Here is a 226,999-nt window from a genome sequence, read left to right as displayed (position 1 = left end):
CACGACGGCCCTCGTCAACGAAGCGTACCTCAAGCTCGTCGGGAACGACCGCAAAGACTGGGAGAACAGGGCGCACTTCTTCGCCGTGGCGTCGCGGGCGATGCGGCACGTCCTCGTCAGCTACGCCCGCGCACGTAACGCAGACAAGCGAGGCGGGGGAGCCGTTCACATCACCATCGACGAGAACAGTCCGCCCCTCGCCGGCCCCCAGGTCGAGGAGCTCATCGCGCTCGACCAGGCGATGGAGCAGCTAGAGCGGATCAACCCCCGGCACGTGCGCATCGTGGAGTGCCGGTTCTTCGCGGGCCTCACGGTGACGGAGACCGCCGAGGCGCTCGGCGTCGCGCGCGTCACCGTCGTCCGGGACTGGCGGATGGCGCGGGCGTGGCTCCGCCACGCCCTCGAATCCGGGGGGGAGCCGGGGACAGGATGACTCCGGCCCCGCCCGTTTCGCGCTATCCCTCGTACAGTCTCCTGTTCTCCGAGCACGTCACGCGATGGACGCCGACCGCCTCGACCGCATCCAGCACCTCTTCTTCGCCGCTTTGGAGCACCCCTCCGAGACGCGGGCCGGCTTCCTCGACGCCGCCTGCGACGACGCCGAGCTCCGCCGCGCCGTCGAGGCGTACCTCGCTGCCGACACCGACGAGGCGGCGTTCCTGCTCGACGAGCCGCTCGTCCGCCTCTACGAGCCAACGGAGGAGGCGCTCGACGCGGTAGAGGGTGAGGAACCCGACGCCGTCGAAGGCCGCCCCATCGGGCCGTACCGTCTGCGTCGCCTGCTCGGGCGCGGCGGGATGGGGACCGTCTACCTCGCCGAGCGCGAGGACGTCGGCCGGCAGGTCGCGCTCAAGGTCGTCCGGGGCGACCTCGCCGACCCGGCCGCACGGCGGCGCTTCGAGCTCGAGCGCCGGATGCTGGCGCGGCTCGAGCACCCCCACATCGCCCGGCTCTACGACGCAGGCGTGGCCGATGACGGCACGCCGTACTTCGCGATGGAGCTCGTGGACGGCGTGCCGCTGACGGAGTACTGCGACCGCGAGCGGCTCGGCCTCGACGCCCGCCTCCGCCTCGTCGGGCAGGTGGGCCGGGCCGTGCAGCACGCCCACCAGCAGTTCATCGTCCACCGCGACCTCAAGCCGTCGAACATCCTCGTCACGGAGGACGGCACGGTCAAGCTCCTCGACTTCGGCATTGCGAAGGCGCTCGACGAGGCCGGCGAAGAGAGCGGCGCGCTCACCGTCACGGGCCGCCGTGTGCTCACGCCAGCGTACGCCGCCCCCGAGCAGCGCACCGGCGGACCGGCGACGGCGGCCACGGACGTGTACAGCCTCGGCGTCGTCCTCTTCGAGCTCCTCACCGGCAAGCGCCCCGACACGAGCGCCGACCCGACGCGCGAGCCCGACCGCCCCTCGACGGCCGTGACCGAGGCCGACGCGACGAGCGAGGAGGCCGCCCTCGCGCGGCAGACGACGACGAAGCGCCTCGCCCGCCGGCTACGCGGCGACCTCGACGTCGTCTGTCTCAAGGCGCTCCAGCCCGAACCGGAACGCCGGTACGCGAGCGCCGAAGCGTTCGTCGAGGACATCAAGCGGCACCTCGCCGGGCTCCCTGTCACCGCGCGGCGGGACTCCGTGGGCTACCGGCTGCGGAAGTTCGCCCGCCGCCACCGGCAGGGGATCGCCGCGGCCGTCCTCGGCGTCCTCGTCCTCGCCCTCGTCACCGGGCTCTACACGGTCCGCCTCCAGGCCGAGCGCGACCGCGCGCTCACCGAGGCGCGGAAGGCCGAGCGCGTTTCGGCATTCCTCGCCGACCTCTTCGGCGCCTCGAACCCCTTCGCCGAGGTCGGAGGCGACACGCTCCGCGCCCGCGACCTCCTCGACCGCGGCGCGGCGCGCGTCGACGCCGAGTTGGCGGACGAGCCCGAGGTGCAGGCGGCGATGCTCCGCGTCCTCGGCGACGTGTACTACCGGCTCGGCCTCTACGACCGGGCGCAACCCCTCCTCGAACGCGCCCTCGCCGTTCGCCGCGACGCCCTCGGCCCCGCCGCGCTCGACGTGGCCGAGAGCCTCCACGACCTCGCCTGGCTCCACGTCCAGCGCGGCGACTACGCCACCGCCGACTCGCTCGGACGCCAGAGCCTCGCCCTTTACGAGCGGGACGGAGAGCGCACGGTCGGCCTGGCGGCGGCGCTCGTGCTCGCCGCCAGCACCCGCTATTTCCTCGCCGACTACGCTGCGGCCGACTCGCTCTACAAGATGGGCTACGCCCTCAACCTCGCCCTGCTCGGCCCCGACGCTACGGAGACCGTCACGGGCCTCCGCGACCTCGGCCACGTCGCCTTCGCCCGAGGGGATACGGAGGCGGCGCTCCGCTACGCGGTCCTCACGCTCGCCGGCTACCGCCGGATCTACGGAGACGCGCACCCGACCATCGCCAAGGCGCTCAACGACCTCGGCTTCCTCGAGAAACGGCGCGCCCGCTACGCCGAGGCGGAGGCCTACTACCGCGACGCGCTCGCGATGGAGCGGGCGCTCGGCGGCGACGGCGACATGGGTGTGGCGAGCGTGGCGAGCAACCTCGGCGCCGTCCTCGTCGACCAGGCCCGCTACGGCGAGGCCGAGCCGCTGCTCCGGGAGGCCCTCGCCGTCTGGCAGCGGGAGGACCACCCCCACACCGCCAGCGCGCTCAGCCACCTCGTCCGCGTAGCCCGCGAGCAGGGCCGCCTCGACACGGCCCTCGTCCTCCAGCGTGAGGCGCTCGCGACCGCGCGGCGCCACCACGGCGAGACCCACCCCCGCGTCGCCAACATGCTGAGCGCTCTAGGCGACGTGCTCCTGGCCCGCGGCGACGCCCGAGGCGCCGAGCGCGCCTACCGCGAAGGCCATGCGATCGACGCCGCGTTGCACGAGGCCGACCACCCGAAGCTCGCGGCGGGGTCCGTCCGCATCGGCGAAGCCCTCATCGCGCAGCGCCGCTACGACGAGGCCGACGCCCTCCTCCGCGCCGCCCTCGCTCCCCTGCGCCGGACCACCGACACCGACCCGATGGGGCTGGCCGCCGCGCTCGAAGGGCTCGGTCGTGCGGCGACGGCTCGCGGGCAGTACGAGGAAGCAGAGCAGCTCTTGGGGGAGGCGCTCCGGCTTCGGGAGGCCCGTTACGGACCGGGCAGCCCTCACCTCCGCGAAACGCGCGAAGCCCTCGCGGCGCTCTACGAGGCATGGGGACGACCCGGCGACGCCGCGCTCGACCTCGATTGAACGGAGCTGCTGCGGCTCGCGCTGGTACGGGGGCGGGTCTGGGGAAGGAATTATTGGGTGAGGAATGAACCTGTTCGGCGAGGGGTTGCGCCTTCAGGGATAGAGGCCGCTCTCCCACGCTACGCCTCGCCTTTCCTTCAACTTCCCGTGAGGTACTAATCATGCGTGTCCTCTCCCTCCTGCTCGGCGTCTGCCTCCTCCTCCCTCCGGCGGCCCTCGCCCAGACCGAGGTCCAGAAAATCACCTCCTCCGACATCGGCGCGCTCGACAACTTCGGCACCCGCGTCGCGCTCGACGACGACCTCGCCGTCGTCGGCGCCCCCCGCGAGAACTGCAACGTGGGACCGACGTGCGGCGCGGCGTACGTGTTCAGGAAGCAGCCCGACGGCTCGTGGGCTCAGACGCAGAAGCTGACCGCGCCCGGCGCCCGGTCCTTCGGCATCGACGTGGTCATCACCGACGCGCTCTCCTTCGGCAACGTCCCCCGCCAGATCGTCGTCGGCTCGTATTTCGACGGCTGCGCGGGCAGCACCCAATGCGGGGCGGCCTACGTCTTCGACCCCCAGCCCAACGGCTCCTTCGCACAGAGCCAGCGGCTCGTGGCGTCCGACGCCAGCCCCGGCGACCGCTTCGGCATCGCGCTCTCGACCGGCGGCGGGTGGCTCACCATCGGCGCGCCGGGCGACAACTGCGCGGCGGGGCCCGACTGCGGCGCGGCCTACCGCTTCGTGCGCGGCTTCCTCGGCACCTGGTCCGAGTTCCAGAAGCTCACCCCGGACGACCCCGGCGCGGGCGACGCGTTCGGCATCGACGTCGCCGGCGGGCTGGACGCATACGTCGGCGCTGACTTCGACGACTGCGCGGCCGGGAACGACTGCGGCGCGGTCTACTACTTCACGCGCCTGCTCGACGGCTCATTCGGGCAGATACAGAAGGTGACGCCGTCCGACCCGGAAGCAGGCGCCCGGTTCGGCTCTAAAGTCGAGAGCCTCGGGGCCGAGCTCGTGGTCGGGGCCCCCTTCCGCGAGTGCGAGGACGGAGGCCGATGCGGAGCGGCCTACGGTTTCGAGAACCAGCCCGGCGGCAACTACGGCGGCACCTTCGTCGAGACCCAGCGCCTCACGATCCCGGACGCCGAGGCGGTGTCCGCCTTCGGCATCTCGCTCGCGCTCTCCGAGGACTACCTCGTCGTCGGCGACCACTTCGATAGCTGCGCGAGCGGGATCGACTGCGGCACCGCCTACCGCTTTGCCCGGCAGACCGACGGACGGTGGGCCGAGCCGGTCCCGTTCACGAGCTCCGACAACGACACCGAAGACCAGTTCGGGATCTCCCTCGCCCTCGACGGCGACGCCCTCTTCGTCGGCGCCCAGAGCGACGCGTGCGCCGCCGGCACGTCGTGCGGCTCGGTCTACGTGTTCGACCTCTCCAGTGCGGCCATCGCCCTCGATGTCAGGGTCGGCCGTGTAGCGACCGCGAACTGCTCGGACCCCGCGGACCCGGGCACCTGCACCGTGTCGGAGGCCAGCGTGACGGCGGCCCCGGGAGAGGAGTTGGTGGTGCGGTACGCCGTCGAGAACACCGGCGACGTGCCGCTGACGATCCACGACCTCACGGACTCGGCAGCGGGGACGGTGCTGAGCAACTTGGGGTTTACACTAGAACCGGGGCAGAGCGTCTCCGTCGGCATTTTCGTGACCGCGCCCACGATTCCGAACGTCTACGTCCGCGAGGCCACGTGGACGGCCCAGAACGATGAGGGAACGGTCGCGCAGGCAGCGGCCACCTACGAAGTAAACGTCGAAATCACCAGCGCGCCCGACGACGACGGCGACGGCGTGCCCGACGCCGACGACAACTGCCCCGCTACGCCAAACCCGGACCAGGCGGACAGCGACGAGGACGGCATCGGCGACGCCTGCGACACGGCCGAGCCCGGCCCCTGCCCCGAGGCCCTCATCGTCTCGGACTTCGCCTCGACCGGCTCGGAGTTCATCGAACTGAAGAACGTCGGCTCCGCCCCCATCGACTTCGCCGAGGTTTCGTGCTCCGTCGCCGCCACCTACCAGAACGTGTACTTCGCTGCACCGCCCTCGGGTGTGCTCGCTCCGGGCGCGACGGTGTCGGTCCCCACCGGCGTCGTGCTCCGTGACACGTTCTCCGGCCTCGCCGTGGTCAACCGCGAGCCGCTGGCGGTGGGCACGTCGATCCCGGCGGTCCAGCCCGACATCGTAACGTCGCTCGTCTACCTCTCGGGCGGGACGGTCTACGGGTTCTTCCACGTCGATGCGGCGACGCAGCAGCGCTACTGCACGGAGTACGAGACGGCGCGGCTCCACCCCTTTGCGCAGAGCCAGTGCGCGTCGGCGCGGAACGGCGGAGTCGTCGAGAGCCCGGCGACGCTCGACCACGCGGCGATGATCGCGGCGGCTGAGGAGGAGGTGGCGGCGCGGACGGCCGGCGCGCTCCCGACGACGTACGCGTTCGGAGCGGCCTACCCAAACCCGCTTTCCGCGCACACCACGCTCGGCGTCGAGGTGCCCGAGGCGGCGAAGGTCCGCGTCGTGGTCTACGACGTGCTCGGGCGCACCGTCGCCGTGCTCCTCGACGAAGCCGTGGAGGCGGGACGCCACGAGGCCGTGCTCGAAGCGTCGACGTTGGCGGCAGGGACGTATCTCGTCAGGATGACGGCGGGCCCCGCCGGGTCCGCGTTCGCCGCCACGCAGCTCCTCACCATCATCCGATAGCCAGACGGGCGGCCCCGCGTCGTCTCCCCACGAGGCGAAGCGGGGCCGCCATCCTCTTCCGCCCCCCACGCCTCTCCGACAACCCCCTTTACGTCATGTCCACCTCGAACGCTCCGACGACCCTTGCACAATCCACGACATCTCGACCTCCGCTGCGAAAGTCCTTCGAGCCTCCCACACTAGAGCAACTCGGCGTCTTGCACGAGGTAACCGGGGGGCCAGGATTGGGGACGGAGGATGCTGTGATCTTCGCCCCCGGCGGCGATCCGACCGACGATCCCTCCTGAGCAGCGACGTAGTCGAGCTATCGTCGCGGCCCTGCCTGAGCAATCGGGTGGGGCCGCAACCGCTCGGTGCATCGGGCGAGGCAAAGGCTCAGGGCCCAAACCCACCTTCGTCGAGTGCCTCGAACCGGGCACGGAGTTCGTCGAGCGAATCGCCGCCGAACTTTTCGAGCACGGCATTCGCGATCACGAGGGCAACGGTGGCCTCGGCGACGGTGCTCGCGGCGGGGACGCTCGTGACGTCGCTCCGCTCGTAGCGCGTCGGCTGCGGCTCGCCGGTGGCGAGGTCGACGGAGCCGAGCGGCCGGATGAGCGTCGGGATCGGCTTCATCGTGCCGCGCACGACGATCGGCATCCCGTTCGAGACGCCGCCTTCGATCCCGCCGGCGTGGTTGCTCGTCCGGCGGAACTGCCCGTTCTCTTTCGTGATCGGGTCGTGGAACTGCGAGCCGGGGCGGGAGCCGCCCGCGAACCCGTCGCCGATCTCGACGGCTTTCTGTGCCTGGATCGAGAGGATCGCCTGCGCGAGCTGGCCGTCGAGCCGTCGGTCCCAGTGGACGTACGACCCGAGGCCGGGCGGCACGCCCGTCACGACGACTTCGTAGACGCCGCCGAGCGAGTCGCCCGCCTTCTTCGTGGCCTTGATGTGGTCGATGCATGCGGCCGAGAGGTCGGCGTCGAGCATGCGGACCTCGTCGGCGTCGGCGGCTTCGTAGAGCGCGCGTGCGCCGCCTTTTTCGACGAGCGCGGCGACGCGGTCCTGCCAGTCCTCCGGCCCGTCGTACCCGACCTCGCCGATGCGGACGACGTGGCTGCCGACTTCGATGCCGAGGTGGCGGAGGAGGACGCGAGCGAGCGAGCAGCACGCGACGCGCATCGCCGTCTCCCGCGCGCTCGACCGGTCGATGACGGGGCGGATGTCGTCGAACCCGTACTTCTGCACGCCGACGAGGTCGGCGTGGCCGGGCCGGGGAAGCGTGACCTTTTCGACGCCTACGCCCGAGCCTTCGACGGCCATCGCCTCGGGCCAGCCCGCGCGGTCTTTCTGGTACGCCGCGTTGTCGAGCCGGAGCGCGATCGGACTGCCGAGCGTGTGCGAGAAGCGGACGCCGGAATAGATGTGCACGCGGTCCCGCTCGATCTTCGCCCGACCGCCGCGCCCGTATCCGAGCCAACGGCGCGCGAGGTGTTCATCGAGGTCGGCGGCCGTGACGGGGACGCCGGCCGGCATCCCTTCGACGATCCCGATGAGCGCCTCGCCGTGCGACTCGCCGGCGGTGAGATAACGGATCATCGGGGGAAGGGAGCAGAGCGAGAGATGAGACGAACGAGACGGCGCGGGCTTACTGCTCGGCGTACGCCGGAGACTCGAGGTCGTAGTACGCCGTCACGCCGTCGCTGCGGAGGACGCGGACGAGCGCGGTCTCCCCCGCTTCGGCGACTTGGTCGAGGACAGCCGTCGCGTCTTCGGCCGAGCCGATGGCTTCCCCTTCAATCTCGGTCAGGGCAGTACCGGCGGGCAGACCGTCGGCCGAGGCCGCGCCGCCCTGCCGCACGAACGCGACGTACGCGCCACCCTCGACCCCGAAGGTTTCACGCTCCTCCTCCGTGAGATCGCGGAGCCCGACGCCCCACGCTTCGAGTTCGTAGAGGTCGAGGTCGTCGTGAAACGGGTTGGGCGGGCGGGTTTCGGGCGCGGCGGGGAAGTCCGGGTTCCGGCCGTTGATCTCGGCGACCCAGCTCTGGAGCGCCACGTTGTCGCGCCCGATGAGGCGCGCCTCGAAGTCGCGCCGCTCGCCGCGCCGCCACACACCGAGGCGGATGTCTTCGTCGGGGCGGCGGAGGGCGATCGCGCTCTGGAACTGGTTCGGCGCGTCGATCTCCTGCCCGTTGATGGCGAGGAGGACGTCGCCCGTGCGGAGGCCGGCGCGCTGCGCCGCGCCGTCGTCGGCGACTTTCGAGACGTAGACGCCGGCGATCCGGTCGAGCCCCATCCGGTCGGCGTCGGCGGCGGTGACGGCGCGGATCTCGACGCCGAGGTAGCCGCGCTGCACCTCGCCGTAGGCGATGAGGTCGGTGACGACGCGCGTGACGAGGTTAACCGGGACGGCGAACCCGTAGCCCTCGTACGACCCGCTCTCCGTCGCGATCGCCGTGGCGACGCCGACGACTTCGCCGCGGAGGTTGACGAGCGCGCCGCCGGAGTTGCCGGGATTGATGGCGGCGTCAGTCTGGATGAAGTCTTCGATGCGGAAGTCGTCTTCGATGATATCGACCTGCCGCCCGAGCGCGCTCACGATCCCGGCCGTCACCGTCGAGGTCAGCCGGAACGGGTTGCCGACGGCGAGGACCCATTCGCCTACCTCGATCTCGTCGGAGTCGCCGAGCGCGGCGACGGGGAGGTCGTCGGCGTCGAGGAGTTGGATCACGGCGAGGTCCGTCGTCGGGTCCTCGCCGATGACCTCGGCGTCGAACTCGCGCTTGTCGTTGAGGAGGACGCGGATGCTGGAGGCCCCGGCGACGACGTGGGAATTGGTAACGACGTAGCCGAGCGGCGAGATGATGACGCCGCTGCCCGCGCTCCGGCGGAACCGGCGGGGCTGGACGCGCGGGTGCCAGTCGTCGAGGGCCGGCCCCATCCGCCCGTCGGCCGGCATCTCGACCTCGATGAACACGACGGTCGGCGTGACGCGGCTCGATACGCCTTTGAAGAGGCTGTTCAGCGACATCAGCTCGGGCACGGCCAGGGGCGGCGGCGGATCGGGGTCGCCGATGCGGACGGGCTCGGCGACGGGCGGCCGTTCCAGCGGCGGGGTCGCGTCGGAAAGGCTGACGTCCTGCGCGTCCGGGCGCACGACCGTCACGATGAGAACCCCGAGCACGATGCCCGCGATGAGCACGCCGATCCCGATGAAGATGCTACGCTTATCCATGCAACGCTGAACGTAAAAAGTCGAAGGCGGCTACGGGGACGGCGATGCGTCCACCTGTTCGTCCGGCCCCATTTGGAACGTCATGCAAGCACCCCGTATCCCGCCAATTGTTTCAACAACGTATATTCGCCGCCCGCTGCGCTACCCCTTGTCTCGCGGCTACGTCGCCGCCCGCTGCCCCGTCCCCGTGGCTTCTCCCCCCCTTGTCCCCTCGCCGCCCGACATCGTGTTCGCGCTCGTCGGCGACGTGCGGGCGTCGTCGCGAGCGCTGCGGCAACTGCGGGCGCTCGACGACCTCGGCCTCCGCGTCGACGCGCTGACGTTCGGGCCGGAGCCGGTGCCCGGCGAGATCGCCGACGGCGTGCGGCTGCACGTGCTGCCCCGGCCGAGCGGGCGCGGGCCACTTTTCTTCTGGCAGGCGCACCGGCTGTTTCTGCGCGCGGTGCTCGCCCGCCCGGCCTCGGTGTATCACGCGAGCGACCTCTATGTCCTCCCCGCCCTCGCCGCCGCCGCCCGTCGCCACGATGCGAAGCTTCTGCTCGACGCGCGCGAGCTGTATCCGCACGTCGACGCGACGGCCGGGAAGCCGTGGGCGCGGTGGGCGTGGACGGCCGTCGAGCACCGCTTCCTGCCCCGCACCGACGCCGTGCTCACGGTCAACGACAGCATCGCCGACCGGATGGCGGCGACGTACGGCATCGCGCGGCCGATCGTGACGCACAACGTGCCCGCGCGGCAGACCGTCGAGCGGAGCGATGCCCTGCGCGAGCGGCTCGGCATTCCCGCGTCGCAGCGGATCGTGCTCTATCAGGGCCTCGTCCGCGCCGGGCGCGGGCTCGAACGTCTCGTCGATGGGATGCGCGACGTGCCGGACGCCGCACTCGTCGTCATCGGCGACGGGCCGACGAAGGCCGACCTGCAACGGTTCGCCGTCGACGCACTCCCCGGCCGCGCCCACTTCCTCCCCCACACGCCGCCCGACGACCTCCTCCGCCTCACGGCATCGGCCGACCTCGGCGTGCACGTGCCGGAGCCGATCACGGAGAGTATCCGGCTCGCGCTCCCGAACAAGCTGTTCGAGTACCTCACGGCCGGGCTCCCCGTCGTCGTCGCGGACATCCCCGAGATGCGGCGCGTCGTGGACGGCTTCGACGTGGGTCTCGTCGTGGACCCGTACGACCGCGACGGCCTCGCGGCGGCGATCCGGCGAGCGCTGAGCGACGAGGCGGCGCGGGCACGGTGGGCGGCGAACGCGCCGGCCGTGTTCGAAACCTTCCGGCCCGAGCGCGATACGGAGCGCTTCCACGCGGTCTACCGCCGCCTGCTGGGAGGTTCGGGGTCGTGAGTTAGAGGTCGTTGCTCTGTTGAGAAACTCTCCACGTTGTCATCCCGAGCGGAACGGAGTGGAGCCGAGGGATCTCTGCGGGCACAGTTTCGACAGCCTGCTGCGGTCTTCCCCGGAAAGATCCTTCGACTCCGGCCTGCGGCCTCCGCTCAGGATGACATCCCTTCGAGCTTCTCAATAGAGCAGGAGGTTGTGAGTTGTGACCCCGGACCCAGAACCTCTAACCCACGACCTCTGCCCCATGCGCGTCTCGTACGGCCCCGACTATTTCGTCCCGCTCCCGCCGCGCCACCCGTTCCCGATGGGGAAATTCCCGGCGCTGCACCGGCTCCTGCTCGCCGAAGGCCTCATCCGGCCCGACGAGGTGATCGCGCCGCGCGAGGCCGACTGGTCAGACCTGCTGCTCGTCCACACCCGCAGCTACCTCGACAAGCTGGCGACGGGGACGCAGAGCCGCCACGAGGAGCGGCGGATGGGGCTGCCGTGGAGCCCGGCGCTCGTGCGCCGCTCCCGCCTCGCCGTGCAGGGGACGATCAACGCCGCCTTCATGGCGCTCCACGACGGGCTCGCGGGGAATCTCGCCGGTGGGACGCACCACGCCATGCCCGGCCACGCCGAGGGCTTCTGCGTGCTCAACGACGTGGCCGTCGCCATCCGCGTGCTCGAACGCTCGCGCTGGCTCCGCCGCGCGCTCATCGTCGACCTCGACGTGCATCAGGGCAACGGCAACGCCGCGTTCTTCGCCGACGACCCGGCCGTGTTCACGTTCTCGATGCACGGCGCGAAGAACTACCCCTTCCGCAAGCCGCCCTCCTCGCTCGACGTGCCCCTCCCCGACGGCACCGGCGACGCCGACTACCTCGCCACGCTCGCCCGCCACCTGCCCGGCGTGCTCGACGCTACCGCGCCCGACCTCGTGTTCTACCTCGGCGGCATCGACGTGCGGCGCGACGACCGCTTCGGCCGGCTCGCCCTCTCGCGCGAAGGGATCGCGGCGCGCGACCGCTTCGTCATCGAGTCCGTGCTGGAGCGGGGACTGCCGCTCTGCCTCCTCCTCTCCGGCGGCTACGCGGCGACGCCCGAGGAGACCGCCGACCTCCACGCGATCCTATTCCGCGAAGCTGCCGCCATGGCGCAGGGCGCGATGGGATAGCGGGGAGCACGCGTGCGGCCGGCCTGCGACAGAGAGCGGGTTCTGCGGCTGGGAACTAGCACTCTGGCGCGAGTGGGCGAAGGAGCAGACCGGCAACGGTACCGAACGGCGAAGCGAGAAGCCCGAATGCCATACCGTAGCCGAGCGCAGGAAGGACAGATTCAAACCCCTCCGAAGCGAAGAGCAAGGCCAACAGGAAAACCGCAGCGGTGAGCGCCGACAGTACAGCGACGAGCGCGCCAGTGAGCGCGAAGTAGACTCGGCCTGCGACGTGCGCTTCCGCGCTGAGATGGCGCCCCGCGAAGTAGCCCCCGAGGAGGGCTGGCGGAACGGCGAAAAGCGCGATCAGCGCTGAGTCAACGGGAAGAGCAAACTCGTCGAAGAGCAGAGGGGCAAACGAGAACGCGAGAGCGGCCACGCCGAAGATCGCGGCGGAGGCGAAAGGAAGCTGGTGTGGCGCGAGAATCATCGGCAGGTGGCATAACCGTCGTTTATCACTCGCCGTTCGTCGCTCGAACCTCGTCGCCCTTCCAGCCCCACACGATGCGGGGGCGGCCGGAGAGGTCGGATTTCACGGCGGTGTCGGTGTAGCCGCTCTCGGCGAGGAGCGCGCAGACGGCGTCGGCGTAGTCGGTGTGGGTCTCGAAGAGGAGGAGGCCGCCGGGCTTGAGCACGCGCGCGGCGTGGCCGGTGATGGCGCGGTAGTGCAGGAGCGGGTCGTCGCCCGCGAAGAGGGCCGCCGACGGCTCGAAGTCGCGGACCTCCGGTTCGAGCGTCGCGGCCTCGCCGTCGGGGACGTAGGGCGGGTTCGAGACGAGCGCGTCGAAGCACGCGGGGACACCCTCGACGAAGGCTGGCGCGAGGGCATCGGCGTGGACGAACGACACGTCGAGGGCGAGCCGCTCGGCGTTGTGGGCGGCAATCGCGAGGGCGTCCTCGGAGATGTCGCAGGCGAAGACCTCGGCGTCGGGCCGCTCGTGCTTGAGAGCGAGCGCGATCGCGCCGCTGCCCGTCCCCATATCGAGGACCCAGGGCGTTTTCACGGCCCGGAGGTGCCCGAGTGCGGCTTCGACGACCTCCTCGGTCTCGGGGCGTGGGATGAGCACGGCGGGCGTCACGCGGAGCCGGAGCCCGTAGAAATCGGCGTGGCCGACGACGTATTGCAATGGCTCGCGGCCGAGGCGGCGCGCGACAAGGGCGTCGAACGCCGCGCGCTCCTCGGCCGTCACCGGCTCGCCGAGGTTCGCGAGGAGCGTCGTGCGGTCGAGGCCGAGCGCACCTTCGAGCATCCACTCGGCGTTGCGCCGGGCGTTTTCGATGCCGGCGTCGGAAAGCCGCACCGCCGCTTCGTCCAAGAGGGCTCGCCGGGTCGTCATGGGATCAAACGAGATGGGATCAAACGGGCCGGTTCGGGGAATAGAAGACCACGCCAGATAACATACGTCTCCTCTGCCCAATCGCGGGCTCCCCTCCTCTCCCCCTTTTGGTAATGACTTCGTACCACGGCCGCACCGTCCTCGTCACCGGCGCCTCGCTCGGCATCGGCGAAGCCATCGCCCGGCAGCTCGCTCGCGACGGCGCCCACGTCCTCCTCTCCGCCCGTTCCGAAGGTCGCCTGAACGCGCTCGCCGACGAGTTCCGCAGCCGCGGCGGCGAAGCGACCGTCATCGCCCACGACCTCGGCACGCCGGGCGCGGCGCAGGCGCTCTTCGACAAAGTCACCGCCGCCGGCCACGAGGTCGACGTGCTCGTCAACAACGCCGGCTTCGGGAAGCTCGGCGCGTTCCTCGACTACGAGGCCGGGGTGTACGAGTCGATGGTGACGCTGAACGTGACGAACCTCGTCGCGCTCACGCGGCTGTTCCTCCCGGCGATGATCGAGCGCGGCACGGGCGGCGTGCTCAACGTGGCCTCGACGGCCGCCTTCCAGCCCGTCCCCCACTTCGCCGTCTACGCCGCGTCGAAGGCGTTCGTCCTCTCGTTCACTGAGGCCCTCCACGCCGAGGTCGCTGGCACAGGCGTCGCCGTCACCGCCCTCTGCCCCGGCCCGACGTCCACGGGCTTCTTCGATGCAGCCGACATGGACGGAGCCCCGGGCGGTCGCCCCGCCGAGACGCCGGAGAAGGTCGCCCGCGTCGGCCTCGAAGCGCTCCTGAAGAACGAGCGATCGACGGTCAGCGGCGCGCTCAACAGCGTCATGGCCTTCGCCACCCGCTTCGTGCCGAAGAAGGTGATCCTCGAAGTCGGGAAGCGGATGATGCAGTAGCTCAGCCCGTCGCGTCGAAAAACGCGGCGACGTCGGCGAGGCGGTGGGCGTCGGCACCGCGCACGAGCGATGCGGGGCGAACGAGCGCGCGGTCGTCGTCGGTGAGCAGGCCGTAGCGCGCGTTCTGCTCGACGAACACGCCCGCGTCTTGCGCCGCGCCGAGCAGGGCTTCGTACGTGCCGCGAAGCGCGTCAAGCCGCCGCGTCTTTCGGAGCCACAGGCCGGGGTGGACCCACACCGCCGGGCGCGCGGCATCGCCACCGTACGTCTCGAACGCCTGCCGGAGCGACGCCTCCCACAACGCCGCGTCGTCCGGGAATCCGTGCTCGGCGATCCCGGTCACATCCGCGAGGGCGAGGTGCTCGTCCGCGATGTCGAGTTCGCCGCCCGGCAGCACTTTAGCTTCGAACCCGACGTTCGTCGGAACGCCGTGGCGCTCGCCGCTCGCGCGCACCTCGTCGGCGAACGCGGGCACGTCGTAGCTCGGCACGCGGCGGATGTGTTCGAGGAAGACGACGCGCTCGATCCCGTGCTCGGCGGCGTAGCAGACGTAGTCGTCCACCGTCGGCCGCCCATCGGTGTGACTCGTGTGGCAGTGGAAGAGGACGCGGCCGGCGAAGAGGTCGGTCATATCTCGAAGGCGCTGTCGCCGCGCATGCCGATCCCGCCCCAGTATCGCTGAAAGAACGTGGCTTCCGGCGGTGCGGGGAGGGCGTCGGGCGGCTCGCCGAGCACTTCCTGCACGCCGAGCCAGATCGGGTTGACGCCGCCGAAGACGCTCGCCACCATCGTCCCCTGCACGCGCGGGTTGCACTCCAGCACCTTCGGCGCGCCGTCGGCGTCGTCTTTGAACTGGAAGCCGAAGGCGTATTCCAGCCCGAGGTGCTCGGCCGCCCGCAGCGTCGGTTCGATGAGGTCGGCGCGCTCGGGCAGCCCCGTCGTCTCGAACGAGATCCCGCTGCGGACCGCGTCGCGACGGCGCGGGAGGGCGACGGCGAACCGGCTCCCACGGAAGGCATCGACGGAATATTCGGGGCCGGGCAGGTATTCGGTCACGAGCAGCGCCTGCCAGTCGTCGCCGCGCTCCTGCCCTCGCCGGAAGATGGCGAGTAGGTCGTCGAGCGCGAGGTCAATCCCGCTCGGTTTCTCGGCGAGGAAGCGGCGGGTGTCCCACGCCCCCTCGCGCAGCACGCGGAGCCCGCGCATCCCGTTCGACACGGGCGGCTTCACGACCACCGCGCGCCCGGGATAGCCGAGCGCTTCGGCAGCTTCGATCAACTCGCTCTCACTCTGCGTCGTGCGATACGCCGGGACCGGCAGGCCGAGCGATTCGAACGCCTGCAGCACCGCGCCTTTATCGTTCGCCGCCGCGACGGCGTCCGCCCCGCTCACGAGGACGCGGGTGTCGCCGAAGTCGTCGCGGAAGCGCGAGAGCACGGCGATCTCGCGCGTCGTCTGCGGGATCAGCACGTCGATGCGTTCGGCGCGGCAGATGAGCCGGAGCGCGTCGAGGTAGTGCGGTGCCTCCGGCGGCGGAACGGTGTAAAACGCGTCGGTGAGCAGGCGGCCCACGGCGCGCTCGCTGAGGTCCGTCCCGACGGTGTAGATCGGCCGGTCGCCCTGCCGCAGCGCGTAGAGCGTGCCACGGATGCCGGGTGCGCCCACGCCCGTGACGAGGATGCGGAGCGCGCTCACAGCTTGATCCGCAAGACTTCGAACGCCTCGGCGATCTCGACCTTCACCTGCGTCCCGCGCACGCGAGCGAGCCCGTCCATGAAGTCGCGCTTGAAGTACGGCCGGCCGAGATCGAACTGCGAGCGGTACGCCTGCATCGCCGCCCACTTCGCGTCGAGGTGGCGCGGTTCGAGCGTGACGAACGCCGTAGCGTCGAACGTGATGTGGTTCCACGGCAGCTCGTAGCCGAGGACGGTCACGTCTTTGAATGCCCGCAGCCCTTCGGCGTGGACGACTTGGTGATCCTGATGGAGGTCGTTCCCCGACGGCAGAAGCACGAGGTCGGGGTCGACCTGGCGGCGGATGCGGACCATCTCTTCGAGCACCTCCTGCCGCGAGTACGAGAGGCGGCGGACGCGGTAGTCGTACACGTAGCACCGCTCCTCGGGGATGCCGAGCGTCTCGGCGGCGGCGTAGAACTCCTGCTTCAGCGTGTCCGGCGGCTTGTCGTCGGGGAGCGAGTCGCTGGCCGTCGAGAAGACCATCACGTGGACCTCGGTGCCACCTTCGAGCAGGCGGGCCATCGTGCCGCCGCAGCCTAGCTCCGCGTCGTCGGTGTGGGGGGCGAGCACGAGGGCGCGGCGGTAGTCCATGCGGGGCGGGGCGAGGGGTCGGCGGAAGCCGGGCCGAGGCTAGTAGTACGCGATGGAGAAGGCGTCGAAGCGGCCGCGCGGGGCCTCCCAGACCTCGTCCACCGTGTCGACTTCGGCGAGGTCGGGCCCGTCGTGGAGCGCGTCGAGGAGGGCGTCGAGGTCGGCCCGGCGGCCCTCGGCGACGACAGTGACGACGCCGTCGGGGTCGTTGCGGACGAAGCCCTTGAGGTTCAGCTTGCGCGCGACGCCGCGCGTGAAGTAGCGGAACCCCACGCCCTGCACGAGCCCGTGCACTTCGGCGACGAGACGTTCCTCCCCACCGGTTAGATCGGAGGAGGGGCTGGGGGCAGGGTCGGTCATCACGGCGGCAGGCGCGGTCATCAACAGAGGGGGACGGCTGGTGGGGGGAGGATACCCCAAGGGGAGATATCGGGCGGAGAAAATAGAGAAGCCGCCCGAGAAACGACCCGAGCGGCTCCCGCGAAGTATCCGCGCACTCCCACCAAGTTCCGCTTCAGAGCAGGCCCCGGCTCTTCGCCCACCCCTCGAACTCCTCGACGAGCTGCTCGAACGATTCGAGCACGAAGAGGATCGGCTGGAGGTGCCACACGTCGTAGTCCTGACTGATGACGGCTTCGGGCGAGAACGGTCGGTGCTCTACGTTGTCCGAGAGCGCGTGCAGGACCTCCCCCTTCGACGACATGACGCCCGCGCCGAAGATGCGGTACCCGGCGGGGTCCGCGACGAGGCCGAACTCGACGGTGAACCAGTGGAAGCGTTCGAGGCTCTGGCGGTCCACGCCTTTCGCACCGAGCGCGGCGCGGCCAAAGAGCTGGTAGAAGTCGGCGAAGGCCGGCTGCGTGAGCGTCGGCATGTGCCCGAAGATGTCGTGAAACATGTCGGGCGCGGGCGTATAGTCGAGCTCTTCAGGCCCGCGGATGTAGTCGGTGGAGGGGAACAGCCGGTCAGAGAGGAGGCGGAAGAAGTCGCGCTCGTGGAGGAGGCCGGGGATGCGGGCCACCTTCCACCCCGTCGTCCGGTCGAGGACGCGGCTGAGGTCGCGGAGCGCGGGGATGCCGTCGTTCGAGAGGCCGAGCTTGTGGACGCCTTCGAGGTACGTCTCGCTGGCGCGGCCGGGCAGCAGTTCCATCTGCCGGTCGAAGAGGAAATTCCACGTGTCGTGGTCGCCCTGCGGATACGTCGGCGGGGCGATCTCGTCACCGATCGGCGGCGTGCCCTGGAGGTCGTGCGGGATGCAGCGCGGGTCCACATCCCCAACGCCCTCTTTTTCATACGCGGACACGTAGTTCTCTTTTTCGGGAGCTACGGCGGGGGCGGCGATCTTATCGTCTAGCATAGGTCGGGGCAGTCACAGGGGCGGCGTCGGGAAGCGCTTCCGGTCCGGTCGCGCCGCTCGGTCCGCGTAGGAGGATTCAGTGCTCGGGCGTCGTCACATCCGCGTCGCCGGAGTCGCGCTTGGCGTAGCCGAAGATCACGACGGCCGCCCCGATCACGACGCCGACGGCGACGGTCACCCACCAACTCGTCTCTTCGAGCCCGAAGATCCGCGGCGCGAGGAACGCGAGGAGCATCACGCCGATGAGGGCGAGGCCGACGGCGACTAGCCAGAGCGGGCCGGTGGAGGCGAACCAAGGTTTGCTTGCCATGAGAGCGGGAGAGGTCTACGCCGCGTCTTGCCGGGTGGCGAGGAGGGCGAAGCGCAGCACGATGTAGAGGGCGAGGACGGCGCAGATCACGAACACGGCCATCCGAACGCCGTGGAACGTGAACTCGCCATAACGGAGGTAATCTACCACGGTCCACCCGACGAGGTTGGCCGCCGCGATCACGGAGCCGAAGAGGAGCAGCAGCCTGCGCGGGGCCGGGAGGTCAGTCATGGAGATGCGGTAGCGACGCTGGGAAAACGGACACGCCCGCTGCGATGTTTCGGACGCCGCTGTTTCGAATCCCACCTTGCGGCGGGGCTACGCAGGGTCCTTCCACTTGATGCTGCACCCCATCGACGGGACTTGCTCGGCCGTGACCGCGCCTGTCTCCAACAGTTCGTCGAGCGCGCGGCGGAGGTCGGGGCGCGTCGCGGGCTGGCCGGGGCGACCGTCATCGAGGCGGCCTCGGTAGGCGAGGCGGCGGTCGGCGTCGTAGACGAAGAAGTCGGGCGTGCAGACGGCTCCGTAGGCGCGGGCGGCCGTCTGGCTTTCGTCGTGGAGATACGGGAACGGATACGCCTTCGCCCGCGCCCGCTCCGCCATCGCCTCGAACGAGTCGGCGGGGTAGCGCTCGGCGTCGTTGGAGCAGATGCCGACGACCTGCACGCGGGGCGCGACCTCCCGCGCGAGCGCGGTCAACCGGTCCTCGACGGCGTGGACGTACGGGCAATGGTTGCACATGAATACGACGACGAGCGCTTCGGCCTCCGCGTAATCGCCCAGTTGACGGGTCGGGCCACCGCGGTCGTCCACCTCCGGGTTCGCGATCGGGAGGGCGAAGTCGGGGGCGGCAGTGCCGGGGGCGGCGGTTTCGGAGAGCGTGCGGGCCATTACGAGGCGGGGCGGCGGATCTGGTCGAAGGGGACGAGGGTGGACGAGACGATGTTCGAGAGGTGCGACGAGATGCGGCTCATCATCCGAACCGAGATGGCGTAGACGACGGCCTCGTTCGGCGTCACGTCGTCGGCGTGCGCGAGCCGTTGGAGGTAGTCGGCGACGACCCCTTTGATCTCGGTGTGCTCGTCCATGACGCGGCGCGCGGCGCGCGCATCCGCCTGGACGAAGCCTTTCCGCGTGTCTTCGAGCATGTGAAAGAGCCGGTCACGAAGCTGGCGCAACGGCTCGGCGTGCGGGCTCAGCCGGGGCGCGTCGGCGAGCGTGGACGCCGCGGAGAGCGACTTGGCGAGGTCGCCGATCCGCTCCGCTTCCTGCACGGCGGAGACGAGGATGAGCGATTGGATCCGCTCGCGCTCCGGGTCGATGGCGAGGTGTTCGAGCACGAGGCGACGGACCTCCTGCTCACTCTGGTTCACTTCGGCGTCCCGCGCCGAGAGGTCCATCTCGAGCGCTTCGTTGTCGAGCAGGCACGCGAGCGAGGCTTCCAACATCTCGCCGGACACCTCCAGCATCACGTCGATGGCGCGCAGGGCGTCGTCGATGAGCGGAGGTTGCTTGCCGGTAAAAAAGGAGAATAGGCTCATCGGGGGCTGGTTCTGATCGGATTGGGGCGGAAGGGCGGGCTCCTGCTGGGCTCGCGGTTCGGCCCGGCCCTCGTATCGGATGGTACGACGCACGAGACGGGCTTGCTCCTTCCCTGCAATTTTTGGTTAGCTCGCCGACGCGCTCACGCGTCGCCCGCGAGCACGTCGGCGAGGGCGCGCTGCGCGACGGGGGCGTCGCTGAACGTGCAGAGCCGACCGGCAGCTCCGACGAAGTCTTCCAGCACGCGCGGGCTCCCCAGCGATGCGACGACGGCCGGCTGCGCCCCGACGAGCGCTTCGACGAACGCCTGCTGCTCGGGCGGCAGCCCGAACGCGTGCCACGCCGCCGGCTTGACGACGAGGGCGACGAGCACACGCTGCGCCGCCCGTGCCTCCTCGACGATCGCTGCTCGCGCGTCGGCGTCCGTCCCCGGCCCGACCTCGCGGTACGTCACGCCGGGCAGCGCCGCCCGCAGCGCCGCGCCGAGCGGCTGCTCCGGCGGGTCGAGGTGGGAAGCGTGGGGCTTGACGAGCACGGCGAGCAGCCCCTCCCCCGTCTCGAACCGGACGGCATCGCCCGTGACGGCGTGGCGGGCCGTCCGCGTCGCCAGCCATGCGTGCTCCTCGGCCCCGACCTCGCTGGCCGCCACGGCCTCGCCGGGCTCGGTGAACACGTCGGCGCCGAACCGATCCGTCAGCCGGTCGCGGAGCCGGTCGGCGCGGGCGAGCGCGCGGTCCAGCACGGCCTCGTCCAAGTCGCCTCGTTCGACGGCCGCCGCGAGCCCTTCGATGATCGCCGCCGGATCCTGCGCATCGAGCAGCAGGTCGACGCCCGCGCGGACCTGCTCGATCGCGAGGTCCACCTCGCTCTGCCCCTCCGACTGGATGCCGCCCATGTGCAGGCTGTCCGAGATCACGACGCCCTCGAAACCGAGCTCGTCGCGCAACAGGCCCTGCAGGATCGGCGCCGAGAGTGTCGCCGGCCGCCCGCTCGGGTCGAGTGCGGGATAGGCGACGTGCGCTGTCATCACGAGCTCACAGCCCGCCTCGATGGCGGCGCGGAAGGGGACGAAGTCCGTCCGTTCGAGCACGTCGCGGGAATCGCTGACCGTGGGAAGGACAGCGTGCGAGTCCTCCGTCGTGTTGCCGTGGCCGGGGAAGTGCTTCGCCGTCGAGAGCAGGCCCTCGGCGCGACAGCCGCGGACGTAGGCCGCCACGAGCGCCGCCACGGGCTCGGGCTCGTCACCGAACGCTCGCGTCGAGATGATCGGGTTGTCGGGGTTGCGGTTGACGTCGGCGACGGGTGAGAACGTGACGTGGACGCCGCACGCGAGGGCCTCCCGCGCCCCCGCCCGCGCGAAGCGCTCGACCGCTTCCTCCGCATCGTCGAGCGCGCCGAAGGCGGCGGCGTGTGGGAACATCGTTGCTCCGGCCACCTGCTGCCCGAGCCCGCGCTCCATGTCGGTCATTACGAGGAGCGGGCGCGCCGCGCGCCGCTGCAGGCCGATGAGGGTGGCGCGCGTCTCGGGCCACGTCCCGTTGAAGAGGATGACGCCGCCGATGGGGTAGCGGTCGAGGAGACCGGCCACGCCAACGGCGTCTTCCTCGGCGCGGCGCGGCGGTTTCATGTTGGAGCCGAGGCGGACGACGAGGAGGCCCGCGGCTTTGGAACGGAGGCGGTCGAGATCGGTCACGGGAGCGAGGGGATGGGCTGAAGTGGAGGGGTCGGGAAAGGTAACGGACGACGGAACGGGCGAGAGCGGCGAAGTTTTTTTGCGGCCCGGCGTGACTTTCCAAGCTCTTTTTACGTCTTGCTTACAACCCCTCCGTAGTGACTCTCCCCGTCTCCGCCATGACCGCCGCCGCCCCCGCCGACCTCCTCCGGCGCACCTCTCGTCCGCTCCCCGCTCCGCCCCGTCGCAGCCGCTTCCTGCCGTGGGCTTTGTTCGCTCTGATCTGGGCCCTCGCCGTCGGGCTGTTCGCCGCCGGTGCGCAAGTCGCCGCCGCGCTCGGGAGCTAGGCGCCGGCGTACAACTCGTGCTCGGCGATGTACGCCAGCACGGCATCGGGCACGAGATAGCGGACCGATCGACCCGCGCGCAGCAAGCGGCGCAGCGCCGTGCTAGAGGGATCCAGCAAAGGACGATCGAGCATCGTCGCCCGCGCCATCAGCGACGGCGACACCGTCGACAGGTCGGCACCGGGCCGGGGGTACACGATGAGCGGGACGCGGCGGGCGATCTCTCCGGGCTCCACCCACGTGCTGAACTGCGCGAAGCTATCGCCGCCGACGAGGAGGTGGAACGCGACCTCGGGATACGTCGCCTGCAACGCCCGAACCGTCTCTACGGTGTACGACACGCCCGCCCGCTCGATCTCCAAATCGGACACCACGAAGGCGCCATTGTCCGAGACGGCGCGACGCGTCATCGCGAGACGGTGCTCGGCGGCGGGTAGGTCCTGCCGCTGTTTGTGCGGCGGCGTCGCGGCCGGAATCCACACGACGCGGTCCAATCCGACCTGGTCCCGCGCGGCCTCGGCGACGGCGAGGTGCGCGACGTGCGGCGGGTTGAAGCTCCCGCCGAAGATCCCCACGCGGTCTCCCGTGCGGAGCTGGAGCGGCGGGCGATCGGGATGGGCCTCGTCCTTCGCCATGACCTCTCGTGTTTACCGGCTGGCCTGGTCCCGGAAGCGTTCGAGCGCGCGGTCCACTTCCGCGTAAGCGACCTCGGCCTCGCCGAGCAGCGGGCTCTGGGGGAAGAGTTGGACGAGCCGTTCGTACGCCGTCGCAGCAAGCTGGTAGCGCTCCTGCTGCCGCTGGGGGATGCTGGCTTCGGCGAAGGCGGCGTAGTTGCGAATCGCGCCGAGGAGGGCGTCGTCGGCGTAACTGGAGTCGGGATACTTCTCCAGCACCTGCTCAAACGAGATCGCGGCGGCCTCGAACAGCTCGCGCCGCTCGTACAGCTCGGCGATCTCGAACTGCTTCTTCGCCAGCTTCGCGCGGAGCTCCTCCGTGATCGTTCCCAGTTCGGCCGCGTGCTCGCCGTTTGGATAGGTGCTGAGGTAGAGGCGGATGTACGTCAGCGCCGTCTCCGTGTCGGTCTGGTCGAGTTGGTACGGCGGCGACAGCTCGTAGTAGCTCATCGCCCGGAGATACGCCCCCTCCTCCACCCGCTCGTCGCCCCGGTAGAGTTCGACGAAGCGCGTGAACTCGTTCGCGGCGAGGAGGAACTGCTCGTCCTCGAAGTACGCCTTCGCGAGGTAGTACTGCGCGTCGGCGGCGTGCGGGTTCGTGCGGCCGAAGTCGAAGACGTGCTGGAAGTACTCCACGGCGCGCACGTACTTGCCGCGCTCGTACAGCGCGAGCCCCTTCTCGAAGGAGGCCTCCGGCGTCTCGGCGTCGATCCGGCCGCCGCTGGAGCAGCCGGCGGCGAGCGCGATGAACAGGAGGAGCAGCGTGGATCGGAGCGTCATGAGGGCGGCGGTAGCAGAACGGGAGAGACCGGCAGAAGGGACGTAAGAAACCACCGGCGGGACGAAGAGCCCGCGCTCACGGGTTGAAAAGCGCGGGAACTCGTCGCTTCAGAACGCCACCGCGAACGGGATTATTGCCGCTGGGGCGCGACGTGTGGAGGCGTGGACGTGATCTCACTCCCACACACCCATACCCCCACTACTCGATCACCACGAGGCGGCCGTCTCGGAAGCCGAGGATGAACATGGCCTCGTTCACCGAGCCGCCGCCGAAGTAGATCCTATGGCCGAGCCCTTCGTACGGCCGAGCACCACGCATCGTCTCCGCGAGCGATTCCTCGGAACGCCGCTCGCCGAGCTGCGCCAGCGCCATCTTCGTGATGTCGTACCCGGCGTAAGCGAGCCGGTCCGGCGCGACGCCGGCCAACGTGCGGTACCGCTCGACGAAGGCCGAGGCCGCCGCGCCGCGCTCGTCTACGTGGAAGTCCGATGTGAACGCCGTCCCGTACTGGCTGGCCCGCTGGCGCGAGGCGTCGAGCTGGCCCCACTCCGTGTTGCCGAACACGCGGATCCGGCCGCGCTCGCCCTCGGGCAGCATCTGGTCGAGGCCGCGGAGCGCGCCCGCCGCCGCGTCCGGCGCCTTGGCTCCGGAGACCGGGAGGTAGAGCGCGTCGACCATCTCCAGGCTGTCGCCGAGGATCTCGGGGAGGCGGAACCACGCCCCCTCGTTGGGCAGTAGCTCGACGAACGGCACCGTCCCGCCGAGCCGCTCGAACTCGTCCTGGAACGACGCCGCCATCGTGGTCCCGAACGTGCCCACGCGAGCGATCACGCCAACGCGGCGGCTGGGATCTGCGGAGGCGACGAAGCGCGCCATCGCCCGCCCGCGCTGGTCAAACGTCGGGTTCGCCTGGAAGACGTAGCGCCGGCCCTCGGACACGCGCTCCTCCGTCGCGAGCGGCGCGATGAGGACGACGCGCTCGCGCTCGGCTGCCGCGCCCGCTGCCACAGCCTCCTCACTGTAGAGCGGCCCGATGACGAGTTCGACGCCCGATCCCGCGAGGCTCTCCACCGCCGCCGTCGCCCCGCGCTCCGTCCCTTGCGTGTCACGGAAGACCATCCGAATGGGCTGCGCCGGCCCGGCCGCGTTGTGCTCGTCGACGGCGAGGCGGACACCGTTGAAGAGGGCTTGCGTGAACACCACGTCCGTATCGCTCATCGGCAGCGCGATGCCAACATCAGTCGGGTCAGGCACGGCCGCGAGAGCTTCGAGCCGGCTCTCCGCAGCGCGGCGGATGGCACGGGCATCGTCCACGTAGCGGCTCTTCGGGTACGCCCGGAGGAACGCCGTCATCTCCGAGGCCGCCCCTTCGAGATTACCCGCCGCGTAGAGCGCCTTCCCCAGCATCAGCCGCGCGGCCGTCGTCTGCTGGTGGTATTCGAAGTCATTGGCGGCCCGGCCGAAGCTCTGCGCGGCGGCCCCGTACTGCCCGACCTGATACGAGCGGAGCCCGCTGTCGAATACCGTCTGCGCCGCCGGGATCGCGGGCGCCTCCATCGGCTGTGCCACGGCGGGCACGGCGATCAGCAGCAGCAGAGCGAGCAGGGCGAGACGGTGCATCAGCATGGCGACGGGAGAAGGGGTCCGGGGGCGGCAGAAAGGACGTAAGCTACTCCCACTCGATCGTGGCGGGCGGCTTGGAGGAGATGTCGTAGGCGACGCGGTTGATCCCGCGCACCTCGTTGATGATCCGGTTCGAGACGGCCCCGAGGAAGTCGTACGGGAGGTGCGCCCAGTCGGCCGTCATGCCGTCGACGGACGTCACGGCACGGAGGACGGCGGCGTTCTCGTACGTCCGCGCATCGCCCATCACCCCGACCGACTGCACCGGGAGCAGGACGACGAACGCCTGCCAGACCTCGTCGTAGAGCCCGTGCGCTTTGAGCTCGTCGATGAAGATGGCGTCGGCCTCCTGCAAGAGCGCGGCGTGCTCGGCGGTGACGGCGCCGAGGATGCGGACGGCGAGGCCGGGGCCGGGGAACGGGTGCCGCCCGATGATTTTCTTCGGCACGCCGAGGAGGCGGCCGACCTCGCGGACTTCGTCTTTGAACAGTTCGCGGAACGGCTCCAGCAAGTCGAACCCGAGCTCTTCGGGGAGGCCGCCGACGTTGTGGTGGCTCTTGATCGTCGCGGACGGGCCTTTGAACGACACGCTCTCGATTACGTCGGGGTAGAGCGTGCCCTGCGCGAGGAACTTCGGCTTCGTCCCGAGCCGCTCGGTCACGGCCTCGGTCGCGTCCTCGAAGACCTCGATGAACGTCCGCCCGATGATCTTCCGCTTCTGCTCCGGGTCCTCGACGCCGGCAAGCGCGTCCATGAACTCGTCGCGCGCGTCGACGACGATGAGGTCGATGTGGAAGTGCTCGCGGAAGGTCTGCTCGACCTCGGCCCGCTCGTCTTTCCGCAGCAGGCCGGTGTCGACGAACACGCACGTCAGCCCGTCGCCGATGGCCTCGTGCAGGAGCACGGCCGCGACGGACGAATCGACGCCGCCGCTGAGCCCGAGGATCACGTGGTCCTCGCCGACTTCGTTCTGGATTTCGCGCTTTTTGTCTTCGATGAACGAGGCCGCCGACCAGTCGCCTTTGCACCCGCACACCCGGTAGACGAAGTTCTCGATCAGCTTCCGCCCCGGCTCGGTGTGGACGACTTCGGGGTGGAACTGCACGCCGTAGATCGGCTGATCGGCAGCGGCGACGGCAGCGATGGGGGCGTTCTCGGTGTGGGCGATCGTGCGGAAGCCGTCGGGCAGCCGCGTGAGGTGGTCGCCGTGGCTCATCCACACCGTCGCGCCGTCGGGAATGTCCGTGAACAACTCGGCCTCTTCGTCGACGATGAGGTGGGCGCGGCCGAACTCGCGCCGGTTCGCCCGCTCCACACTTCCGCCGAGCTCGTGGGCAATCGCCTGCAGGCCATAGCAGATCCCGAGGACGGGGACGAAGCCGCCGTCGCCCGTCGTGAGCGCGAGGAGTTCAGGGTCGAGGTCGGGCGCGCCCTCGTCGTAGACGGAGTTCGGGCCGCCGGAGAGGATGACGCCCATAGGTTTCAGCGCCGTGATCTCGTCGAGCGGAGCGGTGCAGGGGTGGATCTCGCAGTAGACCCCGGCCTCGCGCACGCGGCGGGCGATGAGTTGGGTGGTCTGCGAGCCGAAGTCGAGGATGACGATCGTTTCGTGCACGGCGGCGAGCGTTGGCGGCGGGGGGTAAACGGCGTCGGGGCGCACGGCCGTGCGCCCCGACGGGACCGATGCGGAAAGATACGTCCGGCTCAGGCGTCGGCGCCGATCATGTGCTTGTAGGCGGCGGCGTCCATCAGCGCGTCGAGGTCGGCGGCGTCGCGCGGCTCGATCTTCACGAGCCAGCCGTCGCCGTAGGGGTCAGCGTTGACTGTTTCCGGCGCGGCGTCGAGCGCGTCGTTGATGGCGACGACGGTGCCGGCCACGGGGAGGAACAGGTCAGAGACCGTCTTCACCGCCTCGACGGTGCCGAAGACGGCATCGGCGTCGCCCTCCATCCCCTCTTCGAGTTCGACGAAGACGATGTCGCCGAGCTCCTGCTGCGCGTAGTCGGTGATGCCGATCGTGGCGGTGCCGTCGTCTTCGAGGCGGACCCACTCGTGTTCTTTCGTGTAGCGGCAGTCGTCGGGGAAGGTCATGGGCGGAGGAGCTTGGTCTCTGCGGAAAGGGAAGGGAAAGGTACTTCAGCCACCGGAATCTCGGTCAGGACAGCAGCACGAACGCGAGGGCAACGGCGGCGGGTAGGGCCTGGACCCAGAGGATCTTGCGGCTCACCGTCGCCGCGCCGAACACGCCAGCAACGATGACGCAGCCGAGGAAGAAAATGGCGACGGCCGTCCCGGCGTCACCGAGCAGCAGGCTCCACACGAGCCCGGCAGCGAGGAAGCCGTTGTAGAGCCCCTGGTTCGCCGCGAGCGCCTTCGATTCTGCCGCGAACTCCCGCGTCAGCCCGAACGTGCGGCGCCCGAGCGGCTTGTCCCAGAACACCATTTCGAGCACGAGGAAGTAGACGTGCAGGGCCGCCACGACGCCGATCAGGATAGTGGCAGCGACGCTCATCTTAGTCGGTCTGCGGCTTCAGGGTGAAGCTGTTCAGGAAGCCCGTATCGAAGTCGCCGGCCTGGAAGCGCGGGTCGTCCATGAGCTGGCGGTGGAACGGGATCGTCGTCTTGATGCCTTCGATGATGAACTCGTCGAGGGCGCGGCGCATCTTACGGATCGTGTGCTCGCGCGTCTTGGCGCGCACGATCAGCTTGGCGACCATCGAGTCGTAGTAGGGCGGGACGCGGTAGCCGGCGTAGACGTGGGTGTCCACGCGGACGCCGTGGCCCTTCGGCGTGTGGAGGCCGGTGATGGTGCCGGGCGACGGGCTGAAGTTGCGGTACGGGTCCTCGGCGTTGATCCGGCACTCAATGGCGTGGCCGTCGATGATCACGTCGCGCGCGGCGAGCTTCGCCCCATTCGCCACATCGAGCTGGAGTTCGATCAGGTCGGTGTCGGTCACCTCCTCCGTGACGGGGTGCTCGACCTGGATCCGCGTGTTCATCTCCATGAAGTAGAAGTTGCCGTGCTTGTCGAGCAGAAACTCGACCGTCCCGGCTCCGCGGTAGTCCACGGCGAGGGCGCCGGCGATCGCGGCCTCGCCCATCCGCGCGCGGAGGTCGGGGTCCACGACGGGCGACGGCGCCTCTTCGAGCAGCTTCTGGTGGCGGCGCTGGATCGAGCACTCGCGCTCGCCGAAGTGGATGGCCGTGCCCTGCCCGTCGCCGACGAGCTGGATCTCGATGTGGCGCGGCTCCTCGACGAACTTCTCGAGGTAGACGGCCCCGTTGCCGAACGCCGCCTTCGCCTCGTTACTGGCCGTGTCGAACATCTTCTCGAGTTCGCCTTCGCTCGTCGCCATCCGCATGCCCCGGCCGCCGCCGCCGGCCGACGCCTTGATCATCACGGGGTAGCCGATCTCCGCGGCGACGCGCTTCGCCTCGTGGGCGTTCTCGATCTCGCCGTCGGAGCCGGGCACGACGGGGACGCCGGCGGCGCGCATCGTGTCCTTCGCCACGCTCTTGTCGCCCATCCGGCGGATCGTGTCCGGCGTCGGGCCGATGAACGTGAGGTCGTGGTCGGCGCAGATCGCCGCGAACTCGGCGTTCTCGGCGAGGAAGCCGTAGCCGGGGTGGACGGCGTCGGCGCCAGTGACTTCGGCGGCGGCGATGATCCGGTCGGTGCGGAGGTAGCTCTCCGACGACGGCGGCGGCCCGATGCACACGGCCTCGTCGGCGAAGCGGACCGGGAGCGACTCGCGGTCGGCCGTGGAGTAGACGGCGACGGTCTGGACCCCGAGCTCGCGGCAGGTGCGGATGATGCGGAGCGCGATCTCGCCCCGGTTGGCGATGAGGACTTTCTTTATCACGCGGCGGCGGGGGTGAAAATGAGAGAGAGACGAGAGGGGCGTAGCCGGAGGAACGCGGCGTGCTGCGTGGGCTCAGGGAGCACGAACGCGCCCAGCCTCACACATCACGCTCCACGCATCACGGGGTGAGGACGAACAGCGGCTGGTCGTACTCCACCGCCTGCGCGTTCTCGACGAGGATCTCTTTGATCGTCCCCGCCTGCTCGCACTTGATCTCGTTCATCAGCTTCATCGCCTCGATGATGCAGAGCGTGTCGTCCTCTTCCACGCGGGCGCCGACCTTGACGAACGGGTCGGCGTCGGGCGACGACGCGCGGTAGAACGTGCCGACGATGGGGGCGCGGACGAGGATCTCGCCGGCCCCGGAGCCGGGCTCGGCGGGGGTTGCGGGAGCGGCCGGTGCCGCAGGAGCAGCGGCGGGCGCGGGGGCTGCCGCTTGGGCAGGCGGCGGGGCATAGCTCTGCGCGGGCGGCTGCATCGGCGGGTAGCCCGTCTGCATCGGGAAGCCCTGCGGCATCGCGTAGCTCTGCGGCATTGGGTAGCTCTGCGGCGCCTGCATCATCACCGTCGCCGACTGCCGCCGGATGACGAGCTTGAACCCGTCCTCTTCCACCTCGACCTCCGCGACGCCGCTCTCGTTGACGAGGCGGAGCAATGCTTGCACTTTATCGAGATCCATGATGGGGGCGGTTGGGACGGGAGAACGGTGGGTGGAGCCGAAGGCGCGGCGAGCCGCGCGCGAGGGGCTTAGTTCGTGCTGACGCGGGTGAGGTAGGCGCCGGACTCGGTATCGACCCGGACCATGTCCCCCTCGTTGATGAAGAGGGGGACGTTGATCGTCGCCCCACTTTCGAGTGTGGCTGGCTTCGTGGCGCCGGTCGCCGTGTCGCCCTTCATCCCCGGCTCGGTCTGCGCGACGACGAGCTCGACCTGGCGCGGGATCTCGACGGAGAGGGCCTCGCCGGTTTCCGCGTGTACGATGAGGTCTACGCTCCCGCCTTCTTTGATGAACCCGCGGCCCTCGACGCGATTGGCCGGCAGCGTCGTCTGCTCGTAGGTGTCCGTGTTCATCAGGTGCATGCCGAGCTCGTCCTCGTAGAGGAACTGATACGAGTGCCGCTCGACGCGGGCGTCCTCGACGCGCTCGCCGGCGCGGAACGTGTTGTCGACGACCTTGCCGTTGCGGAGGTTGCGGAGCTTCGTGCGGACGAAGGCTCCGCCCTTGCCGGGCTTGACGTGCATGAACTCGACGATCTGCCAGACGGCGTCGTTCCAGATGAAGGTGAAGCCGTTGCGGAAGTCCTGCGTGGATGCCATAAACGTGGATAGAGCGGCTGAATGGGAAGCGCGCGCGGCGCGCGCGCAGACGGCAAATATACCCTGCCCGTCGCTCCCCTGTCAATCGCCCGATGCCCGAACCTGCGCCGGCTTCCGTTTCCGAGGGCGCTCAGGCTCGGACGGCGCGGCGCTCGGTAAAAAGCGAGAGGCCCCGCCGGAGTAAACCGGCGGGGCCCCTCGATCCATGCGGTGGCGGGCCTGGCACCGTCGGTGCCGGCGGCTCGCCTAGCAGGCGCTACCGAACGACGGTGAGCGTCTGCGTGAGCTGCGTGGCCCCCGCGCTGAGGCGGTAGACGTACACACCGCTCGGGAGGCTAGCAACGTCGAGCTCGACCGACTGCGCGCCGGCCTGGCGGACGCCGTCGACGAGGGTCGCGACCTCACGGCCGAGCACGTCGTAGACGGTGAGGCGGACGTCCTGCGCCGTGGGCAGCTCGAACCCGATCGTCGCGCGGGACGCGACGGGGTTCGGGTACGCCGACTCAAGGACGAACGTGCCTTCCGGCGTGGTCTCCTCGACCGCGACGGCGCCAAGCTCCTGCGCTGCGGCTACGTTCGCCGCGAGGTCAGCCTGGTCGGCACCGCCGACGTAGGCAAACCGGACGACGACGGCCGTGCCGGCCGCAATCGCGAACGGACCGACACCAGCGACCGCAGCCCGCTCGGCGGGATCTCCACCACCGTCGATCTGCGTCGTAAGCGCCTCGAAGAGCTGCGCGTCGTCGGCCGTCGTGGCGTCCACGCTGAAGCCGGAGAGGGAGCCCGGGTCACCGATCGCAGCGACGCCGAACCACGGGTTCGCCTCGACCGGGTCGAAGACGCCGACGAAGTTGAGGTCCAGGTCAACCACCCCAGCATCGTCGGTCGACGTCGTGCCCGCATCCCAGTCAGCGAAGAGGCCGATGAAGGCTTCCGCGATGTCGCTGCCGGAGATGTTCTGCACCTCGAGATCGACGAACACGAACGGGTCGTCGGCGCGGGAGTACGAGCGCTCGGTCACGCGGATGCCGATGTCCGTGTTCTCGAAGACGGCGATGAAGCCGGCGTCGAAGTCATCGAACGGAGCCGGGAACGGAGCCGCGAGGGTCTCGACGTCCTGGACGTCCGTCCACTCGGAGGCACCGTCGTACGGGTTCGACACGACGTTGCCGTCGATGCCGACGAGCACGGAGCTCACGAAGAGGCCGTTGACGCCGTTGAACTGGAAGCCGTTGCCAGCGAACGAGACGTCGCCACCGAGGAAGCCGTAGTCGAACACGTCAAACGTGACCACGCCCGTGTTGTGCGTGCCAACGGAGGCGGGCGGCGGGGGAGCCGTGATGCGGATCGGGATGATCGTGGCCTCCTCGCCGAACTTGATCTCGGTGCCGATGGCCAGCCCGCTCGCGCGGGAGACGAAGGTAGCGGGGATGTCGCAGCCCTGCTCCGCCGTGCAGTCACCACCCATGATGGTGATGGTCTCGCTGTCGGGCCCTTCGCGCTCGTCGTTGAAGACGACGACGGCGACGGCGCCGGCGGCGGCGGCGTTCTGCACCTTCGCGACGAAGGGGCACACGCCGCGCTCGACGAACGCGATGTTGCCAGCGACTTCAGCCGCGCTCTCGGCGGTGAGGGGGTTGCAACCCTCGGCCGGGGGCGCGTCGGGGAACTCGCCCGTCGCCTGAGACACGACGGGGACGAGCGGGAGCGGGCCGATGTTCTCGCCGAGGACGAACTGCGGGCCGAAGCTAGCAGCCAGGGACGGGTACTGGGTCCCGGCGATCTCGACAACGACGCTGTCGGGTTCGGCCTGCCCGACGGCGAGCGTCGGCGCGAGGACGAACAGCATGAGGAATACGTAGCGAATGTTCTTCATAGCGGGGGGTAGGGGTTAGTAGGAGAGGTGCTCTGTACCAGCTACACCCAACACGCCGTCTCGCAATCCTGAATGGGTGCGATGGGGAGGGCGGGATGCATTACTGAATGCGGAGTCAATGATACGATACACGGAACGCGGGGTCAACAGTTCCTTCATCGACGCCTTCTGTACTGCGCGCTGCTCCACGGGTTAGAGCCAACGTCTTGCTTTGCAAAGGAGATGCACAACCTGCGGAAACGTCCGCACCGGCCGCGCCGTCTGCTCGTCGCCCTATGAGCGAGGCCGCCCCGTCCCCGTCCACGCCTGCTCGCCTGCCCTCCGGTGATGGACACGCCGTACCGCCCCGCTAAACACCTCCGGGGCGGAAGCCGATACCTGCACCACGCGGTGTCTACGATACTGAATGCAGAACGACGAATGCCGAACGCCGCGCCTTGCGCTATGCCTCGATCTACTCCCTTATGATTCCCGCCCCCTCTCCGCTTTACCCTTCCGCCCCGCCCCGCCTCAGCCGGCTCCTCGACGTCTGCCTCGCGTTGAGCGCGGAGACCGACTTCGACCGCCTCCTCACGACGATTCTCGACACGGCCACGGAAGTCCTCGATTGCACCGCCGCGTCGATCCTCCTCTTCGACGAGGCCGCCGGCTGCCTCCGCTTTGCCGCGGCGACGGGCTCGGACCCCGTGGCGCTCGCCGCGATTGCCGTCCCGCTCGAAGGCAGCCTCGCCGGGGTGATCTTCCGGGAGAACCGCCCGCTCCGCGTCGACGACCCCACTCGCGACGCCCGCCACTTCGGCGAGGTGGGGAAGGCCGTCGCCCTGCAGACGGAGGCGCTCATCGGCGTGCCGCTTCAGGTTCACGGGCAGCCCACCGGCGTGCTCGAAGCGCTCAACCCGCGCGCCGGGCACTTCGCGTCGGACGCGATCGACGTGCTCACCGTCATCGCGGCGCAGGCGGCCGTGGCCGTGCGGAACGCCCAGCAGCAGCGCGCCCTCCGCCAGGCTTATGACGACCTCAGCCAGCTCGACCGGATGAAGAGCGACTTCATGGCGATCGCCTCGCACGAACTGCGGACCCCGCTCGCCACCGTCCTCGGCTACGCCACCGTCCTCGCCGAAGAGGCCCCGCCCGACCTCGCGGACTTCGCCGCGATCACGCGGCAGGCAGCGGAGAAGGCAGGCCGGGTCGTGGACGCGATGGAGCACCTCAGCCACGGGAGCACGCCCTCGTCGGGCTCCCAACGCCTCCTCGTCCAGTACCTCCTCCACCGCGCCGTGGACACGATGAGCCCCCTCCTCGCGGAGCGGGGCGTCCGCCTCGGCCTCGACTTTGCCGACGAGCCGGCATGGGTCTACGCCGACATGGACCACCTCCACCGCGCGTTCTCCGCCGTCCTCGACAACGCCATCGCCTTCTCCTCCGAGGGTGCCACCGTCCGCGTCCGCCTCTGCACCGTCGGGCGGTCCGTCGAGATCACCGTGGAGGACGACGGCCCCGGCCTCGGCCCCGGCGATCTCGACCGCGTCTTCCAGCCGTTCTATCAGGTGCAGGACTCCCTCACCCGGACGCACGAGGGGATCGGGCTCGGGCTGACGCTCGCGCGGCGCTATCTCGCGCTCCACGGCGGCGAGATCACGGCCCACAGCGCCGGTACGGACCGCGGCGGCAGCACCTTCCGGCTCCGCCTGCCCGTAGCCCCGCCCGCCTCGTGAGCGATTCGTTCTACGCCGACCTCCCGGCCCACCGCGACTTCGCGCGCATCTCCGACCCCGACGCCTACGCGCCGGTCCCGGCGGACTGGAGCGTCGTCATCACGGACGTGCGCGGCTCGACGGCCGCCGTCGCCGCCGGGCGCTACCGCGCCGTGAACTACGCCGGCGCCGCGTCGATCACGGCCCTCCTCAACGTGGCCGGCGACCTCGCCCTCCCGTTCGTCTTCGGCGGCGACGGGGCGACGCTCCTCCTCCCGCCGCGCCTCGCCGCGACCGTCCCGCCCATCCTCCGCGCCGTCCAGCGCGTCGTCGCCGCCGACCTCGGCCTCGACCTCCGCGCCGGGATCGTCCCCGTCGCCGATCTCTACCGACGCGGTGCGCGGCTCACGGTCCTCAAGCACGCCGTCTCGCCGAACTACGACCAGGCGATGTTCTCCGGCGGCGGCCTCCTCGTGGCCGAGCACCTCGTCAAAGACCTCGTGACGGCCGAGCACTACGACGTCGGCGACGGGCCGGTGTGGGACGACCCGGAGCGGAAGCTCTACGAAGGACTGGAATGCCGGTGGGAGGAGATCTCCAGCCGACGCGGCGAGGTCGTCACCCTCCTCGTGCTCGCAACCGGAGAGACCGAAGCCGAGCGGCTCGGGGTGTACCGCGACGCGCTCCGCGTCCTCGACGCGACGTACGGCGACGCCGCCCACCCCGTCTCGCTCGATGCGCTCCGCCTCGCCCGCCGCCCCGCCCACCTCGACCTCGAAGCGTCCGTCCGCGCCGCACCGTCCGCGCGTGTCGCGTACCGCCGCAAGCACTGGCTCCTCAACCTGCTCGGGATCGCCCTCGTCGGCCTCCGCCTCAAGACGCAGGAGACGGATTGGGAGCAGTACCCCAAGCTGCTGCGCGCCTCGACCGACTTCCGCAAGTTCGACGACACGCTCCGCATGGTCCTCAGCGGCTCGCCCGAGCAACGCGAAGCGCTCGCGGCGTGGCTCGACGGCCAGCGCAAACGAGGCCGCCTCGCGTACGGCCTCCACGTCTCCGACCGCGCCACGCTGACGTGCCTCGTCTTCAACCGGATGGGCCGCCAAGTCCACTTCGTCGACGGCGCCGACGGCGGCTACACGACGGCCGCGCGCCAGCTCAAACGGCAGATTGCGCGGGATCGCCTCGCCGAGGACCTTCGCGCCGAAACCCGGCTCGCTGAGGGCTACGCCCCGATGGAGATGCCGGCGGTGTAGCCGCTCGCCCACGCCCACTGGAAGTTGAACCCGCCGATGCGGCCGTCGACGTCGCAGATCTCGCCGCAGAGGTGCAGGCCCGGCGTGAGGCGCGATTCCATCGTGCCGAGGTCCAATTCGGTGAGCGGGACGCCGCCGCCGGTGACCTCGGCGTAGCGGTAGCCCCGGTCGCCGGTGAGGGGGAGCGGCGTGGCGGTCACGGCCCCGGCGAGGGCGCGGCGGGCGTCGCGCGTGAGCGTGTCGCCGGTCGTCGCCGGGTCCACGTCGGCCGCGTCGAGCAGGGCGCGGGCGACGCGCTCGGGCAGGCGCTCGCGGAGGAAGCGGAGCACGGTCTGCCCGCCGAGCGCTTGCAGCTCGCAGCCGAGCGTTTCGGCCGTCACGCCGGGGAGCCAGTTGAGGGTGACGTGCGCGCCGGGGTCGTCGAAGCGGGCGTCGAGCCAGTAGCGGCTGAGGTCGAGCACGGACGGGCCGGAGAGGCCGAAATGCGTGCAGAGCGTGGAGTCGGTGAAGTCGGTCAGCTTCTTCCCCGTCGCGCTGCGGAGCTGGACCGTCGCCGGGAGCGTGACGCCGCTGAGCCCGCAGATCCAGTGGTCGGACGGGAGCGTGAGCGGGACGAGGGCGGGGAAGACGCGCCGCGTGACGGTGTGGCCGAGCGACCGCGCGATTGCATATCCGTGCCCGTCGGACCCGCTCTTCGGCAGGCTCCGGCCGCCCGTCGCGAGCACGAGCCGCCCGGCCTCCAGCGTGAACCCTTCGCCCACGACGCGGAACCCGTCGCCCGTCCGCTCGACCGACTCGACGCGCTGCGGGTGGCGGATCTCGACGCCGGCCTCGCGGTTCGCGCGGAGGAGCGCGTCGAGCACGGTCCGCGCGCTGTCCGTCGTCGGGAAGAGCTTGCCCGTCTCCTCGCGCTTCAGCTCGACGCCGAGGTCGCGGAAGAAGTCGACGGTGGCGGGCACGTCGAAGCGGCGGAGCACTTTTTTGATCGCGTTCCGGGACGAGCCGGCGTAAGCGCGGGCGTCGACGGCGTGGTGGGTTACGTTGCAGCGCCCGCCGCCGGCCACGAGGATCTTCGCGCCCAGCTTCCGCGCCCCGTCGAGGAGGACGACGCGGCGGTTCGGGGCCGTGCGTCCGGCCCAGATTCCCGTCATCAGCCCGGCCGCGCCGGCGCCGACCACGGCTACATCGACACGCTCCATATTCCCTCCTTCCCGGCCGCCGCTCAGGGTGCGGTGAAGGGTAGCACGCTCCGCACCCACGAGCGCATCGGGCCGCTCCGCATCCGCGCGGGCGACCACCGCTTCTGCGTCGTCGCCCGCATCGCGATCGCGTCGATCGTCGGGTGCACCGAGTCGATGCGCTTGATGGCGAGGGGCTCGCCGGCCTCGCTGAGGTAGACCTGCATCTTCACGCTCCCGCCGATGCCGGCCTGCCGGAGGCTGTCGGGATAGACGATCGTGACCTCCGATTCAGGCGAGGGGCGAGGGTAGAAAAAGACCCGATTGAGCTCGCGATTGATCTCCTGCACGAGGTCCTCGCGGTCCGCTTCGGCAGCCTGCTCGTCGATGAGCGGGACGGCGATCACGCCGAAGAGCGAGTCGACGACTTCGGGCTGGTTGCGGTAGAGCGCGATGAGGTTCTGCTGGATGTTGCGGTGGGCCGGCCCCTCGGTCCGCTTCCCGTCGGGCCGCTCGCTGAGGCTCATCGCCTCGAACGTTTCGAGGTCGCGGAACGCCGTGCTCGTGTCGACGCCCTCCTGCCACCACCGCTCCAGCCCGTCGGCGTTCCAGCCTGGCGGCGGGCCGAGGTCGGGCGCGGTCTCACAACCGGCGAGGACGGCGAGGGCGAGCAGGCAGTAGCAGAAACGGAACATGGGCAGCGGCGACAATAGAATGGAGATCCGCCAAAATACCGCAGGAGCGCCCGGTCCGGCAGACCCCCCGCTTTTCGGTCCATCGCTACGCTCAGGAACCAAAAAGCTGTCCCCCTTCAAGGGGGACAGCCACGTGTAGCCGGGAGCAGAGACTCGCAGAGTCGGAGCGACCGCGAGCGTGGCAGGGGGTCGAAGCTCAGCGCTGTGGGCCGCGGTCCGGGACAGTAGCGGGCTCCGGGTCGGGTGCGTCGGCGAGGCGGACGAAGAAGCGGCGGCGGTCCATCGCCACGATGCGGACGGCGCTGCCCGAGGCGATGAACTCGCCCTCCGTCTGCACCTCGACGCGCTCCCCGCCAACCTCGACGATTCCGCCCGGACGCAGCGGCGTGATCGCGACGGCGTCGCGGCCGAGGTAGCGCGAGCGAGCGTCGGCGTCGCGGGCGTCGGCGTCGGTGTCACGGCTAAGGCTCGTCGCGAGAACGAAGCGGTCCCAGGCGCCGGATTCCCACATGAGGTAGAACATCCCACCGCCGACGCCGAGCGATCCGAGCGCGGCGAGCGCACCGCCCGCCGCCCCGTGCGTCACGAAGGCGTAAATCACGCCCGCGATGATCACCGCGCCCCCGACGAACCCCACGACGCCGATTCCCGGCACGACGTAGACCTCGAGCGCGATCAAGCCGAGCCCGAAAAGGATGAGGAGGATGGGGATGAAGAGTTCCAAAGGAGCCGTGCCGGTTGATCGCTCGTTAGAACGGGTAAGCTACGACGCCGGTACCGGACGCACCTCCACCCGGCTCCCGCGCACGCTGACGACCTCGACCGCCTCGCCCTGCGACACGAACGTGCTCTGCGAAACCACGTCCACGCGGCGCCCGTCGATCTCCGCCGTCCCCGCCGGCCGCAGCGTCGTCAGCGCCACGCCGACGAGGCCGAGGAGGGTTTCGTCGGTGTCGGACGAGGTGTAACCCGACGCGCTCCCGAGTTCGGGGGCGAGGATGAGGTGGTTGAACCGCTCCGAGCGGGGCATGTACCGCGCCAGCGAATAGCTCAGCACGACGAGGAGGACGAGCGTGCCCGCGAGCGTGAGGATCGCCTGCGTGATCGCCCCGTCCGTCGGGAAGCTCAGCCCGACGTTCCCGATGAGCGCCGCGCCGAGCGAGAAGAAGGTGAGCACGAGGCCCGTGATGCCCGCCACGCCGAACCCGGGGATGACGAAGACCTCGGCCAGCAGCAGCAGCACGCCGAGCACGAAGAGCACGATCTCCCAGCTCGCCACGAGCCCGAGCATGTAGTGCGGCGCGAAGAAGAGGGCCGCGCCGAGGACCGACGCCATCCCGGCGAACCCGATGCCCGGCGTCTGCAGCTCGAAGTAGAGCCCGCCGAGCATCATCATCATCAGGATCGACGCGACGACGGGCGAGCCGAGGAAACGGAGGACCTGCTCGGCGCGCGTGGCCCGGTGCTCGACGCGCTCGCGGTCGGCGGCGCCGAGGGCGGCGAGCGTCTCGTCTTTCGTCTCGTACACGGCGTCGGCGACGCCGAGCCGCTCGGCTTCGCTCGCCGAGAGCGTGAGCAACGTCCCGGCCTCCACAACGCCGTCGACGGCGAGGTTCTCGTCTACCATCGCTTCAGCGAGGCGGGGGTCGCGGCCGTTCGCCTCGGCCGTCGCGCGCATCAGCCCGCGCATGTAGCTCTGCATCTTCTCCGACGCCTTCGTCCCCGCCCCGTCCACGACCGTCGCCGCGCCGATCGACGCGCCGGGCGTCATCACGATGAGGTCGTTGGCGTACGAGATCAGCGCGCCCGCGCTCGCCGCGTTGGGGTCGATGAAGGCGACGGTCGGGATCTCGGCGTGGAGGATCGCCGAGCGAATCTGATCGGCGGCGTCGACGAGCCCGCCGAAGGTGTCGATGTCGAAGAGCACGAGCGACGCCTCGGCCTCGGCGGCATCGGCGAGGGCGCGCTCGACGTAGTTGGCGAGCGCGGCGTCGATCATCCCCTCGATAGGGACGACGAAGACGGGGCCGGCCCCGAGGAAGTCCTCGACGGCAGCGAGGCGCTCGGCGGGCGTCCGCGTCGCCTGCGCGGCGAGGGGGGCGGCGAGGCCGAGCAGCAGAAAGAAGGCGCAGAGCGCACGGAACGAAGCAGGCATGGCGTGTCGAGCAGGCGTGTCGGACCTGTACGCGACGCACGGAGGGAAGATTCAGCCACGCCCCGCGCTTCGCCGTACCTCCACCGCCGCGACGCAGCTACCGGATCAGCACCGGCGTGCCGACGTCGACGAGGTCCCAGATCGCGTCGAGGTGCACGTCGCGGAGGGCGACGCAGCCGCGCGTCCACGCCCGCTGCCGCCCCGAGCCCTGCCCGTGGATCGCGATCGCCCCGCCGAGCGCCGTGCCCATCGGCGGCGAGCGGAAGCCGAGCGAGGCCTTGACGATCTCGGCATACTCCGCCCGCGAGATGATGCCGGCTTCGAGCCCACGCTCGGCGTCCTCGGCGTTCGGGTAGCTCAGCATGAACGATCGGTAGTACTGGCTGTTGAGGTTCTTCTGACAGACGAAGAACTCGCCTTCGGGAATCCGGTAGTGGTCGCGCTCGCCGAGCGAGGCGCGGCGGACCTTGTCGCCCGTCGGGTTCTGCGACACGTCGGCCGGGAGGCGGCGGACGAGTTCGGACCCACGGTAGACGTAGAGATTCCGAGTCTCTTTCTCGACGAGCAGCCACACGTTCGAGAGCGCGGATGTGGCGACCCACCCGATCGTGTCGTCGCCGAGCACGCGGCTCCACCCGTCCGGGCGCTGCTCGATCACGCGGACATCCTGCCGAAAGTCGAGCCGGGCGAGCGTGACGGCGGAGTCGGGCTTGGCGAAGACCTGCGGACGCTCGCGGACGACGTAGTAGATCGGTGCGTCCTCCATCGACGCCGGCGCGGCCCGGTTCGCGGTCGGGGCTGCGTCATTGATCGGCGTCGGCGAGGCGGTTCCGCTGCTGCGCTCGGGCGGAGCGCCGGGCGAGGCCGGTTGCGCCACACCGATCGTGGCTCCGGCGAGACAGGCAAGAACGAGGAGGAGCGGGCGCAGCATCGGACGGGCGGGCGTGGTGGAAACGGGCCGGAATATAAGCGCGTGGGGCGGGCGGCGGACAGGCCCTCCGCTCAAGCATCGGCCGCGCACGAGGCTCGGTTAAGCCTCCATGAGGGCCGCTTCGTTGTGGCGTACGCACCAGTGGTAGGCCTCCAGCATCCCGTCCAACACCGCCCCCTCCGTCACCATCTGCACGGCCGCCTTCACCGCGTCGGCGGCGTTCTGCGGCGCGAACGAATAGCCGACCACCTCCAGCGCTTCAATGTCCCCCTGCGTGTCCCCGATGAACGCGAGGTCGCCGACCGTCAACCCCTCCTCTTCCGCAACGGTCTCCACCGCCACCCGCTTCGTCAGCGCGCGCGGCAGCACGTCGATCGAGACGGGCGTCGGATGGACGATGAGGTCGGGGAACGCGTCTGAGACGAAGCGGTCCACGAGCGGCGCCATCCGCGCGACCTCGTCCTGATCCGTCCCGACGAGCCCGACTTGGGCGCGCTTGCCGTAGTCGAACGAGAAGCCCGAGCCGGGCAGCACGTCGCGATGGAAATAGCTGCGCACCTCGTTCAGCGCCCGCTCGACGTCGTCCGTCAGGAGGGGGCTCCAGCGGATCGTCGCGGTGGCGAGGTCGAACCGGCCGCCGCCGCTCTCGAAAAGGGCCGGCCCGCGGAGGCCGAGCGCCTGCGCCACGGCTTCGACGTAGGCGTACGACCGCCCCGAGCAGATCCCGAGGCGCGGCAGCGTCGGGTCGGTCTCGGCACGGCGGGCGAAGTCGGCGAGCGTGCGGAAGCCGTCGAGATCGTACGGCTCGTACGGCGCAGCGAGGCACCCGTCGATATCGGCGAGGAAGAGCTTGACCATGATGCGTGGCTGTCGGCTCTTGGCTTTTGGTTATAGGTTCTGTGGAGCGAACGAATAGCCAACAGCCAAGAGTTTACGAGTTGCCCCCTCCCATCGCTTCGGCGAGGATTTCGACGGTGCGGTCGGAGATGCCCATCGCGGAGAAGCCGCCGTCGTGGAAGAGGTTCTGCATCGTCACCATCCGCGTGAGGTCGCTGAGGAGCGTGATCACGTAGTCGGCGCAGCTCTCGGCGTCGGCGTTCCCGAGCGGGGCCATGAGGTCGGCGAAGTCGAACATCGCGTCGAAGCCGGCGATGCCACCGCCGGCGCTCGTCCGCGTCGGGCTCTGGCTGACGGAGTTGATGCGGATGCCGCGCTTGCCGAGCCGGTAGCCGAAGGCGCGGACGATGCTTTCCAAGAGGGCCTTCGCATCGCCCATCTCGGAGTACTTCGAGAAGACCCGCTGCGCGCCGATGTACGAGAGCGTGACGATCGAGCCACCGTCGGCGAGGGCGTCCTTCGCCAGCCCGGCCTGCACGATCCGGTGGAGCGAGACGGCCGAGATGTCGAGCGTCTTGAGGTACCAATCGTGGTTGAGATCCTCGTAGGGCCGGTCCTTCCGCACGTTCACGCCCATCCCGATCGAGTGGACGACGAAGTCGACGGGGCCGTGATCGGATTTGACCTGGTCGAAGAGGGCGTCGAGCTCGTCGTCTTTCTGCGCGTCGGCGTAGATGACGGGGCTGCCGGTTTGCTCGGCGAGGGCGTCGATGTTGCCGAAACGTTTCGTGACGGGCGCGTTCGAGAGGGCGAACGTGGCGCCCTCGCGGTGGCACGCCGTGGCGATCTGCCACGCGAGGCTGCGCTCGTCGAGCGCGCCGAAGATGACGCCGTGTTTGCCGTGGAGGAGGCCGTGGCCGGCAGCGGAGGTGGGCATGGGTGGAGGCGGTTGAATAAGAGAAGGGCGGACCGCCAAAGCTAGCGGCCCGCCCGTTCCGTGGCAAGCTGTCGGTACGGCTCGCGCGTCGTTCAGCCTTCCTGCGCGGCGCTCGCGCCGGGGGAGGCTTTGTCGTCGTTCGCCGTGTCCTTCTTCGTCACCCACACGCCGCGCTCGCCGCCGGAGAGCAGCTCGCGCACCTTCTTCAGCATGCGCTCCTTGAAGATCGGCTTGGCGATGTAGTCGTTGAAGCCCGCTTTGAGGAAGCGGGCGCGGTCGTCGGGGTAGGCGTAGGCCGAGGTGGCGAGGACGGGGAGGTGCTGGAGCGCGGGGTCGGCGCGGATCCGCTCGGTGGCCGCCATCCCGTTCATCCCGTCCTGGAAGTTGATGTCCATCACCACGAGGTCGACGCGGTTGCCGCCGAGGTACGCGAGCGCCTCCTCGGCCGACTCGACCATGACGACCTCGTAGGTGGCGCGGAGGTAGAAATAGAGCAGCCGTCGGGTCTCGGCGTAGTCGTCCACGACGAGGATGACGGGGCGATCGGCGGCGTGGGAAGCGCCGGGTGCGGGGTCGGCGGAGGGCGGAGGGCTCATGGCAGGGCCTGGCGGAGTTCGGGGGCCAGCGAGGCAGGGCGGCGCGGGAATACAGCAGCGTACGAAAGAACCGCCCGATCATGTGGGCTCCCGTGACGCGACGGCGGTTTGGCCGAGGACATTGTAAAGGGTATCGCCCGTGCCGCGCCGATGTTAAGACGCATCGCCTGCATAATGGAACGCTTCCCGCATGATAGGGCCGGACGGTGGAATTTAAGTAGTCCGCTCGATTGGCCGTTCGTCTTCGTCGTCGGCGTGTGCCTGGAGGCCCGCTGCATACGCCGCCCCGAGCGGCCCCGTCTGCGCCAGCATGAGGGCGTGGACCGTCTCGTTCGCGGCGAGGATCTGCCCGCTAAACGGGAGCGTGTCGTGCCCTTCGAGGTCCGTCACGCGGCCCCCGCCCTCGCGGACGAGCACGACGCCGGCGGCGAGGTCCCACGGCGCGAGCCCGGCTTCGAAGAACGCGTCGCACCGGCCGCAGGCGACGTAGGCGAGGTCGGCGGCGGCGGAGCCGGGGCGGCGCACGCCGAGCGTCGTCCGCATAAACTGACGGAGCACGTCGAGGTATTCGTCCTCGTACCAGAAGTGGCGGAACGGGAAGCCCGTCGTGATGAGGCTGCGCGCGAGCGTGTCGGTGGCGCTGACTCCGGCAGGCGCGCCGTCGAGCGTGAGGCCCTGCCCGCGGACGGCCGCGAACATCTCGTCGGCGGTGATCTCGTAGACGACGCCGAGCACGAGCTCGCCCCGGTCTTCGAGCGCGATCGAGACGCAGTACGGCGCGAGGCCGCGCGTGAAGTTCGTCGTTCCGTCGATGGGGTCGATGATCCAGCGGGCGCCGTCGGTGTCGCCGCGCCGGGCGCGGAGGTCGGCGTCGGACGTGCCCTCCTCGGCGAGCACGGCGATGTCCGGGCACGCCGCGCCGAGGTCGCCGACGATCAGGCGCTGCGCCGCTTCGTCGACGTCCGTGACGAGGTCGTGGACGCCTTTCTGCCGGACGCCGGCGGCGTTGCCGGCGTGGCGACGGATGTGGGCACCGGCGCGGCGCGCGGCAGCCTCGGCGGCAACGAGTTCGCGCCGGTAGTCGGGAGCGGGCATCGGGCGGGGAGTGGGGGGAGCGTGTAGGATCGGGAGAAGGAACGGAGGAAGGTCGCCTCTGTTCGGTTCCGTTGTAATTCGTTGGCCCCCGCCTGCGCAGCGGCGCGTCCGACCGTGGCAACAATCCCGCGCGTCGGCGGTTCTCCCCGCGCCCTCTCACACCCCGAGCCCGTGCGCCTCTTCGCCCTCCTCCTGCTCCTCCCCCTCGCCGCCTGCACGGAGGCCCCGTCGGTCCCCCTCTCGCCCGAGGACGCCGCCGAGCGCGACTCCGTCCTCGCCCTCCTCCGCGCGGCCGACACCGCCGCGCTCGCCGCCGCGTTCGACCGGCTCGACGCGTTCCGCTACCGCGTCGAGACCCGCACGGAGCAGCTCGGCACAGACGGCCGGACCGAGGCCACGCGGACGGTCGCGGCGGAGGTGACGCCGAATGGGGGCGTACCGCTGGCGGACGTCGTGCAGGCCGATTCGACAGGGGCGTTCGACTACGGCGGCTTCGCCCTGTTCGCGTCCGAGCCCGACATCGACCCGCTCCCCGCGGAGAACCCAGCGACACTCGTCGTCCCCGAGGACCCGGCGTACCTCGACCCGCGCGGGATCGAGGCCTATCAGTTCCGCTTCGCGTCGGACACCCGCCTCGGCGACCGGCGCGTCCGTGTCCTCAGCATCGACGCGCGACCCGGCGAGGGCGACGACAAAACGCTCCGCCACGCCCAGCTCTATCTCGATCCGGCCACGGGCGACCTCGTCGGCATCCGGCTCCAGCAGCGGATGACATCGCTGCTGTTCAGCGAGCGGAGCGACGCGACGATCCTGCTCCAGCCCGGCCCAGCCGGCGGCTGGCTCCCGCAGAGTACGCGGTTCGAGACGACGCTCGACGCCCTCTTCACGGCGAAGCGCCACTTCCGCCTCAGCCGCCGCTACAGCGAGTTCGCGCCAGCGGCGGCGGCTGCACGCTGAGCGATGCGCCTCGCCGACGACCTCGCCGACATCCTCGAAACCGAGCGCTTCGGGCGCTCGGTGCGCAGTTCCGCCGCGTGCCCGTCGACGAACGCCGAGGCCGCCGCGTGGGCGCGGGCCGGCGCACCCGAGGGCGCGCTCGTCCTCACCGACCACCAGACGGCGGGCCGAGGCCGCCTCGGCCGGACGTGGGACGACGCGCCGGGCCAGAACCTCCTCCTCTCCGTCGTCCTCCGCCCCGCGCTTCCGCCGACCCAACTCGGGCTCGTCACGCTCGCGGGCGGGCTCGCCGTCGCCGACGCCGTGGCGCCGTGGACAGCTCCCGTCGAGCCGCGCATCAAGTGGCCGAACGACGTGCTCCTCAGCGGGCGGAAGTGCTGCGGGATGCTGCTCGAATCAAGCCTCGGCCCGGCACCGTTCGTCGTCCTCGGGATCGGGCTGAACGTGAACCAAGATGCGTTCCCCGACTCCATCGCCGACCGCGCCACGTCGCTGCGGCTGGAGGCGGGGCGGCTCGTCCCGCGCGAGGCCGTGCTAGCGCGGTTGCTGGCGCGGCTGGAATACTGGACTGACCGCCTCGCTCGGGGCGACGCGCCCGCCGTCCGGCAGGCGTTCGTCGAGCGGATGATCGGGCGCGGCGAACCGGCCCGCCTCCACGTCGCCGTCGACGGGGAGCCGCTGGAGGGCATCGTCGACGGCATCGACCCGACGGGCGCGCTCCGACTCCGCACCGCCGACGGCCTCCGCGTCGTGCACGCGGGCGACGTGACGTTCCGCACGAAGTAGGGGCGGGCCTTGTGCCGGCCCGATGCAGGGCGGAATCCCGACCAGGACGGACACGTGGGTCCGCCCCTACGGATGGATCGGGCGCGGTAGATTCGCTCCCATGATCCTCACCCTCGACATCGGCAACACAGCGGTGAAAGGCGGACTCTTCGATGGGCCCGCGCTCGTCCGCACGTTCCGCCTCGCCTCCGACGCCTCGGCGTCGGTCCCGGCCTACCGCCATGCGCTCCGCCACCACCTCGACGGAGCGGACGTGGAGCGCGTCGGCCTCGCCTCGGTCGTCCCCGCCGTCGCGGCGCTGATCACCGAGGCGGCGAGGGCCGAGACGCTGCACCTCCCGCTCGCCGTCGCGCCGGGGCTCGCGCTCCCGTTCGAGATGGGGTACGAGACGCCGGCCACGCTCGGCACCGACCGCATCGCGGCGGCGGCGGGCGCGTGGACGCGGTATCACGGCGACGCGCCGGACCGGCCGCTCGTCGTCGTGGACGCGGGGACGGCGGTGACGCTCGAGGTCGTCAGCGCGGAGGGCGTCTTTCTCGGCGGATCGATCGGGGCCGGGCCGGACCTCGTGCGCCGCGCCCTCGCCCGCGGCACCGCACAGCTCCCCGAGATCGACGCCGTCGTCCCGCGCCGCGCCGTCGGTCGCTCGACGGCCGAGGCGTTGCAGGCGGGCGTGATGCTCCCCTTCCTCGACGGCGTACGCGGCCTGCTCGCCCGCGTCACGGCCGAACTCGGCGCCGCACCGCTCGTCGTCGCCACCGGCGGGTGGAGCGAGTTGCTCGCCGAGCACATCGCGGCTATCGATCACGTCGAGCCGCACCTCGTGCTCTACGGCGTCCGCGACGTGCTGGAGCTCAATCCGTAGCGGATCAGCCCGGCATCCCGCTTCAGTTCGACGTGTCGATGCGCCACCCGAACGGCGGCAGCGTCACCGAGCCGGCGCGGGGCAGCGTCGTCGTCACGGCCCGGTCGCGGACGTTGACGGCGACGAGCGCCGTGTCGCCGGCCGCGATGCGGTAATAGGCGACGACGTCAGCCTCCGCCTCGTGCGGGATCGGCTCGACCGTGTCGCTCCGCATCGCAGCGGAGGCGGCGCGGCGGGCGAGGAGGTCGTCGTAAAAGGCACGCATCGCCGGGTCGGTATCCCATCGGATCGCCACCTTTTCGAAGAGCGGGAGCTGCTGCGTGTCGCCGACCTCCTGCCCGTTGTAGACGAGGAGCGCGCCCGGCAGCGTCGCCGCAATCACGGCGGCGGCCTGCGCGCCTTCGGTCCCGCCGAAGAGGTCGAGCGGCGTGGCGTCCCACGCAGTCTCGTCGTGGTTCGTCGTGAAGCGCATCCGCTCGGCGTCGCCGTAGCGGGCGCGCTCCGCCTCGAGCACGGCGAAGAGCGTGTCGGCGGGCGCGCCGTTCCAGATCGACTTCAGCGCGCCGTAGGTGTCCCACGCGTACGTCAGGTCGAAGCCGGCGTCGTAGAGCTCGGGGTCGGCGCCCTCGGCGAGCATCAGCACAGGCTTGATCGCGCGCAGCTCGGCAATCGCGTCACCCCAGAAGTCGGTCGGGACGAGCTCGGCCACGTCGCACCGGTACCCGTCGATGCCGACTTCTTCGACCCAGAACCGCATCGCATCGCGCATCGCCGCGCGGAGGTCGGGGTCGTCGTAGTTGAGGTCAGCGACATCCGTCCAATCGGTGCCGGGCGGGTGCGTGAGGGCACCGGTCGAGTCGGTCGTGTACCACTCCGGGTGGGCCTCGACCCACGCGTTGTCCCACGCCGTGTGGTTGGCGACGAGGTCGATCACGATCCGCATGTCGCGCGCGTGCACGGCGTCGACGAGGGCCTGAAAATCCTCGAGTGTGCCGAAGCGGGGGTTGACGTCTTTATAGTCCCGGATGGCGTAGGGCGAGCCCAGCGTCCCCTTCCGCCGCGCCTCGCCGACGGGGTGGATCGGCATGAGCCAGAGCACCGACGCGCCGAGCTCTTTCAGCTCGTCGAGGCGCGGGATGATGGCGCGGAACGTACCCTCTGGCGTGAAGCTGCGAACGTAGAGTTCGTAGATCACCGGGTCGTCCATCCACGCCGGATGCTCGGCGGCGGCATCGACCCCAGAGACGGCAACAGGAACGGGCTCGGCGGGGCGAGCGCAGCCGGCGAGCGCGAGCAGGAAGGCAGCCGATACGGAGAGGAGGAGCGTGCGCATCGCAGACATCGGGTGTGGGGAGCGGGTCACGCCCCGTTGGGCTGGTGAAGGAGGGTCTGTACGTGGGCCAGCACCATGTCGAGCGCGACGCGGTTGTGGCCGCCGTGCGGGATGATCACATCCGCTTTCCGCTTCGACGGCTCGACGAACTCGAGGTGCATCGGGCGGACGGTCCGCTTGTACTGCTGGATCACGCTCTCGATGTCGCGCCCACGCTCGTGGAGGTCACGCTGGATGCGGCGGATGAGGCGGACGTCATCGGGCGCGTCGACGAAGATTTTGATGTCCATCCGCTCGCGCAGCGCCGGCTCGCCGAGCACGAGGATGCCCTCGACGATCACGACCGGGTGCGGGTAGACCGTCTCCGTCTCGACGCGGCGGCTGTGCGAGGTGAAGTCGTACGTCGGCTTCTCCACCGGCTCGCCGCCGAGGAGGCGGTCTAGGTGGGCCACCATGAGGTCGGTTTCGAGCGCGTCCGGGTGGTCGAAGTTGAACCGAGCGCGCTCATCGGCCGGGAGGTGCGAGAGATCGACGTAGTACGAGTCGTGATCGAGGAGGGCGATCTGATCGCGGCCGAAGGCCTCGATGATCTTCCGCTGCACGGTCGTCTTGCCGGAGCCCGACCCGCCCGCAATCCCGATCACGACGGACATGGCTTACTCGTCGTCGTCGGCCTCGCGAGCCGCTTTCGCAGCGGCCTTTTCGCGAGCGATCTCTGCGCGGGCGGCGTTGCGCTCGGCCCGCCGCTTTTCCCAGCCGGGGCTCGACACCATCACGACGGTGCCCGTCTTCGTCGCCTCGTCGAACGTCGTCGCTTCCTCGTCGAGCTCGTACCCGCCCGGCGCCTCCCACTCCAGCAATTCGTCGACACTCTCGGCCGGGTCGCGGACGACGAAGTTGACGAGGGCGCCGCGGAGTTGCTTCACGTTGTGCGTGACCGGCTTGCGCTCGCCGTCCTTCTCGTCGAAGAACTTCACCTGCACCATGGCCCGGTACGACCCGTCGTCCTCCCACGCGTCGAGGTGCGCCTGCGGCAGGAGGTTCCAGACGAACTTGCCCGCGAGCGCGCTGTTGAGCGCCGGGCTGAGGATGGGCCGCCAGAACTTCGAGAGCTTCCCGATCTCGGGCAGCCGCGCGTCCATCTTGAGACGGTAGTTCGGGATGAGGTCGTCGGGGCGAAGCAGGCCGAAGAGGCCGGAGAAGATGACGCCGTTCTCGAGGAGGCGGCGCTGCGCGCCGGTCGGCAGTTCGGCGAACTCCATCGCCTCGTACATCACGCCAGGGCCGTAGCGGTCCACGGCGGCGAGGAGCGGGCTCCCGTGGATCTCCATGTTGACTTGGACGGCCTCTTCGAGCGTATCGCTCTTGACGCCGAAGAGCTTCTCCAGCGCCGCCTCATCGCTTTCTTGCACGACCCGCTGCAGCTCTTTGATGACGGCGCGCCGCTCGGGGTTCAGCTCGGAGAAGTAGTTAAAGGTGTTCGACGTGCGGTAGTCGAACATGTCCGGGGCGAGGGGATTCCCGCCGGGGGCCTTCCCCTCGGCACTGGGCAGCAGAATCGCGAAGTTAGCCATATAGGGCGATGGGATGAACCGGCCGGCGACGAGCCGGACCAGGACGTGCACTGACGAGGGACGAGGACACTACCGAGGGATGCGGGTCACCGACGGGTCGGCGCTCCGTGGAATCAGCGGTCCGATGGCCGCTGCCGCACTTCGCTCATCAACGAGTTGGCGTCTTCGAGGATGCGCTCGGCCTGCTCACGGGCGTCGGCGATGAGGGCGGCGCCGCTCTCGCGCGCCGCGCTCTGCACCTCGTCCGAGCCGAGTTGCTCCACGAGCGTAGCCACTTGGTGCGACCACCGGTCGAGCAGGTAGGCGAGCCGTCGCCGGACCTTCCGCCCCTCGTCGGGAGCGACCAGCAGGCCGAGGCCGAAGCCGGTAACGACGCCAGCGAGCGCTCCCGCGATGGAAGCATGAACGAGGCTTTTGTTACGGGTGCTCATGGAGCTAGAGAGGCTGAATTGAATCGGAGAGGGGAGCGACTCGAGAAGATACGGCGTCCCCCGTTCGGCGTGGGCACCAACAAAAAAGCCGCTTCCGGCCAGCCGGACGCAGCTTCTTTGCGAGGGTACACCCTAGAAGATGCGCCCAGCAAAGGACGCACGGCGCGGCGGGCGCCGGTCGGATCTACCGGCTCTTCTTCTTGTGGCGGTTCTTACGAAGCCGCTTCTTCCGCTTGTGGGTGGCGATCTTGTGGCGCTTGCGCTTACGGCCGCACGGCATAGAGTCGGGGGTCAGGATGGTGGAACGGGAGCCGGTAAAGGTACGCATCGGCGGAGGGTCTTCCAAATGCCAACGCGGACGCTGACACGGGGCTCGCCCCAAGAGGTTCGGCCTACGCGATCCGATTAACTCGCTCTTCACCTCTCTGAGAGCCCTCTCTCAGAGGCAGCACGGCCGGTCCCACGGACGGAGTTCAGTCACGCAGATGGAGTTCGATTAATCAGGGCATGCGCCGATGCCCGTCCCCCCTGTGTACAGCCATGTGCAGAATACCGCACACTCCTCTCTTTCTCTCCCCCCGCCTGCCCGGCAGACGGCGCCGCTAGCGGTTTGGCATACCCATTGATAGAGAAACAGAGAAGGCTTCGGATAATGCCTCCTTTGCCGAAGCTTGCTCGAGCGAAGGTGCATCCAGTGCACGACGCACTGCGCATCACGGATGCTAGCCTCCGCGCCGGGCGAACGCGTTTGGGTGAGCGCGTTCGTCCGGCTTTTTTTGTGGCGCTTTTTTGCCCCGTCGCGCCTCCGCAGGCTGTGTATACTCAGAGTCCGTCGCGCTTTCCTCTGAGCCATGCTCCATCGGTTTCGCCTCTTCTTCTGTCTCTGCGGGTGCCTCTTCGGGCTTTTCGTAAGTGCCGGTTGCGCCCCTTCGTTCTCCCCGCTCTACCGCGACTTCGACGTCGAGCCATTGACCGACCTGTCCCTCGCGGAGCGCGCGAGCCTCGAAGCGGAAACGACGACGGAGCAGGACGACGTCTACGAGCGGATCCGGATGGCCCTCGCCGAGGCGGGCTGGGACGAAGCGCCTCCCGCCTCCCCCAACGCTGTCTCCACCGAGGGCCGCCAACTCAGTGACTGGGGTTTGTACCGCGTGCTCGTTTCACTCGACGTCGTTCCCATCGGAGATCACCACGTCCGCGTGCTCTTCCATCCGGTCCGCCGGTATTTCACGGGAGGCCGCTCGAAGATTCCCTACCTCAGCAGCGGGCTGCGCCAGGCGCTCCTGCCAGAATTAAACGAGGCGTTCGAAGCGCAGGGGCTCTACCCCATCGGGACGCCTCGTGAGCGCGACGAAGAGGATCTGGACGGAACCTGACGAGAGGCCACGGGTTTAGTGTGCGTCGTTCGGAAAGGGCTCACCACGGTGCGCGACTTCTCTGAGCGGACGTTCTTTTACAATTGGGGATGTTTTGGATTCGACGGAGCGATCGTGCGGCAGGCTGCGTGTCGGGTGGTTCTCAGCACGCCCGTAACCTTCGCTGAGAAAACCAACAACTGCGAACGATTACTCGTACGCGCTGGCGGCGTAAAGCCCCCAGCTGTCTCCTGAAGGGCTCGCTTATTGGACCTTCTTGCAGGCATCGACTTAGATAAGCTAGCTGCCAAGGCTCCGGCTGAGCCGTAGCAGCGAAACTCAATCAGCCTGCGCTCGCGCGGAAGCCCTGTTCGTGGGCATCGCCGCACGAGCAAAGACCTCGAATACGCGGACTACACATGTAGACGCTTGGACTGTAGCTCGCTTCGGACCCGGGTTCGACTCCCGGCATCTCCACACCTGAGGGCGCCCTGTCATTCGCTGGCGGGGCGCCCTTTTTCGTTCAGTCAACCTTTTTCGTTCAGTCAATCGGCTTGAGGTTGGCGACAATCTCTGCGCGACGCGGCTCCAAAAACGGCGGCAGCACGACCTGCTCTCCCAGCGTGGCCGGGTCCTCGTCCACGGCGAAGCCGGGGCCGTCCGTGGCGATCTCGAAGAGGACGCCGCCGGGCTCGCGGAAGTAGAGACTTCGGAAGTAGTACCGGTCCACCTCGCCGCTGTTGGGGACGCCGAGGGTGCGCAGCCGCTCGGCCCACGCGTGGTACTCGGCCTCGTTCGGCGTGCGGAACGCGACGTGGTGGACGCCGCCAGCGCCCGGCCGCGCGGCGGGCGCGTCCGGCTCGACGACCACGTGTAGCTCGGCGTGGGGGCCGCCCGCGCCCATCTCGAAGACGTGGACGGTGCGGCCGTCGTGCTCGAAGGTCCGGGCCGCGCGCATGTTCATCACATGCGTCAGCACGCGCTCCGTGGGCGGGAGTGCCGGCACGCTCATCACGATAGGACCGAGGCCGCGGATCTGGTAATCGGCCGGGACGGGGCTCCGCTCCCACGGGTGAGTCGCGTCGCCCTGCCCCCCGTCGTCGACGAGGGCGAGGCGCTGGCCCTCGGGGTCCTCGAAGTCGACCACGCAGCGACCGTCCCGCTCGGCGATCTCGCCAGCGACGACGCCGTGCTCGACTAATCGGTCGCGCCACCAATCGAGCGCTTCGCGACCGTGCACGCGGAGGTGGGTGCGCGTGATGCTCCGGGTGCCGCGTCGCTCGCGGGGCACGTCCCAGTCGAAGAACGTGAGATCGTTGCCGGGGCTGCCGACGGCGTCGGAATAGAACAGGTGATAGGCGCTGACGTCGTCCTGGTTGACGCTGCGCTTCACGAGACGCATCCCCATCACGTCGGTGTAGAAGCGGTAGTTCGCCCGGATGTCGGCGGAGACGGCGGTGAGATGGTGGATGCCGGTCAGGTCCATGAGAGGCGCGGTCGATGAGGAAGAGTTGCGGCGTAGAATACGGCGGTCGGTCTGCGCGAATGCTGCGTGAGAACGCCGGACGGATCCCTGAGACAGAGTGGATCGTCCGTATCCTCGGACCCCTCCCGCCGACGGTCCCGGCTCTCCTCCCTCCCCTCTCCTCCTTCGCGCATGGCCTCCCGTTCCAGCGGCCTCCTGCTCCACGTCACCTCGCTACCCAGCCCCTTCGGGATCGGCGATTTCGGACCCGGCGCCGTCCGCTTCATCGACACGCTCGCCGAGGCCGGGCAGACCGTTTGGCAAGTGCTCCCGCTGACGCCCGTCGGCCACGGGCACTCGCCCTACGCCAGCCCCTCGACGTTCGCGGGCAACCCGCTCCTCATCAGCCCCGAACGCCTGGCCGACGCGGGCTGGCTGGAGCCGGACGAGCTCGAAGACGCGCCGGACTTCCCCACGGACCACGTCGACTTCGACCGGGTGATCCCGTTCAAGGCGGCCCTACTCAGACGAGCGTTCGAGCGCGCCCGGCAGGTGGGATTCTCCGCCGACTACCGCGCGTTCTGCGCCCGCGAGGCCCACTGGCTCGACGACTACGCCCTCTTCACGGCGCTCAAGGCTCATCACGACGACGTAGCGTGGACCGACTGGCCGGCCCCGCTCGCCCGACGCAACGCCGACGCGCTCGACGCCGCCCGCGCCGAACACGCCGACGCCATCGAGCAGCACCGCTTCGCGCAGTTCGTCTTTGCCGAGCAGTGGGAGGCCCTCCGCGCTCACGCACGCGAGCGCGGCGTGCAGGTCTTCGGCGACCTCCCGATCTACGTCGCTCACGACAGCGCCGACGTGTGGGCCTCGCCGCACCTCTTCCACCTCGACCCCGACGGGCTGCCGACGGCCGTCGCCGGCGTCCCGCCCGATTACTTCAGCGCGACGGGCCAGCGCTGGGGCAACCCGCTCTACCGCTGGGACCGGATGCGGGCGCACGGCTACGCGTGGTGGACCGCCCGGCTCGCCCGCGCCCTCGCCCTCGTGGACCTCGTCCGCCTCGACCACTTCCGCGGCTTCGAAGCCTTCTGGGCCATCCCCGCCGACGAGAAGACCGCCGTTAACGGGCAGTGGGTCGACGGCCCCGGCGCCGACCTCTTCCGCGCGTTCGAGCGCGAGATCGGAACGCCGCTCCCCCTCGTCGCCGAGGACCTCGGCCTCATCACGCCCTCCGTCCGCGCGCTCATGGCGGAGTTCGACCTGCCGGGGATGGTCGTGCTCCAGTTCGCGTTCGGCGACCCGGAGAGCGAGTACCTCCCCCACCACTACCAGCGCGCGCTCGCCGGGTACACAGGCACGCACGACAACGACACCGTCGTCGGCTGGTGGGACGGGCTGGCGGACGCGGACCGTGCCTTCGCCCGCCGCTACCTCGGGCTCGACTGGTCCAGCGAGCCGATCCACTGGGCCGCCGTCCGCGCCGTGATGGCGTCGGTCGTGGAGCGCGCCGTCTTCCCGGTGCAGGACGTGCTCGGGCTGGGCGGCGAGGCCCGGATGAACGTGCCCGGCCGCGAGGACGGCAACTGGGCGTGGCGCTTCGCGTGGGACGCCGTGGACGACGAGACGATCACGCGCCTCCGGGACCTCACCGAGACCTACGGGCGTGCATCTGCCTCCTCTCCTCTGCCCGGCGACGACGCGAAAGCGGACGCCGCGCCGACCTCTCTCTCCGCCACCTCTCCGTCATGAACGCCCCCCTCCGCCTCGGCGCGCTGCCCGAAGGCGACGGCACCCGCTTCCGCGTGTGGGCCCCCGCCGCCGAACACGTCACGCTCGTCCTCGAACCCGAAAACCGTGCGGTCCCGCTCGACCCCGTGAGCGGCGGCTACTTCGAGCACGTCGTCGACAGCGTCAGCGCCGGCCAGCGCTATCGCGTTCGGCTCGACGACGGCGACCCGCTCCCCGACCCGGCCTCGCGGTTCCAGCCCGAGGGCGTGCACGGGCCGTCCGAAGTCGTAAACCCCGAGGCGTTCTCGTGGGGCGATGCGGCCTGGGGCGGCGTGGCGCAGCGCGACCTCGTCTTTTACGAGCTGCACGTCGGCACCTTCACGCCGGAGGGGACGTTCTGCGCCGCGACCGAGCGGCTGGAGTATCTCCGCGACCTCGGCGTGACGGCCGTCGAGTTGATGCCCGTCGCCGACTTCCCCGGCCGGTGGAACTGGGGCTACGACGGCGCCGCGCTCTACGCCCCGAGCCGAGCCTACGGCACGCCCGACGACCTCCGCGCGCTCGTCGACCGCGCCCACGGCCTCGGCCTCGCCGTCTTCCTCGATGCCGTCTACAACCACCTCGGCCCCGACGGCGCGTATCTCGCCGCCTTCGGCCCCGTCTTCACCGACAAGCACCGCACGCCGTGGGGCGACGCCATCAACCTCGACGACGACGGCAGCCGCGGCGTCCGCGACCTCATCCTCGACAACGCGCTCTACTGGCTCCGCGAGTACCACCTCGACGGCCTCCGCCTCGACGCCACGCACGCACTCGTCGACGACAGCGAGCCGCACCTCCTCGCCGAGCTGAGCGAAGCCGTCGCCGCGCTCCCCGGCCCGCGCCGCGTGCTCGTCGCCGAGGACCACCGGAACCTGAACACGCTCCTCCTCCCGCGCCCAGACGGCTTCGGGCTCGACGCCGTCTGGGCCGACGACCTCCACCACCTCGTCCGTAACATCGTCGCCGGGGACACCGAGGGCTATTACGCCGACTTCGCCGACGCGACGACGGCCGACATCGCCGAGACCGTCGAGCGCGGGTGGTTCTACGACGGCCGCCCGAGCAAAACCACCGCGAAGCCGCGCGGCACGAGCGCCGACCCGATCCGCCCCGCGCAGTGCGTCGTCTGCATCCAGAACCACGACCAGATCGGCAACCGCCCGGCGGGCGACCGGCTCCCGGACTCCGTCGAGCCGGCGGCGTACCGGGCGGCGAGCGCGCTCCTCCTCTTCGCGCCCGAGCTGCCGCTCCTCTTCATGGGACAGGAGTGGGCCGCCACCGCGCCGTTCCAGTTCTTCACCGATCACAACGCCGAGCTCGGCCCGCTCGTGAGCGCGGGGAGGAGGTCGGAGTTCGAGGACTTCCCCGGCTTCGGCGGCGCCGTGCCCGACCCGCAGGACGCATCGACGTTCGAGCGGAGCCGGCTCGATTGGGATGAGCGCGAGGCGCCGGGCCACGCCCACACCCTCGCGCTCTACCACGCCCTCCTCGCCCTCCGCCGCGACCTCCCCGACGGCGTCGAAGCCGAAGCCCACGGCGAGCGCGGGCTCCACGTCCGCCGTGGCGCGTACCACCTTCTGCTCTCCTTCGCCGACGACGTCGCGCTCCCGCTGCCGGACGGCGCCGTCGTCCTCCACACCGAGCAGCACGAGTTCGCTGCCGACCCGCTCCCGCCGGAGGTGGCCGACGGCACGCTCCGGTTCACCCGCCCCGGCGCGGTGCTCGTCCGCACCTGACCCCCTGCTTTCCGATCCATCGCTCCGGGACACGTCCCTCCGCTCCAGGACCGAAAAGCTGTCCCCCTTCAAGGGGGACAGCCGCGCGAAGCCTCCTGCGGAGCAGGTGCGAGCGCGGCGGGGGGTCCGCTCCCTCCTCTCACCCTCTCTTCCGTGACCGCTAGTTACCGACTCCAGCTTCAGCCCGACTTCGGCTTCGCCGAGGCCGAGGCGCTCCTGCCCTACCTCGAACGCCTCGGCGTCAGCCACCTCTACCTCTCCCCCGTCACCGAGGCGCGCGAGGGGAGCACGCACGGCTACGACGTCGTCGACCACAACGAGGTGCGCGCGGCGTACGGCGGGCGCGACGGGCTCGACCGCCTGCTCGACGCGGCGGCCGAGCGCGGGCTGGGCGTCATCCTCGACTGGGTCCCGAACCACGCGGGCGTCGGGACGCGGAACGCGGCGTGGCAGGACGTCCTCGCCTACGGCCCCCATTCGCCCCACGCCCGCACCTTCGACGTCGACTGGCGCCCGCTCAAGCCGGAGCTGCGCGGGAAAGTCCACCTCCCGTTCCTCGGGGGACCGTACGGCGAGGCCCTCGACGCGGGCGAGCTGGGGCTGGGCTACGACGACGGCCGGTTCTACGCGACGTACTACGACAACCGCTTCGCCCTCAGCCCCGCGACGTACGCCACGCTCCTCGCCGCCGCGCTCCCCCGCTTCGAGCGGACCGAGGACTACTGGGACCTCAAAGACCTCCTCGACGCCTACGACGGGCTCGAACCCGCCGAGCGCGAGAAGGCCGAGGCCCTCCGCCTCCGCCTCGCCGCCCTCGCCGAGCGCATCGACCTCACCGACTGGGACGAGGCCTTCGCCCCCGGCGAGCTCCACGACCTGCTGGAGCGGCAGTGCTGGCGGCTCTCGCACTGGCGGACGGCCGGCTACGAGATCAACTACCGCCGCTTCTTCGACATCAACGAACTCGTCGGGCTGCGGATGGAGGACGACGACGTGTTCTGGGAGGCCCACCGCCTCCTCGGCGAATTGCTCACGCACGAGGCCGTTGCCGGCGTACGGATCGACCACATCGACGGGCTCTTCGACCCCCACGGCTACCTCGCTCACCTCCGCGAGCTCGGCGCGTCGCAGGTCTGGGTCGAGAAGATCCTCGCCCACGGCGAAACCCTCCCCGAGGACTGGCCCGTCGCCGGGACGACGGGCTACGGGTTCATGAACGACGTGCTGCACCTCCTCCTCCGCCCCGACGCCGAACGCCCGCTCGACCGAACGTGGCGACGGTTCGCGCCCGAGCGCCGGCCGTGGGACCGCGAGGTGCACCGAAGCAAAGTCCTCGTGATGGAGACGAGCCTCTCCAGCGAGCTCTTCCGCCTCGCCTATGAGCTCGACCGGCTCTCCGAGGCCGACTACCACACGCGGGACTTCACGCTCGAAGCACTCCGCGAGGCCCTCGCCGAGACCGTCGCCGCCGTGGACCGGTACCGAACCTACCTCCCCGACTACGACGAGGAAGACGCCCGCGCCGTTATCGAACGGGCCATCCACCGCGCCAAGCAACGCAACCCCGCTTCCGAGTCCACGGTCTACGACTTCATCGCCCGCGTCGCCCTCGGCGAAGTCCGGGACGACCTGCGGGCTGCGCAGCGCGGCTGGGTCGGCCGGTTCCAGCAGTACACGGCGCCCGTCATGGCGAAGGGCGTCGAGGACACGGCGTTCTACCGCTACCACCGGCTGACGGGGCTCAACGAGGTCGGCGGCGAGCCCGCCGAGTTCGCCCTCGCGCCCGAGGCGTTCCACGCCCACGCCCGCTTCCGCGCCCTCCGCTACCCCGACGGCCTGATCGCCACGGCCACGCACGACCACAAGCGCGGCGAGGACACGCGGATGCGGCTCGTCGCCCTCGCCGAAGTCTCCGACCGTTGGGACGAGACGCTCGCCGTCCTCGACGACATCGGGCAGCGATACCGGGGCGAGCACGGCCCGCTGCCGACGCACGCCTACCTCTTCTTCCAGACCCTCGCCGCGCTCTGGCACGGCGCCGACCACGCGACGCTCGCCGACCGCCTCGCCGACTACCTCCAGAAAGCCGCCCGCGAGAGCAAGCTCCGCACGAGCTGGATCAACCCGAACGAGCCGTACGAGGCCGACCTCGACGCCTTCGTGCGCGGCGTCACCACCGACGAGCGGACGTCCGACGCGCTCGACGCCTTCGCCGCCGAGCTCGCCCGCCTCGGCTTCTTCCACACCCTCAGCCAGACCGTCCTCAAGCTGACGACGCCCGGCGTCCCCGATTTCTACCAAGGCACCGAGCTCCTCGACCTCTCGCTCGTGGACCCCGACAACCGCCGGCCCGTCGACTACGACCACCGCGCCGCCCTCCTCGACACGTTCGCCGACACGCTCGCCTCGCCCGACAGCCTGGCCCGATCCGTCGGGGCCGACGCGCTCCGAGACCTCGTGGACGGGCAGGACGAGCGCGTCAAGCTCTTCGTCACCGCGCGCCTCCTCCGCCTCCGCCGTGCACACCCTGATTTGTTCGCCGGCGACTACCGCGCGCTCGAACCCGAGGGTGAGGGCGCCGAGCACTGGATCGCCTACGCCCGCGAGACGGAAGACGACGCGCTCGTCGTGCTCGTCCCCCGCTTCCCCGCCACCTTCGCCGATGCTGGCCCCGCTACGATTCCCCTGCCAGATGCGTGGGCGGGCTGGACGTGGACGGAATGGCTGACCGGCGCGAGGGTCGGGCCTGCGGCGACGCTCGACGCCGGGGCGACACCGCTGCCGTGGGCCGTGCTGAAGCGTTCCGATCCGTAGCGCCATCCCGTAGAGACACCCCGCCCGAGGCGTCTCTACCGTCGGTTCGGCCGTGGCGCTCAGGTCAGGACGGCGCGGAGGACGAGGATGGAATGCGCGTCGAGCGCCGCCGGCTCGTCGGCCTCGAACGAGGTCTGCTCAACCTCGTCGAAGGGCTCGACGGTTTCCCAGCGCACCGGGTTGCCGGCCTCTTCGGCGGGGAGGTGGAGCGTGATGGGCTCGGCGCTCTTGTTGAAGAGGAGGAGGAACGTGTCGTCGCTCCGGCGCTCGCCGCGGGCGTTGACGCCGCGAATGCGGTCGCCGCGGAGCAGCATCCCGAAGGCCTTGAGCCCGTTGCGGTCCCAGTCCTCGGGCGACATCTCGCGGCCGTCCGGGTGCCACCAGAGCGCGTCGCGGACGCCGTGCTCGTCGGGCCGTCCGTTGAGGAAGTGGCGGCGGCGGAACGAGGCGTGGGCCTTGCGGAAGGCGATCGTCTCGCAGACGAAGTCGAGGAATTCCTGCTCGCGCTCGTCGAGGTCCCAGTCGTACCAGTTGAGCTCGTTGTCCTGGCAGTACGTGTTATTGTTGCCCGCCTGCGTGCGCGAGAGTTCGTCGCCGCCCAAGAGCATCGGGACGCCCTGCGCGAGGAAGAGCGTGCCGACGAGGGCGCGCTTGAGCCGCTCGCGGCAGTCGAGCACCGCGTCGTCGTCCGTCGGCCCGTCGACGCCGCAGTTCGTGGAGTAGTTCGGCTCGTGGCCGTCGCGGTTCTCCTCGCCGTTGGCCCAGTTGTTCTTCTCGTCGTACGAGACGAGGTCCTCGATCGTGAATCCGTCGTGGGCCGTGATGAAGTTGATCGAGGCGAAGGGGCGGCGGCCGGAGCGCTCGTAGAGGTCCGACGAGCCGGCCATCCGCGTGGCGAATTCGCCCTTGAGCCCGGAGTCGCCGCGCCAGAACTGGCGGACGGTGTCGCGGAAGCGGCCGTTCCACTCGGCCCACTGCCACGGGAAGCTGCCGACCTGGTAGCCGCCGGGCCCGACGTCCCACGGCTCGGCGATGAGCTTGACGCGGTTGAGCACGGGGTCCTGCTGGATCACCTGGAAGAACGACGCCAGCATGTCCACGTCGAACAGCTCGCGGGCGAGGGCCGCGGCGAGGTCGAAGCGGAAGCCGTCGACGTGCATCTCCGTCACCCAGTAGCGGAGGCTGTCGGTGATCATCTGGAGCACGTACGGGTTGCCGACGTCGAGCGTGTTGCCCGTCCCCGTGTAATCCATCAGATAGCGCGGCTCGGCCGGGTTCGCCTTGTAGTAGCCGACGTTGTCGATGCCGCGCCACGAGAGCGTCGGGCCGAGGCGGCTCCCCTCGGCCGTGTGGTTGTAGACGACGTCGATGATGACTTCGAGGCCGGCGGCGTGGAGGGCGCGGACCATCATCTTGAACTCGCGCACGCCCGTGATAGCGCCCTCGGTGCAGTAGTCCGGCTCGGGCGCGAAGAAGTTGAGCGTGTTGTAGCCCCAGTAGTTGGCAAGGTCCATGTCCACGAGGCGACGGTCGTGGAGCTTGGCGTGGACGGGGAGGAGCTGGACCGTCGTCACGCCGAGGCGGCGGAGGTGATCGAGGATGGGGTCGGAGGCCATGCCGAGGTACGTCCCGCGGAACTCCTCGGGGACGTCGGGGTGACGCATCGAGATGCCCTTGACGTGGGTCTCGTAGATGATCGTGTTCTCCCACGGCACTTGAGGCAGCCGGTCGTCCCCCCACTCGAACCGGTCCTCGACGACGGCGCCGAGCGGGGCGAACGGCGCGCTGTCGCGCTCGTCGAAGCTGAGGTCCTCTTTCGGGTCGCCGATCTTGTAGCCGAAGAGGCTGTCGTCCCACTGAACGGGGCGGCCGACGCCCTTCGCGTAGGGGTCGAGGAGGACCTTGTTGGGGTTGAAGCGGAGCCCTTCCTCGGGGCGGTACGGGCCGTGGACGCGGTAGCCGTAGAGCTGGCCCGGCCGGATGCCGCGGAGGTAGCCGTGCCACACCGGCCCCGTCCGCTCGCTGAGGTCGACGACGGCGCTCGGCGCCTCGTCGTGCGGGCTGTCGAAGAGGACGAGCTCGACGCGCTCGGCGCGCTCGCTGTAGAGCGTGAAGTTGACGCCGAGGCCGTCCCACGTCGCGCCGAGCGGGTAGGGCTTGCCGGGGAGGACGCGGGGGCGGCGGTCGAGGGCGATGGAGGCGGGGCGCGGGGCCTCCGCCGTAGTGTCGCTGGGGGTCACGGGAAGGGGGGTCAGCCGGTGGGAAAGCGGGAGCGGGACCCGCGGTGCGGGCCGTGACACGCCGGAGCGGGCGGTCGGTTCGCGCGGAGAGGGGACGAGGCGCGGTGGATAATACGCCGGACGGTTCCCCGGCCGCTCCCCCTCTGTATCGGCAGGGTCGCCCCTTCGCTGAATCGCGAACGACGGGCGGCGAGTCGCCGCTATCGGATCCTTTCTCCGCCCGCCCGATTGAACAGAGTAGCCGACGGCGTACCCGCTCCGCCCCGGTGCTCACCCCTCTCCCCCCGCTTCTCCCTCGCCGATGCACGCTCCTCACCCTGCGGCTGCGCCTTCCCCCGAGACGACCTCCCTCAAACCCTCGCCCGCCCCCGAAAGCTGGTCCCGCGTCGTCCTCGCCACCCTCACCCCACGCATCGACGGGGGCCGGTGGCCGATCCAGCGCTCCGTCGGAGAAGAGGTCGAAGTCGTCGCCGGGGCCATCGTCGACGGGCACGAGAAGCTGGCTGTCGAGCTGCAGTGGCACTACGAGGGCGAGGGCGAGGACGCCGTGCACACGGCGCCGATGCCGCTCCGCTACAACGACGAGTACGTCGCGAGCTTCCGCGTCGAGCGGCTCGGGCGCTACCGCTACAACGTGCGCGCGTGGCTCGACCAGTTCGGGACGTGGCAGGACCAGTTCCGCCGCCGCGTCGAGGGCGCCGTGCCGAAAAAGGAACTCGACACCGAGCTCCTCGATGGGGCCGCCCTCCTCCGCCGCGCCGCCGCGCACGCCGACGCCGACGACCGCAAGCGCCTCGAGCACTACGCGAAGCGGTTCGAGAAGGGCGAGGCTGAGGCTGCGCTCAAGACCGAAGTGATCGAGCTCGTACGGGCGAACGACCCCGCCGAGGGCGCCGTCGAAAGCGGCTGGCTCGGCGTCCGCGTCGACCCCGAGCTCGCCCGCTTCGGCGCGTGGTACGAGTTCTTCCCCCGCTCCGCCGCCGACCTCGGCGAAGACGGGAAGCCCCGTCACGGCACGCTCGACGACGCGGCGGCGCGGCTCCCGCGTGTCCACGACCTCGGCTTCGACATCGTCTACCTCCCGCCCGTCCACCCGATCGGCACGCAGTTCCGCAAGGGGAAGGACAACGCGCCCACCGCGAAGCCCGGCGAGCCCGGCAGCCCGTGGGCGATCGGGAGTAAAGACGGCGGACACAAAGCCGTCGCGCCCGAGCTCGGCGGGATGCCGGCGTTCGAGCGCTTCGTGGCGAAGGCCGACGAGCTCGGGCTCAAGGTCGCGCTCGACATCGCGTTCCAGACCTCGCCCGACCACCCGTACGTGAAAGAGCACGCTGGGTGGTTCCGCCACCGGCCCGACGGCACGATCCGCTACGCCGAGAACCCGCCGAAGAAATACCAGGACGTCTACCCGCTCGACTTCGAGACCGAGGACTGGCGCGCGCTCTGGGACGAGCTGAAGTCCGTGTTCGAGTTCTGGATCGACAAAGGCGTCCGCGTCTTCCGCGTGGACAACCCGCACACGAAGCCGTTCGCGTTCTGGGAGTGGTGCATCGGCGAGCTGCGGGCCGAACATCCCGACCTCATCTTCCTCGCCGAGGCGTTCGCCAAGCCGCGGACGATGTACACCCTCGCCAAGCTCGGCTTCAACAACTCGTACACCTACTTCGCGTGGCGCAACACGAAGGATGAGCTGCAGGAATACGGCGAGGAGCTGTTCCAGACCGAGATCGGCGAGTACTACCGGCCCAACTTCTGGCCGAACACGCCCGACATCCTCACCGACTATCTCGCCCACGGCGGGCGCCCGGCCCACGTCGTCCGCTTCGTCCTCGCCGCCACGATGTCGTCGGCGTACGGGCTCTACGGGCCGCCGTTCGAGCACGTCGAGGCGGACCAGCACCCGAAGCGGGAGGAGTACAGCGACAACGAGAAGTACGAGGTCCGCCACTGGAACTGGCAGGACCCGACGAGCCTCCAGCCCCTCCTCAAACGCGTCAACCGGGTCCGCCGCGAGAACCGCGCGCTCCAGTTCATGCGCAACCTCCGGTTCATCCCGACGGACAACCCGCACCTCCTCGCCTACTACAAAGAGGCCCCGCCCGAGCCCGGCGGCGAGAACCCGCCGAACCTCGTCCTCTGCGTCGTCAACCTCGACCCGTACAACACGCAGGCCGGGTGGCTGACGCTCCCGCTCCACGTGTGGGGCATGGACGCGCACCGGCCCTTCGAGGTCCACGATGTCCTCGGCGGCGAGCGCTACACGTGGCACGGCGCGAGCAACTACGTCGAGCTCCACCCGCACACGCTTCCCGCGCACATCTTCCGGATCGAGCGCCGCGCCCGCACCGAGCGCGACTTCGAAGTCCGCGCCTGAAGCCGCCCCGGTCGATGCCAGCCCCGCTGACGCAGGGGCACGATGCATCGTGCCCCTACCGCCGCTCTACCGCCTGACCCGCTCCGCCTGACCGCCCGTTTCCCCTTCCGCCCCGTACAGACGCAGCATGCTGCGTCTCTACCACTCTCCTCTATGCCGACCGACTTCCTCACGGATCCCCTCTGGTACAAAGACGCCGTCATCTACGAGCTCCACGTCCGCTCGTTCTTCGACTCGGACGACGACGGCTACGGCGACTTCGCCGGCCTCCGCGCGAAGCTCCCCTACCTCGAACGGCTCGGCGTCAACACCCTCTGGCTCCTCCCCTTCCTCCAGTCGCCCCTCCGCGACGACGGCTACGACACCGCCGACTACTACAAGGTCCTCCCCGTCCACGGCGACCTCGACGACTTCAAGGCGTTCCTCGACGAGGCGCACGAGCGCGGGATGCGCGTCATCACCGAGCTCGTGCTCAACCACACCTCGGACCAGCACCCGTGGTTTCAGGAGGCCCGCGACCCCGAGAGTGACAAGCACGACTGGTACGTCTGGAGCGAGACGGCCGACAAGTACCCCGAGGTCCGCATCATCTTCACCGACACCGAGGTCTCGAACTGGTCGTGGGACCAGAAGGCGCAGAAGTACTACTGGCACCGGTTCTTCTCCCATCAGCCCGACCTCAACTACGACAACCCCGAGGTCCGCGAGACCATGCGGGAGGTGATGTTCTTCTGGTTCGACATGGGCGTGGACGGGCTCCGACTCGATGCCGTGCCCTACCTCTTCGAGCGCGAGGGGACGACGAGCGAGAACCTCCCCGAAACCATCGACTACATCGTCGAGCTGCGGCAGGCGGTCGAGGAGCGGTACGGGCCGGGGAAGGTGCTCCTCGCCGAGGCGAACCAGTGGCCCGAGGACACGCTGCCCTACTTCGCCGACGGCCAGGGCGTGCAGATGTCGTTTAACTTCCCCATCATGCCGCGGCTCTACATGGCGCTCCGCCGCGAGAACCGCCGCCCGCTCGTCGAGATGCTGGAGCTCACGGCGGACATCCCCGAGGACGCGCAGTGGGCCATCTTCCTCCGCAACCACGACGAGCTCACGCTCGAGATGGTGACGGACGAGGAGCGGGACTACATGTGGAACGAGTACGCCTCCGACCCCCGCTTCCGCATCAACGTCGGCATCCGCCGCCGGCTCGCCCCGCTCCTCGGCGGCGACCGGAACCAGATCGAGCTGCTCAACGCCCTCCTCCTCTCGCTCCCCGGCTCGCCGGTACTATACTACGGCGACGAGATCGGCATGGGCGACGACCCCTTCCTCGGCGACCGCAACGGCGTCCGCACGCCGATGCAGTGGAGCCCAGACAAGAACGGCGGCTTCAGCCGCGCCCCGCACCACCGCCTCTTCATGCCGACGATCGGGAAGGGGCTCTACGCCTACGAGTTCGTGAACGCCGAGGACGCCGAGGCCAACCCGCACAGCCTCCTCCACTTCACGCGGCGGATGCTCGGCCTCCGCAAGCACTACGCCCAAGCCTTCGGGCGCGGCACGATGCGGACGATCCCGCTCGAGAACGAGGCCGTGCTCGCGTTCGTCCGCGAATACGAGGGGCCGGAAGGCCACCAGCGCGTGCTCGTCGTGGCGAACCTCTCCCGCTTCACGCAGTCCTCCCTCCTGCCGCCGGACGCGGACCTGCAGGGGCTCGTGCCGGTCGAGCTCATGAGCCAGTCGCCGTTCCCCGCGATCGGCGAGGAGCCCTACCACCTCCCGATCGGGCCGCACCGGTTCTACTGGTTCGCCCTCGTGCCGGAGGAGGAGGTCAAGCGGGAGACGCGGAAGGCGATCGGGCCGCGGGCCGAGGGAGACGAACGCGAAATCCCCGTCCTCCGCGTCACGGAGGGGCTGGAGAACCTGCTCGTCCACACCCTCGCGTCGGGCGGCGGGATGGAGCGGCTCGAAGCGCTCCTGCCGGCATACGTCGGCAGCCAGCGGTGGTTCGGGGCGAAGGCCGAGGGCGAGGTCCGCGTCGAGGTCGCCGACGCCGTCCGTATCCAGGCCCGGCCGCGCCCGGTCTACCTCTCGCTCCTGCGCGTGGGCACCGGCGAGCGCACCGACACCTACCTCCTCCCCCTCGCCACGGCCTCCGGCGCCGACGCCGAGGCCGTGCTCGCCTCGCACCCCGCCGCCGCGCTCGCGTGGGTGGACGGCCCCGACGGCCGCGTCCTCCTCTGCGACGCGACGGCCCTCGCGGACTTCTGGACGAGCCTCTTCAACTGGTGGCAGCGGGGCGGGAAGGGCCGATCCCTCCGCGGGGTCTACGCGGGTGAGATGGACGACGCGCTCCGCGGCGCGGTCGCCGTCGAGGCCAGCCCGCTCTCCGGCGAGCAGTCGAACTCCGCCGCCCTCGTCGACACCGACGACGGCCGCCGCCTCTTCGTCAAGCTCTACCGCCGGCTCGAAGCCGGCGTCAACCCCGAGGTCGAACTCCTCGGCCACCTCACGCGCGTCGGCTTCCGCTTCGTACCGCCCCTCCTCGGGACGGCCACGTTCCGGCGCGGCGACGTGGCCTACGCGATGGGCGTCGTGCAGCAGGCGCTCGACGTCGAGGCCGACGGCTGGGCCTACGCCGTAGAGAAGGTCGGGCAGTATTACAGCCGCGTCGCCGACCTCCCGCTCTCCAGCTTCGAAGCGCCGGTCAACTCCGAGACCGGGCTGCCGGGCTGGCTCGAAGACGCCGCGCCCGAGATGATCGAGCTCGCCCGGACGCTCGGTGTCCGCACCGCCGAGATGCACCTCGCCCTCGCCGAAGCCGAGGCCGACGCGCTCGCCCCGCGCGAGGGCAGCCCCGACGACACCGCCGCGCTCATCGCCCGCATCCGAAGCGAGGCCGAGCGGACGCGCGAGATGCTCGGCGCCCACGGCGAAGACCTCGGCGAGCTTCCCACCGACGCCGAGTGGGACCGCGCCCTCGACAGCCTCGACGCCCTCCGCGAGAGCGAGGTGACGCGCCAGAAGATCCGCATCCACGGCGACTACCACCTCGGCCAGACCGTCTTCGCCGACGGCGAGTTCTACATCCTCGACTTCGAGGGCGAGCCCGCGCGGACCGTCGCCGAGCGGCGGCGGCACGACTACGCGCTCCGCGACGTGGCCGGCATGCTCCGCTCCCTCGCCTACGCTACGTATGCCCCCCTCGCCACCAGCCTGCCCCACGCCAACGGCGGTGCCGACGGAGCCCACGACGGCGACAGCCCCCTCGGCCCGTGGGCCGAGCAGCTCGTCCACTGGTGCGACCTCACCTTCGCCGACGCCTACCTCCGCACGGCCGAGGACGCCGACTTCCTCCTCCCGCGTGGCGTCCGCCGCCCCTTCCTCTGGGCCTACCTCCTCGACAAAGCGCTCTACGAGGTCCGTTACGAGCTGAACCACCGCCCCACATGGGCGTGGCTCCCGCTCCACACCCTCCTCCGCCTCGTCCGCGAGCCCGCCGAAGTCGCCTTCCTCGAACAGAACAGCTAGAGCGTGTTATGAACGCAGGTGAGTCGAACCCAGCGAGCGCGTTCAGATCGCGTCCCTCCCCCTCGGAGGGGGAGGACAGGTGGGGGTCCGCCTCGCTCGACGCGACCGCATCGGGCTCCTCGAACGCTGCGGACCCCCCGCTCGCCCCGCAAGCGGGGCTTGCTGCCCCCCTCCGAGGGGGCGAGTCCATAACACACTCTAGCGGCACAGGGTGGAGTCGGACTGGACGTTACCCGAACGGATGGGCGCAACAGGTCTCACGTTCGACGGACGCACCGTCGAAGTCGCCGGGCACCGGTGGCCGGTCCCGGTCCGTGTGTTGGATGGGGTTCGGATTGAGGAGCGCGTCGTTCTCCTGTTCGATTGGGTCGCTCTCGCGGCGCACGAGAATCGGTTGGGTCAGGTCCAGAACCTCCGGGGCTACACCCCCGCGGGCGAGCATATGTGGACGGCGCAGCACCCGACGAACACGTCGGCCGACTTCTATGCTCAGATCGTCAGCCGCGTCCCCCTGGTGGTAGCTAACTTCGTTGGGACGGACTGCACGATCGACCCGCTGAACGGGCGGCTGCTCCATCAGGATGCCAGGAGCTAAGCGTGGATCGACCGCCCCGTACGCGGTGAAGCCGGGGTGAGGGCGGAACGCGGCGGAGTGCGCCGCGTGTGAGGCGTGCCGCAATGTTGGCAGCCCCGCCGAGTATATTCTTGCCCCCTGCTCCTCACCCACATCGCCCCCGTATGAAACGACTCGTCGTCGTAGAGTCCCCGACCAAGGCCCGCACGATCCGCAATTTCCTCGCGAAAGGGGAGTACCAGGTCGAGGCGTGCATGGGCCACGTCCGCGATCTGCCGTCCTCCGCCTCCGAAGTCCCCGCCGCCATTAAGAAGGAGTCGTGGGGCACGCTCGGCGTGAACGTGGACGAGGGCTACCAGCCCGTCTACGTCATCCCGAAGGAGAAGCGGAAGGTGGTGAAGGAACTGAAGGACGCGCTCAAGAACGCCGACGAGCTTTATATCGCGACGGACGAGGACCGCGAGGGCGAGTCGATCGGTTGGCACCTCCTCGAAGTGCTTAAGCCGAAAGTGCCGGTGCGTCGGATGGTGTTCCACGAGATCACGAAGGAGGCCATCCAGCACGCCCTCACCGACACGCGCGAGATCGACCAGCGGCTCGTCGACGCGCAGGAGACGCGGCGCGTGCTCGACCGGCTCGTGGGCTACACGATCAGCCCCCTCCTGTGGAAGAAGATCGCCCCGCGCCTCTCGGCCGGGCGCGTGCAGAGCGTCGCCGTCCGCGTGCTCGTCCAGCGCGAGCGCGAGCGGCTCGACTTCGTGTCGGCCGGCTACTGGGACCTCAAGGCGACGCTGGAGCAGGCCAAGCAGGAGTTCGAAGCCACCCTCGTGGCGCTCGGCGAGCAGAAGCTTGCGACGGGCCGTGACTTCGACGAGAACACGGGCAAGCTGAAGGAGGGATCGGACGCCTTCGTGCTCGAAGAGGCGCAGGCGAAGGATCTCGCGGACCGGCTCCCGAGCGAGCCGTGGCGCGTCGCGTCGGTCGAGTCGAAGGTGATCACACGGCGGCCCGCGCCGCCGTTCATCACGTCGACGATGCAGCAGGAGGCCAACCGCAAGCTCGGGCTCTCCGCCCGCGACTCGATGCGCGTAGCGCAGAAGCTCTACGAGCAGGGCCACATCACGTATATGCGGACCGACTCGCCGAACCTCTCGTCGGAGGCCATCGGCGCGAGCCGCCGCGCCGTCGAAGAGCGGTACGGCGCGAAGTACCTCTCGCCGAAGCCACGGCAGTTCTCGGCGAAGAAGAGCAGCGGGGCGCAGGAGGCGCACGAGGCTATCCGCCCGGCCGGCACGCAGATGCGGACGAAGAGCGAGATCGGACTGAGCGGCGTCGAAGGCAAGCTCTACGACCTCATCTGGAAGCGGACCGTCGCCACGCAGATGGCCGACGCGAAGCTGCGGCAGACGCGCGCCGAGATCACGGCCGGCGAGGCCGGGCCGGAGCAGGCGACGTTCCGCGCGAACGGGCAGACCGTCGAGTTCCCCGGCTTCTTCCGCGCTTACGTCGAGGGCTCCGACGATCCGAACGCGGCGCTCGAAGACCGCGACAACCCGCTCCCCGAGCTCAACGAGGGCGATACGCCCGATTGCCACGGCGTCGAAGCGCTCGGCCACGAGACGAAGCCGCCGGCGCGCTACACCGACGCGACGCTCGTCCGCATGCTGGAGAGCGAGGGCGTCGGCCGCCCGAGCACGTATGCGTCCATCATCGACACGATCGTGAACCGGGGCTACGTCCGCCGCGACGGCAAGCAGCTCGCCCCGACATTCACCGCCTTCGCCACGAACAACCTCCTCGAGCACAACTTCGAGCAGCTCGTCGACACCGGCTTCACGGCCGAGATGGAGCAGATCCTCGACGACATCGCGAGCGGCGACAAGGAGCCGGTGCGCTTCCTCGAACGCTTCTTCCGCGGCGACAGCGGGATCGAGCCCCGCGTCGAGGCCGGGCTCGAAGGGATCGATGCCCGCGAGATGTCGACGATCGAGCACCCGAAGTGGGGGCCGTTCCGCGTCCGCGTCGGCAAGTTCGGTCCGTACGTCGAAGGCGAGCTCGACGGCGAGACGAAGACGGCCTCGCTCCCCGAAGCCCTCGCCCCGGCCGACGCCGACGAGGCGAGCCTGCGCGACCTTCTCCGCACGAGCAACAAGCCGGACGAAATCCTCGGCATCCACCCGGAGTTCGACCAGCCCGTCCTCGTCAAGCAGGGACCTTACGGCCCGTACGTCCAACTCGGCGACGACGATCAGGAAGGCAAGCCGAAGCGGACCTCGCTCCCGAAGGGGGTGAAGGCGGAGGATGTGGACTTGCCGCTCGCGCTCGGGCTGCTCTCGCTCCCGCGCACGCTCGGCGAGCACCCCGATGGCGGGGTCGTAAAGTCGAGCATCGGCCGCTACGGCCCGTACGTCCAGCACGGCAGCCTCTTCGCCTCGCTCAAAGCCGAGGACGACGTGCTGAAGGTGAAGCTCGATCGGGCGGTGGAGTTGCTCGCACAGAAGCGGCAGAAGAACAAGCCGCTCCGCACGCTCGGCGCGCACCCCGAAACCGGCGACCCGATCGAGGTCTTCGAGGGGCGCTACGGCCCGTACGTCAAGCACAAGCGGACGAACGCGACGATCCCGAAGGGCACCGAGCCGGACGACGTGACGCTGGAGCAGGCCGTCGAACTGCTAGCCGAGAAGGCGGGCAAGAAGGGCGGGAAGAAAGGCGGTCGTCGGAAGAAGACCGCGTAACAAGCACGTCCGGCCGACCCACCGGACCAGCACGCCGATAGCTCACGATGGCCGCTCAAAAAGGAAGCGCATCCGAGGACGAAGGGGAGCCCACGTCGCAGACGCTGCTGGAACGGCTGTTCTCCGAGGACTGGCGCTGGACGTTGACGGGCGGCGCGATCGCGCTCGTCGTGACGTTCGGCGGGGCGTGGGCCGTGGGTGAGACGAGCGGGGCGGAGGCGAGGGCGCTCCTCAACGGGATGCTTCCCACGACGCGGTTTCTCTGTTCGGGCGTGATGACGGCCTCGGCGACGACGCTCGCGCTGATGCTGACGCTCCTCAGCCTGAGTGCGAACGCGAACAGCAAGCTCAAGCAGGACCACTACGAGCGCGTCCGCCAGATCGCGCTCCTTGATACCGTCGCGTTCATCGCGGCGACCATCGTGCTGCTCTGCCTCAACATCCCCGTCGAGCAGGCGGACAACGTGGCCGCCTCGTGGTACGACGTGCTCTACTACGCCTTCCTCGGCGCGTCGGCCGTGCTCGGCGGTCTCCTCGTCGTCATCGTGCTGATGCTCTATAACACGGTGAAGTACATGATTCTGATTGTTGGCCCGGCAGACACGGACGAGCTGGACTTCGTCGAAGCACAGACCGAAGACGAGTTGGGGTAGTCGGCCGCTGCCGCTCGGGCTACCGACCGACGTCGTCACCCTGCAGCGAGGCGAGGATGTTGAGGTACGAGAGGTAGCGCTCCGGCGCGATCTCGTCGTTCTCGACGGCCTCTTTGACGGCGCACTCCGGCTCGTGGTCGTGCGTGCAGGGCGAGAACTTGCAGTCGCTGAGATAGGGGAGCATCTCGATGAAGTAGCCTGAGAGCTCTTCTGGGGCCATGTCCCAAATCCCGTATTCGCGGATGCCGGGCGTGTCGGCGACGTAGCCGCCTGCGACGGGGAGGAGCTCGGCGAACGTCGTTGTGTGGCGGCCCTTCTTCGTCTTCTCGCTCACCTCGCCCGTGCGGAGCCCCAGTGTCGGCTCGACGGCGTTAAGGAGCGTGGACTTCCCGACGCCGGAGGGGCCGGCAACGACGGAGATCTTGCCTGCCAGCCGCTCGCGGAAGCCCTCAATGCCGTCGCCGGTCTCGGCACTCACGAGGAGGACGGGGTAGCCGAGGCTCGCATACAGCCCCTGCCAGTAGGCTACGTCTTCGGCGTGATCCTCGCGCACGATGAGGTCCGACTTGTTGACGACGATGCCCGCCGGGACGCCGTACGCCTCGGCCATGACGAGGAAGCGGTCCACGAAGCCGGGGTTGAACGAGGGGAGCCGCGACGCCTGCACGCACCACGCCGCATCCACGTTCGCCACGAGCACGTGCTCGCGGCCGGCCCGCCGGCCCGCCGCCCGCCGGCTCAGCTTGTTGTGGCGGGGGAGGAGTTCGACGATCAGTCCGGTTCCGTCGGCGTCCATCCGCATCGCCACGCGGTCGCCGACCGCGACGGGGTTCGTGACGTCGCGCTCTTCGAGCCTGAACTTCCCGCGCACTCGGGCCTGGAAAATCTCGCCGTCGTCGGTGCGGACCTCGTACCAACTGCCGGTGGAGCGGAGGACGAGTCCCTCTCGGACGGCAGGTGAGGAGGGATCGGGGGCGTCGGGCATGGTGAAACTTGCGGGGGAGGGTCCCGTCAAAACGAGCGTGTAGACCGACTCACTGAAGTGCGGTCGGGACCGGCGAAGGCATCGCCGGCTCGCGCCGTACGCTAACCCTGACAACGATGCCGGAAGCCCGTGAGGATGCGCGGAAGCAGTACTCGAAAACGCGCGCCGAGTTTGAGAAGCTGGAGACCCAAGATAAAACCGCCTTCGTTCTGGAGGCGACGTTCGCCACGATTGGGCAGGCCATCGAAGAAACGGGGCGCCAGTTCGCCGATGTGCTGGATCGGGCGGCGAACTTCGACTTCGGCTCGTGGCGGGAGGAGGGCGACGAGTCCGATGCGCCGAACCCGGCCGCGCCGCCTACCTCGGACAAGCGTGCGCCGTCGCGCGGCAAGAAATCGAGCGAGGAGGACGAATGAGCGAGGGGCCCACGGATAAGACCGAACGCTGGATCGCCCGGTTCGAGCAGGCGAGCCTCGCCGGCAAGGCCGCCTTGCTGGGGGGCTCCGCCATTCGCTTCACGGCCGACCTGATCGACAAGACACTCGACCGCGCGGCAGACACGGTTGCCGAAGCCGAGCGGGCTTTCAAGCGCGAGCTCGACCCCACGATGGAGGACGCCAAGATCCTCGAAGAGTGGGACGAGGAGCGCTGACGGATCGACGGGTGTTACGCGCCGGACTCGTCGTCCTCTGATTCGTTTTCGTCGTCGGGTGCGTTTTCTCCTTCAGGCGTGCCGTCTCCCTCCGCCTCGCGGGGTTGCAGCGGTTTGCACGTGCGGCAGGGGGAGTAGTCGAGCATCGCTTCGGCGAGCGGGATGGCGAACGTGCGCGAGCGGAGGTGCTTGCAGCCCTCCAGGTGGAATTTCCGCCCCGTGCGCGTCACGTATACCGTTGCCTCGCTGTTGACGCCGGACCCGGCGAGCACTTCCCGCAGCGCCTCAGCCTGGGTGTTCTCGACCTGTCCTTCTGCACCGCCTCCGGCCACGCCGCCGATCACGGCGGACCGGACGGCCTCTTCGGCGATGGGAGCCGCGACGGGAGCGGGCTCCGGATCGGGGAGGGCGTGGAAGAGCGCGGCGGAGACGTACCCCGTCTCCCGCTCGCCGGTAAGTCGGACTTTGCCCCACCCCCGATCGACCGCGAGCACTTGGAAGGGGACACCTGGCCGGACGACCCCGAAAGCCTCATAGTTCATCCCCGGCCCGACACGGACGTTCGCCCACTCGTTGACGATGCGGATCGCGCCCGTTCCCGCAGGCACCGCAGCGAACACCACCTCAGACAGCGGCTCGTCCGCGGACGCACGTTCGCCGCCAGTCCGCCGGTTCTCTTCGGGCTTGTAGGAGGCCAACCCCGCCGATCCGAAGCGGGAGACGTAGGGGCGGAAGGCGAAACCTGCGCGCACGGACTCGCCCACCTTGTACACCTCGTACCACCCTTCCTGATTGGCGACGGGGGTAATCCGCACCTGGTCATCGCGGGTGATGGACGAAACCTCCTCGGAGAAGGCGTCTGGTTTGGCGTAAACCTTGTCGGCGAGGAGGTAGCCCACCTGCTGCCCCGTCGCCATGGTTTCGCTCGATGTCGACGAGCGGGAGGGGGCGCCGGACTGCGCGCTGGCGACAGGCGCGAAAAGGCATGCCACGATCCCGAAGCACAGTACGAGGCGGGCTCTCATGCTCAAGGCAGGGGGAAAGAGGGTCATCGAAGACTCGGGATTTTCTAGAGTTTGTCTTCCGGCTAACGTGTGCATGAGATGATAGGGACAGGCTACAGGGAGGTCAAGTCATTACACCGTGTAGAAGAATACAGAAATCGTTCCCATTGTTCGGCGGGGAATGATAAAACACTGGCGGGCTATGCGGAGGGGCGTTCAGTACAAGAAAAACAGCGGGCCGCCCGTGCGATAACGAGCGGCCCGCAACCCAGCGTATGTCTATGCGCTTGGCTACTGCATCACCGTCTCGCCCTCGGCAGTCGGCTGCGGGGCGGGATGACTGTGGCCGGCGATGAGCTGCTTTTCCCGCTCGGGGAGGGCGAACTTCTCCTCGGGATCGGCCTGGGCCTTCGTCTCCAAGACGTGCTCGAAGAGCTCGCTGATGCGCGAGACGTACGCGACCTCAAGTCCTTCAATCGCGCTCTCTTTGATCTCGTCGATGTCCTTCCGGTTCTTCTCGGGGAGGACGACTTTCTCGATCCCGGCGCGCTTGGCGGCCAGCACCTTCTCTTTGATTCCGCCGACGGGGAGGACGAGCCCGCGCAACGTGATCTCTCCCGTCATGGCAACGGTGTGCTTGACGCAGCGCTGGGTGTAGATGCTGGTCAGCGCGGAGATCATCGCCACGCCTGCGCTCGGACCGTCTTTCGGGATGGCACCGGCGGGGACGTGGACGTGGACATCCCAGTAGCGGAAGGCATCGAGCGGGATCGACAGCTCCTCGGCGTGGGCCTTGAGGTACGAAAACGCGGCCTGCGCGCTCTCCTTCATCACATCGCCGAGCTGGCCGGTGAGGATGAGGCGGCCGGAGCCCCGGCTGAGGCTGGCCTCGATGAAGAGGATGTCGCCGCCGACGGGCGTCCACGCGAGGCCCGTTGCCACGCCGGGCACTTCGGTCCGCTCGGCCACGTCGGAAAAGAACTTCCGGCTGCGGAGGTAGGTCTCGACATCGTCGCGCTCAATCGTCTCGTGCTCGGTCTCGCCGAGCGCCACCTTCTTGGCGACGCCGCGGACGACCGAGCCGATCGTCCGTTCGAGCTGGCGGACGCCGCTCTCGCGCGTATAGCCCTCGATAATGAGCGCGAGGGCGTCGTCGGTGATCTCGAACTGCTCCTCCTTCAACCCATTGCGCTCGACCTGGCGCGGGACGAGGTACTGCTTCGCGATCGCGAGCTTCTCCGACGGCGTGTAGCCGTTGATCTCGATGATCTCCATCCGGTCGCGTAGCGGCGGCGGGATCTGGTCGAGGTAGTTCGCCGTGGCGATGAAGAGGACCTTCGAGAGGTCGTAGTCGAGCTCGAGGTAGTGGTCGTTGAAGCTGTCGTTCTGCTCGGGGTCGAGGACTTCGAGCAGGGCCGAGGACGGGTCGCCCCGGAAGTCGGCGCCGAGCTTGTCCACCTCGTCGAGCATGAACACGGGGTTCGACGTGCCCGCCTTCTTCAGGCCCTGGAGGATGCGGCCGGGGAGCGCGCCAATGTAGGTCCGCCGGTGGCCGCGGATCTCGGCCTCGTCGCGGACGCCGCCGAGCGACATCCGCACGAACTCACGGTCTATGCTCCGCGCGATGCTCTTACCGAGCGAGGTCTTGCCGACGCCGGGCGGGCCGTAGAAGCACAGGATCGGGGCCTTCATGTCGCCCTTCAGCTTCAGCACGGCGAGGTATTCAAGGATGCGCCGCTTGACGTCTTCGAGCCCGAAGTGGTCCTCGTCGAGGATCTCCTCGGCCCGTTTAATGTCGAGGTGGTCCTCGGAGTAGTGCCGCCACGGGAGGTCGAGGATCGTCTCGGCGTAGTTGCGGACGACGCCGTACTCGGGGCTCGCGGGGTTCGTGCGGGCCAGCTTGGTGAGCTCTTTTTCGAGCGTCTCGCGGACGCGCTCGGGCAGCTCGTCACCGCGCTTTTCGAGGCGTTCGCGGAGTTCGCCGGCCTCGGCCGCGCCGCCCTCGCTCTCGCCGAGTTCGTCCTGGATCGTCTTGAGCTGCTGGCGGAGGAGGTACTCGCGCTGTTGCTGGTCGACGTCGGTTTTTACCTTCGAGCGGATCTCCTCGGAGATCTGGAGCACCTGAATCTCCTGCTGGAGGTACTTCGTCACGAGCTGCGCGCGCTCGATGATCGGGATTGTCTCGAGCAGCTCCTGCTTGTTCTCGACGTCGATCTGGAGGTTCGACGCAATGAAGTGGATGAGGAAGCTGGGGGACTCGATGTTCTGGATCGCGTAGGCCGCCTCGCTGGGGAGGTTCGGGCTCATGTTCACGATCTGGATCGCGAGCTCCTTGATGGAGCGGACGCGGGCGGCGAGCTCGACGTCTTCGTCCGGCACGTCTTCGTCGATGGGCTCGACGGTGGCGCGGAGGTAGGGGTCCTCCTGCGTGAACTCGGTGATGCGGAAGCGCCGCTTGCCCTGGATCACGATGCTGACGGAGCCGTCGGGCATCTTGATCAGCTTGAGGATCGTGGCCGCCGTGCCGACGCGGTAGAGGTCGTCGGGGTTCGGATTTTCGACGTCGGCGTCGTGCTGGGAGACGACGCCGATGAGGCGTTCGCCGGCGTAGGCGTCTTTGACGAGCTTGAGCGAGGCGTCGCGCCCGACGGTGATGGGAAGGACGACGCCGGGGAAGAGGACGGTGTTGCGGAGGGCGAGCACGGCGAGGTCGCCGGGGAGGTCGGCCTCGTGCATCTTCTTCTCCTCGTCGGGCGTGAGGAGGGGGATACTCTGGGCCGCCTCTTCGTCGGCGAGCCACAGCGGGATTCGATTCATGAAATGGACCTTGTCGTTCGGAGTCGTGGGGGCGCGGAGATGGGGGCCGCGCAGCGTGGAGGAAATGCCCAAAACCATGCCAACCGGCGCACGTGCCAAAGTGGCGGACGGGGAGGGGAGCCCCGCTCGTCTCCCCGGTCCGCTACGTGCTGCCGAGCACGCGGTGGATCGTCGCGTCGAGCGCGTCGATCTGGAAGGGCTTCTTGACGACGACATCGACGTGGGCGGACTTGTCCTCGGCGTCGGTGTGGCCGGTGAGCAGAACGATGCCGAGATGGGGATGGTGCTGGCGGATGCGGTAAGCCAACTCGTGCCCGCTCATCTCCGGCATCCCGAGGTCGGTGACGACGAGGTCGAAGGGGTGGTCGGCGAGCTTTTCGAGCGCTTCTGTCCCGCCGCTGGCCTCCTCGACGGCGTGGCCGCGGAGGCGGAGGAGCTTGGCCGTCACGTTCCGCACCATCGCCTCGTCGTCCACGACGAGCACGCGATACGAGGTCGCGTCGTCGGCGAGCGGTGTCGGCTCGGCGGACGCTGCGGCGGGGATCGACTCGGCGGCGCGGGCGGGGAAGCGCAGCGTGAACACGGTCCCGTTGCCCGATTCGCTCTGCACCTCGATCGCGCCGTCGTGCTCCTTCACGATCCCGTACGACACCGGGAGCCCCATGCCCGTCCCGTTCTCGCCCTTCGTCGTGAAGAGCGGCTCGAAGATGCGCTGCCGCGTCGCCTCCGGCATGCCCGTGCCGGTGTCGCGGACCTCGGCGACGGTGTAGGCGTCGCCGTCGGCGTGGGTGGAGAGCGTGAGCGTGCCGCCGTCCGGCATCGCCTGCACGGCGTTGAGGATGAGGTTGACGAACACCTCGCGCAGCTCGGCCTCGTCCCCAAGGATCGGGGCGACGGGGTGGAGCTTCTTCGCGAGGCGGATCGAGATGCCCTGCCGGCGCGGCTCGTTAAACCAGTACGGCCGCGTCAGTGAGGCCACCTCGTCCACGAGGTCGGAGAGGTCGAGCGGGGCGAACCGCTGCTCGTTCTCGTGGCGGATGTAGCGCTGGATCTTGCGGACGAGCGCGGCGCCGTCGAGGGCCGCCCGGCGGACGGTGAGGAGTTGATCCTGCGCGTCGGGTTCCGTGTGTGGGTCGCTCGTCATCAACTCGACGTGGCCGAGGATGCTCGTGAGGAGGTTGTTGAAGTCGTGCGCGATCCCCATCGCCATCTGCCCGAGGAGCTCCATCCGGCGGCGCTTCGTCTGGTCCATCGTCCAGCGCGTCGGCTCTTGCAGCACTTCGCCCGTGATCACGACGGGGCGCGCGCCGATGGCGGCGTCGGGGACGTGGACGGGGAGGAAGTTGAGGAGGATCGGGGCCGGGAGGTCCTTGTGGTGGCGGGCGACGAGGAAGACCTGGTGCGTGACGAGGGCACCGGCGCCGGCCTCGGCGAGGTATTCCCCGGCGAAGCGCCGGTCCTCGGGCTCGAGGCATTCCCACAGCTCGCCCCGCCCGAAGACGGCGTCCCACGCGGCATTCGAGCCCAGCCGCTTGCCTTCGGCCGTGGCAGTGGCCGCGAGGAGTTCGGGGGCCAGGAGGGGAAGGACGTCGGAGGGACTCGGTTCCATCGGAGGGGCGGGTGAGGGGTAGAGCAGAGCCGTCAACGCTCGGCGGCCGGGAGCGGCGGCAACCGAGCAGAGTAGAATAGCAGCCGACGAGGCCCCGGTGCAAGGGGCGCTACGGCGCGGCCGTCGTCAAGTCGTAACGAATCCTCCGCCCGGCCGTCCCCTTTTCAGCGAGCGGCCCCTACCTTTGCGCTTCCCCCTCGCTTCGACCCGACACGACTATGTGGCACGAGAACATCCTCGGCAGTATCGGCGATACGCCGCTCGTAAAGCTGAGCCGGATCCCGGCCGGGATCCCCTGCACCGTCCTCGCCAAGGTGGAGTTCTTCAACCCCGGCGGCTCCGTCAAGGACCGCATCGGGATCGCGATGATCGAGGACGCCGAGGCGAAGGGGCTCCTCAAGCCCGGCGGCACCATCATCGAAGGCACGAGCGGGAACACCGGCGCCGGCCTCGCCATCGCGGCCATCGCCAAGGGCTATAAGTGCATCTTCACCACGACCGACAAACAGAGCCAGGAAAAGACCGACGTGCTCCGCGCCTTTGGCGCCGAGGTCATCGTCTGCCCGACGGCCGTCGCCCCCGACGACCCCCGCTCGTACTACTCCGTGGCGAAGCGGCTCTCGACCGAGATCCCCAACTCGTTCTACCCCAACCAATACGACCACCCCGCCAACACCGAGGCGCACTACCGCACGACGGGCCCCGAGTTGTGGGAGCAGACGGAGGGCCGCATCACGCACTACTTCGCCGGGGCCGGCACGGGCGGCACGATCTCCGGCACGACGAAGTACATCAAGGAGCGGAACCCCGACCTCACGACCGTCGGCGTGGACCCCTTCGGCTCGGTCTACCACGTCTACTTCCACACCGGCGTCTTCGACGAGTCCGAGATCTACCCCTACTTCATCGAGGGCGTCGGCGAGGACATCCTCGCGGGCAACATGGACTTCTCCCTCGTCGACGACTTCGTGCAGGTGACGGACAAGGCGGCGATGCAGATGACGCGGCGGCTCGCACGGGAAGAGGGCCTCTTCGTCGGGCAGAGCTGCGGGATGGTCGTCGCCGGGATGATGCAGTGGCTCGACGATCACCGCGACGAGCTGAAGGAAGACGACGTCGTCGTCGTGCTCCTCCCGGACTCCGGCTTCCGCTACCTCTCGAAGACGTACAACGACGAGTGGATGCACCGCCACGGCTTCCTCGACCAGCCGACGGCCGTGACCGTCGCCTCGATTCTGAGCGGGCGCAAGGGCGAGCGCGGCGTCGTCGCGCTCGCGCCCGACGACACCCTCGCCGAGACGATCGGCGTGATGATGCAGCACGGGATCAGTCAGGTGCCGGTGATGGACGGCGGGAAGGTGGTCGGGAGCCTCACCGAGAAGCGGATCCTCAACCTCCTCATCGAGGAGCCCGACGCCCGCGACCGCGCCGTGCGCGAGGTGATGGGGAGCCCGCTTCCCATCCTCCCGATGCACACCACGCTCGAAGAGCTCTCCGCTCACCTCGACGCGCAGACGGGCGCCGTGCTCGTCCACGCCCCCGACGACGACCACTACGACATCATCACCCGGTCCGACCTGATCTCGGCGCTCGCCGAGTCCGGCCGGTCCCAGCAGAAAACCCGATGAGCCAAGACTCCGAGACCCCGAAGAAAGAGCAGCAACCCCAACTCAACATCGAGCTGACGGAAGACGTCGCCGAGGGCACGTACTCCAACCTCGTGATGATCGCCCACTCGCCGGAGGAGTTCATCCTCGACTTCATCCGCGTGATGCCCGGCGTCCCGAAGGCGCGCGTGAAGAGCCGGATCGTGGTGACGCCGCAGCACGCGAAGCGGCTGCTCGGCGCGCTCGAAGAGAACATCTCCCGCTACGAGGCCAGCTTCGGCCCCATCGGCGAGGGCGGCGGCGCTCAGCCGAAGTTCTCGTTCAACATCCCCGGCGGCGAGGCATAGCCGACCTGTTTCCGCCGCGCCGCCTCGCGGGTCTCCGTCGCGACCGTGTGGAGGGCGTAGCGCTTGGCCCGGCGCGTTACTTCGTAGTGGTAGTGCTGTGACATCGCGAAGAAGTGCCGCCTCATGAACCAGGCGAGGAAGGCCAGCGGCAGCAGGGGGATGATGATGTGGAGGGGCCAGTGCTCCACCATCGTCGCGGCGAGCGAGGTCTTGTCCGCGAGGCCTCCCGTGCGTAGTTGGGCCTCGACCTCCCGGGCCCGGCGGCTCCGCACCATCGCCGTCTTCCACGACTCCAGGTCCGGCGCGTTGAGCGCCACATCAGGGTGATACTCGCCGAAGATGTCGTTCATCGTCGTGTCGGGGACGATGAAGTAGTGCAGGGTGAAGAGGGTGCCCTGGATCATGACGACGATCAGGAAGGGCAGAAGGACCGCGTTGCGAAGGAATCGCTTGAGGTGACGCGCCTCGCGGCGGGTGCGGCGGCGACTGCGCTCGTTCCCCACTTTCCCGTTCCTCGCCGCCAGCCGGAACGTCCCGTACGGCAGGAAGGCTACGAGGAGCACGACCAGCAGGCAGATCGGGCCGAAGAGGAGGAGCAGCATGGGCAACACGTTCGGGTCGTAAACGTCGGTAAAATATTGGGGTAGCGGAGGAGTGTTGGCTCGTCTGGTGTGCGCTTTTACAACCGCGCGAGCGCAGGCACCGTCCGCTCGTTGACGACGTCGCCCGTGTTCAGCGTGCCCGCCGGCTCGAAGAGGAGGAGGTGGACTTCCTCCTCGGCGACTGGCCGGTGCTCGACGCCGCGCGGGACCACGACGAACTCGCCCGGCTCCAGCGTCACGGCCCCGTCGCGGAGCTCGATCACGAGCCGCCCTTTCACGACGAGGAACAGCTCGTCCTCAGCCTCGTGGCGGTGCCACACGAACGGCCCCTCCAGCTTCGCGAGTTTGACGTGCTGCCCGTTCAACTCGGCCGCGATGCGCGGCGACCACCGCTCGTCGAACGAGGCGAAGGCGGCGGCGAGGTTGACTTTTTGAATCGTGTTAGGCTCCATCACTCTCCGGTATCGGCAGGTTGCTCGGGGGATGAAGCGGCCTCGGAGGGTGCCGCGTTCTTGACGTAGGTATCGAGCCAGCGGTCCATCTCCCAGACCATGTGGAGGACGGAGGCGCGGGCGCGGTAGCCGTGGCTCTCGTGCGGGAGCATCACGAGCCGCGCCGTCTTGCCGAGCCCTTTGAGCGCGTTGAAGTAGCGCTCGCTCTGCATCGGGAACGTGCCCGAGTTGTTGTCGGCGGCACCGTGGATGAGCAGGATCGGCTCGTCGACGGCGTCGGCGTGCATGAACGGGCTCATGGTGTAGTAGACCTCGGGCGCTTCCCAGTACGTTCGCTCCTCAGACTGGAAGCCGAACGGGGTGAGCGTCCGGTTGTAGGCCCCGCTTCGGGCAATCCCCGCGCGGAAGAGGTCGGAGTGAGCCAACAGGTTCGCCGTCATGAACGCGCCGTACGAGTGGCCCGCGACGGCCACGCGGTCGGGGTCGAGCACGCCGCGCCGCACGCCCTCGTCGATCACGGCCTGCGCGTTCGCGACGAGTTGCTCGACGAAGGCGTCGTTCGGCTCGTCGTCGCCCTCGCCGACGATCGGCATCGCGGCGTCGTCGAAAACGGCGTAGCCCCGCGTCACCCACGGCACGGCGCCCCAGTAGCTCACGTACTTGAACTGGAACGGGGAGTCGGTGCGCTGGCCGGCGGCGTCGGCGCTCTTGAACTCCTGCGGGTAGGCCCACACGAAGCCGGGGAGCGGGCCGTCGCGCTCGGCGTCGTAGCCGGCGGGGAGGTAGAGCGTGGCCGAGAGCGGGACGCCGTCGGCGCGCTCGTACTGGATCGTTTCCTTCTGGACTTCGGCGAGCTCGGGGTACGGGTGCGGGAAGCTCGTGAGTTGGACGGCCTCGTCGTCGTCGAGGTCGCGGAGGTAGTAGTTCGGCGGCTCCACCGCGGTCTCGCGCCGCGTCAGGATCGTGCGCTCGTCGAGGTCGACGGCTGCGACGACGTCCTCGTAGTACGGCGCTTCGGAGCGGAACAGCTCTTCGGTCTCGCCGCTCGCGAGGTCGATCTTGCGCAGGAACGGCCGGTTGCCGTCGGGCGAGGCGCCCTCGCCGGAGAGGAAGATGCTCTGCCCGTCGTCGGCCGTCGCCACGAGGTATTGCCCCGCGCCGTTCGACTGCATGACGGGAGAGCCGGGGTCGTTGTAGCGGTCCTCCCACGAGTACGCGAGGAGCCGGCGCGGCGCGGCACCGGGCGCGTCGGGATCGACGAGGTAGACCTCCTGCATCCGCGTGTTCCAGAACCAGTCGAGGACGAGGGCGAACCCGTCGCCCCACATCACGCCGCCGTAGCGGAGGGGGAGCGTGACGAGCGGCACGGGCTCGCCGTCGAACGGCGCATCGAGGAGGAAGACGCGGTCGCGCTCGGCGGCCTCGGCGCGGATGTCGCCGCCGTCGAGCGCCTCCGTCCAGTAGAGCGTGGCGTCGGCGTCGGCGCGCCAGCCGAGGCTGCGGATGCCGGTCGGGACGGAGCCGTAGCCGACGGGGACTTCCTCGGCGAGCCCCAGATCGGCGATCTCTTCGACGAGTGCGCCGTCGGCGGCGTGGACGGTGATCCGGTTGGGGAAGCGCCCGCTCGGGACGAGGTACGAGAACGGTCGGTGCCACCGCTCGACGAGGACGTACCGCCCGTCGGGCGAGGGCGCGGCGTCGCTGACGAGCCCGCGGATCCCGAGCGGCGTCACGGTCCTGTCGAGCCCGACGCGGACGACCTCGGTGTCGAAGTAGTGCTCGAAGAGGGCCTCGTCGTGCGGTCCTGTCAGCAGGTCCTGGTACGTCCGCGCCGGGGCCTCCTGCCCCATGTTCTCCTGCACGACCGGCCCCGTCGGCGCGAGCGGCGCTTCGGGCGCGGCGCCCCGGTCGGCCGGCACGGTGTGGACGAGGAGCGAGCGGCTGTCCGGCGCCCACGCGAACGGCGTGCCCCCGGCGGCATCGTTGACGGCGAGCGTCGTCAGGCGCTCCGCCTGCCCCGCGCTGACGTCGAGCAGCCAGAGATCGATCCGGTCGGCCTCGTCGTTCGTGAACGCGACGTGCCGCCCGTCCGGTGCCCACTCGACATTGCGGATGCGCGGCGCGGCGGGGAGCCCGGCGACGGCCCGCTCGGCCGCTCCGGCCTCGACAGGCTGGAGCGCGAGACTGTTGTACGACGACGAGCGGCTCGGCCCGTTCGTGCGCGGGTTGATCCGCGATCCCGCGAGGCCGAGTTCCGGCTCAGCGAGCTCGGCAATCGAGGGGAGGCTCGGCCGGCCCATCAGCAGCATCTGCGCGCGGTCCGGGCTGAGGCTGACGCGCGGCGTCGGCGGGGCGTCGACGAGCGCCGCGAGGGCGGGCGGCGGCGTCTGATACACGTCCTGCGCCGCGACGGGCACGGCGGCAAAGACGAGGAAGGCGAGGACGAAACGAGAGCGATGCATGGGTGCACAGGTTGGTCGATGCCGTAAGGTAGGCGGCGGGCACCTCCGTCTCAACCCTGCTCGACCCGAGTTGTGAAGTATGGCGATGTCCTGCGCTCTGGGTCCTCCTGTGCGGAGGGAGCGTCGGCGAGCGGAGTTGAATGGGTCTCTTCGGGCGTGGCCTCGATAATCAGTTCGACGTTCCCCGGAGAGATCCTTCGACAAGCTCAGGATGACGAGGGATAGGCCGCAGCTCGGGTTGCTTATGTTGGGCGATGCTGTACCGATTCCTCGCCGATCTTGTCGTCGTTTTCCACCTCGCGTTCGTCCTGTTCGTCGTCGTGGGCGGCCTCCTCGTGCTGCGCCGACCCCGCCTCGCGTGGCTCCACGTCCCGGCGGCGGCGTGGGGCGCGCTCATCGAGTTCGCCGGGTGGATCTGCCCGCTGACGCCGCTGGAAAATCGGCTGCGGCGACTCGGCGGAGAGGCGGGATACACGGGCGGCTTCGTCGAGGAATACCTGCTGGCCGTGCTCTACCCGTCGGGGCTGACGCGGACGCACCAGTTCGTGCTCGGCGCACTCGTGCTCGTCCTCAACCTCGCTGTCTACGCCTGGCTGCTCCGAGGCCGACGTCAGAGAGGATGCGGATAGATGGCGCTCGCGTCGTTCCTCGCTGAAATCAGTGGCGACGTACGCCTCCTTCCGTGGCTATTATGCAGCCTCGCGCTCCTGAATTGATAGTTAGGATTCCTTCCCATGCGCCTCGTCCTCCTCACCCTCTTCTTGGCCTCCGCCCCCATCGCTGGGGCGCAGGATGCAGCAGGAGGCGAACGCCTCGAGCTGGTGTTCCGAACCGAAAAGCCCCCAGAACACGCTCGTGCACCCGCCTCCCCCCATGCACAACGCCGCTCGCCCCCGCTCGCCGTCGTTTTCCTTGGCGCCGCCGCCGGCTACGGCCTCGGTTCAGCCGGAGGCTACGGAATCGGCTTAGCAGCGGACCGCTCGTTCATTGCGGAGGACATCCTTTCCGAGTACGGTCTCGTTGGGGCCTGGATCGGCAGTTCCACCGCGTCCGCCCTCGGGGCGCACCTTGCAAACGGACGGCGCGGCACGCTGTGGCTCAATGTGCTGGTGACGACGGCGGCACAAGGGCTCTACGTTTATGCCGTCGCGCAGACGCCGGCTGCTGACTACCTCTTACTCGGGACCCCGCTCGTAGGGGTAGCGACGAGCGTGACGGTCGAGCGGCTGAGCTCTCCCTGACCGGGGTCGCTGGAGCGCCACTCCGTTATTCGAACCTCGCAGGTTCGCACGCCACTCAGACTCAAGCAAAACCCGCTTCCTCTTGTTTCGGGGATCATGTCAGCGATTGACGCGCCACACGAGGACGACGGCGAAGGCGGCGAAGAGCGCGTGCGGCACCCACGCCACGACGATCGGCGCGACGGCCTCGGCGTAGCCGAACGGCTCGCTCAGCTTCTGCAGCGCGAGGTACACGAACGCGATGAACAGCCCGATCCCGAACTGCACGGCCTGCCCGCCCCGCCGCCGCATCGACGCCATGGCCACGCCGATCACGACGAGGATGAGGTTCGCCATCGGGTACGAGAACTTCCCGTAGTAGCTCACGAGCGGCCGGCCGATCCGGTCGGCGCCGGCGCGGCGGAGGCCGTCGAGGTACTCGCGCGCTTCGGGGATCGTGAGGCGCTCGGCGTCGCGCTCGGTCCGTGCGAGGTCGCGGGGGAGGACCTGGAGGGCGGTGTCGAGCGAGGCGATCTCGCGGCGGAGCGTGGTGTCGGAGCGGAAGGTGTAGAGCGTCACGTCGCGCATCCGCCACACGCCGAGCGAGTCCACCCATTTCATGTCGGAGGCGTCGAGGCGCTGGGTGAGCCGTTCGGCGCCGGGGGAGCCGTCCTCGGCTTCGAAGTCCTGCAGCGAGACGCGGTACGCCTGGGTCTCGCGCCGGTCGAAGAAGCCGACGGAGAGCACGGAGCCGGGCCGGTTCTGCCGGTGGATCTGGCTCGTCTGCGCCTGCTCGGGCGCTTTCTTGTAGTACTCCGACTGGAATTCGATCACGACCGCGTTCGTGCGCGGCACGATCCACCCGTTGAACCAGAACATGAACCCCGTGAGCGCCACCGCCACGACTAAGAACGGCACCATCAGCCGGTACAGCGAGACACCGCTGGAGTGCAGCGCCACGAGTTGCATCGACTGCGCGAGCCGGCCTGTCACGTAGATCGCCGCGAGGAAGACGGCGAGGGGGCTCGTCAAGCGGACGATCTCGGGGATGTAGTTGAGGTAGTACGTCCCGAACACTTCTGCCGTCGTCGCGCCCCGGTCCATGAAGTCGTCGACGTACTCGAGGTAGTCGAGCACGACGAAGAACACGACGAGGAGCCCAACGAGCAGGGCCGTCGCAGCGAGAAATCGGGCGATGATGTGGCGGTCGAATGTGGTCACGGGTCTTCTGTCATTGCGAGCGTAGCGAAGCAACCCCGCAGGGCTCGGCGCAGCCAATCTCCTCGAAGAGGCAGACCGTAGGAGATTGCCACGTCGCTGCGCTCCTCGCAATGACAAACTCTTCCTTGGGTTTTGATATCAGGGGCCCTTCATCACGAGGCAGCATTCGTTCATCAACAAGTGACAAAGGACGGAGGACCCATAAGCCCTGCCGTCCGTAGCTTCCCGTCTCTGGCTTTTCCTTTCCTCCTCCAAACGACGGCACCCCTGATGAAAGTCCACGAATACCAGGCGAAAGAGATTCTCGGAAACTACGGCGTCGCGGTCCAGCACGGGCGCGTCGCGGAGACCGTCGATGACGCTGTGGCAGCGGCCGAAGCCATGAAGGCGGAGGGCGTCGGGATGTGGGTCGTGAAGGCGCAGATCCACGCCGGCGGGCGCGGGAAGGGTGGCGGCGTCAAGCTCGCCAAAACCATCGACGAGGTGCGCGAGAAGGCCGAGGCCATTCTCGGGATGCAGCTCAAGACGCCGCAGACCGGCCCCGAGGGGCAGAAGGTCCGCAAAATCCTCATCACCGCCGCCGAGGACATCGCGCACGAGTACTACCTCGGCGTGACGCTCGACCGCGGGCGGCAGATGGACGTCATCATGGCCTCGACCGAGGGCGGCGTCGAGATCGAAGAGGTGGCCGAGGCCACGCCGGAGAAGATCGTGAAGGTGTGGGTTGATCCCGCGCTCGGGCTCCAGCGCTTCCAGGCGCAGTACCTCGCCCGCCAGCTCGGGTTCGAGGGCGAGCAGGCCAAGCAGGCCGCGAAGTTCGTCGTCCAGCTCTACGAGGCTTACCAGAAGAGCGATGCGACGATCGCCGAGATTAACCCGCTCGTGCTCACGGAGCAGGGCGAGGTCATCGCGCTCGACGCCAAGATCGACCTCGACGACAACGCGCTCTTCCGCCACCCCGACCTCGCGGCCATGCGCGACGACAACGAGGAGGACCCGCTCGAAGTCGAGGCCGGCAAGCACAGCCTGAACTACATCAAGCTCGACGGGAACGTCGGCTGCATGGTCAACGGCGCCGGCCTGGCGATGGGCACGATGGACCTCATCAAGCTCGCTGGCGGCGAGCCCGCCAACTTCCTCGACGTCGGCGGCACGGCGAACGCGCAGACGGTCGAGGCCGGCTTCCGCATCATCCTCAAAGACCCGAACGTCGAGGCCGTCCTCGTCAACATCTTCGGCGGGATCGTCCGGTGCGACCGCGTCGCGCGCGGCGTCGTCGAGGCGGCGAAGAACGTAGACATCCAGGTCCCGCTGATCGTTCGGTTGCAGGGCACGAACGCGGAGGAGGGGATGGAGATCATCCGCAACTCCGGCATCGAGATCGAGTCGGCGATCCAGCTCAAGGAGGCGGCCGAGAAGGTGACGGCCGCCCTCGGCAAATAAGTCCGACTCCCATCGCCATCCTGTAGGGGCGCACGGCCGTGCGCCCCTACCCATTTCTCCGCGCTGTGGAACCGGAAGCCGGCATCTCGCTCGACCGCGTCACGAAGCGCTACGGCAGCCTCACGGCCGTCGATGACGTGACGCTCGACGTGCCGCGCGGGAGCTTCTTCTCGCTCCTCGGCCCGAGCGGCTGCGGGAAGACGACGCTGCTGCGGATGGTCGCGGGCTTCGAGACGCCGGACGCCGGGCGCATCGCGATCGCCGGGCGCGACGTGACGGGCGTGCCGCCGCAGGGCCGCCCGACGGCGCTCGTCTTCCAGAACTACGCCCTCTTCCCGACGATGACGGTGGGGGAGAACGTGGCCTACGGGCTCGAAGTGAAGAAGTGGAAGCGGGCGCGCATCCGCGAGCGCGTCGCCGAGGCGCTCGGCCGCGTGGACCTCGCGGGGCTCGAGGACCGGCCGGTGAGCAAGCTCTCGGGCGGGCAGCAGCAGCGCGTCGCCCTCGCGAGGGCACTCGCCGTCGAGCCCGACGTGCTCCTCTTCGACGAGCCGCTCTCGAACCTCGACCTCGCCCTCCGCGAGCAGACGCGCCGCGAATTGAAGGACCTCCAGCGCGAACTCGGCACGACGAGCCTCTACGTCACCCACGACCAGCAAGAGGCCCTCGCGCTCTCCGACCTCATCGCGGTGATGGACCGGGGGCGGATCGTGGAGGTCGGCCCGCCGGAGACGCTCTACATCACGCCGGAGACGGCTTACGTCGCGCGCTTCCTCGGCGGGAGCAACGTGATCGAGGACGCCGCGCTCATCGCCGGGCTCGTGCCGGACGAGCCGCGCCCCGACGGCTACGTGCTCTCGGTGCGGCCGGGCGAGCTGTGGACGGCGGACGAGGAGAGCGCCGACTCCGTGCCTGCGCGCCTCCTCAGTCGGCTCTACCTCGGAGCGTACACCGAGTGGACCGTCGAGGCGCTCGGGACCGAACTGCGGGTGTGGATGCCGCCCGGCGCGCCGGTGCCGGACCCGCTCCACGTCCGCGCCTCGACGCATCACTGGGTGCGGACGTAGCCTCCGGCACCGTACCTTCCGTCTCCGCCCTCGTACAGACGCAGCATGCTGTGTCTCTACCTCGAATCTTATGGAAACGCTCCACAAAATCGACATCCGCCCCGGCCTCGACGGGCTGACGCCCGCGCGCATCGCCACACTTTACCGCCGCGCCCCGCTCCTGCGCCCGACCGGCGACCGCGCTGCGATCGGGCGGATGTTCGAGAACTCGTCGCTCGTGCTCTCGGCGTGGATGGACGACCGGCTCGTCGGCCTCGCCCGCGTCCTCACCGACGGCGTGCTGTTCTCGTTCCTCTGCGACCTCGCCGTGGAGCCGGACGTGCAGGGCTACGGGATCGGCAAAAAGCTGATTGCCGAGGTGCTGGAGCGGTGCGAGGGCACGCAACTCGTCCTGCGGGACTCGGACATCTCGGCGGGCTTCTACGAACGGCTCGGGTTCAGCCGGGTCCAGAACGGCTGGATGAAACAGCTCTGAGCCGGAATCCGGCTACTCCGTCGGCTCGGTTTCGAGGGCAACGGGGCGGATCGTGAACGGGCGCTTCGGGCGCCGGTCGGCCACGCGGAGGTGGTCGGCGACGCGGCGGACGCCGGGGAGCGCGGCGAGGTCGAGGAGCACGCGGTCGCGCTGTTCATGCGTCAGCACGTCGCCATAAACAGACACGGCGCCCTCGAACACGTAGAAGTGGAGGCCCTGCACGTCGGCCGTGCGACCGAGCTTCTCGAACGCGATGTAGACGTGGGTCGCGATCCGCCTGTCCGATTCCGTCCGATCTCGCCGCGTCTTGAGCGTAGCCATCAGCGCCCGGACGTCCGCGAGGCGGGCGTTGGGGACGCGGTCGGGCGAGGAGGAGGAGGGAGTCACAAGAGGCATGTGTGGGAAGCGAACAAAGGGCATGCCGCGCGATGAAGCGGGCGTTGAAGATAGGGGTTTCTTAACAAACACCCGCGGAGGTACGAGAAAAAAGCCTTGAAGACCCCCGCCGTTCCCCCCGAACGACGTTTACTTCTCGACTCCGTCCGGTTACCTATCCACACGGTAGGCCTATAGCCCGGCGAGCCCGTACCGGTTGCGGACGTCTTGCTTCGGCACGTCGAAGCGGAGGAGGTCGCGGAGTTGGCCGCTCTTGACGTAGATCGAGAAGCCGAACGATTTGTAGGTGCCGAACGGGATCCAGTTGAAGCTCATCTCCCAGCAGTGGAGATCGCGGAGGACGGAGAGGCTCGTCGTCGTAATCTCCTTCTCCTCGAAGTCGTAGCCCGACGTGCCGGCGACCTTCCAGTTCGGCGTGAGGCTGAAGTCGAACCGCGTGCCGAGCGTGGCCGTCCGCCGGATGCTCTGGTCACTGTTGCGGTCGAGCCGGTAGTTGAAGTCGAACGAGAGCGACCACGGGATCGCGAAGTCGACGTAGGCGAGGTCGCGGCGCCGGTAGTCGTAGGGGCGGAGGCCGGTGCCGTCGTCGAGGAGGTCGGGGTAGACGGGGACCGAGCGGCGGGGCGAGACCGTGGGGCGCTCGCCGCTCCGCCCGCTGCGGAGCGAGGTCGTCGCGGTGAGGTTCATGCTGAGGAAGCGGAGCGGCAACCCGGTCTCTTTGTAGTAGAGCCGGTCGATGTCGCGCCCGGCCTCGTTCACGGCGTAGGGCGAGTATCGGGCACCGAGGTTGAGGTTGAGCAGGTTCGCCACCTGCGTCCGGGCCGTCACATTAAACGGGGCGAGTCGGAGCGAGTCGGCGGCGAGGTCGTAGTTCGAGGCGACGTCGACGGTGAGGAGTTGGAGCGGGCGGCGTTGCACCTCGCCCGTCGAGTCGGTCCGCGCGAGGCGGGACTGGAACACGTTGCTCACGCGGAACGAGAGCGCCCGCGTCTCGCGCGCGCTGATCCCGCTCACGAGCGGGTACTCGATGACGGCGCCCGTCGAGTCGGTGTAGCTCTCGAAGTAGTCGAAGAGGCCGCCGGAGTAGTCGGGCGAGTACGAGAACCCGAGGCTGGGCCGGACGACGTGCCGGAGCCCGTCGAGCGGGCCGACGCGGACCGGGAATGTGCCGTAGAACTCGCTGCTCGCGCTGACGCCGGCCGTGACCTGCCGAATCGCGGTGAAGCCGTCGTCGTTGAATCGCTGGATGCGGCCGAGGCTGTCGTAGACGGCGACGCCGTCGTCGTCGGTGAGGACGCGCTCGGTGCGGGTGTACCAGTCCTCCTCGTAGCGGACGTTGGGCGTGAGGTTGAGCGTGAACGGCGCCTCGGTGAACGGGAACCGGGTGAGGGCGAACGACGCGCTGACGGGGACGACGTGGGAGGCGTTCGTGGTGAAGCGCGTGGCGTCGCCGGTGGCGGCGCGGTAGTCGTCGTACGAGAAGATGCCGTCGAGCCACGAGACGCCGTCGCTGCCCGCGAGCGAGGTGTCGGGGGCGAAGCTGTACGTGTTCTGGAGCGTGCCGGAGTAGGAGTAGCTCACGCGCTCGTACCACCGCTGCGTGACGGCGCTGGAGCCGGCGCGGCGCAGCGGGAAGCGCTCGCTCTGGCGGAACGAGAGCGAGGGGAACGTGAGGTCGGCGCGGCCCGACGAGAGGTTCTGGCTCTGGCGGAGGTCGGCCGAGAGCGAGCGCCCGCTGCCGCGCCAGCTCTTCTGGAAGCGGATGGACGACTGCGTCGTCTGCGTCACGCGGTCGTTGAAGTCGTCGGAGATCGCGCGGAGGTAGCCCGTCGAGGCGAGGTTGACGTTCCCGTTGAGGCTGGCCGACGGGCCGAGCTGCTGCTGGTGCGTCCAGCCGATTTTGACGTTCGTTTGCACGCTCGCCGTCGGGTCCTGCGACTCGCCGCGCCGCAGCCGGGCGTAGCCGAGGTCGAGCGAGCCGGAGTAGGCGTAGCGCTTTGTGTAGCGGTAGAACGGGCTTACCTCGAAGCTCCCCTTCGACCACAGCGCGCCGCGCAACTGAAGGTCCATGTAGTCGGAGATCGCCCAGTACCAGCCAAGGTCGCGGAGGTAGAACCCGAGGTCGGGGTCCTCGCCGTAAGTCGGCGGGAGCGGCCCGCTGCGGCGGCCTTCGGCGGCGGGGAAGAACCCGAACGGGAGCCACAGCGGCGTCGGGATGCCGAGGAGGTAGAGCCGCGCGGGACCGGTGTAGACCCACTCCTGATCGACGATCTTCATCTCGCCCGCGCGGAGCCCGTAGTGCGGGTGGTCCAGCTCGCACGTCGTGTACGTCGCGTCCTCGGCGTAGACGACGCGCTCGCTCGCCTGCTTCACGACGCCGCCAAGGAGGTACCCGTCCTCGATCACCGTCCGCGCACCGACGATGCGGCCCCGCCCCGTCGAGAGGTTGTACGCCACCTCGCGCCCCGTCAGCGACTCGCTCCCGCGCACGAAGCTCGGCTGCCCGACGAGCCCGGTGTCGGAGGGGACGCCGCGCGCCCGTAACTCCTCGCGCCCGAACAGCAGGTCGATCTCTGACGCCGTGAGCGTGGCGTCGTCGTAGTCCACGTTCGCCTCCCCGAAGAGCGTGCCGAGGTCGCCGTCGGTGTCGCCCTCATCGGCGAAGACGATGACGAGCGAGTCGCGGGCCGCGAACGTGATCGGCTGGTCGAGCCCTTCGCCGTCGCCGCGCGGCTGGGGCTGCGCCCGCCGGGGGAAGCCGACCGTTGCCACGGTGTCGATCGGGACGACGGCCAGCGAATCGGTCGGCGCCAAGAGCGTATCGGCCGGGACGACGAGCGTATCCGCCACGACGCCGAGCGAATCGACAGGGACGGCGAGCGTGTCCGCGCCCTGCGCGTGCGCCGGGGCGGCGATGAGCAGCGCGGCCAGCAGCGGGCCGAGGAGGAAGGGGAAGCGGGCGGGCAAACGTCGGCGTGGTGGGGGAGACAGAGAGCCGGAGCGAACGCGCCTAGCGTAACACACCGCGTGCCGCAGCACAAGCCTTAACGCCGTCCTCACACCGCGCGCCGACGCCGTTCGGTCGGCGCGGCTTAGGAAAACCCCTCGCCGAAGACGAGCCGCGCCGCGCCGAGGATGCCGACCTCGTTGCCCCGCCGCTCGCGCACGATCTCGAGGCCGTCCTGCATCCCCGGCATCACCGCCTGCCGCAGTGCCAGCCGCGCCGGCTCCAGCAGGTAGTCGCCCGCCGCCGAGATCCCGCCGCCGACGACGACCTTGCGGATGTCGAGGAGGTTCACGGCCGAGCCGAGGGAGTAGCCCAGCTTGTGCCCGGCCCACGCGAGCATGTCGCGCGCGGCGTCGTCGCCCTGCTCGGCGGCGTCGTAGAGCATCTTCGGCGTGAGGTCGACGAGGTCGGGGCCGGCCATCTCGCGGAGGATCGTGGTGCGCGTGAGCAGGCGGAAGCGGGCGTGATGCGAGAGGAAGTTCAGGCCGAGGTACGCCTCGATAGCCCCGGCGATGCCGCTCCGCGCGTACGGCCCCTCGTAGTCGATGGACATGTGGCCGAGCTCGCCCGCGCCCCCCGTCGTGCCGCGGAACAGCCGCTTCTCGTGGATGATGGCGCCGCCGACGCCGGTCCCGAGCGTGACCATGATGAACGAGTCGAACGCCTGCCCCGCGCCCCAGAACGCCGAGCCGAGCCCCGCCACGTTCGCGTCGTTGTCGACGACGACCGGACCGGGGACGGCGCCCGCGAGCGAGGCCGTGAGGTTCACCGTGTTCCAGCCGGGGAAGTTCGGCGGCTTCGTGATCGTCGTCCGGTCCAGCGAGACGTTGCCAGGCGAGCCGATGCCGACGCCGAGGACGCTCTGGCCGTCGGGCAGATACGCGAGGGCTTCCCGCACGGCGGTCACGATCCGGGTCAGCACGTGCTCCGGTCCGCGCAACGCCTGCGTCTCGACGCGCGCCTGGTGGACGATCGTGCCCTCGTCGTCCACCAGGCCGGCCTTGATGCTCGTCCCGCCGAGGTCGATCCCAACTGCGTACTGATGCACCATGGAGAGGAGGGTTGGAGGGTGGGGGCGCTGAACCGGACCCGCGAATCCGGTCGCCGACTCGCTACTCGCCGTCGGGCTCGCCGACGGGGTAGACGGTCTCCCCGGGTCGGCGCATCCCGTACTGCTCACGCGCGACCTCCTCCACGAGCTCGTCCGAGAGCCCAGCACCGACCTGCTGCTGGAGCCGGTCGATATCGGTCTGGATCTGGGCGTTCTCCTCGGAGAGCGCGCGGTAGTCGGCGTAGTACTCGACGCGGCGGAGGAGGCTGTGGCTGTCGAGGAACATGAGCCACACGCCCGCCAGGGCGATGCCGACGAGCAGCAGCCGACGCCGGAGCTGCGGGCGGGCGAAGACCTGTTGGAGTCGGTTCGGCATGGTGGCTCAGCGAGAGGGCGGCGGGGCGGTTAAAATAGGAACGCGGCCGGGCCGGGGTAGAACGCGGCGTCGTCGAGCGCTTCCTCGATGCGGAGGAGCTGGTTGTACTTCGCCGTCCGGTCGCTGCGGCTGGCCGAGCCCGTCTTGATCTGGCCCGCGCCCGTCGCCACGGCGAGGTCGGCGATCGTCGTGTCCTCGGTCTCGCCCGAGCGGTGGGACAGGATCGAGGCGTAGCTGCTCCGGTGCGCGAGGTCGATCGCGTCGAGCGTCTCGGTGAGCGTGCCGATCTGGTTCGGCTTGATGAGGATCGCGTTCGCCGCGCCCTCGTCGATCCCCCGCGTCAGTCGCTCCGTGTTCGTCACGAAGAGGTCGTCGCCGACGAGCTGCACGCGGTCGCCGACGGCTTCGGTGAGGCCGACCCACCCGTCCCAGTCATTCTCGTCCATCGCGTCCTCGATCGAGATGATGGGGTACTCCTCGACCCAGCCGCGCCAGAACTCGACCATCTCCTCGCTCGTGAGCTTCCGGTCGGGGTCGCTCTTGTAGAAGACGTAGCGGCCGTCCTCGTACATCTCGCTCGTGGCGGGGTCGAGGGCGATGAAGAGGTCGTCGCCGGCCGTGTAGCCCGCTCGCTCGATGGCTTCGAGGATGACTTCGATGGCCTCCTCGTTCGAGCGGAGGTTCGGCGCGAACCCGCCCTCGTCGCCGACGGCGGTGTTGTAGCCCTTCGCTTGCAGCACCTTCTTGAGGTGATGGAACGTCTCCGTCCCCATCTGCAGCGCCTCGGAGAACATCGTCGCGCCGACGGGCATGATCATGAACTCCTGCATGTCCACGTTGTTGTCGGCGTGGCGGCCGCCGTTGATGATGTTCATCATCGGGACGGGCAGCTTCCGCGCCGTCGGGCCGCCGAGGTAGGCGTAGAGCGGGAGGCCGGCCGTGGCCGCCGCCGCCTTCGCCACGGCGAGCGAGACGCCGAGGATCGCGTTCGCGCCGAGGTTGCTCTTGTTCGCCGTCCCGTCGAGGTCGATCATCAGCCGGTCGATCCGGGTCTGCTCGTAGACGTTCATCCCCTCCAACTCCGGCCCGATCGTATCGATCACGTTGTCGACGGCCTCGTAGACGCTCTTGCCGAGGTACGACTCGGCGTCGCCGTCGCGGAGCTCGGCGGCCTCGTGCTCGCCGGTGGAGGCGCCGCTCGGGACGGCGGCGCGGCCCATCAGCCCTCCGGTGGTGGTGACGTCGACCTCGACGGTGGGGTTGCCCCGGCTGTCGAGGATCTGGCGGGCGATGACGGACTGGATGCGGGACATGAAGGTCGGGGATAGGGGCTGGGGAGGGCTGACGCTAAAGCTACGACAGCGGCGGCAATCAACACCGGCGGTGTTCGGCGTGTCGGCGTGTGGGGCGGGCCCTGTGCCTATCGGCCGGGCGACGATGGGCGTCGCCGTTCCGTCAGTTCGTGAGGCTGCGGATCGGGGCGGGGATGCGCCCGCCGCGCCGGACGAAGACGGAGTTGTCGAGCCCACTCACCGGCATCACGGGGGCGCGACCGAGGAGCCCACCGTAGTCGGCGTACTCGCCGACGCCCTTGCCGTGGACGGGGATCAGCCGCACCGCCGTCGTCTTGTCGTTGATCATCCCGATCGCGAACTCGTCGAAGAGAATCCCGGCGACGGTCTCGACGGAGGTGTCACCGGGGATCGCGACCATGTCGAGCCCGACGGAGCAGATCGCGCTCATCGCTTCGAGCTTCTCGATCGTGAGGTGCCCGCCCTCGACGGCCGCGATCATCCCCTGGTCCTCGCTGACGGGCATGAACGCGCCGCTGAGCCCGCCGACGTGTCGCGCCGCCATCAGCCCGCCGCGCTTGACAGCCTCGTTAAGCATCGCGAGCGCCGCCGTCGTTCCCGGCGCGCCGACGTATTCGAGCCCCATCGCCACGAGGATGTCGGCGATCGAGTCGCGCTCGGCTGGCGTCGGCGCGAGCGAGATGTCGACGACGCCGAACTCGATGGGTTCGCCGACGAGCTCCGACAAGCGCTCGGCGCAGCGGCGGCCGACGAGCTCGCCCGCCCGCGTGATGCGGAACGTCATCCGTTTGATGGCGTCGGTGAGCGTCCCGAAGTCGGCGTCGGGCCCAACGTTCTGCACGGCGCGGAGGACGACCCCGGGGCCGGAGAGGCCGACGTTGATGACGGCGCCGGGCTCGCCGACACCGTGGAAGGCGCCGGCCACGAAGGGGTTGTCCTGCACGGCGTTGCAGAAGGCGACGAACTTGCCGCAGCCGATCGAGTCGGCGTCGGCGGTGAGGCGGGCGAGCTCTTTGATCGTGTGCGCGACGTGGAGCACGGCGTCGGCGTTGATGCCGGCCTTCGTCGAGCCGCAGTTGACCGAGCCACAGACGTGCGACGTGGAGGCGAGCGCCTCGGGCAGCGACTCGATGAGCGCGCGGTCGCCGGGCGTGTAGCCTTTCTCGACGAGCGCGCTGAACCCGGCGAGGTAGTCCACGCCGACGCGCGCGGCGGCCTCGTCGAGCCCCTGAGCGAGCGAGACGAACTCGCTCACGCTCAGCCCGTCCCCGATGATGGCGACGGGCGTGACCGAAATCCGCTTGTTCGCCACGCGGACGCCGTAGCGCGACGAGATCTCATCCACGACGCCGATGTGGTGCTCGGCTTGCCGGAGCACGCGGTCGACGATCTTCTGCCGCGTCGTCTCGGCGGACCGGCTGCCGCAGCCGCGCAGCGAGATGCCGAGCGTGACCGTGCGGATGTCGAACTGGTCCGCCTCGGTCATCTGGACCGTTTCGAGGACTTCGCGTAACTCTAAGGACATGGGGTTGGGGGTCGGGGGTCGGGAGTCAGGGGTCGGGAGTCAAGGGCGATGGACACCCGACGCTCGACTCATGACGCTCGACTCACGGTCGGTGCATCGCGTAGAACAGTTCCTCGTGCTGGACGAGCGTGCGGACGCCGAGGCGCTCGCTGGGGCCGTTGAGCCGGCGCTGGACCTCGTGCGGACTGAGCCCGGAGGCCGAGAGGTCGGCGAGGAGGATGAGCGTGAAGTAGCCCTGCAGGATCTTCTGTGAGAGGTCGAGGATGTTCACGCCGCACTGGAACAGCTCGGTCGTGAGCGCGGCGAGGATGCCGGGCTGGTCGCAGCCGTACGAGGTCACGATGATGCGTCCGCTGATCGGCCCCTCGCCGATCGTGGGCGAGGCCGGCGGGGTGACGGGCTGCCCGTTCTGGGCGCTGAGCGTGGCGCGGGCGACGGCCTCGACCTGGGCCGGCGTGGCGTCGGGGCCGAGCGCGGCGGCGATGCGTTCGATGAGGGCGCGGAGATCCTGAGGCATGGGGAGCGAGAGGTCGGGAGGAGCGAGCGGACGAAGTTACGGCACGCGCCCGGCCCTTACACCCCCGCCGAAGACCTGTGCGCTTTACGGATCCCTCCCCGGCCGCGCGGGGTAGCAAGCCGTCGATTCCGAGTCGTCCCCCTCTCCGCTCTCCGTCCGCTGCTCCGTCCCCCATCAGCGACCGCGAAGCAGCGGCGCAGCCAATCGCCCAACCACCCAGAGTCTCATGCCCGAAGCCCGCGTTGCCTCCGTCCACGACCTCGCCGACGGCGAGATGATGACCGTCACCGTCGGCGATACCGACGTGCTCCTCTCCTGCGTCGATGGCACGTTTTACGCGTGCGGCGCCCACTGCACGCACTACGGCGCGCCGCTCGCCGACGGCGTGCTCCACGGCACGACCGTCACCTGCCCGTGGCACCACGCGCAGTTCGACGTGACCGACGGCGCGCTCCGCGATTTCCCCGCGCTCGACGCGCTCCGCCGCTACCGCGCCCGCGTCGAAGGCGAGGACGTGTTCGTCTTCGTTCCCGACGACGCCGAGGAGACGCCGAAGGGCGCGTCGTACCGCGAGAGCGGCGGCCGCCCGCCGGACATGGCCGACCGGGATGTCGACGCGCAGCCGCAGACGTTCGTGATCGTCGGCGGTGGGGCGGCGGGGGAGGTCGCGGCCGAGACGCTGCGCGAGGCGGGCTTCGCGGGCCGCGTCGTCGTCGTCACGCAGGAGGACGCAGCACCGTACGACCGGACGGCGCTGAGCAAAGGCTACCTCGGCGGAAAGTCGGGCGACGACGCGCTCCCGCTCCGCGACGCCGATTTCTACGAGCGGCACGGGATCGAACTCCTGCGCGGCCACACGGTCACCAAGCTCGACGCCGACGCGAAGACGATCCACTTCGAGGACGCCGAGCCGCTGAAGTACGACCGCGTGCTCGTCGCGACGGGCGGCACGCCGCGACGGCTCGATGTGCCCGGCGGCGACCTCGACGGCGTGGTCACGCTCCGGCTGTGGAGCGATGCCGAGCGCGTCGTCGGCCAGGCCGAAGGGGCGGAGCGTGTCGTCGTCGTCGGCTCCAGCTTTATCGGGATGGAGGCGGCGGCGAACCTCACCGGGCGCGGGCTCGACGTGACCGTCGTCTCGCGGGACGCGGTGCCGTTCGAGGCCGTGCTCGGCGACGAGGTCGGCGGGTTCTTCCAGCGGCTCCACGAGGCGAACGGCGTCACATTCCGCCTGGGCACCGACGTCGAGCACATCGAACGGGGCGACAACGGCCTCACCGTGACGCTGACGGACGGCGACCCGGTCCACGCCGACTTCGTGCTCGTCGGGATCGGCGTGACGCCGGTGACCGACTTCGTCCACGGCGTCACGAAAGAAGACGGCGGCGGCCTCGTCGTAGACGCCCACCTCGCAGCCGGCGACGACGTGTTCGCGGCGGGCGACATCGCCCACTTCCCCGACCCGCGCACCGGCGAGCGCGTCCGCATCGAGCACTGGCGGCTCGCGCAGCAGCACGGCCGCGTCGCCGCGCAGAACATGGCTGGGCAGTCCACACGCTACGACGGCGTGCCGTTCTTCTGGTCCGGGCAGTTCGGTGCGAGCCTCCGCTACGTCGGCCACGCCGAAGGCTGGGACGAGGTGTTCATCGACGGCAGCATCGACGAGAAACGGTTCATCGCGTACTACCTCCGCGGCGATGACGTGCTCGCCGCCGCCGGCGTCGGCCGCGACCGGGCGATGGCGGCGCTCCACGCCCTCATGCTCTCGGGGAAGACGCCGACCGCGTCGGAAGTGAAGAAGGACGTGGACCTGCTCGCTCGGCTGACGTCGTAAGCGTGCGCGCAAGAAGTACGAACAAGGGCCGCCGCGCACGATGCACGGCGGCCCTCTGTGTTGGGGTCCGGTGGGGCTACTTCGTCAGCGCCGTGCGGTAGACCTGACGGCCCTGCTGGCCCGCGCGCTGAAGCGTGAGGATGAACGTCTCGCCTTCGCCGATCCGGCCGTAGATGCGCTCGAAGTCGGCGAGGCTCGTCACACTCTCACCGCTGATGCTGACGATGAGGTCACCCTCGCGGATGTTCGCGTCGCGGAACGCCTCCGTGCCGCGCTCCACGCCCGTCACGAGGACGCCCTCCGCGTTGGATTCGTAGCCGAACTGCTCGGCCTGGCGGGCGGTGAGCGCACCGAGCGTCATGCCGAGCACGTCCATCTCCTTCTGGCCGTTGTCGCCGCTCGGCTTGCGGTCGCGGCGCGGCCGGTTCGCGGCCTGCTCGTCCTCTACGCGCGCGCCAAGCGTGACCGTCGTCGTGAGGCGGTCCTCGCCCCGGAGGTACGTCAGCCGGAGCTCGTCGCCGGGCCGCCGGTTCGCCACGATCGAGAGGAGGTCGCTGCTGTTGCGGAGCTCGTTGCCGTCGACGGAGACGATCACGTCGCCCGCTTCGATCCCGGCGTCGTCTGCCGCACTGCCGTCCTGCACGGACGAAACCTGGGCCGAGCCCACGGGCACGTCGAGGGCCCGGGCGTAGGACTGCGAGATGGCGCCGAACGAGACGCCGAGGAAGCCGCGCTCGACCTCGCCCGTCTCGATGAGCTGGCCGACCACGTTCTCGACGATGTCGACGGGGATGGCGAAGCCGATGCCCTGGAAGCCGCCTGTCCGCGTCGCGATCGCCGTGTTGATCCCGATGAGCTGGCCGCGGAGGTTCACGAGCGGGCCGCCCGAGTTGCCGGGGTTGATCGAGGCGTCGGTCTGGATGAAGTTCTCGAGCTGGTTGATCTGCTGGCTCCGCCCGAGCGCCGAGATGATCCCGGCCGTGACCGTGTTCGAGAGCGACTGCTGGAGCGGGCTGCCGACGGCGATCACCCACTGCCCGACGCGGAGCCGCTCGGCCTCGCCGAAGCCGAGGTACGGGAGCTGCTCGGCGTCGACCTTGATCACGGCGAGGTCGGCGAAGGGGTCGGTCCCCACAATCTCGCCGACGAGCTCGGTCCCGTCGAAGAAATGGACGAGCACCTCGTCGGCGTTTTCCACGACGTGGTTGTTCGTGACGATGAAGCCGTTCGGGCGGACGATCGCGCCGGAGCCGAGGGCCGAGCGCGGGATGACCTGGCTGCCATTCCCCTGCCCGCCTCCGCCGAAGAACTGCTCGAAGGGCGTGCCCTCGAACGGGTTGCCCATCTCAGACTGGGCCACGTTCTGCGTGGTGGAGATGGACACGACGGCGGGGTTGACGGCTTCGGCGACCGCGGCGAAGGCCTCGCCGAGTTCGGTAGCGGTCTCGATCCCCTGCGATACGTCGCCGCGGACGGCGGGGGCCTGCTGCGCCTCGGCGTTGCCGAAGAGGCCGCCGTCGAAGAGGGCGCCGCTGGAGGTGACGAAGAAGATGCCCGCGATGAACGCGGCGATGACGAGAAGCGCAACGGGGAGCTTGCGGGTGGCGCTCGTGCTCATGACTGTAGGGGTCGGTTCGTGAAGAGGTCTATCGGAGGGCGGGGTGGGGTCCTACGCGCGGTCGAACGGATCGTGTCCCGGAAAGGGGATGCCCTCGGCGCATCCACCGAAAAAACATGCAGCGCGCCCGAGGACACGCTGCATGACCCGCCGGGCGGGTTTTGTTCGGAGGGTGCGGGGCCTTAACGCCGTCGGGCGCGGATCTAGTATTTCGAGGCGTGCAGGTTTTTTAGCAGGCGATGCGCCAACCTGTAGAGACGCAGCATACTGCGTCTCTACGCATCGTCCGCCGGAATCATTGCCCCGGAATCCCCGGCTCCGTCATCGAGCGCACGTCGAGCACGGCGTCGATCTCGTCGGCGGGGATGAGGTCGAGCTCTTGGAGCACGTCGCGGACGGAGCGGCCCTCGGCGGCGGCCTTCTTCGCCACCTTCGATGCCGCGTCGTAGCCGATCGAGGCGTTGAGCGCCGTCGCGATCGACGGGTTCTTTTCGAGCAGCTCGCGGCAGCGCTCGCGGTTGGCTTCGATCCCGACGAGGCACTTCTCGCGGAACGCGTCGCAGCCGCTCGCGAGGATCTCGATGCTTTCGAGCAGGGCGTGGGCCATCACCGGCATCATCACGTTCAGCTCGAAGTTGCCCTGCTGCCCGCCGACCGTCACCGTCGTGTGGTTGCCCATCACGCGCGCGGCGACCATCATCAGCGCTTCCGACAGCACCGGGTTCACCTTCCCCGGCATGATCGACGAGCCGGGCTGGACGGCCGGGAGCTGGATCTCGGCGAGCCCGCTCGTCGGTCCCGACGAGAGGTGGCGGATGTCATTCGCGATCTTCATGAGGGACACGGCGACGGTGTTGAGCCCGCCCGACGCCGAGACGTAAGCGTCCTTCGCGGACTGCGCCTCGAAGTGGTTCTCGGCCTCGCGGAAGTCGAGCCCCGTCGCCTCGGAGATGTTCGCGATCGCCTTCGCCGGGAAGCCCACGGGCCGGTTGATGCCGGTCCCGACGGCCGTCCCGCCGAGGGCGAGCTCGGCGAGTTCGTCGCTCGCGAAGCGGAGCCGCCGGATGCCGTGCTCGACCTGCGAAGCGTAGCCGCCGAACTCCTGCCCGAGCCGGACCGGCGTGGCGTCCATGAGGTGCGTCCGCCCGCTCTTGATCACGTCGTCGAACTCCTCGGCTTTCTGCTTCAGCGCGTCGCGGAGCCGTTCCAACGCTGGGATCAGCGATTTCTCGATGCCGACGCGGGCGGCGACGTGCATCGCCGTCGGGATCACGTCGTTCGACGACTGCCCCATGTTCACGTCGTCGTTGGGGTGGACCGCATCGCCGAGCGCCTTCGTGGCGACGTGGGCGATGACCTCGTTGGCGTTCATGTTCGTCGAGGTCCCGCTCCCGGTCTGGAAGATGTCGAGGACGAACTCGCCGTCGAGCTCGCCGTCGGCGACGCGCTCGGCGGCCTTCGCGATCGCGAGGGCTTTGGCGGCGGGGAGGAGGCCGAGCTGGTTGTTCGCGTGGGCGGCGGCGCTCTTGACGATCCCGAGCGCCTCGATGAAGCGGCGGGGGAAGCGGAGGTCGGAGATGGGGAAGTTCTCCTTCGCGCGCTGCGTCTGCGCGCCGTAGCGCGCGTTCGCCGGGACACGGACCTCGCCGAGCGAGTCTTTTTCGGTACGGAAATCGGACATGGAAGCGGAGGGGATGGGGGATGAGCGGGTGATACTCGGTGAAGATACCCTGGGCCCGCGTTTCGCGGTCGGGGCTGTACGGGGTTATTGCCGATATTCCGGCGCTCCCATTCTTCCACCACCGCCCCGATGGACATCGTCCGCACCGTTCCCGCCATGCAAGCCGCGGCCGAGGCCGCGCGTTGCGCGGGCCGCACGCTCGCCCTCGTCCCGACGATGGGCGCGCTCCACCGCGGCCACCTCGCCCTCGTCGACGAGGCGCGGCAGCGCGTCGGGCCGGAGGGGCACGTCACCGTCTCCATCTTCGTCAACCCGACGCAGTTCGGGCCGGGCGAGGACTTCGACGCCTACCCCCGCACGCTCGACGCCGACCTCGACGCGCTCGGCGCCAGCGGCGGCGTCGACGCCGTATTCACACCGTCGGTGGACGCGATGTACGACGACGGCGCCGTAACGACGGTGGCGGTCGCGGGGATGGGGGAGCACTTGTGCGGCGCGTTCCGCCCCGGCCACTTTGACGGCGTCACGACGGTCGTAGCCAAGCTCTTCCTCGCGTGCCGGCCGCACCTCGCCGTGTTCGGGCGGAAGGACGCGCAGCAGTTCCTCATCCTCCGCCGGATGACGCGCGACCTGGGCCTCGGCGTCGAGCTCGTCGGGCTCGATACGGTGCGGGAGGCGGACGGGCTCGCGCTCTCGTCGCGGAACCGCTACCTCAGTGAAGAAGAGCGGAAGCAAGCCATTGTGCTCTCCCAGGCCCTTTCTGCGGTCAGGGAGCAGGTGGCGGCGGGGGAACGGCAGGCATCGACCCTCGTAGACACGATGCGGGTTAAAATCGCGGCGGCGCCCCTCGCGCGGCTGCAATACGCCGAGGTCGTGAATACCGAGACGCTCCAGCCCATCGACCGGCTCCGGCCGGGACAGGAAGCGCTGGCCGCCCTCGCCGTCCACTTCGGCGGCGCCCGCCTGATCGACAACACGTTCCTCACCATCGACTGACGGGCCTCGCGCCGGTCGACCGCTCGCCCATGACGATTACCCTCTTTAAAGGGAAGCTCCACCGCCTCACGGTGACCGAAGCCGACCTCTACTACGAAGGCTCCATCACGCTCGACGCCGAGCTGCTGGAGGCGGCGAAGATCCTGCCCTACGAGAAGGTGCAGGTCGTCAACGTGAACAACGGTGCCCGCCTCGAGACGTACACGATCCCCGCCGAGCGCGGGAGCCGGACGGTCTGCCTCAACGGCCCCGCCGCCCGCCTCAACGCCCCCGGCGACGAGATCATCGTGATCGCCTACGCCGAGATGACGCCGGAGGAGGCGCAGAGCCACCGGCCCCGCGTCGTGCTCGTGGACGAGAACAACGACCCCAAAGAGGTCATGGACCTCGACGGCACGCCGATCTCCGAGCCCCACATCCCCGGCGTCACGAACGCGACGACGTAGGGGCAGACCCGTGTGTCTGCCCTCGCCCACGTATCGGCGGTCGGCGGGTGAAAAATGCGGAAGGACGCGGCCTCGGGCTAGCGTCCTTCTCTTTTGGCCGGATCGCACCGGGTATCTTCTCGCCTCGCCGGGGGTGCCACGTTCGGAGACGCAACATGTTGCGTCGCTACGGGTGCTCCGATAAAGGTCGCGTCCGATCCCAAATCCCCATTCCGAAATCCCCAATCGACTCATGGCTTCCGTCATCCTCTCCGCTGCCCGCACGCCCGTCGGCTCGTTCGGCGGCGCGCTCAAAGACGTATCCGCACCCGACCTCGGCGCCACCGCCATCAAAGCCGCGCTCGAACGCGCCGGTATCGCGCCCGACGCCGTCGACGAGGTGATCATGGGCTGCGTCGTCACGGCCGGGGTGGGGCAGGCGCCCGCGCGCCAAGCGGCGATCAAGGCCGGGCTGCCGGACAAGACGCCGTGCATGACCATCAACAAGGTCTGCGGCTCGGGGATGAAGGCCGTCATGCTCGCCGATCAGGCGATCCGCGCGGGCGACGCGAAGGTCGTCGTCGCGGGCGGGATGGAGAACATGTCGGCGGCGCCGTTCCTGCTCCAGAACGGCCGCTACGGCTACGGCTTCGGCAATGGGCAGGTCGTCGACGCGATGCAGCACGACGGGCTGACCGACGCCTACAGCGGCGAGGCGATGGGAGTCGCCGCCGACCTCTGCGCCGACACGTGCAACGTCCCGCGCGAGCGGCAGGACGAGTTCTCCGTCCTCAGCTATCAGCGCGCGCAGGAGTCGGTGAACAGCGGCCGGTTCGACGCCGAAGTCGCGCCCGTCACCATCAAGGGCCGCAAGGGCGATACCGTCGTCGACAAGGACGAGGAGCCGTTCCGCACCAACTTCGATAAGATCCCGACGCTCCGGCCGGTCTTCACGCGCGACGGCGGCACGGTCACCGCCGCGAACGCTTCGACGATCAACGACGGCGCCGCCGCGCTCCTCATCGCCGACGAGGACTGGGCGAAAGAGCACAGCCTCAAGCCGCTCGCCCGCATCGTCGCGTCCGCGCAGCACGCCAAGCCGCCCGTCGAGTTCACGACCGCGCCGATCCAGGCCACCGAAAAGGTGCTCGAAAAGACCGGCCTCACGATCGACGACATCGACCTCTTCGAGGTGAACGAGGCGTTCGCCGTCGTGAGCCTCGCGGCGCAGGACGCGCTCGGGATTCCGACGGAGAAGCTGAACGTGAACGGCGGCTCCGTCGCGATCGGCCACCCCATCGGCGCCTCCGGCGCGCGCATTCTCACGACGCTGCTCTACGCGATGGAGCAGCGCGACGCCAAGCGCGGCCTCGCCGCCATCTGCATCGGCGGTGGCGAAGCGACGGCCCTCATCGTCGAGCGCCCGTAGGCCTGGCATGCGTCTGCTGCGCTCGCTTTTCCTGCTCGCGCTTGTCGCCGCCGCCGGCTGCACGGCCGTCCCGATCGGGGTGCCGCCCGAGGTAGCCGATCGGCTGCCGGCTCCGGTGCCCGCCGAGCAAGTCGCGGCGGGCGCGGACCGCTTCCCCATCGCCGTGCGCGGGCGGTGGGGCTACATCGACCGGGCGGGGGAGGTCGTGATCGAGCCGCAGTTCGACGGGGCGTACGCTTTCGCCGAAGGCCTCGCGCGCGTCGAAATTGATGGGCGGTACGGCTACATCGACCCCGCAGGTGCAGTCGTCCTCTCGCCGGTCTATCGGCAAGCGTTCGACTTCGCCGAAGGCCGCGCCCGCGTCGTCCTCCCGACGGCGGGCGCCGAGTTGGGGAGCGATGCCGCGACGGCGGAGGCCCGCCTGCTCGAAGCTTTCATCGCCACCGACGGCACCGTGATCGTGCCCGCGACGCTATCCCGCGCACGGGACTTCGGGCGGTCGGGCGACAGCACGCTCGCCCCCGTCGTGCGGATGCGGACGCGGAGCTACGTCCCGCTCGGGCTGTCCGCGCTCGCGTTCCTCGGCGTGACGTTGCAGGACGAGGGGGGATGGGAGGTCGTCGGGGCTGGGGGCGACATGGCGTTCCGGGTGGAGAACGCGCTCAACGTGCTCGGCCTCGTCGATGGGCGGCTCCCCTTCGCGCAGAACGTAGGCACGTGGCCGTTCCGAGCGCGTCGGTGGGGCTATCTCGACACCGAAGGCCGCGTCGCCATCGCGCCGCAATTCCGCTGGGCTTCCGGCTTTTCCGAAGGCCGCGCCGCCGTCGTGCTCGACGACCGGTACGGCTACATCGACACGACGGGGGCGCTCGTCATTCCGCCGCAGTTCGGTCGCGCCGGGGCGTTCAGCGAAGCCCGTGCGCCCGTCCGCCGCGCCGGGCAGTGGGGGTTCGTCGACCGCGATGGGCGCGTTATCGTCCCCGCGCAGTACGACTTCGCCTCCGAGTTCTCCGACGGCCGCGCCCTCGTGCAACGCGGCGGGCAGTTCGGCTTCGTCGATGCCGACGGCGCCGAAGTGATCCCGCTCCGCTACGACTACGCCCGCTCGTTCCGCGACGGCCTCGCCTTCGTCCGTGACGGCGACCGCGAGGGTTACATCGACCCTGACGGCGCGTTCGTGTGGAGTCAGCCCGCGACGCCGCCCCGCTAGCCGCCATGCTGTGTCTCCCCCAACCCCCGCACCTCCTATGAGCATCGCTCGCATCACTACCCTTCTGCTGCTCGCGTGCGCTGCGTGGCCGGTTCAGGCGCAGGACGGCGCTCGCTTCGGGCTCAAGCTCGGCGCCACCTCCGCCGAACTCCGTTTCTCCAATGGGACGAATGGGGGAGGACTCGAAAGCCGTTTCGGGCTGAACGCCGGCGTCTTCGCCGCCGTCCCTGTACGCGGCGCGTGGCGCGCGCTCGTGGCAGCCGACTACTACCGGAAAGGCTATGAGGCAGGCGAGTTCAGGGATGAGAATAATACCCGGCGGTTCACCGATGCCGATTTCCAATACGATTACGCTTCGCTCTTGATCGCTCCGCAATACGCCGCCACGTTGGGTTCGGGTGGACTTCGGTTCTACGCCTTTCTCGGGCCACGGCTCGACCTGCTCGCCGCCGAGCGGGTGGTGGCGACGGTCGATGGTGAGCGGGAGACGGTAGAGCTTCCGTTTGACACGCCCGGGTTCGAGTCCATCGTCTTCGGGGTTTCTGCAGGCATAGGCCTCGATCTGGCGGATGCGGTATCAATGCCTCTCCTGATCGAACTGCGCTACGATGCCGACGTGACACCGGCCCGGAGTTTACGGAACGGTGATTCTCGTTTCCGTACGTTCAGCCTCCGCGCCGGCCTCTCTTTCTGATCTGATCGCTCCACGTATGATGGCATTTCGACGCTATGCTCTGCTCTTGCTGTTCGCGGTCGGCCTTCAACCCGCGCAGGCGCAAGAGCGGCTAGGCTACGGGGTGAAACTCGGAGTCACGGCCGCAGAATTGCACAACCGTGGGTCGGGCGATGCGCGGTGGGGAGCCACCGGCAGCTTCTTCGTCACGTCGCCGCTCTCGGGGACCATGGATTTCCTAGGAGAGATCGGATACCATGCGAAGGGGAGCCGCGGCGAAGACTTCAGCGAGGCAGCCCGCGGCGAGTTCGACTCCCGCTTCAATTACATTTTCCTGCTCGCCGCCCCTCAGTACGCGAACACGCTCGGCGACGGCGGACTCCGTCTGTTCGCGTTCGCCGGGCCGCGCGCTGATCTGTTCCTCGGGGAAACGTTCAGCTTCGAGGAAGCCTCGGCCGATTCGGACGAGCCCTCCGTGTTTCTCTCCCGCAGTTTCAGCCCCCTCGTGCTCGGGGTGGCGGCAGGCATCGGCCTCGACTTCGCGCGGTTGCTGCCCGTGCCGCTGATCGCAGAGCTTCGCTACAACGGCGACATCACGCCCGCCTACACCTTCTTCGGAGGCGACGAACAGGTGCGCAACCGCACGTTCGACCTCCGCCTCGGCCTCTCTTTTTAATCGCTAACACGCATCACTCATGAGCATCAACCACATCGCCGTCATCGGCGCCGGCACGATGGGCAACGGCATCGCCCACGTCTTCGTCCTCGCCGGCCACGACGTTACCCTCATCGACGTAGACCAGAGCCGCCTCGACGCGGGCCTCGCACAGATCGAGAAGAACCTCGGTCGCCAGGTCAAGAAAGAGCAGATCACCGAGCAGGAGCAGGTCGCGACGCTCGCGCGAATCCGCTGCGCGACCGACCTCGCCAAAGACGTTGCGCAGGCCGACCTCGTCGTCGAAGCGGCGACGGAGAACCCGGCGATCAAGGCCGAGATCTTCCGCGCGCTCGACGCGGCCACGAAGCCGTCGTGCATCCTCGCCTCCAACACGTCGTCGATCTCGATCACGCAGATCGCGGCCGAGACGGGGCGACCGACGCAGGTGATCGGGATGCACTTCTTCAACCCGGTGCCGGTGATGAAGCTCGTCGAGATCGTGCGCGGGCTCGAAACCTCCGACGCGACGTTCCAGGCCGTCTACGACCTCTCGCAGAAGCTCGGCAAGACCCCCGTCGAGGTCAACGACTACGCCGGCTTCGTCTCGAACCGCATCTTGATGCCGATGATCAACGAGGCGATCTACTGCGTGATGGAGGGCGTCGCCGAGCCCGAGGACATCGACACGGTGATGAAGCTCGGCATGGCGCACCCGATGGGGCCGCTGACGCTCGCCGACTTCATCGGCCTCGACGTGTGCCTCTCGATCATGGAAGTGCTCCACCGCGAACTCGGCGACTCGAAGTACCGTCCGTGCCCGCTCCTGCGGAAGATGGTGACGGCGGGCCGCCTCGGCCGCAAGTCCGGCCGTGGGTTCTACGACTACGCGACCTCATGAAGAACCTCCGTAACGCCACCGTCCTCATCACCGGCGCCTCCGCCGGCATTGGCGCGGCCTGCGCCGAGGCGTTCGCCCGCGTCGGCTCGCGCGTGATCCTTTGCGCCCGCCGCGAGCGCCTGCTCAAGCGGATGGTCGCGCAGTTCCAAATGCACCACCGCGCCGAGACGTACCCGCTCGTGCTCGACGTGCGCGACGCGGATGCCGTGAAGGCGGCGATCGATGGACTGCCCGAGGAGTGGCAGACCATTGACGTGCTCGTGAACAACGCGGGGCTCGCGAAGGGCCTCGCGCCTGTGTGGGAGAACACGCCGGACCAGATCGACGCGATGGTGGACACGAACGTGAAGGGGCTGCTCTACGTCACCGCCGCCGTCGTGCCGGGGATGCTCGCGCGCGGGTGCGGCCACGTCGTCAACATCGGCTCGACGGCGGGGCACGGCGTTTACGGGGGTGGCGTCGTCTACTGCGCGACGAAGCACGCCGTCGGCGCGATCACGCAAGGGCTGAAGGTCGACCTCCACGGCACCCCGATCCGCGTCTCGACCGTCGACCCCGGCCTCGTCGAGACCGATTTCTCGCTCGTCCGCTTCGACGGCGACAAGGAGCGGGCGGACCCCGTCTACAACACGACGACACCGCTCCAGCCCGAGGACATCGCCGACGCGGTGGTGTATTGCGCGGGCCGCCCTCCGCACGTCAACATCGCCGAGATGATCGTGACGCCGACGGCACAGTCCTCTCCGACGCTCATCCAACGCGACGCGGTCGTGGACCGGGATCAGGGGTGACGCTGCCGCCGCTCTCGGACCTCGCCACGGCGCTGCGCGCCCGGCTCCAGCATCCGCTGCCGGGGCTCGCCGCGCAGCTCCGCATGTCGCCACCGCAACGCGGCGAGCCGGACCAGTGGCACGAGGCGCAGCGCAACGCCCGCCGCGCCGCCGTACTCGCCCTGCTCTACCCATTCGACGGAACTGTGGCCGTCGTGCTCACGCAGCGGCACGAGGACCTGAAGGCGCACAGCGGCCAGATCTCGTTCCCCGGCGGCCGGATCGAGCCGGGCGAGACGCCGGTGGAAGCCGCGCTCCGAGAAGGGTGGGAAGAGGTCGGCGTGGACCGCGGCGCCGTCGACGTGCTCGGCACGCTCACGGACCTCTACATCCCGCCGTCGGACTTCACCGTCACGCCCGTCGTCGCCGCGCTCCCGGAGCGGCCCTTTTTTCGGCCGCAGGAGGAGGAGGTGGACCTCATCATCGAAGTCCCGCTCCCGGCTCTCCTCGACACGGACGCGCGCACGTCGGCGCTGTGGACGCTGGGCGGGCGGGAGATCGAGATCCCGTACTTCGCCTTCGGAGACTTCGAGATCTGGGGCGCGACGGCGATGATGCTATCCGAACTCCTCGCCGTCGTGGAAGGAGGCGATGAGTTGGGGAGTCGATGAGTCGAGGGGACAAAAGACGCGTCGGCTCTTCGATGCGTAGCCTCATCGACTCCCACATCGTCGGCTCCTACCCCATCACTTGCTCGACGAGGTAGCCCTGCGGGCCGCCGAGGTCGCTGACGTGGGCGGCGGGCTCTTCGGGCGAGTGGTAGAGGAGGAGGAGGTGCCCGTGGTCGGCCGCCTCTTCGATGATCCTCGTCCGCTCCACGAGCGAACGCTCGGCGTCGTAATCGTACTTCGCGCGGAAGCGGCGGCGGAGGTGGCCGGGGCTCGGCACCACGTCGCCGCCGAAGACGGCGATGCGCCCGCCCGTGTGGAGCCGGAAGATCTGGTGATCGCGCGAGTGCCCGCCCGTGTGGCGGTACTCGATCTCGTCTGTGAGAAACCCGTCGCCCTCGACGGTGACGAGTTGGCCGGCCGTTTCCAGCGCGTGGATCACCCGGTCCCGCGCCTCCTCCGATACGCCCTCATACGGCGCGTCGATCTCGCCGCGCTGCACGACGTGGACCGCGTTGGGGAACGTCGGCTGGTCGAAGCCGCCGGCGGAGAGGACGGCGCCGCCGCTGTGGTCGAAGTGGAGGTGGGAGAGGAGCACGCGCGTCACGTCCTCCCGCTCGAAGCCAGCCCGGCGGATGCCGTCGACGAGGAACGTCGCGTCGCGGCCCACGGCGTACTCGCCGAGCCCGGTGTCGAGCAGCAGCAGTTCGCTTGGCGTCTCGACGAGGAACGGGGTGACGGAGATGAACAGCGTCCCTTTTGGGAACGGTTCGCCGTCCGTGTGCGGCACGAACCGCTTGTCCACGCCGACGGTGAACCGGCCCTCGGGGAGCGGGTGGATGCGGAGGTCGCCGTACGGGATCACGCCGCCTCCTGCTCGGTGTGCTTCTCGTAGGCCTCGATGATGTCCTTCACGAGCCGGTGCCGGACCACGTCGCCCTTGTCGAACTCGACGAAGTCGATGCCCTCGACGCCTTGCAGAATTCGCGTCGCCTGGACGAGCCCGCTGTCGGCCGTGCGCGGGAGGTCGGTCTGCGTCACGTCGCCGGTGATGATGCAGCGGGAGCCGGGGCCGAGCCGGGTCAGAAACATCTTCATCTGCGCGGCCGTCGCGTTCTGCGCCTCGTCGAGAATCACGAACGCGTTGCTCAGCGTGCGCCCGCGCATGTAGGCGAGCGGGACGATCTCGACGGTGTTCTGGTCGAGGTAGGCAGCGAGCTTCTCGTGGCGGATCATGTCCTCGAGCGCGTCGTAGAGCGGCCGGAGATAGGGGTCGATCTTCTCGCGGAAGTCGCCGGGGAGGAAGCCGAGGCTCTCGCCGGCCTCGACGGCGGGGCGGCTCAGGATGAGCTTCTTGACCTGGTGGCTCTTCAGCGCGGAGACGGCGAGGGCGACGGCGGTGTACGTCTTCCCCGTGCCCGCCGGGCCGATCGCGAACGCGATGTCGTTCCGCCGCGCCGCCGCGACGAGGCGGACCTGCCCCGGCGTCTTGGCCTTGACGACGCCGCCCGTCGGCGTGAAGAGGATGACGTCGGCGGTGTCGGCGCGCGGGATCCGGTTGCTGACCATCGTGAGGTCGAGGACCGTATCGATGTCGCGCTCGGTGAGGTTGCCGTTGCGCGTGAGCACGCGGGTCAGCTCGGTGAGGATCTGCTCGATGCGCTGGATTGCGTCGTCGTCGCCGCGGAGGATGAGCTGGTGGCCGCGCGCGGTGATGCGGGTGTCCGCGAAGGCGGCTTCGATCTTGCGGAGGTAGGTGTCGTTGAAGCCGAACAACAGGAGCGGCTCGACGCCCTCGATGGTCAGGGTCTTTTCAGCCAAACGAATGGGAAGCGTGGAGTGGAGGGGAGGGGCGGGTTGAATGCCCGTCGGCGGCGGAGGCTCCCCGGATTCTGAGGAGGCGCGGCGAAGGCAGCGGGGGGCGGTCACTGCTAACTTAACCCATCCCTCTCACCGCACCCGCACTCCTCATGCCCAATCTCGTCGTCCCGTTCACGAAGATGCACGGGGCCGGCAACGACTTCATCGTCGTCGACAACCGGTTCCTCCACTTCACCCGCGACGAGCTCGCCGACCTCGCGCGGCGGTTCTGCCCGCGCCGCTTCGGCGTCGGCGCGGACGGCCTGCTCGCGCTCAGCCCCGCCGAGGAGGATGGCGTCGACTACCGGATGGACTACCACAATCCGGACGGCTCGCGCGCAGGGATGTGCGGCAACGGCGCGCGCTGCCTCGCCCGCTTCGCCCGCGCCGCCGGGCTCACCGCCGAGCCGCTCACGTTCCAGTCCGACGACGGCATGTACCGCGTCTCCGTGCCCGCCGCCGCCGACGCGCCGGTGCGGCTCTTCGTCCCCCCGCCGAAGCGGTTCGATGCCGAGCGCGCGCTCGAAGCCGGCGGCTCGGTCCCGTACGTCTGGACCGGCACCGACCACACCGTCGTGTTCGTCCGCGACGTGGCGACGGCGAACGTCGACAAGATCGGGCCGCGCATCCGTCGAGACCCCGCCCTCGCGCCGGAGGGCGCGAACGTCAACTTTGTCCAGATCCTCGATGCGTCGGCAGACGATGGCGGGGCGCGGGTGCAGATCCGCACGTTCGAGAAGGGCGTCGAGGCAGAGACGCTGGCGTGCGGCACCGGCGCGCTCGCGGCGGCCGTCGTGGCGCGGCTGATGGACCGCGTCGACGGGGAGACGGTCGAGGTCGTCGCGCGTGGCGGCACGCTCCGCGTCGGCTTCGCGATCAACGAGCACGCGCACGTCCGCGACCTCTGGCTCGAAGGCCCGGCCGAGACGGTGTATCAGGGCACGCTGGAGGTGTAGCGGGTCGGGAGTACGAAGTCGGGGGTCGGGAGTCCGTTGGCGTTCTACCGGACTCCCGACCCCCGACCCTGGACGCTCGACCCCTCAGAAGAACAGCGAGCGGTGGTCCTCGATCTCCGCCGCGTCGCGGAGCTTCTGGAGCCACTGGTTCTGCACGCGCTGGCGCTGCTGGTTCAGCAGCTCGGTGCGGAGCTGCTGGCGCTGGTCGGCGGACATCGCAGACGGGTCGGCCGGGGTCACGCTCGTAGACTTGATCACGAAGGCGGCGTTCTCGCCCGCGACGGCTCGCGAGGTCTCGCCCTCGTCGAGACCCATCAGCGTGCCGACGAAGACCGGCTCGCGCCCGAGGCCCGGCACGACGAGCTGCGTCATCCTGATGGCCTGCGTGTTGCGGACGGGCGCACCGACGTTCGCCGCGAGCTGGTCGAAGCCGCCCGAGGCGAGGGCTTCTTCGAGCTTGGCGGTTTGGATGGCCTGCTTCTTCTCGCGGAGCACGCGCGGCTCGATCTCGGCGCGGACCTCGTCGAACGAGCGGTAGCCCTCGGGCTGCACGTCCGTCACGCGGATGACGACGAACGCTGTGCCCGTGTCGATCACGTCGGAGATGGCGCCGGGCTCGGCGCGCTGGATGAAGCTGCGCACGGCGCGGCTGTTGCCGAGGCCGGGGATGAACTGCTGATCGCCCTGCACGACGGCCTGCTGGAGGCCGAGGCTCTGGCGCTCGGCTTCGGCGGCGAAGTCGCCCCCTTCCTCGGTGAAGTACTTCAGGTCGTCGGCCTTGTCACGGACCTTCCGCAGCGTGGCGGACGTGGTCCCGACCGTCTGGGCGACCTGGGCGAGCTGGACTTCGCGCTCGGCGCGCTCGGTCACGCGGATGAGGTGGTAGCCGAACTCGGTCTCGACCGGCCCGACGACCTCGCCGACGTTCGCGGAGAAGGCGGCTTCGGCGAACGGCGCGACCATCTGCTCGCGGCCGAACCACCCGAGGTCGCCGCCGCGGCTCGCGCTGCCGGGGTCCTGCGAGTACTGGCGCGCGAGCGTCTCGAAGCTCTCGCCCGCCGCGATTCGGCTTTGGATGTCGAGGGCCTGCTGGCGCTGCGCGGCCCGCTCCTCCTCTGGATCGCCGCGCTGGCCGATGAGGATGTGGCGGGCGCGGACGGCGGGCGCCACGGCCTCGCGGACGCCAGTGATCTTCACGAGCTGCGCCTCGTCACCCACGAGCACGGGGCCGACGATGCGGCCTTCGGTCGGGTCAGAGAACACGGCTTCGGCGACTTCCGGTGCGATGCTGCCCGCGTTCACGTACTCGCCGGTGTAGGGGATGAGCGAGAAGTTCTGCGCGACGAACATCGAGTCGTCGGTGGCGGCGGCGAAGCTGGAGCGGAGCTCGCGGAGCTCGTTGATCACGGAGGCCGAGTCCTCGGCGCTGGGCTCCTGCGAGAGCGCGACGAAGTCGATGGTGGCCGTCCGCTCGCGGGCAAATTCCTCGCGGTTGTCGTCGTAGAACGCCTGGAGGTCGCGGTCGGTCACGGCGACGGTGCTGTCCGAGATGTCGGCGTAGCGGAGGGCGACGTACTGCCCCTGCGCCGTCTGGTTGCGGCGGACGAACTCGGCGTTGATCTCGGCGTCGGTGACGCGGATGGCGGCGCCGAGGAGGGCGTTGAGCTTCTCGGCGCGGCGCTTGGCGCGGAGGTAGTCCTCGATCGCGATGAGGTCGGCCGTGGCCTCGGGGTTGTCGACGACGCTCTGGAGCTGGGCGCGGTTGATCCCGCCCTGGCCGTCGGGGAAGAGCTGGGCGACGATGGGGTCGGGGTTCGCCCCCATGAACATGGCGCGGACCTCGGCGTCGGTGACGGTGATGCCGAGCCGGTCCATCTCGCGCTCGCGGAGCCGGTTCTCGATGAGGCGGTCGTAGATCACGTCGGCGTACTGGTCGCGGACGGCCTGCGAGGCGGGCTCGCCGCTACGCTGCTGGTACGCCCGAACTTCCTGCTCGAGCGCCTGCGTGTACTCCTGGTAGGTGATCGGCTCGCCATCGACGATCGCGATGTTCTGCCGCTGCTGGAACCCGATGTTGTCGAGGGCTCCCGAATCCTGAAGTACCCAGAGTCCACCGAACGCGAGGACGAGAATCCAGAGAACGACTCCGGTGCTCTCCCGCATCTTGGTCATTACGCCCATACTGGCCTGCTCGTTTTTTGTCTGCGGAGGAGGCGCGCCGGATCGCGAGGCGTCCCGTCGGCGCGTCGCTCCCTGCCAGACGATGCTAAAAAAACCGGCCCCCGAAGGGTACCGGTATCAACGGACCGGAGGATAGCACGATTGCCCTGCGCCATAAAGGTATTTTTCTATGAAATGGCGCGCTGCACAGGGCCGGCTAGATCGGATAGGCCTCCAACTCCTCGCCGAACTCCACCTCGGTGAACCAGCGCCGGGCGGGTTCGAGGTCGTCGTCGGTGAGGCCGGGGGGGAGGTGGACGAGGAGGAGCCGGTGCGCGCCCGCCTTGGCTGCGATCTCGCCGGCCTCTTCCACCGAAGAATGGACGCCCGGCTGATGGCCTGTCGCCTCGTGGACAAGCAGCCCCGCGTCGCGCGCGAGCTCGACGACGTGCTCGCACGGGGCGGTGTCGCACGAGTACGCGATCACGCGGCCGGTCTCCGCGTGCTCGATCCGCAGACCGATCGTCGGGACGGCGTGGTCCACGGGCGATGCCGTGATGCGCCATGCGTCGCTCGCGAGTACCTCGGCGTCGGGCTCGTGCGCCACCTCGCGCCAGTCGATCTGCGGCGTGTCCCACGAAGTCGTGTCGAACGCCTCCCACAGCTTCCGGGCCTGCGCGAGCGCCGGGGCGATGCCGAAGACCGGGATCGGCCGGCTCCGGCCCAAGAGCCACAGCTTCTCCATGAAGAGCGGGAAGCCGCTGACGTGGTCCGGGTGCTCGTGCGTGACGACGAGTCCGTCGAGCGTGGCGAGGTCGATGCCCGCCGCCATCATCCGCTGGACGAGGTCGCCGCCGCAGTCGATCGCGAGGGTGGAGGTACCGTCGGAGACGGCGAGCATCGTCGTCGTGCGGTGGGGATCGGAGACGGCCGCGCCGGTGCCGAGGAGGTGGAGTATCATAATCGAGAGGGGCGATGGGGCAATGAGAGACGCGTCAAAATACACGTAGAGACGCAGCATGCTGCGTCTCTACAGGATGGCGCCACCGTTCCGGGTTGGGTCAGCGCGAGACCATCACTTCTTCCGCGCGACGATGAAGGCGGCGAGGTCGAGGAGGGCGTCGCGCGCCTCAGTCGGGGGGAAGGCGGCGAGGGACTCGGCGGCTTCGGCGGCGAGCGTCTGCATCCGGTCGCGGGCATACGTGAGCCCGCCCATCCGGCGGACGAACTCGCCGACGGCGTGGATGTCGTCGCGGCTCTTCTTCGACTTCTTGACGACCTTCAGAATCCGCTTCCGCTCCGCGTCGTCGGCTTCGCGGAGGGCGACGATGAGCGGGAGCGTCATCTTCTTCTCCTGCAGGTCGATGCCGAGCGGCTTGCCCACGTCCACGTCGCCGAAGTCGAAGAGGTCGTCGCGGATCTGGAAGGCGAGGCCGAGCTTCTCGCCGATCTCGCGGAGGGCGACGATGTCGTCGGCGTCGTCGGTGGCGGAGACGGCGCCGCAGGTCGTGCAGGCAGAGATGAGCGAGGCCGTCTTGTCGGAGATGATGCGGAAGTACGTCTCCTCGTCGATGTCGAGATGGCGCGACTTCTCGATCTGGAGCAGCTCGCCCTCGGACATCCGGCGGACGGCGTCGGAGACGGTGTGGAGCAGGTCGTAGTCCTTATGGTCGAGGGCGAGGAGGAGCCCGCGCGAGAGGAGGAAGTCGCCGAGGAGCACGGCGATTTTGTTCTTCCACAGCGCGTTGATCGAGAACAGCCCGCGCCGGCGCTCGGCGTCGTCGACCACGTCGTCGTGGACGAGGGTGGCGGTGTGGAGGAGCTCGACGAGGGCGGCGGCGCGGTAGCTCCGCTCGGTGATGCCGCCGCAGAGCTGCGCCGAGAGGAGGACGAGGACGGGCCGGATCTCCTTCCCTTTCTGGCGGAGGACGTAGCGCGTGATCTTGTCGAGGATCCCCACGCGCGAGCGCATGGAGTCGCGGAAGTAGCTCCGGAACGCGTCGAGCTCGTCCTCGACCGGGCGGCGGATCGAGGTGAGCGACGGGGAGGAGGGCCGGTCGAGAGCGGCGGTCCGAGCGGCGGCGGCGGTGGTTGTGGGCTCCATGCGGTGTTTCACTTATTCCTGAAAGATGCTACCGGCGTTGCGGCCCACAGGTTGCACCCCGACCGGGAAGATTCGATGGGGGCAAAGTACGGCGTTCGGGTCGATCGTCCCGCGTCACACCCCGGAGCGGCGGAGGAGGGCGAGGAAGAACGGCACCCCGCAGAGCGCGGTTAGCACGCCGACGGGCACCTCCTGATCGGGCAGGATCGTGCGCGCGGCGAGGTCGGCCCACACGAGGAAGAGCGCGCCGGCGGCGAACGAGAGCGGCACGACGCGCCGGTGCCCGACGCCGACGACGAAGCGGACCGCGTGCGGGACGATGAGCCCGACGAACCCGATGATCCCGCTCGCCGCGACGAGCACGCCGGTGACGAGCGCCGCGAGCCCGACGAGCGTCCGCTTCAGCCCCTCGACTGGGACGCCGAGGCTCTGCGCGGGCTCCTCGCCCGTCAGCAACGCGTCGAGCGGGCGGGCGAGCACCCACAGCACGGCGAGCCCGAGGAGCGCGCCGGCGGCGGGGAGCGCGACGCCGCCCCACGTCGTTCCGGCGAACGAGCCGAGGAGGAGGAAGAGGACCGTGCGGATCTTGTTCGGGTCCGGCGAGGCGAAGGTGACGAACGCCGTCAGCGCGGCGAGGAACGCGGAGACGGCGACGCCCGCGAGGAGGAGCCGCGCCGTCGAGATGCGCGGGCCCTGCCGGGCGACGAGGTAGACGACGAGCATGGCGGCGAGCGCGCCGAGGAACGCCGCGAGCGAGAGTGAGAGCGTCCGCGTCAGGAGGGGCGGGAGGAAGCCGAGGTAGAACAGCGACACACCCGCGCTGGCCCCGCTCGACACGCCGAGGATGTACGGCTCGGCGAGCGGGTTGCGCACGAGCGCCTGCATCGCCACGCCGATCACGGCGAGTCCGCCGCCGACGAGCGCGGCGAGGAGCGCGCGCGGTAGCCGGAGCGTCCACACGATCACGTCGGCCACCTCGCCCGGTGGTGCGACGGCCCCCGCCGTCAGCCGGTGGAGCACGGCGCGGCCGACGTCGCCGAGCGCTACGTCCGCGCTCCCGAACGCCACGGCGACGGCGAGGGACACGACGAGGGCGACGACGAGCCCGAGCCCGACGAGCCCCGCGCGGTTCACAGCGTCCCTCCGCCGGATGGATCACCAAACGCCACGGGGTGGAGCAGGCGGGCGAGCGTCTCGGTGCCGTCGGCGAGGCGGGGGCCGGGGCGGAGCACGAGGTCCGGGTCGACGGAGTGGACGCGGCCGGCGGCGACGGCGGGGACGGACGCCCACGCCGGGTGGAGCGCGAGCAGGCGAGCCGCGTCGGTGTCCGCCCCGAACGTGCCGACGATGACGTCGGGCGCGGCTTCGAGCACGAACTCGTCGGAGAGCGTGACGGCCTCGCCGTCGAAGTGTGCCGTCACGCTCTCGCCGCCCGCAAGCGCGATCATCTGCTGGGTGTACGACGCGCTGCCGAACGCGAAGAGCGTCTCGTCGCCGATCAGCAGCAGCGTGCGCGGCCGAGCGAGCGAATCGGTGCGAGCGGCGAGGCGTTGGAGTCGCGTCTCGAACGAATCAGCCGCGGCGTCGGCGCGGGCTTCGGTGCCGACGAGTTCGCCGACGCGGCGTAGCGCGCGCTGCACGTCGTCGAGCGTCTCGAACGAAAAGAAGTACGTCGGCACGCCGGCTTCGGCGAGGGGGCGGGCGTCGTCGGGGTTGTTGACCTGATTCGTCGCGAGCACGAGGTCGGGCCGGAGCGCGACGACGGCTTCGAGGTCGAGCGGGTACGTCCCGTAGCGGGGGAGCGCGGCGACCTCGGCGGGGAAGTCGTCGGCCTGGCTCGCGCCAACGAGGGCAGCGCCGCCGCCTGCCGCGAAGAGGATCTCCGTCAGGTTCGGCGCGAGCGTCAGCACGCGGCCAACGGGCGGAGCGACAGCGACGGCGCGGCCGAGGTCGTCGGTGGGCGTCGGCGCGGCGGGCGCGGAGGCGGCGTCGCGCTCGCCGCAGCCCGTGGCAAACAGGGCGGCGAGCAGAAGACAGAGACGGACGGGCAGCGGCATACGGGGATCGGGGGACGGAGGCCGGAAGGTAACGCGGACGGCCGGGCATCGGCCTGTGACGCGAGGCCGCCGTACCTTGAGCGCTTCGCCGCGCTCGCCTCTCCGCCGATGCCTTTTCGCTCCGTCGCCGTCATCCTCAACCCCGCGGCCGGCAACCGCCGCGCCGGGCGCGCCCGTGCCCAACTCCGGGAAGCACTCGAAGCGTCGGGCGTCCCGTTCGAGATCATCGCGACCGAGCGGCCGAACCACGCGGCCACGCTCGCCCGCCGCGCCGCGACGCAATTCGACGCCGTGATCGCGGGTGGCGGCGACGGCACCGTGCAGGAGGTGGCGACGGGGCTACTCGGCAACGCCCATGCCACGCCCTTCGGCGTGCTGCCGCTCGGCACCGGCAACGACTTCGCGCACCAACTCGGCGTCCCGAAGCGGCCTTCCGACGCCGTCCGCGCCCTCCTCGCCGCCGACGTCGTGCCCGTCGACGCCGGGATCGTGCGGTGGCGGGATGCGGGCGACGTCCACCACATCCACGAGGCCGTGTTCGTAAACGCCGTCGGGATCGGGTTCGACGCGCTCGTGGCGGCCGAGGCCGCGCAGTTCAAAGTCTTCCGTGGCATCTCGGGCTACGTCATGGCCGTGGCGAAGGCGCTGCGGATCTGGCAGCAGCCCGACGTCGAGGTGCGCCGTCGGGAGCCCGTCGCCGCCGGTGAACCGCAGCCCACGGCAGAGCCACCGATGTACGCGGGGCCGTTCTTCCTCGCCGCCGTCAGCAACGGGACCTCCGTCGGCGGCGGCTTCCGCCTCACGCCCGACGCCCGCATCGACGACGGCCTGCTCGACCTCTGCCTCGTCTCCGGCCCGCTCTCACTCGCTCGCATCTCGCGGCTCCTGCCCAAAGCCATCGCCGGGCGCCACCTCCACGAGCCCGAGGTGCGGATGGACCGGCTCGAAGCCCTCACGCTCCGCCTTTCGGCCGGCGTCCCGATCCACGTCGACGGCGAGGTGCTGACGCGGTCGGCCGTCGAGGTCGAGGTGGAGGTGCAGCCGGCGGCGTTCCGGATGCTCCGCGTCGGGCCTCGCATCTAGGCCTCGTGCTCGAAAAAGAGGGAGGGATTACGAATAGAAACGGTTTATCTTCTGGTGCAAACTGCCTGTTTATTGATAGCGTCTGCCACGATATATGAGTAAAAAGACCATCTGCGTCGTCGACGACGACCCCAAGATCGGCGACCTCTTCGCCACCGTGCTCCGCCGCGACGGCTACGACGCCTCGTCGTTCGTGAGCCCCGTCGCGATGCTGGAGACGATCGATTCCGACGGCCCGCCGGACCTCATCCTGACGGACCTCATGATGCCAGACATGTCCGGCATCGACCTCCTCGAAGCGCTCCGCGAGCGGGACCTCACGCTCCCCGTCATCATGATGACGGCGCACTCGTCGGTGCAGACGGCCGTCGAGGCGATGCGGCTCGGGGCGTTCCACTACCTCCAGAAGCCGGTCAACCTGGAGGAGATGCGCGCCCTGCTCCACAAGGCGCTCGACCTCTACAGCGACAAGCAGGAGCTGAAGCAGATCAAGAAGGCGCAGAAAAAGGCGCACGACGTCGGCAAGATCGTCGGCACGAGCGCCGAGGTGGATAAGGTCCGCGAGACGATCGAGACGCTCAGCGACATCCCGAACACGATCGTCCTCATCCGCGGCGAGACGGGGACGGGGAAGAACCTCGTCGCCAAGACGATCCACTTCAGCTCGGAGTGGAACGCCGGGCGGTTCATGGAGATCAACTGCGCCGCGCTCCCCGACAACCTCCTCGAGTCCGAGCTGTTCGGCTACGAGAAGGGCGCCTTCACCGATGCTCGCGCCTCCAAAACCGGCCTCCTCGAAATCGCCGACGGCGGCACGCTCTTCCTCGACGAGATCGACTCGATGTCGATCCCGCTCCAGGCCAAGCTCCTCTCGTTTTTGGAGAGCCGGACGTTCCGCCGCCTCGGCGGCACCGACGACATCCGCGTCACGACGCGGATCGTCTGCGCGACGAACGCGAACCTCGAAGAGCGCGTGGCGGAGAAGGCGTTCCGCAAAGACCTCTTCTTCCGCATCAACGTCGTCTCGCTCCGGCTGCCCGCGCTGCGGCAGATGGGGAAGGACGTGCTCCTCATCGCCAAAGAGGTCGTGGAGTCGTTCAACAAGGAGCTGAAGCGGAACGTCGAGCGCTTCACGCCGGAGGCCGAGCAGAAGCTGCTCGAGCACGACTGGCCAGGCAACGTCCGCGAGCTGCGCAACGTGCTCGAACGGGCGCTGATCTTCACACGCGGCGACACGCTCGACGCGAGCGACCTCGTCCTGCTCAAGACCGAAGGCTTCGGCGACGACAACGCCGACGGCTACTTCCGCTTCCGCAGCGGCGGCTCGCTCGAAGAGCTGGAGCACCAGTACATCCGCCACATCCTCGAGACCACGGACACGTCGTACGCCGAGGTTTCCCGCCTCCTCGGCATCTCGAAGAAGACGCTGTGGGAGAAGCGGAAGAAGTACAACCTCGACGAGGCGTTGGAGGATGCGTAGGCGAGTGGGGGAGGCCGGGCGCGTGAACGTGGCTGTCGCTCACCTCTTCGTCATTGCGCTCGCCGGCGTCCTGGGCGTCGGCTGCACGTCGGTCCACACCGTGAGCCGGTCCGACGCGGAGGCGCTGGCTGGGGTGACGGAGGATCTCGGCGGCAAGACGGTCGAGGTCGTTCACGGCGTCGCGCGTGAGCGCGGCACCCGCCTCCGCGTACACGAAGACTCGACACGCTGGCTCGCGGAAGACACGCCGCGCTCGGTGCCGACGGACAGCGTCCGCGCCCTCGTCGTGGATCCCCGAGCATCGAACGTGAAGCTGTGGGCGGGTGTCGGAGCGGCCTTTTTCGGACTCGGTACCGCGCTGAGTTGCAACGACGACGACATACTCATCGATGATCTGTGTGTGTATCTCGTATCTCTCGCTGCGGTCGGCGGTGCGCTGACCTTCGGGTTCTACGCGGTCGTTGGGTCGGAGCGGGTGGAATACCGACTCGTAGAATGAACGGTCCGTCGCTACCTTTCGTCCCCACGTCCGAACACTCACATCGCCCCACGTCCCCGTGACCGAACAGGAAAAGCAAGACCTCATCCGCCGCCTCGAAGGGTGGACGCCCCGCGCCGGCTCCTCGGCCGACGACGAACTCCAGCGCACGCTCGAACGGATGGTCGGCGTCGGCGCGTGCCGCGTCGGGATGCGGGCGTCGGAGACGGCGACGGGCGCGCAGGCCGAGCCGTCGGACGCCTGCGCCCTCGCCCCGCCGATCGCCCGGCTCATCGACCACACCGTGCTGAAGCCGGACACCACGGCTGACGCGATCCGCGCGCTCTGCGCCGAGGCCCGCGCCCACTGCTTCGCGAGCGTGTGCGTCAACCCGTGCTACGTCCCGCTCGCCGCCGAGGCGCTGCGCGGCGCGGTCCCGGCGGTCTGCACCGTGCTCGGCTTCCCGTTCGGCGCGAGCCGCGCGCCCGTGAAAGCGTTCGAGGCGCAGCAGGCCGTCCGCGACGGGGCGACGGAACTCGACATGGTCCTCAACGTAGGCTTCCTCAAGAGCGGGATGTACGCCGAGGTCGAGGAAGACATCCGCGCCGTCGTCGACGCCACGCGGCAGGCGTCGAGCGGGCGGGCGCTCGTGAAAGTCATCCTCGAAACGGCGCTCCTCACGGACGAGGAGAAGGTGATCGCGTGCGTCCTCGCGCAGAACGCCGGCGCCGACTTCGTCAAGACGTCGACCGGCTTCGCCTCGGGCGGGGCGAGCCCGCAGGACGTGGCGCTGATGCGGCGCGTCGTGGGCGAGGGGATGGGCGTGAAGGCGTCGGGCGGCGTCCGCTCGTACGAGGACGCGATGGAGATGGTGGCGCACGGCGCGAGCCGGATCGGCGCGAGCGCGTCCGTGGCGATTGTGCAGGGCGGTGGGGCCGGCGGCGACGGGTATTAGGAGCGGAAGAGCCGAGGAACGAAAGAGCCGAGGAATCGATGAGCTGACGTTTCCCCGTTTGAAAGAGCGTCCCCCCTCCTCGGAGGAGGGGGACAGGGGGAGGTCGGCCGCTCGTGAGGGCGATCAGACAGGGCAGATTCGACCGCACGTTGCGAGTAGGCGGTAGCCCTGGACGTTTCCCCGATGCGTAGCCTCTCCGCTTCCTCGGCTCGTTATCTTCGGGGCGACCCGCTCTCCATTTCCCCCGCCGATGATCCGCCGTCTCCCGCTCGCCCTCCTCCTGATCGCCCTGCTCGGCCTCACCGCGTGCAGCGGACCCCGCGAGACCGACCGCGACCCCGAGCCCGAGCCCGTCGACGAGCGGGAGCAGCCGGCGTACGAGACCTTCGACCCGGCCCCGTACGACGCCGAGCCCGCCCCCGTCGACGCCGCGATCCAGCACGACGTGCCGGCGATGCTGATGGACGGGGAGATCGAGATGCCGGAGATGGAGGGGCCGCGCACGGTGCAGGGCTACCGGCTGCAGGTCTTCTCGTCGGCCGACAAGGCGGCGGCCGAGGACGTGCGTGACGAGGCCGACGGGTGGTGGCGCGTCGTGCGCGACGACCTCGACGCGGCGGCGGCGTTCCCGAACGGGCTCCCGATGGAGGTCTACTTCAACCAGCCGTACTACCGCGTGCGGCTCGGCGCGTTCGAGTTCCGGCGCGAGGCCGAGGCGGCGCTCCCCGTCATCCAGCGCCGGTTTCCCGAGGCGTTCATCGTCCCCGACGTGGTCACGCTCGGCGGCACGGGCGGGCAATAGTCGAGCGACTCACCGCTCGGACTCATCGGCCTCGACCTCGCCCTGCACGACGTTCGTGAAGTGCCGCCGCGCCTTCCCGCCATCGAGCACGAAGGCGTTGATGAGCTGGAACGTGCCGCGCTCGCTCTCCATCGTGAACTCGACGAAGAGGCTGCCGTCGAGATCAACCTTCCGGTTGATCTCGACGGAGGAGATCGAACCGTGGAAGTCGAAGAAGGCGGCGTACTGGTCGCGGATGGCGTCGCGGCCCTGCTTCGCGCCGAACTCGAACGAGAGCATCTCGGCGTCGTCGTGGTAGAGCCCGGCGATGCCGTCGGCGTCGCCGGCGAGGAGGTGCTGGCGGTGCTGGTCGAAAAAGGAAGCCATGAAAGGAGAGGGGAAGGGGAAAAGAGAGAGGAGCCGGTTATACCGGAGCCCGCCCGCAAAGTGCCCACCCGTCGCCCGTTCCGCTACTTCCGCGCGTACCACGCCGCGCCGACGATCCCGGCCTCGTTCGTGAGCGCCGCCGGCTTCAGCTTCGCCCGCGTCTTGAGGAGCGGGCCGTACTCCGTCCACCGCTTCTGCCGGCTCACGCCGCCGCCGATGATGAGGAGGTCGGGCGCGAGAATCGTCTCGACGTAGTCGAGCGTGTCCTGCACGCGCTCGGCCCACTCCTCCCATTCCATCTCCTCGCGCTCGCGGACGGAGTTCGCCGACCAGTTCTCGACGATGTCGCCCTTCCACCGCATGTGGCCGAGTTCGGTGTTCGGGACGAGGTCGCCGTCGACGATCACAGCGCTGCCGACGCCGGTGCCGAACGTGAGCAGGACAACGGTGCCCTTCTTCCCCTTGCCCGCGCCGAAGCGGGCCTCGGCGATGCCGGCCGCGTCGGCGTCGTTGAGCGCGGCGCAGCGGAGGCCGGTCGCCTTCCCGATGAGCTTCTGCGCGTTCGTCCCGATCCACGCCTGGTCGATGTTCGTCGCGGTCTCGACGACGCCGCGGCGGACGCGGGCGGGGATCGTGCAGCCAAGCCTCCCCTTCCACTTGAAGTGCTCGACGATCTCGGCGACGGTCACGGCGACGGCCTCGGGCGTCGCGGGTTGCGGCGTGGGGATGCGGAGCCGGTCCGCCGTCAGCGTGCCCTTGCGGACGTCGACGAGCGCGCCTTTGACGCCCGTTCCGCCGATGTCGACGCCGAGCACGATTTTGGGAGCTTTCTTCTTCGCCATACCCTGACCATCGGTTGGACGGAGCGAGGCCGAGCCCAGCCTCGGTTCCGTGTGGGAGAGAACCGTGGAGCAGGGGGAATCTACGCGTTTACCTCGAAATACTGCACGCTGAACAAATCCTCGGGGTCGGTCCACGCCTGGCGGAGCACGAACCCGGACGCGGCGGCGAAGCGGGCGAAGCCCTCGACGGTGTACTTGTGGGAGTTCTCGGTGTGGACGCGCTCGCCCTCGGCGAAGTGGAACGCCTCGCCGTCCACGGTCACGGTCTGCTTGCGGGTGCTGACGAGGTACGTCTCGATCCGGCCGAGGTCGTCGTTCCACACGGCGCGGTGGCGGAAGCCGTCGGGGTCGAACGTGCCGTCGAGCTCGCGGTTGATGCGCGTGAGGAGGTTGAGGTTGAAGGCGGCCGTGACGCCGGCCGCGTCGTCGTACGCCGCTTCGAGCGTCGCGCGGTCCTTCTTCAAATCGACGCCGATGAGGAGGCCGCCGCACGTCCCGTCTTCGCCGCAGGCGACCTCCGCTGCGTGGTCGAGGAAGTCCGCCGCCTGCGCGCGGTCGAAGTTGCCGACGGTCGAGCCGGGGAAGTAGACGACGCGCTTGCGGGCGTCCGTCAGCGGCGGGAGGTCGAAGTCGGCCGTGTAGTCGGCGGCGACGGGGAGGATCGGGAGGCCGGGGTACGCCTCGCGCAGCGTCTCGGCCGTGGCGAAGAGGTGGGCCTGCGAGATGTCGATGGGGACGTAGGCCGCGAGGTCGTCGAGCCCGTCGAGGAGGACGCGGGTCTTGAGGCTGGAGCCGCTGCCGTACTCGATGAGTGCGGCGCGCGGCCCGATGTGCGCCGCCATCTCGTCGACGTGCGTCTCCATGATGGCGAGCTCGGTCCGCGTCGGGTAATACTCCTCGGTCTCCGTGATCCGGTCGAAGAGGACGGACCCGCGCTCGTCGTAGAAATACTTGCACGGGATCGCTTTCTGAGGGCGACCGAGCCCGGTCAGCACGTCGGAGCGGAACGCCTCGCGGTCGGTGGTTTCGGCGGGGGCGTCGGGCAGGGAAGGGGAGGCCATGGGCGAAAAATTGGGACGCAGGACCAGACAGGGCGGCGCCGTCGGAGAAGGGAGAGGGGGTGCGTGTGGGTGCAGGGGAGCTTGGAGGTGTCGGAGGGCTTCCCGTTTCAAGTTTGAGAACCTCCCACACTCCCGTACCGCCAAACTCCCGCACGCGCTTTACAGGTCGCGGGCGAGGCGGATGCCGGTGAACTGCCACGTCGCGTCGGCGGGGAAGAAGTTGCGGTACGTCGGGCGGATGTGGGTCGGGCTCGTCGCGCAGCTCCCGCCGCGCAGCACGAACTGGTTCGACATGAACTTGCCGTTGTACTCGCCGAGCGCGCCGGGGAGCGGCTGGTAGCCGGGGTACGGGGAGTACTGGCTTCGCGTCCACTCCCACACGTCGCCGAAGAGCTGACGGAGGCGCGGCGGTGTGGGCGCACCGTCGCCGCCCGCGACGCGCTCCGGCGGCGTCGGGTGCAGCGGGCCGTCCTCGGCGAAATTGCCTGTCATCGGAACGCCTTCGCTGGCGACCTCCCACTCGAACTCGGTCGGGAGGCGGAGGCCGGCCCAGCGGGCGTAGGCGTCGGCCTCGAAGTACGAGATGTGCGCGAGGGGCTCGTTCGGATCGACGGGGCGCATCCCCGAGAGGGTGAAGTGCCACCACGCGCCGTCGCGTTGCTCCCAGTAAAACGGCTCGGACCAGCCGTGCTCCTGCACCGTCGCGAAGCCTTCGGAGAGCCACAGCGGGGCACGAGCGTAGCCGCCGTCCTCCATGAACGCGAGGTACTCGCCGCACGTCACGAGCCGGTCGGCGAGGGCGAACTGTTCGACGAACACGCGGTGGCGCGGCGTCTCGTTGTCGAACGTGAACGGCCCGTCGCGCTCGGGGAGGTAGCCGACCTCGTGGAGCCCCTCGTCGAAGGCGACCCACCGGATCGGGCCGGGGTCGGGCGCGGCGGCGTACGCGTCGCCGCTGCGGTACGCCGGGCGGAGGGGGTTGACGGAGAAGACGTGCTTGATGTCCGTCACCATCAGCTCCTGGTGCTGCTGCTCGTGGTTGAGCCCTACGCGGACGACCTCGGCGAGCGGGCTCTTGACGTCGCCCGGCATCCCTTCGAGGAGGCGCTGCATGGCCTCGTCCACGTGCGCACGGAAGGCGAACACCTCGGCGACGGTCGGGCGCGAGAGGTAGCCGCGCTGGGCCCGGCAGTGGCGCTCGCCCGCCTGCACGTAGTACGAGTTAAAGAGGAAGGGGTAGCGCGCGTCGTAGAGCGCGTAGCCGTCGAGGTGCTCGGCGAGGACGAACGTCTCCCAGAACCACGTCGTGTGGGCGAGGTGCCACTTCGTCGGGCTCACGTCGGCGTGGGACTGGACGACGTAGTCCTCGGTCGCGAGCGGCTCGGTGAGGGTCTCGGTGAACGAGCGGACGGCGCGGTACTGCTCGGCGAGGGGGAGGGCGAGGAACGCGTCGCGGGAAACCGCGGGGGAGAGGAGAGCGGGAGAGGACATGGCAGCGGAGATGTGGGGACGGGGTTCGAGGTGCTACGCCGTATCTCGTGCCGCGTTCTGATTCTGCCGCATCGGCCGGTTAACGAACGGGTCACATCGCCGCACGTCCGCTCGGGCGCGGCCCACCCCAACACAGGGGCTACGCTGTCTCTCCCCTTCGTACGTCGACGACGTAGAGGGAGCCGGGCTGTACCGTCGGGAGGAGCCGGCTCACCTCCGGCACCGCAAGCTCGATTACGCTCCGCTTGGTGCTCCGAGCGACGATCAGGATAACGGCTAGGTCGTACGCCGGCAGGTTTTGCTGGTGGTGCATGTTGGCGTCGAGCGTCACCATCACATCGAACTCCACCTCCGCCAGACGCAGCAGAGCCCCGTTCTTCATTCCGCTCCATCCGTGCTCGCGCACGTCACGACCTCGTGCTCGGGGGCGAAGGAGCGCTTGAGTTTGCGGTCCACGTTCTCGTCCAGCAGCACCCGCATCAGGCAGCGGAGAGCAGGGCATCCTTCGCCATTTCCAAGAAGGTGACTGCTTGCTCTCGGCTCACGCCTGGGAAGCCGTCGAGAAACTCGTCGAGGGTGTCGCCGCCTTCCAGATAGTCGAGTAGCGTCTGAACGGGCACGCGGGTGCCCTGGAAGACGGGCGTGCCGCCCATAATCTCCGGATCGGAGTGGTAGACCTCGTGACGTTCCATGAGTCCGTGTGCTGAGTTGGGTTCCGTGTGAAACGCTCGCTGCTGCCTTCCGATCCTGACGCCGTCGACCCCCTCCACAGCGAGCGTGCCGTGATGCTCGACGTTTACCACGTCGCGCTATAGCCCCTCGGGGCGGCGATAAACCACCCAGTCTCAACACATCAAGCTACCCTCTTGGCTCCAGCCGACAAAAACTCATCGGCCACCTCGAACCTCCCGGGTGCGAAGGCCTTACGGTTGCGCCGGACCTCGCGAAGGAGGAGCACACATGCAGACGCCCCATCCATGACCGAGATACCCGTGTCATCGGCATCGTGGTTTGTGAGGACAAGAGCCTTCCCGAGGAAGCCGTAGCCTTGTGTAAATGCATAGACCGGGCGATCCCACCGTAGCACGTATGGCTCCGTGCGGGTGAGCCACAGCGGGAGCCTCCTGTGCTTGACGCCGGAGGGGACGAATACGTAAGCGTCGAACCAGGTCCCGAGGAAGATCCCTGTTCCCAGGGCAGCAGCGACACCACCGGCGGCTAGCTTGAAGGTCAGCTCACCAGCGAGGGTCGCTTCAGCGGCAAAGAAGAGGGCCCCAGCCCACAGGAGAGTAGCACCGATCCGCATCCCAAGCGATACCCTCTGAGCGACCTCCGCTCCGGAAGGCTTCGCAGTTGGGGAGGGCCGCATATTCAATGGTCGAGCGGAATGAGACGGCAGCACGCAGTCATACAAGTAGTCCCGATAAGCATTGGCTGTACGGAAGATACAGGGTTTATCAGGCCTCAGCTTCGGCCAACTCCGTGGCGATGACGATCTCGCTTTCGAGCGTGCGGTGGACCGGACAGCGGTCGGCGATCGCGAGGAGCCTGGTGCGCTGCGCGTCGTCGAGGGCACCGTCGAGGGTGATCGTGCGGCGGAGGCGGTCGATCTTGCCCTCCTTCGTCTCGCACGCGGCGCAGTCCTGCGCGTGGAGCCGGTCGTGCTCTACGTGGACGGTGATGCCTTCGAGCGGCCATTCCTTGCGGTCGGCGTACATCCGCAGCGTCATCGCGGTGCAGGTCCCGAGCGCGGCGCCGAGGAGGTCGTAGGGCGTCGGCCCCTCGTCCGTCCCGCCCACCGCAATGGGTTCGTCGGCGACGAGGGTGTGCTGGCGGATGGCGACGCCGGTGCGGAAGCCGGCGGCCGGGGTGTGGACGGTGACGCGGTGGTCCATGTCTTCGGCGAGGGCGTCGGGGAGGGGGCGGTCCATAGGGCGAGGCATCGGTGAGGGGGAAGGGGAAGCCAAGGTAGGGGCGAGCGGATTCCTGCGCCGCACGTCTGCGTCTCGCGGCGTGGCGCGGCCGGTTCGTGACATCGGCGGGTGGACGGCGAACCCTCGGCGGTCGTATCTACGTCTGCTCCGCCGGCGGGCACTACCCGCCGTCGACGCGCCGTTATGGCTCCGGCGACCTGCTCGCCCCCTTTCGACTCTACGAACCGCCACGCTGATGATGAAAACGCTTCTCGCGCTCCTCCTTCTCGCGCTCGCCGCGCTCCCCGCGACGGCGCAGGAGAGCAAGATCTTCCCCTACGACTACGAAGTCCGCGACCTCGACAACGGCCTCCGCGTCATCGTCCTCCCGACGGACTACCCGAACATCGTCTCGCTCTACATCCCCGTCTCCGTCGGCAGCCGGAACGAGGTCGAGGAGGGCAAGTCCGGCTTCGCCCATTTCTTCGAGCACATGATGTTCAGGGGGACCGAGGCCTTCCCCGCCGCGAAATACCAGGCCCTGCTGAAGAACGCCGGCGCCGACCAGAACGCGTACACCACCGACGACCGGACGGTCTACCACACGACGTTCTCCAAGGACGACCTCGAAACGATGCTGATGCTGGAGGCCGACCGCTTCCAGAACCTCCAGTACTCCGACGCCGACTTCCGCACCGAGGCGCTCGCCGTGCTCGGCGAGTACAACAAGAACGCCGCGAATCCGGTCTCGAAGCTGTTCGAGGTTCAGCGCGAGGCCGCCTTCGACGCGCACACGTACAAGCACACCACGATGGGCTTCATCGAAGACATCGAGGCGATGCCGGACCAGTTCGACTACAGCCGCCAGTTCTTCGACCGCTTCTACCGCCCGGAGAAGACCGCGATCATCGTCGCTGGCGACGTCGAGCCCGACGCCGTGTTCAGCCTCGTCGAGCAGTATTGGGGCGATTGGGAGAGGGGGACGTACGCCGCCGAGATCCCGGTCGAGCCCGCGCCCGACGGCGCGCTCTACGAGCACGTCGCGTGGGAGAGTCCGACGCTGCCGTGGGTAACGGTCGCCTTCCGCGGCCCGGCCTCGTACGGCGCCGACGACGCCGACATGCGCGCCGCCGACATCATCGCGAGCTACGCCTTCAGCCCGTCCTCCGACCTCTACAAGAAGCTCGTCGTCGACGAGCAGAAGGTGGACCAGCTCTTCGCCTCGTTCCCCGACCGCGCTGACCCGGCGCTCCTCACCGTCGGCGCGCGCGTGAAGGACCCGGCTGACGTGTGGACCGTCCGCGACGAGATCCAGCGGACGCTCGCCGACCTCCGTGCGAACGGCGTCGAGGCCGAGCGGATGAACGCGATCAAGAGCAACCTCAAGTACGGCTTCGCGAACGGGCTCGACAACTCCGAGGCGATCGCGTCTTCGCTCGCCTCGTACGTCGCTGCCACGCGCGACGTGGAGACGGTCAACGAGATCTACGCCCGCTACGACGCGCTCACGCCCGCCGCCGTGCAGGCCGCCGCGAACACGTACTTCACCGATGAACGGATGATCGTCGTCACGCTCTCGCACGAGGACCTGCCGGGCGTGGACTCGAACGTCGGCTCCGTCGATGACCGCGTCGCCGACGCAGCGGCGATGGGCGGTGACACGATGGGTGGCGGCGCCGGTCCCGCTCCGACCGACCGACCGCCGATGGCGACGCTCCGCGTCGCCACGACCCCGAACGAGAAGGTGTTCGAAACCATCGTGCAGCGCTTGGAGTCGCCGCTCGTCGACTTCCGCTTCCTCTTCCTCACGGGCGCCGCCGACGACCCCGAGGGCAAAGAGGGCCTCGCCGAGCTCACCGCCCGGATGGTCGCCGACGCGGGGAGCAAGACGATGACGTTCAGCGAGATCCAGCAGGCGCTCTTCCCGCTCGCCGCCGGGTTCGGCACGCAGGTGGACAAGGAGATGACGGTCTTCGGCGGGCGCACGCACCGCGACAACCTGGAGCGCTACTACGAGATCATGTCGGGCCAGCTCCTCTCGCCCGGCTTCCGTGACGAGGACTTCCAGCGGCTCAAAAGCAACCTCATCAACGAGATCCGCGTCGGCCTCCGCTCGAACAACGACGAGGAGTTGGGCAAGGAGGTGCTCTACGAGATGATCTACGCCGGGCACCCCTACGGCCACCTCACGCTCGGCCACATCGATGCGGTGGAGTCGATCACGCTCGACGACGTGCGGCAGTTCTACCGCGAGAACTACACGCAGCGGAACCTCACGCTCGGCCTCGCGGGCGACGTGCCGCCGGCCTTCCTCGCCCACGTCGAGTCTGACCTGACGAGGCTGCCCGAAGGCGAGATCACGCGGCAGGCGCCGATCACCGAGCCCGCCATGCCCGACGGCATCACGGTCACGCTCGTCGAGAAGGACACGCGCGGCGCGGCGATCTCGATGGGCTTCCCGATCGAGGTCACGCGGAGCCACCCGGATTTCGCGGCGCTGTGGCTCGTGCGCTCGTACTTCGGCGAGCACCGCTCGTCGAACGCGCACCTCTTCCAACGCATCCGCGAGGCGCGTGGGATGAACTACGGCGACTACGCCTACATCGAGTACTTCCCGCGCGGGATGTACCAGTTCCACCCCGACGCCAACCTCGCCCGCTACAGTCAGATCTTCCAGATCTGGATCCGCCCCGTCCCGCCGGAGCAGACGCACTTCGCGATCCGCGCGGCGATGTACGAGCTGCAGAAGCTCGTCCGCGACGGGATGACGGAGGAGGACTTCGAGGCCACGCGGAACTACCTCCTCAAGTTCGTCAACGTGCTCACGCAGAGCCAGGGCCGCCAGCTCGGCTATGCGCTCGACTCGCAGTTCTACGGCAACCCGGCGTTCACCGAGTTCATCCGGCAGGGCCTCCAGAACCTCACGCTTGATGAGGTGAACCGCGTGCTCCGCGAGCACCTGCAAGCCGAGGACATGGCGCTCGTCGTCGTGACCCCGAACGCCGAGAACCTCGCCGACCGGCTGGCGAAGGACACGCCCTCGCCGATCACGTACAACGCGCCGAAGCCCGACGAGATCATGGTCGAGGACGAGGTGATCCAGCAGCTCCCGCTCGGCATCGACCGCGAGGACATCCGCATCGTCCCCGCCGACGAAGTGTTCGAAACGGGCGTGTTCGCCGAGTAGCGCGCCGCCGATAAGCGTAGCACGCTGTAGGGGCGACCGGCCGGTCGCCCCTACGTTGTTTCAGGGCCTGGTGTTAGATCGGGAGGAGGGGAGGGGAGAACGGCACGCTTCTGGGACCGGGGTCGATAGCGTCGCCACCACCACGAATTGGGGGAATTATTTACCCGATGGCGGCACTATTCCTCCCGCCCGGTACCCCTTTCCCCGCCCACGCCCAAAACGTACGGTCCCATGCAAACAAGAGTATCTCGCCTGCTTCTCCCCTGCGTGCTGCTGCTCGTCGCGTTCGTCGCCGGTTGCGACACGACGGACGATAGCGGCATCGCCACGTTCACCGGCCGCGTCGTCGAGGCCGACGGCACGCCGGTCGGCGGTGCGAACGTCGTCGCCCCTGACTACGGCATCACCGCCGTGACGAACGGCCAGGGCGTGTTCACGCTCAGCGTCGAGGTGGACAGCTCGCGCCAGGACATCGCGCTCGACATCTTCGCCGACGGCTATCAGGAGACGAGCCGCTCCGTGCTCGCCTTCGTTGACCAGGACACCCGCATCCCGGAGGTCGTGCTCATCCGGCGCGGCAGCAACGGCGGCGGCGACGGTGGCGGTGACGGCGATGGCGATGGTGACGGCGGCATCGACGACGGGGCCGATGAGCCCTCCGGCCCGGCCGCCAGCATCACGCTCGTGCAACGCTCCTCCCAGTCGATCGGCGTGCAGAGCGCCGGCGCGGACGAGACGGCCACGCTGACCTTCATCGTCCTCGACGCCTTCGGCAATCCGGTCGACGCGGACAACGGGGTCGACGTCAACTTCGTGATCGGCAACGGGCCCGGCGGCGGGGAGTTCATCGCGCCGGCCGTGAAGCGGACGAACGGCTCCGGCCGGGTGCAGACGACGATCTCGAGCGGCACGCGTGCCGGCACCGTGCAGGTCGAAGCCACGGCGACGAACCAGCAAGGCACCGTCATCCGCTCGCTCCCCGTCGTCGTCACGATCACGGGCGGCCTCCCGCACCAGGAGCACTTCACGGTCGGGCCGCAGCAGTTCAACTTCCCCGGGTACGACGTGAATGGGGTGATCAACCCCATCACGGCTATTGTGGGCGATATCTACGCCAACCCCGTCCAGCCCGGCACGGCCGTCTACTTCACGACGAACGCCGGCATCGTCGAAGGGGCCGGCACGACGGACGCACTGGGGCGCACGACGGTGTCGATGATTTCGGCAGCCCCGCGTACGTCGGGTGATCCTCCGGCGGTGTGCGACGGAGCAAGCCGGGAAGGGTATGCCCAGATCACCGCGACGACGTCGGATCTGAATCAGCAAACGATCACGGCAACCACCAGCGTGCTACTCTCCGCCCAGACGGAGATCGTGTTCACCGATGTCGATTCGGACCCGGATAACGGGGACCTGGGTAACTACGGCTTCCGCGTCTCCGACCGCTTCGGGCACCCGCTCGCGCCCGGCACGCGGATCGCCGTCACGGCCGACGGCGTGAACGTCGAGGCCGTCGGGGACGACCAGACCGAACTGGGCGACTACCTCTGCCCCGGCCCCGGTCGCACCGACTTCCTCATCAGCGTCGTTCAGGGCGATGAGACGAACGAGGACGACCTCCCGCTGCCGCCCCAGCTCGAGACGCTCACGATCCGCGTGACCAGCCCGAATGGGAACGCGCAGCTTACGCGCTACAACACGGGCAACCGCCCCGAGATCGTGTTCGAGCGGTTCGACCAGTAGCAGCCGTCCGATCCGGCTTTGATGCCGCCGGGGCCTTCGGGCTCCGGCGGCTTTATGTTGTGCCATGCCGGCTGTCTGGACAGGGACCCTCGAAACGATCTACCTCGCGCCCGATGCGGGTGCGCCGGTGCGGTCGGTCGCGGCGGTGCGGGCGGAGCCGGGGCGCGGGCTCGAAGGCGATCGGTACTGGAAGGGCGAGGGCTCGTTCAGCCGGTGGCCGGGGGCGCGGCGCGAGGTCACGCTCATCGCGGCCGAGGCGCTCGCCGACGCCGAGGCCGAGTTCGGCGTCGCGGTGTCGGCGGGGGAGCACCGGCGGAATCTCGTCGTAACGGGCGTCCCGCTCGGCGACCTCGTGAAGGCGGAGTTCTGGGTCGGGTCCGTGCGGATGCGCGGCGAGCGGGTGTGCGCGCCGTGCAAATACCTCGTCCGCGTCACAGGGCAGGAGGCCCTCTTCGACGCGCTCGTGCGGCGTGGTGGGCTCCGCGCGTCGCTGCTGAGCGAAGGCATGATTCGGGCCGGCGATACCCTGCGTCCGGCGTGAACGCGGCGGCGGTTCGGGCGTACTTTCCCGCCCGCTCCACTGCCCCCCGCGTCGCCCCATGATGATCCCCGAGGACAAGGTCGAAGAGGTCAAGGCCGCCACCGATATCGTGGACGTGGTGAGCGACTACGTCCGCCTCAAAAAGGCCGGGACCAACTTCAAAGGCCTCTGCCCGTTCCACAACGAGAAGACCCCGTCGTTCAACGTGAACCCGGGGATGGGCATCTTCAAGTGCTTCGGGTGCGGCGAGGGCGGCGACGCGATCTCGTTCGTGATGAAGGTTGAGGGGCTCGGGTTCACCGAGACCGTGCGGATGCTCGCCGAGCAGGCCGGGATCGAGCTGCCGGCGGAGGGCGCGCGGGACCCGCACAGCGACGAGAAAGAGGCTATCCACCACGCGCTCCGGTTCGCCGCGCGGTGGTACTACCAGCAGCTCACCCAGTCCGACGAGGGCAAGCGCCGCGGGCTCGCCTACTTCGAGAGCCGGGGCCTGAGCCCGGAGACGATTAAGAAGTTCGGGCTCGGCTTCGCGCCGGGCGCGTGGGACGGCCTGCTCTCGGCGGCGACGGCGGCGCAGGTCAGCTCCGATATCCTCGACAAAGCCGGGCTCATCCTCCCGAACAAGAACGGCGACGGGTTCCACGACCGCTTCCGCGAGCGGGCGATGTTTCCGATCCTCTCGCACGTCGGCAAGGTCCTCGGCTTCGGCGGGCGCGTGCTCCCCGACAGCACCCCGCCGACGGGCGACTACGTCCCGCCGAAGTACATCAATTCGCCCGAGACGCGGGTGTATTCCAAAGGCCGCGTGCTCTACGGGCTGTTTCAGGGCAAGCAGGCGGTCCGCGCCGAGGAGGAGGTGATCCTCGTCGAGGGCTACACGGACGTGATCTCGCTGTATCAGGCCGGCGTGAAGAACGTCGTGGCGTCGAGCGGGACGGCGCTGACGCCGGAGCAGGTCCGCGCGCTCGGCCGCTACGCCAAACGCGTCCTCCTCCTCTACGACGCCGACTCGGCCGGGGCCGCCGCTGCGCTCCGCGGTATCGACCTGATCCTGCGCGAAGGGCTCGCGGCTTACGTGGTGTCGCTGCCCGACGGGGCGGACCCGGACTCGTTCGTGCAGAAGTTCGGCGGCGAGGCGTTCCGGGCCTACCTCCAGAAAGAGCGGCAGAGCTTCGTCCATTTCAAAGTGGCGGCGGCGCGGCGGACCGGCGCGCTCAGTACACCAGAGGGGCAGGCCGAGACGGCGCGCTCGGTGCTCGACACGATCGCGCAGATCCCGGACACCGTCGCGCAGGACGGCTACATCCGCGTCGCGGCGGGCGAGCTCGGCGTGCCCGACATCCACCTCCGGATGCAGTTCCGCGACGTGCTGAAGAAGGGGGGCGAGGCGCGGCCCGCGCCGCGCCGCGAGATGCCGCCGCTGCCGGAGAGCGAGTTCGAGCCTTCGGCGGGCCCGGCGCCCGTGCCCGAGACGTTCGAGATGAAGCCCGAGGAGGGCGCGCTCCTCCGGCTAATGCTGGAGCAGGGGCGGCCGATGGTCGAGCACGTCCTCGGCCACATGGCCCTCGACGAGTTCTCGCCCGGCCCCGTCCGCCGCACCGTCGAGCAGCTCCTCGCCCAATATCAAGAGGGGCAGATCGACGCCGAGGCGTTCACAGGCGGGCAGTTCGGGCCGGTCGTGCAGCAGGTCACGGCCGGCGTGCTCGTGGACCGTCACGTGACGTCGGACAACTACGCGCGGAAGGGGATCCGCGTGCCCGAGATGAACGCCGAGCCGTACGAGGCGGCGGCGAGCGCGATGACGCTTCTCAAGCTCGACCGCGTCAACGAGGCCATCGCCCTCGCCAACCGGAGGACGTACGCGGCCGAGCAGGCGGGCGAGGACCTCACCCCGCTCCAGCAGCAGATGCAGGAGTTGCAGCGGCTCCGGATGCAGATCGAGCGCCGCGAGTTCTTCGAGTGGGGAGCGGAAGAGGGGAAGTCGGGGTGATCGGGAGTGAAAGCGATCAAGTTAGCCCGCCTGTCGCGCTCCGCGCCGTAGGGGCGCAAGGCTTGCGCCCTGGTCGGGGTGGGTACGCTGTGGGGGACGGCATGGCCGGGATCGGCACCGTAATGGCCTGTCGGAATCCGTCCGTGCGGCCGGCACCGCGTGGGGGTTCGGACGTATGTTGCGCTCTCCGCCTCCTCTTCCGCTGCGATCATGTCTAAAAAAGCTGAGCCCGTCAAAGAACCGGCCGCCCTCAAATCCGGTGTCGAGCCCAAGAACGAAGCGGTGGAGGGGGAGGACGCGCCGGGCGGGGATGGCTCGGCGACACTCGCCGCCGATCCCGCCGCCGAGCAACGCCCGCATGCGGACCGGCCGCAGGTGGTGCCCGCTCGGCCGGAGTGGGGCTTCGCCGTGCCGCGCGCCGTGGACCCGCAACCCGTCGACGCCGATACCGACCTCTCCGACCCCGCGCTCTACTTCAACCGCGAGTTGAGCTGGCTCGACTTCAACGCCCGCGTGCTCGCCCAGGCCCTCGACGAGCGGACGCCGATGCTGGAGCAGGTCCGATTCCTCGCCATCACAGCCAACAACCTCGACGAGTTCTACCGCAAGCGCATCGGCGGGCTGAAGCGGCAGGAGGCGGCCGGCGTCGTGAGCCTCTCGCCCGACGGCCGCACCCCGGCCGAGCAGCTCGCCCTCGTTCGTCGCGCGATCATCCCGATGTACGAGACGATCACGCAGACGTGGGAAGAAGGGCTCCGCCCGAAGCTCGAACGCGCGGGCGTCGTCGTGCGCGACTACGACGACCTCGACGGTGCGCAGCGGAAGGCGCTGGACGCCTACTTCCACACCCACATCTTCCCGATCCTCACCCCGCTCGCCGTCGACCCGGGGCACCCGTTCCCGTTCATCTCCAACCTCTCGCTCTCGCTCGCGGTGATGCTCCGGCACCCGGCGCGCGGGACCGAGCACTTCGCCCGGCTGAAGGTCCCGATCTCGCGCGGCCGTTGGATCTCGATCCCCGGCGAGGTCCACCACTTCGTCCCCGTCGAGCAGATCATCCGCGCGAACGTGGGCGAACTGTTCCGGGGGATGGAGGTCGTCGCCGTCAGCGCCTTCCGCATCACGCGCAACGCCGATGTGCGGCGCAACGAGGAGGAGGCCGACGACCTCCTCGCGATGATCTCCGACGAGGTGCGCGAGCGGCGCTTCGCCGACGTGGTCCGTCTCGAGATCGAGCAGGACATGCCCGCCGCCGTGCGCCGCCTGCTCGTCCGCGAGCTGGAGCTGGAGGACGAGGACGTCTACGTCTCCGACGGCCTCCTCGAACTCGCCGACCTCACGGACCTCGCCGACCTCCCGCTCCCGCAACACCAATACCCGCGCTGGGAGCCCATCGTCCCGATCCGGCTCCGGCACGAGGGCGAGAGCGAGGACAAGGCCGACATCTTCGCCGTCGTCCGCCACCGCGACCTCCTCGTGCACCACCCCTACGAGTCGTTCTCGGCGTCCACGCTCCGCTTCGTGGAGGAGGCCGCGCTCGACCCCAACGTGCTCGCCATCAAGCTGACGCTCTACCGCACGAGCAAGGACTCGCCGATCGTGGCGGCGCTCCGGCGCGCGGCCGAGGCGGGCAAGCAGGTCGCCGCCCTCATCGAACTCAAGGCGCGCTTCGACGAGGAGCGCAACATCGAGATGGCACAGGCGCTCGAGAAGGCGGGTGTCCACGTCACGTACGGCCTCGTCGGCCTGAAGACGCACGCGAAGACCACGCTCGTCGTGCGCGAGGAGGCGGGCGGGCTCTGCACCTACAGCCACATCTCGACGGGGAACTACAACCCGACGACGGCCCGCTTCTACACCGACCTCGGCCTGCTGACGGCGAACCGCGAGATCGGCTCCGACCTCGTCAACCTCTTCCATTACCTCACGGGGTACGCGCCGGAGCAGCGCTACCAGAAGCTGCTCGTCGCCCCGCGCGACCTCCGCCCGGCCTTCCTCCGCCTCATCGACCGGGAGATGGAGCACCAGCGGGGGAGCGGCAACGGCCGGATCATCTGCAAGATGAACGCGATCGACGACCCGGTGATGATCCGGAAGCTCTACGAGGCGTCGCAGGCCGGGGTGAGCATCTCGCTCATCATCCGCGGGCACAGCCGGCTGCGGCCGGGCATCCCGGGCATCTCCGAGAACATCGAGGTCATCTCGATCGTCGGCCGGTTCCTGGAGCACAGCCGGATCTACTACTTCGGCAACAACGGGACGCCGGAGGCGCTGATCGGGAGCGCGGACTGGCAACGGCGCAACTTGGAAGAGCGTGTCGAGGTCGTCGTGCCGATCGAAGACGACAAGGTGCGGGAGCGGCTCAAGCGCACGCTGAAGTTCTCGATGAAGGACAACCGCCTCGCGTGGGACCTCAGCGGCGACGGGCTTTATCAACAGCGCACGCCGCAGGACGGCGAGCCGGCCCGCGCGTTCCACGATGTGCTGATGGGCCGTGCCCTCCGCCGCTCCGTCGAAGAAGACCTGCCGTGGGACATCTGACGGTCAGCGCCCCGTCGCGCCAGCAGGAAACGAACGAGGCCGCGCCGACTGATCGGCGCGGCCTCACTCGTTGCGGAGGGAGAGGTCAGGGCGTCGCCGCCGCGTTCCCGTCGGAGGGGGCGGCGCGCGAGGCGAGCACGTTCGCCACAGCGCCCGAGAGGTCGCGGAAGGCCTGCGTCATCCACGTCCGGCGGTGGATCGTGATGATCTTGGCCTGCGCCCGGCGGTACTGCGTCGGGTTCTCCTCGGCGAGCTCCTGCATCTTCGTGTAGAGCGCCCCGAGCTTCCGCTGGTTCGACCCGGTGAACCCGAACTGGGCGATGTCGTCCACGAGCTGCGTGTAGGCGCGGTCGTACGGCGTCTGGTCGCCGTTGCGGGCCGGGTCGGCGAAGGCCGTCTCGTCGAAGCGGAAGAGGGCGTCGTCGTTGAGGACGTCCGTCCCGATGCGGTTGAGCACGTCGGAGGCGCCGTAGGGGAGGAAGAACCGGACGCGGTCGCCGCCCGAGGTGGCGGTGAAGGTGACGTTCCCGGCGGCCGGCACGCTCACCGGCCCGTCCCCGGTCGAGGCCGGGAGGTCGATGTGGGGATTGAGCAAGCGGAACCGCTCGTAGAGGTTGCCGCTCGTGACGTCGTAGCCCCAGTCGAGGCGGGCGTCGTGGGGCTGGAGGGCGTTGAGGAGGGCTTCGAGCGTGATGGACGCGCCCGGGTCGACGCTCACGAACTCGGCGCGGATCGTCTCCGAAGGGTCGATCTCTTTGTCCTCAACGGCGCGGAGGGAGCCGTACGCCTGGAGGACATATGCCCGCGAGTGCGGCCCGAACGAGGACTGCTTTCGAACGCGCTCGAAGCCGTCGGTCACGCCCCACATGTAGGCGTCGATGACGTTCTTGTCGCTGATGTTGGCGTTGCCGGCGTTCGCGCGGAGGTAGGTCTGGTAGAGGTGGAAGATGTTGCCCGGCCCGGTGTGGTAGGCCGAGATGCCGGGGATCTCGTGCCCGACCGAGTTAGCGTAGCCGCGGACGAGGAGGAACGCCGACTGCATCGAGAGGAGCGGGCTGAGCTCCTCGCGCACCTGCACCGTCCCGCCCGGCGAGGAGAGCGTGTACGAGTTGATGTCGAAGAGCTCGAGGATGTCGGGCATCATCTGGTACCGGCTCCGCGCGCCGACTGGCGACACCATCCAGTCCTGATTGAACGTCTCGACCGTCCCGATCTCGGTCATCAGCAGGCTCAGGCCGAGCTGCCGCGCGTAGCGGATCTCATACTCGATCGTGCGGAGCTCGCGGTCGCGGGCCTCGGCGACCTGGTTGGCGCGGCCCCACCGGATCGCCACGTTCGGCTTGGGGATGCCCCGCGCGGCCCACTTCCGCACGAGGGTGTTCGTCGCGTCCCGCCGCAGCCGGTCGACCTGGTCCCAGTTCGCGTTGCCCGTCTCCTCGTACCGGTCTCGCTGCGCGGCGAGGGTGAACACCTCCAGCGTCTTCCCCGTCCGGTTGTCGAGCACGCGGATCGAGAAGTTGTCGTCGACGCCCTGGCGCTTCGTGTAGATGTCGAGCTGGGCGCGGAAGTCGTCGAGGGTGACGTCGCTCTGCGCGGGGTCCGGGGCCTCGATGAACGCGTTCGACAGGTACGAGGCGTAGAGGCGGTCGGGGTGGACGTCGAGGGCGGTGAGGGTGAACGGCGAATTCGGGATCAGCGGGGCCTCCTCCGGTGCCGCCGCACTGTCCGCCGCCGCCGTCTCGTCCGCGGTCGGGATTGGGGCTACCTGGGCGACGAGGTCGCTCCGGGTCGCCACGAAGACGAACAGGCCGAAGGCGACGATGAGGAGGAACGCGAGCCACTCGATGCGGCGGGCGCTCGGGTCCGTGAGGTAGTCGGAGAGGGAGCGCTTCGGGCGGGGCTCGGGGGACGTGTCAGGCATGGGGGCGGGCTGGAGAGGTGGGCCGGAGGAGGAACGGGGGGCGCGAGGGAGTTAGTGCATGGGGCCGTCTACCGCAAGACGTAGCAACAACAATTATTGGGCAACAACAATTATTGGGCCGCGGACCGCCGGTCACGCGCTCGGTCGACGAGGTGGCGGAAGAGCGGGGCCATGGCCTCGCCCATCCGCTCGGGGTGCCACTGCACGCCGAGGACCACGCCGTCCTCGCTCTCCACGGCTTCGACGACGCCGTCGGGCGCCCGTGCGGCGACGCGGAAGCCGCGGCCGGGAGCGTCGATGGCTTGGATGTGGCGCGTGTTCACGGTGAACTGGTCTCGGTGGAGCACCCGGTGGAGGTGGGTGCCGGGTTCGACGGCGACGGGGTGATCGGAGGCGCCGCGCTTCTGGCTGTGCGCGGCCGAACCGTCGAACTGAGCTTGGACATCGGCGTAGAGCGTTCCGCCGGCCGCCGCATTGGCGAGTTGCATGCCGTAGCAAATGCCCAGGACGGGACGCTGCGCCGCCAGAAAAGCGTTGAGCATATGAGTATCAGACGCCAAACGGGCAGGATCTGTTTCTTCGATGTCGTCGGGGAGGGCGCCGTTCAGGCCCTGTACGATGGCCGGGCCGCCGGTGATGACGAGGCCGTCGAGGAGGGCGGCCACGGCGTTAGCCGCCTCTTCCGACTCGACCATCGGCACGATGAGTGGAAGCCCGCCCGCCCGCTCCACGGCGAGGACGTAGCGGCGGTCGAGCCGCTGCTCGCCGTCGTTCAGGGAGGTCGTGATGCCGATGTGGGGGCGAGGAGGCATGGGTGGAGGAAGGTACTTCGAGTATCAGTTTAAGAAAACGGCTCGCGGACCGGCGGGGTAAGGCAAAAAAAACCCCTATCGCCCGGATACGTCGCCGAGGGTCAAGCGCCGAGCGTCGGTTGTCTGAGCGGGGGCGAGCCCGAGCAGGCACGACCCTTCAAGCCGGAACGCATCGGTGACGCCGTCGAGGGCACCGTCGTCGAGGAGGTCGTAGAGCACGTGGCGGATCGTGCGGTTGCGGTACTGCCGGCTGCTCGTGGAAGCACCGTGGACGATGGTAACGCGGCTCCGCCCACGCTCGGCGGCGAGGCGGACCGTCCGCCGGATGAGCCGCTCGGCGTCGTCCACCGTCGTGCCGTGGAGGTCGAGCGTGACGGTGTGGCCGTCGTCGAGCAGGCGGGGGAGCATGGGATCGGGGGAAGGTGGAGGGCGTGAGTCGGAAACTACGCGAGGGGATCTGCTCGGGCTGTAGGTCGGTAGGAAGAGGGCCTCTCTCTCCCTCTCCTCTCCTCTCCTCCGTCCCCATGCCTTCGCTCCGTGAATCGATCGACCTCCTCAAGCAGACCGGCAAGGAAATCGGCGAGGACAACTGCACGAGCATGAGCGCGGCGATCGCGTACTACACGCTGTTCTCGCTGCCGCCGCTCCTCGTCATCCTCGTCGGCATCGCCGGGGCTGTCTTCGGCGCCGACGCCGTGCAGGAGCAGCTCACGGGGCAGGTCGGCGGGCTCGTCGGCGAGAGCGGGGCGGCGGAGGTTCAGACGATGATCGAGAACGCGGGCGATCTCGGCGGCGGCTCGATCATCGGCAAAGTGCTCGGCCTGCTCGCGCTCGTCTTCGGCGCGACGGGCGCGTTCGCCCAGCTCCAGCAGTCGCTCAACCGCGCGTGGGAAGTCCGGCCCGACCCCGACAGCAGCGGGCTCAAGAACATGATCACGAAGCGCGTCCTCTCGTTCGGGATGGTGCTGACGATCGCGTTCCTCCTCGTCGTGTCGCTCGCGGCGAGCGCGCTGATGTCGGGCCTCTTCACGGTGATGGAGTCGGTGCTCGGGCCGGCCGGGGCTCCGCTCGCGTGGGTCGGCGAACTCGTGCTGAGCCTCGGGATCTTCACCCTCCTCTTCGCCGCCATCTTCCGGGTGCTCCCCGACGCCGAGGTCGCGTGGCGCGACGTGTGGGTGGGGGCGTTCGCGACGGCCGTCCTCTTCGTCGTCGGCAAGTTCCTCATCGGGTTCTACCTCGGCCGCTCGAACCCCGGCGAGGCGTTCGGCGCGGCGGGCTCCGTCGTCGTCATCCTCGTGTGGATCTACTACACGGCTCTGATCCTCCTCGCCGGGGCCGAGTTCACCCAGCTCTGGGCGAAGCGCTACGGCTCGCAGATCGAGCCCGCCGACGACGCCGTCCGCGTGATCGAAGAGGAGCGAGTCGTGGACGAGGACGCGCCGCGCAGTGCGGACGACGAGCGAGACGAGCGTCCTGCGGGGGCGGTGCCGCACCCCTACGCCGAGCCGCGTGAGCCGGAGCCGCGCTCGGGATGGAATCCAGAGGCGTAGGCCGGCTTCGTCAGCCGTCGGTGACGATCTCGTGCCCTGCTTCTTTCCATCCTCGGAAGCCGCCGTCCATCGAGATCACGTTCGTGTAGCCCATCTGCTGGAGCGATTCGGCGGAGAGGACAGAGCGGTAGCCGCCGCCGCAATAGAGCACGATCTCGGCGTCGAGGTCGGGGATGGCGGCTTCGATGTCGCGCTCGATGACGCCCCGGCCGAGGTGCCGAGCGCCGGGGAGGTGGCCGCCCGCCCACTCACTCTCCTCGCGTACGTCCACGAGGTGGAAGGCGTCGCCCCGTCCGAGGCGGGCGTGAACGGTTGGAACGTCGGTCTCCCGAACGCGGGCGCGGGTTTCGTTGACGAGGTGGTTGAAGCGGGCGGAGTGACGGCTCATCGCAGATGGGGGAGGGGAGGAGTATCGGAGGTGCCGACGATGTCGCCTTCACCTGTCGCTGGAATCACTGCCCGTTGTCGCGTTCGCCAGAAAGCGTGACGACGAGCCGGCGCGGGCCGCCGTCCTCGCGGTGCTCGCCGAGCGTGAGCCCCTGCCACGTCCCGAGCGCGAGGCGGCCGTCGCGGATCGGCACGGTGACGCTGCTCCCGAAGAGCGACGCCTTCACGTGCGCCGGCATGTCGTCCGGCCCTTCGACGGTGTGCGCGAAGTACGGCGTGTCGTCGGGGACGGCGTCGCGGACGTAGCGCTCGAGGTCGGCGCGGACGGCGGGCGAGGCGTTCTCGTTCAGTGTGAGCGACGCCGAGGTGTGCTGGATGAACACGTGCGCGACGCCGACGCGGAACCTGCTCAGCTCGGGGAGCTGCCGGAGCACCTCGTCGGTCACGAGGTGAAAGCCGCGCGGGCGGGCCGCGAGCGTGATCTGTTTCTGAACCCAGGCCATGAACGCGGAGGTCAGAGGCCGGCGCCGACGTTCTCGAGCGCGCGGACCTCGACGGGGGCGGCCTGCGCGCTCGCCCCGGCCTCGTCGCGGACGAACTGCCGGTAGTGGTCGTAGCGGTCGAGGATGAGCTCGACGTACGTCACGGGCTCGAGCCCGCGGGCGAAGCCGTACTTCACGACGGGGTCGTTGTAGACGCTGGCCTTCGACTTCTGGAGGAGCCAGTACGCCACCTCTTCCCAGATCGTGTCGTCGCCGCCGTTCTTGGCCGTGAGGCGGCGGGCGTCCTCGACGTGTCCGTGGCCCGTGTTGTACGAGGCGAGGATGAACTTCCGCTTCTCGTCGGGGTCGGCGATCTTGTCGTCCCAGTAGTTCGTGAGCCACTGGAGGAAGCGGACGGCCCCGGCCACATTGTCTTCGGGGTCGTACACGTCGGTGACGCCGAACTCGCGCGCCGTCGGCGGCATGAGCTGGAGAAGGCCCGCGGCGCCGGCCCACGAACGGGCTCGCGGTAGGAACCGGCTTTCCTGATAGGCCTGCGAGGCCAGCAGCAGCCAGTCCCAGCCGAGCGTGTCGGCCCCGGCGCGGAAGAGGTCGTCGTAGTCGGAGAGGCGGCCGGTGTCCCCGGTGAGGTAGTCGCTCTCGGCCCGCTCGCGGTAGCCCTTGCGGTCGACGTAGTACTTCCGAAAGAGGTTGCCGGCGAGGCCGGGGTTGTCCGCGACGAAAGTGTTGAGTTCCTCGAGGAGCACGGGCGCGTTCAGGCGCACGGCCCACGCCACCTCGACAGGCTCGCCCAGTTGCGGACGCGCGACGATGTTCGTGAAGTAGCTCTCCTTCAGCTGCGCCAGCTCCTCCGACGACACGGTGAGGTCGATGGCCCCGGTCGCGACGCCGCGGATGAGTCGCTCCACCGACACGTCGCCGCCGACCTCGACGACCTCGATGTCGCCGGTGATCTCGTCGGAGAGTTCGAGCAGGCGCTCGGCGTAGCCCGAACTGCCGGGGACGTGGACGGTCTCGCCGGCCAGCCCGCTCGGCTTCGTGATGAGCTTGGCGTCGATTTGGACCTCTTCGGGGAGGTCCTCTGCGGCGAACCGGTCTACAGCGAGCGTGGTGTCGAACGCTTCCTCGCCTTCCTCGATCACCTCCTCGACGGAGTCCGGGAGGTCCGGGGCCGCCGCGCGCTGCACCACGACGGGGTCCGTACGGTAGAGCGCTTCCGTGAACGCGATGTACGCGCTGTCGGCCACGCTCGGCACCACGCGCGCCGCGACCACGTCGCCCGCCCCCTCGTTGAGGAGGATGAACAGGCTGTCCACGTCGCTCACGACGCGCATCTTCAGGACGAGGTCGTGCTCCTCGGCGAACATCTTCAGCAGCTCGTATTCGTAGCCGAGGGGCTGCCCGCGGTAGAGGAAGTACGACGTGGAATTGTACGTCGTAAGGGCGATGAGCGTGTCGCGCTCGGCGATCGCGGCGAAGTCGCGCTCGATCGGCGGAGGGAACTCGTCGACGAGCCCTTCGCAGCCGGCGAGCAGCAGGAGGGCGAAGAGGGCGGGAGCGAACAAGCGGAGGACGGGCATGCAGGAGAAGTGATGAGCGAGACGACGTGCGAAAGAAGAGAGCGCGGTGCGGGCGGTGCGGAACAGCACCGCAGTCATAGCCCTGCGCTAATCAGGTTGTACCGGCAGAGGCCGCCGCACGTTTCATCGCCTCCCGGAGTGCGGGCATCGCGGCCTCGGCGGCCCGCTCGCCGGCCTCGATCAGCAACTCCGCCCGCGTGAACCCGGCGAGCAGCGTCACGTCGGCCGGGAGGGCGGGGCGGATGATGACGTCCGGCTTCGACTGCGCGAGGTTGCACTCCGTCAGCGCGGCGATCGCGACGAACATCGCCTGCCACACGTCGCGGACGCCCGACGGCATGAGCGGGACTTCGAGCGGCTCCACGCGCGGCGGCTCGTCGAGCTGGTTTTCGCGGAAGAACGGGAGCACGTCGACGGCCAGCACCACGTCGGCGCCGAGGGCGCGGGCGAGGTCGGCGGGGACGTTGTTGAGGATGCCGCCGTCGGCGAGCCGGTAGCCGCCGATGTCGACGGGCGCGAAGACGCCGGGGATCGACATCGTGGCGCGCATCGCGGGGACGACGCGGCCCGTGTCGAGGACGACCTCGCGCCCCGTGTTGAGGTCGGACGCGGCGAGGGCGAGGGGCCGGCGGAGGTCGGCGAACGTCAGGTCGGCGCCCATCACGCCGTCGAGGTACGACTCGAAGCGCTTGCCGGAGAGGAGGGCCTGGAACGTGGGCACCCAGTCGGCGAGCTTGAGGAGCTGGCTTCGCCGGGCGAGGCTGAGCACCTCCTCTTCGATCCCGCGGACGGGGAAGCCGGCGGCGAACGCGGCCCCGATCAGCCCGCCCATGCTGGCGCCCGCCACCACGCCCACGTCGATCCGCTCGCGGTCCAGCACTTTCAGCACGCCGACGTGCGAGAGCCCGCGGGCGCCGCCGCCGCCGAGGGCGAGTCCGAGCGTGGGGCGGGCGGGGGCGGATTCCATGAGCGGAGCGAGGCGAGAGGAGGGGATCGATACCGCAGGGCGGCGCTACGGTTTCGCCCTCACGATGCCATCAGGAACTGCAGGCTGTCGCCGGGCGCGTGCTCCGTCGGCTCCTGCTGCCCGAGGAACACCCGTGCAGGCGCGTCGCCGAGGAGCGTCAGCCGGTCGCCCTCGACGCGCAGGGTCGTCCCTTCGGGGAGGCCGACGACGGGCATGGTGGGGTTGGCGACACAGAACTCGGCGATGCGTTCCGACCGCGTCTCGCCCTGGTGTCCGGGCGGGTGCGCGTCGGTGAAGTGCGGGTTGATCTGAAAGGGGATGAGCCCGAGGGCGTCGAAGCTCGGCGGCTCGACGATCGGCATGTCGTTCGTCGTGCAGATCGTCGGGCAGGCGAGGTTGGAGCCCGCGCTCCAGCCGACGTATGGGACGCCTTCGTTGACGCGCGCCCGGATGCGGGCGAGGAGGCCGCGCTGGGCCGTCTCGCGCAGGAGGTGAAACGTGTTCCCCCCGCCGACGGCGATCGCGTCGGCCTCGTCCACGGCCCGCGCCGCGTCGTCGGCTTCGTGGATCGGGTCGACGGCATAGCCCGCCGGTTCGAACGCGGCGCTGACGTTCGCGGCGTAGTCGTCGTACGAGATCCGCACGCCCGCGTAGGGCACGAACAGCACGCGCTTCCGCTCGGAGCCGAGGAAATCGCGGAGCGTGTCGGTGGCGTGTTCGAGGTAGCCCTGCCCGGCGTTACGCGAGTTGCTGAGCAGGAGAAGACGACGGTGCGGGCTGGACGAGTAGACGGTCACGGGACAGAGGGATCGGAGGTCGGGATGCGAACGGTAAAGCTACGGCACGCCTCCCCGTGGAACCCGTAGAGACGCAGCACGCTGCGTCTTCCGCAGGATGCCGCCGCGCTGGCCCGACGGTAGCGACGCAACATGTTGCGTCGCTACGGCGAGGTGCTTGCCGTCACCGCGCAGGCTTCGTCGCGTTCTGCTGCCCGACGCCCGGCAGCGTGCGGAACCGGACGGGCCGGCGCGGGGCGAGGCCCGCCGCCCGCTGCCAGGCGGCCAGCTCCTCGAACGTCCGCGTGCCCGCCGCGCTCGTGAGCGCGAAGTAGAGGTCGGCGAGCGCGCCGAGTTGGCCGGCGGCCTCGGGCTCGGCGGAGCGCATCACCTCTTGGATGACGAGCACGCCGCCCGGCCGCAGTGCATCGGCGAACCGCTGGACGAGCGCCCGCCCCGTCGCGTCGTCGAAGTGGTGGATGAACTGGCCGACGAAGACGACGTCGTACGCCTCGGCGCCGAGGTCGTCGTGGAGGGCGTCGCCGGCGCGGTGGCTGACGCGGGGAGCGTCGGCTTCGGCGAGGAGCGAGGCGGACGCGGCGACGGCGTCGGGCAGGTCGAGCACGACGGCGCGGAGGGCGGGATACCGTTCGCAGAAGCCGACGGAGAACGCGCCGTGCGCGCCGCCCACGTCGAGGAGGGCGCGGGCGCCGTCGGGCACGGGCGCGCGGCGGATGGTCTCGGGCACGGCGAGTCGGGCGAGCGCTCGCATCCCACGCTGGTAGAGGTCCCACTCCGAGGTCGTCATCGCCGCGTGAAAATCGAGCGGCTCGCCGCGCGCCACGAAGTCGTCGAGTCGGGCGATCCAGTCCCACTCGAGCCGGCGGAAGCGGATGCTGTCGCAGAGGGAATGCGGGCTCGCTTCGAGCAGCCACTTCCGGGCGGACAGCGTGAGCGCGTAGCCGCCGGGTCGCCGGAGGTAGCCCGCGCCGACGAGTGCGTCCAAGAGCGTCGCCGTCGCGCCGGGGTGCGTGCCACAGACGGCGGCCACGGCCTCGGCCGAGCGCGGTCCGTCGGCGAGGGCTTCGAAGACGCCGCGCTCCGTCGCCACCATCAGGGCGCGGGCGAGGAGCAGCGTCGGGTGCGTGTGGAGGAACGGCGTCGGCACGAGGCCGAGCCGGAGCGCGGCCCGCTCGGCGAGGCTGTCGGGGAGGAGGCCGAGGCGCACGCCGCTACCGCGTCAGGGTGAGCATCCGCGACACCGTCCCCGATGCCGTCTCGACGCGGACGACATAGCTCCCGCTCGCGAGCCCGCGCGTCGACAGCGCGAGCGTATGCTCGCCGGCCGCCCGCCGGCCGTCGACGAGTGTCTCGACGAGCCGGCCCCGCGCGTCGAACACACGCACGAGCACGTCGCTCGGCGTGGCCACCGCGAACCGCACCGTCGCCGATTCGTGCGTGGGATTGGGGAAGAGCGCGACGGAGAAATCGGCGGCGGGCGTGGCCTCGGCGTTCGTCGTCGCGCCGGGGTTCTCGTAGAAATAGAGCCGGTCGTCGCCCTCGTCGATCCCGGTCACGTCGAGGTCGCCGTCGTTGTCGCGGTCGTGGAAGACGGCGCACGAGCCGTTGCCGGAGACGGAGAACGCGACGGGGTCGGCGAAGGCGCCCGCGCCGTGGTTCTCGTAGAGGTGGAAGTTGCGGCTCGAATAGTTGCTCGCGAGCATGTCGAGGTCGCCGTCGCCGTCGAGGTCGCCGAGGTCGATGGCGACGCTGAGGCGGCCGAAGGGGTAGAGTACGGGCTCGCTGAGCCCGCCCGCGCCGTCGCCGAAGGTGACCGAAACGTTGTCGGAGAACGAGCCCGCCGCCACCACGTCTACGGCCCCGTCGCCGTCGATATCTCCGGCCGCGAGCATCCACGGCGACGTCTCGGCCTCGACCGTCGCGGCGACGGCGAGCCCGCCCGCCCCGTCGCCGAGGAGGAGCACGATCTCGCCGCTGTTGACCGCGCCGACGAAGAGGTCGGTGATGCCGTCGCCGTTCGCGTCAGCGGCGGCGCAGGCCGTCTCGCCGTCCGCGCCCGTCTCGATCACCGTCGGCGGCCGGAACGTCCCATCGCCGAGGCCGCGCAGGAGCGTCACGTTCGAGGCCGACCGGTTCGCCGTGGCGATATCGTCGTGGCCGTCGCCGTCGAGGTCGAGCACGCAGACGCCGCGGACGGAGTTGCCCGCGCGGTAGCTCGCCGCGTCGAGGAAGCCGCCGTCGCCGTCGCCGAGCATCACACTCACGCGGTCGTTCCCGATGTTGCCGACGGCGATATCGACGAGCCCGTCCTCGTTGAAGTCGCCGCCCTCGTTCGTGCTCGGGACGGAGCCGTTGGGGAGCGCGTGGACGACAAACGTGTCGTACTGCCCGGCCCCGTCGTTCAGGAACACGCGGAGGTCGTTCGCGGCCTCGTTCGGGATCGCGAGGTCGCTCCAGCCGTCGTCGTTGAGGTCGCCCGCGTAAGCGCCGTAGGAGATGATCGATCCCTCGCCCGGCCGCCGCGTCGACATCTGCCCCACTTCGGTGATGGCGAGCGAGGCGGGCGCGGCGCTCGCCCAGAATCCCCACGCGAAGCCCGTCGCGAGCGCCGCGCCGTCGCCGTCCCGGATCCCCCGCGAGAGCGCGACCGTCACCGCTTCGCCTGCGAAGAACGGCGCGTCGGGCACGAAGCGGAGCGTCGCGCCGTCCACCGAGAGCGTCCCCGCCGCCGGGCCCGACCACCGCCCGAACACCCGCACCGTCGCCGCCGTCACCGTCGCCGGATCGAGCGTCCGGTCGAACACGACCTCGACTGGCGCCGAGCGGTCCGCCGCGATGGCATGCGCCGCCGGTGAGGCGGATACGACGACGGGCTGCGCCGACGCGGCGAGCGGGGCGAGACAGAGCGCGAGCGCGAGCGCGAGCGTGGAGCGGAGCATCGGATCGGGGGGTAGGGGAGAAGGAACGCTACCGGGCTTGGCCGGACGGCATGATGAGCACTTCGCTCACGTCCACGTGCGGGGGCGCTTCGAGGGTGTGGAGGATCGAGCGGGCGATGTCGTCGGCTTCGAGGAACTGGACGCCGTCGAACAGGCCGGCCGTGTCCCGCATCAGCTCCTCGTCCGTGATGCCCTGGCCCAACTCCGTGGCAACGGCGCCCGGCTCGATGCAGGTGACGCGGATGCCGAACGTCGGCGTCAGTTCCTGTCGCATCCCCTCGGAGATCGCGCGGACGGCGAACTTCGTCCCACAGTACACCGCGCCGCCGGGGAACAGGCTCCGCCCCGCCACCGACGAGACGTTGACGACGAACCCGCTCCGCTGCGCCATCATCGTTGGCAGCACGGCGGCGATGCCGTGTAGCACCCCGTTCACGTTGACGTCGACCATCTTCAGCCACTCGTCGACGTGCATGTTCTTGAGGTACGAGAGCGGCATCACGCCCGCGTTGTTGACGAGCACGTCGATGGCACCGAACGCCTCCTTCGCGCGGTCGGCGAGGCGCTGGACGGCGGCGCGGTCGGTCACATCGGTGGCGACGACGAGGGCGCGGCCCCCGTCGGCTTCGATCTCGTCGCGGAGGGCGTGGAGGCGGTCCTCGCGGCGGGCGGCGAGGGCGACGGACGCCCCGGCGCGGGCGAGGGCGCGGGCCGTGGCGGCACCGATGCCACTGGAGGCTCCGGTGACGATAGCGGCTTTTCCTTCGAGGGCGGACATGGGAGAGCGGGAAGAGGGGACGGGAGGCACCGCGAAGGTACGGTGCCGGCGACCTCACCACCCTCCTCTTCCGCCCATCTAGCAGGCTGGACTATTAGATGCCGAACTACTTGATAAACCGGATCGTGGCCGGGTAGCGGTACATCTCGCCGTCCCGCGCTTTCATCGCGGCGATAATCGGGAAGACCACCATCGCGATCGCCACGATCCCGAGCAGCACGAAGCCGATGAGGAAGACGATCAGCACGGCCGAGACGATCGCCGCGAGGAACATCGAGAGCTGGAAGTTGACCGCCTCCTTGCCATGCTCGTCGATGAACGGGTCCTCGTCGCGCTTGAGGAACCACACGACGAGCGGGCCGAGGAGGAAGCCGATCCCGTTGCCGAGGAGCCCGACGAGGGCGCTGAGGTGGAGGAGCGAGGCCGTTTTGCAGGCTTCGTCGGAGAGGGCCGGGTGGAGCGTGTCGTTCATGGCTGCGTGGGTGAGGTGAACAGGTACGGGCGTCTACGGGAGGACGGGCGTAGAGTTTAGCGTGGCCTCGAATTGTGCGAGGTGCGTATCATGTGCCACCTACTCTCCCTTCCCCATCAAGCAGAGGCAGTTCTCATGGCACAGACCGTGTATCACGTCGTCCCGAGCGGCGACGAGTGGGCCGTCAAGAAGCAGGGCTCCGAGCAGGCGTCGCGCGTGGCGGGCACGCAGAAAGAAGCCGTCCAGTACGCCGAGACGTTCGCGCGGAAGCAGGCGCCGAGCCGCGTCGTGATCCACGGCGAGGACGGGCAGATCGAGGCGCAGCACTCGTTCGACAAGGGGACGGCGCCGGAGAGCCACTGGCTGACCGTCGTGACCTCGCCGCCCGTGCTCACCGGGCTCGCCCTCGCGCTCGGTGTCACCGGCGTCGTGTGGTTCCTCAAGAGCCGCGACTGACGGCGGCACCGGTCCGGGCCGGGGCGGTCAGGCCGCGCCGGGCAGCACGGCCGCGTCCGCCTCGGCCTGCTCGATCATCGCCTCGGCGAGCTCGTCGCCGAGGTAGCGATCGATCACCCAGTGCGCCGCATAAATCAGCGGCGTGATGGCGACGGCGATGACGAGCTTGTACGAGTAGTTGAAGAGCGTGATCGCGACGATCTCGCCGAGCGCGAGCTGGCCGGCGAAGGCGACCGTCAGCACGATCGCCGTGTCGAGGAACTGCGAGCCGAAGGTGGAGCCCGTCGCGCGGAGCCAGAGGTGGCGGCCCTGCGTCAGCCGCCGCAGCCAGTGGAAGAGCGTGATGTCGGCGAGCTGCCCGACGAGGTAGGCCACGAGGCTGCCGAGGATGATCCGCCCCGTTGCGCCGAAGACGAGGTCGAACGCCTCGGCGGGTACGGGCGAGATGCCCGCCGTGGGGACCGCCATCGCCGCCTGCAAGAGCGCGAACTCGAACACGATCATCGCCATCCCGACGAACGTGACGAAGCGGATGCCCGCCTTGCCGTAGTACTCGTTGAGCAGGTCCGTCACGATGAACGTGACCGGGAAGGCGATGACGCCCGCCGTCATGATGACGGATGTGAACTCGAGGCCGAGGATGGTGATGGGGACGGGGAGGGCGAACGCGGTGAAGAACTTGCTCGCCGTCGCCTCGGCGATCACGAGCGCCGTGATGAAGATGGCGGCGCAGACGACGTAGAGCTTCTGCGGGCGGGAGAGGACGTAGGGCTGGCGGATCATCCGGGCGAGGTCAGGGCGAATCGCCCGAATCTACAGCGTGGCTCGCTACGGCGCGACGGCCGGATCGCAGTTGTCGCGGCGGCGCGAGTCGGCGGTGTGGATGATCACCCAGTCCCCATGGAGCCGGGCGAGCTGGAAGGCGTTGACGCCGCAGTGGCTGAACGTGTCGCCGAGGTAGAACCCGTAGGGCACCCACACCGTCGCGAGGTCGCCGTCGATGCGGATCTCGGGCTCGCCGAGCCGCTCGTCGTACACCTCGTCGTGCGGCTGCGCGACGCCAGTCATGAACTGGTCGATGGGCGTCTCGCGGACGGTCACGGTGCCCTCGCGGTCGAGTCCGACGGAGAGGAGGGTAGAACCGTCGTGGAAGGCGGACCGCATCATGGTCGTATCGGCGGCGCGCATACCGTCGAAGAGGCGGTGGATCGGGGCCATGACGGCCGCCGCCTCCGGCGTCTGCGCGTGCGCAGCGGTGGGGAGGAGGGCGAGCGCGAGGGCGGGGAGGAGCAAGCGGCGAAGCATCGGCGGCGAGAGAGGAGGGAGGAGAGGACGCCCGAAGGTAGTGCGGGAGGCGGAGCCCCGAATCGCGATGCTGCCGGGCGGCTCTTCGGTGCGATGAAGGGCTCCGATCTTGCGACGAACGTCAGGTCGAGGGCGGAGAACCCGAGGGTGGGGACGGGGGTAGCCTCCTCCGTCGTCTGCCCGCCTCCGGGTGCGGGGCGCCGTCGCGGTCCTTTCGCATCGCGGGAGGCTATGCGGCGTATGTATACTTCGAGCGCGCCACCGCCGATAATCCTCCCCCGAGCCGCCGCCCACCACGCCCGCTCATGGCCGCCGTGCCACCGCCCAGACCGTCCAACAAGCGCGACATCCTCCAAGCTGTCTACGAGGACAACCTGCGTGTGGCGGACCCGGTGACCAAACCCCGATCGCGCCCGATCAGGCGCCCACAAGCGCTAGAGGCGCCGCCGCCGCCGACCGTTTCGCGGCGGTACGCCTCGGCCATCGTCGGCCTCGCCGTACTCGGCGTGGTGCTCGTGGGTGTCATCGTGCAGGGGCTGCAGGCCGGCGCGGCACCCGACAGCGGCCAGGCAGCGGAGAGGAGGATGGGGCAGTACGGCCCCGTGATGGGGCCGGCGATGGACCCCGCGACGAACGCGCGCTTCTCCGTGGAGCACCCCGAGGACCTCGCCCTCGCCGACATCTTCAACCTCCAGGTCAACACCATCGTCATCGACCCCGGCCACGGCGGGCGCGACCCCGGCACGCTCGGCGCGACGGGCATGCGTGAGAAAGACATCACGCTCGACGTGGCCCTCCGCCTCCGCGACCGGCTCCGGCGGCGCGAGGGCTATCGCATCCTCCTGACGCGTGAGGCCGACGAGGCCGTCGCGCTCGGCGACCGCGTCGCCTACGCGAACGAGCACGAGGCTGACCTCTTCGTCTCGCTCCACGTCAACTGGATTCCCGACAAGCGCGTCGCCCCGCTCGAAACGTACTACTTTGGGCTTCAAACCGACGACGCGACGCTCCAGCTCGCGCACGGTGAGAACGCCGCCGCCGACTACTCCGTGGCCGAGTTTAACATGATGCTGCAGCGTGCCGGGAATACGGTTAAATTCCAGGAGTCGAAGGAGCTGGCCGGCGCGGTCCAGCACAGCCTCGTGCGGAGCGTGGGCGAGACGAACGCCGCGGCGAGCGACTGGGGCGTCAAAGCCGGGCCGTTCGTCGTCCTCCTCGGCGTGGAGGCGCCCGCGATCCTCGCCGAGATGGCGGCGATCAGCAACCCCGACGAGGAGGCGCGCCTCGGCACCGCCGCGCACCGCGAGGCCCTCGCCCAATCCCTCGAAGAGGGCATTATCGCGTACCTTCAGCAACGCCAGCTCACCCCTACCCCGACCGTTACCCCCCATGGCTCAGAAGAAAACTAAGGCTTCCAGCAAGGCCGACATCCTCCACATCGGCATCGACCTCGGCACGTCGCGGAGCGCGATCGTCGCCTCCAACGGGAAGCGGACGTGGGTCGAGAGCTACGTCGCGTGGCCGAAGGACTTCGTGGCCAAGAAGATGCTCGGCGAGGACATCCTCTTCGGCGAGAAGGCCCTCGAAAACCGGATGTCGGTCACGCTCGTGCGCCCGCTCGAAAATGGCGTCATCCGTGACGGCACAGCCCGCGACGAGGAGGCCGTGCGCGAGCTGATCCACCACCTCATCGAGGAGGTGAAGCCCGAGGAGGGCCAGCGCATCCAGGCCGCCGTCGGCGTCCCCGCCGAGGCGCTCAAGGTGAACAAGCTCGCCATCCGCGACGCCGTGCGCGAGTACGCCGACGCCCTCATGGTCGTCTCCGAGCCGTTCTCCGTCGCCTACGGGCTCGACGCGCTCACGAACGCGATGGTGATCGACATCGGCGCCGGCACCGTCGACTTCTGCGTGATGCACGGCACGATGCCGACCGAGGAGGACCAGCGCACGCTGACGCTCGCCGGCGACTACGTCGACCGCCACCTCAAGGGGCTCCTCGAAGAGCGCCACCCCGAGGCGCGGTTCTCCGAGACCGCCGTGCGGCACTTCAAAGAGCAGCACGGCTACGTCGGCACCGCCAACGGCAAGCTCCCGATGAAGGCGTCCGTCGGCGGCAAGATGACGGACATCGACGTAGCGAAGGAGTTGAAGGAGGCGTGCGAGAGCATCGTCCCGGCCATCACCGAGACGGCCATCGACCTCATCGCGCGATACGACCCGGACTTCCAAGAGCTAGTCAAAAAGAACATCTACGTCGCCGGCGGCGGGAGCCAAATCAAGGGCATCGCCGAGGCCATCGAAGACGCGCTCAAGGAGTACGGCCCCTGCCGCGTCCGCGTCGTCGACGACCCGCTCTTCGCCGGGGCTGAGGGTGCCCTCGCGCTCGCCCAAGACATGCCTGATGAGTTCTGGGAAGACATGTAAGGAGGCTGTTTCGACCTCGGGTGCAACACTGACGGACCAGTTCGCACCGCTTGCAGTCCCCGATGGTGATTCCCAAACAGCTTCTGAGCGCTACACGCGATTGAGGGCGGGTTACAGCGTAGGGTTCGTTGCTCCTGAGGCCGCGAACTACCAGTCCGATACGCTTTGTTGCGTGATTGATGCGTGTATCAATAGCTAAATAACTATGGCTTCGTTGGTAAAGAATATTGCTGCATTAGCCCCCCAGAGCGTTCGGGCGTTCATGAAACGTAGCCTGTTCCGAATTCGGAATCGAAATTTTAGCCCCTATGTGACTGAGTTCGAGCGATTCGGTCATCGCTTTAAGTTCTTTTTGGGTGATCGTGTTGGAGAGATGTGGTTTGAATGGGGGGGGGACACGGGGGAGATCGCTTTCCTGTGGGAGCATATGGTCGAGCCTGGAGATGTCATCTTCGAATGTGGCGCACACCATGGTGAACTCACTGTCTTATTCGCCCATCGCGTAGGGCAAGAGGGGAAGGTGGTCGCGTTCGAGCCCGTCCCGCGCAACGTGGAGATCTTGGAGCGTCAAGTAGAACTGAACGGTTTCGAAAACGTGCAGATAGTGCCAGCGGCTGTAGGCCAGGAGCCGGGACAGGTACGTATTACGGACGAGTCGAATGCGCAGGTCAGCCCGAAAGGGCCAGGGATTGACGTACCGGTGGTGCGTCTGGACGATTACCTCCATCTTAAGCCTACGCTACTGAAGATCGACGTGGAGGGGTTCGAAGCAACCCTACTCAAAGGAGCGCAGCAGGTATTAGCGACAAAGCCGAAGATCTCTCTAGAAATACACACCTCTTCTCTGAGTAGGTATGGGACTAGCGCAGAGGAGATCCTCGAGTTGGTAGGGTGGGAGTCGTACGAATGGTGGAGGCAATTCCCTGGGGAAGATGAAGTGCTACCCTGGGACAGGGAGCCGGTCGATCGTACGATTCATATTTTTGGAAAGCCGATAGGATAGGAAGGAGGGAACTGTGGGGGCTGAGGCTACCCATGCCCTACGAGTTCTGAGAGACTGTTTGGGGAAGCTAGGCGATGCGTCGAACCATCAACCGAATCGCACTGAGTTGGACCAACGCTTCGCTGACGGCGGGTAGCCGCTCGTAGTCCTTCGAGAGCCGGCGGTACCCGCCGAACCACGCGAACGTTCGCTCGACGACCCACCGCTTCTTCAGCACGACGAACCCCCGCTGCCCCGGCTCCCGCTCGACCACCTGCCACAGCCACCCGAACACGCGCCAGATCAAGCCCGCAGGCGTGTAGCGGTAGCCCGCGTCGGCGAAGACGACTTCCAGCCGAGGGACCTCCCCCTGCACTCGGTCGAGCAACTGCGGCGCGCGCTGGCTGTCGTTGAGGTCGGCCCGGTGAACCAGCACGGCCAGCAGCAGCCCGAGCGTATCGACCAGAATATGGCGCTTCCGGCCGGTGACGAGCTTGCCCCCGTCGAAGCCACGCTCGCCGCCGACGTGGCTCGTCTTGACCGACTGCGAGTCGATGATGGCCGCCGACGGGCTTGGTGCGCGACCGAGGCGGATGCGCACGAGGCGGCGGAGCCGGTGGACGAGCGCCCTCAGGAGCCCCCGTGCCATCCACCGTCGGAAGACGTAGTAGACGCTCTGCCAAGGCGGGTAGGCGCCGGGGAGGTAGCGCCACTGGCAGCCGGTCTTGGCGAGGTAGAGCAGGGCGTCGAGGATGCGGCGAGGGGGGTGCTTGATGGAGCGATGACCTGCGAGCAGCGGAGCGATAACTTCCCACTGGGCGTCCGTCAGGTCGGAGCCGTAGCGTTGCGAGCGCATGGGTCCGGGCGTCTGGTGAGCGAATCAGGGCTCTTCCAGACGCCGACGGGCGCCCATAGGCTTCCACTGAGCCGTTCCCCAAACAGTCTCTGAGAGGACACGTGAAGCGTGATGCGTGAGGGTGCCGGCAACACACGTTCTGGGCATCACGCTTTCAGTTCGACCCACGTAATCCGGCGAGGACGCCGTCAATACGGGCGTGCTGGGCCTGCGGGGACAGGGCGCGGGCCTTCTCGTACATCTCCGTCGCCTCGGCCGTTTCGCCCTGCGCGGCGAGCGCTTCGCCGAGGCTGTCCCACACGTTCCACGAGTCGGGGTGATCGGCGACGTTCTTGCGGAAGACGGCGAGGGCTTCGGCCATCTCGCCCGCGCCCATGAGCTGGTAGCCGTACGTGTTCATCTCGGCTTCCGTAGCGAGCGCCATCGCGTCGGCGCGCGTCGAGGTCGCGTCACGCTCGTTGCCGAGTTTGGCGTGGATCGCCGCGAGCGTCATCGTGTTCGTGAACGTGCGGTTGATCGAAACGGACTGCTCGGCCCAGCCGCGCGCGTCGCCGAGCCGGAGGTCGTTGGCGAGGGCCCACGCGGCGATCTGGTTCCAGCCCTGCCACGAGAAGCGCGGCAGGCTCCGCATCTCCCGCTCCATGTTCGCGAGGACGACGCTCGGCGTATCGACAGAGATCGGGATCGGGACCTCCATCTCCTCCCACGCGAGGACGAGGGTCGCCGCCTCGTTCGTTGGATCGTCGAAGCGGAAGCTCAGCGACTCTTCCATCGGCGCGGCGCGCGGCGTGACGGAGAAGCGGGCGACGTCCTCCGAGGGGTCGTAGCTGAAGCTGCCCCACGCATCGGCCATCGAGCTGAGCGCGACGGTCCACGGACCCTGAGCCGCCGGGATCACGTGGAGGCCGTACGTCCCGGCTGGCACGTCGGCGCCGCCGATCATCGCGGGCGAGGAGAGCGTGAGCGTCGTGTTCTCGTTGGCACCCGCGCGCCAGACCTGGCCGTAGGGGACGAGCCCGCCCCAGATGGCGCGGCCGTTCACGGCGGGCCGGTGGTAGTCGACGGTGACGTCGGTGAGGCCGATCCGCTGGCTGACGGTCGCGTGCGGGCTCGCACGGGGGACGGTGAGGTTTTGCTGGGCGGCGACCGGGCTCGCGAGGAGGACGAGCAGCGCGGCGGTGGGGAGGTGGCGGAGGCGCATGGCGGTAGCGTTCGTATTACAAAGAAGTTGTACCCGAACATTACGACGCGCGCGAGGGAGGGATGCGAAGGGCACGCCGCTCTGCCTCACGCCCCGGCCGCCCCGTGTCACCGAGCAGCGCCGACCCGGCCCGCGTACGTCCGATTCAATTCTTACCTGTTGCGCCCCCCCCCTGCAGACGGCCACCCGCCACTTCCATAATCGCATAGCCCTCATTATGGGAGAGCGCTTCTCAACCGAGCAGTCGGTCCCAGAGGCCGGTCTCGCGCTGCGCTTCCTCGTCCGCCTCGGCCGCGACGCGCTCGACGGCATCGGCCGGGATCAACCCGACTTCGGCGGCGTGGCGGGCGGCATCCACGCTGTGCTCGGTGGCGCACATCGGCACGCCGAGGCCCGCTAGCTCGTCGGCGATCTGCTGCACTTTCCGGTCGCGGTCGCGGTCGCTCACGTCGCGGATGTAAACGGCGCGTAGGCGGCCCGGCCGTTCGTGCGCGAGGCGGAGGTAGATCTCGGCGTCCTCCTGCCCGCTGTCGCCGACGAGCACGAAGCCGAGGTCGGGGTAGGCATCGAGGAGCGTGCGGAGGTAGTCGAGCTTGTGGCTGCGGTGGCCGCCTTTGATGAACTTGTCTTCGTCGATGCCGAAGTCCTTGAGGAAGATCGGCCCCTCGGGGATGTCGCGGTGGCGGAGGAAGCCGTGGAACTGCCCGAAGAGGTTCCACGGGCTGCTCGACACGTAGAAGAACGGGTTGCCGCCGCCGCCGTCCGGCCCGCCCCGGAGCGCGCGGTAGAACGCGCCGACGCCGGGGAAGGGGAGCCGCGAGGTCGCGTTGTTGAGGAGCACGGCGCGGGCGTACGACAGCTTGTTCGTCGCCCCCGTCTTCACGATCGTGTCGTCGAGGTCGCTGACGACGGCGAAGTCGGCATCGGTCGGGGGGAGGAGGATGCGGCCCGTCGCGCGTGCCCCGGCGGGGTCGTCGGGCTCGGGGGCGGCGAGGTCGAGCGTCACCTCGTGCCACGGGCGAGCCGGAGCGTCGGGGGCGAAGTTGAACGTGAAGTAGCCGTCGCCGTCGGTCTCGGCCTCCATCGTCCGGTCCCCGTCGGTGAGGCGGACCGTCGCGCCCGGCACTTCGTCGCTCTCGACGCGGCGGAGCGTGCGGCGGACGTTCGTCCACACGCTATCCGAGGGCCCGGTCTCGATCCGCTTGTCGTCGAGGACGCGGCCCGTGAGGCGGACCTCGTCGGGCGTGCCGTAGCCGAGGTAGGGGCGGACGCGGAGGTCCCGCCAGAGGCCGTACTTCCACTTGAGCCCGAGCTTGGCGCGGTCGAGCGTCTCTTCGATAGGGGTGAGGAGGCGGGCGAGGAGATGAGGCATCGGACGAGGGAAGGGCAAAAAAAGAGGCGCAGCCCCCGAGCGTTGCGGGGACTGCGCCGGACGGTCGGGGTGCGCTAGATAAGCGCGTCCCCCGCGTCAGGATCCGAGCTAGCGGGAGACGGGCCGCGCGACGACGTGCGCCATCCGCTGCCGGCGGTTGACGGTGAGGTCGCCGTCGTCGAACGTCGTCACCATCACGCGCGGGAGCTGGTAGCTCTCCGACATGCTGAGGACGTGGACGCGGTCGCCGTCGCTGACGATCTGCATCGGCCGGCCCGGCACCGTGAGGTCGCGGAGGTGCTCGCGCGTGCTCAGGGCGTAGAGGTCGAGCACGTCGCCGCTGTAGTTCCCCCGAACCGCGAGCATCCGGTCGGTGTCCGGGAGGAAGCCGACGTCGCGGGTGGAGAACTCGAACCGCTCGACGTACTCCATGTCCTCGCTCTCGTTCGACGACGTGGTGTAGATCCCGCCCTGCGCGGAAACCAGCGCCCGGCCGTCGGGGAAGAGGTGGAGCGGCGGCTCCGGGTACGCGCTGTTGTTGGAGCCCCGCGCGCGGAAGTCCGCGAAGGTCCCTGTGGCTGCGTTGAACGACGCCGACATGAGCTGGCTGCCGAACGACCCGTAGACCCGGCCGTTGCGTTCGTTGAAGACGAGCCCGATGGGGGTGTCGTAGTAGGGGAAGTAGTCGTCCTCATTCGCTACGACGCCGGAGATCGCATCAATGGCGTATATCTTCCGGTCGTACGAATCGGCCCGGCCCATCGCGAGGACGTAGCCCTCGGCGTAGCCCAGCGCCCGGATCTCGAGGTCGTAGGTCCCGAGCCGCCGCCGCTCGCCGGTGGCGAGGTCCCACGCGTCGAGGCGCCCGCTCCCGTAGCCGACGAAGGCGGTCTCAGCCGTGGCGTAGACCGCGGTGGGATCGCTCGACAGCTCGAACGGGCCGGCCATCGAGGCGTCGGGGCGGACGACGTGGAGCTCGTTCGTCTGGTAATCGCGGAGGACGAACACGTCAGCGCTGGAGGACTCGGACGTCAACGAGCCGGTCACGTCGATGCCGTTGACGAACGCGGTGTTCGGCGGGACGCGCGTCGGGAGCGGCGTGATCCCCGTGACGATCTCCGTCTCGATGCCCTCGATGTTGCCCTCGACGACGGTGTAGAACGACGACGCCGTAGCGGGCACGTCGTCGAAGAGGAACACGGTCGGGGAGAGGCCCGCCTCGGGCGGCGCCTCGCTCGTGCCGAGCTCTACGTCCTCATCGAGCCAGATCGCCTGCGCCTCGGAGAGGCCGCTCGTGGGGCCGCAGCAGTCGTAGTTGAACGCCACGCTGAGCCGTTCGCGGTCGTACCACGCCGGCTGGGTGTTGAAGGCGAGCGGGAAGCGGTTCTTGTGGATGAACTCGTACGCGACGCCCTCGGCGCCGAGACCCTCGACGACGAGCTCGAAGAAGACATCGCTCGCCGTCGAGTAATAGTCGGCGAGGTAGACGAGGTTGGGGATGCGGAGGACGGCGCCGTTCTCCATCGCGAGACCGGCCAGCTCCTCGCGGCCGATCTCCCAGCCGAGGTTCGCCGCCGGGGTCCGGCCGTAGAGGAGGATGCGGCCGATCTGGCCCATCGTCACCTCGTCCCCGAAGTCGATCGTGAGGTCGACCGTGCGGGAGTACCCGGCGGTCGTGACCGCGTCGAGGTGGCTGTTGTGGACCTGCTTGTTGACGTAGCTCACGCCCTCGATGACGAGGGCGGGCATCTCCTCGGGCGGCCCGATGGGTTCGGGGCCGACGGGGTCGGAGTCGCCGCAGCCGGCGAGCATAACGAGAACGAGGAGCACGCCGAGGACGCGAAACGGAGTAGACATAACCGGATGGATAATGGAGGACTGCAACAGTGAGGAGCGCCCTGGCGCTCGTAAAGCAAAGCATTGCGGCGCAAAGTAAACGCGCGTTGCGAGCCCTCGAAACCACCACTGAAAATTAACTAACCCCTCGTCGCTCCCTCTCGGCTTCGCGTTCGCCGCGGGCAGCAGGCTGACTGGATCGTGGGGTTAGAGTGTGGGGCTAGAGTCGTTCCAACATATCGTCGATGCGGCCGTGCTGGTCGTTGGGGGCGAGGGCGCGCGCTTTCTCATACATCCGCTTCGCTTCGTCGGTCTCGCCCTGCGCCGCGAGCGCTTCGCCGAGGCTGTCGTAGACATTCCACGACTCGGGGAACGTCTGAACGTTGAAGCGGAAGATGGCGACGGCGAGGGCGGGCCGCTCGCTCTGGAGGTGGAGGTAGCCGTAGCCATTGATGGTCGGCTCGTCCATCAAGCCTGTGTCGAGGGTGGTGCGGAGGAGCGTCGCCACCTGCGCCGACGCGTCGCGCCCGGCGTCGAACGCGGCGGCGGCATCGGCCATCCCCGTCTCGAGGACGGTGATCTGCGTCTCCAGCCGCTGCTCGCGCGCGGCGTCGTAGGCCGTCGCCGCGGGGCGAGCCAGTTCGAGCGCGCGGTCGAGCGCATCCTCGGCCGGGACCTCGACATCGGGGGCGACGCCGACGCCCTCCCAGTTCGTGCCCGAGATCGGGTTGACGGCGCGGCCCACGGGGACGAACACGCCGAAGCGCTGGCCCGCGGGCATCAAGCCGCCAGGGTTCGCGCCGCCGCCCGTCGTCTCGCCGACGATCGTGGCGCGGCCGAGCTCCTTGAGGTTGTTGGCGAACTCCTCGGCACCGGAGAAGGTGTAGTCGCTCGTCAGCACGAAGAGCGGGAGGTCCGGGCGCGGCGTCCCGCCGATGTCGGTGTGGGTCCAGAACTCTTCGACATTCTCCGTGTCGCCCTCGCGCCAGTGCAGGCTGTTGAGGTGCGTCGGCGCATCGAAGAAGTAGGACGTGAGGTAGCGGATGCCGGACGGGCTGCCGCCGCCGTGCTGCCGCTCATCGATGATGAGCGCGTCCACGTTCGCGAGCAGGCGCAGCGCGGCGTCGTAGGCCTCGCGCACGTCCTCCTCCGGCGGGAAGAAGCGGAGGTCGAGGTAGCCGACGTTGCCGTCGAGGATCTCGACCGACTGGATGCCGAGATTGGCGGCGCGGTTGCGCTCGCGCTGCGACAGCCGCTCGCGGAGCGGGTCGGGCGGGCCGCCGGGTCCCTGCTGCGGCGCGCGGTGGCGGACGCGGAGGTGCTTGTCGCGGGTGACGTGCTGGAGATCCCGCGTGAGCACGGCGGCGAAGCTGTCGGGCTCGGTCACGCCGTCGTACGCCCCGGCCTCGATCCGCTCGCGGACGTACGCCCCGGCCTCGACCCCTTTGTCGGCGAAGACGTAGCGCTCGGCGAGGAGCGTCCCGATGCGGTCGGCGACCTCGGCGCGCTCCTCGGTGGTGACGGGGCCGGGCTGCGCGGCGGGCGGGGTGCAGAAAGCGAGCGAGACGAGGAGGGCGAGGAGCGTAGCGCGTGGGAGCATGGCGGTCGGCGTAGGGGAACGAGTACGGATACCTCGCCCTACGACGTGTCCATCACCGGGTTGCGACCGCACGTATCGCTCAATAGTCGTCCAGCACCACCGTGCCGACGACGGGGAGGTGGTCCGACGCCTGCCGGCTCGCCGCGCTCTCGTGCGCGTGCAGATCCTCGACGTGGACGCCGCGCGCGTACACCCGGTCGAGCGCGAGGACGGGGCGGACGCTCGGGTACGACGGCGGCCACGCCCGGTTGTGGTGCCGCTCGGCGAAGCCTTGCAGGTTGCGCGACGCCGGGTTCTTCCGCCACGCATTCATGTCGCCGAGGAGCACGGACGGCCCATCGTTGAAGTGCGGGTGATCGAGGAGGGCCTCGACCTGCCGCGTCCGCGTTCGGTCCACGATCGCGAGGTGCGTCGAGGCGACCGACAGCGGCGGGGTCCCGTCGGCGTCGGTGAGGCGGACGGCGAGGGCGGCGCGTCGCTCCAGCCGCCCGAATGAGAGGTCGATAGCCTCGGCGTGGGCGAGGGGCCAGCGCGAGAGGATCGCATTCCCGAGCGCGCCACGCTTGTGGATTCGGGTGACGACGAACGCGAGGTGGAAGCCGAGCCGCTGCGACGCCTCGCGCAGCGGGTCGCCGTTGTCCCACGGGCGGAGGACCTCCTGCAGCGCGATCACGTCGGCGTCGAGTTCACCGAGGACGGTGAGGACCGGCTCGGGCTCGTACTTCCGCCCGCCCCGGACGCCCGCCCAGCGGTGGACGTTGTACGTCGCCACGCGGAGCCGCGGGCCGAGCGACGGCGGGGCCTCGGCGCTCAGCGGCGAGGCGAGTTCGGCGAGGTACGGGGCGGGGCGGCTGGCGCGATTGCGGGGCATGGGGTGCAGAACGACGATCCCACCCGGCGGGTCCCGCCGCGCCGGACATTTGGAGGACCGAGCCGGCCGTGCGCCCCATCCTCTAACGTCCAGCGCAGCGCGCCGCCTCGCATCTCGCCGGGAGCGGGTCAGAGGCCGATGCCGCCGTCGTCCATGCCGCCGCCTTGTTGCCCTTGCTGCTGCGTCCGGCGGCGCTCGGCCGGCTTCCCGAAGGTCCACGTCAGCGTCGCGGAGAACGAGCGCTGCGCCGGGTCGCGGATGCCTAGCTCCGAGTACGCCTCGTTCTCCGACTCGAACTCGAAGCGCGTCGTGGAGAACGGATCGTTGAGGCGGAGGCTGAGCGAGAGCGCGTCGCCGAGGAACTTCTGCTGGAGCCCCAGCGACGTGAACCCGAAGCCCGACGAGCGCCCGTTCGCGATCGCGCGCGGCCCGCGGAAGAACCCGAAGAACTGGAGCGACGTGCTCGCTCGGAGCTGCGCCTGCAGGCTCGCCCGCGCCGACCACGACGTGACGCCGAAGTCCACGGTCGGGTCCACGGCGCCGCCGTCGGTCTCGGCGCGGAAGACGCTGCCCGAGACGAACCCGCGCACCGGCGTCTTCGGGATCGCCGCCGCGAGCGTGAGGTCCGCGCCGTAGGACTGCTCTGTGGCGAAGTTGTCGCTCGTGAAGAACGTCCGGCCGTCCTCGACGACGAAGCGGCGGGCGATGACATCCGTCGTGCGGCGGTAGAACGGCGTCAGCGTGACGAAGAACTTGTACTGGAGCGCGAGCTCGTACGAGTCCGTGTATTCCGGGCGCAGGCCGGGGTTGCCGCGCTGCGTGACGGTCACGTCTTCGGGGCTGCTGAAGGGCGAGAGGAACCACGTGCCGGGACGGTTGATGCGCCGGCTGTAGCTGCCCTTGACCGACGTGCCCGGCCCGACGTTGTAGATCGCGAACGCGCTCGGGAAAAGACTCGTGTAGTCGAAGTCGTTGGGCGTGCCCTCGCTGTCAATCGCGAACGAGCGGTCGGCGTATTCGGCGCGGAGGCCGGCCTGCACTTCGATCTTCGCGCCGATGGGCACGGCGGCCTGGAGGTAGGCGGCGTAGATCGAGCGGTCGTAGTCGAAGCCGTCGGTCGCGGTTTCGGCCAGCCCGTCGGCTCCGCCCGAGCCGAAGCGGACGTCGTTCTCGATCGTCTCCCACGTAGCCTTCGCGCCGGTTTCGAGGCGGATGTCTCCGAGCGGCTGCGTGTAATCGAGCTGGAGCCAGTTCTCCGTCCGGTCCGACTCGTCGAGGTAGCTCGACCGCTCGGCGGTCCCGTCGAAGGTGCCTTCGAACACCTGATCTTCGGTGTTCGTGTTGGCCGAAACGCGGGCTTCGGCGCGGAGCTCGTGCGTGCCGTCCTCGTTGAAGCGGCGCTGGAAGGAGAGCGTGCCGGTGGTGTTCGTCCCGTCGGAATCGGTATCGGAGAGGCGCTCGGCGAGGGTCTCGCGGCCGTCGTCGCGGAAGACCGAGGCAATCGACTGGAGGTTGTCGCCGCCGCCGTCGCGCACGGAGGCGTTCCCGCTGAGCGAGAGGACCGTGCGCTCGGCGAGCGTGTAATCGACCGTCGCGTTCGCGAAATGGCTGGCGAAGACGCGGTCGCCGGTCTGGATGTTGTCGAGCGTGAGGAGGTCGGACGTGGTGCCGAGGTAATCGCGCTCGGTCGAGCCGTCGAAGTCGAAGCGGTTGTAGAAGTAGCCGTAGGAGCCGTACGTGTCGAACTTGCCGCGCTGGTAGGCGAGGTTGAGGCCGAGGTTCGCCTCGGGCCGCGTGCCGCCGCCGGCCGTGACGCCGCCGGAGAGGCCGCGGTCCGGCGCGTCTTCCTTCAGCACGATGTTGATGATACCGCTCAGCCCGTCGGGCTCGTAGCGCGCCGACGGGTTCGGGATGACCTCGACGCGCTCGACGGCGTCGGCCCCGACCTGCTTGAGGTAGGCCGCGAGGAACTGGCCGCCGACGGGCACGGGCCGACCGTTGACGTGGATCGCCACGTTCCGGCCGCCGCGCAGCGAGATGTTGTCGTCCTGGTCCACCTCGACGGACGGCAGCGTTTTGAGCGTCTCGAGCACATTGTCGCCCGACGTGATCGGCTGGTCGCCGACGTTGTAGACCGTGCGGTCGGCGCGCTGCTCGATCAGATCGCGCTCGGCCTCGACGCTTACCCCTTCGAGCACCTCGGCCGACTCTTCGAGGCGGATCTCGCCGAGGTCGGTGGGTGGGCCGGGGCGGATGGACGCGGCGCGGTGCTCCGTGGTGTAGCCCACGACGCTGATGCGCACGTCGTAGTCGCCGGGGCGGAGGGGGGCGAGGTCGAAGCGCCCCTCGGGGTCGGCCGCGCCGCCCGTGACGAACGTCGTGTCGGGGAGCTGGTAGAGGGCGACGGTGGCGAGGGGGAGCGGGTCGCCGGTGGCGGCGTCGAGCACGCGGCCGGTGAGGCCGCCGCCGCGCGGGCCGGGCTGGGCGAGCGGCGCCGTGGCGACGAAGCAGAGGAGGGCGAGGAGCGGGACGAAGCGCATCGGGTAGGAGGCGAGCAGGGGAGAGCAGGAGCGGGTCGGGACTCCCGTTAGCATACGGTCCGACGTACGGCAGCCCGAGGGGAGGGTTGCGGGGATCGTGGCGCGTGTTGCGGACCCCCCTTCAGGAGTTGTCAACGCCGGGATCGTTGCTCCGACCTCGCCTCCGGTTCTACGAACGTGCTGCGTCAGCCCGGCGCCAGGTCATCACCGAAGTCGTGCCAGTCCGGGTTCTGCATCCTACATGCAGTTCAGGGCCAAGGATACACCGACGGTCTTAGCTACAGTGTCTTTGCAACAGATGATTGTGCCCTGGATTTTGATAAATGTTGCCCCGAGGACCGTTGACAAGGTGATGGTTTCTGAAGTCAGTATGTAAGTTCATGTCGTGAGAGCACAGTAGCCTAACATTGCTAACACGGGCTAAGGCAATCACGTGCGGGTCATCTGATACACATTGATTCATTTCCTCGACCACTTGGGTTTCACTGTCTACGCTGGCATCTGTGACTTGTATTGCTCTTCCTGCTTGGTCGAGAACACGCAGGGTAGAAGCGACCCTAGCGCTAACGACATATTCTCTCTTAAGACCCCCACCGTACACCAACTTTACGTCACAAGGGCCATTGCCGAACAGGCACTCTCTTAGATGTGAGAAATCGGGATCATTATCAGTGAAGAAAACACGATGGACGACATTGTTATCAATGATAATGCACATTATTCAGTTGGGCCGAGTTCTTCAGATGAACGGGTTAAGAGGTTCATTTCCTCCCTGAGGAAGAACTCGCGGTAATACGGAGGGGCGTTCACGATATTGCCGTTCCTATCTAAATCTATATTGTGGGCTCTTGCTCCAGATGAGTCTTTGTGCATGAAAATTATTTGTATAAGGTCAGGATCAATATTGCCTCGTGCTACTTCTTGGCGGACTCGGTCTATAATGTAATCACTATGAGTTTCTACAATTATCTCTCGGGTGCCGTCTGAAACCAATCTCGAAAAGAAAGAACCTAGAGCAGCTTGTGCCTTTGGATGAAGATGTACTTCAGGCTGTTGGAGGAGAAGTAGACGGCTATCTGCCGTGAGCACGCTTTGTACTACAATAGGCAGAGCTTGGCTTACACCGTATCCCACGTCAACTAGATTGCGATCATTTCCATCAATAGTCACTGTCAACTGAAAAGGGTCGCTAGCATGTTTTCCGAGTTTGTGAACCTTAAAGCCTTCAAACATTCCAGATTCCTCGCCGAAAGTATTGAGGGCTGATATTACCGCACGTTTTTCTTCCCAAGCACTACCTTGCGAAAACAAGCGAGAGAGTGTGAAGGGAATATGATCACCAGCGGGGCGATATTCTGCCTCTGCGTGTCCATAGATCCGCTCAGGTTTTGTTCGGATAGGCGCAATGGATAGGGCGCGCCCTGGCACGGAAAAATATCCTAGATCATATATTCTTTCGAAAATCCAACGATAGTCCGAGTCGTCACGCTTAGCTCTAATAATGTCCTCGTTGTCCCTAAATATGTGATAAGCTATTTCGTCAAGTCTAATCCTTCTTGCATCACCAAAAATACGAGGGAAATTGAAATCGGAACCTATTTCAACTTTCCCCTTTCGTACCGTTATGTGGCCCTCGAACACATTATCCTCTGAATCAAAGGCCTCAATCTGATACTGGACGTCATCATAATCAATGGTGAGCTTGCGGAAGTCAGGATTTCCTAGTTTTTCATTGTACGTAGCTACTACAGATATCGTGGTCCCTCTCTCTCCTCCCTCTTTGTAAAATCCAATACTGAAAGACTTAGCTGGCTCCTGCGTGTCCTCCAACACAGTAGCTATGGTGTCGTAGCCGCCTAGGTTAAAAGGCGGAGCATTGAATCGTGGCTGAAGTGGATAACTCTCATAATCGTACATCGCCGATATCATTGCTATCAGCGTTGACTTTCCTGAGCTATTCTCCCCCGTAACAAATGTTAACGGCTTGATTGGAATTCTATGTCTGCCTGAAAAAACGCGGACATTTTCAATTATAATTTCTGTATGACGTATTGGGACAGCGCTGTTGCCGGATGCCCTTCGAGAGAATAGCATAAGCGTTCATGGTGTTTGGATAGAGATATCACTAACCTAAGCATCTCCTTCTAGCGCCACCATCTTTCGGCCGAAGCGGCGGTACATCCCCTGCATCAGCTCCGGCGTCGGCTCGACCATGCCTTTCTGGGCGCGCAGGCGGACGGGCTGCGGGATCTCCCGCATTCGCTACTCCGCAGCGCCAGCCTGCTTCGCTTCCTTTGAGCGGTCCACAAACGTGTAGCCCTGTCGGCGGAGTTCGTCTTCGTGGCGCTTGATGTCGGCAAAGATGGCGTCGAGGTCGTAATTGAACGTGCGGGCGTGGGCGTCACGGACGGCGCGAATCTCGGCGACGATGGGGTCGTCCCACTGCTCGGAGTCGGGGAGGTCAGGAAGCATGGTCTCGTTAGAAAAGCTCAGCGGGGGTGCAGATCGTGGGGGTTACGTAGCCGTTTGAACGGCAGACCTGCTCGATCAGGTTTCGGAGCGTGGCGTTGGCGATGTGCTTGCAGTTCCAGGTGAGCAAATAGTCCATCCCGTTCGTCGCGGCGATCGCGACGTGGAGCGCATCTTCGGCCGCCTTTTCGGGCAGCGCTCCCTCGGCAAGGAAAGCTCCAGCGAGTCGCCCCGCCTCGTCAGTCACGGACAGCGAAGCGATGCCCTCCAGCACGGCCAGCCGCTCGCGGGCGGCCTCGGCATTCCCGGCCCCGGCCTCTCGGCGGACAGCGGCGGAGGCGAACATCTCAAAGTCCTCGCGCCGCCGCTCCCACCATTCCCGCGTGAGCTGCTGGTTCGCCAGCACGATCACGTCCCGCGCCGGGCGAGCAGTGAGGTAGCCCACGAACGAGGTTTCGAGATAGACGGTCGGCTTCACGCATCCCCCTCCAGCGCCACCATCTTCCGACCGAACAGCCGGTACATCCCCTGCATCAGCTCGGGCGTCGGCTCGACCATGCCTTTCTGCGCGCGGAGGCGGACGGGCTGCGGGATCTCCCGCGTCTCCACGTCGAACAGCAGTTGCACGGGGCCTTTGTTGCGCTGGCAGAGCGCGTAGAACTCGTCCATCGCCTCGGGGAGGGTGTCGTCAGCGTTGAGGCGGAGGATGATGCGCTTGACGTACTCCTCGCGCACCTTCCACATCGCGTCCACGGACTGCGCTTTGATCTTCACGCTGCCGCCGCGCACCTCGGCCTGCCCGCGCACCATCACCACCTCGTCCGTGCGGAGCATGTGGCTGTGCCGCTCGAACACGCTCGTGAATAGGACGACCTCGCCCTGCCCGGTCTGGTCCTCGAGCGTGAGGAACGCCATCGGCTTGCCGGCCTTCGTCGTGATCTGCTTGACTTCGGTGATGATGCCGCACACCTTGTGGTCGCGCTCGAGGTCGATGTCGTCGGGCCGCCCGAGGTAGGCGCTGACGAAGGCGTTGACCTCGGCCTCGTAGGCGTCGAGCGGGTGGCCGGAGACGTAGAACCCCATCAGCTCTTTCTCGTGGCGGAGCTGCTCGCCGCGCGTCCACGGCTCGACGTGCGGAAGCGACGGCTCGAAGTTGTCGACGCCGGGGTCGCTGCCGCCGAAGAGGGAGTTCTGGCCGAGCGCCTTGTTGACCTGGTGCTGCTGCCCGAAGCGGTAGGCGTCGTCGGAGGCCCCGGAGAGCTGCGCCCGGTGCGCCTCGCAGAAGTCGAACGCGCCCGCCCGCGTGAGCGCCTCCAGGGCCGTCTTGTTGACCGAGTGGAGGTCGACGCGCTTGCAGAAGTCGAAGAGCGACTCGTACGGCCCACGCTCGGCCCGCTCGTTCACGATCGCCTCGATCGCGCCCGCGCCGACGGTTTTGACGGCGTAGAGCCCGTAGCGCACGAACCGCTGCCCGTCCTCGACTTCGACGTTGAAGTGGTGCTCGGAGCGGTTGACGCAGGGGGGGAGGAGGTCGAGCCCCATCCGCCGCGCCTCGTCGAGCGCGACGGCGAGCTTCTTCGAGTCGCCCGCCTCGTTCGTCAGCACGGCGGCCATGAACTCGGCCGGGTAGTGTGCCTTCAGGTACGCGGTGTGATACGCCACCAAACTGTAGGCGGCACTGTGCGACTTGTTGAAGCCGTAGCCCGCGAACTTCGCCATCATGTCGAAGACCTCGTTCGCCGTCTTCTCGTCCACGTCCTTCTTCGTCGCGCCCTCGACGAAGATCACGCGCTGCGTATCCATCTCCTCCTGCTTCTTCTTGCCCATCGCGCGGCGCAGCAGGTCGGCGCCGCCGAGCGTGTAGCCGCCCATCACCTGCGCCATCTGCATCACCTGCTCCTGGTAGACCGGGATGCCGTAGGTCGGCTCCAGGATCTCGGCGAGCATCGGGTGCGGGTGCTCCACCTCTTCGCGGCCGTGCTTCCGGTCGATGTAGCTCGGGATGAGGTCCATCGGGCCCGGCCGGTAGAGCGCGTTCATTGCGATGAGGTCGTCGATGCCCGTCGGCTTCAGCTTCCGCATCCACTCGCGCATCCCCTCCGACTCAAACTGGAAAATGCCGACGGTGTCGCCTTTCTGGAAGAGTTTGTACGTCTTCTCGTCGTCGAGCGGCAGGCTGTCGAGGTCGATCTCGACGCCGTGGCCGGTCTTGATGAGGGCAAGGGCATCGTCGAGAACCGTCAGGGTTTTAAGCCCGAGGAAGTCCATCTTCAGCAGGCCGAACTCCTCGATCCACTTCCCGTCGTACTGCGTCACGACGGCGTCGCCCGCGCCGCCCTTGCCTTTCTGGATCGAGACGGGGACGTACTGCGACACGTCGCCGGGGGCGATGATCACGCCGGCGGCGTGGACGCCCGTGTGCCGCGCCGAGCCTTCGAGCACCGTCGCGTAGTGCATCAGCTTGCGGATCTGCGGGTCCGGCGACTTGTATAGCTCGGCGAACTCCTTGACGCTCGACTTCGCGTCTTCGAGCGACACCTTCACGCCGTCGGGCACGAGCTTCGAGATCCGGTCGGCCTCGGGGAGCGGGATGTCGAGCACGCGCGCCACGTCGCGGATGACCGACTTCGAGCCCATCGTCCCGAACGTCACGATCTGGCAGACCGACTCGCGGCCGTACTTCTGCACGACGTAGTCGATGACTTTGGCGCGGCCCCGGTCGTCGAAGTCGATGTCGATGTCCGGCATCGAGATGCGCTCGGGGTTGAGGAAGCGCTCGAAGAGGAGGTCGTACTGGAGCGGGTCGATGTTCGTGATGCCGAGGCAGTAGGCGACGCACGATCCGGCGGCGGAGCCTCGGCCCGGCCCGACGCTCACGCCGAGGTCGCGGGCGGCCGTCGTGAAGTCCTGCACGATGAGGAAGTAGCCGTCGAAGCCCATCTCGGAGATCACCTTCAGCTCGTAGTCGAGCCGTTCGCGGATGAGCTCGCTGATGCCCTCGCGCCCGTAGCGCACCTTCGCGCCTTCGTAGACGAGGTGGCGGAGGTAGGCGCCGGGCAGCTCGAACGCCTCGGGGAGCGGGAAGTGCGGCATCAGCAGCGTCCCCATCTGGAGGTCGAGCCTGCACTTGTCCGCGATCTCGCGCGTCGTGTCGAGCGCGCGGTCGACGACGAGCGCGTCGCCGACGGAGTCCGCGAACGCCGCCTGCATCTGCGGCGCCGACTTCAGGAAGAACTGGTCGTTCTCGAACCGCATCCGTGTCGGGTCGTTCAGCGCGCGGCCGGTCTGGAGGCAGAGGAGCACGTCCTGCGCCGCCGCGTCGTCCTGCTCGACGTAGTGCACGTCGTTCGTGGCGACGACCTTGACGCCGAACTGCTCGGCCCACCGGAGCAGTACGGCGTTGCACTTCCGCTGCTCGGGGATGCCGTGGTCCTGGATCTCGATGTAGTAGTCCTCGCCGAAGATGTCGAGGTACTCCTTGAACACCTTCAGCCCGGCGACCTCGCCTTTGTTCAGGATCGTCTGCAATACCTCGCCCTGGAGGCAGCACGTCGTCGCGACGAGCCCTTCGCTGTGGGCGCGCAGCGTGTCGCGGTCGATGCGCGGCTTGTAGTAGAACCCGTCGGTATAGCTCATCGACGAGAGCTTGATCAGGTTGCGGTAGCCGACTTCGTCTTTGGCGAGGAGGACCTGGTGGTAGCGCGTGCGGTCGTTGGTGTCGCCCATCCCGCTGGGCGTGACGTAGAACTCGCAGCCGATGATGGGCTGGACATTCGCCTGCTTCGCGTACGTGTAGAATTCGGGGACGCCGAAGAGATTGCCGTGGTCGGTGATGGCGAGCGCCGGGATCTCTAGCTCTGCCGCGCGGCCGACGAGCTTTTTGATGCGGGCGGCGCCGTCGAGGAGGGAATACTGGGTGTGGCAGTGGAGGTGGCAGAACTCGGGCATCCGGCGGATCGGGTGAGGGCGGGTGGGGCAGGGGTCCCGAAAGATGCAGGGAGACCGAGCCGACCACAAGGCGTGTGGATAACTCGCTACCCGGACTCCGCCCGCAAGGGCTTCCCTCTCCACACTGGTTCAGGCGTTTCTTTGTTCGATGTAAGGAAAGCGGCAGGGAACGACCGAACGTTTCCAGAAAAGATCATGCAGAGGATGGTTAGAAATTTTGAAGGGTGACCGATACCCCTCGGGAACGCCCATCCATGTCGGTCCAGACTGCTTCATGTCTCTCTCTGCTGAGCCCTCCTGCCGAGCGGCCCATTCCATGCTCGCTTCCGACGCCGCGGAGGGGCCGCGTAGCCACGTGTTGGGTTTCATCGGCTTTCGCGTGGGGCTGATACTGTATGCCGTGTTCGTCCCCGGTTTCTGGGTGTGGTACCGGCCCGACTTGATCGGGAGCATCGATCCACTCGCCTGGCGGCTCGGGCTGTCGGCGTGCGCCAGCCTCGTCCTCGCAGGGACCTACACGAGCCGGTGGGTCCGCCGCCGCATCGTCAGTCTGTTTACGGGGCTGCTCTACCTCCTGGCGGGGTGGTTCTTCCCCCTGCTTGCGCTTAACCGGCTCCACCACGACTACGTCATCGGCCTCCTCCTCATCGTGGTCTCGTCGGCTTTCGGGCTGGCGGTGATGGGGCGGTGGGAGCGGCGGGTGGAGCGGCTGCTCTGGTACCTCGGCTTCGTGTTCGCCGCGACCCTCGCGTCGGCTGTGCTCGTGCCGGACCCGCAGATCGAAGGGGCCCAGTTCGTGGCGACCGTGATCGTGATCATCGCGATGGCCTACCTCTGCGCCCGCGTGACGACGAGTGTTGAGGCGCAGCTCACCCACAGCGAGGCCGCCGCGCGCGCCAGCGACGAGCGCTTCCGGCGGGTGTTCGAGAACGTGCACGACGTGCTCTTCGAGGTCGACGACCGAGGGCGGCTGACCCTGCTGAGTCCGGCGTGGGTGCGCATTACCGGGTTCGGCGTGGAAGAGAGCCTCGGTCGCTCGTTCTTCGAGTTCATCTTCGAGGACGACAAGCACGAGACGTACGATCGGACGCAGGCGCTCTTTCATCGGGGCGAGGAGGTCTACGACGAGGTCGTCCGCGTCCGTACGGCGCAAGGCGAGGTCCGCTGGGTGGCCGTCCGCGCCCGTCTCACCTATGGTCCTGCCGGGGTGGCGAGCGGGGCAGCCGGCACGCTCGCCAACGTCACCGACAGCTTCCGAGTGCAGGCCGAACAGAAGGCGCGCGAGCGGGCCGAGGAACTCCTCCGGCTGAAGACGTCGTTCTTGAACAACATGAGCCACGAGCTGAGGACCCCGCTTACGGGCATCCTCGGCTTCGCCGAAGTGCTCGCGGAAGAGGTGACGGGGGAGCAGGCCGAGTTCGCCCAGCTCATTCAGACCAGCGCTACGCGTCTGCTCGGTACCGTCAACTCTGTTCTGGACCTCGCGCAACTGGAGGGATCCGGGCTCAGCCTCTCCCCGGAAACGTTGGACGTGGCCGCCGAGGTTAGCGAGGCTGTCCGACTGCTGTGCCCCCTCGCCGAGCAGAAAGGGATCGCTCTCAGCACGTGCGGAGCGGAGGCCACCCTCGCGGCGGACATGGACCCCCACGCCCTGCACCGGATCGTGACGAACCTGGTCGGCAACGCCATCAAGTTCACCGATCGCGGGAGCGTTGTCGTGCACGTCGAGTCGGTACTCGGGCGGGTTCTGGTGGTCGTGGAGGACACGGGGATTGGGATTCCTGAAGGAGTGGTACACCGGATGTTCGAGCCGTTCCGGCAGGCGTCAGAGGGGCTGGCACGGAAGCACGAGGGGAACGGACTCGGGCTCACGATCACGAAACAACTGGTAGAACTGATGGGGGGCGTGATCACCGTCGAGAGCGAGGTCGGCCTGGGCACTCGCTTTATCGTCGAACTCCCGGTGGCGGTGGGGCAGGGGGACGGAGCGGGGGGTGATCGGCTGCCGGAATCGGGATACATCAGCGCGACGGATCTGCAGGCGACCCATCTCGCGTAGGAAGGGGCACGCCCTCTCCGTCCGCCCGACCTGCCCTCGCATGACCTACGTCCTCTACCTCGACCGCTACCACCTCGGCGACCCGCTCTTCCTCACCGGCTTCGCCCGTGACGTGCAGCACCTCGGCGCGCCGTGCGTGCTCGTCCACGGCGCAGGGGAGGCGGCGGAGCGCGCGCTCGAAGCGCAGGGGCGATTCCCGACGTTCGACGGCGGCGTGCTCCGCGTCGAGTCGACCGAGGATCGGCGCATCGTGGCGCGGGCGGCGCGGGAGCTAAACCGGCAGATCGTCCACACGCTCAACGAGGCAGGCGTCGCGGCCGTGGGGATCGAAGCGTCGGGTCGCGGGCTCCTGCAGCGGGCCGAGGGCGGGATTCTCGCTAAAAAAGTGACGTGGCTGCGTGATCTCGTCGCGCAGGGCGCGGTGCCCGTCGTGACGGCTCTCCTTCCGGGTCCGAGCGGGGAGGCGGAGGAGGTAAACGGCGGGGCGGTGGCCGGGGCGCTCGCGCTCGCACTCACCGATTCGGGCATGCCGGCCGTCGCCACGTTCCTGACGAAAAACGGCCAGAACGGACTGTATTCGGGTGATCGGCGGATCGATGAGGCCGCGATGGACGCGGTAACGGAAGGGGTGGTGCCCGAACCAGAGGCGTTGCGCGATGGGCACGCGGCGGGGGCCGAGGTGACCATAACGAGCCGGTCGGGGTTGCGCTCGGCGCCGGTCCTGGCCACACGAATCCGCCCGGAGACGGCAAAGAAAACGCCTTAAATCACGCCGAGAGGGCGATTGCGGCTTGACACCTTGCCCTACGGGTGCTATCATTTTCGCGTCACTCACGTTTCTATGGGGCTTGCCGATGAACGGCTGGCCTCGCCTATCACCCCCATACGGAGGATTCAACTCATGGCCCGTTACGACGATCTCAAGGAATTTGTGGAGTCCATGGAACGCGACTTCAGCCAGTTCTACGAAAAAGGCAACAAAGCCGCTGGCACCCGCGTCCGCAAAGGGATGCAGGATCTGAAGAAGATGGCCCAGGACATCCGGGTCGAGATCCAGGACAAGAAGAGCGACATGTAGGCTTCGCCCGCTACAGTTCGTCGAGGGCCGCGCCGGCAGTGGCGTGGCCCTTCTTTTTTACCCCCGCGCTTCCACCGACTCCCGCTATGCCGCTCTTCGTCTTCCGCCGGCTCTTCGTTTTCCTCGGGCTCTCCGCCTTCCTGCTGGCTGCCGGCGCGCCGGCGAGCGCGCAGGATGAGGAGGAACCGCTAACTGTCGCCGAGGGGTGGCGCTCCAAGCTGACCGGCCAGCTCGCGTTCAACCAGGCCGCCTACAGCAACTGGCAGGAGGGCGGGCTCGACGCGCTCGCCTTCACCGTCGGCACGAACGGCCGGTTCGCCCGCCTCATGGGCCGGTTCAAGCAGACGCACGACGCCCGCCTCGCCTTCGGCCTCGTCAAGCAGGACACGCTCCAGTTCCGCAAGGCCGTCGACGTGATCCGCTACGCGTTCCAACTCCAGTACACCGGCACCGGCCACTTCCAGCCGACGTTCGCCACCGATATCCGGACGCAGTTCGCGGCGGGCTTCGACTACGACCCCGACCCGGAGGCCTACCCCACGCTCGCCGACCGCATCGTCCCCGGCGAGCGGCTGAAGGTGGCCGACTTCTTCGCCCCGGCGATCTGGACACAGACGGTGGGCATCACGTACGACCCCGACCGCTGGTACACGGCGCGGCTCGGCTTCGCCACGAAGGAGACGATTGTCCTCATCGACCGGCTGCGGCCGGTCTACGGCAACGCGCTCGACGAGACGGTCCGCGTGCAGGCCGGGCTGGAGTTCCTCGCCGAAGCCCAGAAGGAACTGTTCGAGAACGTCCTGCTCCAGTCGCGGTTGAGCCTGTTCCAGGCCTTCAACCAACTCGACAGCGCCGCGCCCGACCTCGTGTTCGAGAACATCCTCCAGCTCAAAGTCAACGACTGGCTGAACACGAACCTCGAACTCGTGTCGCTCTACGACAAGGACACGATCGACAAGATCCAGCTCAAAGAGGTGCTCTCGATCGGTGTCGCGATCCGGCTGCTGTAGGTCGTAATACGTGACACGTGATTCGTGAGACCAAGCCCCCATGCCGAGGTGAAGCCCACGCATCGCGCATCACGCAGCACAGCCCGACCGACGCTCCTCGTCGCCGGGGTGTACGCTCTGCTGTGTTTCGCGCTGTGGCCGGTGCCGCTGCTGGGCTTGCTCCACGTCGAGTCGAGTGCGGTCGTGGCGGGCGTCGGGTTCTTCGCGTCGGGGCTGGCGGCGCTCGCGCTGTTCCGGCGAGGGCACGGGCTGTGGGCGGCGCTTGGGCGGATGGAGGCGCTGCTCGTCGTACCGTGGGCCCTCCTCACGCTCTCGCTCCTGTGGCGGCCGAACTGCGGCTACGGCCAGGGCTCGCTCCTCTTCGTCGTCTTCGCGGTGCCGAGCGTGGCATTCGCCGTCGCGCTCGCGTTTGCGATTGATGCGACGCGAAGGACGTGGCAGCGGACCGCGTTCGTGGTGGTCGGGCTCGCCGTTGCCCTCGTGCCGGTGCTCTACGATCTCGGGCTGCACCCGCAGTTCTACACGTACAACCACGTCTGGGGCGGCGTGCTTGGCCCGATCTACGACGAGGAGCTGGCCGTGCGGCCGGGGCTGTTCTGGTTCCGCGGGCTCACGCTGCTATGGGTCACGGCGCTCGTGCTGCTCGGTCTGCGGGCGAAGGAAAGGCGGGCGGGGAGGGCGAGAATGGAAGGAGAGGAGAGGAGGGAGGGGGTGGAGGGAGAGGAGAGTAGGGCGAGGACGAGGAGGGATGACGCTGCCCCTTCCGCCCCCAAACCTCTAAACCCCCAAACCCCGACACTCACGTCGGCGCTGCTCGCCGTCGTCGTGCTCATCGGGACGGCGTACCTCTTCTCCGCGCGGCTCGGGTTCAACACGCCGGGCTGGCTGATCCGCGAGCAACTCGGCGGCCACCTCGCGACGGAGCGGTTCGATATCTACTACGACCCGACCTCGCTCTCGCCCGGCGAATTGCAGGTGATCGCTGACGCTCATGCCTATCGCTATCACGCGCTCCGCGAAGCGCTCGGCGTCGACGTGCCGGAGCGGATCGCGACGTACCTCTACCCCGACGCGGCGACGAAGGCGGCGCTCACCGGGGCCGGGCTGACGAGCGTGGCGCCGGTGTGGCTGCCGCGCCCGCAGATGCACCTGCTCACGGCCCGCTTCGACGATACGTTCGCGCACGAGCTCGTCCATGTCTTCTCGCGCGAGTTCGGGCTGCCGGTGCTCCGCGCATCGCTGGCCGTCGGGCTCGTGGAGGGGTTGGCCGTGGCGCTCGAACCGCCGGAGGGGCTGCCGGGGCCGGACGAACGCGTCGCGGCGGCGGCGCGGTACCGGGACGCGGCGGGCACGCTCGTCGGGCCGCTCGGCGAGGCCGTAGCGTCGCGCCTCTCACCGCTCGGGTTCTGGACGGGGCGTGGTGCCGTCTCGTACACCACGGCCGGCTCGTTCGTCCGCTACCTCTACGCCACGCGCGGGGCCGAGCCGCTGCGCGCCGTCTACGCCACGGGCGACTTCGAGCGGGCGTACGGCGTGCCGCTCGACACGCTCGCGGCGGAGTGGGAGGCGGCCGTGATGGCCGCGCCGCCGGATGCCGAAGCCGAGGCGCTCGTCGCCCGCGTGTTCACGCGCCCGTCGCTCTTCGAGCGGCGCTGCCCGCACTACGTGGAGCCGTGGAAGCGGGCGTACCGGGCCGGGCTCGCCGCCTTCGCCGCCGGGGAGCCCGACGAGGCGGCAGTCCACTTCGAGGCCGCCCTCGCCGACGCCCCGGCGCAGCCCGCCGTCCTCTCGACGTGGGGATGGCTCGCACTCGCGCGGGGCGAGACGCAGCCCGTCATCGAGCGGCTGCACGCGGCGATCACGGAGGCCGACACGACGGGCGGAGCGTCCGCCGACGCGGCGCTGTGGGGACGGCTCGGCGACGCATTCGCGCTCGAGGGCCGACGAGCGGAGGCGGACTCCGCCTATGCACAGGCGCTCACAGCGACGCCGCCGTACCAGCGGTCGGCGCGGGCCCTCCTCCAAACTCGTGCACGGCTCGACGCGGAGGCGCTGGGCGTTCTCCTCGGGACGGAGCCCGCGGCGGAGCGGGCAGAGCGATTGGCGGAGCGAAACGATCCGGCTGCTCACCTGCTGGCGGCGCGGCTGTGGGCGGAGGCCGGCGACTACGGCGCGGCGCGGGCCGCACTGGAAGCCGTGCCACCCCGCGCGGTGCCCGAAGCGGAGGCCGAGCGGTGGGTGTGGCTCGCACAGTACGCCCACCTCCTCGGCGACCGGCGCGACGCGATCGCGTTCGCTGCCCGCGCTGCCGAGGCGTATGACGCGCAGGGTGCGGTGCACGCCGCCGCGCAGCAGCGCGACCGCGCCGACGCGCTGCGGTGGATCGTGCAGCGTGAAGATCCGGTGCTCGGGCTGCGCTGAGGCCGACAGGCAGACTACGGCCGTCCGCGCGGGCGTTTCCCCGATTCCTGACCGCCGCGCGAAGCGGGTCCGAAAGGGCTTGCCTTCCGAAGCCTGGCGCGGCATATTCCGGGGCCGCGTTCGCCCGTCCCGCTCTCGTTATCCCACGCCGATGCCCCTGCTCTCCGCGCTCCGCCAGCCCGCCCTCCTCGCGCTCGCCCTCCTGAGCGCGCTCGCGGGCTGCGCCACCACCGAAGAGGGGACGCGGAGCGACGAGCCGTACGACGTGCCCGCGACGCCCGGCCTCACGCTCAGCCGCCCGGCCGACTTCGTCCGCACGATCCAGCTCTACCGGACCGGCGACGAGGGCTCGCTCCCGATCCTCCCCCTCAGCTCCGGCCAGACGCTCACGCTCGAGTTCGACCTGCTGGCCGACTTCGGTGAGCCGTTCTCCGTCTACTTCTACCACGCCGACCGGCAGTGGCAGCGCGACCTGCTACCCGTCGAGTTCCTCAAGACGTTCCAGAGCGACGACATCCTCGACTACGAGCCGTCGCTCGCCACCGAAGTCCGCTACAGCCACTACGAGTACGAATTCCCCAACCAGAACATCCAGTTCCTCCGCAGCGGCAACTACATCCTCCGCGTGACGGACCCCGGCGACGAGCGGGCCGTCCTCTTCGAACAGGCGTTCTTCGTCACCGAGCAGGCCGCCGAGGTCGATTTTACGGTGCGGAGCGGGCTCGGCTCAGCGACGTACTTCCAGCCCATCGCCCGGCTCCGCCCGCCCGACGCCTTCGACAGCCCCGTCTACGACTACAACGTCTGCTTCGTCCGCAACGGCCGCATCGCCGTGCCCCGCTGCGCGGCCGACCCCACGCTCGTCGGCGGCTCCCTCTTCGAGTTCCTCCTCCCGCGTGAGACGGCGTTCACGCTCGAAGGGCCGCTCTACGAACTCGACCTCTCGTACCTCCAGCCCGGCCCGCAGGTTGTCGACGTCAGCCTCGACACGTCGCCGTACGCCGTCACGCTCGACCTCGACTACGCCCGCTTCGGCGGCGACCTCTTCGACCGCGACCTCACGGGGCGGACGCTCGTCTCGACCGTCGTGCAGGACGCGCCCGGCCCGGCCGACATCGGCGCGGAGTACGTGCAAGCGCTCTTCCGCTTCGTGCCGCAGAACGAGCAGCCGGCGGCCGGCCCGGTCGTCCTCACCGGCAGCTTCAACGATTGGGCGGTGGACCCAGCGTACGAACTGCTGTGGAACGCTGCCGAGGGTCGTTACGAGGCCGAGGTCCTCATCAAGCAGGGCCGCTACGTCTACCAGTATTACGTCGACGACCCGGCCGAGCGCGAGCGGATCCGCCGCTCCGCCGGGCTCGGGCAGCCGAACCTCTACACGGCGTTCGTCTACCTCTACGACCCCTCGTACAACACGGACCGCCTCCTCGCCGTCACGAATATCCTCGGGCAGTGAGGGAAAGGAGGGAAAGGCAAGCAAAACCGTCGAAGGTAGGCAGGCCGTCGCGCTCCCTTCCACTCTCCACCCCCTCCACTCTCTCCACCCCTTCCCCGCGTCCCGCACCGTTCTCGGACCGCTTGGCAACAGACCTGCAACGGCGCTCGCACCTGCTTCGTCGCGCGTTCGTAGTCTCCGCTCCTTCCTCCCATTCCGCACCCGCCTCCCGCTCATGGTATCGCTTCGCTTCGTACTGCTCCTCGCCCTCGCCTTCGGCACCGCCTTCGTCGGCTGCTCGGGGGCGTCCCAAGTCACCGCGTCTGACGCTGAGGAAGAGGAAGAGGACGACAAGGACTTCAAGCCCTATGACGAGGTCGTCACCGACTCGACCGGGACCGACACCGGGCTCTTCACGATCCACGTCCTCGACGAGGGCGAGAAGCTCCTCTTCGAGATCCCCGACAGCCTGATGCGCCGCGAGATGCTGCTCGTCTCGCGTATCGCGCGGACGGCAGACAACATCGGCTACGGTGGGGAGGAGGCGAACACGCAGACCGTCCGCTGGGAGCGGAAGGGGAAGAACGTCCTCCTCCGCACCGTCGCCTACGAGAACGTCGCCGCCGACTCGCTGCCCATCGCCGAGGCCGTGCGGAATTCGAACTTCGAGCCCGTCGTCGCCAGCTTCGCGATCGAGGCGCTGAACGAGGACTCGACGGCCGTCGTGATCGACGTGACGAAGCTCTACACGACGGACGTGGCGCCGCTCGGGCTGCCGAAGGGGCGGCGCGAGGCGTACAAGGTGAGCCGGCTCGACGACGACCGGAGCTTCCTCGAACGCGCCGCGAGCTACCCCGAGAACATCGAGGTCCGCAGCGTGCTGACCTACAGCGCGGCCGAGCCGCCGTCGCAGGGCAGCACGGGCACGATCTCGCTCGAGATGGCGCACTCGATGGTGCTCCTGCCCGCCGTCCCGATGCAGCCGCGGCTCTTCGACCAGCGCGTCGGCTTCTTCGACCTCCGGCAGACCGACTACGGGCAGGAAGCACAGCGCGCCGAGCAGCGCCGCTACATCCTCCGCTGGCGGCTCGAACCGTCCGATCCCGAGGCCTATGCGCGCGGCGAACTTGTCGAGCCCGTCGAGCCCATCGTCTACTACATCGACCCGGCGACGCCGGAGAAGTGGCGGCCGTACCTCAAGCAGGGCGTCGAGGACTGGCAGCCGGCGTTCGAGGCGGCCGGCTTCAAAAACGCCATCCTCGCCAAAGACCCGCCGACGCCGGAGGAGGACCCCGAGTTCAACCCGGAAGACGCGCGCTACTCCGTCATCCGCTACTTCGCGTCGCCGGTGCAGAACGCCTACGGTCCGAACGTGCACGACCCGCGCAGCGGCGAGATCCTCGAGTCCGACATCGGCTGGTTCCACAACATCATGAACCTGCTGCGGAACTGGTACTTCGTGCAGACCGCCGCCTCGAACCCGAACGCGCAGAAGGTGGAGTTCAGTGACACCGAGATGGGCGAGCTGATCCGCTTCGTCTCCGCCCACGAGGTCGGCCATACGATCGGGCTCCACCACAACTTCTACTCGTCGAGCGCGGTCCCCGTCGATTCCCTCCGCTCGCCGACCTACACCGCGAAGCACGGCACGGCGCCGTCGATCATGGACTACGCCCGCTTCAACTACATCGCGCAGCCCGGCGACGGCGTGACGCGGTTCACCCCGGACATCGGGGAGTACGACATCCACGCGATCGAGTGGGGCTACCGCCGCTTCCCCGGCGTCGACGACCCCGACGCCGAGCGGGCGCTCCTCAACGAGATGGCGCAGCGCGCGAACGACGATCCGCGTCTGCGCTACGTCTTCCAGGCCGCCGTCGCCACCGACCCGCGCGCGCAGAACGAAGACCTCGGCGACGACGCCGTGCTCGCCGGCGAGTACGGCCTCGCCAACCTCCGCCGCATCGCCGACCGCCTCGTGACGTGGACGAGCGAGGAGGGCGAGGACTACGCGAACCTCGACGAGCTCTACGGCCAGGTCGTCGGGCAGTGGGTCCGCTACATGAACCACGCCGGGAGCAACGTCGGCGGCGTGTTCATCGACTACAAGACGGCCGACGAGGAGGGCGTGGTCTACGAGCCGGTCCCGGCCGACCGCCAGCGCCGCGCGCTCCAGTTCGTCCTCGAGAACGGGCTCGCGCGGCCCGAGTGGCTGCTCGACACCGACATCCTCCGGCGGATCGAGGCGGCCGGCGCGCTCGACCGCGTCCGCTCGGCGCAGGTCAGCATCCTGAACCGGCTGGTCGACCCGAGCCGGATCGCCCGCCTGCTCGAAGCCGAGGCCATCGATGGCGGCGAGGACGTGTACACGGCGGCGGCGATGCTCGGCGACGTGCGGCAGGGCGTGTGGGCCGAGCTCGACGCGGGCGCGCCCGTCGACCCGCTCCGCCGCAACCTCCAACGCGGCTACATCGAGCGGCTCCAGTACCTCATGGAGGAGGAGCCGGAGGTGCCCGACGGCGAGTTCATCCGCTACTACGTCGGCATCACGCCCGTCGACGTGAGCCAGTCCGACATCCGCCCGCTCGTACGCGGCGAACTGCAGGACCTCGACGGGGAGATCGCCGCCGCATTGCGGAGCCGCGGCGTCTCGGGCGACCGCGCCACGCGGCTGCACCTCGAAGACGCCCGCGCCCGCATCGAAGACATCCTCGACGGGAAGGAGGACTGAGGTCTGGACGTGTGGGAGTGTGGACGTGGGAGAAGAAATCACGTCCACGCTCCCGTACTCCCACACCCCCATACCCAAAACTCGGAACGCACGGCGCGGTCGGCCATACCAGCCCGATGACACGCCGCACGCCTCCCATCCTCCTCCTCGTCGGGACCCAGACGGGCAACTCCGAGCGGGTCGCCGACGAGGTGGCCGACGCGCTCGCCGACGCGGGGCATACGTCGCTTATCGTCGACATGGCCGACGCCGTGCCGGAGATGCTGGCGGAGGCCGACCGCCTCATCGCCGTGCTCTGCACGTGGAGTGAGGGGACGTTCCCCGACAACGCCGTCGAGTTCTTCGAGTCGCTCGTCGCCGTGGCCCCCGACCTCTCCGGGGTGTCGTACGGCATCATCGGCCTCGGCGACCATCTCTACGACCCGTACTTCCAGACGGCGGCGTACCGCCTCGCCGATCAGCTCGACGCGTTCGGGGCTCGCCGCGCGCTCGACCATTTCGAGATCGACAAAGGGCCGTCTCCCGCCGACTTCGAGGGGGCGCAGGCGTGGGCGCTCCGGTGCGTCGAGGCCTTCGAAGCGGACCGGGCGGGCGCGGCGTGAGGCGACGGCCGGGGGTAGGGGAAGTCCCCAAATCCGGCGATTATGGAACACTGAGGACCGGGTTTGGTGTTCGATAGGGTGATGGCGGCCCATCCCTATCGTCGTCCTCGTGTGCGCCGCGCTGTGCTCGGCCTCGCTCATTTCTGTTCTTCTGCTCGCTCTTCTCCCTTCTGCTCGTCATGCGCACTCCACTCCGCTCCTTCTTCTTCCCCCTCATTCTTTTCGCTGCCGTGGTCTTTGCAGGCTGCTCCGCGCCCGGCACGGAACTCGCCCCCGCGCCCGCCGCCGACGAGGCCGCCAGCATGATGGACGCGGCCGTCGACCGGGTGGAGGGCGTCCGCATGGTGGTGCAGTCGCAGGCGTGGCCCGGCATGGCCGAGGTCAAGCGCGAAATAACCCCGCTTCGCGTCGTGATCGAGAACAACAGTCAGATCCCGGTCCGCCTCCGCTACGACGAGTTCACGCTCGTCGGCCCGCAGGGGCAGCGCTACGCCGCGCTCCCGCCGTACGGCGTTGAGGGCAGCGTCGAAGAGCCTGCGCTCGTCGACGGCTACGCCCCCGTCACTGCGCCGGCGTTCGAGTACCGCAACTTCCGCGTCGCGCCGTACTACGCCTCCGCCTACCCGACGATCAGCCCCTACGCCGACCCGTTCTACTACGACCCGTACTACTACGAACGCTACGCCACCGCGTGGCAGTCCATCGAATTGCCGACCGAGGAGATGGTCGCGGAGGTGCTGCCCGAAGGTGTGCTCGACCCCGGTGGCCGCGTCGAGGGGTTCCTCTACTTCCAGCGCGTCGACGCGGACCTCCCCCGCGTCCGCTTCCGCGCCGACCTCGTCAGCGCGAATGACGGCGACGTATTCGGCGAGATCTCCATCCCGTTCGTCGTCAACAACGAGTAGCGATCCCCGGCCCCCAAGCGCGTCCGACCCGATGCGGGCTCGGTTGGTCGACAGCGACGAGCACGTCCTGTAGGTTCCTCCTTATGCGACTCACCGAGATCGACGTGACCGACCTCCGCTTTCGGACCGATGACGAAGTCCGCTCCGAGATCCGCCACGCCTGCGCCTCGAACGCCGACCTCGCGCAGTTCCACGACCTCGGGACCAGCGAGGAGGGGCGGCCGATCTACGGCGTCACGCTCGGCCACGGGCCGCAGACGGTCACGCTCATGGCCGGCGCCCACGCCGACGAGCCCGTCGGCCCGGAGACGCTGCGGGTGTTCATCCTCGAGAGCCTCGCGAACCGCGACTGGCTCGCCGAGGGCGACGGCTTCGCCGACCTCTTCGACCGCTTCACGTTCCGCATCATGCCCCACGTCAACCCCGACGGCGAGGCCCGGAATCAGCCGTGGATCGGCGCGTGGCCCGATGTCGAGGCGTACCTCCGGCACCGCGTCCGCGAGCAGCCCGGCCGCGACATCGAGTTCGGCTACCCGGTGATGCGCGTGGAGAACCGTCTCGCCGCGCGCTACCTCTTCGACTACACCCCGCTCGCGCTCCACATGAGCCTGCACGGGATGGGCTTCTCCGAGGGCGGCCTCCTCCTCATCGAGCGGCAGTGGGTTGAAGGCACGGAGGCCCTCCGCACGGCGTTCGTCGAGGCGGTCCGCGACGCCGGACTCCGCCTCCACGACCACGACCGCGGCGGCGAGAAGGGGTTCGACTACATCGACCCCGGCTTCTGCACGACGCCGGAGGGGAAGGCTATGCGCTTCCACTTCCACGAGCGCGGCGACGCCGGGATGGCGGCGAAGTTCTTCTCGTCCTCGATGGAGCTCGCGCGGCTCGCCGGGTACGACGCCGCGCGCCAGCGCTACCCGCTCTGCCTCGTCACCGAGTTGCCGCTCTTCGTCATCGAACGGGCGTACCGCCGCGAGCCGGGGCTCCCGACGGCGTACCTCGCCCTCCGCGACGAGATGGCGGATCTCCAACTCCGCATCCAGCGCGGGGAGTCCATCCGGGAGCACCTCGCCCCGTACCAGCTCCGCCCGCTCGACCTCGGCACTGCCGTCCGTCTCCAGCTCCGCTGCATCGAACTCGGGCTCGAACAAGTGGCCGAGGCGTAGCGGCCTAGCCGAAGAGGAGGCGGACGGCCCACACGGCGACGAGCATCGCGGCGAAGTCGGCGACGAGCCCGGTCGGCACGGCGTGGCGCGTTTTCTTGATGTTCACCGCGCCGAAGTACACCGCGATCACGTAGAACGTCGTCTCCGTCGAGCCGAACATCGTGGCGGCCATCTTGACGAGGATCGAGTCCTCGCCGTACTGCGCGATCATGTCAACGACGATGCCGGCCGAGCCGGAGCCGGTGAGCGGGCGGACAATCGCCATCGGCAGCACCTCGGCCGGGAAGCCGATGAGCCCGAGTGCGGGGCGGAGGAGCGTGATGAGGAAGTCCATCGCCCCGCTCGCCCGGAACATCCCGATCGCGAAGAGGATGGCGACGAGGTACGGGATGATGCGGACGGCGACCTGGAATCCCTCCTTCGCGCCCTCGACGAAGCTCTCGTAGACGGGGACTTTCTTGTAGAGGCCGTACAGCGGGAAGCCGACGATGATGGCCGGGAGGACGAAGTAAGAGAGGAGGCTGACGATGTCGCGGAGCGTTTCCATCGGATCGGGAGTCGAAGAGGCGGGAAATCGAAGAGACGAAGAGGAGGCGCGTCAGGAAGTGGGGGGTGGCTCCGGCGGCGCATCGTCTTCTCGGTGCATCGGGTCCCCGGCTGCGGCGAGCCGGTGTGGGTTCGAGGCCCGCGACTTCGGCAGGCGGGCGAACAGCTTGGCGGCGATGATGGCGACGGCGAGCGAGACGCCCGTCGTGATCCAGATCGCGAAGATGAGCTGGTTGATCTGGAGCCCCATGAGGGCGAGGAGGAGGACGGGCGGGACGAGCTGCACGCTCGCCGTGTTGATGGCGAGGAGCATCACCATCGAGTCCGTCGCCGTGTCCTCGGTGGGGTTGAGCTCCTGCAATTCCTCCATCGCTTTGATCCCGAACGGCGTGGCGGCATTCCCGAGCCCGAACACGTTCGCCGCCATGTTGAGCGCGATCATCCCGAAGGCGGGGTGGTCGGCGGGGATGTCGGGGAAGAGCGGGCGGAGGACGGGCCGGACGAGCTTGACGAGCGAATAGATGATGCCCGAGTCCTCGGCAATCTGCAGCAGGCCGAGGAAGAGCGCGAGCACGCCGATGAGGCTCAGCGCGATGCTCGCCGCCGTCTCGGCGAAGTCGAGCGCGGCCCCGGCGATCGCGTTCATCTTCACGAAGCGGACGCGGGGGAAGTCGAGCGCGACGGGGACGGCCGCGACGCCCGGCGCGGCTGGGAGCGCGCCGACGAGCGTGCCCTGCAGCTGCTCGTCGCGCGAGTTCGTGAAGTCGCGGATCGTAGCGAGCGGCTCGGGCAGGTTCGACCCCTCGGCGAAGCGGACTTGCAGGCCTTCACGCGTGCGGATCAGCATGGCGTCGTAGGCGGAGTCCGGCCGGGCGTCGGTGTCATAAAACGCGCCGTACGCCGTCGGATCGACGCGGACGGCGATGGGGGTGCGGCGGGCGCCGGGGTCGTAGCCCTCGGGGAAAACGAGCGCGACGGGGAGGTCGGCGTCGTTGCGGAAGGTGTCGCGGGTGAGGTCGCGGACGTCGTAGAAGAGGGCGAAGACGAGGCTGAAGACGATCAGCCCGGCCCAGATGTAATTGAGCATCGGCAGAGAGGCGGGAAGAGAGGAAAGCGAGGGGTAGGTACGGAGGATCGCACGATGCGCGCAAGCCGCCGCCGAATTATGCCGCCGCCGTATCTTCCCGCCTCACCCTCAACCTCGACCCATGAAAGCGCTCATTCTCCTCGGCTTGCTCACCGGTTTCGCCGCCCCCCTCGCCGCACAGACCTATTCCGGCACCCTCGAACCCGGTGACGCCACGCGCGACTTCGGCGAGCTCTACGACGCCTACAGCTTCGAGGCGAAGAACGGGCAGCAGGTGACCGTCCGCATGGAAGGCGACCCGAACCTCGACAGCTACCTCATCGTCCGCTCGCCCTCGGGCACGGAGTGGAATAACGACGACTTCGAGGGCTCGAACATCTCGCAGGTCTCGATCATCGCGAGCGAGCCGGGGACGTGGAACGTGTGGGCCTCGGCGTACAACAGCGAGCAGCGCGGGCCGTACACCCTCGTCATCACGCCCGGCGGCATCGCCGAGGTGACGACCGTCTCCGGCCGCCTCGACCCGAGTGATCGGCAGACGATCAAGGGCGAGTACTACGATACCCTCCCCATCGATGCGCCCGCGCGCGGCACCTTCGCCGTTGAGCTCGTCAGCTACGGCTTCGACGGGTTCCTCCGGGTGAGCGCGCCGAGCGGCCAGCAGTGGCGCAACGACGACGCCGGTTCCACGACGCTCTCGCGCGTCGAGAACCTCGTCGGCGCCTCTGGAAACTGGACCGTGGATGTGACGACGGTCGGCCCCGGACAAGTGGGCGCCTACGACCTCCGCGTGATCGTCTTCCCCGAGAAATAAGGCAGGGGGTTGGTTACGGCACGTCGCCCGAGGGCGGCGGGCCGGCCGGGACCTCCTCGGACTCGACGGCGGGCGCGTCGGGCGTGGCCTTGCCCTCCTGCGTGCGGAAGTAGCCGTGGACCTTGCTCGCGAGGCTCGGACCGACGACCTCGGCGAGGGTCTCTTCGGTCGCGGCTTCGATGCGCTTGACGGAGCCGAGCGTCGTCAGCAGCTTCTTGACGGTCTTCGCGCCGACGCCGGGGATGTCCATCAGCTCGGAATGGAGGGTCGTCTTCGTGCGTTGCTTGCGCTGCGCCGTGATGGCAAAGCGGTGCGCCTCGTCGCGGACGCGCTGCAACAGCCGCAGCGCCGACGACGTGCGGGGGATCATCACGCTCTGGCTGTCGCCGGGGAAGAACACCTCTTCGAGCCGCTTCGCGAGGCCGACGACGGGAAACTTGCCGTACACGTCCACGCCCCGCAGCGACTCGACGGCCGACGAGAGCTGCCCCTTCCCGCCGTCGATCACGACGAGGTCGGGCCACGGGCCGTTCTCTTCGAGCGTCCGCCGGTAGCGCCGATGGAGGACTTCGCGCATCGACTGGAAGTCGTCCGGCTTGCCGCTCTCGACGGTGCGGATCTTGAACGTCCGGTACTCCGACTTTTTCGGCTTGCCGTCCTCGAACACGACGCACGACGCGACGGTGCCGGTCCCGCCGAGGTGCGAGATGTCGAAGCACTCGATCCGGCGCGGCGGGTGCTTCAGCCTCAGGTCGCGCTGGAGTGACTTCACGGACTTCGGGATGTAGTCCTCGTCGGCCTTCGCCTTCTGCAGCTTCCACTCGCCGACGAGCAGCTTCGCGTTCGCCTCGACCATCCGCAGCAGACTCGCCTTGTCACCGCGCTCGGGCACGCGGAGGTCGACGATCCGCCCGCGGCCCTCGCGGAGAACGGCTTCGAGCGGGGCGGGCGTCTCGGGCGCGTGGCTCAGCAGCACTTCGTCGGGGAAGAATGTCGCCTCGGTGTAGTGGTCTTCGAGCAGCCGCTGCATCAGCTCGCTTTCCTCGACGCCTTCGACGGGCCGGATGACCTTGTGGCGGCGGCCGAGAATCTTCCCCTCACGCATCACGAAGAGCACGCCGATCGCCACGTCCGCCTCGCGGTCCACGTGGAGGGCGAAGAGGTCGCGGTCGGCCCCGTCCTCGGCGACGACCTTCTGCTTCTGCGCGTAGACTTCGAGCGCCCTCGCGCGGTCGCGGTACTCGGCGGCCTGCTCGTACTCCTTCTCGGCGGCGAGCCGCTGCATCTCGTCTTTCAGCAGGGCGATGAGCTCCTTCGTCTTCCCGTTGAGCAGCTTCTCGATCTGCTGGATCTTGCTGTTGTAGTGCGCCTCGGACTCGTAGCCGACGCACGGCGCGGCGCAGCGCTGGATGTGGTAGTCGAGGCACGGTTCGAACTTGCCGGCCTGGATATTCCCTTCGGAGAGGTAGAGCGAGCAGCTTCGAAGCTTGAAGAGGTCCTTGATCGTCTTCAGCGCGAGCTTCATGTTCTTCACGTCGGTGTACGGCCCGAAGTACTTGGAGCCGTCTTTCTTGACGCGGCGCGTGGGGAAGACGCGCGGGAAGCGCTCGTTCTTGATGCAGATGTAGGGGTAGGTCTTGTCGTCCTTGAGGAGGATGTTGTAGCGCGGCTTGAGGCGCTTGATGAGGTTGTTCTCGAGGATCAGCGCCTCGGCCTCGGTGTCGGTGACGATGATCTCGACGTCCTCGACTTTGGAGACGAGGATGCGCAGCCGCCGGTCCTTCGGCCGCGACTCCTGGAAGTACGACCGCACGCGGTTGCGGAGGTTCTTCGCCTTGCCGACGTAGAGCACGGTGCCCTCGGCGTCTTTGTGCTGGTAGACGCCGGGCGAGGTGGGGAGGTGGGCGAGCTTGTCGGCGAGCGCGTCGTTCATCGGGCGAGGCAGGCGAAAACGGCAAAGCTAGCGAGCGGGGGTGACACCCCGTTGCCGTACCCGCCGCGCGCTCCGAACGTTTCCGACGAACGTTCTGCCATCCGTAGAGACGTCCCGCCGGGGCATCTCTACCGTGGGGCCGACCGCCCCCCCGCTGGGGTCACAGTAGAGACGCAGCATGCTGCGTCTCTACGCCGTCGTCACCGCTCCAGCAAAAAGGCCGTCATCAGCTCCGCGAAGCGCTCGGGGTCGACGCCCTGGATCGGGTGGTCGAGGCCGGGGTGGACGGCGAGGCGGGCGTCGGGCAGCGTCTGCCAGAGGTTGAGCGCGTGCTCGATGCGGAAGTAGCGGTCCTGGTCGCCCGTAGAGATGAGGGTCGGCGCGGTGACTTGTGCTAGCTCCTCGTTCGGGAAGCGACGGTCGGGGAGGGCGTCGGTGAAGGCGATCATCCGCCGCGTCAGCCCGCGCCACCGGTCGGCGCCGTGCGTGGCGCTCAGCCGCTCGGCCCAGCGCGGCGCGACGCCCTCCATCGTCTCCGGGTCCATCCCGACGGTCATCACGGTGACCTCGTCGGCGTCCCACTGCACATTGACGCCGTGCACGGCGAGGCGGTCGATGCGCTCCGGGTGCGTGCGGGCGACGTAGAGCGCGACGGCGCCGCCCATCGAGAACCCGAACACGTGGGCGCGCGCGATACCGAGGTGGTCGAGCACGTCGGGGATGCTCTCGGCGAAGAAGTCCATCGTCAGCAGTTCTTCTTCAGCGAAGTCGTCCGACGCACCATGCGCGGCAAAGTCTAGGGCGATCGTCTTAAAGTGTTGCTGGAGGTGGGGGAGGAGCCGCCGCGTCTCCAATTCCGTCGAGCCGAGCGCGCCGTGGAGCACGATGAGTGGCGGCGCGTCCTCCGGCCCACCGAGGAAATACGCGATCCGCCCGCCGCGGAACGGCGCGAACTGCGGCTCCAGCGGCTCGGGCGCGCGCTGGCAGAACTCGACGAGCACGCCGCCGGTCGATTTCGGATGGACGAAGAAGATCAGCTTCTCGTCGGCGCCGCGTTTCGGCTCATCGTTCAGCAGGCGGAAGCCGGCGTCGCGGAGCCGCTGCATCTCGGCGTGGATGTCCCGGACCTCGAAGGCGACGTGGTGCAGCCCCTCGCCCCGCTTCTCGACGAACCCTGCGATCGGTGAGTCGTCCCGCGTCGCTTCGAGGAGCTCGAGCTTCGCCCCGCCCGCGTCGAAGAACACGGTGCTAACGCCCTCGCGCTCGACGGTCTGGCGCTGGTACGGACGGTAGCCGAAGAGGCGTTCGTAGAGGTCGGTGATGGCGTCGGCGTCACGGACGGCGATGCCGAGGTGTTCGATGCGGGGGCGGGACATGGGACGGGGTGCTGAGCGAGCGGGGGATATGCGAAGGGCGCAGCATCGCCGCGCCCTCGCCATCGTGGGATGAGCCGGACGGGCTACGAGTTCGGGAAGAGCGACTGGAAGCGGTCGAGCATTTGCTGGGCTTCGGTGCGGATCTGTTCGGCCTCGGCGTCGTCGAGCGCGTTGGCGCTTACGATCTCATCGAGGAACGCGTCCCGTTCGAGCCCGCGAAGCTGGGCGAGCGACCAGTAATCGTCGGCGCGCTCCATCGCCGCGTCGAGGGCATCGGGATCGTCCTCGCGCTCCAGGAGGGGCTGGGCGAAGAGGGCGCGGGCCTCCATCTCGCTGAGGCGATCCGGGCCGTAGGTCCGCTCCGTGGCGAACTCGGCGACGGGCTGCGCGAACGCCGGGTGCGCGAGGAGCACGTCGAAATCGAGTGTGTCGACGTCGATGTCTTCGGCGAGCGCGATGTCCTCGGGCGTGAGCATGTCCCAGTGCGACTCGACGGTGTCGAGGAGGGCGTCGAGGTCGGCCTCGTCTTCGGGCGTGGCAGCGGGGCCGAGGAGGAAGGCGGCGAGGGCGTCGTGGCGCGCGGCGCGCTCCCGCTGGGGGAGCGAGAAGTACGCCCACAGCAGCCGGGCCGCCTCCATCACCGCGACGGTCGTTTCGTCGGCTTCGTCGGGCCGCGCGTGGAGTTCGAAGGCTGCCGCCGCGTCGAGGTCGTACAGCTCGAAGAGGGGGTCGGCGAAGAGGGCGAGCGACTCGAAGCGGACGCCGGTCTCGTTGTCGACGAGGGCCTGCACTTTGCGCTGGTGCTGGGCGAGGAGGAGGTGCGCGTCGGTCAGCGCGGAGGCCCCGTCGCCGCCCGTCGTGGGAGCGAAGGCGGGGTGGGCCGGGTCGTGGGAATGGGAGGGCATAGCGGGGTGGAGCAGCAGGTTAGAATGGAACGCGATACTCCCGTTCGCTGGGGGTGAGTTCCCGCGCTGCATGCTGTGCAGCGGGATCGGACGCGAACTTCATCCCGGCCCGCTCGCCGCTGTCGCGAGGTTTCGTTCGCTCGGATGTGGCGCCGGTGCGCTACTTTAGGAATCCCTTCTCCTCTCTCACGCCCCGGCGCTGGCCTCCGTCTGCATGTCGATTTCTACGTCCGATTTCCTCCGCCGCACCCTCATCGTCCTCGGGATCGGCGCGCTGGCGGTGGTGCTCTACGACGTGCTGCACGCCGTCTTCGGCGTCCTGCTGATCCTGTTCGGCGGCGTGCTGCTCGCGGTGCTGATCGACGGGCTGGCCCGGCTGCTCAGCCGTCACACGCCGCTATCGCGCGGCGTGTCGGTCGCCCTCGTGCTCTTCGTAGCGACGGGGCTGATCGCCGCGGCGGTCTGGTTCCTGGGCCCACGGATCGCGGCGCAGGGCGGGGAGCTGGCCGAGCGGCTGCCCGAGACGATGACGGCGGTGGAGGCCTGGCTGCGGCAGTTCGGCTGGGGCACGGCCGTCGCCGAGCAGATGCCCGACTCGGCGCGCGAGGCGATGCCGGAGAGCGCTCCGATCGGGGCGGTCACGACGGCGTTCTCGACCGTCTTCGGCGCGCTGGCGAACGTGCTCATCATCCTCTTCGTCGGGATCTACCTCGCCGTCGAGCCGTCGCTCTACGTCTCCGGCGTCGTGCGGCTCGTGCCGAAGCCGCACCGCCCGCGCGCCGAGGAAGTGATCGCGGCGATCGGGTCGGGCCTGCGCCGCTGGCTGCTCGGGCGGATCGCGTCGATGACCGTCGTGGGCGTGCTGACGGCGGTGGGGCTGCTACTCTTCGGGATCCCGCTCGCGCTCACGCTCGGGCTGCTCGCGGCGCTCCTCTCGTTCGTGCCGTACATCGGGCCGATCCTCGCGCTCGTGCCCGCGCTCGCCGTCGCGCTCGGCGAGGGGTCGCAGACGGTCGTGACAGTGCTGGCGATTTACCTCGCCGTGCAGTTCGCCGAGAGCTACCTCATCACGCCGCTCATCCAGAAGCGCGCCGTGTCGATGCCGCCGGCCCTGCTCATCGCTTCGCAGGTGGTCCTCGGCGTGCTCGCCGGCGCCGTCGGCGTGGCCGTGGCGACGCCGCTCGTGGTCGTCGCCGTCATCGCCATCGAGATGCTCTACGTCGAGGACGTGCTCGGCGACGACGTGGAGGTGATGGGCGGCGGCGAGGGCTGAGGTGTGGAGGTGTGGAGGTGTGGAGGTGTGGAGGTGTGGAGGTGTGGAGGTGTGGAGGTGTGGAGGTGTGGAGGTGTGGACGGAAGCTTGGAAAGGTATCGAGGACGGATATTTTCACGGACCACGGACCACGGACCACGGACCACGGACCACGGACCAACTACACCATCCCCGAGCGCTTGCGCAGCACCCACTCCGCCGCGAGGAGGGTGATGACGACGGCAAGCAGCCACGCGATCTCCCACAGCTCGGTCTCGTGCTCCTGCTCGACGACGCGCGGCCCGAAGCCGCCGGCCTCCAGCCGTGCCGGGAGCGAGGGGACCTCGGCCGGATCGATGACCGTGCCGCCGGAGCGGCGGGCGATCTGCCGCATCAGCCCGGCGTCGGCCTGCGTGTCGCGGAACTCGAGGGCGAGTGCGCCGACGGCGAACGCGCCCCGGTCCTCGCCCAGCGCCGCGCCCTCGCGCTCGGCCGACGCGGTGAACGTGTAGTCGCCCTCGGGCAGCGTCCCGGCGTCGAGCACGTACCGGCCGCCGCCGACGGTCCGCATCGTGAACGGCGACGTATCCCCGTCGGACGCCGTCACGCGGACCTGCACTGACGCATCGGGAATCGGCGTGAGGCTCTCGTCGTAGACCTGCCCGGTGAACTGCACGGCCTCGCCCTCGCCGAAGAGCGGCTGCACGGGGCGCACGCGCACGGGCCGGTCGTCCTCCCGCGTCGTCAGCCAGCGGAGGAGGTTGTCGACGAGGCCGGGGTAGAAATCCTCGACGGATTCGAGGTCGGCGGGGAGGTTGAGCCAGCGCCACGTGCCAGCGGCGAGGAGCGCGGCGGACCGGCTCCGGCCGCGCTGCCGGACGAGGAGGAGCGGGTCGTCGAAAGCGATGCCGCGCACGCGCGTCGTGGCGAGCACGCGGGCGTCGGGCGAGGCGACCCAGCGGCTGTCGCTCGTGGCGACGGGCGGGAGCCGGTCGAGCGTGCTCGGCGGGGCCGTCGGCACGGCGAGGACGGGGTGGAGCGCGCCGGCCGGCGTGGGCACGAGCGCGGCCTCGGTGAACGTCGTCCGCACGACTTCCGGTGTCGCCGGCAGCACGTCGCCGAAGGCAGCGCGGAGCGCGGGCAAGTCGGTCTGCTGCGTGAGGACGAAGAGGAGCGGGAGCCCGTCGTTCGCGGCCTGCACGACGCGCTGTGTGGCGGCGCGGTCGGCGGCGCGGCCGGGGAAGCCCGCGAGCACGACGGCGTCGAACCCGTCGAGCGAGGCGGGGAGGGCGCCTTCGTAAAACGACCCCGGCCCACGCTGCGTGAACGGGACGAGGTCGAGGTTCGGGTCCGTCTCCAGCACCTGCCGCAGCGCCGAGAGGTCGGGGCCGGGCGCGGCGGCGAGGAGGAGCACGCGCCGCTTGTTCGAGAGCACGCGCACGGCGACGGACTCGGTGTTGTTGCCGTACGTCACCTCGCCATCGAACCGCGTCACGGCGACGGTGTAGCGGTGCAGCCCTTCCGTTTCAGGCGTGAATGAGAGGTCGACCGTCGCCTCGACGCCGCCCTCGGGAAGCGTGACGGTCTCCGTCGCGAGCCGCCGGTCGCGCTCGAAGAGCGACACCGTCGCCCGCTCGCCCTCGAACCCGTCGGCGCGGACGGCGACCTGCACGGGCAGCTCGACGCCCGCGTACGCGAGCTCGTTCGTCGCCACGCGCGCCACGAGCACGTCCCGCTGCCGCGTCGTGTCGCCGACGACGGCGGTGTAAATCGGCACGTCGTAGCGCTCGGCGAGGTAGATCGGGTTGCGGCCGGTGTTGTAGCGGCCGTCGGAGATGAGGAGGACGCCGCCCAGGTTCAGCCCGTCGAGGTCGGCCTCGACGCGCTGGAGCGCCCCGGCGATGTCGGTCCGCACGCCCTCGAACGCGAGCGAATCGCCAGCCGAGATCGGAGCGGTCTCGCTGTCGAAGGCGTAGATCCGCGTCTCGCCGTCCACATCCGGGAGTCGGCGGAGCACGTCGCGGGCCGAGGCCGCCCCGTCACCCGTGCCATCCTCCCGCCCGAGGCTCTGGCTGGCATCGACGAGCACGGCGAAGACGGGGGGCTCCTCGGTCGCCTCGGTCCGGCGCAGCACGGGCTCGAAGAGGAGGAGGAGTACGAGGAAGAGCGAGGCGAAGCGGAGCGCCGAGAGCGCGAGCCGGCGGCCCGTCGGGACGCGGGGCACGCTGCGGCCGTAGGTCCACCACGTCAGCCCGGCCGCGGCGGCGAGGCAGAGGACGAGGAGGAGGGGGGAAGCGCCGAGCGTGAGGTCCATGCGGGGGGAAGAAAGGAAGGGGAAAAGAGGGAAAGGGGGAAGGATTGCTTGGCGGTGACGGCTGAAATCTTCCGCTCTTCCTTTCCTCTACTCTTCCGTTCTTACTGTACGACGATCCGGCCGCCCGTGTCGAGGTCGTCGCCGGTGAAGCGGTAGAAGTAGACGCCGGTGCGGAGCGGCGGGAGCATGAGCGAAACCGGGCTGAGGCGGGGCGGCCCTTCGTAGAGCACGGCGACGCGGCGGCCCAGCACGTCGTAGAGTCGGAGCGTCACCCGCTGCCCGAAGTCGGAGCTGGTGAGGCGCATCGTCACGGTTTGGCGGTCGCGGCGGAGGAGGGTGGGGTAGAGGACGGCGTCGGTGGGCTGCGGCGTGCCCGGGTCGTCGGTGGCGAGGGCAATCGCCTGCTGCACGGCCGCCGCGGCATTAACGACGCCCCAGCCGCGTTCATTGTCCGGCGCAGCCGACTGGCTCGCCGTGGCGCGGAGCATGTCGCGGACAGCGATGGGCGTCAGCGTCGGGTTGGCTTGCAGCATCTGCGCGACGACGCCCGTCACGGCCGGCGCGGAGAACGACGTGCCGTTGCCCATGCTGTATCCGCCATCCGAGCGTGCGATCACGACGCTGACGCCGAGGGCCATCACGTCGGGTTTCGTGCGCCCGTCCACCGTTGGGCCAATCGACGAGAAGCTAGCCTTCGTCGAATCGACGCGCATGGCGCCGGCGACGATCACGGAGTCGGCATCGGCGGGGGCGGTGATGTAGAGCCAGTCGCTGCTACCCTCGTTGCCCGCGCTCGTCACCACGGCGATGCCGAATGCGGCGGCGAGGTCGGCTGCCCGCGTGACGAGCGTCGTGTTGCCGTCCATGTCGTCGTACGTGAAGTCACCCTCGCCCGCGTCGAAGACCGAGTAGCCAAGCGAGACGTTGACGACGTCGGCGCCGTTGGCCTCCATCCACTCCATGCCGGCGACGAAGAAGTCCTCCTCCTGGTGCGTCTCGGACGGGGCGTACTCCGTCGTCGCCGCGAGCACGGCGGCGTCGAAGCCCGGCCCGACGAGGTCGCCCTCGTCGAAGCCGACGGCGACGGAGGCAACGGAGAGGCCGTGGGTGTTGCTCTGCTCCTGCCCCGTGAAGTTCTCGTATCCGAGGAGGTCGACGTGGGCGAGCGCGGGGTGCGCGAAGTCGAACGTCGTGTCGAGGAAGCCGACGATGACGCCCTCGCCGGTGAACCCGTCCTCGATGGGGAGCCGCGCGTTGATGAGGTCGAGCTGGAGCTGGGACGGGCCGTAGTCGATGACGACGGGCGAGACGGGCTCGGGCGTCGGCGCCACGGTTCGCTCCGTGGCGAGCCGGGCGACGGGCTGGAGCCCGCGCACGAACGGGAGGGCGCGGATGGCCTCGGCCTGCTCCGGCGTGAGGACCGCACTGACGGCGTTGAACCACCGGCTCTCGACAACCGGTTCGACGCCCATCGCCCGCAGCGCATCCACGTACGACGCGGCGACGGGCACGTCGAGTCCGGCCGGCCGCGCCGGGTTGCCGCGAAGGTGGCGGCGCTCGGCGGTGCGCGGAGCGAGGGCGATGCGGAGGGCCGTCCCGCGCGCAGCGTCCGCCGGCTTATCGGCGAAGAAGACCCAGTATTTGACGGGGTATTTGACGGGGGGCGCAGCCGGTTGCGCGACCGCGTGCGCGGCGCTCAGCAGGACGACGGCGAGGAGGGCGACCAGGCGCAGCAGCATCGGAGGAGGGGCGACGTGGGACGGATCGGCAGTATACGCTCGCCGGCGCCCGGCTCGATGCCCCCGCCGTCCCGCGTTCGTCAGAGCAGCGGGATGACGAGGAACGCCATGTAGCTGAAGAATGCGAGCAGCAGCACGATGCCGTGGACCCGGTTCAGCCGGTGCCCGAACCACGCCATCAGCATCAGCAGCCCGAACCCGATCATCACCGGGAAGTGGATGACCAAGGCCTCTGCCTCAACGCGCAGCGGGTTCACGAGCGCCACGAGCCCGACGACGAACAGCACGTTGAGCAGGTTCGAGCCGATCACGTTCCCGACCGAGAGGTCGGTCTCGTTGCGGAACACGCCGACGAGCGAGGCCGCAAGCTCCGGCAGGCTCGTCCCCACCGCAACGACCGTGAGGCCCACGATGACGGGGTCGATCTGGAAGAACTCCGCGATTGCGACGGCCGACGTAACCATGAGGTGGGCGCCGAGCGCGAGCGCGCCGATCCCGCCGACGAGGAGGAGCGTCTTCTTCCACGTCGGCATCACGAGGTCGGGCGAGGCGATGACCTCGTCGGGCCCGACGCCGCGGCGGCGCACGTCGCGCACGAGGTAGCCGAGGAAGCCGACGAGCCCGAGGATGAGGATCACCCCGTCGACGCGGCCGATCACGCCGTCGAGCGCGAGGAGGTAGAACGCGATCATCACGCCCATCATGATCGGGTACTCCCGCTTCAGCGTCGTCGGCGCCACGGCGAGGGGGACGAGCACGGCGCTCGTGCCGAGGATGAGCCCGACGTTCGCGATGTTCGAGCCGATGATGTTGCCGAGCGCGAGGCCGTCGTTCCCGAGGAGGGCCGCGATGAAGTTCGTCATGAACTCCGGGAGGCTCGTGCCCAGCGCCACCACCGTCAGGCCGACGACGAGCGGGGGGATCCCGAGGCCCACGGCCATGCTGGAGGCGCCTTTGATGAGCCACTCCGCCCCGAAGTACAGCACGACGAGACCCAGCAAGAGCACGCCGACATGAACGAGCATAGGGAGAGGGGAGCGGAGAGTGGAGTGGTGGGAGGAGGGGGACGCTCATACGGGCGTCGGGCCCTCCTGTTCACAGCCGCAGCGAGTCGCCGCTAAAAAACTGAGGGAGGAGCGCGCCGGCGGTCGTTTCCTCGGGTGCGGCGTCGCCGCGGTCCATCACGATCGGGACGTCGGCGGCGTATTCGGCGAGGAGCTGGCGGCACGCGCCGCAGGGCGTCCCGCGCGGGTCGGCCGGGCACGAGAGGTAGATCCGCTGGATGGGGCCGGCCCCGTACGCCGCCGCCGCGGCGAGCGCGGACCGCTCGGCGCACAGCCCCCGCGTCCAGTCCGCGTGCTCGACGTTGCAGCCGGGCACGACCTGCCCCGACGCCGTCACGAGCACGCACCCGACGCGGAACCCCGATTCGGGCACGTGGGCCCGCTCGGCCACGGCCCGCGCCATCCGGACGCCCGCCTCGTCCGACTCCGGCGCGTCGCCCGAGAGCTCCAGCCGCGCGCCGACCTCGGGCAGAGGTTCGGCCCCGAACGCGAGGACATCTGGCTCCTCGGCCGAGACCACGAAGCCGAGGGCGTCGGCGAGCCACGCCGCCTCGCCAGGGAGGAACGGGGTGCTGAGGGCGACGGCGCGGACATCGTGCCGGCCAGCGGAGAAGGCGGTCACCAGCCCTCCGACCAGGGCCGGGATCGACAGCGGGTACGACGCGCTCTCTACGCGTACGCCGGGGGCCCACCGGCCGTCGGAGAGGAGAAGTGCGGCGCCCGAGGAGCGGCCGGAGTACGGGGCGCGGGCTCGGGGGGCAGCCTCGCGGGCTCGACCGCGGAGGGCGTCGAGGATGGGGGAAGAAGGGGGGCTATCCATGCCCGATGAAGATAACGCCGGGGGACCGGAGGAAAACGGGTTGCGCCGGCTCCGCCGAGCGGAGTAGGTTGCGCGACTGAACCCGGCGATAGGCCGGGCGTGCGCGCTGCCGGGATGGTGAAATGGTAAACACAGCAGACTTAAAATCTGCCGCTCCGTACGGAGCTTGCGGGTTCGAGCCCCGCTCCCGGCACTACCTCTTCCGGAACCCTGAGTAAAGCAGGCGTCCTGCCCAGCCGTGGCGGATCCCCAAGTTTAGATGCCGCCCTGGCCGCCCCGTTTTTCCCCTTCAAGCTGCTCCTCCAGGAGCTTCTTCTTTTTGTAGCTCAGCCAGTACATCACGTCGACGCCGAGGTGCTGTCGCCAGGCTTCGACCACCTCCGGATCGCGCGTGAGAACGCCCTCGCGTGTAGCACCGGGTGGCGGTGGAGTCAGCGTGACGAGCCGGTCGTAGACCCGACCCCGCTCCCGTTCCTCCGCACGCCAGAGGAGTTCCCAGAGCGTGAGTGCGTCGGCGGGGCGGGCCTCGGCGAGCACGTCCGTGAGGGCCTCGGCTCCTCCGCCCTCGAAGTCGAAGCGCCGCAGGGCATCCCGGAGCGTAGAGGACGAGGCCGCCGAGAACGGAGTCCCCGGGATGCGGCCGGGCCGGGCCCTGACCATCCAGCCGGCCGGGACGATGACCTCGCGCGTCGCCCGTGAGAAGCCGACATAGCCGGAGAGCACGTGGAGCAGGCTGCTCCCGCTGCTGTCCACCTCCAGGGTGTACTCGCAGCCCAGGTCCACCGCGAGCCCCGCGGGGGTTTCGACGAAGAACTGCCGGGGCGGAGCCCAGATGCGCGCGTGGATACGGCCCTGCGCCAGGTTCAGGCGGTGAGCCGGGGCCTCCGCCTCCCGGAGTTGAAGGCGTGTGCCCGGGGCCAGCTCTACGTTCCCGATCCGGCCCACCTGGAGCCGGGCGCGGGAGGCCGCGTCGGTTTCGAGCCATTCGCCAACCCGTAACGCTCCGGTCTCCGTCAGCGCCGTTTCCCCGATGCGAGGTGTCCCTACCAACGGGGTGACGTCCCAAGCCGGGCGTGAAAAGCTGCCGCGCCACCAGAGCGCGCTGAGTCCGACGAGTGCCACCACGACCGCAGCGACGCCGAGCCGCCGCCACGCCGCCGCGCCGCGTTTCGCTGCGCGATCCGGGCCCCTTCGGCTGCGATCGGGCGAGGCGATCTGTGCTTCGATGCCGTTCCAGAGGTCGCGAGAGGGCGCGACGCTCCGGGGCAGCGCGTGGAGTGCGGTCACGAGGGCGTGCAGCCGCTCGAACTCGGCGCGGCAGGCCGGGCAGTCCGAAAGGTGCTGCTCTACCGTGTTGTATTGGACGGCCGGCAACGTACCGTCGAGGTAGTCGCTCAGGAGGTGGTCGACGTGGGAGGGTGCGCTCATCGTGTTATCTCCACCCGGCGAGGGTTGCTTTCAGGAGCGTTCGGGCCCGGTGCAGGTGGGCCTTCGAGGTCCCCGGCGCGATCCCCATCATCGCGCCGATCTCCGCGTGCTTGTAGCCTTCGATGTCGTGGAGCACCAACACGGCGCGGGCTCGCTCGGGAAGCGCGGCGATGCTCTTTTCGAGGTCCATCCGGGCTTCTGGCCCCGGGGGTGTAGGAGGGTCATCGTACGGGGCTAGGTCGTCCGTGCTGCGGACGCGGGCTTCGCGCCGTCGCGCCGAGCGTTGGGCCCCGAGGACCACGTTGACAGCGAGGCGGTGGAGCCACGTGGAGAAGGCGCTCTCCTCGCGGAAGCTGTCGAGGTGGCGCCAGGCGCGGACGAAGGTGTCTTGCGTGAGGGTTTCGGCCTCCTGTGCGTTGGCCGCCATCCGTATGCACACCGCATAGACGTGGCCCACCTCCTGACGGTAGAGACGCTCGAACGCAGCCGGATCCCCCGCCTGGGCACGGCGGACGAGCACGATCACCTCCTCCGATGTCTCCAGGCGTTCCTCCAATAGCATCTCCACCGAATGCGGGTGCGCGAGTACGGACGCAGTCTACGAGTTGGATGCCGGTGGCTCCGGTATGGTTTAGAAGGCCTAACAAAACCCAACAACGCTGTCATTGCGAGGAGCGCAGGGACTCGTCCCGTAGCGACGCGGCAATCTCCCTCGGTCTGCTGGAAATCGGGAGATTGTCGCGCTCCTTTCAGTCGCTCGCAACGACGGCATGGGGTTTTGTTAGGGCCTCTTAGTGGGGGGCGGAATAGCCCCAGACTAAACCCTCGGCCCCCGTCCGGCATCCTACTGGTAACCCTCTCTACCAGACGTGACGGCGGCCTTATGAAACCCCTCTCTCTCCTGTTGCTCGGCCTCGTTGCGCTTGGCTCCCCCGCCTGTGCCCAGCAGGTGCGCCCCGATCTGTACGACTGTGAAGGCTGCGAAGCCATCTACGAGCATTCCTTCGACGACCTCGACTGGGAAACTACGGTCCCGTCCGAGACCGAAGCCGGCGAGCCGCTCCTCCTCAGCGGTACCGTCTACCGAAGGGGTGGCACGACGCCCGCGCCCGGCGTCGTCGTGTACGCCTACCACACGAATGCGGAGGGCGTCTACCCCACGCGGGGCGGCGAGACGGGTTGGGCCCGACGTCACGGTTACCTGCGCGGCTGGGTGAAGACCGATGGCCGGGGCCGCTACCTCTTCCGCACCATCCGGCCGGCTCCGTATCCGGGCCGGCACGCCCCGGCGCATATCCACTTGACGGTGAAGGAGCCGGACCACCCGGAGTACTGGATCGAGGAGGTGGTGTTCACGGATGACCCGTTCGTAACGTCCGCGTATCGCGGCGAGCAGGAGGGGCGGGGCGGCTCCGGGATCGTCGATCTCACCCGCGATGAGGAGGGGAGCTGGCATGGCGTGCGCGACATCGTCCTGGAACGCCATTCTGAGGACCGATGAAACGCCTCCTGCTCATTTCGCTCATCGCTGTCGTGCTCCTCTTCACGGGGTGCCGACAAGGAGATGGGGCGACGCCGCTGACGAGTAATGTGATCGTCCCGGCGAACCTCGTGAAAGGGGACACCTTCTACGTGGACACCTCCCGCTCCCTCGTCCGGTGGAAGGGCACGAAGTTCTGGGGGCTGAGCAAGCACGAGGGGCTCGTCCGCATCGCCTCAGGGGAGCTGTACGTCCTGGGCCGGGAGATCACAGGCGGCTCGTTCCTCATCGACATGCGCTCGATCGAGGTAACCGACATCCCCGAGAGCGATCCGGTCCCGCGACGGAGGCTGCGCGACCACTTGATGAGCGAGGACTTCTTCTCGGTAGCGGCCTACCCCACCGCTCGTTTCGTGCTCGGCGACGTGACACGGCGGCAGGGACACGCGTATGCCGTCACCGGCGATCTGACCCTGCGCGGTCGCACGCATCCGATCACATTCGAGGCCGCGATCCCCGTGCTTTCCCGCCACGCGCTGGAAGCGGCCGCGACGTTCAGCATCGATCGCCAGCGCTGGGGCGTCGCCTACCGGGGCTCTCGTCTCACCAACGACATCGTAGACGACGAGATCTACCTCGACCTGCTGCTGGTCGCAGAGCCGGCGGAGTAGCACCCGCCCCGTAGCGAACACCCGTCGGAGCAGGCCGACGCCGTCGGGACCTCGAAAAGGGAGCTAGACGTCCCCGGTCTGCGTGGAGTCGGCCGCGCCCGGTGCGATGAGGTCGTCGATCATAGCGAGCAGCTTGTTCCGCGTGAGCGCGCCGTATTCGGTCTGCGTGATCCGGCCGTTGCGGTCGATGACGATCGTCGTCGGGAGGACGGGGACGCCGCCGTAGCGCGCCGACACGTTGAAGGCGGGGTCGGGGAGGAGGGGGTAGGTCACGCCGAGCTGGTCGGCGAAGGGGCGGATCTCGTCGGCGCCGCCCGTGTCCTGCGAGATCCCGACGATCTGCAGGCCCTCGTCGCCCAGCTCTTGCTGGAGGGCTTCGAGCGTCGGCATCTCGGCGAGGCACGGCAGGCACCACGTCGCCCAGAAGTTCAGCACGACGACCTCACCCCGGTGCTCGGAGAGCGTGAATGAGCTCCCGTCGAGCGCGGTCAGGGTGAAGTCGGGCGCGAGGTCGGAGTCGGCTTCGGCGTCGACGGCCGGAGCAGCCCCGGGTGGGGGAGGCGTTTCGGACTGGCAACCGGCGAAGGCGAGCGCGACGACGAGGGCGAGCAGGCTACGAAAGCGGTGCATCGGCATCAGGCCTCGGCGCGGATCTGGGCCGCGGCGTCGCGGAGGGCGTCGGTGGAGATGGCGCGGTGGCTTGCGTCATAGACGGCCTCGCCGTCTTTGATCAGGATGGCCTGCGGCGTCTCGTGGCGCACGCCGAGCGTCTCGGCGATGTGGTTCGAGAGGTCGCGGGCGTACTGCACGACGATGACGTAGAGCGGCGGGTCGTCCGGCCCTTCGAGCCCGACGAACTCGCGCTGGCCGCGCGCCGAGATCGGGCAGGCGATAGAGTGCTTGAGGAGGGCAACGGGCTGCTGCTTCGACGCCTCCAACAGGGCGTCGAAATCGGAGCGATCTTGGAGTTCTTGAACCTGGGCCATGACGGAACTTGGTGGGAAGGGGATCGGATAGAAAGGGGCATTCCAACCCGCCGAGCCGCCCGCAGGTTGCAACCGGCCCGGCCGGGCTCCGCGCCCGGCCCTCACCCTCTCGCTTTTCCCTCGCCCATGAGCACCGCCACCCTCCCCACGACCGGCGCCGAAGACGTCCGCTGGAACCTCGCCGATCTCTACGCCGACACCGACGCGCTCGACGCCGACCTCGCCTCGGCCGATGCCGACGCCGCGCGCTTCGCCGACGCATACCGGGGACGGCTCGCCGATCTCCGCCCGTCGGCGTTCGCCGACGCGCTCGACGCGCTGGAGTCGATCCACGACCGGCTCGGCCGGGCCTATACGTATGCCTACCTCCACTGGTCGACGAACACGGAGGACGCCGAGCGGGGCGCGCTCCTCCAGCGCGTGCGCGAGGCGTACACGCAGTCGAGCCAGAAGCTCATCTTCTTCGACGTCGAGTGGGCGCGGATGGACGACGACCGCGCCACCGCCTTTCTCGACGCCGACGCCCTCGCGTCGCACCGGCACCACCTCGAACTCCAGCGCCTCCGCCGCGAGCACGTCCTCAGCGAAGGCGAGGAGCGCGTGCTCTCCGAGAAAGCCATCACGGGCAACGCCGCGTGGAACCGGTTCTTCGACGAGACCCTCGGCGCCGCACGCTTCGAACTGCGCGGCGAGACGCTCCCCGAGCAGACCGTGCTCTCGAAGCTCCACGACCCCGACCGCAGCCTCCGCCGCGACGCCGCGCTCTCGCTCACCGAGGGGCTGGGTAAACTCGCGCGCCCGCTCACCTTCGTCTTCAACACCGTCCTCGCCGACAAGGCCTCGACGGACCGGCTCCGCCACTACCCGCACTGGCTCGCCTCGCGCAACCTCGACAACGAGATCGCCGACGCCTCGGTGCAGGCGCTCGTCGACGCCGTCACCGACCGCTACGACCTCTCGGAGCGCTACTACCGGCTCAAGCGGAGCCTGCTCGGACTCGACGAGATGATGGACTACGACCGCTACGCGCCCATCGGCGAGGTCGAGCGGCACTTCGACTGGGACGAGGCGCGCGACACCGTGCTCGACGCGTACACCGCGTTCCACCCGACGATGGGCGAGGTCACCGAGCAGTTCTTCGACGGTCGGTGGATCGACGCGCCCGTCGCCGAGGGCAAGCGGGGCGGGGCGTTCAGCCACGGCGCCGTGCCGAGCGCGCACCCGTACATCCTGATGAACTTCACCGGGCGCGTCCGCGACGTGCAGACGCTCGCCCACGAGCTCGGCCACGGCGTCCACCAGTTCCTCGCCCGCGAGCAGGGCGTCTTCCACGCCGACACGCCGCTGACCACGGCCGAGACGGCGTCGGTCTTCGGCGAGATGCTCGTCTTCCACCGCCTCCTCGACCGCGAGACGGACCCCAAAGCGCGCCTCGCCATGCTCGTCCAAAAGATCGACGATTCGATGGCGACGGTCTTCCGGCAGGTCACGATGAACCGGTTCGAGCACGCCGTCCACACGATCCGCCGCGACGAGGGCGAGCTGACGACGGAGCGCTTCGGCGACGTGTGGATGGAGACGCAGGGGCGGATGTACGGCGACGCCGTCACGCTCGGCGAGCACTACCGGCGGTGGTGGAGCTACATCCCGCACTTCGTCCACACGCCGGGCTACGTCTACGCCTACGCCTTCGGCGAACTCCTCGTGCTCGCCCTCTACGCGCGCTACCGCGACGGGCAGGACGGCTTCACCGACGCCTACCTCGACCTCCTCCGCGCGGGCGGATCGGACTGGCCGCACGTCCTCGTCGGCAAGCTCGGCATCGACCTGCAGGACCCGGCGTTCTGGCAGCAGGGGCTCGGCGCGATCGAAGCCCTGATCGCCGAGGCGGAAGCGGCGGCTCGGCAGGCGTAGCCCGCTAGCAACGCAGCAGTTAACCTGATGAGGTGGCGCCGAGCCGCAGACTCCGCGAGGGGCTTGCGGCTCGGCGCGTTCTGCCCTATGCTACGGCTCGCCTTCTCTCTTCACCCCGAGGCCGTTATCCTCCCGCCCTTGTCCGACTCCGAGCCGACGCCCCCACCCGCACCCCTCGCCGACCGCGCCGCATTCTGGGACGCCCGCTTCGGGAGCGAAGTCTACACCTACGGCGTCCGGCCGAACGCGTTCGTCGCGCAGGAGGCACACCGCTTCCCAGCAGGGAGCGCGCTCGTGGACCTCGGCACGGGGGAGGGCCGCAACGCGGTCTTCCTCGCCGAGCAGGGCCACCACGTCACGGCGCTCGACTACGCCGAGACCGGGCTGGAAAAGGCGCGAACGCTCGCCCGCGACCGCGGCGTGGAGGTCGAGACGGCGCAAGCCGACCTCGCTTTCTGGACGCCGGCGCGTCAATGGGACGGGGCGGTCTGCACCTTCGTCCACATGCGGCTCGGCGAGCGCGTCCGGTTCTACACCGCGATGCAGGCCGCGCTCAAGCCCGGCGCGCTCCTCGTCGCCGAGTGGTTCCGGCCGGAGCAGCGGAAGGACGGCTACACCTCCGGCGGCCCGCCGACGCTCGACCTCCTGGTGAAGCCGCGGGAGTTGGAGCAGCATTTCGTGTGGGGCGACATCCTCCTCTGCGAGCCCGCCGAGCCGACGCTCAACGAGGGCCCGTTCCACCAGGGCCCCGCCGCGACCGTCCGCCTCATCTTCCGCAAAGGCCACATCTGATCGTCGTGCTCCGACTGCTCCTCGGCCTCGTGCTCCTGGCTCCGACCGCGGCGTCGGCGCAGATCATGTCCGCCGTGACCGGGCTCTTCGACTCGGTCAACAGCATCGCCTTCTCCGTCAGCGGCGGGCAGATCGTCGGCGATACCGAGTTGGACGCCGATTGCCTCGGCGGGGGCGTCTGCGCGATGGGGATCGAAGTCCTCCTCGACCTGCCCTCGCCCGAAGGTATCGTGCTCGAACTCGGCCTCGGCACGCGGTTCTTGCGCGGGTTCGGAGCGACGGAGCCGACGCTCGACCTGCGCGGCTCCGTCCGCACGCTCCCCGAGGTCTCGGTGTACGTCACGCGGCCGGAGGTGATGGGGCGCCGCGTGGTGCAGCCGTATGCCGGGCTCAACTTCGGTTTTGCTCAGCTCTGGAACATGCGCGGCTACGACGCCGAGGGGACGCAGTACGAGGTGGACAGCGAGGCGTTCGAAGTCGGCGCGACCGTGGGGGCCTTTCTGGACGTGGCAGTGCTCAGCGGCCTGTTCGTCGAGGCGACGTACCGCCACCGCCGCTTCGACAGCCTCGACTGGTCGATCCCCGGCGCGCCGGTTCTTCCACCGGGGTGGCCGCGCGAGCTCAACGTCAGCACCGCGCTCGTCACCGTCGGCTGGCAGTTCCGGCTGACGGAATAGCGGCTCAGCCTCCCGCGAGCGCCGCGAGCATCCACGCGCAGCCGAGCGCGGCGTAGATCCTAAGGACGTAGTCCGCGACATAGATCCGCAACGGATGCTACTGCAAGTCTGGGTGCGTCTGCGTCCAGTTTGTTGAGGGTGGCTTCTCTTCCAGCGGAAAGAACTGGAAGGTTTCATCTCTATCCCTGGGAGGTCCAGAGCCTCGAAGGATAGAGCTCGTGATCTTGAATGTAGAGTCGCTCAGGATTACGCCCTTGTCAACGAGCGGGCGGTGCTCTCCGCTGCCACCGTAGTTCAAGTGCGTGATTACGTGGATCTCAATGCTGTCCCCCACTACGGCGAACACACCCCAGGCTGGGTTTCGCCGATTTCGCTCACCTGTTATGCATCGTAGATTCTCTCGGAAGCGGCGATGCTGCGCCTGGAACGAGTGGTCCTCATGCTTAGCCTCGTCCCGTCCGCAAGGGTTTCCACCAACGACGAATGCAGCGGCCGTGCCGTCCTCCCAGAGCATAAGGGTGGATAGAACGTTGGCACCATGGGAGATCCACTCGCGAGCATAATACCCTTGCAACTTCAGCTGGCCCTCATCGACATATTGAGACTCGGGAGGATCCCAGAACTCGCTGCGTAGAACTGAGCACCCGGCGATGCTTAATGTGTACCAAGCGATAGCGAGGGCCAGGATACTGCCAGGCGAGGTGTGTGGAAAGAGCTTGGACATGTTGGTAGATCGAGAGGGTATTCTTCGACGCGAGGCTCAAGTCGTAGATCCTCAGCAACCCATCACCCTCCCGCGAGGGCCGCGAGCATCCACGCGCAGCCGAGCGCGGCGTAGATCCCGAGGACGTAGCCAGCGACGGCCATGAGCAGCCCGACCGGCGCCATCGCCGGGTGGTAGACGCCCGCCACGATCGGCGCGCTCGCTGCGCCGCCCACGTTCGCCATCGACCCCGTGGCGACGAAGAAGAGCGGGGCTTTGAACAGCTTCGCCGCGCCGAAGAGGAGGGCGATGTGGATCGAGAGCCACACGACGCCCGTCAGCAGGTACAGCGGCGCGTCGAGCACGGCCGCGAGGTTGCCCTGCGCGCCGATCGACGTGAGCAGGAGGTAGAGGGCGACGTAGCCGATCCGGCTCGCCCCGTCGATCTCCAGCTTTCGCATCGGCGTGAACGAGAGGACGAGCCCGGCCGTCACGGCAATGAGAACCGCCCACGTCCCCGATGAAATGATTGTTGGATCGCCGATAGGAGGGAATAATCTCGTTGTGCTGAGGTATCGCGACAGCACCGCCGCGCCGAAGCCGAGCCCGATGATGATGGCCCCGCTGCCGATCGTGATCGGGCGGCGCGTCTGGTCGATCTGCCGGAGCGTCTCGTCCACCCGATCCATCGCCGACGTGTCGGCGCCCACCCAGTCGTTGAACCGCTTCTGGTAGCCGGAGAGGAAGAGCAGGATCGCCATCCACCCGTAGCCCACGACGGTGTCGACGACGATGATCGGCCCGAGGTCGCGGAGCCCGACGCTCTCCTGAATCGCGACCATGTTCGCCGTCCCGCCGATCCAACTCCCCGAGAGCGCCGCGAGCCCCTTCCATGCGTCGGGATCGCCGATGAACTGGCCCACGAGCAGGAACGCGATCGGCCCGCCGATGACGATGCCGAGCGTGCCGACGAGCAGCATGATGAGTGCGAGCCGCCCGAGGCTGAGGATCGCCCGGAGGTCGATCGTCAGCATGAGCAGGAAGAGGGCGAGGGGGAGGAGCACGTAGCTGAACCACTGGTACGCCTCGTTGACGTACTCCGGCGTCGTCTCCGTCGCGGGCATGTACGGCGGCGTCACGCCGAACGTGCTGAGGAGCATCGGCACGAAGTACGCCCACAGCACGGGCGGGATGATCGTGAACAGCTTCTCCAGCGCCTGCACGCGGGCGAGCGCGAACACGCCGGCGAGGACGGCGGCGAGGAGCGCGGCGACGTGCGTGGGGTCGGTGACGAGGGCGTCGGGCATGGCGGCGGCGGTCGGGTAGGGAGGGAAGCGGTGCAAAAGCTACTTCGCAGGCGGAGAAGATGGCGTGAGGCGCAACCGGGACAGCGTGCGCTTCGAAATAGCGGGCGTGGCACGTACGTTGTAAACGAGGCAGGGCGAGCTGCCGCGCGATGCTGTGGGGGTACGGACTACAGCCCGCTGCGCCACTCCTGCACAGGGGCGCGCACACCGTGCCCACTTGACCTTACGCTATAGAATCGCCGATCTTTCGACGCCTCTTCACCACGCCGCGCAGGCGCATGGCTATGCTTGGGGCACCGAAAAACCATCGCTGGGCCACGACGACCGCATGACCTTCCACGCCTTCGGACTCAACCACGAAACCGCGCCCGTCGCGGTGCGCGAGGCGTTCGCGCTCGACGAGGCCGCGCAGCGCCGGCTCTACGGGTTGCTCCGGCTTTCCGCGTCGGCCGAGGTGATCCTGCTATCGACGTGCAACCGGACGGAGGTCTACCTCTTCGGCGGCGACACGGACGTCGCCGCGGTGCAGGCCACGCTGAGCGCGACCGCAGGCACGCCGTGGCCCATCGAGCACGCCTTCGCACTCACCGACGAAGCCGCCGTCCTCCACGTCCTCCACGTCACGTCCGGCCTCCGCTCCCAGGTGCTTGGCGACGAGCAGATCCTCGCGCAGATGAAGGGCGCGTACCGCGTCGCCGTCGACGCGGAGCAGGTCGGGGCCGTGCTGCACCGGCTGATGCACACGGCCTTCCGCACGGCCAAGCGCGTCCGCACCGAGACCGCGCTATCCGAAGGGGCCGCGTCGATCTCCGGCCTCGCCGTGCGTGCCGCCCGGCTCCACTTCGAGAAGCATGGGACGAGCCTCGCCGGCCGCCGCGTGCTCCTGCTCGGGACGGGCGAGATGGGCCTCGTCGCACTCAAGACGCTCGCGGGCGAGGGGGCCGTGCTGACCGTCTCGAACCGCTCGCGCCCCCGTGCCGAGGCCGCCGCCGCCAGTTTGCCCCGCGCCTGCGCGGTACGCGATTGGGCGGACCGCCATGCCGCCGTCGCCGACGCCGACCTCGTGCTCGTCGCCTCGGGCGCGCCCGAGCCGGTGCTCTTGGCAAACGACCTGCCCGAGCGGTCCGACACCGCCCCCTGCCTCGTCATCGACGTGGCGATGCCGCGCAACGTCGAGCCCGCCGTGCGCGAGAAGGACGGCTACACCCTCCTCGACCTCGACCTCCTCGGCCTGTGGCGCACGCAGACGACCGAAGCGCGCCGCTCCGCCGCTCCCGAGGCCGAGGCGATCTGCGCGGAAGGGCTGGGCGAGTTCGTCGCGTGGGTGTTCAACCACGAGGCGCTCCAGCCCGCGATCCACGCCTTGCGCGAGACGTTCGAGGCCATCCGCACGCAGGAGATCGAGCGCCACGCCCACCGCTTTCAGAGCGCGGACCGCGACGACCTCGACCGGCTGACGCGCTCGATCATGCAGAAGCTGCTCGCCGTCCCCGTCGTCCGGCTCAAGAACACGGATTCGGAGAGCCTCGACTTCGTCCGCGGCGTTCGCTTCCTCAGCCACGCCTTCTCGCGGCCCGGCTGCGAAGACGCCTCGCCCGAGGAACGCGCGGCCGTCCCCGAGTCCGCCGCCGATGCGCCCGACGCCGAGTCCGCATGCCCGTTCGGCCACACGGAGCCCGAGGCAGCGGAGCCCGAAGACGCGGAGGCGGATCGTGAAGCTCGGAACGCGCGCCAGTAAGCTCGCCCTCTGGCAGGCCCACCACGTCGCCGACCGGCTGCGCCACGCCGGCCACGCCGTCGAGGTCGTCACGTTCTCGACGAAGGGCGACCGCATCCTCGACACGCCGCTCTCCGAGATCGGCGACAAGGGCCTCTTCACGCAGGAACTCGACCGCGCGCTGCTCGACGGCTCGATCTCGCTCGCCGTCCACTCGCTCAAAGACCTCCCGACGACGCTGCCGCCGGGGCTCGGGCTCGCCGCCGTCACGGAGCGCGAGGAGCCGTGGGACGCGTTCGTCGCCCACCCCGACTTCAGCGGCGCGCTCGCCGATCTGCCCGAGGGCGCCGTGCTCGCCACGTCGTCGCTCCGGCGGCAGGCACAGCTCAAAGCGTGGCGGCCCGACCTCCGCATCGTATCCGTCCGCGGGAATGTGCCGACGCGCATCGCCAAGCTCGACGCGAGCGACTGGCACGGGGCGATCCTCGCCGCCGCCGGGCTGATTCGGCTCGACCTCGACGCCCGCATCCGCGAGCGGATCGACCCCGCGATCATGCTGCCCGCCGTCAGCCAGGGCGCGCTCGGGATCGTCTGCGCCGAATCGGACACGCAGACATCCGACGTTCTCCGCGCCGTCCTCGCCGACGCGGACACGACGTCCGCCGTCACCGCCGAGCGGGCGCTCCTCCGCCGGCTCGAAGGCGGCTGCCAAGTGCCCGTCGCCGCGTGGGCGCGGATCGACGACGGCGTGCTCCACCTCGACGGGGCCGTGGCCTCGCTCGACGGGTCGCGCCACGTTCGCGCCGTGTCGAGCGGTTCGCCGGCCGAGGCCGAAATGCTCGGCGTCGCGCTCGCCGAAACGCTGCTCGACCGGGGCGCCGGGGACATCCTCCGCGCGATCCGCGCCGCCGCTGCGCCCGACGTGCGGCTGACCTGACGCCGCCGTGGCCGACCGTCCGCTCGTCCTCTTGCTCCGCGACGCCCGCGCGCCCGATCCGTACGTCGCCGCGCTCGACGCGGTCGGGTTCGCCGCCCGCTGCGTGCCCGTGCTCCGCTTCGAGCCCGTAGAACCCGATGCGCTCGCCGAGACGATGGCGCGTGCCGACGCCTTCGCCGGTCTGATCCTCACGAGTCCGCGCGCCGCCGATGCGCTGCGCGGCCTCGACCTCTCCGCGTGGCAGTCGAAGACCACGTTCGTCGTCGGGCCGGCGACGGCCGAAGCGGCGCGGGCGCTCGGGCTGCGCCCAGAGGGGGAGGAGGCGGGGCAGGCCGACGATCTCGCCGACCGCATCGCCGCGCGGCGCTTCGAAGCGCCGCTCCTGTTTCTCTGCGGGGATCGACGGCGCGACGCGTTGCCGGACCGGCTCCGCGCCACCGGGATCGCCGTCGAAGAGCGCGTCGTGTACCGCACGCTCCTCGACGCATCGGCGCTCCGAGAGCCGACCGGCAGGCCGCCGGATTGGGTCGTATTCTTCAGCCCGTCCGGTGTCGAAGCGGCTCAGGAGGTAGTAGCCGCGTCGTGGAACCGGGCTCGAAAAGCAGCCATTGGACCCACGACCGCCGACGCCCTCCGCGCCGTCGGGTTCGCCCCCGCCACCGTCGCCGACGCGCCCGCGCCAGAGGCGCTCGCCGCCGCACTTTCTTTCGCCCACCGTACGTCCGATGCCTGACCCCACGCTCTCCGCCGCGCCTGCTGCTGAACACCCACCGCTCAAAAACGACCTCTTCCTCCGCGCCGCGCGCCGCGAGCCGACCGAGCGCGTGCCGGTGTGGATGATGCGGCAGGCCGGCCGCTACCTCCCCGAGTACCACGAGGTCCGCGCCGAGCACGATTTCTTCGAGCTATGCCGCACGCCCGAGCTCGCCTGCGAGGTCACGATCCAACCCCTCCGCCGCTTCCCCCTCGACGCCGCCATCATCTTCTCCGACATCCTCGTCGTGCCGCAGGCGCTCGGGCTCGAGGTGAAGATGCTCGAAGGCAAAGGGCCGCACTTCCCCGCACCGCTCACCGGTCCCGGCGATCTCGACCGGCTCGCAACGCCGGACGTGCAGCGCGACCTCGGCTACGTCTACGAGGCTGTGGCGCTGACGCGCCGCGTGCTCGGCGGGCGGGCGCCGCTCATCGGGTTCAGCGGGGCGCCGTGGACGCTCATGGCGTACATGATCGAGGGCGGCGGGAGCAAGACGTTTTCCGAGAGTAAGGCGTGGCTCTTCCGCCACCCCGAGGCGAGCCACGAACTGTTGCAGGCCGTCACCGACGTCGTCGTGGACCACCTCGCGGCGCAGGCTGATGCTGGGGCGCAGGCGCTGCAGGTGTTCGATTCGTGGGCCGGCATCCTCACCCCGCAGCACTTCGCCGCCTTCGCGCTCCCGTACCTCACGCAGATCGCCAAGCGCCTCAAAGCTTCTCACCCCGACGTGCCGCTCATCGTCTTCGCCCGCGGCGCGCACTACGCCCTCGACGCCCTCGCCGCGACCGACTACGACGTGATCGGGCTCGATTGGACGATCATCCCGCAGGCCGCCCGCGCGATCGTCGGCGACCGCGCTGCGCTCCAGGGCAACCTCGATCCGTGCGCGCTCTACGGCTCGCCCGCGTCGATCCGCACCGCCGTCGCGCAGATGCTTGCCGGGTTCGGGACCGAGGGCTACATCGCCAACCTCGGCCACGGCATGCACCCCGACCACGACCCCGACCACGCTGGCGCCTTCGTCGAGGCCGTGCAGGAGGTCTCCGCGCAGATGAACGCCGCCCCCACACGCTGACCGCTATGCTCGATGACCACCGCCGCGCCGACCGTCTCCGACAGGAGCCTCGCACCGACCGCTCGATGGGAGAGCGGATGCAGCGGTTCGTCGAGGCGTTGCAGAAGCGGATCTGCACGGCGTTCGAGCGGCTCGACGGGGCGGCGACGTTCGGGGAGGACCCGTGGGAGCGGCCGGGCGGTGGGGGCGGACTAACCCGCGTGATCAGCGGCGGCGATGTGTGGGAGAAAGGAGGTGTTAGCACCTCTGCCGTCCACGGCCAACTGCCCGAGCGGATGGCGCACGCATTCGGGGTCGACTCCAGCCCGTTCTTCGCCACGGGCCTCTCGCTCGTGATGCACCCGCGCAACCCGTACGTCCCCGCCGTCCACGCCAACTTCCGCTACTTCGCCCTCGGCCCCGACCTCCACGCCCCGCTCGACCACTGGTTCGGCGGCGGCGCTGACCTCACCCCGTACTACCCTGAGCGCGCCGACGCCGAGCACTTTCACACCGTCTGGAAACAAGTTTGCGACGCCCACGACGTGGCGGACTACGCTGCATTCAAGCGGCAGTGCGACGAGTACTTCTACCTCCCGCACCGCGACGAGGCGCGCGGCGTCGGCGGCATCTTCTTCGACTACCTCCGCGAGGACCCCGAGGGCGTGTTCCTCTTCGTCCGGCAGGCTTCGCGGGCCTTTCTGTCATCGTATGTGCCCCTCGTCGAGCGGCACAAAGCGCGGCCGTTCGGGGAACGCGAGCGGGAATATCAGGCGTTTCGGCGGGGCCGCTACGCCGAGTTCAACCTCGCCTTCGACCGGGGGACGAAGTTCGGGTTGGAGACGGGTGGGCGGACGGAGAGCATCCTCATGAGCCTGCCGCCGCACGTTCGGTGGGGCTACGACTGGCAGCCGGAACCCGGCACGTCCGAGGCTGAAGCACAGTCGTTCTTTCAGCCGCACAACTGGCTTGGCATCAAGCCGGCGACGGAACGGGGTGAATAGGGCGAGAAGCGCGGCGGGATAACACCGTTAAGCGCTAAAGACTTCGGGACAACTCACCGAAACTTCGAGCCCCGATAGGAACGGGGAGCGGGACCATGTGCTTAATTGGATCCGAGGTGGCAAACACAGACCGCACATAAGGGGCGCAACCGTTACGGCCGATGAATGCACGCGAGTTTCTGAAGGTTTATAAGTACGACGATCGGCTGATCACGGGTGCCTACTACCCGCAGGAGCCCGTCTCCGTCGAGCCCGGCGACCGCGTCGGCGTGGTGATGATGAACCTCGGTGGGCCGATGGCAGAGGAGGACGTGGAGCCGTTCCTCTACAACCTCTTCATGGACCCGGCCATCATCGACATCCCCCTGCCAAAGGGGCCGCGGCACTGGCTCAGCAAGTTCATCGCCAGCAAGCGCTCGAAGACGGTCGGTGAGGATTACAAGCTGATCGGTGGGAACTCGCCCATCAACCGGCTCACGCGCGAGCAGGCCGAGGCGCTCGAAAAGCGGCTCAACGCCCGCTTCGGCCCCGCCACCGGCGCGACGTTCCGCACCTACGTTGCTATGCGGTTCTGGAAGCCCTTCAGCGAGGACTGTGCGCGGCAGATGAAGGAGGACGGCATCGACAAAGTGGTCCTCCTCCCGCTCTATCCGCAGTATTCCAAGACCACGACGGGCTCGTCGCTCGTCTACTGGAAAGCGCTCGAAGAGGCCGGCGAGATCCCCACGTGGCCGACCTCGCTCGTCTTTGAGTACGCTGCGCACCCGCTCTACGTGCAGTCCATCTCCGAGCGGATCGACGAGGGGCTCCAGCGTTTCCCCCGCACGATCCGTGACAAGGTGCATCTCCTGTTCTCCGCGCACGGCACGCCCGTCAAAGAGATGAAGACCCGGCGCGACCCCTACTGCTGCCTCGTGCACTCGACGGTGCAGCAGGTCATGGACGCACGGGCGGAGAAGGAGGACCGGCCGTTCCACGTCGCGTTCCAGAGCAAGGTCGGCCCCGCCGAGTGGCTCACGCCGAGCACGCCCGACAAGCTGAAGGAACTGGGCGAGGGCGAGACGAACGCCGTGCTCGTGATCCCCGTCGCGTTCGTGACGGACCACGTCGAGACGGCCTTCGAACTCGACATCGAGGTGCGCGAGGAGGCTGAGCACTTTGGGATCGAGCACTACGAGGTGACGAGCGGGCTGAACTGCCATCCGCTCTTCATCGAAGCCCTCGCCGAAGCCGTCGCCGCCCAAGTCACTGCGACGCAGGCCATCGAGGGGGACGGCGCCGCGACGATGCTGCCGCAGCCGATCCCTATGCTCCCGCGCCACAAAGCGAAGGCGCGCACCGTCCGCTGTCATCAGTGCCTCCTCGTCACCGAAGCGCACTGCTGGACGAAGCAGGCCGCGACGGCGACCCCGGACGAGGTCCGCGTCAGCCAGAAGAACGACCCGGCGGCATGAGTCAGACCGAACGGACGGACACACAGACTGTGGCCTCGCCGTCGGTCCACCTCCTGCGAACGCTCGCGGCCGTGCCCGTCGAGAGCCGCGTGCTCGACCTCGGCTGCGGCTCCGGCCACCACGCCGAGCCCCTCGCCCGACTCGGCTTCGACCTCTTCGCCTGTGATGCGGACGAGGCCGCCGTCGCCCTCGCCCGTGACCGCGTCGCCGAGGTGGTGGGGGAGGCGGCGGCACGACGTGTTACGCCCGCTCGCCCCGCCGCCCTCGGGTACCCCGACGACTTCTTCGATTGGGTCGTCGCCCACGGTACGTACGACACGGCCGAGTCGGCGGCCGAACTGAAGGATATGCTCGGCGAGACGCGGCGCGTGCTGAAGAACGGTGGCTGGGTATTCGTCGCTTTCCGCCGCGCGCTTGCCGGCCCCGATCTCACGCCGGAGACCCTCACAAAACTCTTCGCCGAGGCCGGCCTCGCCCTCGCCGAAGACCCCGCTGACGACCACGACGGCGAGCCCGTTCTCCGCGCCATCTTCCGCAAGGTGGACGCGACTACGGCGGTTTGAGGTTTGGGGTCGGGAGGAAGAACCTCCAACTCAAAACCTATCCCAAGCGCAAGTGCAAGCGAGCCGAGTTATGGGCGTGGGACGGCTTTCTGAATGAGGGCGATGAGCATTCGGCGCGTGCTGGCTGCAGCGACGCAAAGCGGTTCGTATCGTTCCGGCTTCAGCAGTCCGAGGTCGCGTGCCAGCAGGAGTTGGTCGTCCACCTCGTTGGCAGAACCGAGGGCGATCTGAAAAAATCGTGCGAGGTCGGGGCCGCTCTGCCTTCCGCATCCTTCGGCGATGTTCGAGGGAACCGATACAGCGGCTCGGCGAATCTGACTTACGAGTCCGTACCGCTCCGCCTTAGGAAAGGAAGCCGTAGCACCGTACACGTCGAGCACGAGCTGGTGCGCATGCTGCCAGACGCGAAGCCGTCGGTAATCCTGCATGGTAGGTGGCGTTAGAGGAACAAAGACATTGCCTTCGTAGACCCCGAGCACATCGCCGTCGTAACCCCATGACCCCGAACCCCGAACCCCGAACCCACGACCTGCGGCGCAGCCGCTCCCTCTTCGCCGAAGCCCAGCGCGTCATCCCCGGCGGTGTGAACTCGCCCGTCCGCGCGTTCAAAAGCGTCGGCGGGACGCCGGTGTTTTTTGATCGCGCCCAGGGGGCCTACCTCCACGACGCCGACGGGAATCAGTACGTGGACTACGTCGGGAGCTGGGGGCCGATGCTGTTCGGTCACGCCCACCCGGACGTCGTGCGCGCCGTGCAGGAGGCCGCCGTCCGCTCGACCTCGTTCGGGGCGCCGACGGAGATCGAAGTCCGTCTCGCCGAGCTCGTCGTCGAGCTCGTGCCGAGCGTGGAGAAGGTGCGCTTCGTCAACTCCGGGACGGAGGCGACGATGAGTGCCGTCCGCCTCGCACGGGGCTTCACCGGCCGCGACAAGTTCGTGAAGTTCGAGGGCCACTACCACGGCCACGGCGACTTCTTCCTCATCGCCGCTGGCTCCGGCGCGATGACGTTTGGCGAGCCGAACTCGCCCGGCGTCACGGCCGGGAACGCGCGCGACACGCTCCTCGCCCGCTTCAACGACCTCGACAGCGTGCGCACCGTCATCGAGGCCAACCGAGGCGAGGTCGCCTGCGTCATCGTCGAACCGATCGCGGGGAATATGGGCTGCGTGCCGCCCGCGCCAGGCTTCCTCGAAGGGCTCCGCGCGCTGTGCGACGCCCACGGCATCGTCCTCATCTTCGACGAGGTGATGACCGGCTTCCGCGTCGCGCCAGGCGGAGCGCAGGAGCGCTACGGCGTCACGCCCGACCTCACGACGCTCGGCAAGATCATCGGCGGCGGGCTGCCCGTTGGGGCGTACGGCGGACGCGCCGACCTCATGGACTACGTCTCGCCGAGCGGCCCGGTGTATCAGGCCGGCACGCTCTCCGGCAACCCCCTCGCGATGAACGCGGGCTACGCCGTGCTCCGCCGCATCGCTGACGATCCCGGCGTCTACGACCGGCTCGAACGCTACTGCCAGGTGTTGGAGGAGGGCACGCGGCGCACGCTTACCTACCTCGGTCTCGACCTCTACCTCACCCGCGTCGGCTCGATGGGCGGGCTGTTCTTCACCGAAGGGCCGGTGACCGACTTCGACTCGGCGCAGGCCTGCGACACGGCGCGCTACGGCCGCTACTTCCACGCGATGCTCGAGGAGGGTGTCTACCTCGCCCCGAGCCAGTTCGAGGCCTACTTCGTCTCCGCCGCCCACGGTGCCGATGAACTCGCCCTCACGCTCAACGCCCAGCGCCGCGCCTTCGAGAAGGCCTTCGATCCCGACTGGACCCCGGTCGCTACCGTCCCCGCCGACGCGCCTGTGGACGAGCAGGAGGGGATGGAAAGGGTAAAGGGTAAAGGGTAAAGGCTCAGTACACGACAGAACCTCGAACTTGTCATCCCGAGCGCAGTCCAGGGATCTCTCACGTCGCAGCCTATCACAAGGGGGGAGATCTCTCCGCTCGCTACGCTCGGTCGAGATGACAATCTACTTTTTGTCGTGCACCGAGGGGCAAAGAGTAAAGGGTGGCGTAACCGGCAGCAGCAGACTCTTCCGGGTTGCTTCCCTTTTACCCCTCACCCTTTACCCTTTCGAAAACCGTTTGCTCTGGCGGTAGGGGAAGATGTCGACGAGCTCTTCGGTCTGCTGCCGAGCCTGCATCCGGCGCCAGAAAGCCGGGTCGAGGAGGTCGCCGTGGTGCTCGTGGAAGACGGCGTTGAGCTCTTTGGTGAGCCCGAGGAACTTGCCGATCTCGGCGGGAAAGACGTCGTTCGGGGCGACGTAGAACCACGCGTCGGCGCTCATCATCTCGAACTCGTCGCGGGGTTTCGGGAGCGTGCGGAAGTTGAACTCCGAGAGCAGGCCGAGCTCGTCGTAGTCGTAGAAGATCACGCGGCCGTGCCGCGTGACGCCGAAGTTCTTGACGAGCATGTCGCCGGGGAAGATGTCGGCGGCGGCGAGGTCGCGGATCGCGTCGCCGCAGTCGATCACGGCGTCCTCGGCCTCGTCGCGGTCCACGTCGCCGAGGTAGAGGTTGAGCGGGGTCACGCGGCGCTCGGTGTAGAGGTGGTCGATCACCACGCTGTCGCCGTCGAGGTGGATCGTCTGGGCGGCGACCTTCAGTAGCTCCTCCAGGACCTCGGGCACGAAGCGGTCGCGGGGGAACTCGAGGTGCTCGTACGACTGCACGTCAGCGAGGCGGCCGACGCGGTCGTGGAGCATCACGAAGCGGTACTTCTTCATGACCTCGTCGCGCGTCGTCTGCTTCGGCGGGTCGAACCGGTCCTTGATGACTTTGAAGACGATGTCGTAGCCGGGCAGCGTGAAGACGGTCATCACCATGCCCTTCGTGCCGCGCGCGAACTCGAAGCGCTCGTCGGTCCGGGCGAGGAAGGCGCAGAGGTCGCGGTAGAGCTCGGTCTTGCCGTGCTTCGTGAATCCGAGCGAGATGTAGAGCTCGGCGATGCGCTTGAGCGGCATCAGCGTTTTGAGGAAGCGGACGAGCGCCCACGGCTCCGGCGCGAGGACGTGGAAGTACGAGCGCGTGAACGAGAACACCATCGACGTGGCGTTCGGCGTCAGCAGCACCGTATCGACGTGAATGCCGCCCTCGTCTCCGTGGAGGACGGGGAGCACGAGCGGGATCACGGCCTCGTCCGAGCGGATCCGCCCGATGAGGTACGCCCCTTTGTTGCGGTAGAACACCGGCTCCAGCATCTCGACGCGGTCGATCTCGCCCGTCCCAGACTTCGCGACGCACGCGTCGACCTCCTCCGCCACGAGCGCCGCGTCACGCTCCAGATCGTCGAACGGCACGCCGAGGTCGTAGGAGCGGAGGATCGAGCCGATGAGGGCGGCTGTGGTGCCGGCGGGCGGCACGGTGCGGAAGCGCGGCGCGGCCTCCATCGACTCCGGCGCCGTCAGTCCGTCGGCCACGAACTCGATGTGCGGGTCCACGCCGACGGTCGAGAAGACGCGGCGCGTGATGGAGTTGTAAAACGTCTCGGCGAGCTCGACGTTGGGTCGCCCGCTGCGGAGACTGGCGTAGGCATCGCGGGCGGCGGCCCAGCGGTCGCGGTCCTCAATGGCGGTGCCGAAGAGGGTGCGGACGTGGCGGAGCGCTTGCTGGACGTGCTTCTCGTAGAGGGCGAGGCGCTCGCGGTCGTCCTCGGCCCCGTCGCGCCACGCCTGTGTGGCGAAGCGCTCCGCGGCCCGGGCGGTGATCGACTGGAACTGGGTGTGGTAGGCGTCGAAGCCGTCGCTGATGCGCGTGGCGGCAGCGACGGCGGGGGAGGGGTCGGTCACGGAAGGCGAGGGGGTGGGGCGTGGGGAAGCCGCGTGGCGCAGCGGCGGCAGAAGACGGCGTCAGGCTCGTGCTCGGCGAGGCCGCAGGTGGGGCAGTCGTTCGCGTCGACGGTGTACCGGGCGCGCGCCAACTCCGACGTCACGATCCCCGTCGGGACGGCGATGATCGCATAGCCCATGATCATGATGAATGCGGCGACGAACTGGCCGAGGTTCGTCCCCGGCGAGATGTCGCCGTAGCCGACCGTCGTGAGCGTGACGATCGACCAGTAGATCGAGCGCGGGATGTTGTCGAACCCATTCTGCCCGCCTTCGATGACGTACATCAGCGAGCCGAAGATGACGTCGAGCGTGACGACGGCGAGGAGGAAGACGGCGATCTTGCGGCGGCTGGCCCAGAGCGCCTGCCCCAGCACGTTCGCCTCGGAGAGGTACTGGACGAGCTTGAGGATGCGGAAGACGCGGAGGAAGCGGAGCATCCGGATCACCGTGAAGAACTGCGCCCCCGGCACGAACACGCTGAGGTAGGTCGGCAGGATCGCCAGCAGGTCGATCACGCCGAAGAAGCTCCGGGCGTAGCGGCTCGGGCGGCGCACGCAGACGAGCCGGAGGACGTATTCCACGGTGAAGAGCACGGTGAACGCCCACTCGGCGGCGCGGAGCTCGGCGCCGTACTCCTGCCGGATCGACCCGACGCTGTCGAGCATCACGGCGACGACGGAGAGTCCAATGACAACGATGAGCGCGAGGTCGAAGTACCGTCCCGTCTGCGTGTCGTGCCCGAAGATGACGTCGTAGAGCCTCGCTTGCCAGCGCGTGCGCGTGCTCGGCTCGATCTTCGTCGGTACGGCTTTCGGGGGGAGGGGGCAGTCGGAGTCCATGCAGCGCGGCGGGGCGAGGAGGTGACGGGGGGAAAGATAGCAGAGCGCTCGGGACCAAGTTTGCATCGTGGAGTCGCGCACGCCGAAGAGATTTTTCGCGAGTGGTCGAGGGGCGAACGCACGGAGATACATTGCTGCCTACTACCGTAGGGCCCCTCCCGCCGCCGTGGCTACCGCCGCGATTCCAGCTGGTACGAACTAAAACGGGCTCTCGCTCGCCGACACTTCTCATGAGTAGGCCTCGTTCTACCCCTCTGGTCTGGGCGACCGTGGTGGCCCTGATCTTCGCGCTCGGGATTCTGGACGTCGTGACGGGCACGGAACTGGGCCTCTTCGTCTTCTACTTCGCGCCTGTGATGATCGCAGGCTGGTGGCTGGGGCTGCCGTCTTCGATCGTGACCGCCATTCTCGCGGCCCTCGCTTGGTTCGCAGCGGACGCCCTCGCTGGGAACGTCTATTCCCACTTGGCCCTCGGAGTCTGGAACACCGGGGTGCGCCTCGTCTCCTTCCTCATCATCGGTTTTTTTACCGCGCGGTTTGCCGCTCTGCTCGCCACCGAGCGCCGAACCTCGGCGGATCTCGCGAAAGCGCTCGCCGAGGTGGACGTGCTTCGGGGGTTGCTCCCGATCTGTGCGTGGTGCAAGCAGATCCGAGACGAGAACGGAGCGTGGCAGCAGGTCGAGACTTATATCGCCCGGCATAGCGACGTGGAGTTCACCCACGGGATGTGCGATGACTGCGCCGCCCGGGTCCTTCGCGAAGCCGAGGCCTCCTGATCCCCCGACGGCCGGTCTCGGGTAGCGCCCCTCGCTGTCAGTGGCTACGTCGTCGCCCACGCGCGAGGTACCCGGGAGAGACGAGAGGGAATGAGTTCCAGCCTTGCAGTTGTGTTTGTGATACTTAAGTCTATATTGATAGCGGCTTGAGGTCATATTGTTGACATGAGTAGGGAGGTCCTGCAATGGCGATCACACGGAAGCATCTCAGCATGATGACGCTAGCGATCGGGGGGCTTGCTGCGGCCCTCCTCTTCGGGAGTTGTAGCGGGACCGCTCCCGTGCCGCCGCCCCCTCGGCCCAATCTTGCCTGGTCGATGCCGAAGACCTACGTCCCCACGCCCGACGCGACGATCGCGGTAGCGTTCGGCATCAACGGCCTCGTGGATGAGTTGCCGTCCGGCGCTCTCCCCATCACGGTCACGAAGACCGTCGTCAACACGGGGGCCGCGGCCATTGCCGCGGGGTACGAGATCGAGGAGACCGTGCGGCTGATGCGGTTCTTCGCGGTGGCGGGGCAAGCCGGCTACGTCCCGGCCGACACCGTCTTCTCCTGCACGCAGCTCGGCCCCGCGCTCGCGCCGGGCGATTCGGCGGCGGTCACGTTCGTGCTCGGCGGCCCGGGCTGCCCCCTCGACCCCGCCTTCACCTTCGCCGTGCTGCCGTGCGGGGTTTACCAGGAGACGCTCGCCCTCGACCGGCCGATGGCGGTGAGCGAGACGGTGGAGTCCGACAACGACGCGGTGCATTATTTCTACATCCCGAGCCCGGTCCTGACCATCAACATCAACACGACGCGCAACCCGAACACGGCGCCCAACACGTTTGTCGTCGGGCAGACGGTCAAGATCCGAGGGTTCGATCCGCCTCCGGTCGTCACGACGCACACGTTCGCGACGAGCATCGTGGGGCCGCCGGGCAGCACGTACCTCCTGAACGGGCGGTCGCCCCGCACGGGGGCGTCGGGGACGAGTTGCGTCCTCGCGCCGACGATGCCGATCCTCGGCGCGCCGCCGGGGGCGGGGATCCCCGGGCCGCAGGCGGTGACCTACACGTGCACGATCCCGAACCCGGCCTTCCTCGGCCCCGTGTGCAACAGCTTCCTCGGCAACGTGCAGGTGTTCGAGGAGAGCCTCAACACGAAGCTCACGGCGATTTCCGCCGACGGCTGCATCATCCGACAGAAGAGCGGGCTCGTGAGCGTGATCTTCGAGTGCAACCCCTGAGCGAGGCTCGGCTGCCCCGGTGACATTTCGGCGCGGCTTCACCGTTCGGCGGGCGGCGGGCTTGGACGCGGGCCGCCGCCCGCGCTATCTTGCACGCCCTCCCACGAGGAGCCTCGGTGCGGTAGCTCAGCTGGTTAGAGCGTCGGATTCATAACCCGGAGGTCGAGAGTTCAAGTCTCTCCCGCGCCACACCGTTCAGCCCCTCCGCCCGCCGCGGAGGGGCTTTTTTTATCGGGTACCGGAGCACACGCTATGGGCTGGAACGGAGTCATCGATCAGGGCCGCGCCGTCGAGACGCTGCGGCGGGCGCTCGCGAGCGGGCGCGTTGCCCACGCCTACCTCTTCCACGGGCCCGACGGCGTCGGCAAGCGGGCCGCGGCGCTCGCGTTCGCACAGGCGCTGGAGTGCCAGCGGCGCGGCCCCGGCGAGGCCGATCCGTGTGGGACGTGCCCGGCCTGTCAGAAGGTGGCGAAGATGCTCCACCCCGATGTCCACCTCTACCTCCCGCAGCCCAACGACGCCGGCACCGACGACATCGCCGTGCGCTTCCAGCGCCTCGGGCAGAACCCCTATGCCGAGGTTGACTTCCGCCGCCGCCCGACGCTCGACGACCCGACGAAGACCTCGACGAAGCAGGTGATCTACAACGTGGACCGCGTCCGCGAGATCACGCGGGCGCTCCGCTACAGCCCGGCTGAGGGCCGGCACAAAGTGGCCATCCTCACCGACGCCGACGCGATGAACGAGGCCTCGGCGAACGCCTTTCTGAAGGGGTTGGAAGAGCCGACCGACCACACGGTCATCATCCTCACCGCGAGCCGGCCCGACCGGCTGCTCCCCACGATCCTCTCGCGTTGCCAGCGCCTCCGCTTCGACACGCTTCCCGCCGAGGTGATCGAGCGCGCCCTCGTCGAGCGCGCCAGCCTCGACCCCGAGCACGCCGCGCTCCTCGCCCGGATGGCCGATGGATCGTATACGCGAGCGCTCGTGCTCTCGGAAAGCGAGGAACTGGCCCGGCAGCGCGCCCACGTCCTCGCCTTCTTCCGCGCCGCCTTCTCCGGCTCCGGCGACGCCGTGGACGACCTCGTCGCCGACCTCGCGGGGCTCGGGCGCGAGGGTCTCAAAGGTGTGCTCGGCCTCATGCTCGGCTGGGTCCGCGACCTCGTCCTCGCCCGCCACGCCGGGGCCGAGGCGGCGCTCGTCAACGTCGACCAGCGCGCCGCCGTCCACCGCTTCGTCCAGAACCTCCCGGCAGCGCGGCTCGACGCCCTCGCAGACTTGGTGGAGCACGCCCACGAACTCGTCGAGCGCAACGCGAACGCGACGCTCGTGCTCACCGTGCTCGCCGACGCGATGCGGGCGGCGATGCGCGGGCAAGCGCGGCACCGGCTCTTCGCCCCGCTCGCCGAGCCTGCCGAGACGCGATAGGAGGCCGGGAGAGACTGAGAAACGTCGTCCGGGATGGGACGTACTGCACTCGCTTCCGCTCCCGTCTCTCCTGTCCGCCATGCCCTACTCCGCCGAGATCAGCCGCACGTCGCCGGCCGCCGTCCTCTTTCTGCTCGACCAGTCGGCCTCGATGCGGGACCCGTTCGGCGGGGCCGAGGAGCTAGGCGACGCCGCGCCGAGCAAGGCCCGCGTCCTCGCCGACACGGTCAACCGGCTGATCCAGAACCTCATCCTCCGCTGCGCGAAGGAGGACGGCGTCCGCGACTACTTCTCCGTCGGCGTCGTCGGCTACGGCGAGCGCGTGCAGCCCCTCGTCCGGCTCACCGACGAGATGCTGGAGGAGGAGGGCGAGGTCGCCGTCGCGCCCGGCGTCGCCGAGCTCGTCCCGGTCTCGGCCCTCGCCGAGCGCCCGCTCCGGCTCGAAGAGCGGCTCAAGCGCGTGCCCGACGGGAGTGGCGGCGTCACCGAGCAGCGCGCCCGCGTGCCGGTCTGGTTCGATCCCGAAGCCCGCAACGGCACGCCGATGTGCCAGGCGCTCGACTACGCGACGCAACTCGTCCGCCGGTGGGTGAACCTCCACCCGCGCTCGTTCCCGCCCATCGTCATTAATGTGACCGACGGCGAAGCGACCGACGGCGACCCGCTCCGCTTTGCCCAAACCCTCCGCGAGTACGGCACCGACGACGGCGAGACGCTGCTGCTC

Annotated in this window: 200 protein-coding genes, 2 tRNA genes and 1 other RNA gene (2 of these 203 cut by a window edge); 88 read left to right on the top strand and 115 right to left on the bottom strand. The window is 68.9% G+C overall.

Translation table 11 applies throughout. The annotated features are described in order from the left end of the window. From ABJF88_05010 to ABJF88_05000, 3 genes are all read left to right on the top strand, one after another. A protein-coding gene (locus tag ABJF88_05010) for a sigma-70 family RNA polymerase sigma factor (protein MEP0546270.1) crosses the window boundary here: on the top strand, window positions 1–433 show its 3' portion. Its footprint begins 161 nt before the window's first position; the window shows 433 of its 594 coding nt (coding positions 162–594); its start codon lies beyond the left edge, outside the window; it ends in the stop codon at window positions 431–433. A 64-nt stretch (window positions 434–497) separates the two neighbouring features. Then, complete coding sequence (locus ABJF88_05005) at window positions 498–3,260, top strand: tetratricopeptide repeat protein (GenBank protein ID MEP0546269.1); 2,763 nt, start codon at window positions 498–500, stop codon at window positions 3,258–3,260. A gap of 161 nt (window positions 3,261–3,421) precedes the next feature. Continuing rightward, window positions 3,422–6,007, top strand: coding sequence for a T9SS type A sorting domain-containing protein (locus tag ABJF88_05000; protein ID MEP0546268.1), 2,586 nt, complete (start codon window positions 3,422–3,424; stop codon window positions 6,005–6,007). Between the two features lie 375 nt (window positions 6,008–6,382). Here ABJF88_05000 and aroC read toward each other — a convergent pair whose 3' ends face one another. Beyond that, a complete protein-coding gene (gene aroC, locus ABJF88_04995) occupies window positions 6,383–7,585 on the bottom strand; it encodes a chorismate synthase (GenBank protein MEP0546267.1) in 1,203 nt (400 codons plus the stop codon). A 49-nt stretch (window positions 7,586–7,634) separates the two neighbouring features. Next, complete coding sequence (locus tag ABJF88_04990) at window positions 7,635–9,224, bottom strand: trypsin-like peptidase domain-containing protein (protein MEP0546266.1); 1,590 nt, start codon at window positions 9,222–9,224, stop codon at window positions 7,635–7,637. A gap of 187 nt (window positions 9,225–9,411) precedes the next feature. Between ABJF88_04990 and ABJF88_04985 the strand changes: the two genes are divergently transcribed. Both ABJF88_04985 and ABJF88_04980 read left to right on the top strand, forming a co-directional pair. After that, window positions 9,412–10,569: a glycosyltransferase gene (locus ABJF88_04985; protein ID MEP0546265.1), complete on the top strand. Its 1,158-nt coding sequence runs from the start codon at window positions 9,412–9,414 to the stop codon at window positions 10,567–10,569. A 241-nt stretch (window positions 10,570–10,810) separates the two neighbouring features. Then, window positions 10,811–11,722, top strand: coding sequence for a histone deacetylase (locus ABJF88_04980; protein ID MEP0546264.1), 912 nt, complete (start codon window positions 10,811–10,813; stop codon window positions 11,720–11,722). A gap of 55 nt (window positions 11,723–11,777) precedes the next feature. Here ABJF88_04980 and ABJF88_04975 read toward each other — a convergent pair whose 3' ends face one another. Beyond that, the gene (locus tag ABJF88_04975; GenBank protein MEP0546263.1) at window positions 11,778–12,191 is read right to left on the bottom strand and encodes a hypothetical protein; all 414 of its coding nucleotides are present in this window, start codon (window positions 12,189–12,191) and stop codon (window positions 11,778–11,780) included. Window positions 12,192–12,216: 25 nt separating this feature from the next. Continuing rightward, window positions 12,217–13,098: a peptide chain release factor N(5)-glutamine methyltransferase gene (prmC, locus tag ABJF88_04970; GenBank protein ID MEP0546262.1), complete on the bottom strand. Its 882-nt coding sequence runs from the start codon at window positions 13,096–13,098 to the stop codon at window positions 12,217–12,219. A gap of 113 nt (window positions 13,099–13,211) precedes the next feature. Between prmC and ABJF88_04965 the strand changes: the two genes are divergently transcribed. Beyond that, window positions 13,212–13,988, top strand: coding sequence for an SDR family oxidoreductase (locus ABJF88_04965; GenBank protein MEP0546261.1), 777 nt, complete (start codon window positions 13,212–13,214; stop codon window positions 13,986–13,988). A gap of 1 nt (window position 13,989) precedes the next feature. Here the strand turns inward: ABJF88_04965 and ABJF88_04960 are convergent, their stop codons facing one another. The 10 genes from ABJF88_04960 to ABJF88_04915 all read right to left on the bottom strand — a co-directional run bounded on the left by ABJF88_04960 (window position 13,990) and on the right by ABJF88_04915 (window position 21,217). Next, window positions 13,990–14,619, bottom strand: a complete 630-nt coding sequence (locus tag ABJF88_04960) for a PHP domain-containing protein (protein MEP0546260.1) — start codon at window positions 14,617–14,619, stop codon at window positions 13,990–13,992. Then, entirely contained in the window at window positions 14,616–15,683 is a 1,068-nt protein-coding gene (locus ABJF88_04955) for an ATP-grasp domain-containing protein (protein ID MEP0546259.1), read from the bottom strand. Before ABJF88_04955 ends, ABJF88_04960 begins: the two co-directional genes overlap by 4 nt. Continuing rightward, window positions 15,680–16,315, bottom strand: coding sequence for a PIG-L deacetylase family protein (locus ABJF88_04950; GenBank protein MEP0546258.1), 636 nt, complete (start codon window positions 16,313–16,315; stop codon window positions 15,680–15,682). The genes ABJF88_04955 and ABJF88_04950 overlap by 4 nt, the downstream gene beginning before the upstream one ends. 39 nt (window positions 16,316–16,354) lie before the next feature. Continuing rightward, complete coding sequence (locus tag ABJF88_04945) at window positions 16,355–16,675, bottom strand: acylphosphatase (GenBank protein MEP0546257.1); 321 nt, start codon at window positions 16,673–16,675, stop codon at window positions 16,355–16,357. Window positions 16,676–16,829: 154 nt separating this feature from the next. Next, window positions 16,830–17,672, bottom strand: coding sequence for a phenylalanine 4-monooxygenase (locus ABJF88_04940; protein MEP0546256.1), 843 nt, complete (start codon window positions 17,670–17,672; stop codon window positions 16,830–16,832). A gap of 76 nt (window positions 17,673–17,748) precedes the next feature. Next, a complete protein-coding gene (locus ABJF88_04935; protein ID MEP0546255.1) occupies window positions 17,749–17,982 on the bottom strand; it encodes a hypothetical protein in 234 nt (77 codons plus the stop codon). Window positions 17,983–17,997: 15 nt separating this feature from the next. Further along, complete coding sequence (locus tag ABJF88_04930; protein MEP0546254.1) at window positions 17,998–18,213, bottom strand: hypothetical protein; 216 nt, start codon at window positions 18,211–18,213, stop codon at window positions 17,998–18,000. An 87-nt stretch (window positions 18,214–18,300) separates the two neighbouring features. Next, the gene (locus ABJF88_04925; GenBank protein MEP0546253.1) at window positions 18,301–18,873 is read right to left on the bottom strand and encodes a thioredoxin family protein; all 573 of its coding nucleotides are present in this window, start codon (window positions 18,871–18,873) and stop codon (window positions 18,301–18,303) included. Beyond that, window positions 18,873–19,523 carry a PhoU domain-containing protein gene (locus ABJF88_04920; protein MEP0546252.1) on the bottom strand — a complete coding sequence of 217 codons (651 nt, stop codon included), beginning with the start codon at window positions 19,521–19,523 and terminating at the stop codon, window positions 18,873–18,875. Before ABJF88_04920 ends, ABJF88_04925 begins: the two co-directional genes overlap by 1 nt. Before the next feature lie 143 nt (window positions 19,524–19,666). After that, window positions 19,667–21,217: a glycoside hydrolase family 3 protein gene (locus tag ABJF88_04915; protein ID MEP0546251.1), complete on the bottom strand. Its 1,551-nt coding sequence runs from the start codon at window positions 21,215–21,217 to the stop codon at window positions 19,667–19,669. Between the two features lie 158 nt (window positions 21,218–21,375). Between ABJF88_04915 and ABJF88_04910 the strand changes: the two genes are divergently transcribed. Next, on the top strand, window positions 21,376–21,543 hold the full coding sequence (locus tag ABJF88_04910; GenBank protein MEP0546250.1) for a hypothetical protein: 168 nt from the start codon (window positions 21,376–21,378) through the stop codon (window positions 21,541–21,543). Here the strand turns inward: ABJF88_04910 and nadD are convergent. The 10 genes from nadD to ABJF88_04860 all read right to left on the bottom strand — a co-directional run bounded on the left by nadD (window position 21,540) and on the right by ABJF88_04860 (window position 31,677). Then, complete coding sequence (gene nadD, locus ABJF88_04905) at window positions 21,540–22,178, bottom strand: nicotinate (nicotinamide) nucleotide adenylyltransferase (GenBank protein ID MEP0546249.1); 639 nt, start codon at window positions 22,176–22,178, stop codon at window positions 21,540–21,542. The genes ABJF88_04910 and nadD overlap by 4 nt on opposite strands. A gap of 12 nt (window positions 22,179–22,190) precedes the next feature. Continuing rightward, window positions 22,191–22,997: an outer membrane protein assembly factor BamD gene (gene bamD, locus ABJF88_04900; GenBank protein MEP0546248.1), complete on the bottom strand. Its 807-nt coding sequence runs from the start codon at window positions 22,995–22,997 to the stop codon at window positions 22,191–22,193. A gap of 199 nt (window positions 22,998–23,196) precedes the next feature. Continuing rightward, entirely contained in the window at window positions 23,197–24,618 is a 1,422-nt protein-coding gene (locus tag ABJF88_04895) for an ABC transporter substrate-binding protein (GenBank protein ID MEP0546247.1), read from the bottom strand. Between the two features lie 49 nt (window positions 24,619–24,667). Continuing rightward, window positions 24,668–26,236, bottom strand: a complete 1,569-nt coding sequence (gene guaA, locus ABJF88_04890) for a glutamine-hydrolyzing GMP synthase (protein ID MEP0546246.1) — start codon at window positions 26,234–26,236, stop codon at window positions 24,668–24,670. An 89-nt stretch (window positions 26,237–26,325) separates the two neighbouring features. Beyond that, window positions 26,326–26,712: a glycine cleavage system protein GcvH gene (gene gcvH, locus ABJF88_04885; protein ID MEP0546245.1), complete on the bottom strand. Its 387-nt coding sequence runs from the start codon at window positions 26,710–26,712 to the stop codon at window positions 26,326–26,328. Window positions 26,713–26,776: 64 nt separating this feature from the next. Next, window positions 26,777–27,133, bottom strand: a complete 357-nt coding sequence (locus ABJF88_04880) for a DUF1304 domain-containing protein (protein MEP0546244.1) — start codon at window positions 27,131–27,133, stop codon at window positions 26,777–26,779. 1 nt (window position 27,134) lies between these two features. Next, complete coding sequence (accC, locus tag ABJF88_04875) at window positions 27,135–28,484, bottom strand: acetyl-CoA carboxylase biotin carboxylase subunit (GenBank protein MEP0546243.1); 1,350 nt, start codon at window positions 28,482–28,484, stop codon at window positions 27,135–27,137. Window positions 28,485–28,602: 118 nt separating this feature from the next. Continuing rightward, complete coding sequence (gene accB, locus ABJF88_04870) at window positions 28,603–29,163, bottom strand: acetyl-CoA carboxylase biotin carboxyl carrier protein (GenBank protein ID MEP0546242.1); 561 nt, start codon at window positions 29,161–29,163, stop codon at window positions 28,603–28,605. A gap of 68 nt (window positions 29,164–29,231) precedes the next feature. Beyond that, window positions 29,232–29,801 carry an elongation factor P gene (gene efp, locus ABJF88_04865; GenBank protein ID MEP0546241.1) on the bottom strand — a complete coding sequence of 190 codons (570 nt, stop codon included), beginning with the start codon at window positions 29,799–29,801 and terminating at the stop codon, window positions 29,232–29,234. A 256-nt stretch (window positions 29,802–30,057) separates the two neighbouring features. Then, window positions 30,058–31,677 carry a PA domain-containing protein gene (locus ABJF88_04860; GenBank protein MEP0546240.1) on the bottom strand — a complete coding sequence of 540 codons (1,620 nt, stop codon included), beginning with the start codon at window positions 31,675–31,677 and terminating at the stop codon, window positions 30,058–30,060. A 464-nt stretch (window positions 31,678–32,141) separates the two neighbouring features. Between ABJF88_04860 and ABJF88_04855 the strand changes: the two genes are divergently transcribed. Both ABJF88_04855 and ABJF88_04850 read left to right on the top strand, forming a co-directional pair. Further along, window positions 32,142–33,392 carry a GAF domain-containing sensor histidine kinase gene (locus ABJF88_04855; protein ID MEP0546239.1) on the top strand — a complete coding sequence of 417 codons (1,251 nt, stop codon included), beginning with the start codon at window positions 32,142–32,144 and terminating at the stop codon, window positions 33,390–33,392. Further along, complete coding sequence (locus ABJF88_04850) at window positions 33,389–34,627, top strand: DUF3095 domain-containing protein (GenBank protein ID MEP0546238.1); 1,239 nt, start codon at window positions 33,389–33,391, stop codon at window positions 34,625–34,627. Before ABJF88_04855 ends, ABJF88_04850 begins: the two co-directional genes overlap by 4 nt. On the opposite strand, the gene ABJF88_04845 is transcribed toward ABJF88_04850, so the two are convergent. The 9 genes from ABJF88_04845 to ABJF88_04805 form a co-directional block, all read right to left on the bottom strand. Next, entirely contained in the window at window positions 34,597–35,826 is a 1,230-nt protein-coding gene (locus ABJF88_04845) for an NAD(P)/FAD-dependent oxidoreductase (protein ID MEP0546237.1), read from the bottom strand. The two genes, ABJF88_04850 and ABJF88_04845, sit on opposite strands and share 31 nt — an antisense overlap. 23 nt (window positions 35,827–35,849) lie before the next feature. Then, a complete protein-coding gene (locus tag ABJF88_04840; protein ID MEP0546236.1) occupies window positions 35,850–36,500 on the bottom strand; it encodes an energy transducer TonB in 651 nt (216 codons plus the stop codon). Window positions 36,501–36,696: 196 nt separating this feature from the next. Continuing rightward, window positions 36,697–37,224 carry an NfeD family protein gene (locus ABJF88_04835; GenBank protein MEP0546235.1) on the bottom strand — a complete coding sequence of 176 codons (528 nt, stop codon included), beginning with the start codon at window positions 37,222–37,224 and terminating at the stop codon, window positions 36,697–36,699. Between the two features lie 39 nt (window positions 37,225–37,263). Then, window positions 37,264–38,655: an NfeD family protein gene (locus ABJF88_04830; GenBank protein MEP0546234.1), complete on the bottom strand. Its 1,392-nt coding sequence runs from the start codon at window positions 38,653–38,655 to the stop codon at window positions 37,264–37,266. A gap of 97 nt (window positions 38,656–38,752) precedes the next feature. After that, complete coding sequence (locus tag ABJF88_04825) at window positions 38,753–39,586, bottom strand: L,D-transpeptidase family protein (protein ID MEP0546233.1); 834 nt, start codon at window positions 39,584–39,586, stop codon at window positions 38,753–38,755. Between the two features lie 99 nt (window positions 39,587–39,685). Further along, window positions 39,686–40,444 carry an HAD family hydrolase gene (locus ABJF88_04820; protein ID MEP0546232.1) on the bottom strand — a complete coding sequence of 253 codons (759 nt, stop codon included), beginning with the start codon at window positions 40,442–40,444 and terminating at the stop codon, window positions 39,686–39,688. A 73-nt stretch (window positions 40,445–40,517) separates the two neighbouring features. Continuing rightward, window positions 40,518–41,360, bottom strand: coding sequence for an enoyl-ACP reductase (locus tag ABJF88_04815; GenBank protein ID MEP0546231.1), 843 nt, complete (start codon window positions 41,358–41,360; stop codon window positions 40,518–40,520). Window positions 41,361–41,452: 92 nt separating this feature from the next. Continuing rightward, a complete protein-coding gene (locus ABJF88_04810; protein ID MEP0546230.1) occupies window positions 41,453–41,956 on the bottom strand; it encodes a response regulator in 504 nt (167 codons plus the stop codon). 213 nt (window positions 41,957–42,169) lie between these two features. Then, window positions 42,170–43,051: an inositol monophosphatase family protein gene (locus ABJF88_04805; protein MEP0546229.1), complete on the bottom strand. Its 882-nt coding sequence runs from the start codon at window positions 43,049–43,051 to the stop codon at window positions 42,170–42,172. A gap of 171 nt (window positions 43,052–43,222) precedes the next feature. On the opposite strand from ABJF88_04805, the gene ABJF88_04800 reads away from it, so the two are divergent. The 3 genes from ABJF88_04800 (at window position 43,223) to ABJF88_04790 (ending at window position 45,659) form a co-directional block, all read left to right on the top strand. Next, window positions 43,223–44,008, top strand: a complete 786-nt coding sequence (locus ABJF88_04800) for a hypothetical protein (GenBank protein MEP0546228.1) — start codon at window positions 43,223–43,225, stop codon at window positions 44,006–44,008. A 3-nt stretch (window positions 44,009–44,011) separates the two neighbouring features. After that, the gene (locus ABJF88_04795) at window positions 44,012–44,794 is read left to right on the top strand and encodes a biotin--[acetyl-CoA-carboxylase] ligase (protein MEP0546227.1); all 783 of its coding nucleotides are present in this window, start codon (window positions 44,012–44,014) and stop codon (window positions 44,792–44,794) included. Window positions 44,795–44,894: 100 nt separating this feature from the next. Continuing rightward, window positions 44,895–45,659 carry a type III pantothenate kinase gene (locus tag ABJF88_04790; protein ID MEP0546226.1) on the top strand — a complete coding sequence of 255 codons (765 nt, stop codon included), beginning with the start codon at window positions 44,895–44,897 and terminating at the stop codon, window positions 45,657–45,659. Between the two features lie 22 nt (window positions 45,660–45,681). On the opposite strand, the gene ABJF88_04785 is transcribed toward ABJF88_04790, so the two are convergent. The 4 genes from ABJF88_04785 to ABJF88_04770 all read right to left on the bottom strand — a co-directional run bounded on the left by ABJF88_04785 (window position 45,682) and on the right by ABJF88_04770 (window position 48,997). Then, window positions 45,682–46,992 carry an alpha-amylase family glycosyl hydrolase gene (locus ABJF88_04785; protein MEP0546225.1) on the bottom strand — a complete coding sequence of 437 codons (1,311 nt, stop codon included), beginning with the start codon at window positions 46,990–46,992 and terminating at the stop codon, window positions 45,682–45,684. A gap of 26 nt (window positions 46,993–47,018) precedes the next feature. Continuing rightward, window positions 47,019–47,645, bottom strand: coding sequence for a uridine kinase (gene udk / locus ABJF88_04780; protein MEP0546224.1), 627 nt, complete (start codon window positions 47,643–47,645; stop codon window positions 47,019–47,021). 3 nt (window positions 47,646–47,648) lie between these two features. Continuing rightward, window positions 47,649–48,566 (bottom strand): YaaA family protein, encoded by a 918-nt coding sequence (locus ABJF88_04775; protein MEP0546223.1) that lies wholly within the window; start codon window positions 48,564–48,566, stop codon window positions 47,649–47,651. A gap of 113 nt (window positions 48,567–48,679) precedes the next feature. Then, window positions 48,680–48,997 (bottom strand): YtxH domain-containing protein, encoded by a 318-nt coding sequence (locus tag ABJF88_04770; protein MEP0546222.1) that lies wholly within the window; start codon window positions 48,995–48,997, stop codon window positions 48,680–48,682. A gap of 851 nt (window positions 48,998–49,848) precedes the next feature. Between ABJF88_04770 and ABJF88_04765 the strand changes: the two genes are divergently transcribed. Both ABJF88_04765 and ssrA read left to right on the top strand, forming a co-directional pair. Next, the gene (locus ABJF88_04765) at window positions 49,849–50,373 is read left to right on the top strand and encodes a hypothetical protein (protein ID MEP0546221.1); all 525 of its coding nucleotides are present in this window, start codon (window positions 49,849–49,851) and stop codon (window positions 50,371–50,373) included. A gap of 85 nt (window positions 50,374–50,458) precedes the next feature. After that, window positions 50,459–50,832: a transfer-messenger RNA gene (gene ssrA / locus ABJF88_04760) on the top strand. 61 nt (window positions 50,833–50,893) lie between these two features. Here ssrA and ABJF88_04755 read toward each other — a convergent pair. Next, a complete protein-coding gene (locus ABJF88_04755) occupies window positions 50,894–51,838 on the bottom strand; it encodes a ring-cleaving dioxygenase (GenBank protein ID MEP0546220.1) in 945 nt (314 codons plus the stop codon). Window positions 51,839–52,009: 171 nt separating this feature from the next. On the opposite strand from ABJF88_04755, the gene malQ reads away from it, so the two are divergent. From malQ to treY, 3 genes are all read left to right on the top strand, one after another. Continuing rightward, a complete protein-coding gene (gene malQ, locus ABJF88_04750; GenBank protein ID MEP0546219.1) occupies window positions 52,010–53,572 on the top strand; it encodes a 4-alpha-glucanotransferase in 1,563 nt (520 codons plus the stop codon). Beyond that, on the top strand, window positions 53,569–55,329 hold the full coding sequence (gene treZ / locus ABJF88_04745) for a malto-oligosyltrehalose trehalohydrolase (GenBank protein MEP0546218.1): 1,761 nt from the start codon (window positions 53,569–53,571) through the stop codon (window positions 55,327–55,329). The genes malQ and treZ overlap by 4 nt, the downstream gene beginning before the upstream one ends. Window positions 55,330–55,482: 153 nt before the next feature. After that, window positions 55,483–58,143, top strand: coding sequence for a malto-oligosyltrehalose synthase (treY, locus tag ABJF88_04740; protein MEP0546217.1), 2,661 nt, complete (start codon window positions 55,483–55,485; stop codon window positions 58,141–58,143). Between the two features lie 59 nt (window positions 58,144–58,202). Here treY and glgX read toward each other — a convergent pair whose 3' ends face one another. Further along, complete coding sequence (glgX, locus tag ABJF88_04735; protein ID MEP0546216.1) at window positions 58,203–60,338, bottom strand: glycogen debranching protein GlgX; 2,136 nt, start codon at window positions 60,336–60,338, stop codon at window positions 58,203–58,205. A gap of 346 nt (window positions 60,339–60,684) precedes the next feature. On the opposite strand from glgX, the gene ABJF88_04730 reads away from it, so the two are divergent. The 5 genes from ABJF88_04730 to ABJF88_04710 all read left to right on the top strand — a co-directional run bounded on the left by ABJF88_04730 (window position 60,685) and on the right by ABJF88_04710 (window position 70,241). Then, entirely contained in the window at window positions 60,685–62,757 is a 2,073-nt protein-coding gene (locus tag ABJF88_04730) for a maltotransferase domain-containing protein (protein MEP0546215.1), read from the top strand. A gap of 153 nt (window positions 62,758–62,910) precedes the next feature. Beyond that, the gene (gene treS, locus ABJF88_04725) at window positions 62,911–66,279 is read left to right on the top strand and encodes a maltose alpha-D-glucosyltransferase (GenBank protein MEP0546214.1); all 3,369 of its coding nucleotides are present in this window, start codon (window positions 62,911–62,913) and stop codon (window positions 66,277–66,279) included. Window positions 66,280–66,520: 241 nt separating this feature from the next. Further along, window positions 66,521–66,874, top strand: a complete 354-nt coding sequence (locus tag ABJF88_04720; GenBank protein MEP0546213.1) for a hypothetical protein — start codon at window positions 66,521–66,523, stop codon at window positions 66,872–66,874. 143 nt (window positions 66,875–67,017) lie between these two features. Further along, complete coding sequence (topA, locus tag ABJF88_04715; GenBank protein ID MEP0546212.1) at window positions 67,018–69,588, top strand: type I DNA topoisomerase; 2,571 nt, start codon at window positions 67,018–67,020, stop codon at window positions 69,586–69,588. Between the two features lie 47 nt (window positions 69,589–69,635). Next, window positions 69,636–70,241 (top strand): hypothetical protein, encoded by a 606-nt coding sequence (locus ABJF88_04710; GenBank protein MEP0546211.1) that lies wholly within the window; start codon window positions 69,636–69,638, stop codon window positions 70,239–70,241. Window positions 70,242–70,260: 19 nt separating this feature from the next. Here the strand turns inward: ABJF88_04710 and rsgA are convergent, their stop codons facing one another. Beyond that, a complete protein-coding gene (gene rsgA, locus ABJF88_04705; protein ID MEP0546210.1) occupies window positions 70,261–71,226 on the bottom strand; it encodes a ribosome small subunit-dependent GTPase A in 966 nt (321 codons plus the stop codon). 116 nt (window positions 71,227–71,342) lie between these two features. Here rsgA and ABJF88_04700 point away from each other — a divergent pair, with 116 nt between their 5' ends. Together ABJF88_04700 and ABJF88_04695 are read left to right on the top strand one after the other, a co-directional pair. Beyond that, window positions 71,343–71,642 carry a hypothetical protein gene (locus ABJF88_04700; protein ID MEP0546209.1) on the top strand — a complete coding sequence of 100 codons (300 nt, stop codon included), beginning with the start codon at window positions 71,343–71,345 and terminating at the stop codon, window positions 71,640–71,642. Next, the gene (locus ABJF88_04695; GenBank protein MEP0546208.1) at window positions 71,639–71,878 is read left to right on the top strand and encodes a hypothetical protein; all 240 of its coding nucleotides are present in this window, start codon (window positions 71,639–71,641) and stop codon (window positions 71,876–71,878) included. Before ABJF88_04700 ends, ABJF88_04695 begins: the two co-directional genes overlap by 4 nt. 14 nt (window positions 71,879–71,892) lie before the next feature. Here ABJF88_04695 and ABJF88_04690 read toward each other — a convergent pair whose 3' ends face one another. The 3 genes from ABJF88_04690 to ABJF88_04680 form a co-directional block, all read right to left on the bottom strand. Then, a complete protein-coding gene (locus ABJF88_04690; protein ID MEP0546207.1) occupies window positions 71,893–72,903 on the bottom strand; it encodes an SH3 domain-containing protein in 1,011 nt (336 codons plus the stop codon). A 270-nt stretch (window positions 72,904–73,173) separates the two neighbouring features. Next, window positions 73,174–75,699 carry an endopeptidase La gene (gene lon / locus ABJF88_04685; protein MEP0546206.1) on the bottom strand — a complete coding sequence of 842 codons (2,526 nt, stop codon included), beginning with the start codon at window positions 75,697–75,699 and terminating at the stop codon, window positions 73,174–73,176. 142 nt (window positions 75,700–75,841) lie between these two features. Then, the gene (locus ABJF88_04680) at window positions 75,842–77,308 is read right to left on the bottom strand and encodes an ATP-binding protein (protein MEP0546205.1); all 1,467 of its coding nucleotides are present in this window, start codon (window positions 77,306–77,308) and stop codon (window positions 75,842–75,844) included. 218 nt (window positions 77,309–77,526) lie between these two features. Here ABJF88_04680 and ABJF88_04675 point away from each other — a divergent pair, with 218 nt between their 5' ends. Together ABJF88_04675 and ABJF88_04670 are read left to right on the top strand one after the other, a co-directional pair. After that, complete coding sequence (locus ABJF88_04675; protein ID MEP0546204.1) at window positions 77,527–78,936, top strand: pyridoxal-phosphate dependent enzyme; 1,410 nt, start codon at window positions 77,527–77,529, stop codon at window positions 78,934–78,936. Further along, window positions 78,933–79,262, top strand: a complete 330-nt coding sequence (locus ABJF88_04670) for a DUF3467 domain-containing protein (GenBank protein MEP0546203.1) — start codon at window positions 78,933–78,935, stop codon at window positions 79,260–79,262. Before ABJF88_04675 ends, ABJF88_04670 begins: the two co-directional genes overlap by 4 nt. On the opposite strand, the gene ABJF88_04665 is transcribed toward ABJF88_04670, so the two are convergent. The 3 genes from ABJF88_04665 to ABJF88_04655 all read right to left on the bottom strand — a co-directional run bounded on the left by ABJF88_04665 (window position 79,220) and on the right by ABJF88_04655 (window position 82,778). After that, window positions 79,220–79,864 (bottom strand): hypothetical protein, encoded by a 645-nt coding sequence (locus tag ABJF88_04665; GenBank protein ID MEP0546202.1) that lies wholly within the window; start codon window positions 79,862–79,864, stop codon window positions 79,220–79,222. The genes ABJF88_04670 and ABJF88_04665 overlap by 43 nt on opposite strands. Window positions 79,865–79,941: 77 nt before the next feature. Next, window positions 79,942–80,316, bottom strand: a complete 375-nt coding sequence (locus ABJF88_04660) for a cupin domain-containing protein (GenBank protein MEP0546201.1) — start codon at window positions 80,314–80,316, stop codon at window positions 79,942–79,944. Beyond that, window positions 80,316–82,778, bottom strand: coding sequence for a prolyl oligopeptidase family serine peptidase (locus ABJF88_04655; GenBank protein MEP0546200.1), 2,463 nt, complete (start codon window positions 82,776–82,778; stop codon window positions 80,316–80,318). The genes ABJF88_04660 and ABJF88_04655 overlap by 1 nt, the downstream gene beginning before the upstream one ends. A gap of 254 nt (window positions 82,779–83,032) precedes the next feature. On the opposite strand from ABJF88_04655, the gene ABJF88_04650 reads away from it, so the two are divergent. Both ABJF88_04650 and ABJF88_04645 read left to right on the top strand, forming a co-directional pair. Next, window positions 83,033–83,407: a DUF2784 domain-containing protein gene (locus ABJF88_04650; protein MEP0546199.1), complete on the top strand. Its 375-nt coding sequence runs from the start codon at window positions 83,033–83,035 to the stop codon at window positions 83,405–83,407. 105 nt (window positions 83,408–83,512) lie between these two features. Further along, on the top strand, window positions 83,513–84,019 hold the full coding sequence (locus ABJF88_04645; GenBank protein ID MEP0546198.1) for a hypothetical protein: 507 nt from the start codon (window positions 83,513–83,515) through the stop codon (window positions 84,017–84,019). Between the two features lie 99 nt (window positions 84,020–84,118). Here ABJF88_04645 and ABJF88_04640 read toward each other — a convergent pair whose 3' ends face one another. Next, on the bottom strand, window positions 84,119–85,219 hold the full coding sequence (locus ABJF88_04640; protein ID MEP0546197.1) for an LptF/LptG family permease: 1,101 nt from the start codon (window positions 85,217–85,219) through the stop codon (window positions 84,119–84,121). A 270-nt stretch (window positions 85,220–85,489) separates the two neighbouring features. Between ABJF88_04640 and sucC the strand changes: the two genes are divergently transcribed. The 3 genes from sucC to ABJF88_04625 all read left to right on the top strand — a co-directional run bounded on the left by sucC (window position 85,490) and on the right by ABJF88_04625 (window position 88,204). Further along, on the top strand, window positions 85,490–86,662 hold the full coding sequence (sucC, locus tag ABJF88_04635) for an ADP-forming succinate--CoA ligase subunit beta (GenBank protein ID MEP0546196.1): 1,173 nt from the start codon (window positions 85,490–85,492) through the stop codon (window positions 86,660–86,662). A gap of 65 nt (window positions 86,663–86,727) precedes the next feature. Continuing rightward, window positions 86,728–87,729, top strand: a complete 1,002-nt coding sequence (locus tag ABJF88_04630; protein MEP0546195.1) for an ABC transporter ATP-binding protein — start codon at window positions 86,728–86,730, stop codon at window positions 87,727–87,729. 70 nt (window positions 87,730–87,799) lie between these two features. After that, window positions 87,800–88,204, top strand: a complete 405-nt coding sequence (locus ABJF88_04625; protein ID MEP0546194.1) for a GNAT family N-acetyltransferase — start codon at window positions 87,800–87,802, stop codon at window positions 88,202–88,204. 12 nt (window positions 88,205–88,216) lie between these two features. Here the strand turns inward: ABJF88_04625 and ABJF88_04620 are convergent, their stop codons facing one another. The 7 genes from ABJF88_04620 to ABJF88_04590 form a co-directional block, all read right to left on the bottom strand. After that, on the bottom strand, window positions 88,217–88,591 hold the full coding sequence (locus tag ABJF88_04620; protein MEP0546193.1) for a BON domain-containing protein: 375 nt from the start codon (window positions 88,589–88,591) through the stop codon (window positions 88,217–88,219). 180 nt (window positions 88,592–88,771) lie between these two features. Continuing rightward, a complete protein-coding gene (locus ABJF88_04615) occupies window positions 88,772–91,567 on the bottom strand; it encodes a putative LPS assembly protein LptD (protein MEP0546192.1) in 2,796 nt (931 codons plus the stop codon). Window positions 91,568–91,692: 125 nt separating this feature from the next. Further along, the gene (locus tag ABJF88_04610) at window positions 91,693–92,658 is read right to left on the bottom strand and encodes an ROK family protein (protein MEP0546191.1); all 966 of its coding nucleotides are present in this window, start codon (window positions 92,656–92,658) and stop codon (window positions 91,693–91,695) included. Between the two features lie 61 nt (window positions 92,659–92,719). Further along, complete coding sequence (locus ABJF88_04605; GenBank protein MEP0546190.1) at window positions 92,720–93,034, bottom strand: septum formation initiator family protein; 315 nt, start codon at window positions 93,032–93,034, stop codon at window positions 92,720–92,722. A 29-nt stretch (window positions 93,035–93,063) separates the two neighbouring features. Next, the gene (gene eno, locus ABJF88_04600; protein MEP0546189.1) at window positions 93,064–94,347 is read right to left on the bottom strand and encodes a phosphopyruvate hydratase; all 1,284 of its coding nucleotides are present in this window, start codon (window positions 94,345–94,347) and stop codon (window positions 93,064–93,066) included. Between the two features lie 142 nt (window positions 94,348–94,489). Then, window positions 94,490–95,872, bottom strand: coding sequence for a PFL family protein (locus tag ABJF88_04595; protein MEP0546188.1), 1,383 nt, complete (start codon window positions 95,870–95,872; stop codon window positions 94,490–94,492). 82 nt (window positions 95,873–95,954) lie between these two features. Then, window positions 95,955–96,389 (bottom strand): ACT domain-containing protein, encoded by a 435-nt coding sequence (locus ABJF88_04590; GenBank protein ID MEP0546187.1) that lies wholly within the window; start codon window positions 96,387–96,389, stop codon window positions 95,955–95,957. A 226-nt stretch (window positions 96,390–96,615) separates the two neighbouring features. On the opposite strand from ABJF88_04590, the gene ABJF88_04585 reads away from it, so the two are divergent. Beyond that, window positions 96,616–98,223 (top strand): FAD-dependent oxidoreductase, encoded by a 1,608-nt coding sequence (locus tag ABJF88_04585; protein MEP0546186.1) that lies wholly within the window; start codon window positions 96,616–96,618, stop codon window positions 98,221–98,223. Between the two features lie 76 nt (window positions 98,224–98,299). Here the strand turns inward: ABJF88_04585 and ABJF88_04580 are convergent, their stop codons facing one another. Further along, window positions 98,300–99,841, bottom strand: a complete 1,542-nt coding sequence (locus ABJF88_04580) for a Do family serine endopeptidase (protein MEP0546185.1) — start codon at window positions 99,839–99,841, stop codon at window positions 98,300–98,302. Between the two features lie 295 nt (window positions 99,842–100,136). Further along, window positions 100,137–101,522 carry a class II fumarate hydratase gene (locus tag ABJF88_04575; protein MEP0546184.1) on the bottom strand — a complete coding sequence of 462 codons (1,386 nt, stop codon included), beginning with the start codon at window positions 101,520–101,522 and terminating at the stop codon, window positions 100,137–100,139. Between the two features lie 129 nt (window positions 101,523–101,651). Between ABJF88_04575 and panC the strand changes: the two genes are divergently transcribed. From panC to ABJF88_04530, 9 genes are all read left to right on the top strand, one after another. Beyond that, entirely contained in the window at window positions 101,652–102,518 is an 867-nt protein-coding gene (panC, locus tag ABJF88_04570; GenBank protein ID MEP0546183.1) for a pantoate--beta-alanine ligase, read from the top strand. A gap of 29 nt (window positions 102,519–102,547) precedes the next feature. After that, the gene (panD, locus tag ABJF88_04565) at window positions 102,548–102,964 is read left to right on the top strand and encodes an aspartate 1-decarboxylase (GenBank protein ID MEP0546182.1); all 417 of its coding nucleotides are present in this window, start codon (window positions 102,548–102,550) and stop codon (window positions 102,962–102,964) included. Window positions 102,965–103,196: 232 nt separating this feature from the next. After that, on the top strand, window positions 103,197–104,372 hold the full coding sequence (locus ABJF88_04560) for a thiolase family protein (protein MEP0546181.1): 1,176 nt from the start codon (window positions 103,197–103,199) through the stop codon (window positions 104,370–104,372). Between the two features lie 7 nt (window positions 104,373–104,379). Beyond that, window positions 104,380–105,582, top strand: coding sequence for a WG repeat-containing protein (locus ABJF88_04555; protein MEP0546180.1), 1,203 nt, complete (start codon window positions 104,380–104,382; stop codon window positions 105,580–105,582). Between the two features lie 37 nt (window positions 105,583–105,619). Further along, window positions 105,620–106,276 (top strand): outer membrane beta-barrel protein, encoded by a 657-nt coding sequence (locus tag ABJF88_04550; GenBank protein ID MEP0546179.1) that lies wholly within the window; start codon window positions 105,620–105,622, stop codon window positions 106,274–106,276. A 46-nt stretch (window positions 106,277–106,322) separates the two neighbouring features. Further along, window positions 106,323–106,931, top strand: a complete 609-nt coding sequence (locus ABJF88_04545) for a porin family protein (GenBank protein ID MEP0546178.1) — start codon at window positions 106,323–106,325, stop codon at window positions 106,929–106,931. A gap of 19 nt (window positions 106,932–106,950) precedes the next feature. Beyond that, window positions 106,951–107,811: a 3-hydroxybutyryl-CoA dehydrogenase gene (locus tag ABJF88_04540; protein MEP0546177.1), complete on the top strand. Its 861-nt coding sequence runs from the start codon at window positions 106,951–106,953 to the stop codon at window positions 107,809–107,811. Further along, the gene (locus ABJF88_04535) at window positions 107,808–108,602 is read left to right on the top strand and encodes an SDR family NAD(P)-dependent oxidoreductase (GenBank protein ID MEP0546176.1); all 795 of its coding nucleotides are present in this window, start codon (window positions 107,808–107,810) and stop codon (window positions 108,600–108,602) included. Before ABJF88_04540 ends, ABJF88_04535 begins: the two co-directional genes overlap by 4 nt. Next, on the top strand, window positions 108,599–109,252 hold the full coding sequence (locus ABJF88_04530) for a CoA pyrophosphatase (protein ID MEP0546175.1): 654 nt from the start codon (window positions 108,599–108,601) through the stop codon (window positions 109,250–109,252). The genes ABJF88_04535 and ABJF88_04530 overlap by 4 nt, the downstream gene beginning before the upstream one ends. 67 nt (window positions 109,253–109,319) lie before the next feature. Here ABJF88_04530 and ABJF88_04525 read toward each other — a convergent pair whose 3' ends face one another. Together ABJF88_04525 and ABJF88_04520 are read right to left on the bottom strand one after the other, a co-directional pair. Then, on the bottom strand, window positions 109,320–110,114 hold the full coding sequence (locus ABJF88_04525; protein MEP0546174.1) for an MBL fold metallo-hydrolase: 795 nt from the start codon (window positions 110,112–110,114) through the stop codon (window positions 109,320–109,322). Continuing rightward, window positions 110,111–111,070 carry a PhoH family protein gene (locus ABJF88_04520; protein MEP0546173.1) on the bottom strand — a complete coding sequence of 320 codons (960 nt, stop codon included), beginning with the start codon at window positions 111,068–111,070 and terminating at the stop codon, window positions 110,111–110,113. The genes ABJF88_04525 and ABJF88_04520 overlap by 4 nt, the downstream gene beginning before the upstream one ends. A gap of 149 nt (window positions 111,071–111,219) precedes the next feature. Here ABJF88_04520 and dapF point away from each other — a divergent pair, with 149 nt between their 5' ends. Continuing rightward, a complete protein-coding gene (gene dapF / locus ABJF88_04515) occupies window positions 111,220–112,065 on the top strand; it encodes a diaminopimelate epimerase (GenBank protein ID MEP0546172.1) in 846 nt (281 codons plus the stop codon). A gap of 84 nt (window positions 112,066–112,149) precedes the next feature. Here dapF and ABJF88_04510 read toward each other — a convergent pair whose 3' ends face one another. The 5 genes from ABJF88_04510 to ABJF88_04490 all read right to left on the bottom strand — a co-directional run bounded on the left by ABJF88_04510 (window position 112,150) and on the right by ABJF88_04490 (window position 118,386). After that, window positions 112,150–114,246 (bottom strand): peptidylprolyl isomerase, encoded by a 2,097-nt coding sequence (locus ABJF88_04510; protein ID MEP0546171.1) that lies wholly within the window; start codon window positions 114,244–114,246, stop codon window positions 112,150–112,152. A 196-nt stretch (window positions 114,247–114,442) separates the two neighbouring features. Further along, on the bottom strand, window positions 114,443–115,186 hold the full coding sequence (locus ABJF88_04505) for an MBL fold metallo-hydrolase (protein ID MEP0546170.1): 744 nt from the start codon (window positions 115,184–115,186) through the stop codon (window positions 114,443–114,445). A gap of 114 nt (window positions 115,187–115,300) precedes the next feature. After that, window positions 115,301–116,329: a polyprenyl synthetase family protein gene (locus tag ABJF88_04500; protein ID MEP0546169.1), complete on the bottom strand. Its 1,029-nt coding sequence runs from the start codon at window positions 116,327–116,329 to the stop codon at window positions 115,301–115,303. Window positions 116,330–116,443: 114 nt separating this feature from the next. Next, a complete protein-coding gene (locus ABJF88_04495) occupies window positions 116,444–117,463 on the bottom strand; it encodes an iron ABC transporter permease (GenBank protein MEP0546168.1) in 1,020 nt (339 codons plus the stop codon). Next, window positions 117,460–118,386 (bottom strand): helical backbone metal receptor, encoded by a 927-nt coding sequence (locus ABJF88_04490; protein ID MEP0546167.1) that lies wholly within the window; start codon window positions 118,384–118,386, stop codon window positions 117,460–117,462. Before ABJF88_04490 ends, ABJF88_04495 begins: the two co-directional genes overlap by 4 nt. A gap of 108 nt (window positions 118,387–118,494) precedes the next feature. On the opposite strand from ABJF88_04490, the gene ABJF88_04485 reads away from it, so the two are divergent. The 5 genes from ABJF88_04485 to ABJF88_04465 all read left to right on the top strand — a co-directional run bounded on the left by ABJF88_04485 (window position 118,495) and on the right by ABJF88_04465 (window position 123,184). Then, window positions 118,495–119,469 (top strand): diacylglycerol kinase family protein, encoded by a 975-nt coding sequence (locus tag ABJF88_04485; protein MEP0546166.1) that lies wholly within the window; start codon window positions 118,495–118,497, stop codon window positions 119,467–119,469. Window positions 119,470–119,563: 94 nt separating this feature from the next. Further along, on the top strand, window positions 119,564–120,949 hold the full coding sequence (locus tag ABJF88_04480) for a sigma-54 dependent transcriptional regulator (GenBank protein ID MEP0546165.1): 1,386 nt from the start codon (window positions 119,564–119,566) through the stop codon (window positions 120,947–120,949). A 28-nt stretch (window positions 120,950–120,977) separates the two neighbouring features. After that, window positions 120,978–121,448 carry a hypothetical protein gene (locus tag ABJF88_04475; protein MEP0546164.1) on the top strand — a complete coding sequence of 157 codons (471 nt, stop codon included), beginning with the start codon at window positions 120,978–120,980 and terminating at the stop codon, window positions 121,446–121,448. A 190-nt stretch (window positions 121,449–121,638) separates the two neighbouring features. After that, window positions 121,639–122,382: a deoxyribose-phosphate aldolase gene (gene deoC, locus ABJF88_04470; GenBank protein MEP0546163.1), complete on the top strand. Its 744-nt coding sequence runs from the start codon at window positions 121,639–121,641 to the stop codon at window positions 122,380–122,382. 250 nt (window positions 122,383–122,632) lie between these two features. After that, a complete protein-coding gene (locus ABJF88_04465; GenBank protein ID MEP0546162.1) occupies window positions 122,633–123,184 on the top strand; it encodes an SPOR domain-containing protein in 552 nt (183 codons plus the stop codon). Between the two features lie 9 nt (window positions 123,185–123,193). Here ABJF88_04465 and ABJF88_04460 read toward each other — a convergent pair whose 3' ends face one another. The 8 genes from ABJF88_04460 to ABJF88_04425 form a co-directional block, all read right to left on the bottom strand. Further along, window positions 123,194–123,550: a nuclear transport factor 2 family protein gene (locus ABJF88_04460; GenBank protein MEP0546161.1), complete on the bottom strand. Its 357-nt coding sequence runs from the start codon at window positions 123,548–123,550 to the stop codon at window positions 123,194–123,196. Between the two features lie 83 nt (window positions 123,551–123,633). Next, window positions 123,634–124,392, bottom strand: coding sequence for a polyphosphate--glucose phosphotransferase (gene ppgK, locus ABJF88_04455; GenBank protein ID MEP0546160.1), 759 nt, complete (start codon window positions 124,390–124,392; stop codon window positions 123,634–123,636). 80 nt (window positions 124,393–124,472) lie between these two features. Then, window positions 124,473–125,453: an L-histidine N(alpha)-methyltransferase gene (egtD, locus tag ABJF88_04450; protein ID MEP0546159.1), complete on the bottom strand. Its 981-nt coding sequence runs from the start codon at window positions 125,451–125,453 to the stop codon at window positions 124,473–124,475. A 159-nt stretch (window positions 125,454–125,612) separates the two neighbouring features. Further along, the gene (gene egtB / locus ABJF88_04445) at window positions 125,613–126,944 is read right to left on the bottom strand and encodes an ergothioneine biosynthesis protein EgtB (GenBank protein ID MEP0546158.1); all 1,332 of its coding nucleotides are present in this window, start codon (window positions 126,942–126,944) and stop codon (window positions 125,613–125,615) included. Window positions 126,945–127,083: 139 nt separating this feature from the next. Further along, the gene (locus tag ABJF88_04440) at window positions 127,084–127,350 is read right to left on the bottom strand and encodes a hypothetical protein (GenBank protein ID MEP0546157.1); all 267 of its coding nucleotides are present in this window, start codon (window positions 127,348–127,350) and stop codon (window positions 127,084–127,086) included. A gap of 73 nt (window positions 127,351–127,423) precedes the next feature. Continuing rightward, window positions 127,424–127,636 (bottom strand): DUF433 domain-containing protein, encoded by a 213-nt coding sequence (locus ABJF88_04435; GenBank protein ID MEP0546156.1) that lies wholly within the window; start codon window positions 127,634–127,636, stop codon window positions 127,424–127,426. A gap of 161 nt (window positions 127,637–127,797) precedes the next feature. After that, the gene (locus ABJF88_04430) at window positions 127,798–128,313 is read right to left on the bottom strand and encodes a hypothetical protein (GenBank protein MEP0546155.1); all 516 of its coding nucleotides are present in this window, start codon (window positions 128,311–128,313) and stop codon (window positions 127,798–127,800) included. Between the two features lie 88 nt (window positions 128,314–128,401). Further along, complete coding sequence (locus ABJF88_04425) at window positions 128,402–128,875, bottom strand: OsmC family protein (protein MEP0546154.1); 474 nt, start codon at window positions 128,873–128,875, stop codon at window positions 128,402–128,404. Window positions 128,876–129,113: 238 nt separating this feature from the next. Between ABJF88_04425 and ABJF88_04420 the strand changes: the two genes are divergently transcribed. The 5 genes from ABJF88_04420 to ppk1 all read left to right on the top strand — a co-directional run bounded on the left by ABJF88_04420 (window position 129,114) and on the right by ppk1 (window position 138,859). Beyond that, complete coding sequence (locus ABJF88_04420; protein ID MEP0546153.1) at window positions 129,114–132,044, top strand: pitrilysin family protein; 2,931 nt, start codon at window positions 129,114–129,116, stop codon at window positions 132,042–132,044. Between the two features lie 267 nt (window positions 132,045–132,311). Further along, window positions 132,312–133,787 (top strand): hypothetical protein, encoded by a 1,476-nt coding sequence (locus ABJF88_04415; protein MEP0546152.1) that lies wholly within the window; start codon window positions 132,312–132,314, stop codon window positions 133,785–133,787. Between the two features lie 64 nt (window positions 133,788–133,851). Further along, window positions 133,852–134,328 carry an MOSC domain-containing protein gene (locus tag ABJF88_04410; GenBank protein ID MEP0546151.1) on the top strand — a complete coding sequence of 159 codons (477 nt, stop codon included), beginning with the start codon at window positions 133,852–133,854 and terminating at the stop codon, window positions 134,326–134,328. Between the two features lie 58 nt (window positions 134,329–134,386). Beyond that, window positions 134,387–136,318 (top strand): DNA primase, encoded by a 1,932-nt coding sequence (gene dnaG, locus ABJF88_04405; GenBank protein ID MEP0546150.1) that lies wholly within the window; start codon window positions 134,387–134,389, stop codon window positions 136,316–136,318. A gap of 210 nt (window positions 136,319–136,528) precedes the next feature. Continuing rightward, the gene (gene ppk1 / locus ABJF88_04400; GenBank protein MEP0546149.1) at window positions 136,529–138,859 is read left to right on the top strand and encodes a polyphosphate kinase 1; all 2,331 of its coding nucleotides are present in this window, start codon (window positions 136,529–136,531) and stop codon (window positions 138,857–138,859) included. Window positions 138,860–138,944: 85 nt separating this feature from the next. Here the strand turns inward: ppk1 and ABJF88_04395 are convergent, their stop codons facing one another. The 3 genes from ABJF88_04395 to ABJF88_04385 form a co-directional block, all read right to left on the bottom strand. Further along, window positions 138,945–140,780 carry a hypothetical protein gene (locus ABJF88_04395; protein MEP0546148.1) on the bottom strand — a complete coding sequence of 612 codons (1,836 nt, stop codon included), beginning with the start codon at window positions 140,778–140,780 and terminating at the stop codon, window positions 138,945–138,947. Window positions 140,781–140,890: 110 nt separating this feature from the next. Continuing rightward, window positions 140,891–141,592, bottom strand: coding sequence for a gamma-glutamyl-gamma-aminobutyrate hydrolase family protein (locus tag ABJF88_04390; protein MEP0546147.1), 702 nt, complete (start codon window positions 141,590–141,592; stop codon window positions 140,891–140,893). Between the two features lie 75 nt (window positions 141,593–141,667). Next, window positions 141,668–142,000 carry a Smr/MutS family protein gene (locus tag ABJF88_04385; protein MEP0546146.1) on the bottom strand — a complete coding sequence of 111 codons (333 nt, stop codon included), beginning with the start codon at window positions 141,998–142,000 and terminating at the stop codon, window positions 141,668–141,670. A 116-nt stretch (window positions 142,001–142,116) separates the two neighbouring features. Between ABJF88_04385 and ABJF88_04380 the strand changes: the two genes are divergently transcribed. Beyond that, complete coding sequence (locus ABJF88_04380; GenBank protein MEP0546145.1) at window positions 142,117–143,142, top strand: YihY/virulence factor BrkB family protein; 1,026 nt, start codon at window positions 142,117–142,119, stop codon at window positions 143,140–143,142. 10 nt (window positions 143,143–143,152) lie between these two features. Here the strand turns inward: ABJF88_04380 and ABJF88_04375 are convergent, their stop codons facing one another. From ABJF88_04375 to ABJF88_04335, 9 genes are all read right to left on the bottom strand, one after another. Further along, complete coding sequence (locus ABJF88_04375) at window positions 143,153–143,530, bottom strand: rhodanese-like domain-containing protein (GenBank protein MEP0546144.1); 378 nt, start codon at window positions 143,528–143,530, stop codon at window positions 143,153–143,155. A gap of 64 nt (window positions 143,531–143,594) precedes the next feature. Beyond that, window positions 143,595–144,032 carry a secondary thiamine-phosphate synthase enzyme YjbQ gene (locus tag ABJF88_04370; protein MEP0546143.1) on the bottom strand — a complete coding sequence of 146 codons (438 nt, stop codon included), beginning with the start codon at window positions 144,030–144,032 and terminating at the stop codon, window positions 143,595–143,597. An 11-nt stretch (window positions 144,033–144,043) separates the two neighbouring features. Beyond that, window positions 144,044–145,612 carry a transglycosylase SLT domain-containing protein gene (locus ABJF88_04365; GenBank protein ID MEP0546142.1) on the bottom strand — a complete coding sequence of 523 codons (1,569 nt, stop codon included), beginning with the start codon at window positions 145,610–145,612 and terminating at the stop codon, window positions 144,044–144,046. 91 nt (window positions 145,613–145,703) lie between these two features. Then, entirely contained in the window at window positions 145,704–146,579 is an 876-nt protein-coding gene (locus tag ABJF88_04360) for a patatin-like phospholipase family protein (GenBank protein ID MEP0546141.1), read from the bottom strand. Between the two features lie 59 nt (window positions 146,580–146,638). Next, window positions 146,639–147,376, bottom strand: a complete 738-nt coding sequence (gene pepE / locus ABJF88_04355) for a dipeptidase PepE (GenBank protein MEP0546140.1) — start codon at window positions 147,374–147,376, stop codon at window positions 146,639–146,641. A 163-nt stretch (window positions 147,377–147,539) separates the two neighbouring features. Beyond that, the gene (locus tag ABJF88_04350) at window positions 147,540–148,583 is read right to left on the bottom strand and encodes a methyltransferase (GenBank protein ID MEP0546139.1); all 1,044 of its coding nucleotides are present in this window, start codon (window positions 148,581–148,583) and stop codon (window positions 147,540–147,542) included. 4 nt (window positions 148,584–148,587) lie between these two features. Beyond that, window positions 148,588–150,315, bottom strand: coding sequence for an FG-GAP-like repeat-containing protein (locus ABJF88_04345; GenBank protein MEP0546138.1), 1,728 nt, complete (start codon window positions 150,313–150,315; stop codon window positions 148,588–148,590). A 28-nt stretch (window positions 150,316–150,343) separates the two neighbouring features. Continuing rightward, entirely contained in the window at window positions 150,344–151,093 is a 750-nt protein-coding gene (locus ABJF88_04340; protein ID MEP0546137.1) for an SDR family oxidoreductase, read from the bottom strand. 106 nt (window positions 151,094–151,199) lie between these two features. Then, window positions 151,200–151,565 (bottom strand): DUF4870 domain-containing protein, encoded by a 366-nt coding sequence (locus ABJF88_04335; protein ID MEP0546136.1) that lies wholly within the window; start codon window positions 151,563–151,565, stop codon window positions 151,200–151,202. A 135-nt stretch (window positions 151,566–151,700) separates the two neighbouring features. On the opposite strand from ABJF88_04335, the gene ABJF88_04330 reads away from it, so the two are divergent. Next, complete coding sequence (locus tag ABJF88_04330; protein ID MEP0546135.1) at window positions 151,701–152,021, top strand: DUF2188 domain-containing protein; 321 nt, start codon at window positions 151,701–151,703, stop codon at window positions 152,019–152,021. A 27-nt stretch (window positions 152,022–152,048) separates the two neighbouring features. Here ABJF88_04330 and ABJF88_04325 read toward each other — a convergent pair whose 3' ends face one another. Together ABJF88_04325 and ABJF88_04320 are read right to left on the bottom strand one after the other, a co-directional pair. Beyond that, window positions 152,049–152,804 carry a queuosine precursor transporter gene (locus ABJF88_04325; protein MEP0546134.1) on the bottom strand — a complete coding sequence of 252 codons (756 nt, stop codon included), beginning with the start codon at window positions 152,802–152,804 and terminating at the stop codon, window positions 152,049–152,051. A 45-nt stretch (window positions 152,805–152,849) separates the two neighbouring features. After that, entirely contained in the window at window positions 152,850–153,326 is a 477-nt protein-coding gene (locus tag ABJF88_04320) for a nuclear transport factor 2 family protein (protein MEP0546133.1), read from the bottom strand. A gap of 305 nt (window positions 153,327–153,631) precedes the next feature. On the opposite strand from ABJF88_04320, the gene ABJF88_04315 reads away from it, so the two are divergent. The 3 genes from ABJF88_04315 to ABJF88_04305 all read left to right on the top strand — a co-directional run bounded on the left by ABJF88_04315 (window position 153,632) and on the right by ABJF88_04305 (window position 156,753). Beyond that, a complete protein-coding gene (locus ABJF88_04315; GenBank protein ID MEP0546132.1) occupies window positions 153,632–154,735 on the top strand; it encodes an N-acetylmuramoyl-L-alanine amidase in 1,104 nt (367 codons plus the stop codon). Beyond that, window positions 154,716–155,750 (top strand): MamK family actin-like protein, encoded by a 1,035-nt coding sequence (gene mamK / locus ABJF88_04310; protein MEP0546131.1) that lies wholly within the window; start codon window positions 154,716–154,718, stop codon window positions 155,748–155,750. The genes ABJF88_04315 and mamK overlap by 20 nt, the downstream gene beginning before the upstream one ends. Before the next feature lie 310 nt (window positions 155,751–156,060). Then, window positions 156,061–156,753 (top strand): FkbM family methyltransferase, encoded by a 693-nt coding sequence (locus ABJF88_04305; GenBank protein ID MEP0546130.1) that lies wholly within the window; start codon window positions 156,061–156,063, stop codon window positions 156,751–156,753. Between the two features lie 67 nt (window positions 156,754–156,820). Here ABJF88_04305 and ABJF88_04300 read toward each other — a convergent pair whose 3' ends face one another. From ABJF88_04300 to dnaE, 12 genes are all read right to left on the bottom strand, one after another. Beyond that, window positions 156,821–157,588 carry an IS5 family transposase gene (locus ABJF88_04300; GenBank protein ID MEP0546129.1) on the bottom strand — a complete coding sequence of 256 codons (768 nt, stop codon included), beginning with the start codon at window positions 157,586–157,588 and terminating at the stop codon, window positions 156,821–156,823. Window positions 157,589–157,742: 154 nt separating this feature from the next. After that, window positions 157,743–158,789, bottom strand: a complete 1,047-nt coding sequence (locus tag ABJF88_04295; GenBank protein MEP0546128.1) for a DUF2911 domain-containing protein — start codon at window positions 158,787–158,789, stop codon at window positions 157,743–157,745. A gap of 232 nt (window positions 158,790–159,021) precedes the next feature. After that, window positions 159,022–160,161, bottom strand: coding sequence for a phosphatase domain-containing protein (locus ABJF88_04290; GenBank protein MEP0546127.1), 1,140 nt, complete (start codon window positions 160,159–160,161; stop codon window positions 159,022–159,024). Between the two features lie 108 nt (window positions 160,162–160,269). Beyond that, window positions 160,270–162,018, bottom strand: coding sequence for a hypothetical protein (locus tag ABJF88_04285; GenBank protein MEP0546126.1), 1,749 nt, complete (start codon window positions 162,016–162,018; stop codon window positions 160,270–160,272). 199 nt (window positions 162,019–162,217) lie between these two features. Next, window positions 162,218–163,597: a S41 family peptidase gene (locus ABJF88_04280; protein MEP0546125.1), complete on the bottom strand. Its 1,380-nt coding sequence runs from the start codon at window positions 163,595–163,597 to the stop codon at window positions 162,218–162,220. A gap of 79 nt (window positions 163,598–163,676) precedes the next feature. Further along, a complete protein-coding gene (locus tag ABJF88_04275) occupies window positions 163,677–164,468 on the bottom strand; it encodes an endonuclease/exonuclease/phosphatase family protein (protein MEP0546124.1) in 792 nt (263 codons plus the stop codon). Window positions 164,469–164,596: 128 nt separating this feature from the next. Continuing rightward, window positions 164,597–167,008 carry a TonB-dependent receptor gene (locus tag ABJF88_04270; protein ID MEP0546123.1) on the bottom strand — a complete coding sequence of 804 codons (2,412 nt, stop codon included), beginning with the start codon at window positions 167,006–167,008 and terminating at the stop codon, window positions 164,597–164,599. A gap of 717 nt (window positions 167,009–167,725) precedes the next feature. After that, window positions 167,726–169,102 (bottom strand): AAA family ATPase, encoded by a 1,377-nt coding sequence (locus ABJF88_04265; protein MEP0546122.1) that lies wholly within the window; start codon window positions 169,100–169,102, stop codon window positions 167,726–167,728. Window positions 169,103–169,138: 36 nt separating this feature from the next. After that, on the bottom strand, window positions 169,139–169,267 hold the full coding sequence (locus ABJF88_04260) for a hypothetical protein (protein ID MEP0546121.1): 129 nt from the start codon (window positions 169,265–169,267) through the stop codon (window positions 169,139–169,141). Between the two features lie 3 nt (window positions 169,268–169,270). Then, on the bottom strand, window positions 169,271–169,480 hold the full coding sequence (locus ABJF88_04255) for a hypothetical protein (protein MEP0546120.1): 210 nt from the start codon (window positions 169,478–169,480) through the stop codon (window positions 169,271–169,273). Window positions 169,481–169,487: 7 nt separating this feature from the next. After that, the gene (locus ABJF88_04250) at window positions 169,488–169,955 is read right to left on the bottom strand and encodes a type II toxin-antitoxin system VapC family toxin (protein MEP0546119.1); all 468 of its coding nucleotides are present in this window, start codon (window positions 169,953–169,955) and stop codon (window positions 169,488–169,490) included. Beyond that, complete coding sequence (gene dnaE / locus ABJF88_04245; protein ID MEP0546118.1) at window positions 169,952–173,425, bottom strand: DNA polymerase III subunit alpha; 3,474 nt, start codon at window positions 173,423–173,425, stop codon at window positions 169,952–169,954. The genes ABJF88_04250 and dnaE overlap by 4 nt, the downstream gene beginning before the upstream one ends. Before the next feature lie 316 nt (window positions 173,426–173,741). Between dnaE and ABJF88_04240 the strand changes: the two genes are divergently transcribed. The 10 genes from ABJF88_04240 (at window position 173,742) to ABJF88_04195 (ending at window position 186,832) form a co-directional block, all read left to right on the top strand. After that, window positions 173,742–175,484 (top strand): ATP-binding protein, encoded by a 1,743-nt coding sequence (locus ABJF88_04240; protein ID MEP0546117.1) that lies wholly within the window; start codon window positions 173,742–173,744, stop codon window positions 175,482–175,484. Between the two features lie 40 nt (window positions 175,485–175,524). Continuing rightward, window positions 175,525–176,250 (top strand): acetylglutamate kinase, encoded by a 726-nt coding sequence (locus ABJF88_04235; protein MEP0546116.1) that lies wholly within the window; start codon window positions 175,525–175,527, stop codon window positions 176,248–176,250. Between the two features lie 135 nt (window positions 176,251–176,385). Next, on the top strand, window positions 176,386–176,562 hold the full coding sequence (locus tag ABJF88_04230; protein ID MEP0546115.1) for a histone H1: 177 nt from the start codon (window positions 176,386–176,388) through the stop codon (window positions 176,560–176,562). Between the two features lie 86 nt (window positions 176,563–176,648). Then, window positions 176,649–177,572: a DUF3078 domain-containing protein gene (locus ABJF88_04225; protein MEP0546114.1), complete on the top strand. Its 924-nt coding sequence runs from the start codon at window positions 176,649–176,651 to the stop codon at window positions 177,570–177,572. 48 nt (window positions 177,573–177,620) lie between these two features. Further along, a complete protein-coding gene (locus ABJF88_04220) occupies window positions 177,621–179,993 on the top strand; it encodes a tetratricopeptide repeat protein (protein ID MEP0546113.1) in 2,373 nt (790 codons plus the stop codon). A gap of 151 nt (window positions 179,994–180,144) precedes the next feature. Beyond that, entirely contained in the window at window positions 180,145–181,449 is a 1,305-nt protein-coding gene (locus ABJF88_04215) for a type IX secretion system plug protein domain-containing protein (GenBank protein MEP0546112.1), read from the top strand. A gap of 214 nt (window positions 181,450–181,663) precedes the next feature. Continuing rightward, window positions 181,664–184,159, top strand: a complete 2,496-nt coding sequence (locus ABJF88_04210; protein ID MEP0546111.1) for a zinc-dependent metalloprotease — start codon at window positions 181,664–181,666, stop codon at window positions 184,157–184,159. A 116-nt stretch (window positions 184,160–184,275) separates the two neighbouring features. Then, window positions 184,276–184,761 carry a flavodoxin domain-containing protein gene (locus tag ABJF88_04205; GenBank protein MEP0546110.1) on the top strand — a complete coding sequence of 162 codons (486 nt, stop codon included), beginning with the start codon at window positions 184,276–184,278 and terminating at the stop codon, window positions 184,759–184,761. Between the two features lie 179 nt (window positions 184,762–184,940). Further along, the gene (locus tag ABJF88_04200; protein MEP0546109.1) at window positions 184,941–185,666 is read left to right on the top strand and encodes a hypothetical protein; all 726 of its coding nucleotides are present in this window, start codon (window positions 184,941–184,943) and stop codon (window positions 185,664–185,666) included. Between the two features lie 83 nt (window positions 185,667–185,749). Continuing rightward, a complete protein-coding gene (locus ABJF88_04195) occupies window positions 185,750–186,832 on the top strand; it encodes a M14 family zinc carboxypeptidase (GenBank protein ID MEP0546108.1) in 1,083 nt (360 codons plus the stop codon). 4 nt (window positions 186,833–186,836) lie between these two features. Here ABJF88_04195 and ABJF88_04190 read toward each other — a convergent pair whose 3' ends face one another. Further along, window positions 186,837–187,379 (bottom strand): spore maturation protein, encoded by a 543-nt coding sequence (locus tag ABJF88_04190; protein MEP0546107.1) that lies wholly within the window; start codon window positions 187,377–187,379, stop codon window positions 186,837–186,839. 51 nt (window positions 187,380–187,430) lie between these two features. Next, window positions 187,431–188,465 (bottom strand): nucleoside recognition domain-containing protein, encoded by a 1,035-nt coding sequence (locus tag ABJF88_04185; protein MEP0546106.1) that lies wholly within the window; start codon window positions 188,463–188,465, stop codon window positions 187,431–187,433. Window positions 188,466–188,586: 121 nt separating this feature from the next. On the opposite strand from ABJF88_04185, the gene ABJF88_04180 reads away from it, so the two are divergent. Continuing rightward, window positions 188,587–189,279 (top strand): PPC domain-containing protein, encoded by a 693-nt coding sequence (locus tag ABJF88_04180; GenBank protein ID MEP0546105.1) that lies wholly within the window; start codon window positions 188,587–188,589, stop codon window positions 189,277–189,279. Window positions 189,280–189,292: 13 nt separating this feature from the next. Here ABJF88_04180 and uvrC read toward each other — a convergent pair whose 3' ends face one another. The 3 genes from uvrC to ABJF88_04165 all read right to left on the bottom strand — a co-directional run bounded on the left by uvrC (window position 189,293) and on the right by ABJF88_04165 (window position 193,493). Beyond that, window positions 189,293–191,212, bottom strand: coding sequence for an excinuclease ABC subunit UvrC (uvrC, locus tag ABJF88_04175; protein ID MEP0546104.1), 1,920 nt, complete (start codon window positions 191,210–191,212; stop codon window positions 189,293–189,295). Between the two features lie 200 nt (window positions 191,213–191,412). Continuing rightward, window positions 191,413–192,588 carry a methylmalonyl-CoA epimerase gene (gene mce, locus ABJF88_04170; protein MEP0546103.1) on the bottom strand — a complete coding sequence of 392 codons (1,176 nt, stop codon included), beginning with the start codon at window positions 192,586–192,588 and terminating at the stop codon, window positions 191,413–191,415. Between the two features lie 83 nt (window positions 192,589–192,671). Further along, on the bottom strand, window positions 192,672–193,493 hold the full coding sequence (locus tag ABJF88_04165) for a hypothetical protein (protein ID MEP0546102.1): 822 nt from the start codon (window positions 193,491–193,493) through the stop codon (window positions 192,672–192,674). A gap of 214 nt (window positions 193,494–193,707) precedes the next feature. On the opposite strand from ABJF88_04165, the gene ABJF88_04160 reads away from it, so the two are divergent. After that, entirely contained in the window at window positions 193,708–194,766 is a 1,059-nt protein-coding gene (locus tag ABJF88_04160) for an AI-2E family transporter (GenBank protein ID MEP0546101.1), read from the top strand. A gap of 160 nt (window positions 194,767–194,926) precedes the next feature. Here the strand turns inward: ABJF88_04160 and ABJF88_04155 are convergent, their stop codons facing one another. From ABJF88_04155 to ABJF88_04140, 4 genes are all read right to left on the bottom strand, one after another. Continuing rightward, window positions 194,927–197,059, bottom strand: coding sequence for a hypothetical protein (locus tag ABJF88_04155; protein ID MEP0546100.1), 2,133 nt, complete (start codon window positions 197,057–197,059; stop codon window positions 194,927–194,929). Between the two features lie 101 nt (window positions 197,060–197,160). Beyond that, window positions 197,161–198,798, bottom strand: coding sequence for a S8 family peptidase (locus ABJF88_04150; GenBank protein MEP0546099.1), 1,638 nt, complete (start codon window positions 198,796–198,798; stop codon window positions 197,161–197,163). Between the two features lie 80 nt (window positions 198,799–198,878). Beyond that, window positions 198,879–199,823, bottom strand: coding sequence for a calcium/sodium antiporter (locus tag ABJF88_04145; GenBank protein MEP0546098.1), 945 nt, complete (start codon window positions 199,821–199,823; stop codon window positions 198,879–198,881). Window positions 199,824–199,893: 70 nt separating this feature from the next. Continuing rightward, complete coding sequence (locus ABJF88_04140; protein ID MEP0546097.1) at window positions 199,894–200,682, bottom strand: cytidine deaminase; 789 nt, start codon at window positions 200,680–200,682, stop codon at window positions 199,894–199,896. Between the two features lie 108 nt (window positions 200,683–200,790). On the opposite strand from ABJF88_04140, the gene ABJF88_04135 reads away from it, so the two are divergent. Continuing rightward, a tRNA-Leu gene (locus ABJF88_04135) sits at window positions 200,791–200,875 on the top strand. A 62-nt stretch (window positions 200,876–200,937) separates the two neighbouring features. On the opposite strand, the gene ABJF88_04130 is transcribed toward ABJF88_04135, so the two are convergent. Both ABJF88_04130 and ABJF88_04125 read right to left on the bottom strand, forming a co-directional pair. Further along, complete coding sequence (locus ABJF88_04130; GenBank protein MEP0546096.1) at window positions 200,938–202,110, bottom strand: zf-HC2 domain-containing protein; 1,173 nt, start codon at window positions 202,108–202,110, stop codon at window positions 200,938–200,940. A gap of 4 nt (window positions 202,111–202,114) precedes the next feature. After that, window positions 202,115–202,672 (bottom strand): RNA polymerase sigma factor, encoded by a 558-nt coding sequence (locus ABJF88_04125; protein MEP0546095.1) that lies wholly within the window; start codon window positions 202,670–202,672, stop codon window positions 202,115–202,117. Between the two features lie 321 nt (window positions 202,673–202,993). Between ABJF88_04125 and ABJF88_04120 the strand changes: the two genes are divergently transcribed. Beyond that, complete coding sequence (locus tag ABJF88_04120; GenBank protein MEP0546094.1) at window positions 202,994–203,611, top strand: intradiol ring-cleavage dioxygenase; 618 nt, start codon at window positions 202,994–202,996, stop codon at window positions 203,609–203,611. Continuing rightward, window positions 203,608–204,261 (top strand): YceI family protein, encoded by a 654-nt coding sequence (locus tag ABJF88_04115; GenBank protein ID MEP0546093.1) that lies wholly within the window; start codon window positions 203,608–203,610, stop codon window positions 204,259–204,261. The genes ABJF88_04120 and ABJF88_04115 overlap by 4 nt, the downstream gene beginning before the upstream one ends. A 63-nt stretch (window positions 204,262–204,324) precedes the next feature. On the opposite strand, the gene ABJF88_04110 is transcribed toward ABJF88_04115, so the two are convergent. Together ABJF88_04110 and ytxJ are read right to left on the bottom strand one after the other, a co-directional pair. Next, window positions 204,325–204,891, bottom strand: a complete 567-nt coding sequence (locus ABJF88_04110) for a TlpA disulfide reductase family protein (GenBank protein ID MEP0546092.1) — start codon at window positions 204,889–204,891, stop codon at window positions 204,325–204,327. 5 nt (window positions 204,892–204,896) lie between these two features. Then, window positions 204,897–205,247, bottom strand: a complete 351-nt coding sequence (ytxJ, locus tag ABJF88_04105; GenBank protein MEP0546091.1) for a bacillithiol system redox-active protein YtxJ — start codon at window positions 205,245–205,247, stop codon at window positions 204,897–204,899. A 126-nt stretch (window positions 205,248–205,373) separates the two neighbouring features. Here ytxJ and ABJF88_04100 point away from each other — a divergent pair, with 126 nt between their 5' ends. The 3 genes from ABJF88_04100 to ABJF88_04090 all read left to right on the top strand — a co-directional run bounded on the left by ABJF88_04100 (window position 205,374) and on the right by ABJF88_04090 (window position 208,630). Further along, window positions 205,374–207,161: a M3 family oligoendopeptidase gene (locus tag ABJF88_04100; GenBank protein MEP0546090.1), complete on the top strand. Its 1,788-nt coding sequence runs from the start codon at window positions 205,374–205,376 to the stop codon at window positions 207,159–207,161. Window positions 207,162–207,299: 138 nt separating this feature from the next. Beyond that, entirely contained in the window at window positions 207,300–207,953 is a 654-nt protein-coding gene (locus ABJF88_04095) for a class I SAM-dependent methyltransferase (GenBank protein ID MEP0546089.1), read from the top strand. A gap of 5 nt (window positions 207,954–207,958) precedes the next feature. Further along, window positions 207,959–208,630, top strand: a complete 672-nt coding sequence (locus ABJF88_04090; protein MEP0546088.1) for a hypothetical protein — start codon at window positions 207,959–207,961, stop codon at window positions 208,628–208,630. Between the two features lie 97 nt (window positions 208,631–208,727). Here ABJF88_04090 and ABJF88_04085 read toward each other — a convergent pair whose 3' ends face one another. Both ABJF88_04085 and ABJF88_04080 read right to left on the bottom strand, forming a co-directional pair. Beyond that, window positions 208,728–209,354, bottom strand: coding sequence for a hypothetical protein (locus tag ABJF88_04085; GenBank protein ID MEP0546087.1), 627 nt, complete (start codon window positions 209,352–209,354; stop codon window positions 208,728–208,730). Window positions 209,355–209,416: 62 nt separating this feature from the next. Continuing rightward, a complete protein-coding gene (locus ABJF88_04080) occupies window positions 209,417–210,640 on the bottom strand; it encodes a DUF819 family protein (GenBank protein MEP0546086.1) in 1,224 nt (407 codons plus the stop codon). A gap of 328 nt (window positions 210,641–210,968) precedes the next feature. Here ABJF88_04080 and hemA point away from each other — a divergent pair, with 328 nt between their 5' ends. The 7 genes from hemA (at window position 210,969) to ABJF88_04045 (ending at window position 218,123) form a co-directional block, all read left to right on the top strand. Next, window positions 210,969–212,378 carry a glutamyl-tRNA reductase gene (hemA, locus tag ABJF88_04075; GenBank protein ID MEP0546085.1) on the top strand — a complete coding sequence of 470 codons (1,410 nt, stop codon included), beginning with the start codon at window positions 210,969–210,971 and terminating at the stop codon, window positions 212,376–212,378. Continuing rightward, window positions 212,353–213,294, top strand: coding sequence for a hydroxymethylbilane synthase (gene hemC, locus ABJF88_04070; protein MEP0546084.1), 942 nt, complete (start codon window positions 212,353–212,355; stop codon window positions 213,292–213,294). The genes hemA and hemC overlap by 26 nt, the downstream gene beginning before the upstream one ends. Before the next feature lie 7 nt (window positions 213,295–213,301). Then, window positions 213,302–214,027 (top strand): uroporphyrinogen-III synthase, encoded by a 726-nt coding sequence (locus tag ABJF88_04065; GenBank protein ID MEP0546083.1) that lies wholly within the window; start codon window positions 213,302–213,304, stop codon window positions 214,025–214,027. Continuing rightward, on the top strand, window positions 214,020–215,123 hold the full coding sequence (gene hemE / locus ABJF88_04060) for a uroporphyrinogen decarboxylase (protein ID MEP0546082.1): 1,104 nt from the start codon (window positions 214,020–214,022) through the stop codon (window positions 215,121–215,123). Before ABJF88_04065 ends, hemE begins: the two co-directional genes overlap by 8 nt. A gap of 5 nt (window positions 215,124–215,128) precedes the next feature. Continuing rightward, entirely contained in the window at window positions 215,129–216,106 is a 978-nt protein-coding gene (gene hemF / locus ABJF88_04055; GenBank protein ID MEP0546081.1) for an oxygen-dependent coproporphyrinogen oxidase, read from the top strand. Between the two features lie 161 nt (window positions 216,107–216,267). Then, window positions 216,268–217,560, top strand: a complete 1,293-nt coding sequence (hemH, locus tag ABJF88_04050) for a ferrochelatase (GenBank protein MEP0546080.1) — start codon at window positions 216,268–216,270, stop codon at window positions 217,558–217,560. Then, window positions 217,557–218,123: a methyltransferase domain-containing protein gene (locus tag ABJF88_04045; GenBank protein MEP0546079.1), complete on the top strand. Its 567-nt coding sequence runs from the start codon at window positions 217,557–217,559 to the stop codon at window positions 218,121–218,123. Before hemH ends, ABJF88_04045 begins: the two co-directional genes overlap by 4 nt. Window positions 218,124–218,191: 68 nt before the next feature. On the opposite strand, the gene ABJF88_04040 is transcribed toward ABJF88_04045, so the two are convergent. Then, window positions 218,192–218,551, bottom strand: a complete 360-nt coding sequence (locus ABJF88_04040) for a four helix bundle protein (protein ID MEP0546078.1) — start codon at window positions 218,549–218,551, stop codon at window positions 218,192–218,194. A 68-nt stretch (window positions 218,552–218,619) separates the two neighbouring features. Between ABJF88_04040 and hemL the strand changes: the two genes are divergently transcribed. After that, the gene (gene hemL / locus ABJF88_04035) at window positions 218,620–220,023 is read left to right on the top strand and encodes a glutamate-1-semialdehyde 2,1-aminomutase (protein MEP0546077.1); all 1,404 of its coding nucleotides are present in this window, start codon (window positions 218,620–218,622) and stop codon (window positions 220,021–220,023) included. A gap of 219 nt (window positions 220,024–220,242) precedes the next feature. On the opposite strand, the gene aceK is transcribed toward hemL, so the two are convergent. Both aceK and ABJF88_04025 read right to left on the bottom strand, forming a co-directional pair. Next, complete coding sequence (gene aceK, locus ABJF88_04030; GenBank protein ID MEP0546076.1) at window positions 220,243–221,964, bottom strand: bifunctional isocitrate dehydrogenase kinase/phosphatase; 1,722 nt, start codon at window positions 221,962–221,964, stop codon at window positions 220,243–220,245. Beyond that, on the bottom strand, window positions 221,961–222,845 hold the full coding sequence (locus tag ABJF88_04025) for an ion transporter (protein MEP0546075.1): 885 nt from the start codon (window positions 222,843–222,845) through the stop codon (window positions 221,961–221,963). Before ABJF88_04025 ends, aceK begins: the two co-directional genes overlap by 4 nt. A gap of 272 nt (window positions 222,846–223,117) precedes the next feature. On the opposite strand from ABJF88_04025, the gene ABJF88_04020 reads away from it, so the two are divergent. The 5 genes from ABJF88_04020 to ABJF88_04000 all read left to right on the top strand — a co-directional run. Beyond that, window positions 223,118–223,621, top strand: coding sequence for a hypothetical protein (locus tag ABJF88_04020; GenBank protein ID MEP0546074.1), 504 nt, complete (start codon window positions 223,118–223,120; stop codon window positions 223,619–223,621). 317 nt (window positions 223,622–223,938) lie between these two features. Beyond that, window positions 223,939–224,847 (top strand): hypothetical protein, encoded by a 909-nt coding sequence (locus tag ABJF88_04015; GenBank protein ID MEP0546073.1) that lies wholly within the window; start codon window positions 223,939–223,941, stop codon window positions 224,845–224,847. A 115-nt stretch (window positions 224,848–224,962) separates the two neighbouring features. Beyond that, window positions 224,963–225,036: transfer RNA gene (locus tag ABJF88_04010), tRNA-Met, on the top strand. 63 nt (window positions 225,037–225,099) lie between these two features. Beyond that, the gene (gene holB, locus ABJF88_04005) at window positions 225,100–226,275 is read left to right on the top strand and encodes a DNA polymerase III subunit delta' (protein ID MEP0546072.1); all 1,176 of its coding nucleotides are present in this window, start codon (window positions 225,100–225,102) and stop codon (window positions 226,273–226,275) included. Between the two features lie 79 nt (window positions 226,276–226,354). Beyond that, window positions 226,355–226,999: the 5' portion of a vWA domain-containing protein gene (locus ABJF88_04000; GenBank protein MEP0546071.1), read on the top strand. It continues 246 nt past the right edge of the window; 645 of the gene's 891 nt are visible here — the first part of the coding sequence; its start codon is at window positions 226,355–226,357; its stop codon lies off the right edge, out of view.

This window comes from Rhodothermales bacterium, assembly GCA_039944855.1.
In the GTDB taxonomy this organism is placed as follows: domain Bacteria; phylum Bacteroidota; class Rhodothermia; order Rhodothermales; family JANQRZ01; genus JBBSMX01.
This window is presented reverse-complemented; position numbering and strand designations above follow the sequence as displayed.

What these genes read in the sequence shown, in the direction of transcription:
- ABJF88_04045 (MEP0546079.1), top strand. Translation starts at nt 217,557, where the DNA reads ATGAGTCAGACCGAACGGACGGACACACAGACTGTGGCCTCGCCGTCG.
- ppgK (MEP0546160.1), bottom strand. Translation starts at nt 124,392, where the DNA reads ATGGCGAAGAAGAAAGCTCCCAAAATCGTGCTCGGCGTCGACATCGGC.
- ytxJ (MEP0546091.1), bottom strand. Translation starts at nt 205,247, where the DNA reads ATGGCCCAGGTTCAAGAACTCCAAGATCGCTCCGATTTCGACGCCCTG.
- ABJF88_04080 (MEP0546086.1), bottom strand. Translation starts at nt 210,640, where the DNA reads ATGCCCGACGCCCTCGTCACCGACCCCACGCACGTCGCCGCGCTCCTC.
- ABJF88_04145 (MEP0546098.1), bottom strand. Translation starts at nt 199,823, where the DNA reads ATGCTCGTTCATGTCGGCGTGCTCTTGCTGGGTCTCGTCGTGCTGTAC.
- ABJF88_04940 (MEP0546256.1), bottom strand. Translation starts at nt 17,672, where the DNA reads ATGCTAGACGATAAGATCGCCGCCCCCGCCGTAGCTCCCGAAAAAGAG.
- ABJF88_04810 (MEP0546230.1), bottom strand. Translation starts at nt 41,956, where the DNA reads ATGAGCCCTCCGCCCTCCGCCGACCCCGCACCCGGCGCTTCCCACGCC.
- dapF (MEP0546172.1), top strand. Translation starts at nt 111,220, where the DNA reads ATGCCCAATCTCGTCGTCCCGTTCACGAAGATGCACGGGGCCGGCAAC.
- ABJF88_04700 (MEP0546209.1), top strand. Translation starts at nt 71,343, where the DNA reads ATGCCGGAAGCCCGTGAGGATGCGCGGAAGCAGTACTCGAAAACGCGC.
- ABJF88_04320 (MEP0546133.1), bottom strand. Translation starts at nt 153,326, where the DNA reads ATGCTTCGCCGCTTGCTCCTCCCCGCCCTCGCGCTCGCCCTCCTCCCC.
- ABJF88_04085 (MEP0546087.1), bottom strand. Translation starts at nt 209,354, where the DNA reads ATGTCCAAGCTCTTTCCACACACCTCGCCTGGCAGTATCCTGGCCCTC.
- ABJF88_04485 (MEP0546166.1), top strand. Translation starts at nt 118,495, where the DNA reads ATGCCTTTTCGCTCCGTCGCCGTCATCCTCAACCCCGCGGCCGGCAAC.
- ABJF88_04935 (MEP0546255.1), bottom strand. Translation starts at nt 17,982, where the DNA reads ATGGCAAGCAAACCTTGGTTCGCCTCCACCGGCCCGCTCTGGCTAGTC.
- ABJF88_04295 (MEP0546128.1), bottom strand. Translation starts at nt 158,789, where the DNA reads ATGCGCCTCCGCCACCTCCCCACCGCCGCGCTGCTCGTCCTCCTCGCG.
- ABJF88_04815 (MEP0546231.1), bottom strand. Translation starts at nt 41,360, where the DNA reads ATGCCCACCTCCGCTGCCGGCCACGGCCTCCTCCACGGCAAACACGGC.
- panD (MEP0546182.1), top strand. Translation starts at nt 102,548, where the DNA reads ATGACGATTACCCTCTTTAAAGGGAAGCTCCACCGCCTCACGGTGACC.
- ABJF88_04820 (MEP0546232.1), bottom strand. Translation starts at nt 40,444, where the DNA reads ATGGTCAAGCTCTTCCTCGCCGATATCGACGGGTGCCTCGCTGCGCCG.
- ABJF88_04370 (MEP0546143.1), bottom strand. Translation starts at nt 144,032, where the DNA reads ATGGCCTGGGTTCAGAAACAGATCACGCTCGCGGCCCGCCCGCGCGGC.
- ABJF88_04855 (MEP0546239.1), top strand. Translation starts at nt 32,142, where the DNA reads ATGATTCCCGCCCCCTCTCCGCTTTACCCTTCCGCCCCGCCCCGCCTC.
- ABJF88_04385 (MEP0546146.1), bottom strand. Translation starts at nt 142,000, where the DNA reads ATGCTCCCCCGCCTGCTCGACGACGGCCACACCGTCACGCTCGACCTC.
- ABJF88_04660 (MEP0546201.1), bottom strand. Translation starts at nt 80,316, where the DNA reads ATGGAGCCTAACACGATTCAAAAAGTCAACCTCGCCGCCGCCTTCGCC.
- ABJF88_04480 (MEP0546165.1), top strand. Translation starts at nt 119,564, where the DNA reads ATGAGTAAAAAGACCATCTGCGTCGTCGACGACGACCCCAAGATCGGC.
- ABJF88_04650 (MEP0546199.1), top strand. Translation starts at nt 83,033, where the DNA reads ATGCTGTACCGATTCCTCGCCGATCTTGTCGTCGTTTTCCACCTCGCG.
- ABJF88_04395 (MEP0546148.1), bottom strand. Translation starts at nt 140,780, where the DNA reads ATGCCTGACACGTCCCCCGAGCCCCGCCCGAAGCGCTCCCTCTCCGAC.
- ABJF88_04540 (MEP0546177.1), top strand. Translation starts at nt 106,951, where the DNA reads ATGAGCATCAACCACATCGCCGTCATCGGCGCCGGCACGATGGGCAAC.
- hemF (MEP0546081.1), top strand. Translation starts at nt 215,129, where the DNA reads ATGCTCGATGACCACCGCCGCGCCGACCGTCTCCGACAGGAGCCTCGC.
- ABJF88_04215 (MEP0546112.1), top strand. Translation starts at nt 180,145, where the DNA reads ATGCCCCTGCTCTCCGCGCTCCGCCAGCCCGCCCTCCTCGCGCTCGCC.
- ABJF88_04155 (MEP0546100.1), bottom strand. Translation starts at nt 197,059, where the DNA reads ATGGACCTCACGCTCGGCGCTTCCCCCCTCCTCCTCGTCCTCTGCCTC.
- ABJF88_04950 (MEP0546258.1), bottom strand. Translation starts at nt 16,315, where the DNA reads ATGGACTACCGCCGCGCCCTCGTGCTCGCCCCCCACACCGACGACGCG.
- ABJF88_04665 (MEP0546202.1), bottom strand. Translation starts at nt 79,864, where the DNA reads ATGCTGCTCCTCCTCTTCGGCCCGATCTGCCTGCTGGTCGTGCTCCTC.
- ABJF88_04585 (MEP0546186.1), top strand. Translation starts at nt 96,616, where the DNA reads ATGCCCGAAGCCCGCGTTGCCTCCGTCCACGACCTCGCCGACGGCGAG.
- ABJF88_04555 (MEP0546180.1), top strand. Translation starts at nt 104,380, where the DNA reads ATGCGTCTGCTGCGCTCGCTTTTCCTGCTCGCGCTTGTCGCCGCCGCC.
- ABJF88_04670 (MEP0546203.1), top strand. Translation starts at nt 78,933, where the DNA reads ATGAGCCAAGACTCCGAGACCCCGAAGAAAGAGCAGCAACCCCAACTC.
- udk (MEP0546224.1), bottom strand. Translation starts at nt 47,645, where the DNA reads ATGTCCGTCGTGATCGGGATTGCGGGCGGGTCGGGCTCCGGCAAGACG.
- ABJF88_04435 (MEP0546156.1), bottom strand. Translation starts at nt 127,636, where the DNA reads ATGGAACGTCACGAGGTCTACCACTCCGATCCGGAGATTATGGGCGGC.
- ABJF88_04315 (MEP0546132.1), top strand. Translation starts at nt 153,632, where the DNA reads ATGGCCGCCGTGCCACCGCCCAGACCGTCCAACAAGCGCGACATCCTC.
- hemH (MEP0546080.1), top strand. Translation starts at nt 216,268, where the DNA reads ATGAATGCACGCGAGTTTCTGAAGGTTTATAAGTACGACGATCGGCTG.
- ABJF88_04860 (MEP0546240.1), bottom strand. Translation starts at nt 31,677, where the DNA reads ATGAAGAACATTCGCTACGTATTCCTCATGCTGTTCGTCCTCGCGCCG.
- hemA (MEP0546085.1), top strand. Translation starts at nt 210,969, where the DNA reads ATGACCTTCCACGCCTTCGGACTCAACCACGAAACCGCGCCCGTCGCG.
- ABJF88_04270 (MEP0546123.1), bottom strand. Translation starts at nt 167,008, where the DNA reads ATGCGCTTCGTCCCGCTCCTCGCCCTCCTCTGCTTCGTCGCCACGGCG.
- mce (MEP0546103.1), bottom strand. Translation starts at nt 192,588, where the DNA reads ATGTCCCGCCCCCGCATCGAACACCTCGGCATCGCCGTCCGTGACGCC.
- ABJF88_04300 (MEP0546129.1), bottom strand. Translation starts at nt 157,588, where the DNA reads ATGCGCTCGCAACGCTACGGCTCCGACCTGACGGACGCCCAGTGGGAA.
- ABJF88_04695 (MEP0546208.1), top strand. Translation starts at nt 71,639, where the DNA reads ATGAGCGAGGGGCCCACGGATAAGACCGAACGCTGGATCGCCCGGTTC.
- dnaE (MEP0546118.1), bottom strand. Translation starts at nt 173,425, where the DNA reads ATGCCCGAGTTCTGCCACCTCCACTGCCACACCCAGTATTCCCTCCTC.
- ABJF88_04160 (MEP0546101.1), top strand. Translation starts at nt 193,708, where the DNA reads ATGTCGATTTCTACGTCCGATTTCCTCCGCCGCACCCTCATCGTCCTC.
- ABJF88_04340 (MEP0546137.1), bottom strand. Translation starts at nt 151,093, where the DNA reads ATGTCCGCCCTCGAAGGAAAAGCCGCTATCGTCACCGGAGCCTCCAGT.
- ABJF88_04580 (MEP0546185.1), bottom strand. Translation starts at nt 99,841, where the DNA reads ATGAGCACGAGCGCCACCCGCAAGCTCCCCGTTGCGCTTCTCGTCATC.
- ABJF88_04975 (MEP0546263.1), bottom strand. Translation starts at nt 12,191, where the DNA reads ATGATTCTCGCGCCACACCAGCTTCCTTTCGCCTCCGCCGCGATCTTC.
- ABJF88_04205 (MEP0546110.1), top strand. Translation starts at nt 184,276, where the DNA reads ATGACACGCCGCACGCCTCCCATCCTCCTCCTCGTCGGGACCCAGACG.
- ABJF88_04255 (MEP0546120.1), bottom strand. Translation starts at nt 169,480, where the DNA reads ATGCTTCCTGACCTCCCCGACTCCGAGCAGTGGGACGACCCCATCGTC.
- ABJF88_04285 (MEP0546126.1), bottom strand. Translation starts at nt 162,018, where the DNA reads ATGTCTACTCCGTTTCGCGTCCTCGGCGTGCTCCTCGTTCTCGTTATG.
- ABJF88_04645 (MEP0546198.1), top strand. Translation starts at nt 83,513, where the DNA reads ATGCGCCTCGTCCTCCTCACCCTCTTCTTGGCCTCCGCCCCCATCGCT.
- ABJF88_04840 (MEP0546236.1), bottom strand. Translation starts at nt 36,500, where the DNA reads ATGTTCCGTTTCTGCTACTGCCTGCTCGCCCTCGCCGTCCTCGCCGGT.
- ABJF88_04345 (MEP0546138.1), bottom strand. Translation starts at nt 150,315, where the DNA reads ATGCTCCGCTCCACGCTCGCGCTCGCGCTCGCGCTCTGTCTCGCCCCG.
- ABJF88_04610 (MEP0546191.1), bottom strand. Translation starts at nt 92,658, where the DNA reads ATGGTGCATCAGTACGCAGTTGGGATCGACCTCGGCGGGACGAGCATC.
- ABJF88_04945 (MEP0546257.1), bottom strand. Translation starts at nt 16,675, where the DNA reads ATGACCGACCCTGCCCCCAGCCCCTCCTCCGATCTAACCGGTGGGGAG.
- dnaG (MEP0546150.1), top strand. Translation starts at nt 134,387, where the DNA reads ATGATGATCCCCGAGGACAAGGTCGAAGAGGTCAAGGCCGCCACCGAT.
- ABJF88_04825 (MEP0546233.1), bottom strand. Translation starts at nt 39,586, where the DNA reads ATGCTGCGCCCGCTCCTCCTCGTTCTTGCCTGTCTCGCCGGAGCCACG.
- ABJF88_04550 (MEP0546179.1), top strand. Translation starts at nt 105,620, where the DNA reads ATGAGCATCGCTCGCATCACTACCCTTCTGCTGCTCGCGTGCGCTGCG.
- ABJF88_04775 (MEP0546223.1), bottom strand. Translation starts at nt 48,566, where the DNA reads ATGGCTAACTTCGCGATTCTGCTGCCCAGTGCCGAGGGGAAGGCCCCC.
- ABJF88_04390 (MEP0546147.1), bottom strand. Translation starts at nt 141,592, where the DNA reads ATGCCTCCTCGCCCCCACATCGGCATCACGACCTCCCTGAACGACGGC.
- ABJF88_04230 (MEP0546115.1), top strand. Translation starts at nt 176,386, where the DNA reads ATGGCCCGTTACGACGATCTCAAGGAATTTGTGGAGTCCATGGAACGC.
- ABJF88_04510 (MEP0546171.1), bottom strand. Translation starts at nt 114,246, where the DNA reads ATGGGCGTAATGACCAAGATGCGGGAGAGCACCGGAGTCGTTCTCTGG.
- nadD (MEP0546249.1), bottom strand. Translation starts at nt 22,178, where the DNA reads ATGGCGAAGGACGAGGCCCATCCCGATCGCCCGCCGCTCCAGCTCCGC.
- ABJF88_04025 (MEP0546075.1), bottom strand. Translation starts at nt 222,845, where the DNA reads ATGGACTCCGACTGCCCCCTCCCCCCGAAAGCCGTACCGACGAAGATC.
- ABJF88_04330 (MEP0546135.1), top strand. Translation starts at nt 151,701, where the DNA reads ATGGCACAGACCGTGTATCACGTCGTCCCGAGCGGCGACGAGTGGGCC.
- aroC (MEP0546267.1), bottom strand. Translation starts at nt 7,585, where the DNA reads ATGATCCGTTATCTCACCGCCGGCGAGTCGCACGGCGAGGCGCTCATC.
- ABJF88_04710 (MEP0546211.1), top strand. Translation starts at nt 69,636, where the DNA reads ATGGCCGCTCAAAAAGGAAGCGCATCCGAGGACGAAGGGGAGCCCACG.
- ABJF88_04235 (MEP0546116.1), top strand. Translation starts at nt 175,525, where the DNA reads ATGACCTACGTCCTCTACCTCGACCGCTACCACCTCGGCGACCCGCTC.
- ABJF88_04895 (MEP0546247.1), bottom strand. Translation starts at nt 24,618, where the DNA reads ATGCACCGTCTCGCCCTGCTCGCTCTGCTGCTGCTGATCGCCGTGCCC.
- ABJF88_04280 (MEP0546125.1), bottom strand. Translation starts at nt 163,597, where the DNA reads ATGCTCCCACGCGCTACGCTCCTCGCCCTCCTCGTCTCGCTCGCTTTC.
- ABJF88_04460 (MEP0546161.1), bottom strand. Translation starts at nt 123,550, where the DNA reads ATGGCTTCCTTTTTCGACCAGCACCGCCAGCACCTCCTCGCCGGCGAC.
- ABJF88_04770 (MEP0546222.1), bottom strand. Translation starts at nt 48,997, where the DNA reads ATGAGCACCCGTAACAAAAGCCTCGTTCATGCTTCCATCGCGGGAGCG.
- ABJF88_04115 (MEP0546093.1), top strand. Translation starts at nt 203,608, where the DNA reads ATGAAACGCCTCCTGCTCATTTCGCTCATCGCTGTCGTGCTCCTCTTC.
- ABJF88_04195 (MEP0546108.1), top strand. Translation starts at nt 185,750, where the DNA reads ATGCGACTCACCGAGATCGACGTGACCGACCTCCGCTTTCGGACCGAT.
- ABJF88_04730 (MEP0546215.1), top strand. Translation starts at nt 60,685, where the DNA reads ATGCACGCTCCTCACCCTGCGGCTGCGCCTTCCCCCGAGACGACCTCC.
- ABJF88_04210 (MEP0546111.1), top strand. Translation starts at nt 181,664, where the DNA reads ATGGTATCGCTTCGCTTCGTACTGCTCCTCGCCCTCGCCTTCGGCACC.
- rsgA (MEP0546210.1), bottom strand. Translation starts at nt 71,226, where the DNA reads ATGCCCGACGCCCCCGATCCCTCCTCACCTGCCGTCCGAGAGGGACTC.
- ABJF88_04690 (MEP0546207.1), bottom strand. Translation starts at nt 72,903, where the DNA reads ATGAGAGCCCGCCTCGTACTGTGCTTCGGGATCGTGGCATGCCTTTTC.
- ABJF88_04180 (MEP0546105.1), top strand. Translation starts at nt 188,587, where the DNA reads ATGAAAGCGCTCATTCTCCTCGGCTTGCTCACCGGTTTCGCCGCCCCC.
- uvrC (MEP0546104.1), bottom strand. Translation starts at nt 191,212, where the DNA reads ATGAACGACGCGCTCGCCGACAAGCTCGCCCACCTCCCCACCTCGCCC.
- ABJF88_04165 (MEP0546102.1), bottom strand. Translation starts at nt 193,493, where the DNA reads ATGCCCTCCCATTCCCACGACCCGGCCCACCCCGCCTTCGCTCCCACG.
- egtB (MEP0546158.1), bottom strand. Translation starts at nt 126,944, where the DNA reads ATGTCCTCTCCCGCTCTCCTCTCCCCCGCGGTTTCCCGCGACGCGTTC.
- ABJF88_04325 (MEP0546134.1), bottom strand. Translation starts at nt 152,804, where the DNA reads ATGATCCGCCAGCCCTACGTCCTCTCCCGCCCGCAGAAGCTCTACGTC.
- ABJF88_04805 (MEP0546229.1), bottom strand. Translation starts at nt 43,051, where the DNA reads ATGCCCGCTCCCGACTACCGGCGCGAACTCGTTGCCGCCGAGGCTGCC.
- ABJF88_04830 (MEP0546234.1), bottom strand. Translation starts at nt 38,655, where the DNA reads ATGCCTGCTTCGTTCCGTGCGCTCTGCGCCTTCTTTCTGCTGCTCGGC.
- ABJF88_04100 (MEP0546090.1), top strand. Translation starts at nt 205,374, where the DNA reads ATGAGCACCGCCACCCTCCCCACGACCGGCGCCGAAGACGTCCGCTGG.
- holB (MEP0546072.1), top strand. Translation starts at nt 225,100, where the DNA reads ATGGGCTGGAACGGAGTCATCGATCAGGGCCGCGCCGTCGAGACGCTG.
- ABJF88_05000 (MEP0546268.1), top strand. Translation starts at nt 3,422, where the DNA reads ATGCGTGTCCTCTCCCTCCTGCTCGGCGTCTGCCTCCTCCTCCCTCCG.
- ABJF88_04845 (MEP0546237.1), bottom strand. Translation starts at nt 35,826, where the DNA reads ATGGAGCGTGTCGATGTAGCCGTGGTCGGCGCCGGCGCGGCCGGGCTG.
- ABJF88_04920 (MEP0546252.1), bottom strand. Translation starts at nt 19,523, where the DNA reads ATGAGCCTATTCTCCTTTTTTACCGGCAAGCAACCTCCGCTCATCGAC.
- ABJF88_04260 (MEP0546121.1), bottom strand. Translation starts at nt 169,267, where the DNA reads ATGCGGGAGATCCCGCAGCCCGTCCGCCTGCGCGCCCAGAAAGGCATG.
- ABJF88_04990 (MEP0546266.1), bottom strand. Translation starts at nt 9,224, where the DNA reads ATGGATAAGCGTAGCATCTTCATCGGGATCGGCGTGCTCATCGCGGGC.
- ABJF88_05005 (MEP0546269.1), top strand. Translation starts at nt 498, where the DNA reads ATGGACGCCGACCGCCTCGACCGCATCCAGCACCTCTTCTTCGCCGCT.
- hemE (MEP0546082.1), top strand. Translation starts at nt 214,020, where the DNA reads ATGCCTGACCCCACGCTCTCCGCCGCGCCTGCTGCTGAACACCCACCG.
- egtD (MEP0546159.1), bottom strand. Translation starts at nt 125,453, where the DNA reads ATGGCCTCCCCTTCCCTGCCCGACGCCCCCGCCGAAACCACCGACCGC.
- ABJF88_04120 (MEP0546094.1), top strand. Translation starts at nt 202,994, where the DNA reads ATGAAACCCCTCTCTCTCCTGTTGCTCGGCCTCGTTGCGCTTGGCTCC.
- ABJF88_04960 (MEP0546260.1), bottom strand. Translation starts at nt 14,619, where the DNA reads ATGACCGACCTCTTCGCCGGCCGCGTCCTCTTCCACTGCCACACGAGT.
- ABJF88_04375 (MEP0546144.1), bottom strand. Translation starts at nt 143,530, where the DNA reads ATGAGCCGTCACTCCGCCCGCTTCAACCACCTCGTCAACGAAACCCGC.
- ABJF88_04505 (MEP0546170.1), bottom strand. Translation starts at nt 115,186, where the DNA reads ATGATACTCCACCTCCTCGGCACCGGCGCGGCCGTCTCCGATCCCCAC.
- ABJF88_04790 (MEP0546226.1), top strand. Translation starts at nt 44,895, where the DNA reads ATGATCCTCACCCTCGACATCGGCAACACAGCGGTGAAAGGCGGACTC.
- ABJF88_04275 (MEP0546124.1), bottom strand. Translation starts at nt 164,468, where the DNA reads ATGCCCCGCAATCGCGCCAGCCGCCCCGCCCCGTACCTCGCCGAACTC.
- ABJF88_04655 (MEP0546200.1), bottom strand. Translation starts at nt 82,778, where the DNA reads ATGCATCGCTCTCGTTTCGTCCTCGCCTTCCTCGTCTTTGCCGCCGTG.
- ABJF88_04190 (MEP0546107.1), bottom strand. Translation starts at nt 187,379, where the DNA reads ATGGAAACGCTCCGCGACATCGTCAGCCTCCTCTCTTACTTCGTCCTC.
- ABJF88_04910 (MEP0546250.1), top strand. Translation starts at nt 21,376, where the DNA reads ATGACCGCCGCCGCCCCCGCCGACCTCCTCCGGCGCACCTCTCGTCCG.
- ABJF88_04335 (MEP0546136.1), bottom strand. Translation starts at nt 151,565, where the DNA reads ATGAACGACACGCTCCACCCGGCCCTCTCCGACGAAGCCTGCAAAACG.
- ABJF88_04185 (MEP0546106.1), bottom strand. Translation starts at nt 188,465, where the DNA reads ATGCTCAATTACATCTGGGCCGGGCTGATCGTCTTCAGCCTCGTCTTC.
- ABJF88_04595 (MEP0546188.1), bottom strand. Translation starts at nt 95,872, where the DNA reads ATGTCCTTAGAGTTACGCGAAGTCCTCGAAACGGTCCAGATGACCGAG.
- ABJF88_04380 (MEP0546145.1), top strand. Translation starts at nt 142,117, where the DNA reads ATGCCTTCGCTCCGTGAATCGATCGACCTCCTCAAGCAGACCGGCAAG.
- ABJF88_04290 (MEP0546127.1), bottom strand. Translation starts at nt 160,161, where the DNA reads ATGCCTCATCTCCTCGCCCGCCTCCTCACCCCTATCGAAGAGACGCTC.
- ABJF88_04560 (MEP0546181.1), top strand. Translation starts at nt 103,197, where the DNA reads ATGGCTTCCGTCATCCTCTCCGCTGCCCGCACGCCCGTCGGCTCGTTC.
- ABJF88_04625 (MEP0546194.1), top strand. Translation starts at nt 87,800, where the DNA reads ATGGAAACGCTCCACAAAATCGACATCCGCCCCGGCCTCGACGGGCTG.
- ABJF88_04225 (MEP0546114.1), top strand. Translation starts at nt 176,649, where the DNA reads ATGCCGCTCTTCGTCTTCCGCCGGCTCTTCGTTTTCCTCGGGCTCTCC.
- treS (MEP0546214.1), top strand. Translation starts at nt 62,911, where the DNA reads ATGCCGACCGACTTCCTCACGGATCCCCTCTGGTACAAAGACGCCGTC.
- ABJF88_04500 (MEP0546169.1), bottom strand. Translation starts at nt 116,329, where the DNA reads ATGGAGCCCACAACCACCGCCGCCGCCGCTCGGACCGCCGCTCTCGAC.
- ABJF88_04040 (MEP0546078.1), bottom strand. Translation starts at nt 218,551, where the DNA reads ATGCAGGATTACCGACGGCTTCGCGTCTGGCAGCATGCGCACCAGCTC.
- ABJF88_04130 (MEP0546096.1), bottom strand. Translation starts at nt 202,110, where the DNA reads ATGAGCGCACCCTCCCACGTCGACCACCTCCTGAGCGACTACCTCGAC.
- hemL (MEP0546077.1), top strand. Translation starts at nt 218,620, where the DNA reads ATGACCCCGAACCCCGAACCCCGAACCCACGACCTGCGGCGCAGCCGC.
- ABJF88_04200 (MEP0546109.1), top strand. Translation starts at nt 184,941, where the DNA reads ATGCGCACTCCACTCCGCTCCTTCTTCTTCCCCCTCATTCTTTTCGCT.
- ABJF88_04675 (MEP0546204.1), top strand. Translation starts at nt 77,527, where the DNA reads ATGTGGCACGAGAACATCCTCGGCAGTATCGGCGATACGCCGCTCGTA.
- ABJF88_04575 (MEP0546184.1), bottom strand. Translation starts at nt 101,522, where the DNA reads ATGTCCGATTTCCGTACCGAAAAAGACTCGCTCGGCGAGGTCCGTGTC.
- ABJF88_04240 (MEP0546117.1), top strand. Translation starts at nt 173,742, where the DNA reads ATGCTCGCTTCCGACGCCGCGGAGGGGCCGCGTAGCCACGTGTTGGGT.
- ABJF88_04930 (MEP0546254.1), bottom strand. Translation starts at nt 18,213, where the DNA reads ATGACTGACCTCCCGGCCCCGCGCAGGCTGCTGCTCCTCTTCGGCTCC.
- ABJF88_04410 (MEP0546151.1), top strand. Translation starts at nt 133,852, where the DNA reads ATGCCGGCTGTCTGGACAGGGACCCTCGAAACGATCTACCTCGCGCCC.
- ABJF88_04420 (MEP0546153.1), top strand. Translation starts at nt 129,114, where the DNA reads ATGATGAAAACGCTTCTCGCGCTCCTCCTTCTCGCGCTCGCCGCGCTC.
- mamK (MEP0546131.1), top strand. Translation starts at nt 154,716, where the DNA reads ATGGCTCAGAAGAAAACTAAGGCTTCCAGCAAGGCCGACATCCTCCAC.
- gcvH (MEP0546245.1), bottom strand. Translation starts at nt 26,712, where the DNA reads ATGACCTTCCCCGACGACTGCCGCTACACGAAAGAACACGAGTGGGTC.
- malQ (MEP0546219.1), top strand. Translation starts at nt 52,010, where the DNA reads ATGGCCTCCCGTTCCAGCGGCCTCCTGCTCCACGTCACCTCGCTACCC.
- ABJF88_04605 (MEP0546190.1), bottom strand. Translation starts at nt 93,034, where the DNA reads ATGCCGAACCGACTCCAACAGGTCTTCGCCCGCCCGCAGCTCCGGCGT.
- ABJF88_04980 (MEP0546264.1), top strand. Translation starts at nt 10,811, where the DNA reads ATGCGCGTCTCGTACGGCCCCGACTATTTCGTCCCGCTCCCGCCGCGC.
- ABJF88_04795 (MEP0546227.1), top strand. Translation starts at nt 44,012, where the DNA reads ATGCGCCTCGCCGACGACCTCGCCGACATCCTCGAAACCGAGCGCTTC.
- ABJF88_04785 (MEP0546225.1), bottom strand. Translation starts at nt 46,992, where the DNA reads ATGCGCACGCTCCTCCTCTCCGTATCGGCTGCCTTCCTGCTCGCGCTC.
- ABJF88_04360 (MEP0546141.1), bottom strand. Translation starts at nt 146,579, where the DNA reads ATGGAATCCGCCCCCGCCCGCCCCACGCTCGGACTCGCCCTCGGCGGC.
- ABJF88_04925 (MEP0546253.1), bottom strand. Translation starts at nt 18,873, where the DNA reads ATGGCCCGCACGCTCTCCGAAACCGCCGCCCCCGGCACTGCCGCCCCC.
- ABJF88_04265 (MEP0546122.1), bottom strand. Translation starts at nt 169,102, where the DNA reads ATGCTATTCTCTCGAAGGGCATCCGGCAACAGCGCTGTCCCAATACGT.
- topA (MEP0546212.1), top strand. Translation starts at nt 67,018, where the DNA reads ATGAAACGACTCGTCGTCGTAGAGTCCCCGACCAAGGCCCGCACGATC.
- ABJF88_04140 (MEP0546097.1), bottom strand. Translation starts at nt 200,682, where the DNA reads ATGGATAGCCCCCCTTCTTCCCCCATCCTCGACGCCCTCCGCGGTCGA.
- accB (MEP0546242.1), bottom strand. Translation starts at nt 29,163, where the DNA reads ATGGATCTCGATAAAGTGCAAGCATTGCTCCGCCTCGTCAACGAGAGC.
- eno (MEP0546189.1), bottom strand. Translation starts at nt 94,347, where the DNA reads ATGTCCCGCATCCAGTCCGTCATCGCCCGCCAGATCCTCGACAGCCGG.
- ABJF88_04535 (MEP0546176.1), top strand. Translation starts at nt 107,808, where the DNA reads ATGAAGAACCTCCGTAACGCCACCGTCCTCATCACCGGCGCCTCCGCC.
- panC (MEP0546183.1), top strand. Translation starts at nt 101,652, where the DNA reads ATGGACATCGTCCGCACCGTTCCCGCCATGCAAGCCGCGGCCGAGGCC.
- ppk1 (MEP0546149.1), top strand. Translation starts at nt 136,529, where the DNA reads ATGTCTAAAAAAGCTGAGCCCGTCAAAGAACCGGCCGCCCTCAAATCC.
- ABJF88_04590 (MEP0546187.1), bottom strand. Translation starts at nt 96,389, where the DNA reads ATGCCTCAGGATCTCCGCGCCCTCATCGAACGCATCGCCGCCGCGCTC.
- treZ (MEP0546218.1), top strand. Translation starts at nt 53,569, where the DNA reads ATGAACGCCCCCCTCCGCCTCGGCGCGCTGCCCGAAGGCGACGGCACC.
- ABJF88_04765 (MEP0546221.1), top strand. Translation starts at nt 49,849, where the DNA reads ATGCTCCATCGGTTTCGCCTCTTCTTCTGTCTCTGCGGGTGCCTCTTC.
- ABJF88_04125 (MEP0546095.1), bottom strand. Translation starts at nt 202,672, where the DNA reads ATGCTATTGGAGGAACGCCTGGAGACATCGGAGGAGGTGATCGTGCTC.
- ABJF88_04110 (MEP0546092.1), bottom strand. Translation starts at nt 204,891, where the DNA reads ATGCACCGCTTTCGTAGCCTGCTCGCCCTCGTCGTCGCGCTCGCCTTC.
- lon (MEP0546206.1), bottom strand. Translation starts at nt 75,699, where the DNA reads ATGAATCGAATCCCGCTGTGGCTCGCCGACGAAGAGGCGGCCCAGAGT.
- ABJF88_04490 (MEP0546167.1), bottom strand. Translation starts at nt 118,386, where the DNA reads ATGCCGCTGCCCGTCCGTCTCTGTCTTCTGCTCGCCGCCCTGTTTGCC.
- ABJF88_04755 (MEP0546220.1), bottom strand. Translation starts at nt 51,838, where the DNA reads ATGGACCTGACCGGCATCCACCATCTCACCGCCGTCTCCGCCGACATC.
- sucC (MEP0546196.1), top strand. Translation starts at nt 85,490, where the DNA reads ATGAAAGTCCACGAATACCAGGCGAAAGAGATTCTCGGAAACTACGGC.
- ABJF88_04965 (MEP0546261.1), top strand. Translation starts at nt 13,212, where the DNA reads ATGACTTCGTACCACGGCCGCACCGTCCTCGTCACCGGCGCCTCGCTC.
- ABJF88_04425 (MEP0546154.1), bottom strand. Translation starts at nt 128,875, where the DNA reads ATGGACCGCCCCCTCCCCGACGCCCTCGCCGAAGACATGGACCACCGC.
- ABJF88_04365 (MEP0546142.1), bottom strand. Translation starts at nt 145,612, where the DNA reads ATGCCCGTCCTCCGCTTGTTCGCTCCCGCCCTCTTCGCCCTCCTGCTG.
- ABJF88_04150 (MEP0546099.1), bottom strand. Translation starts at nt 198,798, where the DNA reads ATGCTGCTGCGCCTGGTCGCCCTCCTCGCCGTCGTCCTGCTGAGCGCC.
- ABJF88_04015 (MEP0546073.1), top strand. Translation starts at nt 223,939, where the DNA reads ATGCCGAAGACCTACGTCCCCACGCCCGACGCGACGATCGCGGTAGCG.
- ABJF88_04465 (MEP0546162.1), top strand. Translation starts at nt 122,633, where the DNA reads ATGATCCGCCGTCTCCCGCTCGCCCTCCTCCTGATCGCCCTGCTCGGC.
- ABJF88_04430 (MEP0546155.1), bottom strand. Translation starts at nt 128,313, where the DNA reads ATGCGGCCCTCCCCAACTGCGAAGCCTTCCGGAGCGGAGGTCGCTCAG.
- ABJF88_04720 (MEP0546213.1), top strand. Translation starts at nt 66,521, where the DNA reads ATGGGCGCAACAGGTCTCACGTTCGACGGACGCACCGTCGAAGTCGCC.
- efp (MEP0546241.1), bottom strand. Translation starts at nt 29,801, where the DNA reads ATGGCATCCACGCAGGACTTCCGCAACGGCTTCACCTTCATCTGGAAC.
- deoC (MEP0546163.1), top strand. Translation starts at nt 121,639, where the DNA reads ATGCGGGCGTCGGAGACGGCGACGGGCGCGCAGGCCGAGCCGTCGGAC.
- ABJF88_04680 (MEP0546205.1), bottom strand. Translation starts at nt 77,308, where the DNA reads ATGGAACCGAGTCCCTCCGACGTCCTTCCCCTCCTGGCCCCCGAACTC.
- prmC (MEP0546262.1), bottom strand. Translation starts at nt 13,098, where the DNA reads ATGACGACCCGGCGAGCCCTCTTGGACGAAGCGGCGGTGCGGCTTTCC.
- ABJF88_04880 (MEP0546244.1), bottom strand. Translation starts at nt 27,133, where the DNA reads ATGAGCGTCGCTGCCACTATCCTGATCGGCGTCGTGGCGGCCCTGCAC.
- bamD (MEP0546248.1), bottom strand. Translation starts at nt 22,997, where the DNA reads ATGACGCTCCGATCCACGCTGCTCCTCCTGTTCATCGCGCTCGCCGCC.